At 59.3% G+C, this 230686-nt stretch carries 187 protein-coding genes, 2 tRNA genes, 3 rRNA genes, 1 pseudogene and 1 riboswitch (2 of these 194 cut by a window edge); of the genes and pseudogenes, 99 read left to right on the top strand and 94 right to left on the bottom strand.

What is annotated here, in order from left to right; genetic code table 11:
• The 5 genes from FGZ14_RS00430 to FGZ14_RS00450 all read right to left on the bottom strand — a co-directional run.
• Positions 1-110, bottom strand: partial view of a MoxR family ATPase gene (locus FGZ14_RS00430; protein WP_257883303.1) — the start only. Its footprint begins 937 nt before the window's first position; 110 of the gene's 1047 nt are visible here — the first part of the coding sequence; the start codon lies at positions 108-110; its stop codon lies beyond the left edge, outside the window.
• A 155-nt stretch (positions 111-265) separates the two neighbouring features.
• Positions 266-1729 (bottom strand): DUF4350 domain-containing protein, encoded by a 1464-nt coding sequence (locus tag FGZ14_RS00435; RefSeq protein WP_139920102.1) that lies wholly within the window; start codon positions 1727-1729, stop codon positions 266-268.
• Positions 1730-1740: 11 nt separating this feature from the next.
• Complete coding sequence (locus FGZ14_RS00440; RefSeq protein ID WP_139920105.1) at positions 1741-2403, bottom strand: DUF4129 domain-containing protein; 663 nt, start codon at positions 2401-2403, stop codon at positions 1741-1743.
• A 290-nt stretch (positions 2404-2693) separates the two neighbouring features.
• Entirely contained in the window at positions 2694-3599 is a 906-nt protein-coding gene (locus FGZ14_RS00445; protein ID WP_139920107.1) for a YciC family protein, read from the bottom strand.
• A gap of 41 nt (positions 3600-3640) precedes the next feature.
• Positions 3641-4588, bottom strand: a complete 948-nt coding sequence (locus FGZ14_RS00450; protein ID WP_139920109.1) for a stage II sporulation protein M — start codon at positions 4586-4588, stop codon at positions 3641-3643.
• A gap of 168 nt (positions 4589-4756) precedes the next feature.
• Here FGZ14_RS00450 and FGZ14_RS00455 point away from each other — a divergent pair, with 168 nt between their 5' ends.
• Entirely contained in the window at positions 4757-5488 is a 732-nt protein-coding gene (locus FGZ14_RS00455; RefSeq protein WP_139920111.1) for an RDD family protein, read from the top strand.
• Positions 5489-5579: 91 nt separating this feature from the next.
• Here FGZ14_RS00455 and FGZ14_RS00460 read toward each other — a convergent pair whose 3' ends face one another.
• The 3 genes from FGZ14_RS00460 to FGZ14_RS00470 form a co-directional block, all read right to left on the bottom strand.
• On the bottom strand, positions 5580-6014 hold the full coding sequence (locus FGZ14_RS00460; RefSeq protein ID WP_139920113.1) for an RDD family protein: 435 nt from the start codon (positions 6012-6014) through the stop codon (positions 5580-5582).
• Between the two features lie 165 nt (positions 6015-6179).
• Positions 6180-8186, bottom strand: a complete 2007-nt coding sequence (locus FGZ14_RS00465) for a DUF4394 domain-containing protein (RefSeq protein WP_139920115.1) — start codon at positions 8184-8186, stop codon at positions 6180-6182.
• A gap of 243 nt (positions 8187-8429) precedes the next feature.
• Positions 8430-10070, bottom strand: a complete 1641-nt coding sequence (locus tag FGZ14_RS00470; protein WP_139925964.1) for a bifunctional GNAT family N-acetyltransferase/carbon-nitrogen hydrolase family protein — start codon at positions 10068-10070, stop codon at positions 8430-8432.
• A gap of 234 nt (positions 10071-10304) precedes the next feature.
• Here FGZ14_RS00470 and FGZ14_RS00475 point away from each other — a divergent pair, with 234 nt between their 5' ends.
• Entirely contained in the window at positions 10305-10781 is a 477-nt protein-coding gene (locus tag FGZ14_RS00475; protein ID WP_139920117.1) for a hypothetical protein, read from the top strand.
• Positions 10782-10917: 136 nt separating this feature from the next.
• Entirely contained in the window at positions 10918-11394 is a 477-nt protein-coding gene (locus FGZ14_RS00480; RefSeq protein WP_139920119.1) for a hypothetical protein, read from the top strand.
• A 206-nt stretch (positions 11395-11600) separates the two neighbouring features.
• On the opposite strand, the gene FGZ14_RS00485 is transcribed toward FGZ14_RS00480, so the two are convergent.
• The 8 genes from FGZ14_RS00485 to FGZ14_RS00520 form a co-directional block, all read right to left on the bottom strand.
• Complete coding sequence (locus FGZ14_RS00485; protein WP_139920120.1) at positions 11601-12257, bottom strand: CoA transferase subunit B; 657 nt, start codon at positions 12255-12257, stop codon at positions 11601-11603.
• A gap of 105 nt (positions 12258-12362) precedes the next feature.
• On the bottom strand, positions 12363-13061 hold the full coding sequence (locus FGZ14_RS00490; protein ID WP_139920122.1) for a CoA transferase subunit A: 699 nt from the start codon (positions 13059-13061) through the stop codon (positions 12363-12365).
• Positions 13062-13275: 214 nt separating this feature from the next.
• A complete protein-coding gene (locus FGZ14_RS00495) occupies positions 13276-14220 on the bottom strand; it encodes a bifunctional riboflavin kinase/FAD synthetase (protein WP_139920124.1) in 945 nt (314 codons plus the stop codon).
• Between the two features lie 42 nt (positions 14221-14262).
• Positions 14263-15141, bottom strand: a complete 879-nt coding sequence (truB, locus tag FGZ14_RS00500; RefSeq protein ID WP_139920126.1) for a tRNA pseudouridine(55) synthase TruB — start codon at positions 15139-15141, stop codon at positions 14263-14265.
• A gap of 137 nt (positions 15142-15278) precedes the next feature.
• Positions 15279-16067, bottom strand: coding sequence for an undecaprenyl-diphosphate phosphatase (locus FGZ14_RS00505; RefSeq protein WP_139920129.1), 789 nt, complete (start codon positions 16065-16067; stop codon positions 15279-15281).
• 126 nt (positions 16068-16193) lie between these two features.
• Positions 16194-16520: a DUF3098 domain-containing protein gene (locus FGZ14_RS00510; protein ID WP_139920131.1), complete on the bottom strand. Its 327-nt coding sequence runs from the start codon at positions 16518-16520 to the stop codon at positions 16194-16196.
• 123 nt (positions 16521-16643) lie between these two features.
• The gene (locus tag FGZ14_RS00515) at positions 16644-17531 is read right to left on the bottom strand and encodes an ABC transporter permease (RefSeq protein ID WP_139920133.1); all 888 of its coding nucleotides are present in this window, start codon (positions 17529-17531) and stop codon (positions 16644-16646) included.
• A 72-nt stretch (positions 17532-17603) separates the two neighbouring features.
• Positions 17604-22190, bottom strand: coding sequence for a translocation/assembly module TamB domain-containing protein (locus FGZ14_RS00520; RefSeq protein WP_139920134.1), 4587 nt, complete (start codon positions 22188-22190; stop codon positions 17604-17606).
• Positions 22191-22461: 271 nt separating this feature from the next.
• Here FGZ14_RS00520 and tsaD point away from each other — a divergent pair, with 271 nt between their 5' ends.
• The 4 genes from tsaD (at position 22462) to FGZ14_RS00540 (ending at position 25642) form a co-directional block, all read left to right on the top strand.
• Positions 22462-23469, top strand: coding sequence for a tRNA (adenosine(37)-N6)-threonylcarbamoyltransferase complex transferase subunit TsaD (gene tsaD / locus FGZ14_RS00525; protein ID WP_139920136.1), 1008 nt, complete (start codon positions 22462-22464; stop codon positions 23467-23469).
• 110 nt (positions 23470-23579) lie between these two features.
• Entirely contained in the window at positions 23580-24053 is a 474-nt protein-coding gene (smpB, locus tag FGZ14_RS00530) for an SsrA-binding protein SmpB (protein WP_139920138.1), read from the top strand.
• Between the two features lie 165 nt (positions 24054-24218).
• Positions 24219-25025, top strand: coding sequence for a C40 family peptidase (locus tag FGZ14_RS00535; RefSeq protein ID WP_257883304.1), 807 nt, complete (start codon positions 24219-24221; stop codon positions 25023-25025).
• A gap of 122 nt (positions 25026-25147) precedes the next feature.
• Positions 25148-25642 (top strand): HNH endonuclease, encoded by a 495-nt coding sequence (locus FGZ14_RS00540; RefSeq protein ID WP_110977144.1) that lies wholly within the window; start codon positions 25148-25150, stop codon positions 25640-25642.
• Positions 25643-25792: 150 nt separating this feature from the next.
• Here FGZ14_RS00540 and FGZ14_RS00545 read toward each other — a convergent pair whose 3' ends face one another.
• Positions 25793-26659 carry an alpha/beta fold hydrolase gene (locus FGZ14_RS00545; protein ID WP_139920140.1) on the bottom strand — a complete coding sequence of 289 codons (867 nt, stop codon included), beginning with the start codon at positions 26657-26659 and terminating at the stop codon, positions 25793-25795.
• Positions 26660-26821: 162 nt separating this feature from the next.
• On the opposite strand from FGZ14_RS00545, the gene FGZ14_RS00550 reads away from it, so the two are divergent.
• The 6 genes from FGZ14_RS00550 (at position 26822) to cphA (ending at position 35085) form a co-directional block, all read left to right on the top strand.
• The gene (locus tag FGZ14_RS00550) at positions 26822-28063 is read left to right on the top strand and encodes an RsiV family protein (protein ID WP_139920142.1); all 1242 of its coding nucleotides are present in this window, start codon (positions 26822-26824) and stop codon (positions 28061-28063) included.
• Between the two features lie 157 nt (positions 28064-28220).
• Entirely contained in the window at positions 28221-29285 is a 1065-nt protein-coding gene (locus tag FGZ14_RS00555) for an acyl-CoA desaturase (RefSeq protein WP_139920144.1), read from the top strand.
• Positions 29286-29369: 84 nt separating this feature from the next.
• A complete protein-coding gene (locus tag FGZ14_RS00560) occupies positions 29370-29816 on the top strand; it encodes a hypothetical protein (protein ID WP_139920146.1) in 447 nt (148 codons plus the stop codon).
• Between the two features lie 169 nt (positions 29817-29985).
• The gene (gene rpsA, locus FGZ14_RS00565) at positions 29986-31812 is read left to right on the top strand and encodes a 30S ribosomal protein S1 (RefSeq protein WP_139920148.1); all 1827 of its coding nucleotides are present in this window, start codon (positions 29986-29988) and stop codon (positions 31810-31812) included.
• Between the two features lie 303 nt (positions 31813-32115).
• Positions 32116-32186 (top strand) — tRNA-Cys (locus FGZ14_RS00570).
• 274 nt (positions 32187-32460) lie between these two features.
• Positions 32461-35085, top strand: a complete 2625-nt coding sequence (cphA, locus tag FGZ14_RS00575; RefSeq protein ID WP_139920150.1) for a cyanophycin synthetase — start codon at positions 32461-32463, stop codon at positions 35083-35085.
• A 161-nt stretch (positions 35086-35246) separates the two neighbouring features.
• Here cphA and FGZ14_RS00580 read toward each other — a convergent pair whose 3' ends face one another.
• Positions 35247-36194, bottom strand: coding sequence for a hypothetical protein (locus FGZ14_RS00580; RefSeq protein ID WP_139920152.1), 948 nt, complete (start codon positions 36192-36194; stop codon positions 35247-35249).
• A gap of 112 nt (positions 36195-36306) precedes the next feature.
• Between FGZ14_RS00580 and FGZ14_RS00585 the strand changes: the two genes are divergently transcribed.
• Both FGZ14_RS00585 and kdsA read left to right on the top strand, forming a co-directional pair.
• The gene (locus tag FGZ14_RS00585; RefSeq protein ID WP_139920154.1) at positions 36307-36909 is read left to right on the top strand and encodes a methyltransferase domain-containing protein; all 603 of its coding nucleotides are present in this window, start codon (positions 36307-36309) and stop codon (positions 36907-36909) included.
• A gap of 166 nt (positions 36910-37075) precedes the next feature.
• The gene (gene kdsA, locus FGZ14_RS00590; RefSeq protein WP_139920156.1) at positions 37076-37900 is read left to right on the top strand and encodes a 3-deoxy-8-phosphooctulonate synthase; all 825 of its coding nucleotides are present in this window, start codon (positions 37076-37078) and stop codon (positions 37898-37900) included.
• Between the two features lie 467 nt (positions 37901-38367).
• On the opposite strand, the gene FGZ14_RS00595 is transcribed toward kdsA, so the two are convergent.
• Positions 38368-39198 carry an O-methyltransferase gene (locus tag FGZ14_RS00595; protein ID WP_139920158.1) on the bottom strand — a complete coding sequence of 277 codons (831 nt, stop codon included), beginning with the start codon at positions 39196-39198 and terminating at the stop codon, positions 38368-38370.
• Positions 39199-39353: 155 nt separating this feature from the next.
• The gene (gene apaG, locus FGZ14_RS00600) at positions 39354-39740 is read right to left on the bottom strand and encodes a Co2+/Mg2+ efflux protein ApaG (protein ID WP_110977156.1); all 387 of its coding nucleotides are present in this window, start codon (positions 39738-39740) and stop codon (positions 39354-39356) included.
• 114 nt (positions 39741-39854) lie between these two features.
• On the opposite strand from apaG, the gene ung reads away from it, so the two are divergent.
• Positions 39855-40520, top strand: a complete 666-nt coding sequence (gene ung, locus FGZ14_RS00605) for a uracil-DNA glycosylase (RefSeq protein ID WP_139920159.1) — start codon at positions 39855-39857, stop codon at positions 40518-40520.
• 185 nt (positions 40521-40705) lie between these two features.
• Here the strand turns inward: ung and lepB are convergent, their stop codons facing one another.
• The 7 genes from lepB to FGZ14_RS00640 form a co-directional block, all read right to left on the bottom strand.
• On the bottom strand, positions 40706-41941 hold the full coding sequence (lepB, locus tag FGZ14_RS00610; RefSeq protein WP_139920162.1) for a signal peptidase I: 1236 nt from the start codon (positions 41939-41941) through the stop codon (positions 40706-40708).
• A 194-nt stretch (positions 41942-42135) separates the two neighbouring features.
• The gene (gene dapB / locus FGZ14_RS00615; RefSeq protein ID WP_139920164.1) at positions 42136-42855 is read right to left on the bottom strand and encodes a 4-hydroxy-tetrahydrodipicolinate reductase; all 720 of its coding nucleotides are present in this window, start codon (positions 42853-42855) and stop codon (positions 42136-42138) included.
• Between the two features lie 77 nt (positions 42856-42932).
• On the bottom strand, positions 42933-43580 hold the full coding sequence (locus tag FGZ14_RS00620) for a DUF5683 domain-containing protein (RefSeq protein WP_139920166.1): 648 nt from the start codon (positions 43578-43580) through the stop codon (positions 42933-42935).
• Complete coding sequence (locus FGZ14_RS00625; RefSeq protein WP_257883305.1) at positions 43577-44191, bottom strand: DUF5683 domain-containing protein; 615 nt, start codon at positions 44189-44191, stop codon at positions 43577-43579. The genes FGZ14_RS00620 and FGZ14_RS00625 overlap by 4 nt, the downstream gene beginning before the upstream one ends.
• A 49-nt stretch (positions 44192-44240) precedes the next feature.
• On the bottom strand, positions 44241-45197 hold the full coding sequence (locus tag FGZ14_RS00630; RefSeq protein ID WP_139920170.1) for a ParB/RepB/Spo0J family partition protein: 957 nt from the start codon (positions 45195-45197) through the stop codon (positions 44241-44243).
• Positions 45198-45696: 499 nt separating this feature from the next.
• Positions 45697-46512 carry a ParA family protein gene (locus FGZ14_RS00635; protein WP_139920171.1) on the bottom strand — a complete coding sequence of 272 codons (816 nt, stop codon included), beginning with the start codon at positions 46510-46512 and terminating at the stop codon, positions 45697-45699.
• A gap of 96 nt (positions 46513-46608) precedes the next feature.
• Complete coding sequence (locus tag FGZ14_RS00640) at positions 46609-47289, bottom strand: metal-dependent hydrolase (RefSeq protein ID WP_139920173.1); 681 nt, start codon at positions 47287-47289, stop codon at positions 46609-46611.
• Positions 47290-47373: 84 nt separating this feature from the next.
• Between FGZ14_RS00640 and FGZ14_RS00645 the strand changes: the two genes are divergently transcribed.
• Positions 47374-49047 carry an ABC transporter substrate-binding protein gene (locus FGZ14_RS00645; protein WP_257883306.1) on the top strand — a complete coding sequence of 558 codons (1674 nt, stop codon included), beginning with the start codon at positions 47374-47376 and terminating at the stop codon, positions 49045-49047.
• A 51-nt stretch (positions 49048-49098) separates the two neighbouring features.
• Here FGZ14_RS00645 and FGZ14_RS00650 read toward each other — a convergent pair whose 3' ends face one another.
• The 3 genes from FGZ14_RS00650 to FGZ14_RS00660 all read right to left on the bottom strand — a co-directional run bounded on the left by FGZ14_RS00650 (position 49099) and on the right by FGZ14_RS00660 (position 53617).
• Positions 49099-49617 (bottom strand): DUF6438 domain-containing protein, encoded by a 519-nt coding sequence (locus FGZ14_RS00650; RefSeq protein ID WP_139920177.1) that lies wholly within the window; start codon positions 49615-49617, stop codon positions 49099-49101.
• 116 nt (positions 49618-49733) lie between these two features.
• Complete coding sequence (yidC, locus tag FGZ14_RS00655; RefSeq protein WP_139920179.1) at positions 49734-51617, bottom strand: membrane protein insertase YidC; 1884 nt, start codon at positions 51615-51617, stop codon at positions 49734-49736.
• 353 nt (positions 51618-51970) lie between these two features.
• Positions 51971-53617 (bottom strand): CTP synthase, encoded by a 1647-nt coding sequence (locus tag FGZ14_RS00660; protein ID WP_139920181.1) that lies wholly within the window; start codon positions 53615-53617, stop codon positions 51971-51973.
• A gap of 158 nt (positions 53618-53775) precedes the next feature.
• Here FGZ14_RS00660 and FGZ14_RS00665 point away from each other — a divergent pair, with 158 nt between their 5' ends.
• On the top strand, positions 53776-54684 hold the full coding sequence (locus FGZ14_RS00665) for an NAD(P)/FAD-dependent oxidoreductase (RefSeq protein WP_139920184.1): 909 nt from the start codon (positions 53776-53778) through the stop codon (positions 54682-54684).
• A 93-nt stretch (positions 54685-54777) separates the two neighbouring features.
• Here the strand turns inward: FGZ14_RS00665 and FGZ14_RS00670 are convergent, their stop codons facing one another.
• Entirely contained in the window at positions 54778-56214 is a 1437-nt protein-coding gene (locus tag FGZ14_RS00670) for a Gfo/Idh/MocA family protein (protein ID WP_139920186.1), read from the bottom strand.
• Between the two features lie 364 nt (positions 56215-56578).
• On the opposite strand from FGZ14_RS00670, the gene FGZ14_RS00675 reads away from it, so the two are divergent.
• A complete protein-coding gene (locus tag FGZ14_RS00675; RefSeq protein WP_139920188.1) occupies positions 56579-57937 on the top strand; it encodes a D-alanyl-D-alanine carboxypeptidase/D-alanyl-D-alanine-endopeptidase in 1359 nt (452 codons plus the stop codon).
• Positions 57938-57995: 58 nt separating this feature from the next.
• A complete protein-coding gene (locus FGZ14_RS00680) occupies positions 57996-58676 on the top strand; it encodes a hypothetical protein (protein WP_139920190.1) in 681 nt (226 codons plus the stop codon).
• Positions 58677-58793: 117 nt separating this feature from the next.
• On the opposite strand, the gene serA is transcribed toward FGZ14_RS00680, so the two are convergent.
• Entirely contained in the window at positions 58794-60695 is a 1902-nt protein-coding gene (gene serA, locus FGZ14_RS00685; protein WP_139920192.1) for a phosphoglycerate dehydrogenase, read from the bottom strand.
• 110 nt (positions 60696-60805) lie between these two features.
• Positions 60806-61195 (bottom strand): VOC family protein, encoded by a 390-nt coding sequence (locus FGZ14_RS00690; RefSeq protein WP_139920193.1) that lies wholly within the window; start codon positions 61193-61195, stop codon positions 60806-60808.
• A 146-nt stretch (positions 61196-61341) separates the two neighbouring features.
• On the opposite strand from FGZ14_RS00690, the gene FGZ14_RS00695 reads away from it, so the two are divergent.
• The gene (locus FGZ14_RS00695) at positions 61342-62532 is read left to right on the top strand and encodes a serine hydrolase (protein WP_180754436.1); all 1191 of its coding nucleotides are present in this window, start codon (positions 61342-61344) and stop codon (positions 62530-62532) included.
• A gap of 34 nt (positions 62533-62566) precedes the next feature.
• On the opposite strand, the gene FGZ14_RS00700 is transcribed toward FGZ14_RS00695, so the two are convergent.
• From FGZ14_RS00700 to FGZ14_RS00710, 3 genes are all read right to left on the bottom strand, one after another.
• Positions 62567-63280, bottom strand: coding sequence for a DUF421 domain-containing protein (locus FGZ14_RS00700; RefSeq protein ID WP_139920197.1), 714 nt, complete (start codon positions 63278-63280; stop codon positions 62567-62569).
• A gap of 84 nt (positions 63281-63364) precedes the next feature.
• Positions 63365-63874, bottom strand: coding sequence for a GNAT family N-acetyltransferase (locus tag FGZ14_RS00705; protein ID WP_139920199.1), 510 nt, complete (start codon positions 63872-63874; stop codon positions 63365-63367).
• Positions 63875-64135: 261 nt separating this feature from the next.
• Entirely contained in the window at positions 64136-65086 is a 951-nt protein-coding gene (locus tag FGZ14_RS00710) for an aldo/keto reductase (protein ID WP_139920201.1), read from the bottom strand.
• 94 nt (positions 65087-65180) lie between these two features.
• Here FGZ14_RS00710 and FGZ14_RS00715 point away from each other — a divergent pair, with 94 nt between their 5' ends.
• Positions 65181-65750, top strand: coding sequence for a YdeI family protein (locus FGZ14_RS00715; RefSeq protein WP_139920203.1), 570 nt, complete (start codon positions 65181-65183; stop codon positions 65748-65750).
• Positions 65751-65783: 33 nt separating this feature from the next.
• Entirely contained in the window at positions 65784-66602 is an 819-nt protein-coding gene (blaOXA, locus tag FGZ14_RS00720) for a class D beta-lactamase (protein WP_139920205.1), read from the top strand.
• A 44-nt stretch (positions 66603-66646) separates the two neighbouring features.
• Here the strand turns inward: blaOXA and FGZ14_RS00725 are convergent, their stop codons facing one another.
• From FGZ14_RS00725 to FGZ14_RS00750, 6 genes are all read right to left on the bottom strand, one after another.
• Positions 66647-67996 carry an alpha-amylase family glycosyl hydrolase gene (locus tag FGZ14_RS00725; protein ID WP_219601040.1) on the bottom strand — a complete coding sequence of 450 codons (1350 nt, stop codon included), beginning with the start codon at positions 67994-67996 and terminating at the stop codon, positions 66647-66649.
• A 351-nt stretch (positions 67997-68347) separates the two neighbouring features.
• Positions 68348-69787 (bottom strand): alpha-amylase family glycosyl hydrolase, encoded by a 1440-nt coding sequence (locus tag FGZ14_RS00730; RefSeq protein WP_219601041.1) that lies wholly within the window; start codon positions 69785-69787, stop codon positions 68348-68350.
• Positions 69788-70034: 247 nt separating this feature from the next.
• Positions 70035-70430 (bottom strand): DUF983 domain-containing protein, encoded by a 396-nt coding sequence (locus tag FGZ14_RS00735; RefSeq protein WP_257883307.1) that lies wholly within the window; start codon positions 70428-70430, stop codon positions 70035-70037.
• A 488-nt stretch (positions 70431-70918) separates the two neighbouring features.
• Positions 70919-71809: an AraC family transcriptional regulator gene (locus FGZ14_RS00740; RefSeq protein WP_139920207.1), complete on the bottom strand. Its 891-nt coding sequence runs from the start codon at positions 71807-71809 to the stop codon at positions 70919-70921.
• Positions 71810-71819: 10 nt separating this feature from the next.
• Complete coding sequence (locus tag FGZ14_RS00745) at positions 71820-72281, bottom strand: hypothetical protein (RefSeq protein ID WP_139920209.1); 462 nt, start codon at positions 72279-72281, stop codon at positions 71820-71822.
• A gap of 35 nt (positions 72282-72316) precedes the next feature.
• A complete protein-coding gene (locus FGZ14_RS00750) occupies positions 72317-75343 on the bottom strand; it encodes a TIM-barrel domain-containing protein (RefSeq protein ID WP_139920211.1) in 3027 nt (1008 codons plus the stop codon).
• Positions 75344-75608: 265 nt separating this feature from the next.
• Here FGZ14_RS00750 and FGZ14_RS00755 point away from each other — a divergent pair, with 265 nt between their 5' ends.
• From FGZ14_RS00755 to FGZ14_RS00765, 3 genes are all read left to right on the top strand, one after another.
• Positions 75609-75950 (top strand): hypothetical protein, encoded by a 342-nt coding sequence (locus tag FGZ14_RS00755; protein WP_139920213.1) that lies wholly within the window; start codon positions 75609-75611, stop codon positions 75948-75950.
• Between the two features lie 91 nt (positions 75951-76041).
• Complete coding sequence (locus FGZ14_RS00760; protein WP_139920215.1) at positions 76042-76425, top strand: hypothetical protein; 384 nt, start codon at positions 76042-76044, stop codon at positions 76423-76425.
• Positions 76426-76594: 169 nt separating this feature from the next.
• Positions 76595-76963, top strand: coding sequence for a hypothetical protein (locus FGZ14_RS00765; RefSeq protein WP_139920217.1), 369 nt, complete (start codon positions 76595-76597; stop codon positions 76961-76963).
• Between the two features lie 90 nt (positions 76964-77053).
• Here FGZ14_RS00765 and ggt read toward each other — a convergent pair whose 3' ends face one another.
• Complete coding sequence (ggt, locus tag FGZ14_RS00770) at positions 77054-78784, bottom strand: gamma-glutamyltransferase (protein WP_139920219.1); 1731 nt, start codon at positions 78782-78784, stop codon at positions 77054-77056.
• Between the two features lie 306 nt (positions 78785-79090).
• Between ggt and FGZ14_RS00775 the strand changes: the two genes are divergently transcribed.
• Positions 79091-81139, top strand: coding sequence for an alpha amylase C-terminal domain-containing protein (locus FGZ14_RS00775; protein ID WP_139920222.1), 2049 nt, complete (start codon positions 79091-79093; stop codon positions 81137-81139).
• An 87-nt stretch (positions 81140-81226) separates the two neighbouring features.
• Here FGZ14_RS00775 and FGZ14_RS00780 read toward each other — a convergent pair whose 3' ends face one another.
• Both FGZ14_RS00780 and FGZ14_RS00785 read right to left on the bottom strand, forming a co-directional pair.
• Entirely contained in the window at positions 81227-81709 is a 483-nt protein-coding gene (locus tag FGZ14_RS00780; protein ID WP_110977189.1) for a YdeI/OmpD-associated family protein, read from the bottom strand.
• Entirely contained in the window at positions 81706-82848 is a 1143-nt protein-coding gene (locus tag FGZ14_RS00785) for a glycosyltransferase (RefSeq protein WP_139920224.1), read from the bottom strand. The genes FGZ14_RS00780 and FGZ14_RS00785 overlap by 4 nt, the downstream gene beginning before the upstream one ends.
• Positions 82849-83025: 177 nt before the next feature.
• Between FGZ14_RS00785 and FGZ14_RS00790 the strand changes: the two genes are divergently transcribed.
• Positions 83026-85488 (top strand): TIM-barrel domain-containing protein, encoded by a 2463-nt coding sequence (locus tag FGZ14_RS00790; protein ID WP_257883308.1) that lies wholly within the window; start codon positions 83026-83028, stop codon positions 85486-85488.
• 105 nt (positions 85489-85593) lie between these two features.
• Here the strand turns inward: FGZ14_RS00790 and FGZ14_RS00795 are convergent, their stop codons facing one another.
• The 5 genes from FGZ14_RS00795 to FGZ14_RS00815 all read right to left on the bottom strand — a co-directional run bounded on the left by FGZ14_RS00795 (position 85594) and on the right by FGZ14_RS00815 (position 90794).
• Entirely contained in the window at positions 85594-86619 is a 1026-nt protein-coding gene (locus FGZ14_RS00795; protein ID WP_139920226.1) for a ferredoxin--NADP reductase, read from the bottom strand.
• 51 nt (positions 86620-86670) lie between these two features.
• Entirely contained in the window at positions 86671-87810 is a 1140-nt protein-coding gene (locus FGZ14_RS00800; protein ID WP_139920228.1) for a triacylglycerol lipase, read from the bottom strand.
• Between the two features lie 156 nt (positions 87811-87966).
• The gene (locus tag FGZ14_RS00805; protein ID WP_139920230.1) at positions 87967-88893 is read right to left on the bottom strand and encodes a T9SS type A sorting domain-containing protein; all 927 of its coding nucleotides are present in this window, start codon (positions 88891-88893) and stop codon (positions 87967-87969) included.
• Positions 88894-89010: 117 nt separating this feature from the next.
• Positions 89011-89835, bottom strand: coding sequence for a rhomboid family intramembrane serine protease (locus FGZ14_RS00810; protein ID WP_180754437.1), 825 nt, complete (start codon positions 89833-89835; stop codon positions 89011-89013).
• A 110-nt stretch (positions 89836-89945) separates the two neighbouring features.
• Positions 89946-90794, bottom strand: a complete 849-nt coding sequence (locus FGZ14_RS00815) for a hypothetical protein (protein ID WP_139920234.1) — start codon at positions 90792-90794, stop codon at positions 89946-89948.
• A 156-nt stretch (positions 90795-90950) separates the two neighbouring features.
• Here FGZ14_RS00815 and FGZ14_RS00820 point away from each other — a divergent pair, with 156 nt between their 5' ends.
• The 5 genes from FGZ14_RS00820 (at position 90951) to FGZ14_RS00840 (ending at position 95507) form a co-directional block, all read left to right on the top strand.
• Complete coding sequence (locus FGZ14_RS00820; protein WP_139920237.1) at positions 90951-91259, top strand: hypothetical protein; 309 nt, start codon at positions 90951-90953, stop codon at positions 91257-91259.
• A gap of 25 nt (positions 91260-91284) precedes the next feature.
• Positions 91285-91518, top strand: a complete 234-nt coding sequence (locus tag FGZ14_RS00825; protein ID WP_139920239.1) for a hypothetical protein — start codon at positions 91285-91287, stop codon at positions 91516-91518.
• Between the two features lie 135 nt (positions 91519-91653).
• On the top strand, positions 91654-92901 hold the full coding sequence (locus FGZ14_RS00830) for a serine hydrolase (protein ID WP_139920241.1): 1248 nt from the start codon (positions 91654-91656) through the stop codon (positions 92899-92901).
• A gap of 48 nt (positions 92902-92949) precedes the next feature.
• Positions 92950-93579 (top strand): M15 family metallopeptidase, encoded by a 630-nt coding sequence (locus FGZ14_RS00835; RefSeq protein ID WP_139920243.1) that lies wholly within the window; start codon positions 92950-92952, stop codon positions 93577-93579.
• A gap of 149 nt (positions 93580-93728) precedes the next feature.
• The gene (locus FGZ14_RS00840; RefSeq protein ID WP_139920244.1) at positions 93729-95507 is read left to right on the top strand and encodes a glycoside hydrolase family 10 protein; all 1779 of its coding nucleotides are present in this window, start codon (positions 93729-93731) and stop codon (positions 95505-95507) included.
• A gap of 69 nt (positions 95508-95576) precedes the next feature.
• On the opposite strand, the gene FGZ14_RS00845 is transcribed toward FGZ14_RS00840, so the two are convergent.
• The 3 genes from FGZ14_RS00845 to FGZ14_RS00855 all read right to left on the bottom strand — a co-directional run bounded on the left by FGZ14_RS00845 (position 95577) and on the right by FGZ14_RS00855 (position 101720).
• On the bottom strand, positions 95577-96869 hold the full coding sequence (locus tag FGZ14_RS00845; RefSeq protein ID WP_139920246.1) for a hypothetical protein: 1293 nt from the start codon (positions 96867-96869) through the stop codon (positions 95577-95579).
• 52 nt (positions 96870-96921) lie between these two features.
• Positions 96922-98508, bottom strand: coding sequence for a SusD/RagB family nutrient-binding outer membrane lipoprotein (locus tag FGZ14_RS00850; RefSeq protein WP_139920248.1), 1587 nt, complete (start codon positions 98506-98508; stop codon positions 96922-96924).
• A gap of 86 nt (positions 98509-98594) precedes the next feature.
• Positions 98595-101720 carry a SusC/RagA family TonB-linked outer membrane protein gene (locus FGZ14_RS00855; RefSeq protein ID WP_139920250.1) on the bottom strand — a complete coding sequence of 1042 codons (3126 nt, stop codon included), beginning with the start codon at positions 101718-101720 and terminating at the stop codon, positions 98595-98597.
• 405 nt (positions 101721-102125) lie between these two features.
• Between FGZ14_RS00855 and FGZ14_RS00860 the strand changes: the two genes are divergently transcribed.
• Together FGZ14_RS00860 and FGZ14_RS00865 are read left to right on the top strand one after the other, a co-directional pair.
• On the top strand, positions 102126-103310 hold the full coding sequence (locus FGZ14_RS00860) for an acyltransferase family protein (protein ID WP_139920252.1): 1185 nt from the start codon (positions 102126-102128) through the stop codon (positions 103308-103310).
• 57 nt (positions 103311-103367) lie between these two features.
• Positions 103368-103874, top strand: coding sequence for a DUF2059 domain-containing protein (locus tag FGZ14_RS00865; protein WP_139920254.1), 507 nt, complete (start codon positions 103368-103370; stop codon positions 103872-103874).
• 209 nt (positions 103875-104083) lie between these two features.
• Here the strand turns inward: FGZ14_RS00865 and FGZ14_RS00870 are convergent, their stop codons facing one another.
• A complete protein-coding gene (locus FGZ14_RS00870) occupies positions 104084-105706 on the bottom strand; it encodes a 3-(methylthio)propionyl-CoA ligase (protein ID WP_219601042.1) in 1623 nt (540 codons plus the stop codon).
• Positions 105707-105800: 94 nt separating this feature from the next.
• Here FGZ14_RS00870 and FGZ14_RS00875 point away from each other — a divergent pair, with 94 nt between their 5' ends.
• Entirely contained in the window at positions 105801-107009 is a 1209-nt protein-coding gene (locus FGZ14_RS00875) for a TIGR03435 family protein (RefSeq protein ID WP_139920256.1), read from the top strand.
• A gap of 245 nt (positions 107010-107254) precedes the next feature.
• Here FGZ14_RS00875 and FGZ14_RS00880 read toward each other — a convergent pair whose 3' ends face one another.
• Positions 107255-110434, bottom strand: a complete 3180-nt coding sequence (locus FGZ14_RS00880) for a glycoside hydrolase family 3 N-terminal domain-containing protein (protein ID WP_257883309.1) — start codon at positions 110432-110434, stop codon at positions 107255-107257.
• A 290-nt stretch (positions 110435-110724) separates the two neighbouring features.
• A complete protein-coding gene (locus FGZ14_RS00885) occupies positions 110725-111747 on the bottom strand; it encodes an alkaline phosphatase D family protein (RefSeq protein ID WP_139920258.1) in 1023 nt (340 codons plus the stop codon).
• A gap of 193 nt (positions 111748-111940) precedes the next feature.
• On the opposite strand from FGZ14_RS00885, the gene FGZ14_RS00890 reads away from it, so the two are divergent.
• From FGZ14_RS00890 to FGZ14_RS00920, 7 genes are all read left to right on the top strand, one after another.
• The gene (locus FGZ14_RS00890) at positions 111941-112321 is read left to right on the top strand and encodes a hypothetical protein (protein ID WP_139920260.1); all 381 of its coding nucleotides are present in this window, start codon (positions 111941-111943) and stop codon (positions 112319-112321) included.
• 102 nt (positions 112322-112423) lie between these two features.
• Positions 112424-114814: a TonB-dependent receptor gene (locus tag FGZ14_RS00895; protein WP_139920262.1), complete on the top strand. Its 2391-nt coding sequence runs from the start codon at positions 112424-112426 to the stop codon at positions 114812-114814.
• A 264-nt stretch (positions 114815-115078) separates the two neighbouring features.
• Complete coding sequence (locus FGZ14_RS00900; RefSeq protein WP_139920264.1) at positions 115079-116641, top strand: PepSY domain-containing protein; 1563 nt, start codon at positions 115079-115081, stop codon at positions 116639-116641.
• Positions 116638-117081 (top strand): hypothetical protein, encoded by a 444-nt coding sequence (locus FGZ14_RS00905; protein WP_139920266.1) that lies wholly within the window; start codon positions 116638-116640, stop codon positions 117079-117081. Before FGZ14_RS00900 ends, FGZ14_RS00905 begins: the two co-directional genes overlap by 4 nt.
• Positions 117082-117348: 267 nt before the next feature.
• Positions 117349-117440, top strand: a riboswitch (SAM riboswitch).
• A gap of 479 nt (positions 117441-117919) precedes the next feature.
• Positions 117920-120946 carry a TonB-dependent receptor gene (locus FGZ14_RS00910; protein ID WP_139920268.1) on the top strand — a complete coding sequence of 1009 codons (3027 nt, stop codon included), beginning with the start codon at positions 117920-117922 and terminating at the stop codon, positions 120944-120946.
• A gap of 216 nt (positions 120947-121162) precedes the next feature.
• Positions 121163-122518 (top strand): RagB/SusD family nutrient uptake outer membrane protein, encoded by a 1356-nt coding sequence (locus tag FGZ14_RS00915; RefSeq protein ID WP_257883310.1) that lies wholly within the window; start codon positions 121163-121165, stop codon positions 122516-122518.
• A gap of 257 nt (positions 122519-122775) precedes the next feature.
• On the top strand, positions 122776-125424 hold the full coding sequence (locus tag FGZ14_RS00920) for a M14 family zinc carboxypeptidase (RefSeq protein WP_139920270.1): 2649 nt from the start codon (positions 122776-122778) through the stop codon (positions 125422-125424).
• Between the two features lie 209 nt (positions 125425-125633).
• Here FGZ14_RS00920 and FGZ14_RS00925 read toward each other — a convergent pair whose 3' ends face one another.
• Positions 125634-126383 carry a superoxide dismutase gene (locus FGZ14_RS00925; protein ID WP_139920272.1) on the bottom strand — a complete coding sequence of 250 codons (750 nt, stop codon included), beginning with the start codon at positions 126381-126383 and terminating at the stop codon, positions 125634-125636.
• 91 nt (positions 126384-126474) lie between these two features.
• On the opposite strand from FGZ14_RS00925, the gene FGZ14_RS00930 reads away from it, so the two are divergent.
• Positions 126475-127860: a carboxypeptidase-like regulatory domain-containing protein gene (locus FGZ14_RS00930; protein WP_180754438.1), complete on the top strand. Its 1386-nt coding sequence runs from the start codon at positions 126475-126477 to the stop codon at positions 127858-127860.
• 87 nt (positions 127861-127947) lie between these two features.
• Here FGZ14_RS00930 and FGZ14_RS00935 read toward each other — a convergent pair whose 3' ends face one another.
• Positions 127948-128664, bottom strand: a complete 717-nt coding sequence (locus FGZ14_RS00935) for a 3-ketoacyl-ACP reductase (protein ID WP_139920276.1) — start codon at positions 128662-128664, stop codon at positions 127948-127950.
• 116 nt (positions 128665-128780) lie between these two features.
• Positions 128781-130400, bottom strand: a complete 1620-nt coding sequence (locus tag FGZ14_RS00940) for a Na+/H+ antiporter (RefSeq protein WP_180754439.1) — start codon at positions 130398-130400, stop codon at positions 128781-128783.
• 128 nt (positions 130401-130528) lie between these two features.
• Here FGZ14_RS00940 and FGZ14_RS00945 point away from each other — a divergent pair, with 128 nt between their 5' ends.
• The gene (locus FGZ14_RS00945) at positions 130529-132382 is read left to right on the top strand and encodes a DUF885 family protein (RefSeq protein WP_139920280.1); all 1854 of its coding nucleotides are present in this window, start codon (positions 130529-130531) and stop codon (positions 132380-132382) included.
• 67 nt (positions 132383-132449) lie between these two features.
• Here the strand turns inward: FGZ14_RS00945 and FGZ14_RS00950 are convergent, their stop codons facing one another.
• Positions 132450-132998 carry a hypothetical protein gene (locus FGZ14_RS00950; RefSeq protein ID WP_180754440.1) on the bottom strand — a complete coding sequence of 183 codons (549 nt, stop codon included), beginning with the start codon at positions 132996-132998 and terminating at the stop codon, positions 132450-132452.
• 271 nt (positions 132999-133269) lie between these two features.
• Between FGZ14_RS00950 and FGZ14_RS00955 the strand changes: the two genes are divergently transcribed.
• Positions 133270-133779: a DUF4126 family protein gene (locus FGZ14_RS00955; RefSeq protein ID WP_139920282.1), complete on the top strand. Its 510-nt coding sequence runs from the start codon at positions 133270-133272 to the stop codon at positions 133777-133779.
• A gap of 104 nt (positions 133780-133883) precedes the next feature.
• On the opposite strand, the gene FGZ14_RS00960 is transcribed toward FGZ14_RS00955, so the two are convergent.
• Entirely contained in the window at positions 133884-134204 is a 321-nt protein-coding gene (locus tag FGZ14_RS00960; protein WP_139920284.1) for a hypothetical protein, read from the bottom strand.
• Positions 134205-134312: 108 nt separating this feature from the next.
• Here FGZ14_RS00960 and FGZ14_RS00965 point away from each other — a divergent pair, with 108 nt between their 5' ends.
• The 4 genes from FGZ14_RS00965 (at position 134313) to FGZ14_RS00980 (ending at position 136968) form a co-directional block, all read left to right on the top strand.
• Positions 134313-135041 (top strand): diphthine--ammonia ligase, encoded by a 729-nt coding sequence (locus tag FGZ14_RS00965; RefSeq protein ID WP_257883311.1) that lies wholly within the window; start codon positions 134313-134315, stop codon positions 135039-135041.
• A 62-nt stretch (positions 135042-135103) separates the two neighbouring features.
• Entirely contained in the window at positions 135104-135517 is a 414-nt protein-coding gene (locus FGZ14_RS00970; protein ID WP_139920286.1) for a thiol-disulfide oxidoreductase DCC family protein, read from the top strand.
• Between the two features lie 52 nt (positions 135518-135569).
• Positions 135570-136574 (top strand): zinc-binding dehydrogenase, encoded by a 1005-nt coding sequence (locus FGZ14_RS00975; RefSeq protein ID WP_139920288.1) that lies wholly within the window; start codon positions 135570-135572, stop codon positions 136572-136574.
• Positions 136575-136686: 112 nt separating this feature from the next.
• Entirely contained in the window at positions 136687-136968 is a 282-nt protein-coding gene (locus FGZ14_RS00980; protein ID WP_139920290.1) for a hypothetical protein, read from the top strand.
• 92 nt (positions 136969-137060) lie between these two features.
• Here FGZ14_RS00980 and FGZ14_RS00985 read toward each other — a convergent pair whose 3' ends face one another.
• Complete coding sequence (locus FGZ14_RS00985; protein ID WP_308217162.1) at positions 137061-138476, bottom strand: FAD/NAD(P)-binding protein; 1416 nt, start codon at positions 138474-138476, stop codon at positions 137061-137063.
• 234 nt (positions 138477-138710) lie between these two features.
• Entirely contained in the window at positions 138711-139676 is a 966-nt protein-coding gene (gene rfaD / locus FGZ14_RS00990) for an ADP-glyceromanno-heptose 6-epimerase (RefSeq protein WP_139920294.1), read from the bottom strand.
• 250 nt (positions 139677-139926) lie between these two features.
• On the opposite strand from rfaD, the gene FGZ14_RS00995 reads away from it, so the two are divergent.
• The 5 genes from FGZ14_RS00995 (at position 139927) to FGZ14_RS01015 (ending at position 144211) form a co-directional block, all read left to right on the top strand.
• On the top strand, positions 139927-140844 hold the full coding sequence (locus tag FGZ14_RS00995) for an ABC transporter substrate-binding protein (protein ID WP_139920296.1): 918 nt from the start codon (positions 139927-139929) through the stop codon (positions 140842-140844).
• Between the two features lie 18 nt (positions 140845-140862).
• Positions 140863-141864, top strand: coding sequence for an iron ABC transporter permease (locus FGZ14_RS01000; RefSeq protein WP_139920299.1), 1002 nt, complete (start codon positions 140863-140865; stop codon positions 141862-141864).
• A 93-nt stretch (positions 141865-141957) separates the two neighbouring features.
• Positions 141958-142377 carry a 6-carboxytetrahydropterin synthase gene (locus FGZ14_RS01005; RefSeq protein ID WP_139920301.1) on the top strand — a complete coding sequence of 140 codons (420 nt, stop codon included), beginning with the start codon at positions 141958-141960 and terminating at the stop codon, positions 142375-142377.
• A gap of 94 nt (positions 142378-142471) precedes the next feature.
• A complete protein-coding gene (lpxB, locus tag FGZ14_RS01010) occupies positions 142472-143581 on the top strand; it encodes a lipid-A-disaccharide synthase (protein ID WP_139920303.1) in 1110 nt (369 codons plus the stop codon).
• 54 nt (positions 143582-143635) lie between these two features.
• Positions 143636-144211, top strand: coding sequence for a hypothetical protein (locus tag FGZ14_RS01015; protein WP_139920305.1), 576 nt, complete (start codon positions 143636-143638; stop codon positions 144209-144211).
• Positions 144212-144263: 52 nt separating this feature from the next.
• Here FGZ14_RS01015 and clpX read toward each other — a convergent pair whose 3' ends face one another.
• The 4 genes from clpX to FGZ14_RS01035 all read right to left on the bottom strand — a co-directional run bounded on the left by clpX (position 144264) and on the right by FGZ14_RS01035 (position 148079).
• Entirely contained in the window at positions 144264-145487 is a 1224-nt protein-coding gene (clpX, locus tag FGZ14_RS01020) for an ATP-dependent Clp protease ATP-binding subunit ClpX (RefSeq protein ID WP_139920308.1), read from the bottom strand.
• Between the two features lie 238 nt (positions 145488-145725).
• Entirely contained in the window at positions 145726-146433 is a 708-nt protein-coding gene (locus FGZ14_RS01025) for a ClpP family protease (RefSeq protein ID WP_139920309.1), read from the bottom strand.
• Positions 146434-146544: 111 nt separating this feature from the next.
• Positions 146545-147873, bottom strand: a complete 1329-nt coding sequence (gene tig / locus FGZ14_RS01030) for a trigger factor (RefSeq protein ID WP_139920312.1) — start codon at positions 147871-147873, stop codon at positions 146545-146547.
• 124 nt (positions 147874-147997) lie between these two features.
• Positions 147998-148079, bottom strand: a tRNA-Leu gene (locus FGZ14_RS01035).
• 318 nt (positions 148080-148397) lie between these two features.
• Here FGZ14_RS01035 and FGZ14_RS01040 point away from each other — a divergent pair.
• The 14 genes from FGZ14_RS01040 (at position 148398) to FGZ14_RS01105 (ending at position 164737) form a co-directional block, all read left to right on the top strand.
• Entirely contained in the window at positions 148398-150605 is a 2208-nt protein-coding gene (locus FGZ14_RS01040) for a bifunctional (p)ppGpp synthetase/guanosine-3',5'-bis(diphosphate) 3'-pyrophosphohydrolase (RefSeq protein ID WP_139920314.1), read from the top strand.
• A 164-nt stretch (positions 150606-150769) separates the two neighbouring features.
• On the top strand, positions 150770-151261 hold the full coding sequence (locus FGZ14_RS01045; RefSeq protein WP_139920316.1) for a Fur family transcriptional regulator: 492 nt from the start codon (positions 150770-150772) through the stop codon (positions 151259-151261).
• On the top strand, positions 151258-151605 hold the full coding sequence (locus tag FGZ14_RS01050; protein WP_139920318.1) for an STAS domain-containing protein: 348 nt from the start codon (positions 151258-151260) through the stop codon (positions 151603-151605). The genes FGZ14_RS01045 and FGZ14_RS01050 overlap by 4 nt, the downstream gene beginning before the upstream one ends.
• Positions 151605-152876, top strand: a complete 1272-nt coding sequence (locus tag FGZ14_RS01055) for an adenylosuccinate synthase (RefSeq protein WP_139920320.1) — start codon at positions 151605-151607, stop codon at positions 152874-152876. The genes FGZ14_RS01050 and FGZ14_RS01055 overlap by 1 nt, the downstream gene beginning before the upstream one ends.
• 577 nt (positions 152877-153453) lie before the next feature.
• Positions 153454-153639, top strand: a complete 186-nt coding sequence (locus FGZ14_RS01060; protein WP_139920322.1) for a hypothetical protein — start codon at positions 153454-153456, stop codon at positions 153637-153639.
• A gap of 214 nt (positions 153640-153853) precedes the next feature.
• Positions 153854-155368, top strand: a 16S ribosomal RNA gene (locus tag FGZ14_RS01065).
• 232 nt (positions 155369-155600) lie between these two features.
• Positions 155601-158506 (top strand): 23S ribosomal RNA (locus FGZ14_RS01070).
• Positions 158507-158595: 89 nt separating this feature from the next.
• A 5S ribosomal RNA gene (rrf, locus tag FGZ14_RS01075) occupies positions 158596-158707 on the top strand.
• The 16S, 23S and 5S rRNA genes sit together here, the layout of an rRNA operon.
• A gap of 358 nt (positions 158708-159065) precedes the next feature.
• Positions 159066-161123 carry a BatA domain-containing protein gene (locus FGZ14_RS01080; RefSeq protein ID WP_180754441.1) on the top strand — a complete coding sequence of 686 codons (2058 nt, stop codon included), beginning with the start codon at positions 159066-159068 and terminating at the stop codon, positions 161121-161123.
• A 47-nt stretch (positions 161124-161170) separates the two neighbouring features.
• Positions 161171-161692 carry a DUF4199 domain-containing protein gene (locus FGZ14_RS01085; RefSeq protein ID WP_257883312.1) on the top strand — a complete coding sequence of 174 codons (522 nt, stop codon included), beginning with the start codon at positions 161171-161173 and terminating at the stop codon, positions 161690-161692.
• A gap of 39 nt (positions 161693-161731) precedes the next feature.
• Positions 161732-162259: a DUF4199 domain-containing protein gene (locus tag FGZ14_RS01090; protein ID WP_139920328.1), complete on the top strand. Its 528-nt coding sequence runs from the start codon at positions 161732-161734 to the stop codon at positions 162257-162259.
• Positions 162252-163238, top strand: coding sequence for a glycosyltransferase family 2 protein (locus FGZ14_RS01095; RefSeq protein ID WP_139920330.1), 987 nt, complete (start codon positions 162252-162254; stop codon positions 163236-163238). Before FGZ14_RS01090 ends, FGZ14_RS01095 begins: the two co-directional genes overlap by 8 nt.
• Before the next feature lie 126 nt (positions 163239-163364).
• On the top strand, positions 163365-164507 hold the full coding sequence (locus FGZ14_RS01100) for a glycosyltransferase (RefSeq protein WP_139920332.1): 1143 nt from the start codon (positions 163365-163367) through the stop codon (positions 164505-164507).
• The gene (locus FGZ14_RS01105; protein WP_139920334.1) at positions 164507-164737 is read left to right on the top strand and encodes a hypothetical protein; all 231 of its coding nucleotides are present in this window, start codon (positions 164507-164509) and stop codon (positions 164735-164737) included. The genes FGZ14_RS01100 and FGZ14_RS01105 overlap by 1 nt, the downstream gene beginning before the upstream one ends.
• A gap of 10 nt (positions 164738-164747) precedes the next feature.
• Here the strand turns inward: FGZ14_RS01105 and FGZ14_RS01110 are convergent, their stop codons facing one another.
• The 3 genes from FGZ14_RS01110 to purB form a co-directional block, all read right to left on the bottom strand.
• The gene (locus FGZ14_RS01110) at positions 164748-165845 is read right to left on the bottom strand and encodes a glycosyltransferase family 9 protein (protein WP_180754442.1); all 1098 of its coding nucleotides are present in this window, start codon (positions 165843-165845) and stop codon (positions 164748-164750) included.
• A 139-nt stretch (positions 165846-165984) separates the two neighbouring features.
• On the bottom strand, positions 165985-166515 hold the full coding sequence (locus tag FGZ14_RS01115; RefSeq protein ID WP_139920339.1) for a hypothetical protein: 531 nt from the start codon (positions 166513-166515) through the stop codon (positions 165985-165987).
• A 212-nt stretch (positions 166516-166727) separates the two neighbouring features.
• A complete protein-coding gene (gene purB / locus FGZ14_RS01120; RefSeq protein ID WP_139920341.1) occupies positions 166728-168092 on the bottom strand; it encodes an adenylosuccinate lyase in 1365 nt (454 codons plus the stop codon).
• Positions 168093-168257: 165 nt separating this feature from the next.
• Here purB and FGZ14_RS01125 point away from each other — a divergent pair, with 165 nt between their 5' ends.
• Complete coding sequence (locus tag FGZ14_RS01125; protein ID WP_139920343.1) at positions 168258-170417, top strand: biosynthetic peptidoglycan transglycosylase; 2160 nt, start codon at positions 168258-168260, stop codon at positions 170415-170417.
• A 114-nt stretch (positions 170418-170531) separates the two neighbouring features.
• Here FGZ14_RS01125 and FGZ14_RS01130 read toward each other — a convergent pair whose 3' ends face one another.
• The 3 genes from FGZ14_RS01130 to hemG all read right to left on the bottom strand — a co-directional run bounded on the left by FGZ14_RS01130 (position 170532) and on the right by hemG (position 173878).
• Positions 170532-171476, bottom strand: coding sequence for a TerC family protein (locus FGZ14_RS01130; protein WP_139920345.1), 945 nt, complete (start codon positions 171474-171476; stop codon positions 170532-170534).
• A gap of 66 nt (positions 171477-171542) precedes the next feature.
• Positions 171543-172340, bottom strand: coding sequence for a polyprenol monophosphomannose synthase (locus FGZ14_RS01135; protein ID WP_139920347.1), 798 nt, complete (start codon positions 172338-172340; stop codon positions 171543-171545).
• Positions 172341-172543: 203 nt separating this feature from the next.
• Positions 172544-173878 carry a protoporphyrinogen oxidase gene (gene hemG / locus FGZ14_RS01140; protein WP_139920349.1) on the bottom strand — a complete coding sequence of 445 codons (1335 nt, stop codon included), beginning with the start codon at positions 173876-173878 and terminating at the stop codon, positions 172544-172546.
• A 191-nt stretch (positions 173879-174069) separates the two neighbouring features.
• On the opposite strand from hemG, the gene FGZ14_RS01145 reads away from it, so the two are divergent.
• Positions 174070-174591 (top strand): HAD-IIIA family hydrolase, encoded by a 522-nt coding sequence (locus tag FGZ14_RS01145; RefSeq protein WP_139920351.1) that lies wholly within the window; start codon positions 174070-174072, stop codon positions 174589-174591.
• A gap of 66 nt (positions 174592-174657) precedes the next feature.
• Here FGZ14_RS01145 and FGZ14_RS21625 read toward each other — a convergent pair whose 3' ends face one another.
• From FGZ14_RS21625 to FGZ14_RS01150, 3 genes are all read right to left on the bottom strand, one after another.
• The gene (locus tag FGZ14_RS21625) at positions 174658-174807 is read right to left on the bottom strand and encodes a hypothetical protein (protein WP_180754443.1); all 150 of its coding nucleotides are present in this window, start codon (positions 174805-174807) and stop codon (positions 174658-174660) included.
• 205 nt (positions 174808-175012) lie between these two features.
• The gene (locus FGZ14_RS21630) at positions 175013-175168 is read right to left on the bottom strand and encodes a hypothetical protein (protein ID WP_180754444.1); all 156 of its coding nucleotides are present in this window, start codon (positions 175166-175168) and stop codon (positions 175013-175015) included.
• 163 nt (positions 175169-175331) lie between these two features.
• Positions 175332-176735, bottom strand: coding sequence for an arginine decarboxylase (locus FGZ14_RS01150; RefSeq protein WP_139920353.1), 1404 nt, complete (start codon positions 176733-176735; stop codon positions 175332-175334).
• 342 nt (positions 176736-177077) lie between these two features.
• On the opposite strand from FGZ14_RS01150, the gene FGZ14_RS01155 reads away from it, so the two are divergent.
• Positions 177078-178052 (top strand): arginase, encoded by a 975-nt coding sequence (locus tag FGZ14_RS01155; protein ID WP_139920355.1) that lies wholly within the window; start codon positions 177078-177080, stop codon positions 178050-178052.
• A gap of 461 nt (positions 178053-178513) precedes the next feature.
• Here FGZ14_RS01155 and FGZ14_RS21635 read toward each other — a convergent pair whose 3' ends face one another.
• Together FGZ14_RS21635 and FGZ14_RS01160 are read right to left on the bottom strand one after the other, a co-directional pair.
• Positions 178514-178651, bottom strand: coding sequence for a hypothetical protein (locus FGZ14_RS21635; protein WP_180754445.1), 138 nt, complete (start codon positions 178649-178651; stop codon positions 178514-178516).
• A gap of 671 nt (positions 178652-179322) precedes the next feature.
• Positions 179323-180087, bottom strand: a complete 765-nt coding sequence (locus FGZ14_RS01160; protein ID WP_139920357.1) for a DUF475 domain-containing protein — start codon at positions 180085-180087, stop codon at positions 179323-179325.
• Positions 180088-180566: 479 nt separating this feature from the next.
• Between FGZ14_RS01160 and argS the strand changes: the two genes are divergently transcribed.
• Positions 180567-182360: an arginine--tRNA ligase gene (gene argS, locus FGZ14_RS01165; protein WP_139920360.1), complete on the top strand. Its 1794-nt coding sequence runs from the start codon at positions 180567-180569 to the stop codon at positions 182358-182360.
• Between the two features lie 147 nt (positions 182361-182507).
• Entirely contained in the window at positions 182508-183089 is a 582-nt protein-coding gene (locus FGZ14_RS01170) for a TIGR00730 family Rossman fold protein (RefSeq protein WP_139920362.1), read from the top strand.
• Between the two features lie 691 nt (positions 183090-183780).
• On the opposite strand, the gene FGZ14_RS21640 is transcribed toward FGZ14_RS01170, so the two are convergent.
• Positions 183781-184152 carry a hypothetical protein gene (locus tag FGZ14_RS21640; RefSeq protein ID WP_180754446.1) on the bottom strand — a complete coding sequence of 124 codons (372 nt, stop codon included), beginning with the start codon at positions 184150-184152 and terminating at the stop codon, positions 183781-183783.
• A 1-nt stretch (position 184153) separates the two neighbouring features.
• Here FGZ14_RS21640 and FGZ14_RS01175 point away from each other — a divergent pair, with 1 nt between their 5' ends.
• Positions 184154-187105 carry an Ig-like domain-containing protein gene (locus FGZ14_RS01175; protein WP_180754447.1) on the top strand — a complete coding sequence of 984 codons (2952 nt, stop codon included), beginning with the start codon at positions 184154-184156 and terminating at the stop codon, positions 187103-187105.
• Between the two features lie 91 nt (positions 187106-187196).
• Here the strand turns inward: FGZ14_RS01175 and FGZ14_RS01180 are convergent, their stop codons facing one another.
• Positions 187197-188282: a 3-oxoacyl-ACP synthase III family protein gene (locus FGZ14_RS01180; RefSeq protein ID WP_139920366.1), complete on the bottom strand. Its 1086-nt coding sequence runs from the start codon at positions 188280-188282 to the stop codon at positions 187197-187199.
• A gap of 182 nt (positions 188283-188464) precedes the next feature.
• Here FGZ14_RS01180 and FGZ14_RS01185 point away from each other — a divergent pair, with 182 nt between their 5' ends.
• The 5 genes from FGZ14_RS01185 to FGZ14_RS01205 all read left to right on the top strand — a co-directional run bounded on the left by FGZ14_RS01185 (position 188465) and on the right by FGZ14_RS01205 (position 192018).
• Positions 188465-189046, top strand: a complete 582-nt coding sequence (locus FGZ14_RS01185; RefSeq protein ID WP_139920368.1) for a glutathione peroxidase — start codon at positions 188465-188467, stop codon at positions 189044-189046.
• Positions 189047-189174: 128 nt separating this feature from the next.
• Entirely contained in the window at positions 189175-189846 is a 672-nt protein-coding gene (locus FGZ14_RS01190) for an HAD family phosphatase (protein ID WP_139920370.1), read from the top strand.
• Between the two features lie 108 nt (positions 189847-189954).
• Entirely contained in the window at positions 189955-190911 is a 957-nt protein-coding gene (locus FGZ14_RS01195) for a 1,4-dihydroxy-2-naphthoate polyprenyltransferase (protein ID WP_139920372.1), read from the top strand.
• A 45-nt stretch (positions 190912-190956) separates the two neighbouring features.
• Positions 190957-191391: a DUF1493 family protein gene (locus FGZ14_RS01200; protein WP_139920374.1), complete on the top strand. Its 435-nt coding sequence runs from the start codon at positions 190957-190959 to the stop codon at positions 191389-191391.
• Positions 191392-191460: 69 nt separating this feature from the next.
• The gene (locus tag FGZ14_RS01205) at positions 191461-192018 is read left to right on the top strand and encodes an RNA 2'-phosphotransferase (protein ID WP_180754448.1); all 558 of its coding nucleotides are present in this window, start codon (positions 191461-191463) and stop codon (positions 192016-192018) included.
• Positions 192019-192253: 235 nt separating this feature from the next.
• On the opposite strand, the gene FGZ14_RS01210 is transcribed toward FGZ14_RS01205, so the two are convergent.
• The gene (locus FGZ14_RS01210) at positions 192254-193879 is read right to left on the bottom strand and encodes a DEAD/DEAH box helicase (RefSeq protein ID WP_257883397.1); all 1626 of its coding nucleotides are present in this window, start codon (positions 193877-193879) and stop codon (positions 192254-192256) included.
• A gap of 243 nt (positions 193880-194122) precedes the next feature.
• On the opposite strand from FGZ14_RS01210, the gene FGZ14_RS01215 reads away from it, so the two are divergent.
• The 10 genes and pseudogenes from FGZ14_RS01215 (at position 194123) to FGZ14_RS01260 (ending at position 206723) form a co-directional block, all read left to right on the top strand.
• Complete coding sequence (locus FGZ14_RS01215) at positions 194123-195475, top strand: sigma-54 dependent transcriptional regulator (RefSeq protein WP_139920379.1); 1353 nt, start codon at positions 194123-194125, stop codon at positions 195473-195475.
• Positions 195476-195609: 134 nt separating this feature from the next.
• The gene (locus tag FGZ14_RS01220) at positions 195610-196740 is read left to right on the top strand and encodes a TlpA disulfide reductase family protein (RefSeq protein WP_180754449.1); all 1131 of its coding nucleotides are present in this window, start codon (positions 195610-195612) and stop codon (positions 196738-196740) included.
• A 289-nt stretch (positions 196741-197029) separates the two neighbouring features.
• A complete protein-coding gene (locus FGZ14_RS01225; protein ID WP_139920383.1) occupies positions 197030-197383 on the top strand; it encodes a hypothetical protein in 354 nt (117 codons plus the stop codon).
• A 131-nt stretch (positions 197384-197514) separates the two neighbouring features.
• A complete protein-coding gene (gene kdpF, locus FGZ14_RS22285; RefSeq protein WP_139925975.1) occupies positions 197515-197592 on the top strand; it encodes a K(+)-transporting ATPase subunit F in 78 nt (25 codons plus the stop codon).
• A gap of 69 nt (positions 197593-197661) precedes the next feature.
• Positions 197662-199357, top strand: a pseudogene (gene kdpA / locus FGZ14_RS01235) (potassium-transporting ATPase subunit KdpA).
• Positions 199358-199446: 89 nt separating this feature from the next.
• Entirely contained in the window at positions 199447-201492 is a 2046-nt protein-coding gene (gene kdpB, locus FGZ14_RS01240) for a potassium-transporting ATPase subunit KdpB (RefSeq protein ID WP_139920385.1), read from the top strand.
• Positions 201493-201636: 144 nt separating this feature from the next.
• Positions 201637-202197, top strand: a complete 561-nt coding sequence (gene kdpC / locus FGZ14_RS01245) for a potassium-transporting ATPase subunit KdpC (protein WP_139920387.1) — start codon at positions 201637-201639, stop codon at positions 202195-202197.
• Between the two features lie 117 nt (positions 202198-202314).
• On the top strand, positions 202315-203445 hold the full coding sequence (locus FGZ14_RS01250; RefSeq protein WP_139920389.1) for a porin: 1131 nt from the start codon (positions 202315-202317) through the stop codon (positions 203443-203445).
• Positions 203446-203722: 277 nt separating this feature from the next.
• On the top strand, positions 203723-204889 hold the full coding sequence (locus FGZ14_RS01255) for a sensor protein KdpD (protein WP_139920391.1): 1167 nt from the start codon (positions 203723-203725) through the stop codon (positions 204887-204889).
• A 43-nt stretch (positions 204890-204932) separates the two neighbouring features.
• Positions 204933-206723 carry an ATP-binding protein gene (locus FGZ14_RS01260; RefSeq protein ID WP_139920393.1) on the top strand — a complete coding sequence of 597 codons (1791 nt, stop codon included), beginning with the start codon at positions 204933-204935 and terminating at the stop codon, positions 206721-206723.
• Between the two features lie 265 nt (positions 206724-206988).
• Here FGZ14_RS01260 and FGZ14_RS01265 read toward each other — a convergent pair whose 3' ends face one another.
• The gene (locus FGZ14_RS01265) at positions 206989-207999 is read right to left on the bottom strand and encodes a Gfo/Idh/MocA family oxidoreductase (RefSeq protein ID WP_139920395.1); all 1011 of its coding nucleotides are present in this window, start codon (positions 207997-207999) and stop codon (positions 206989-206991) included.
• 110 nt (positions 208000-208109) lie between these two features.
• On the opposite strand from FGZ14_RS01265, the gene FGZ14_RS01270 reads away from it, so the two are divergent.
• The 3 genes from FGZ14_RS01270 to FGZ14_RS01280 all read left to right on the top strand — a co-directional run bounded on the left by FGZ14_RS01270 (position 208110) and on the right by FGZ14_RS01280 (position 211223).
• On the top strand, positions 208110-208850 hold the full coding sequence (locus FGZ14_RS01270; protein ID WP_139920397.1) for a class I SAM-dependent methyltransferase: 741 nt from the start codon (positions 208110-208112) through the stop codon (positions 208848-208850).
• Between the two features lie 68 nt (positions 208851-208918).
• Positions 208919-210055, top strand: coding sequence for a CaiB/BaiF CoA-transferase family protein (locus FGZ14_RS01275; RefSeq protein WP_257883313.1), 1137 nt, complete (start codon positions 208919-208921; stop codon positions 210053-210055).
• Positions 210056-210383: 328 nt separating this feature from the next.
• Positions 210384-211223: a hypothetical protein gene (locus FGZ14_RS01280; RefSeq protein WP_257883314.1), complete on the top strand. Its 840-nt coding sequence runs from the start codon at positions 210384-210386 to the stop codon at positions 211221-211223.
• A gap of 186 nt (positions 211224-211409) precedes the next feature.
• Here the strand turns inward: FGZ14_RS01280 and trpS are convergent, their stop codons facing one another.
• The 6 genes from trpS to FGZ14_RS01310 all read right to left on the bottom strand — a co-directional run bounded on the left by trpS (position 211410) and on the right by FGZ14_RS01310 (position 216289).
• Complete coding sequence (gene trpS / locus FGZ14_RS01285) at positions 211410-212387, bottom strand: tryptophan--tRNA ligase (RefSeq protein WP_139920399.1); 978 nt, start codon at positions 212385-212387, stop codon at positions 211410-211412.
• 7 nt (positions 212388-212394) lie between these two features.
• Complete coding sequence (locus tag FGZ14_RS01290) at positions 212395-212982, bottom strand: hypothetical protein (protein WP_139920401.1); 588 nt, start codon at positions 212980-212982, stop codon at positions 212395-212397.
• Between the two features lie 65 nt (positions 212983-213047).
• Entirely contained in the window at positions 213048-213797 is a 750-nt protein-coding gene (locus tag FGZ14_RS01295; RefSeq protein ID WP_139920403.1) for a queuosine precursor transporter, read from the bottom strand.
• Positions 213798-213881: 84 nt separating this feature from the next.
• Positions 213882-214913 (bottom strand): ribonuclease Z, encoded by a 1032-nt coding sequence (locus FGZ14_RS01300; RefSeq protein WP_257883315.1) that lies wholly within the window; start codon positions 214911-214913, stop codon positions 213882-213884.
• 51 nt (positions 214914-214964) lie between these two features.
• Positions 214965-215339 carry an STAS domain-containing protein gene (locus FGZ14_RS01305; RefSeq protein ID WP_044002696.1) on the bottom strand — a complete coding sequence of 125 codons (375 nt, stop codon included), beginning with the start codon at positions 215337-215339 and terminating at the stop codon, positions 214965-214967.
• 101 nt (positions 215340-215440) lie between these two features.
• Positions 215441-216289, bottom strand: coding sequence for a DUF4198 domain-containing protein (locus FGZ14_RS01310; protein WP_139920405.1), 849 nt, complete (start codon positions 216287-216289; stop codon positions 215441-215443).
• Between the two features lie 163 nt (positions 216290-216452).
• Here FGZ14_RS01310 and FGZ14_RS01315 point away from each other — a divergent pair, with 163 nt between their 5' ends.
• Positions 216453-217454, top strand: a complete 1002-nt coding sequence (locus tag FGZ14_RS01315) for a fasciclin domain-containing protein (RefSeq protein WP_139920407.1) — start codon at positions 216453-216455, stop codon at positions 217452-217454.
• A gap of 99 nt (positions 217455-217553) precedes the next feature.
• On the opposite strand, the gene FGZ14_RS01320 is transcribed toward FGZ14_RS01315, so the two are convergent.
• Together FGZ14_RS01320 and FGZ14_RS01325 are read right to left on the bottom strand one after the other, a co-directional pair.
• Positions 217554-219392, bottom strand: a complete 1839-nt coding sequence (locus FGZ14_RS01320) for a glycosyltransferase (protein ID WP_139920409.1) — start codon at positions 219390-219392, stop codon at positions 217554-217556.
• A 162-nt stretch (positions 219393-219554) separates the two neighbouring features.
• Entirely contained in the window at positions 219555-221372 is a 1818-nt protein-coding gene (locus tag FGZ14_RS01325; protein ID WP_257883316.1) for an alpha-amylase family glycosyl hydrolase, read from the bottom strand.
• 147 nt (positions 221373-221519) lie between these two features.
• On the opposite strand from FGZ14_RS01325, the gene FGZ14_RS01330 reads away from it, so the two are divergent.
• The gene (locus FGZ14_RS01330) at positions 221520-222212 is read left to right on the top strand and encodes a hypothetical protein (RefSeq protein ID WP_139920412.1); all 693 of its coding nucleotides are present in this window, start codon (positions 221520-221522) and stop codon (positions 222210-222212) included.
• Here the strand turns inward: FGZ14_RS01330 and FGZ14_RS01335 are convergent.
• A complete protein-coding gene (locus tag FGZ14_RS01335; RefSeq protein ID WP_139920414.1) occupies positions 222209-222904 on the bottom strand; it encodes a DUF421 domain-containing protein in 696 nt (231 codons plus the stop codon). The genes FGZ14_RS01330 and FGZ14_RS01335 overlap by 4 nt on opposite strands.
• Positions 222905-222981: 77 nt before the next feature.
• The gene (locus tag FGZ14_RS01340; protein ID WP_139920416.1) at positions 222982-223671 is read right to left on the bottom strand and encodes a DUF421 domain-containing protein; all 690 of its coding nucleotides are present in this window, start codon (positions 223669-223671) and stop codon (positions 222982-222984) included.
• A gap of 243 nt (positions 223672-223914) precedes the next feature.
• On the opposite strand from FGZ14_RS01340, the gene FGZ14_RS01345 reads away from it, so the two are divergent.
• A complete protein-coding gene (locus FGZ14_RS01345; RefSeq protein WP_180754450.1) occupies positions 223915-224346 on the top strand; it encodes a hypothetical protein in 432 nt (143 codons plus the stop codon).
• 174 nt (positions 224347-224520) lie between these two features.
• Here FGZ14_RS01345 and FGZ14_RS01350 read toward each other — a convergent pair whose 3' ends face one another.
• Positions 224521-225867 (bottom strand): YfcC family protein, encoded by a 1347-nt coding sequence (locus tag FGZ14_RS01350; RefSeq protein WP_180754451.1) that lies wholly within the window; start codon positions 225865-225867, stop codon positions 224521-224523.
• Positions 225868-226199: 332 nt separating this feature from the next.
• On the opposite strand from FGZ14_RS01350, the gene FGZ14_RS01355 reads away from it, so the two are divergent.
• The 3 genes from FGZ14_RS01355 (at position 226200) to FGZ14_RS01365 (ending at position 229386) form a co-directional block, all read left to right on the top strand.
• Entirely contained in the window at positions 226200-226445 is a 246-nt protein-coding gene (locus FGZ14_RS01355) for a hypothetical protein (protein WP_139920422.1), read from the top strand.
• A gap of 126 nt (positions 226446-226571) precedes the next feature.
• Entirely contained in the window at positions 226572-227792 is a 1221-nt protein-coding gene (locus FGZ14_RS01360; protein WP_139920424.1) for a hypothetical protein, read from the top strand.
• 52 nt (positions 227793-227844) lie between these two features.
• Positions 227845-229386, top strand: coding sequence for a glycosyltransferase family 39 protein (locus FGZ14_RS01365; protein ID WP_139920426.1), 1542 nt, complete (start codon positions 227845-227847; stop codon positions 229384-229386).
• Between the two features lie 159 nt (positions 229387-229545).
• Here FGZ14_RS01365 and FGZ14_RS01370 read toward each other — a convergent pair whose 3' ends face one another.
• On the bottom strand, positions 229546-230686 hold the 3' portion of the coding sequence (locus FGZ14_RS01370; protein WP_139920428.1) for a M28 family peptidase. It continues 515 nt past the right edge of the window; the window shows 1141 of its 1656 coding nt (coding positions 516-1656); its start codon lies beyond the right edge, outside the window; its stop codon occupies positions 229546-229548.

Genomic DNA, 230686 nt, shown 5'->3' on the forward strand with positions numbered 1-230686 from the left:
TGGCTTAGGTCGGTACGGGGCGCGAAGCCGGGTACTTGCTCACCGGGTGGCGAGGTAATGGGCGTAGGCTCGGGGAAGTCGGCGGGGGTAGGGTTCAGGTTATTTTCCATTTCTGGGCGAAGTCAAATAGAGGCGGGCAAGTGAGGGTTGTTTAATTTCAATATGTTAGAGCTTATATAGTAGTAAAATAGCTGTTTAGAGGGTTCTAATGCCTTATCGGAATAGTTATAAAGTGATAAAATCATATTTTGAGTATAGTGCAATTTTAGGCGGCTTTTTGTCGGAACTGATTGATGGCTTTATTCAAGGCCAGTAATTCTGCGTCGGAGACCTGGGGCGCTGTCAGCAGGAAGTTGATGCGGCGCACCAGTGCATCTACCTCGGCCCGGGCTATGCCCGATTTCTGGGCCAGCCGCTCGCGCGTGGCCTCGTCGGTAAGATCGAGGCCGGGCTCGTGGTAGCGGGTGCGGAGGTACTCCAGAAACAGGCCTATTTTCTTTTCCGCAATAAGCTCATGGCTGCCGCCTTGCCGGTACAGGCCGGCCACGGTGCGGGTAAACAGCAGGGTAGTATTGGGCAAGGGCTTCAGCACCGGAATAATCCGCTGGCGGCGCCGGGCCTCAAACAGGACGAAGAGCACCGCCGCTGCCAGCGCCAGATACACGGCCGTGCGTAGTGCCTCGTGCTCCAGCAGCACCCGTAGCAACGACTGCTCGCCACGACGGCCCTGTTTCTGGTACTCATCCCACCAGATGGTGCGGCCGTTAGGCAGGTAGGAAAGCGCCGCGAAAGCAAAGTCGCTGGCCTGCGGCTGCAGCACAAAGTAATTGGAAAAAGCCAGGGGCACAGAGCATATATAGAAATGCCCGCGGCCGTGCGGCACCCGGAGCAGCACCGTTCGGCCTTGCTCATCGGTGGCCAGCTGAGTGGCCCTGGTCGTCAGCGCCCGGGTAGGCACCAAGCGGTTGGTGGCCGCCAGGGCGGGCAAGGCGAAGTGGTGGTTGCCTACCTGCCGGGCCACGGCCGGGTTCACAAAATGCAGCCGCACGGAGTCAGCACCTAGCTCCGGCCGAGCTAGGTTCAGGCTGGAGCTGTCAGGGGCGGAGGCGGCCGACTTTTTCTTCCACTTAATGGGTGCTACCTGCTCCTGGGTACGAAAGCCCAGGGTATCGGCAAAGAAGGAATCGAAGTTAGAGGCGGCCACAAACACATCGTTGCCGCGCGCTACGTGGCGGAGCAGGGAGCGGCAATCCAGCGGGGTCAGCTCGAAGTTGTTGCTCACGAACAGGTAGGTAGCCGGCTGGTAGCCCCCGGCGGCCAGGCCAGCGGCATAGTCTTTATCATCGGCCCCGGATGATGAGTCGGGAGCCGCCGCAACGGCCTCGGGGGCGGGGCGGCTCTGTGGGGAGGTGGGGCCGGCTGAGTCAGCCGGGGTGGATTCTGGTGCCTCCGCGGCCTCTGCCGTGGTGGCCGTATCAACTTGAGCCACGTCCTCATCTACCCCCTCAATCTGGCTATACACGGGCACCCGCACGGTACGCACGGCGCTGCGGTCCACGCCCGCCAGGGCGGGCAGCAGATCATAGAGCACGTAGGTGCCGTACGGAATCTTGTCGTCGTTTTCGAGGGTAGGAGTCCAGCTAACCGCTTTGGGGCGGTAGTATTCCACGGCCACATAGGCCCCGAACAGTACCGCCAACCCCACCAAATACCACCGGAAAGTTGTCATAGCGAAGGGGGTTAAGCGGCGTGCCGGCCAGGCGTGAGGCGGCGTTGGAAGGCCTGGCGGGTGGTGCGCACCCGCTCGTAATCTTCGCCCGTTAAGTCGTCCTGCTCGCCGTACCACACATACTCAAACTGGCGGGTAAGCTCCCGGAAAGCCTCGGGCAGCGGCCCGGACGGCAGCTCATACAGGTAGTCGTGGTTGGTTTTGTCGGGCTGCCACCGGATCAGACCTTTCTCGGAAAGCTGGCGCAGCACGCTCAGGTAGCCCAGGCGCACGGCCAGGCGGTAGTTACGCTGCTGCTCGGCTGCGGTCAGCTGGGTTTCCAGATCCAGGGCGTGCAGGTCCTCTGTTTCCGTATCGTAGCTGAGCGCGGCGCGGCGCGGTGCCCGCCCAAAGGCCCGGGTCAGATCCACCTGCATCAGCTTGAGGGCCGCGAAGCCCAGGGCCAGCACCAGAAACAGGTACACCCCGTATTTCCAGGCTATCCGGCCCGAAGGCGTCTCCAGTGCCTCGGCCACCCAACTCCAGAAGCGGGCCCAGAACAAGTCCCAGGCGCTTAGCTCGCTTTTTACTTCCACGTACTGAAAGTCGCGCTGCTGGCGTAACTCCCGAAGGCGCTCAGCCCGCGGCCGGCGCAGGCGCACCACGGCGGAGCGGTCGGAGGCAAGGCGGGGCAAGGTGTCGGTTAAAGCCGGGGGCTGGGGAGCGGCTGCGCGGGCTGGCGGCGGGCAGAACCCTGCTCCCAGCAACCCCAGCAACAGCACCGCCGATGCCAGCCCGCCACGCCGGTGCCGGACCGCCGGACTCTGAAACAAAAGGCGAACGAAAAAACGAACGAGGAGCACAAGCAAACAATAAGCGCTACTGCCAGCCCGCGGCCGGTAGTTACCAGTCACAGGCCTGGTTGTTAGCAGGAATATGAAAGCACAAGTAACCAGGAATGAGCGAGCTTTCTGCCGGTAGTCGGCTAATATTCTCCCTCCTCATCGGGGCGGAAGGTCGCGTTTTGGGGGGTAGGGGCGGCAGTGGCTCCCAGACCATCAATCAACTGCCGCAGGCCCAGCCCATCCTTTTTCTCTACCAGATTGAAATACTGAAAGGCCAGGGCCAGCTCCAGCGGAACGTAAAGCAGTGTTTGGCCGATGGTCGAGAGTACGCCGGCCGAAATCATAACCGGATCGGAGGTAAGCAGGGACCAGTGCAGCATCCGCCCGACCATGGCGGCGTACTGCGGAATCTGGAAGATGATGCCCAGCAGGGAAATCAGAATAAGCATTACCAGAAGCAGCCCCAGGGTAGCCCACCAGTGCCCCCCCGTCAGGTGAATGCTGCGCCGCAGGCTCTGGCCCAGGCCGGCTTCTTCGAACACCAGCACGGGCCAGGCTAGGCTTAGCGCTATGCCCAGGTAAAAGCCCGGGATGGCCAGCAGAAAGAAGCCAATCATGACAACCAGCGTCATCAGCAGGCCAAGCCCTAGCAGTCGGGGGGCAAACTGCCGGATATGCTGACCTACCAGGGCCGGCGTCACGGTTTCGGTGGCGGGCAGCTCCATGCGGGTGCGCACGTAGCCGTAGAGCGTAGCCCCCAGCAGCGCGTGCGAAATAAGCTGAGCCAGCAGAGGCAGCCAGATGCTTCCCGAGGAGACCATGCTGTTACCGTAACGGATATCCTCCGTCAGGCCGCCCCAGTTGGTCTGGGCCTGCAGGACGCCCACTGCCAAGCCGGTCAGCAGCGTGGCGGGCAGCACGAAATACGCCAGGCACTTGCCCAGCGGCCGCCAATGGCTGCCCATAAACTCGAAGGTGGCGCTGATTTTCTGACCAAAATCCCGCTCCTGCCGGAAGTCGGATGCTTGGGTAAACTTCTGTTGCATACAAAACAGGTAAAAACGCCTTCCGCAGGGAAGCCGTGGGGCTAGCTGGGGCGAGAGCGGGCCGCCAGCCGGCGCGGATACAGAATAAAGTACCAGAGGATGAAAGCGGCCGACGAGCCGATAATAAACAAGCTCAGCGGCAGCGGCATCTCGGTGTGGCGCGTCACGAACCCTTCCAGAAACCCGGCGGTAATAAAGATGGGTACCAGCCCGACGGCCAGCTTCAGCCCGTCGCGGGCGGCCTGCCGAAACGACTCGGTGCGGGAGTAGGTACCCGGAAACAGCATGCCGCGCGCCATCACCAGCCCGGCCCCGCCCGCCAGTATAATGGCCGATATTTCCAGGGTGCCGTGAATCCAGATGGTCAGTACGGAGGGTAGCAGCAGGTTTTTCTGGTAGAAGAAATACTGAAACGACCCCAGCATGACCCCGTTGCGAAACAAAGCCCAGATGGTGCCCAGCCCCAGCGTAGCCCCCAGGGCATAGGCTACTAACGACACGTAAATGTTGTTGAGGGTGATAAACAGAAACATGGGCGTTTCGTCGCTGCTCTTGTACACGGCCATGGGGTCGCCGCGCTCAATGTTTTCCAGGGTGCGGTTCACGTAGGCGTCGCCGAGTACTACCCGCACGAAGCTGTCATCATAGGCCGCCGACAGGGCCCCGATGGCCGTGAACAGCGTGAACAGCAGCAGCGACCAGGCCAGCGTGCGGTGGTGCCGGGCCACCAGCAAGGGCAGCTCGCGGCGCCAGAAGTCAGCGAAACGCCCCGTCGATTCGTGTTTGTTTTTATAAAGGGCCTGGTGCTGGCGGGCAGTCAGGTCGTTGAGGTAGCGGGTGGTCGGGGAGCCGGGGTAGAAGGTCTGGGCGTAGGCCAGATCATCGGTGAGGGCCACGAAGCGCGCGGCCAGCTCCTCGGGGCCGGTAGCGCGCTGCTCGTACTGCTTCCAGCGTGCTTCATTCTGACGGAGGAATACGGCTTCACGCATACTGGATAGAGGGCCCGACCGGCGGGGATAGAAATCTTAAAAGCAGAAGCAGAATTTGAGAGGCCAGCGCGTAATTTGCGCGGCGTCCTGGCTTGCGAAGATTAGCAAATTTTCGGTGCCATTGCGTATTCTTCGATCTACTTATTTGCGCTACCGGTTTTTCCTGCCATGAGCACTATCCGCGTCCAGACCACGCAAAACGTCACGCTTGAGTACGAGGTAGCCAGCGCCGGCGACCGGGTAGTGGCTGCCATCCTCGATAACGTCATTCTCATTGCCTGGGTAGGGGCCGTTCTTCTGCTTCTGAGCTGGCTGGGAGTAAATGATACCCCGATGGTGATAGGAATGGTGGTGCTGGCCGGGCTGCCGTACATCTTCTACCACCTGCTCAGCGAGGTGTTCATGAACGGGCAAAGCCTGGGCAAAAAGGCGTGCAGCATCAAAGTAATCCGTCTGGATGGCACGCCACCGCGCTTCGGCGACTACCTCATCCGCTGGATTCTGCGCATCGTGGACACCGGAATTATGAGCGGCCTGATTGCCCTGATTGTGGTGCTGGCCAATGGCAAAGGGCAGCGTCTGGGCGATATGGCCGCCGGTACGGCCGTGGTGAGCACCAAGTCGCGGCAGGCGGCGGGTGCATTGGCCCCTACCTTCACGGAGGCGGGTTACGTGGTTGTTTTTCCGGAAGCCAGCCGCCTGGCCGACCATGACGTGGCCACCATCCGGCAGCTGCTGCAGAAAGGACTGGCTAATGGCAACTTTGTGCTGCTAAATGAGTTGGCGACCAAGGTAAAGGCTCTTACCGGCATTCACACCGATTTACCTGATGAAGCCTTTCTGCGCACCGTCCTGCGCGACCATGCCCACTTAGCTGCGCAGGACAGTCCCTACGCCTAGCCCCAACCAATTATCAAACAGCCCAACGCCCCGACCATGTACTATGGCCGGGGCGTTGGGCTGTTTGATGGGGGTAGGTTAGGACAGGTACTTAACCGCGCACAACCATGGTTTCGGAGCGTGAGTCGTGCCAGCCGTAGGCGTTGCCGAGGAAGGACAGGGCGTCGAAGGGAATAAAGCGCCAGATGCTGCGCTTGAGAATGGTGCCGAAGGAAGGATGCAGGCCTTCATCGGTGACAACGCGGGTGCGGGTGAGCATCTTGCCGAACGTGCGCCCAAACAGGCCCTCCATAACCGTGTAATAAGCCAGCGAAAACACGATAAACGTCACCTGGCCCATAAACCCATCGACTAATTTATCCAGTAGTTCCGTCTGATTGGCTAAGGCCATAATAATGCCCAGCACGAAAAACATGCTGAAAATGGCCACGTAGTCAACCAGCAGGTTTACTAAGCGGCGGCCTTGCCCGGCCCGCACGAGCACGGGCTGAGTTTCGTAAGCAGCTTCAAGGGTAGTGGTTTCCATCAATAGAATAAGAAAGTAAACGCCACCGGCCCCGTGCCGGGCGGCGTACGAAAGATGGGTTATTTCGGCCGTATTTACACCATGCAACCGGGTAGGTAAAGTACAAAAAAGCCGGTCCGGAATATTCCGGACCGGCTTTGCCTGAGCTGGGTATCAGCTTCTGAGTTATTGCACTACAATGCGTTGCGTACCGGCCGATTCGCCATCTACCGTCAGGCGCAGGAAGTAAATGCCCGCGCGGCGGTTGGTGGGTTGCCAGTTGAGGGTGTGGGCACCGGCGGCCAAAGTGCCGGCCGCCTGGCGCTCTACCGTGCGGCCCAGGGCATCGGTCAGAATCAGCTCGGTCTGGCCGGTACGGGGCAGGCGGAAGCTTAGCTGGGAAGTAGCCGTAACGGGGTTAGGGTAGAGCACGAAGCCTGTGGCTACCTCCTGCCGACGAATGCCGGTGGTTACGCCCGCCGCGCCCGCAATGGCAATGTCGCGGACGGTAATGCCGTTGCCGATCATCATGGGGGCCGTGGCCGCGCCGGTGGTCAGGTTCAGGGAGTAGAGGCTGGAGTTGAGCGAGCCGCCCGAGGTAGCGACCAGGTAGGCGGTATTGGTGTTTTCCGCCGTGCTAAAGATGTCCATGTCCACGTTGGCGCCGGGCGTTACCGTAACTGTGGAGGCCCCGATGGTCGTGAGGGTGCCCGCGTTGGGCGGGTCCTGGCGCACCAGCACGTTCAGGGCCTCATCGTAGCCGAACAGAGTGGTGGTGCGGGGCGTGGCCGTGGTACCGGCCGGACCGGGGTAGCTGTTGGTGTACGCCACCGAGCCAATGGCCGGCGTGGCGCTGGCGTTGGCGTCGCCGGTGGCGTAGGTCAGGGTGCCATCCGTGATAGGTGCCACGGAAAGGTCGTTGGGGTTGATGCGGAAGTTGGCCCGGTTTACACCCTCAATCCGGATGCGGTCGGCGCTGGGGTTAAAATCGAAGGCAATGCTGCCCGTGCCCAGGGGTAGGGCCAGGGTGCCGCCCAGCGGAGTTGCTACCCCCGTATTGGCATTGATGGTGTACAGCTGGCCGGTTTGGGCCGTGGCATCGTAGCCCAACGCGTACAGGGCGTTGTTCAGAGGGCGCACATCCATGCCCACAATGGTCTGGGAAGTTGCTACCCCCGTCAGGCCCACCGAAGTCCGGATGGTGCCCGGCGTGGCCGTATCAAACGTGAGCAGGTTGGTGCCGGCCAGAGCGTAGGCCAGCTGGCCCGTTACGGCCGGCAGGGTAGCCGGGCGGGTAATCTGGAAAGCCAGGTCCGTAACAGCAGTCAGGCCGCCCGAGCCCAGGGTGCCCACCGATGTAGCCGCGCCCGTGTTCAGGTTTACTGTGTACAGAGTAGTGGAGGCAGCTGTGGCGCTGGTTACGGTAGCTACTGTCAGGTAGGCCGTGTTGGTGTTGGTGGTAGGGTTGTAGTAAATATCGAGGTCCGATACTCGGTTGGCCCCGTTCACACTTACGCCCAAGGCGCCTACCGTGACCAAAGTGCCGTTATTAGGCGGGTCCTGGCGCACCAGGCGGCTGTTGGCCTCATCGAGGTTGTAGAGGGTAGTGCCGGTGGCCCCGATGTAGCTATTGGTGTACGCCGAAGAGCCCACCACCGGCGTGGCACCAGCGTTGGCGTCGCCGGTGGCATAGGTGAGTTGTCCATCGGTAAAGGCCAGGGCGCCATTGTTGGGGTTCAGGCGAAAGTTGGTGCGGTTGCCGGCCGTAACCCGGATGCGGTCCACGGTGGGGTTAAAGTCAAAGCCAATCCGGGTGAGGTCTGTGCCCAAATCCAGCGTGAGAGCTGTGCCTACGGCCGTGGCTACCCCCGTCGTGCGGTTGATGGTGTACAGCTGCGCCTGGGTGCCGGTAGCAGTGTAGCCCAGCGCGAACAGCTCGCCCGTATTAGGCCGGAAATCAATGCCCACCAGCGTTTGGCCGGCCGTGAAGCCGGTAATTGGCACCGTGGCCGTGAACGTGCCCGGCGTAGCCAGGTCAAACGATACCAGGTTAACTACAGCGGGGTTGAGTGTGGCTGATAAGCCATATACCGTTTGAGCTTGCGCCGTGCCCAGAGTAGCAGCCAGGGCCAGAGCGCCCAACAGGAAGCTGCCCCGCCGGGCCGCCTTCCGGCGAGTAGATTGTGTAAACATGAACGAAGTAGAATTAGTGAATGGATGACAGGTTTAAGGTGGTTGGCCTATATAGGCTGAGGTAGATACGAGGTGACGGGCCGCCCGGGCTTTACCTCAGCAGTAATTAATTTCCTTTTAATGCTATTTGCTTGTCAGGGCTATTTCTGAGGCATAAAGCCAAAAAAATACACCCACCGCCCTACGCAAAACGGCCTGTCAAGCGTGCTTGACAGGCCGTTGAAGGTAAAGAGAAGGGTAGGCTTAGCCGGCGGCTACTGCCTTGCGGCGACTGGTGCTTTTCTGCACGCGCTCCTCGCCCTGGGCCAGCAGCTCGTCGTCGCGCTCGGTCTTCTTCCAGCTCAGCGAGTACAGGTCCTTGCGCCGGTCGCGGAGGTTACGCACGGCTCCGCTAGTGTTCAGGTCCTTGAGCAGGTCCAGGTCTAGGTCCGCAATCAGGGTCATTTCCGTGTTCGGCGTCGCCTCGGCCACGATGGCATCGTGGGGGAAGGCAAAGTCGGAGGGGCTGAACACGGCACTCTGCGAGTACTGAATGTCCATGTTCTCTACGCGGGGCAGGTTGCCCACCGAGCCGGTAATGGCTACGTAGCACTCGTTTTCGATGGCCCGGGCCTGGGCGCAGAGGCGCACACGCTGGTAGGCGTTCTTGGTATCGGTCCAGAAGGGCACGAACAGAATCTTCATGCCCTCATCCGACAACATGCGCGAGAGTTCGGGGAACTCCACGTCGTAGCAGATCAGGATGCCGATTTTACCGAAGTCCGTATCGAAGCAGCGAAGCTTGTCGCCGCCGCGCATACCCCAGTAGCTGGCCTCGTCGGGGGTTACGTGCAGCTTGTACTGCTCGTCCACGGTACCGTCGCGGCGGCAGAGGTAGCTTACGTTATAGAGCTTGCCATCATCGTAAAGCGGCATGGAGCCGGCAATTACGTTGATGTTGTAGCTCACGGCCAGCTCCATCATCTTGGTTTTGATGGGCTCGGTGAAGGCCGCCATCGAGCGGATAGCCACCGAGGGCGACTCCTCGTTGGTAAGCGCCATCATGGGTGCGTTGAAGAACTCCGGGAACAGTACGCAGTCGGCCTTGTAGCCCGACACGGTGTCCACGAAGAACTCCATCTGCTGGAAAAAGTCTTCCAGGTTTTTGGTGGCCCGCATCTGCCACTGCACAATGCCGATGCGCACGTTCGACTTCTGGTTGCCGATCAGCTTGTCCGATTCCTCATCGTAGTACACGTTGATCCACTCCAGCAGGGTAGCGTAGGCCTTCGATTCGGAGTCGTAGGGCAGGTAGCCCCGGATGATTTTCCGGACGTGAAACTCGTTGGCGAGCTGGAAGGTGAGAATGGGGTCGGTAATTTCCTTGGCCCGCACCATTTCCACGTACTTGGCCGGGGTCATTTCGTTGGCGTAGGCCGCGTAGCCCGGAATGCGCCCGCCGGCAACCATGGCCCGCAGGTTCAGGTTTTCGCAGAGCTCCTTGCGTGCATCGTAGAGGCGCCGGCCCAGGCGCAGCGAGCGGTATTCAGGGTCCACGAATACATCCACGCCGTAGAGAGTGTCGCCGTCGGGGTTGTGGGTGTTGAACTTGCCATGGCCGGTAATCTTGGCGTAGGTGTGCCGGTCGCCGAAATCGGAGTACTGCACGATGATGGCCAGGGCCGCGGCTACTATCTGCCCGTTGTCTTCGATGCAGATCTGGCCCTCCGGGAATTTCTTCAGCAGGGCGTTGTACTCATCCTGCGCCCAAGATCCCTCCATATTGGAGTACACCTTGTCCATGATTTCCTTCACGGCCTTAAAGTCGCCGCGCTTCAGCGTGCGCAGCACCAGTTTGTGAGCCGGAATGGCGGTAGGGGTCAGCAGCTCCGGGTTTTGGGGCATGCCGGGTAAGGTTTGTTTTTTGGCGTGGCTACCACTGGCCTTGCCGTTAGAACTCGTTGCCATATAAAATCAGAGGAGAATTTCGGGGAAAGCAGCGCAAAGATACCGGTCAGTTGCCGGGCCGGGCGCTGGTCTTACGGCTGCACAACAACTTTGATGGCGAAAAGATCAAGTGTGAGCTAGGAAATCCGCTAGATTCGAGCCGCCTTTAATGCAGCAGAGGCTACCCTTGCCATGCCCGCTCCCCCTACGCTACCCGCGCCAATGTCCCTGCTAGGCTTCGCAGCTTTCTGGGCCGTAATCAGCTGGCTGTTGGCGCTAAACGGCTGGAGGCAGCTCGCGCAGCACTTCCGGGCCAGCACCACCCCACCGGAAAACGCGGCAACCTTCCGGATGCTGACTGCCTCGCTACGGCGAACGGATGATATCAGCTCCAAGGTAGATTACCGGGGCGTGCTGACGCTTTGCTGCAGTCCGGCCGGATTGGGCCTTGCCGTTCTGTTCCCCTTCCGCATTGGGCACCCACCACTACTTGTTCCATGGTCGGCTGTAGGTCCGGTCCAGTTGGAAACAGGCTGGTTTGGCAACACCTATTTCACATTTACAGTTGGCTTGCCCGATGAGACGGGTGGGGTCGAAATCAGGCTGATGAATATGGCGGCTGCGGAGCAAGTAGAGGCGCATCAGCAGCTACAACAGCTGGGGCGCTGACGTTGCCGGTGCAACACGTTGCGGGCCCACGGTAGCCTTTTTAGCAGGACGACACCCATAGGCTGCCCGGCAGTAGCATTGCCGCACGGCAACCGGGTAGGCTGTCCGGCTGCCGCATTCCTGCGTACCTTGCCATATGCTACCGCCCGAAGAACGACGTCTGCAAACGCTGGAGCGCATCTTGCGTGCCCCGGAGGCATTCCCGCCCACGGCCTGGCTGTGCGCCCCACCCAACGCCACGCGCTGGGAGCCCGAAACCACCGCTGCCGTGCTCCTGACAGCGGTAGCCGGCCAAACCGTACCCGCCCCGCCGGGCCTGGTTCGCACCATGTTTATGGATGAAGTGCAGCTGCTAATGGAACGGCTGCTGCGCCAGGTGCCGGGTGCTACCCCCTCCCTGCGCGTAAACATTCTGAGCCGCTACAAAGACCACCACGAATTTCCGGCCCTTACCGGCCAACCCGAAACCTTGGCCTTCTACCTCGCCGACGCCGTGAAAGCCGGCGGGCTATCGGCCCCGGATGCCTTGGCTCACTTCCAGCGCTACTTCTCCCACTTCACCCTCGAAGCCGCCAAGCACATTATGGCCAAGGCGTTTTTGGGGAGTAGGTGATGAGGTGAATAGTGACAGGTGAGTAGTAATGAGGTGTCATGGCGAGTGGAGCGAAGCCATCCTTCCTCTGCATGTGACAGACCTAATAATGTGACAAGCCCTTGACGCTCGCACAGTCGTCAAGGGCTTGTCACATCTTAAGGGGGTAGAGACAGTTGTCAGTACATATGGCTTCGGCTAGCGCCTCGCCATGACACCTCATTCCCTTATACGCCGGTCATTTCCGGTACTTCATCCGGCACAACCAGCTTGCCGGCGGTGGCGGCTTTAATTTGCTCCACCGTGACGCCGGGAGCCCGCTCGCGCAGCACGAAGCCGTCGGGCGTCACGTCGAGCACGGCCAGTTCAGTCACGATTTTCTTGACGCAGCGTAGGCCCGTGATAGGCAGGGTGCACTGGGGTAGCAGTTTGCTGGAGCCATCTTTGGCTACGTGTTGCATGGCCACGATGATGTTCTTGGCCGAGGCCACCAGGTCCATGGCGCCGCCCATACCCTTCACCATTTTGCCCGGAATCTTCCAGTTGGCAATATCCCCGGTTTCTGATACTTCCATGGCGCCCAGGATAGTCAGGTCCACGTGTTCCCCGCGAATCATGGCGAAGGAATCGGCGGAGGAGAAGAGGCTGGAGCCGGGTAGGGTGGTTACCGTTTGCTTGCCGGCATTGATGAGGTCGGGGTCCACTTCGGCATCGGTGGGGAAGGGGCCCATGCCCAGCAGGCCGTTTTCGCTCTGCAACTCTACATTGATGCCCTCCGGAATGTAGTTCGCCACCAGGGTCGGGATGCCGATGCCGAGGTTTACGTAGGAGTTATTTTCTACTTCTTGCGCGATGCGCCGGGCAATGCCGTGTTTATCTAACATGGAGTGATGAGGTAAATGGTGATGAAGTGATGAGGTTGAAAAGGACTTCGTGGAAAGGTCGAGGGCAAGTATTATTGCCACCTCAGCTTTCCCATCATCACCTCCTTACCCCTGCCGGACTGTGCGCTGCTCGATGCGCTTCTCGTAGTTCTGGCCCTGGTAAATGCGCTGCACGAAAATGCCGGGCGTATGAATCTGGTTAGGGTCCAGCTCACCGGCGGGCACCAGCTCCTCTACCTCAGCTACCGTGATTTTGCCGGCCGTGGCCATCATGGGGTTGAAGTTGCGGGCCGTGCCTTTGTAGATGAGGTTGCCGGCCGTGTCGCCCTTCCAGGCTTTCACGAAAGCAAAATCGGCGTGCAGGGCAGTTTCCAGCAGGTACATCTTACCGTTGAATTCCCGGCTTTCCTTGCCTTCGCCTACCTCCGTGCCGTAGCCGGCCGGGGTGTAGAAGGCCGGGATGCCCGCGCCGCCGGCCCGGCACCGCTCGGCTAGGGTGCCCTGCGGAATCAATTCTACTTCCAACTCTCCGCTCAGCAACTGGCGCTCAAACTCGGCGTTTTCGCCCACGTAGCTGGAAATCATCTTGCGCACCTGCTTGGTCTGAAGCAGGCGACCAATACCGAAGTCATCGACGCCGGCGTTGTTGCTGATGCAGGTGAGGCCTCGCACGCCCAGGCGCAGAATTTCCTGAATGGAGTTTTCGGGGATGCCGCACAGGCCGAAGCCGCCCAGCATTAGGGTCATGCCGTCGCGGAGGCCGTGCAAGGCTTCGGCCGGACCGGCCACTACTTTGTTGATCATGGGAAAAATGGGTGGTTTGGGGAGCGGCAAGATAAAAGATAAAGGATAAGGGATGTGGGATATAGGATAAGAGAGGAGAGTCGTAACGTAAAAACAGGGCCTGCCGATGCTGACCAACGCCTAGCTATTCTCTTGGCTTCTCATCCTTTATTTAATTCTCCTTTCCTCCTCTCTTTTTAGTCCTTTATCCCTAATGCCATGTTCCCCAATTCCCTTACAGCGCCGCCCGGGCCGAGTCGGCGTCCTGGGCCAGCTGGGCCTTCAGGGCATCGAGGCCATTGAATTTCTGTTCGTCGCGGAGGCGGGCTATGAATTCTACCCGCAAATCCTGGTCGTACAGGTCGCCCTCAAAGCCGAGCAGGTGAGCTTCCACGGTTTGGTCGAGGCCGCCGGCTACGGTGGGGCGCACCCCAATGTTGAGCATGGCGGGGTAGGTAGTACCGGCCGCCGTAGTAGCGCGCACGGCGTACACGCCCCGGGCTGGAATCAGCTTCAGGGGCTCGGGGCAGGCAATATTGGCCGTGGGCCAGCCGATGGTGCGGCCCAGCTGCCGGCCTTTCACTACCATGCCCGTGAGGGGGTAGGCGTAGCCGAGGTAGCGGTTGGCCGTTTGCACGTCGCCGGCTTCCAGGGCCCGCCGGATGCGGGTGCTGCTCACGCCCACCGCGTCCACGTCTTCGCGCGGAATTTCTTCCACGCTCATGCCGTAGCGATCCGCGTGCTGGCTGAGGTAGTCGAAGCCACCTTCCCGGTTCTTGCCAAACCGGTGGTCGTAGCCGATAACCAGGGTGCGGGTGCCCACCGTGCGCAGCAGAATGTTCTGAATGTATTCCTCCGACGTCCAGGCCGCAAACTCCCGGGTAAACGGGATGGTCAGCAGGTAATCAACTCCCATTTCGGCCAGCTTAGCGGTGCGTTCCTCCAGGGTGTTGAGCAGGTACAGGTCCCGGGGCTCGGGGTGGGTAGGCGGGGGCGCCAGCACCAGGCGCGGATGGGGCCAGTAGGTAATGACCACCGTGGGGCCGCCGGTGTACCGACCCACCTCGCGCAGGCGCCGCAGAATCTGCTGGTGCCCCACATGAACCCCATCGAAAGTGCCGCTGGTAACCACGGCATTGCCAAGGTGCGGAAACTGCGTGGGGTCCTGAATGATGTGCATCAGCGGTGAGAAGGTAAGAAGTGAAACGTGAGCCGGACTGCGCTAGAGTGTACTGCCCAGAGCCTGCTGAGGTTCTTCGCCCGAGGGAGGGGTAGGAGCAGCGTGGGTGGCGTTGAAGTAGTCGAGGCCGGCGCGACGCTCCGGCTGACGCTGCCGCCGCGGGCGTTCCGGCCGCTCGGCCTCCCCGGCCGGGCGCGGCGGGCGCAGGGCCTGAATGGCTTCCATGGTCAGGGCATCGGTGAGACTATACTGCCCGATGCGGGTGCGCACCAGCTTGGTCAGGTGGGCGCCTACCCCCAGGGCCGCCCCAAAGTCGCGGGCGAGGCTGCGGATGTAGGTGCCCTTGGAACACGTCACCCGGAAATCAACCTCCGGCAGGGCAATGCGGGTCAGCTCGAACTCCCGGATGGTAATCTGCTTGCTCTTGATTTCGGCCTCACCGCCCCGGCGCGCCACCTCGTAGGCCCGCTCGCCGTTCACTTTCACTGCCGAAAACAGGGGCGGGGTTTGCTCTATCAGGCCAATAAACGGCAACAGGGCGGCGCGGAGTTGCTCTTCCGTCAGGTGCTCGTAGGGGAGCTCCTGATCTACGGGGGTTTCCAGGTCGAAGCTGGGGGTAGTCTGGCCGAGGCGGAAGGTGCCGGTGTACTCCTTTTCCTGGGCCTGAATCTGGTCGATTTCCTTGGTTTTCTTGCCCGTGCACAAAATCAGCAGGCCGGTAGCCAGCGGATCGAGGGTGCCCGCATGCCCGATTTTCTTGATGCGGAGCGTGTTCTTCACCTTGCGCACCACATCAAACGACGACCAGGTGAGGGGCTTATCCACCAGCAGCACCTCGCCGGTTTCAAAGTCGAACGCAGGAAGTGAAGCAGGTGCGGCTTCGGAAGGCAGCTGGGCGGGGGAGTGTTCGGGGTATTCCATAAGCAAGAGGGGGGTAAGGGACGTGGCTACCCCCTTAACAATCGGCAACCTGTCATTCCGACGCAGGAGGAATCTGGTTTTACCATTCAACGGCTTAACTCAGATTCTTCCTGCGTTGGGACGACAGCAGTACGTGGCTAGATAATCTGGAGCGGGATGCCCAGGGCCAGCATCAGCAGAATAACGGCGCCCACCACGATGCGGTAGAGGCCAAAGGCCCGGAAGCCAAAGCGCGACACAAAATCAACGAATGACTTCACGGCCAGCAGACCCACGATGAAAGCCACCACGTTGCCGAACAGCAGCAGCTTGATGTCCTCGGCGCCCGGGGCGCTTACCTTGAAGGTTTTGTAGAGCTGGTAGGCCGTGATGACGAACATGGTAGGCACGGCCAGCAGAAAGGAGAAATCGGCGGCTGAGCGCCGGTCGAAACCCTGGGCCAGGCCGCCCACGATGGTAGCAGCAGAGCGCGACACGCCCGGAATCAGGGCAATGCACTGAAACAAGCCAATCCGGATGGCCTGTCCGAAATTCGGAGTCGTCACCTGCTTCCGCTCCCCGGTAAACAGCCGGTCCACGAACAGTAGGACAATGCCCCCGATTACCAGCGCCCAGGCCACTACCGATACATCCTTCAGCAGCGCCTCAATGACGTCCTTCAACAGAAAACCCAGGATACCGAACGGAATAAAGGCCGCCGCCAGCTTCAGGTAAAAGTCGAAGCTCTGCAAAAAGCGCCGCCAGTACAGCACCACCACCGACAGAATGGCGCCGAATTGGATGGAGGTAATGAATGTATCGGTGAAGGGCAGCTGCCCGATGCCGAGCAGGTTGGCCACGATAATCATGTGCCCCGTGCTGGAAACGGGCAGAAACTCGGTCAGACCTTCAACAATAGCCAGCAGCAGCGCGTGCCAGTAGGACATAGCAAGGAAGTTAGGGTCTTATGGCCTGAATGGGGGTAGGCGCCTGCCACACGTCCGGCGCACACAGCGGTACGCGGAAGCATCGGCCAGGGTGCTACCCCCACTCAGGTCATAAGACCCAAAAAATTAACGCTTGTAAGTAGGAGCCTGCGGGGTAGCAACCGGAGCAACCGGGGCTGCCGGGGTAGGTTGGGAGGGCACCGTGCTGGTTGTGGTAGTATCACGGGCAACGGGCGCGGAAGTGCCGGGGCGCGTCATGATGGCCCAGAACTCAATCAGGAAGCCAATGGCCAGCAAAATCGGCCCGAGGGTAATGCCCAGAAAACCCTCCCCGTAATCTTCCGAGTCCAGGGTCATCGTGATAAAGCCCGCGGCCAGCACTGCCAGCCCGATAAACATCAGCCGGTAGTTGCGCGGCCCGAAAGCAAAGCGAGGAGTTGTATTCGGTTCCATGGGGGCAAAGGTAGGGAATGTGAAATGGGGATATAGTGAATTAATGAACAGGTGGAGTCGACGTTTCAAGTGCGCAAGTAGCGCCAGTTGAACGTTAGGCTTGACTATTCTCTATTTCCTTATTTAATAAAGTTCGTCTAGTGACATACCAGTGTATTTGCGCACGGCGCGCCAGGAGCTCAGGAAGCCAATGCCCATGCCCAGCAGCACCAGTACGGCCACCAGGGCCCCGATCAGGCGCTCGTCGCGGAAGAGGCGTAGCTCCTCCAGCTGCAGGTAGGCGTACTGGAGCAGCGCCAGCAGCAGCAGCCCGGCCAGAATGCCGCTCACCAGGCCCTGCCACACGGCCCGCCGCAGGAAGGGCCACTGAATGAAAGAGGAGGTAGCCCCTACCAGCTGCATGCTCCGGATCAGGAAGCGCTGGGAGAACAGAGCCAGCTTGATGGTATTGTTAATGAGCACCACCACCACGAACGTGAGCACCGCCGCGAAGCCCAGCAGCACCAGGCCCACGTTACGCAGGTTTTCATTCACAGAGGTAATCAGGCTCTCCACATACTCCACCTCAAACACGCCCGGCTCCTGCTTCAGCTCCTGCTTGATGCGGGCCAGGTTTTGGGCGTCGGCAAAGTCAGCGTTGATTTTCAGGAGGTAGGCGTCGCGGAGGGGGTTGTCGCCGAGGAATTGCTGGAAGTCTTCGCCGGTCTGGTCGATGAGCTGCTTGGCGCCTTCCTCTTTGGACAGAAAGCGCACCTGGGGCTTTTGGTCCTTAAGGGCCACGTAGGGCTTGCGCGAAAGGTCCTGCTGAAGCCGCAGGAGCTGGGTTTCCGGTAGGCCGCGCTCCAGGTACACCTGCATTTCCAGGTTCTCCTTTACCAGCGTCGAAATCTTATGGGCATGAATCAGCAGCAGCCCGAACAAGCCAATAACCAGCAGCGCCAGTGTAATGCTGAACACCACCATGGTGTGCGGGTAGCTGCCTAGCTTCTTCTTTCGGGTTGGTCGGTTCATAAGGTGAATGAGTGATTGAGTGAGTAATTGAGTAAACAAGTGATTAACTCACTCATTCACTCAATTACTCATTCACATACTGGTGCGGGGGTCGTCGTCGATTTGTAGTTCGCGGGCTTTGCGGGCGTTCTGGTCGCGGCGGCGCAGGCGCTTACGGGCCACCAGTTCCCGGAACGAATCAAACTGCTCAGTGTGCAGCAACGATACGCCGGCGCGGGCCTGGTTTACCTGGCTCAGGCCGGTCAGGTCGCGGGGGGTAGTCTCGTAGCGCAGCTTGGCCCGGAATTTCCCATCGGGGCGCAAGTAGTATTCCAGGCTCAGGTCCCCGATCAGGGAGTTCTGGGCGTTGGCTACCGGCTGCGGCCCACCCGGTACGCCCGTGCCGGTGTTGCTGCCCAGGCTACCCTCGCGGGTAATGCGCAGGCGGCCGTTGAGGAAGGAGTAGCTCAGGCGCAGCTGCAGGGCCTGCAGGTCATCGGCGGTCAGGCCGTTCAGGTTAAAGCTGATTTCGAGGTTGGGGTCAATCTGCGAAGTCAGCAGCCCCAACTGGGTGGAGATAATCTGGCCCAGGCTGTTGCCCAGGGCGTTGTTGCCGCCTTCCAGCCGCGTGACAGCCAGGGAGCCTACCGGGGTCAGCTGCCGGAACACCACCAGGCTGAATACCTGCCGGTTCAGCTCCTGCTCGTCGTTGCGGATAGCCGAGAAGAACGGAGCCAGGTCGCCTTCCAGAGAAGAGGGAATATCGTTGAACTCCAGGTTAAGCTTAATGATGGGCTGCAGCAAGGGCCCCGTCAGGTTCATCACGGCCGTTACCGGCACCACCACCGCATTGCTGCCCGTAGAGCCCGTATTGAACACGATGGGCGCCAGCGAGGTGCGTTGGGTATAAGTGGCCGTTACGTTCATTTCGCCGGCCAGCGGGTCGCCGTTCCAGGCAATGGTGCCGCCAGGCCGCACCACAAATTCCTTGTTTACCAGCCCCTGCAGGGTGAAGTTGTAGGCCCCGCGCACAATCTCTACCTGCCCGTACATGTTGAAGTCGCCGCGGGTATCAATGTTCAGGCGCAGCTGCCCGGTAGCCGTACCCCGGATGATGTCGCCGGTGCTTTCATCCAGCAGCAACTCCACGTAAGCATCCGGAGTAATGTCGAGGTTCATGTTCAGCCGAATGCCCGACAAGTCGGTGGTGCCGGCTACGGCCACCGTTTTCGTGCCGGCCGTGTCGGGCAGGTTGCGGTTCACGAAGCGGATGTAGTTGGCCTGCTCAGCCTTGGCCGCGTTATCGAAGGGTAGGGAAACCCGGGTGCCGGCCTCACTGCGGGCCGTCACGTTCATGAACAGGTTGTCGGCCGGGCCGCGCACTACGGCCGTACCCGTGGCGTAAGCCTGCCCGAAGTACAGCTCGTTATCCTTGCGGGTGGTGTTCAGCACCTGCAGCTTGCGGAAAGAGGCATTCAGATCCAGGCGCATATCCTGAAAGCCCCGCTCGAAGATGTTGCCGTTTACTACCCCCGTATTACCCTGGGGGTCGCGCACGGTGATGTTCTGCAGGGCAATCCGGTCTTCCAGAAAGCGGATCCGGTCGGTGAAGGTGTAGGTGGTGCCCAGGTAGATAAAGGTCAACTGGCCATCCGTCACATCGATGTTGCCGGTAAGCACCGGGGCCGCGAGCCGGCCCGTGAGACGTAGCGTACCCACGGCCGTGCCCTGCACATCCCGGAATAAGGTGTTCAGAAAAGGCTCGGCCAGCTTCACGGGGGCATTATCCAGCACGCCGGTCAGGTTGAGCTGCTGGGTTTCGGCGCTGGGCGTATAGGTGCCCGTTACGGCTACCACGCGCTGCTGGTCGCGCTCCACGTCCAGGTTCACGGCCAGGCGCTTGGCGGCATTGTCCCAGTCGCCGCGGCCGGCCACGTCGCCAATTAACACGTTATCCATCTGCAGAGAATCAACCTGCAGGGTAGAGTTGATGACCAGCGGCCCGTACACCCCGCTAATGGTGCCCAGGGCATTTACCCGGCCGGCAAACTTCTGCCCGCCGGTCAGGCCGTTGAGGGTGGAAAGCTCAAAATCCTTGACGGTAAGAGCCAGGGGCTTGTTGGGGTTTTCGGAAAGGAAGCCCTGGGCGCTGATGCTTTGGGTGCCGTTGCTCAGGGTCACGTTCTGAAAGTCGAACTCCTTACCGCCCCCCGAAATCAGCAGGGAGTTGTCTGGGGCAATGGCCCATTCTCGGCCCAGCACATTCACCCCCGACCGGCGGAAGGTAATCTGCACGGCGTTGTTGAGGAAGGCCAGAGCCCCGTTGATCTGAGCTTTGTTGGTGGTGCCCGTCTGGGCCAGGGAGGTCGAGAAGTTGATGCGCTCCTGGTCCCACACGCCTTCCACGTAAAAGTTCTCGGTGGCACCCAGCCCCGGTACCCGCTGCCGCGCCGAGGTAACGCTGGCCTGGGCTAGCACCTCGGGCTGGTAGGGTAGCTTGGAAGTCGTCAGGTCAAAGTCGCTGTCGGCCAGTTGCAGGCTGTCGTAGCGGAAGCGGTTAATGTGCCCTCCTAGCTGAAAAAACGAGGTTTGTCCGTTGCGGAAACTACCGTCGATGCGGGTAGAGTCGGAAACGGACAGCTGGGGCATAAACAGGTGCAGCACCGGGTTCGGGCGCTTCAGGTAAAGGTTCAGGGCAATTTGGTAGTCGGGGAGGGGGCGCTGGCGCTTGCGGCGGTAGTAGTCGGCAATGGCCGCGTCGTTGCTCTGGAAGTTGAGGCGGTACTCCGTCACCAGGGTCGTTACGTCGCGCAACACCGTGGTAGGCGTAAAGCTGCCGGCCAGGTCCAGGTTCAGCACCTCCGAGCGCACCGTGAGGCGGCGCTGCCCGCCCCCATAGCGGCTGATTACGTCCAGGGTGTCAATCGGCACGGTGCGGCCGGCATAGGCCAGGCGGGAGTTGCGCAGGCGCACGTAGCCCAGCAGATTGTCCAGCTTCAGCCCCCGGAACTTCACATCGGCGGTAGTGGCTACGGTTACGCTTTGGCGGGTCAGGCCCAGAGCGCGCAGGTCGGCGCGGCGGACGCGGGCGCGCACATCAAAGGCCTGAGTGGCTTTGTTCAGGTCAATGGTACCGTCGGCGTCAAACTGCAGGCTAGGGTCGTTGGCGGCCACGGTGCCCGTGAACGACTCGCGGCTGAACTTGCCGTTGGTGGTAATGTTGCGGTAGCGGTAGCCGTTCAGCCAAATACTTTGCACCGTAGCGTTAGCCGTAAGGCGGGCCGTACTCAGGTCGAAACCGACGCCAGCTACCTTGCCGTTCATGGTCACGTCACGCACCACGCTTTCATCGCCTAGCAGCCGGCCCAGCTGAAAGCCGGTGGTGCGTACCTGCCCCTCGTAGCTGGAGTAGCGCGGGTCGGTCTTGAATTTCAGGTTAACGTCGCTGACCACCGAGCCCAGGGCCGTTTGGAACGAGCCGTTGGCTACAAAGTCGTTGTAGAAGCCCAAAAACTGGCCTTTGAGTTTCACTACCCCCAACCGCTGCACGTAGGGCCAGCCCGAGGCCGGGATATAGCGCCGGATGTCGCGCCCATCAATTACGGAGGGCTGCAGGCGCATCTCCACGAAGCTTTCCTTGATATTCGGCAGGCCTTCCACGTTGATGTCGCCCTTCACCCGCGAGTTGCGGCCGTAGCGGATGTCGAGGTTTTTGGTGGTGAAGTTGCGAACGTAGCCCTTGGCCTGCCCCGAAATCAGGACAGTTTCCTTTAGCTCGCGCATGAACTTCTGGGGCGCGAACTTGGCAATGTCGTCGGAGTTAACGCGGCTGGGCTGGAGCCGGGCAATGACCTTTACTGAGTCGTTGAAATCGGTGAAGTTGAGGAAGTGGTCGTACTCAAAGCGGACGTAGTTGCTGAGTTGGCTATTCTGCACCCGCAGCATCATCTTATCAAACTCCCAGAACTTGCCCGAATAGGTCATGTCGGAGGTCAGCTCCCGCAGGCGTGTGCCGGAGGGCGTGTCCACGGTGCGCATCCCCTTGATATTGGCGTGAATCGTGTCGCCCTTAAACCAGAGCTGGTCGGCATCGGCGTAGATGCTGTCCAGGTACATGTGGGCGTAATCCATGGACAGGCCATACTCCGGGATGCGCGGCACATCCTGGCGCTCCAGCACGAAGCGGCCATTGCGCAGGCCAATGGCTTCGATCTTAAAGTCGAAAGGCTTGCTGACTTTGGTGGTATCGGAGGGGCCCAGCAGGCGCTTCACGGAGCTGATGAACTGGGTGAGGGTAGTAGAATCGGGCTGGTCCTTATAGGTAACCAAGTTGAACCGCGGCTCTTCAAGCGTGAGCTTGCCCACGTGCAGGTGGCTGGGGTCGAAGACGGTGAACAGACGAATGTCCGCGTCGGCCCGCCCGATGTTGAACAGCTCATTGCCGCGCCGGTCAAGGACCCGCACGCCTTCCAACAGCACCCGCGAGAAGGGGCGCACATCCACCCGGCCTACCAGCACTTTCTGCCCCAGCTTATCGGTGAGGATGCTGGCGGCGCGCTGGGCCAGGTCGGTCTGTACGCTCGGAATGCGCAAGGCCACCAGTGCACCTACCACCGCCAGAATCACCAGCAGGAGCAGGGCAAACAGAACCTTGAGCGTGACGGACAGAAAACGAGGCACAGACGGCAGAAACAAGGGAAGCAACAGGCTGCCCGAAGCAAAGATACAGGGTTGGCCCTCACCGTTGCCTGGCAAATAAGCCCGGCGGAAAAACGTTACGGGCCGCGCCAAGGTTAGTTAAAAACGCAAGCGGCGGCAATCTGGTGTTTTGCCCCGACCTTTGCGCTGAATCAAGGAGGTAGGGAGCAGGGCTTGCCCCTACGGCCTATGTTACTTTGGCAGTCACTGATTCTAAAATAGGTTGATTCCTTCCCTTTCTGCTCATTTCCCTATGCATCCCGTCATTCTCGCCATCGAATCTTCCTGCGACGATACCTCGGCCGCCGTACTGGCAGGTGGTGAAATTCGCTCCAACGTGGTGGCTACCCAGCAGGTGCACGAGCAGTACGGGGGAGTAGTGCCCGAACTGGCCTCGCGCGCCCACCAGCAGCACCTGATTCCGGTAGTGGAGGCGGCTCTGCAGAAAGCCGGCATCAGCAAGCAGGACCTCGATGCGGTGGCGTTTACTCAGGGGCCGGGGTTGCTGGGTTCCTTGCTGGTAGGCGGCATGTTCGCCAAAACGCTGGCCCTGGCCCTGGGCAAACCCCTGATTGCCGTCAACCACATGCGGGCTCACATTCTGGCCCACTTCATTGACGCCCCGCGCCCCGTGTTTCCGTTTCTGTGCCTCACCGTCAGCGGCGGCCACACCCAGCTGGTGGTAGTGCGCAGCGCCCTGGATATGGAAATCATCGGCCAGACTATTGACGACGCGGCCGGCGAAGCCTTCGACAAAACCGCCAAGCTGCTCGGCCTACCCTATCCCGGCGGCCCCCACCTCGATAAGCTGGCCCGCCAGGGCAACCCAACCCGGTTCCCCTTCCCCGTAGGAGCCATGCCGGGCTACGATTTCTCGTTTAGTGGCCTGAAAACAGCGGTGCTCTACTTCCTCAAAAAGGAAACGACCCAGAACCCCGACTTTGTGCAGGAAAACCTGGCCGACCTCTGCGCCAGCATCCAGCACACCATCATCCAGACGCTGCTGCGCCAGCTGCGCCGCGCCGCCCACGACCAGGGCCTCACCCAGATTGCCCTGGCTGGCGGGGTAGCGGCCAACAGTGGCCTGCGCCAGGCCCTGCAGCAGGAGGCTGAGTCTCAGGGCTGGCAGGTGTTTATTCCGGCTTTCCAATATTGCACCGACAATGCCGGGATGGTGGCCATGACGGCCCAGTTTCAGTACGAGGCCGGCGACTTTGCCGATCAGCTCGTCAGCTCCGATCCGCGCCTGAAGCTGGGGTAGTAATCCAAGCCTGCAAACCCTACCCCTTACTTTCCCCGAACCTGTTTCGCAACCTTGCCCCCGGCATTTGCGAACCTTGCTACTGCCACCCTTTCCGTGGCTCCTTCCTTATGGCAACCAAAAAAGACGATACTCCCAAGCGCGTTAATATTCTCAACCGCCGCGCCAGTCACGAATACGCGTTCATCGTGAAGTACGACGCGGGCATTATGCTGCAGGGAACCGAAATCAAGAGCATCCGCGACGGTAGCGTGCAGATTCAGGACGGTTTCTGCACCTTCCACCCCGATGGCAGCCTGTGGGTGCACAACCTTACCATTGCCAAGTACACGGAGGGTACCTACAACAACCACGAGCCCACCCGCCCCCGAAAGCTCCTGCTCAACAAGCGCGAATTGAAGCAGCTGGCCAACAAAAATCAGGAGCAGGGCCTCACTATCATTCCCATCCGGATGTTCGTGAACGACCGGGGCTTCGCCAAGCTGGAAATTGCCCTGGCCAAAGGCAAAAAGCTCTTCGACAAGCGCGACGACCTGAAAGCCAAAGACCAGAAGCGCGAAATGGACCGTGCCCGGGACTATTAGGCGAATGAGTGAATGAGTGAATGAGTGAGTTTTCGGGTTGATGTTTGGCGGGCTGCGTTATAAGCAGGAGCTTCGTGTAAATTATATAATGGGTGAACTGCTTAACCAGGGTTCCGCGCCACTTTAACGGCGATTCACTCAATCACTCAATCATTCATTCACTCAGTGGACTACGGAATATGCGCCCTGAGCGCCGTGCCGGTGCGAGCCGAACCCTCAGACAAGGCCGAAATTGTTACTCAGCTCATCTTTGGGGAGTGCTATTCCATTCTGCGTGCCCAAGACCAGTGGCGCCAGATTCAGCTAACTGCCGACCAGTACGTGGGCTGGATTGATGTCAAGCAGCATCTGCCTGTAACGCCGGAGTACCTGCACGCCTGGCAGGCCCAGGACCACCCGCGCACCCTGGACGTGGTGCAGATGGTGAGCGACTCGGCCAGCCGCATTCCGGTAACGCTGGGCACGCGCCTGCCCTTCTACGATGGCATGACCCTACGCCTGGGCGAGCGGCAGCTGTTCTACAACGGCGCCGCCACCAACCCCCAGAACGGCCACGGTCCCCACGGCCCCGCCGACCAGCGCCTGCGCCTGCTCCAGAAAATGGCTCTCACGTTTCTGAAGTCGCCCTACCTGTGGGGCGGCAAAACGTTGTTCGGTATTGACTGCTCGGGGCTGATGCAGCAGCTCTACGGCCTGATTGGGGTGCAGCTCCCGCGCGACGCCAGCCAGCAGATCGATATGGGCCAAACCGTGCATTTCGTTTCCCAGACCCGTCCCGGCGACCTTGCTTTCTTCGACAATGCCGAGGGGCGCATCATCCACGTAGGCTTGCTGCTGGAAGATCAGCAAATCATTCATGCCAGCGGCGAGGTCCGCATCGACCCCCTGGACCACAACGGCATCTTCCGCCGCGACTGGCAGAAATACTCCCACAAGCTACGCCTGATCAAGCGCATCCTCCCCGATGATTAACTCCCGGGCTTATCCGGAAAAATGAATATTCAGCAACCGGCAACTCACAACCCACAACTGTTGTTAATGCGCTAAGAATCATCTAGCTTTCTGGCAGACCAGATTCTTTTTTCTTAGCGTGTATGGACCAAAAAGTGCTTGTGTTGAACGGTGACTACACGGCTATCACGCTGTGCAGTGTACAGAAGGCCTTCGTGCTTCTGTTTTTGGAAAAAGCCGAGCTGATTGCCAAGTCCGAAAATGGGGTGCTGCGCACGGTAAGCAAAGCCTACCCCAAGCCCAGCATTATCCGGTTGCAGCGCTACGTGCGCGTGCCCTACAAAGGCATTGCCCTTAGCAGGCACAACGTGATGAAGCGGGACCATTTCGAGTGCCAGTACTGCGGCTCCACGAAAAACCTGACCCTGGACCACGTGTTGCCTCGAAGTAGGGGCGGCGACTCCAGTTGGAGCAACCTGCTCACGGCCTGCGCGCGGTGCAACCACGCCAAAGGCCACCGCACCCCACAGGAAGCCGGCCTCACCATCCGGCAGCAGCCCAAAAAGCCTACCCTCACGGGTTTCCTCAAGCTTAGTGCCGGCACCCTCGACCAGAACTGGCATCCCTACCTCCACTAAAACCGGCAGCCCGCGTGGCTGACCGGTTTTTTGTTGCTGCTACCGGCAATAGCCGCCGCGCTCAGGTCGGCCACATTCTCAGCTTAGTTCACGAAAAAAGCCCCTAACGGAAAGTCAGGGGCTTTTTTCGTGGCTTAGAACAAGCCGTTACTAATACTGATCGGCCGTGCCGCCTACCTTACCTCCGCTGACAAAGGCCAGCAGGTCGCGGTTGAGGCGGTCTTTCTCCGTCACGAACAGGCCGTGGGGCGCGCCGCTATACTCCACAAACTGCGCGTGGGGTACGTATTGAGTCATCCGCTCCCCGCTGTTCTTGGCCGGTACGGTTTCGTCGCTGCTGCCGTGGATGACCAGGGTAGGAACCTTCAGGGTTGCCAGGTCCTGGCGGAAATCGGTGGCGGCGAAGGCATAGACGCACTGCTCCGTGGCGCGGGGCGAGGCCAGCTGGCACATGGCCTGCATCCAGTCAAGGGTAGCCTGGCTTACCGGGTGCTTAATGGTGCCCACGCCGAAAAACTTCTTGCCGAAGCTCTGCAGAAAATCGAACCGGTCCTTGCGGATGTTCTCCACCATATCATCGAACACCGACTTGTCGGCGCCGTCGGGGTTGTCGTCGGTTTTCAGTAGGAAGGGCGTCACGGCCGACACAAAGGCCACCCGTACCACGCGGGCTCCGCCGTAGCGGCTCATGTAGCGGGCTACTTCGCCGCCACCCATCGAGAAGCCTACCAGTGTCACGTTCTGCAGGTCCAAAGCCTCCAGCACCGCGTTCAAGTCGTCGGCGAAGGTATCGTAGTCGTTGCCCTCCCAGGTTTTGGAAGAGTTGCCGAAGCCCCGGCGGGTATAAGCCACCACGCGGTTGCCGTGTTTGGGCAGCTCAGCCAGCTGGTATTCCCACATTTCATACGTAGCGGGCCAGCCGTGAATCAATACAATAGGGTTGCCGGTGCCTTGGTCGATATAGTGCAGTTTTACGTCGCTGCCGTTGGCGTCAGTGCCTACTTTGATGTAGCTCATACAGGAAGGGAGTGAAAGTGTGAGGTCAATAAAATCTGTTTATCGTCATACGGATGAGCTAGGCTAGGTGGCTTGCTGATGCCAATATGTTGTACCATCGGCCAGATCAGGCGCAATTCTCCTTTCTTTGACCCCTGAGCTTCCCTTCTTTTTCACTCCCTCATGCTAGTCCGTTTTCTTCTTCCTGGCCTTGTGCTGGGCGCCGCCCTGACGGCCTGTAACTCCCGCTCCGATAAGCCCGTCGCGCAAACACCTGCTGCTACCCCGGCGGCCACCACTGACCCGGCCCAACCCGCCCTCACCGATTCGCCCAACACCTGGTACCGGCAGTACCGCGGGTTGCTGCCGGGCTCCTCAGACAGCATTACGGTGCATCTGCAGCGCCTGCCTAGTACGATCGAGGAAACGACCAACGCCGGACTGGTGGGCTTTTATACCGCCGCCGATGGTCGGCCCCATGACCTGGACGGGAGCATGCCCGCCGGCACCGACAGTCTTACCCTGCGCGACATCAGCAGCGAAGCCACCGACGATAATTACGTGAGTCCGGTGTGGCGCCTGCGGCAGCAGGGGGCTACCCTGGTCGGCACGCGCGAGGGGCGGCCTGTGCGGCTGCAGTTGGTACAGCCGCCCCGGGGCATCCAAATGGTGTCGCGCAGCTTTGCCGCCCAGGTTCCCGCCCGCCCCGATCATCCACAGGATACCATTCGGGGCCGCACCTCCCTGCATGCCTTAGTGCCGGTTTCGGGGGTAGCAAAAGAGGCGCTGACGGCGAACATTCTGCGGGGTCTGCGCGGCGACACCCTCGATAGTAAGCCGGTTCCGGCTCTGGAAACCCTCTGGAAAGAGCAGCTCAGCAGCTTTACCTCCGATTATCAGCAGGAAGTTGGCTTGATGCTGACGGAATTGGAAAACGATACCAGCAGCTACCGCCCGTTTGCTACCCTCCGCTACGAGGACCAGACCAGTACCTACGTGCTCTGGAACGAAGGCGACCTGCTCAGCATCGGGTACTTCGGCTACTACTACAGTGGCGGGGCCCACGGCAACTACGGTACCACCGTTGCCAGCTACGATACCCGCACGGGGCGGCGCCTGCGCTCCACCGATATTTTCCGGCCTGGCACCAAAGCGCAGCTGGAAAAGCTGCTGGGCCGCTACGCCCGCCTGGCACTGGGCCTGAAGCCCGGGCAGCCCCTTTCCAATGTGCTGTTCGAAAATACCCTGCCCGCTACCTCAAACGTGTACCTGACCGGCGGCGGGGCCATGTTTGTGTATGCTCCCTACGAGGTAGCCTCCTATGCCCAAGGTGAAATCCGGGTGTTCGTGCCCTTTACGGCCCTGCAGCCCCTCCTGAAGCCTGGGTTACCCGTAGGAGGTAGGGGGGAGGTAGTACGGAAATGAACGAAGTACGCGCCGTTGGGCTTACCAAGGAGCCACCCGCGCCACGCAGGTCTTGTCCTTAACTCGGGCGGTGTGCAAAATCCGGCCATTCCGGGCCTTCAGCTGAACTACGGCAGCAGAACCGGTATCTTTGTAGCAGTTTCTCCACACCACCTTTATGCAAGCACCCAAATTCGCGGCCTCCCGCTCTTTTCACCAGGAGCTGAAGCGCCGCACCAACGCCTACTTTCAGGAGGCCGGTAAATCCACCACCGGCGGTACCAGCCTGTTCATGAAGGCCCTCATCCTGACGACTGCCTTTGTGGTTGTGTACCTCCACGTCGTATTCTGGACACCTTCCGCCGCGCTGGCCGTGCTGGAGTGCGTGCTGCTGGGCCTCATCGGGGCCGCCATCGGCTTCAACGTCATGCACGACGGCGCCCACGGCTCCTTCAGCAAAAAGAAGTGGATGAACCAGTTTGCCGCTTTCACCCTGAACGTAATGGGTGGCAACTCCTACATGTGGAATGCCAAGCACAACCTCATCCACCACATGTACACCAATGTGGAAGGCGTGGACGATGACCTCGACGCACAGCCCTGGCTGCGCCTGAGCCCGGAGCAGCCCCGCCGCAAGCTGCACCGCTTCCAGCACCTCTATTTCTGGTTTTTCTACGCCCTGCTGTTCATCGCCTGGATTTTCTACATGGACTACCAGAAGTATTTCCGCGGCAAAATCGGCGAAATGCCCATCAAGAAGATGACGGCCTCTGATCAGGGCGTGTTCTGGGGCTTCAAGGCCCTGCACCTGGGCTTGTTCGTGGCGCTGCCCATCTACACCACCGGCTTTGTGGCCTGGCTAGTAGGCTTCCTAGTATTCGCGGCCGTGGCTGGTTTCACCCTGAGCATTGTCTTCCAGCTGGCCCACACCGTGGAGCACACCAGCTTTGTAATACCCCACGAAACCACCCGCAAGATTGAAGACGAGTGGGCCATTCACCAGGTGAAAACCACTGCCAACTTCGCTACCGACAGTAAGGTGATTAGCTGGCTGGTGGGCGGCCTCAACTTCCAGGTCGAGCACCATCTGTTCCCCAATATCTCCCACGTTCACTACCCCGCCCTGAACAAGATTATCCGCCAGGTATGCGCGGAGTTCGGCGTGGAGTACAACGAGTACCCCAAGATGCGCTACGCGGTAGCTTCGCACGTGGCGCACTTGCGCGAGTTGGGTAGGGGGTAGGAAAGCTTAAGTATTATTAACAGGAATAGCGGCTTCAATGGAGCCGCTATTCCTGTTACTGGACTACCTGCTATTTCAAATTCAATGATAGATTCAGAACTCAAATTGGAATTTACTATTCGGAGTTGTCCTGTTGATGATCAGGTGAAATACGCTTTAGCTTACCTAGAGGGAGAGTTGATTATCAAAATTGACGGACAGGTGTTCTTCCATGAACCAGATATATTATTGGTTGAATTGGGCCTCGAACTGAATAAGTGGTTAGTGAAAGTTACGACAACAGGCAAAGTAACGTCCATGGAGTATTTCACGATGGATTATGATGAAGTAGCAGGAGCAATACTAACGTTGGAACCGGTTGGTAGTAAGCGCTACCTTATTCACTCTATCTGGCAAAAATTTACTTGTTCCAAGCCCCTCAACGAGCAGGAGTTGGTAATGGCTGCTACTGCATTTATAAAAGAACTGAATGTAGAACTAGGCCGAAGAGACCTTATGAAGTTGGTTAACACACTGTCTCAGACAGCATAAAGTTGTTTAGTAATAAGCTCGCAGGCTGTAGCAAATCGCTCTAAACTCCGTATCTTTGCCGCCCCGCCAGGGTGGCGAGGCCGGTACTTCGGTGCTGTGTATCAAGTAAAAACGCGTTCCGGAGGCGGGCCCTGCGCCGGACGTGTACACGAGGGCCATCCGCTATATCATGGCAGAAGTAGTAGACAACTTCGACTGGGACAACGTCTCGGCTAACGCTTTCGGTGGCAACTACACCGCTGAGCAGCGCGCTGAGATGGAGCAGATGTACAGCAGCACGCTGAACACCGTCCAGGAAGAAGAAGTAATCAAAGGCACCGTGGTGGGCATCACTGACCGCGACGTAATCCTGAACATCGGCTTCAAATCCGATGGTCTGGTGCCCCTCTCCGAATTCCGCGACCTGCCCGAGCTGAAAGTGGGCGACGAGGTAGAGGTATTCATCGAGGACCAGGAAGACCAGAACGGTCAGCTGATCCTGAGCCGTAAGAAGGCCAAGATCAAGCAGGCTTGGAAAGCTATTTACGACGCTCTGGAGAACGACACCGTTCTCGAAGGGGTAGTAAAGCGCCGCACCAAAGGTGGTCTGATCATGGATCTGGACGGCGTTGAGGCCTTCCTGCCCGGCTCGCAGATTGACGTGAAGCCCATCCGTGACTTCGACATCTATGTTGGTCGTCGTATGGAAGTGAAAGTGGTGAAAATCAACGCTGCTTTCGACAACGTGGTAGTTTCGCACAAAGTCCTGATCGAGAAAGACCTCGAGAAGCAGCGCGAAGCCATCCTCAACAACCTGGAAAAAGGCCAGATCCTCGAGGGCGTTATCAAGAACATGACCAACTTCGGTGTGTTCATCGACCTCGGTGGCGTAGATGGTCTGCTGCACATCACCGACATCTCGTGGGGCCGTATCGCTCACCCGAGCGAAGTACTGCAGCTCGACCAGAAGCTGAACATCGTAGTTCTGGACTTCGACGAAGCCAAGAAGCGTATCAGCCTCGGCCTGAAGCAGCTGACTCCTCACCCATGGGATTCGCTGCCCGCCGATATGGGCGTAGGCTCGAAAGTGAAAGGCCGCATCGTGAACGTTGCCGACTACGGTGCGTTCATGGAAATCATCCCCGGCGTAGAAGGCCTGATCCACGTTTCGGAAATGTCGTGGAGCCAGCACCTGCGTAACCCGCAGGACTTCATCAAGCAGGGCGACGTAGTAGAGGCTCAGATCCTGACCCTCGACCGCGAAGACCGCAAGATGAGCCTAGGCATCAAGCAACTGACCGAAGATCCGTGGACCCGTGGTGACTTCGCTACGAAGTACGCCGTAGGTACCAACCACAACGGTCTGGTGCGCAACCTGACCAACTTCGGCCTGTTCGTAGAGCTGGAAGAAGGTGTGGACGGCCTCGTGCACGTTTCCGACCTGTCGTGGACCAAGAAGATCAAGCATCCTTCGGAAGTTGTGAAGGTGGGTGATCGTCTGGACGTGGTAGTTCTGGAGCTGGACGTAGCCAACCGTCGTCTGGCCCTGGGTCACAAGCAGCTGGAAGAAAACCCCTGGGATACGTTCCAGACGGTGTTCACCCCCGGCTCGGTACACAAGGCTACCATCACCGAGAAAAACGACCGTGGCGCGGTTCTCGAACTGCCTTACGGCATCGAAGGCTTCGCTTATCCGAAGTCGCTGGTGAAGGAAGACGGCAGCAACGCTGAAAACGGCGAAACGCTGGACTTCCGCGTGGTTGAGTTCTCGAAAGATGACCGTCGCATCGTGCTGTCGCACACTGCGGTGTTCAACCAGGCTCAGGAAGAAGACAGCCGCGCTGCCAAGTTCGCGAAGAAGAAGCCTGCTACTGGTGCCGCTGCCGGCGCTCAGGGCGAAGGCAAACTGAGCGACCTGAAAAAGGCTCAGCCGGCCGAGAAATCGACCCTCGGTGACCTGGACGCTCTGTCGGCTCTGCGCGACAAGATGCTGGGTAACGAGCAGGGCGGCGAGTAATTTCGCCGGCCTCACGTAGGCTACCTGAAGCAGAGGGCCCCGGAGCAATCCGGGGCCTTTTTGTTGTAGCAGAGGGTAGGAGGGGTGTCATTCCGAGCAGAACGAGAAATCTGAGTTGCACAGCAGCTCACCAACCCAGATTCCTTGCTTTATCTAGAGTGGCAATCCCATTCGCCGCAGAAACCTGATAGCCACAAAATTTCCATCAGAAATACAGTTACTTACCCAATAGGCAAGCGAAAATACGCTGGCTGGCTTGGCAGAAGCCGGATTAAGACGTATGTTTGCATCCTCAAAACCACTGGTGACGTGACCGAGTGGCTAGGTAGAGGTCTGCAAAACCTCCTACAGCGGTTCGAATCCGCTCGTCACCTCTTTTCCTGTTTTCAGAGTGCCTAGTGCCCCGGTCGATTAGCCCCGACCGGGGTTTTTGCATTTTAGCGCCGCTTTGTGCGGCTCAGCTTATAACTCAGCTGATTCAATGTGATTAGGTCAAGAAATAAGTTTTTTGAAAAATGTACTGGGGTAAGAATGAGCCGCGTAGGCACATTTGGCGCTAGGGGCTCAAAAAATGATTCCAGCGGGATAATCCCTACATTTCATTCCCGCGTAAAAACGCGCACCTAACTATTCCACCCTTCTTTCCCCATGAAAATTATTGACCTCCGCACAATGCGCGGGCCTAGCTACTGGTCTGTGAAGCATCACAAATTGATTGTGATGAAAGTGGACCTGCAGGATCTGGCCGATACGTGGTCGAACAGTGTGCCTGCCTTGGCTGAGCAGTTGCCCAAGCTGCTGCCCGAATTGGCACAGCCTCAGCCAACCGACGCCGAGAAGTTATCGGTTAAGCACCCGCCCCTGACGGAGGAACAACTGATTGACGGAGAGCCGTTGAGCCATGTAATCTTGCACGTTGCCCTGGCCCTGCAGCGGACGGCTGGTATGCCCGTGTTCTGGGGTAAGTCGTATCCGGCTCACCAGGAAGGCGTTGACTTTGTAGTGTTCAGCTACCAGGAGGAGCGCGCCGGTCGGGTAGCCGCCGAAGCGGCCGTACAGCTAGTGGAGGATATATGCCAGGGCCAGCCGGTAAACCTGAAGCCCATCATTGATGAGCTGCATGAAATTCGGGAAGAAGAATTCTTTGGGCCAAGCACGTATAGCATTGTAGCGGAAGCGGCCTCGCGTAATATCCCCTATATCCAGCTTAAAAACAGCAACATTATCCAGCTGGGCTACGGCGTGAACCAGAAACGCATCTGGGCCACTACCACCAGCTATACTTCGCACGCGGGCGTGGAGGTAGCCGGCAATAAAAACCGCACCAAGGCCATGCTCAAGGACGCGGGCGTGCCCGTACCGTACGGTACTACGGTGTACTCCGAGGATAGCCTGCGCGACGCCGTAGAGGAGCTGGGTTTTCCGATTGTGACCAAGCCCTTGGATGGCAACCACGGCAAGGGTGCTACCATCCGCATTATGAGTTGGGAGGATGCGGTAGAAGGCTTGAAAGCGGCCCAGAAGTATTCCCGCGCCGTTATAGTAGAGCAGTTTATTGAGGGCCACGACTACCGCCTGCTGGTAGTGAATGGCAAACTGATTGCGGCTGCCAAGCGCACCCCGGCTGCCGTTACCGGCGACGGTGCCAGTACCATTCAGCAGCTTATTGATAAGGTAAACGAGGACCCACGCCGTGGCGTGGGACACGAGAAAGAGCTAACCAGCATTAAGGCCGATCAGCACACCCTCGATATCCTGAAAACTCACGACCTGACCCTGGACTCGGTGCTGCCGGCCGGCCAAGAGCTCTACCTCAAGAGCACGGCCAACATCAGCACCGGTGGCACCGCCACCGACGTAACGGACCTGGTTCACCCGTACAATGTGTTGCTGGCCGAGCGCGTGGCCGGTATTGTGGGCTTGGACATCTGCGGCATCGATTTGCTGACTTCGGACATTGCCATTCCGCTCAATGAAACACGAGGTGCCGTAATTGAGGTGAACGCCGCGCCCGGCTTCCGGATGCATATTGCGCCCACCGAAGGTCTGCCCCGCAACGTAGCCGCGCCGGTGGTAGATATGCTGTTCCCGGCGGGCAGCACCGCGCGGATTCCAATTATTGCCGTTACGGGCACCAACGGGAAAACCACTACCACGCACCTTCTGTCGCATATTGTTGCTTCCAAGGGCTACAAGGTAGGCCATACCACCACCAGCGGCATTTACATTCAGGGGGTGCAACTGCAAAGCGGCGACTGCACCGGTGGGCAAAGTGCCGAGTTTGTTCTCAAAGACCCGACGGTAAACTTTGCGGTGCTCGAAACTGCCCGGGGCGGTATGCTTCGCTCGGGCCTTGGCTTCCACACCTGTGATATAGCCATTGTAACCAACGTAGCCGCCGACCACCTGGGCATGCGCGATATTTACACGGTAGAGGAAATGGCCGCTGTGAAAGGCGTACTACCCCGCACCGTGCGCAAAAACGGCTGGGCCGTCCTCAATGCCGATGATGACCTGGTGTACGCTATGCGCGAGAAGCTGGAGTGCCGGGTGGCCTTGTTCAGCATGAACGAGCACAGCCCCCGCATTCGGGAGCACGCTGAAAACGGTGGTTTGGCTGCTGTGTACGAGGAGGGCTACATCACGATTTACAAGAACAGCTACAAGCTGCGTATTGATCGGGCCGCAGAGTTTCCTATTACGTTCGGGGGTAGGGCCACCTTCAACATCGAAAACTCGCTAGCCGCGGCCCTGGCCTGCTACTGCTACGGTTTCGATAAGGACGATATCAAGCAGGCTCTGCGCACCTTCGTGCCGTCGGCGGCCAAAACGCCGGGCCGCATGAACGTGTACAAGTTCCCGACGTTCGAGGTCATTGTGGACTACGCCCACAACACCCACGGCATCGAGAAATTCGCGGAGTTCCTGAATGCCACGGAGGCTACGCGCAAGGTAGGGGTAGTCTCGGGCCTGGGCGACCGGCGCGACGAAGATACCCTGAGCTTCGCCCGTGTAGCTGGACGCATCTTCGACGAGGTAGTGCTGCGGCAGGACCGGGACCTGCGCGGTAAAACAGCCGAGGAACTCAAGGAGATTATGACGCGCGGTCTGCGCCTGGATACGCCGGATCTGCCCATCACCTACATCGAAAATGAAATGGACGCCATTGATCATGTGCTGGCTACCGCCCAGCCCGGCTCCGTGGTGGTCCTCTTTACCGAGAATATCAAAGCCACTCTCAAGAAGCTCGACGACTTCGAATCACGGATTTAGCCGGATTTTCGGACTACACGGATTCGGTTTGCTGTCCGAATCAGCCGACCAAATAAAAAGGACAACCCAGCTGGGTTGTCCTTTTTATTTGGTCGAAACGACGAGTATGATAGGTAAGTAGAACGAATCCGTGTAATCCGAAATCCGGCTAAATCCGTGATTTATTTGAGGGTGAAAGTCGTTTTGCCGATCATCACGCCGCCTTCGTAGAGCTCCACGGTGTGAAGGCCGGTTTTGTAGCTGGCCCCTTTGGCGTAGAGGAACTGTACGGGCTGACGGGTATTGTCGAACACGATGTCCTGTTTGGCGGTGTAGAAAGCCTCGGCGCCGTCAATCATGAAGGTGCCGCCGCCAGTGCTTAGGTTATAAAGAGCGGCGCCGTCGGGCTCAATCAGGCGCATCAGAATCTGCTTGGTTTCCTTCGGCGACACATCGTTGCGGGCCAGGTTGAAGGTTACCTTGATTTTCTCCACGCGCTTGGCCTTGAACTCATTGTCGTCGTCGGCCTTCTCTTTTTCGCGGCTGTTAATAACACCTACCCGGATGTTTTCGGCCTGCAGGCGCGAGGCTACGGCCACTTTCTCACTCAGCTCCTGGTTGGAGCGTACTACCGTCGAAATGGTGTCGGTGAGCTTGTTCTGGCGCTCCTTTAGAGTCGTCGTCTCGGTGTAAAGCGCCTCGTTGTCGGCTTTCAACTGGGCAATTTCCTCGTCCTTCTTCCGCAGCTGCGCCTCGAAGTTGGCGGCCCGCTGCTTAAAGCGCTGCTGCTCGGCAATACTAAAGCTGCCGGCGCGGAAAGAACGAAGCTTCAGCAGGTCGGCATTGATCTGGGCCAGCTTGGCTTCCAGAGAATCATTGGCCAGTCCCATGCCCTGCACCTCCTGGCTCTGGCGCTCATAATCGGCCTTCAGGGCCTCATATTGCTTTATTTGCTCCTCCAGCTTTGCGTCTTTGGTGACTACATCCGCCTGCAGCTGTTCATTTTGCTTGGCTTTCTGCTGGTTCATGTAGAAAAGCAGGCCATTAATACCAAGCAGCACCAGAATCAGGGCCACAATCAGCAGGACGCGGTTGTTATTCTTCGGCTCGGGGTTCTGGTCTTGTTCCATAGCAAGAGGGGTTAAGTGAAGCCCGGAGAGTCCGGGCGCAGGTAGTACCTTTGGGCAAAAATAACGGAGTTCCGTACCCAGGCAAGTGCCGAAGGTACAACCCTGCTACAATATGCACCCGGATTCGCAACTTGATGCCACGTACTGGCAGCAGCGCTACCTGGCCGGCCAAACCGGCTGGGATACGGGTGGTATAACGCCCCCTCTGCGGGATTATTTTGTGCAGCTGGGGCCACCCGATGCCCGCCGCATCCTGATTCCGGGGGCTGGCCGGGCCTACGAAGCTGAGTACCTGCACCGCCAGGGCTGGCCCAACGTGTGGATGGCCGACGTGGCCTCTGCACCCCTGCGCGAGCTGCAGCAGCGCGTGCCTGACTTCCCGGCTCAGCACCTTCTGCAGCAGGATTTCTTTGCCCTGGAGCCTACCCCTCCCTACGACCTGATAGTAGAGCAAACCTTCTTCTGCGCTCTGGAGCCCCGGCTGCGCCCTGCCTACGCTCAGCAATGCGCCCATTTGCTGCGGCCGGGAGGTACCCTGATGGGCTTACTGTTCGATACAGAATTCAGCCAGCCTGGCCCGCCTTTCGGTGGCTCGAAAGAGGAATACCGGAGCTACTTTGCACCGTACTTCGATTTCGTGCACTTCGATGCGGCTATCAACTCGTTGCCACCCCGTCAGGGGCGGGAACTGTTTATGTGTTTGAAAAAGAAGTGATGAGGTGAATTGTGACAGGTGACAGGTTTTAGAACGTAAGAGAGGGTAGGAAGGCGACAAGTGTCACTACTCGTGTAGCCGGCCCCTCTTTACCCTATACCTGTCACGGTTCACCTCATTGCCTATTTACCTCCTCACCCCATTACCTCCTCACTACCCCCTCCCCATGATTGAAGCCTTAGCCAACGCACTACCCCACTTTCGCAACACCAACTCCGGCCAGTTTTTCCTGATGGCCGGCCCCTGCGTAATTGAGGGCGAAGACATGGCCCTGCGCATTGCCGAGCAGGTGCGCCACATCACCGATAAGCTCCAGATTCCGTACATCTTCAAAGGCTCCTATCGCAAAGCCAACCGTTCCCGCCTCGACTCCTACACCGGCATCGGCGACGAAAAAGCGCTGCGTATTCTGCAGAAGGTAGGCCGCGAAATCGGGGTGCCCACCGTTACCGATATTCATGAGTCGGAGGAGGCTGCCTTCGCGGCCGAGTACGTGGACGTGCTTCAGATTCCGGCCTTCCTGTGCCGCCAGACCGACTTGCTGATTGCTGCCGCGAAAACTGGTAAGGTAGTGAACGTGAAAAAAGGCCAGTTCCTGAGCGGCGAGTCCATGCAGTTTGCGGTGGATAAGGTAAAGCAGTCGGGCAACGACAACGTTATCCTGACGGACCGCGGCAACTCCTTCGGCTATTCTGACCTGGTAGTGGATTTCCGCAACCTGCCCGTGATGCGTGAGTTTGGCGTACCTGTAGTGATGGACGTGACGCACTCTTTGCAGCAGCCCAACCAGAGCAGCGGCGTTACAGGCGGTAAGCCCCAGCTTATCGAAACCATTGCCAAGGCGGCCATTGCTGTAGGCGCCGATGGGTTGTTCATTGAAACTCACCCAACGCCGGCCACGGCCAAGTCGGATGGGGCCAATATGCTGGCGCTTGACCGGCTGGAAGACCTGTTGGTAAAGCTTACCCGGGTACGGGAAGCGGTGCGCTAACCAGGGCCGGATGAGTTGGCAAAAATCGCTGGTCGCAGGTGGCGGATAGTTGCCGGCCAGTATAAATTGTTTGCCAAAACATCCAGTATATTTGTTTCGTTGAAAACGAAAGTAGCAGGAAGCTCACGCCCCCTGCTACCCTTACCGCTAGGGGTTGAACAGGAGGTATAACCCTCCGATTCCGCCTAAAGCGGCCACTACCTTTACTACAAAAGTAGTGGTCACATGAATGGAGCATTGGAAACGAAGCCCATCCATGTCAGTACGACCCTGTCCCATAACCAATGGATTTGAGGGTGGCCAAAACACCCTACTTATCCTGAAGCCCGTGCTCGCAACACGGGCTTCACTGCTTTTAAGGCAGCCGTGTTGGCGGGGTGACAACCGTACGTGTGCCAAATATACTAGTATTCGGCTGGTTTGTTTTGCTATTTTTTTTAGTAATAATGCTGCTGTCGAGCTTATTATCAGGCGGAAAGCCGACGGGTACGCTCCAGCACTTTATCCAGCAGGTAGTCGAAACGCAGCGTAAAGTGCTGTTTGGGCTGATTCCGCCGGAAGAAAACCAGGCCGATATAGAAAAGGTCAATGGTCAGGGCTACATCGGGGTGTTGCTGCACGGTGCCCCAGGCCTGCTCCATTTCCGCCGACCAGTGAATGTCGTCGAGCACGAAAACGCTGTGCTCGGTGCGGTGCTGATTTAGTAACTCAAAGTAGCGCAGCGTAGGCTCCAGGCGGTGGTTGCCGTCGAAAAAGGCAAAGTCCACCGGCTGGGTAAGGGCGGCGAGGGTAGGGGCCAGCGTATCGTCGAGGTTGCCCGCCACCAGCTCTACCTTTGTCAGATCCAGCCGTGAAAATGTTTCGCGCGCGATGGCCGCAGTCTGCGGGCAGCCTTCAAAGGTAAGGACTCGCGCCCGCGAGTCGGCGGCACTGAGGTAGGCGGTAGTCAGGCCCAGCGAAGTGCCTAGCTCCACCACGGTCCGGGGCCGGAAGTGGTTCACCAGTCGAAAGAGCAGCTGCGCCAGCCGGGGCGGCTTGGCGGCGGTGCGGGCAATATCCTGCAGGCGCCGCGTGCGCCCTACCCGGGTGCGGGAGCCGGCCCCAAAATCCGTGACTTCAATTTGGGTTGAGTCGGTGAGCAGCTCCTGCCGCCGGGCTTCTATAGCGTCATAAGCCCGAAAGTGGCCGGTGTGGTTAATGACGTGGGCGTAGAGGCCGAACACGAACGGCGAATGCAGCCCGTGCGCATTGCCGGACCGGGCCAGGAAGCGGAGGTAGCTGAGGATTTGAAAAAGCAACGGTAGAAGGCGCAAAGGCCGGCGCAATCAGCCGGCTACAAGGGAAGAGAGCGGCGAAGATACAGCGCGCGGGAGTTGCCGGGCAGCCCCCGTCGCACAAAAAAGCCGCGCCGGATATTTCCGGCACGGCTCAGTTTTGCAGCTTGCAGTTACCGCTAGTTCAGGCGGTAGGGTACCACGAGGGTAAACTCGGGAATTTCCACCGTAAACTCGCTGCCGTCCATGAGGCGCTCCATCTGGTAGGTGCCGCGCATCTTGCCCAGCCCCGACTTGAGGTTGCAGCCCGATACGTACTGGTGCGACTCGCCGGGCTCCAGCACGGGCTGCTGGCCCACCACGCCTTCGCCTTCCACCTCCCGTACCACGCCGTTGGCGTCGTAGATGTACCAGTGGCGGCGCAACAGCTTTACGGTGTACTCGCTGTTGTTGCGGATATCAATTTTGTAAGCAAAAACGTAGTGCTCCTGACCCGGGCTCGAGTAGTCGGGCAGATAGTTGGTAGTAACGCTAACGGTTACGCCCTGGGTGGAAATGGTATTCATAGCGCCTGGGGTCCGAGTAGAAAAAAAGCTAACAGCCGTATGCGGAATTTGGTTTATCTACGTAGCCGGAGCGTGCTTAGGCCCACTCAACCGAAAAAAATAATCCTTTCCCGTATGTCTGTAAAGATAGAAGAAAGCTGGCGCAAGGTGCTAGCTGCCGAGTTTGAAAAGCCGTATTTTCAGCATCTGATTGCGTTTGTGAAGGGTGAGTACGCCACGGCTACCGTCTATCCGCCCGGCCCCCTGATTTTCCACGCTTTCGAGGCCTGCCCCTTCAACGAAGTTAAAGTAGTGATTCTGGGTCAGGACCCCTACCACGGCAAGGGGCAGGCCCACGGCCTGAGCTTTTCGGTGGCCGAAGGGGTACGCACGCCGCCTTCTTTGCAGAATATATTCAAGGAGCTGCAGAGCGACCTGCCTGGTACCCCTCCACCTCCCAACGGCAACCTCGACCGGTGGGCCCAGCAGGGCGTGCTGCTACTGAACGCTACCCTGACGGTGCGCGCCGGAGAGCCGGCCAGTCATCAGAAGAAAGGCTGGGAGCAGTTTACCGATGCTGTTATCCAGCAGATTTCCGATCTAAAGGAAAACGTAGTGTTCATTCTCTGGGGGGCGTCGGCCCAGAAAAAAGGCGAAATCATTGATGCGCGCAAGCACCTCGTGCTCAAGGCAGCCCACCCTTCTCCCTACGCCGCCGACCGGGGCTTCTTCGGCTCCCACCCCTTCAGCCAAACCAACGCCTACCTCCAGCAGCACGGCCAACCCCCCATCAACTGGTAAATCACGGAATCAGACAGACTTATCGGATTGCACGGATTCTGGCGGAGGTGACTGAAAGCTCCACTCAAGCCTTCAACAAGTCTGAGCAACAAAAAAGCCTTTGTCGTGCGGCAAAGGCTTTTTTGTTGCCCAGACTTGCTTGTTAAAATCCGTGTAATCCGATGAATCCGTCTAACTCCGTGATTCTAGTCTACGAGGTTGAACAGGCGGTTCCAGCGGATTTTGTTGGCGAAGGAAGCATGTGGGTCCACCGACAACCAAATGAGAACGGCCTTGCCTACTACGTGGTCTTCGGGCACGAAACCCCAGAAGCGCGAGTCGAGGGAGTTGTGGCGGTTGTCGCCCATCATGAAGTAATAGTTCTGCTTGAAGGTGTAGCTCTTCAGCGGCTGCCCGTTTTGCAGAATCTGCCCGGTGGCGGCGTCCACGCTCACACCTTCGTTCTTCTCATAGCGCAGAATGATTTTCTGGTAGAGCGGCGAGTTCTGGGGCGTAAGCTGCACGGTTTGTCCCTCCTTCGGGATTTGGATGGGGCCGTAGTTGTCCTTGTTCCAGGTAGGGAAGGGCGGATTGGCCAGGGGCTGGGTCTGGGGGTAGCCCGGCTCGCTGGGCAGGTAATCGGGGTGGTTGGGGAATACTGGTTGTCCGGGCTCGGGCTGCCCTACGGGCGTCTGCAGGCTGACGATGCCTTTCACAGTGGGCAGCTTGCGGAAATAGTCGTGGGCAGCCTGGGTCATGTGCACATCAAAGCCCCGCCCGAGGCCGGGCCGCTCCCCGTAAAAGGGCACCCCATCCTGGGTGTTATACTCTACTATCCCAAAGCGCTTGAAGTCTTCCAGCAGGGCATCATCGGGCTGGGGCACCTGCAGGAAATAGCTGCTTTGCATTTCCGGGTAGTTCTTGGCCGGCTTGCCATTGATGAACACCTGGCCCTGCTTAATCTCCAGCACGTCGCCGGCAATGCCAATGCAGCGCTTGATGTAGTTGGTGCGCAAGTCGGCGGGGTGCCGGGCCTCGAAGGGCACATTGAATACTACTACGTCGTTGTTCTTGATTTCCGAAAAGCCGGGCAGGCGGTAGCTGGGCAGCTGAATCAGATCGGAGTAGCTTTTCAGGCTGGTACCCCAGATGGTTTGGTGCGTGAGGGGCACCTGCAAGGGGGTTTGGGGGGTGCGTGGCCCATAGTGAAGCTTGCTCACAAACAGGTAGTCGCCTACCAGCAGGGAGTGCTCCATGGAGGGGGTAGGGATGGTGTAGGCCTCAAACGTAGCCCAGCGGATAAGCGTAGCCGCTACCACCGCGAACAGGATGGCATCGCCCCACTCCCTCACTACGCTTTTGCGCTTTTTGGGCTCGCCGACGGGAGGCGCGGGCGCCGGCTTATTCTTCTCGAGATATTTCTCCCAGGACTGTACTGCCATAATAAATCAGAGGCCAGAAAAACGAACAGCCGGCACGCGCCGGCCCCTTTCCGGGTTGAACGCCGGAAGATGCGAAATAATGCGGGGAAAGGTGAAATAGTGAGGTGGTGAAATGGTGGGTTGGCTGTTCAATCCGCGCCGATGCGCCACCGTAACAGCCGACTTACCATTTCACCACCTCACTATTTCACCTCTTAGAGGCCCAGCAAATCCTTCATGCCGAAGACTCCCTGGCGGCCGGGCAGCCACTCGGCGGCCAGCAGCGCGCCTTGCACGAAGCCCTCCCGGGTGTGCGCTTCATGCTTCAGCTCGATGCTGTCGGCAGGGGAGGAGTACGTAACAATGTGGGTGCCTACAACTGTGCCTTCACGCTCCGACAGAATGGCCAGCTCGTGGGAAGCCTCGGTGGCCTCGTTGCGCCAGGTGGTTTTGGCCGGGAAGTGGCGCAGAATGCCTTCGGCGGTGGTGAGGGCCGTGCCGCTGGGCTGGTCCACCTTCTGGGTGTGGTGGATTTCGCGCACCTGCACGTCGTAGCCGCCGAACTGGTGCATTTTGGCTGCTATGTACTCGTTGAAGTGGAAAAACAGGTTGACGCCCACGCTGTAGTTGGAAGCGTAAAACAGAGGCGTGCCGGTTTGCTGGCTCAAAGCCTGAGCTTCGGGAAAGTGGTGAAGCCAACCCGTGGAGCCGCACACAACCGGAATGCCCTGCTTGAGGCAGGCTGTCACGTTCTGGAAGGCCGCATCGGGGTGGGTAAACTCAATGGCCGCATCAACCTGAGCGGGCGTAAAATCGGAAATGCGGACATCAGGGCGGGTAGGGTCCACAATACCGACAATCTGGTGGCCGCGGGCAATAGCCTGGGCTTCGATGGCCCGGCCCATTTTGCCGTAGCCAATCAGCAGAAGCTTCATTGAAAAAGTGTTCTAAATGAGAGAGCACCAGGGCGGGCAGTTGCCTATTGTGTGTTGAGCAGCCCGCCGCCAGTGCTCTATTTTACGTAAAAAGTAAGCGCCAGCCCGGCTCGGGGCAGCGGGGAAGAGGTAGGCAGCACGGCCGGATCAAGGCGCAGGCCCAGGTCGTCGCTGATGTCAAAGTCGCGGAGGTGGGCATCTACCAGCGCGTCCAGGATAGTAATGCCGTAGGCCAGCGCCGTATAGGCAATAAAAGTGTCGCGGTAGCGGCGGTACTGCACCAGGCCCGACTGCAGGTTGGCAGTGCTGGTTTCCAGCTTTACCCGGCGGCCACTTAACTGCGAAAGGGTAGCATTGGGGTTATCCCGCAGGAGCCGGGCGTATTCTTCCTTGCCTTCGCGGTACTCCCGAAAGGCTTTCTGGTAGAAATAAAGCCCGTAGCCGGTGCCCCCTACGGCCCCGTACACCAGGGGGAGCTTCCAGTACCGGCGGTTATAAACCTGGCCTGCGCCGGGCAGTACCAGGGCCAGCAGAGCGGCTTTCTGGGGCCGGGTGACGCGCATACCCAGCAGGCGCTCGGTACGCCTGGAAGTGTCAGGGGCGGCCTGGGTGGTCACGCGCGCCGAGTCGGGACCTACCGTGACGGTCTGCGCCCGCAGGGGGCCTGTGCCCGCAAGCCAGAAGAGCACCACACCCATTACCTGAAGAAAGTGCCGAAAGTTCATGGCAGGAGCTGGGACGAAGCGTGGGAAAAGAAATGAAGCCTGATTTGCATACCCAGGGCCACGGCAGGGCCTCCGGTGGCAAGCAGGGTAGGTTGGAAACGTAACACTAGGTTCTCGCTTACATCAAAGTTGCGAAGGTGGGCGGCGGCTACAGCATCCAGAATCTGCATGCCGTAAAGCGCTGCGCCAACGCCCAGCCAAAGGTCGCGGGAGGTGCGGTACCGGTAAAACTGCCCCTGCTGGGCGGCATCGGTAGGCTCCTGGCCAGAGTTAGGCCCCAGGTCTGCTGCTTGGCGCTTGCGGGCATTGTATCCCCGCCGATACTCTTGGTACCGTTGCCAATACCGAATCTCCAGGTAGGTAGCTCCTCCCAGGGCGCCATATACCAGCGGCAACTTCCAGAGTTGGTGGCTGTAGAGCTGTCCTGCGCCGGGCAAAACTGCGGCAAGAATTCCCGCTTTTTGCGGTGCCGTAACCGGATGGCCGAGGAGCCTGGTTTCACTCGGACCAGAATCCGGTGCCGATACCGCCTGCTGCCCGTGCGCTACTCGTGCCAGCAGCGAAGCTGACAATAGCAGGAATAAGAAAACCGCAGGGCCTGATGAGGGCATACAGAGAAGGAAAGAAAAGGCGAAACCAGAGTTTCGCCTTTTCAATGGATTAAGCAGGTTGCAGGATGTGCAGGATGCGCTGCATGTCCTCCACCGAGTCGAAGGCAATCTTGATTTCGCCGCGTCCCTGGGGGCCGGGCTTCACCATTACCCGGCTGCCAAAGCGCTCCGAGAGGTGGCGCTCAGCGCGCTTCAGCTCGGCGGGCGGCACTACGGGCGTAGCCGGTTGGGCGGGCTTCTTCTCCGTTTCGGGGGTAGCACCGGCGCCGCTGCGTACCAGCTGTTCCACGCGCCGTACCGAAAGGTCTTCATCAACAATGCGGCGGAACAGGTTGAGCTGCTGCTCGGTGTCCTCTACGTTTACCAGCGCCCGGGCATGGCCCATGCTGATAACGTTGTCGCGCAGGCCAATCTGAATATCGGGGGGCAGCTTGAGCAGGCGCAGGTAGTTGGTTACCGTCGAGCGGTTTTTGCCTACCCGGTCGCCGAGCTCCTCCTGCTTCAGGTTGCACTCGCTCACAAGGCGCTGGTAGCTGAGGGCAATTTCGATGGCGTTGAGGTTTTCGCGCTGGATGTTCTCGATGAGTGCCATTTCCAGCATCTGCTGGTCGTCGGCCTTCCGGATGTAGGCCGGAATGGCATCGAGACCTGCCAGCTTGGAAGCCTGCAGACGACGTTCCCCGCTAATGAGCTGGTAAGCATTGGTGCCGGTCTGGCGCAGCGTGACGGGCTGAATGATGCCCTGCAGCTTGATGCTTTCAGCCAGCTCCTGCAGAGCCGCCTGGTCGAAGTGAGTGCGGGGCTGATAAGGATTAGCCTCGATCTGGCTTACGGCAATCAGGCCCACGGAGTTGACCGGGTGTGGAACCAGGCCCAGCCGCTCGCTTTTCTTTTCGTAGCTGCCCTCGATCAGCGCGTTCAGGCCCCGGCCCAAACCCCCGATTTTGCGCTTAGCGGCGGCAGAAGCGGCGGCCGGCGTATTCTTCTCTTCGTTTTTCTCTGACATACCTACAATCAACCCTCGCCCAATAGCACGGGACGAAAGCGGAATTCAAAAATACACAAACGCCCGGGATGCATGAGAATTTTGTTCCACGCCGAAAAAAAATTGTGGAACATGCAGGCAAAAACAAAGTCGGCCAGCAACTTAAGTTACTAGCCGACTTTTTAAGCTTGTATTCTGACCGAGACCAATTGATGCCAACTCTCATCAAAGTGGACCAACTGTCCACTGAATTCACTGTCAAGTGGTGGATAGTCGTCAGGGAAAATCATTCCGCCCTCTGGTTTTCCAAAATCAGGGACGTTCATTCGCACTGGAAACCCTATACCTGCGTCGAAGAAAACGCCAAAGTGAGTGCGAGCGAAAATCTTCCCAGTGAGAATTGAGCCAATCGGAAGTTGCTTCTGCAGAGTCTGCCAAGCAGTCTGTCTTTCAGATGAAAGTGGGTTTGTCTCTAAGGCAAAAGGTGAATCTTCAACAAACTCCCAAGACACTGACATAGTTACGCTGCCGTATCCTCCGCCGCCTGCTCCTGCTCGGGGTCAGCCGCCAGTACATTCTTTTCCACGATTTCGCGGGCCAGGTTAAGGTAGCTGATGCTGCCCTTGCTTTCGGCGTCGTGCAGGATAACCGGAATACCAAAGCTCGGCGACTCCGACAGCTTCACGTTGCGCGGAATGATGGTATCGAACACCAGCTGCTGGAAGTGCAGCTTTACTTCTTCCACTACCTGGTTGGAGAGGCGTAAACGCACGTCGTACATCGTCAGCAAAATGCCTTCGATTTCCAGCTCCTCGTTCAGGCGGCTCTGGATGATTTTGATGGTATTAAGCAGCTTGCCAAGGCCTTCCAGGGCGAAATACTCGCACTGCACCGGCACGATAACCGAGTGCGCGGCCGTCAGGGCATTTACCGTAATCAAGCCCAGAGAAGGCGAGCAGTCGATAATGATGAAGTCGTACTGATCGGCAAGGGGACGCAAGGCCTCCTTCATCTTCTCTTCCCGGTTGGGCAGGTTGATCATCTCCACCTCGGCCCCTACCAGGTCAATGTGGGAAGGAATCAGGTCGAGGTGGGGGAGCAGGGTGGTTTGCAGGATGATGTCCTGCACGTTGATGCCGTCCACCATGCACTCGTAAATGCTGGTCTGAATATCCTTCGGGTCGAAGCCCACGCCGGAGGTAGCGTTGGCCTGGGGGTCGGCATCCACGAGCAGGGTCCGATACTCCAGCGCCGCCAGCGAGGCCGCGAGGTTAATCGAGGAGGTAGTTTTTCCGACCCCGCCCTTTTGGTTGGCTACCGCAATGATTTTGCCCATTTTCGTCAGTTATGAGTTGTCAGTTGCCGGTTGTCAGTGGGTGCAAGCTGCAGTTTAGGCTAGTAAACCGGCAACTGGCAACTGACAACTGGTAACTCAGAAGGTAATCGTTTCGCCAATGGACAGGAGTACCAGCTCTTTGCCGGCCTGCTGGGCCTGGTTTTTGGCTTCGTCGTGGTTGATGACGAGAGGAGGGAAGGTGTCGTAGTGCATCCCGATAACCTTAGTAGCGCCCGTCCAGTCGGCGGCAATCAGGGCATCGGCAACGCCCATGGTATAGTGCCCCCCAACAGGGAGGATAGCGAAGTCGAGCTGGTGCTGCTCCCCGATAATTTTCATGTCGTAGGTCAGGGCCGTGTCGCCGGCGAAGTAGAAGGTTTTGCCTTCCGTTTCGATAACAAAGCCGGCGGCCAAACCACCGTACGAGCCATCGGGCATGGAGCTGGAATGCGCTGCTGCTACCATTTTCACCGAGCCGAAGGGTAGCTTCACGGTGCCACCCAGGTTCATAGCGTAGGTGGCCTTCAGACCTTTCTGACCAAACCAGCCCAGGACTTCTACCATACCAAGCAGATCAGCCCCCGTGCGCTGACCAATTTCTTCTACGTCGCCCACATGGTCGCCGTGGCCGTGGCTGAGCAGAATGAAATCCGCCTCGATTTTATCGACATCAACATCCTGAGCCAGGGGGTTGTGGCGGATGAACGGGTCGAAGAGCACTTTGCTGCCACCGGCTTCGAGCAAGAAGCAAGCGTGGCCGTAATAGGTCAGGTTCATAAGGAAAGGGTAGTTAAGCAGCGCAGTAGCTGCAAACCCCGGATGTGGGATACCTTTGCAAATATACACTGTTTCGCCGTTCCCATGCTTTCGTTTTCGCGCCGTGTTGCCGGTTTTGCTTTACTTCTGACCGGCCTGCTCACGGGCTGTTCCGAACCGACTTCCACCACCGATGCGCGCCGGGTTTTTCGCTACAACCAGCCCGAAAGCCTGACCTCTCTCGACCCGGCTTTTGCCCGCAACCAGGCCAATACCTGGGCCGTGACTCAGCTCTACAACGGGCTGGTGGAGCTCGACGACAGTCTTAAGCCCGGCCCCTCAGTCGCGCGCCGCTACGACATTAGCTCCGATGGCCGCCGCTACACTTTCACGCTTCGACCCGACGTGTACTTTCACGACGCCGAGGTTTTTCCGGGTGGCAAGGGTAGGCGCGTAACGGCTCAGGATTTCGTGTATAGCTTCCGGCGCTTGCTGGACGGAGCTACCGCTAGCCCCGGCGGCTGGATTTTCCGGGGGAAAGTGCTGGAGAAGGCAGACGGGGAGCCCTCGGATACGTGCTTTGTGGCGGTAAACGACTCTACCCTGCGCATTCACCTGAAGGAACCCTTTATTCCGTTTCTGGGCATCCTAACCATGCCCTACGCCTACGTGGTGCCGCGCGAGGCAGTGCAGAAATACGGTAAGGATTTTCGGGAGCATCCGGTGGGCACGGGGCCGTTCCGCTTCAAGGAGTGGGACGAAGGCAACGCCATCATCTACCACCGCAACCCGCGTTACTGGAAGAAGGATGCCCAGGGCCAGCGCTTACCCTACCTGGATGCCGTGCAGATCAGCTTTATTCAGGACCGAAAGACGGAGTTCCTGACCTTTATGCAGGGCAAGCTGGATTTCCTGAGCGGCATCCGCTCGGGCTCCCGCGACCTGATTATGTACCCTGATGGGACAGTGCGCGAAGACTTTCGGGGCAAGTTTCGGCTGCAGAAAGTGCCCTACCTCAATACTGAGTACTTAGGTATGCAGCAGGACCTGAAGAACCTGCGCGGCGACAATGCCGAAACCGGCCGGGCCCTCCAGGACAAGCGCGTGCGTCAGGCCCTGAACTATGCCCTCAACAAACCCGAGTTTCTGGCCTATTTTCTTAATAACGTCGGTAAGCCCGGTAGCTCGGGCTTCGTGCCGGCTTCCCTACCCTCCTTCGACCAGCAAAAGGTGCCTGGCTACACCTACCAGCCCGAGAAGGCCCGGCAGTTGCTGCGCGCGGCGGGCTACGGCCCCGGTAAATCGTTGCGCCTGCGCCTGAGCACCGTAGCCGAAACCAAGGAGTTCTGCGAGTACTACCAGAAGAAATGGGCCGAAGTAGGCGTGCAGGTAGAAATTGACGTAAACCAGGGCGCTGCCCACGGCGAGCTGATTGACAACGGCCGCGCGGCCTTCTTCACCCGCAGCTGGCTGGGCGACTACCCCGACGCGGAAAACTATCTGGCCCTGTTCTACAGCAAGAACTTCGCCCCGGCTGGTCCCAACAAAACTCATTTCAAAAGCGCCGCCTACGACCGGCTCTACGAACAAGCCAAGCTGGAGCAGGACGCCGCCAAGCGCTATGCCCTCTACCAGCAGATGGACCGCATTGTGGTGGAAGAAAGCCCCGTGGTGGCGGTGTACTACGATGAAGTGGTGCGCCTGACCCAGAACAATGTGCAGGGCCTCACGCCCAACCCCATGAACCAGCTTGTGCTGGAGCGGGTGCGAAAGCAGTAAATAGGAAGCTACCCAAAACCAAGGCCCGCTGCGTGCAGCGGGCCTTTTTGTTTACCTGACAGAGGTGCCTACGTTGCTCTCCACTTCCGTCGTCACGAAAGTTAGCAGTTCCTGGAGCGCCGCTGGGGTGCCTTGCTCTGCCTTCACAGTCTTGGTAGTGGCGCCGTAGCGGATGGTCAGGATAGTAGAAGGTAGGTCGGAAATATCCCCCGTGTACTCGCTTTTCAGCTGTTGAAAGCCAATTGATTTGGCCTGCTGTAGCATCTTCTGAACCATGGCAGGGGGTAGGCGGGACTCGGCTTGGCCTTCCATGGGGGCGTAGCGGAAGCCCTCGTACTGCACCCGCCCATCGGGGAAGATGTAGGCCTTATAGTGCGGGCAGCGGCCAAAGCAGGGCGTGCGCTCCAGCGTAATAACAGGCTGCGCGGCTGGGGCCGGCTTACTGGCAACGGCAGCTTTGCTGGGCTTAGGCTTGGCGTGTGCAGGAGGGGTAGCCTTGGGACGTGCGGGCTGTTGAGCCTGCGCAGAGCAAGCAAGCAGAAGGGGCAGAAGTAGCGAGAGCAGGCGCATAGAGAGCGAAGAATTGGTGACATTCCGGTAAAGCCAAAAACCGGACCGAACAAAAACAGTAACGCCCCGCAGCCTGGGGTTGCGGGGCGTTAGAGGGGTAGCAGCGAAGCTACAAATTACGAGCGGCGCGTTTTGCGGGGGCGCTTCGGCGAGATATCCGAGGCGCCGGTGCCGGGCTCGGAGTCCGTATCGTCGGTGTCATCGGCGGCGGGGCGGCTGGCGCCTCCGCCCTGGCGGGCCTGGGCTTCTTTCTCCTGGGCGGCTTTCATGGCATCGGCCAGGCGGGCACCGAAGCCGGAGGGCTTCTTGTCCTTGTTTTTGATCTTGTTGGCCTCCAGCTTGGCGCGCACCTTGGTGTCATCTACGAAGCGGCGGGTGATGGCCTGCTGCCCCAAGGTTACGAGGTTGGAAACGAGGTAGTACCAGGTCAGACCAGCGGCGAAGTCATTGAGCACGAAGAAGAAAATCAGCGGCATCAGGTAGCTGTAGAACTTCATCGGGCCCTGCATGGCCGCAGGGTTGGCCTGGTTGCTCTGGTAGGTCATGGCCAACGTCGAAATCGTCATCAGCAGGGTAAACAGGCTGATGTGATTGCCGAGGAAAGGCAAGGTGAAGGGCAGCTTAATCAGGTCGTCGTAGGTGCTCAGGTCATTCGCCCACAGGAAGTGCTCCTGCCGCAGCTCAATGGCGTTGGGGAAGAACTGGAACATGGCAAACAGAATCGGAATCGTCAGCAGCGTAGGAATGCAACCACCGAGCGGGCTCACCCCCATGCTTTGGTGCAGCTTCATGGTTTCCTGCTGCTGCTTCATAGCATCGTCGGGGTACTTTTCCTTGATGGCGTCCAACTCCGGCTTCAGTACCTTCATCTTGGCCTGCGACTCGTAGGTCTTGTAGGTGAGGGGCCAGGTTACCAGCTTAATCAGCACTACCAGCAAGGCAATGATGATACCGTAGGAGCTAACAAACTTCTCCAGTACGTGGAATACCGGCAGAATCACAAACTGGTTTACCCAGCGGAATAAGCCCCAGCCCAGGTACACGTTGCGGTCAAAGCCCGGCGTAACTTCCTTCAGGATGCTGTAGGAGTTAGGGCCGAAGTAAAAGCGGAACTGGCCTTTGCCACCCAGCACATCGGCAGCCGGAATGGTAAGCGTAGTGCTCAGCGTCTTGATGAAGGTAGTATCGTTCAGGTCAACGGTGGAGTTGAACTGACCCGTGGTGAACTCCTTATCGGCAATAATACCGGCCACAAAGAAGTCGTGCTTGTGTGCTGCCCACTTCAGTGGCTCGGCAACCTTCACTTCTTCCGGCTTTTCCGAGGCTTCGGCCATCGCAAAGTCGCCGGAAACGAGGTAGTGGTTGATGGTAGTGTGGTTGCGGTTCTGCTTGGCCATCTTCTCCGTCTGGCGCACCCGGTCAAAGAAGGTGAAGGTCAGCGGTTCCTGAGCCAATGTATTGCTCAGGTTGTTGAAGCGCAGGTTGTAGCTCAGCTCAAAGCTATTGGCAGGCAGCGTGTACAGCTGCTCAATCTGGCCACCGGCCACGTCGGCCACGAAGCGCAGGGTGTTGCTACCCTGGGGCTCGGGGCGGAAGTACAGGTCGGAGAGCTTAATCTGGCGGCCATCAGTAGTGCGGAAGCGGGTATCCAGCTGAGCGCTCTGGGCATCAAGCAAATCCAGGGGCTGCCCACGGTAGGTCTTGTACTTGTTCAGACGCACGGCTTCCACCCGGCCACCCTTCGAAGAGAAAGTGATGGTAAGGTTTTCGTTCTGAAGCTGGGTAGTCTGGGCGGTGCCTTGGGCCGCGCCCGCAAACGCGCCCAACTGCTGGGCCAGCGCTGCCGAGTCGGGCGCTACGGGCGTAGTACCGGGGGCAGCCGCGGCGGCAGTTTTAGCCGGCTGCGGCGCTGGTTCCGGTTTTGGCTTGGGGGCAAACTGCAGGTAAAGCAGGAGCAAGGCAGCCATCAGGAAGATGCCTATTGCTGAATTTCGGTCCATTCAGATACTAATGAAGGCGAATAAAGGAAGTGAGAAGGCGCACCGCCAGCAAAAATCCGGCGCCGCTGCCGCAAAGGTCGGACTTGTCAGGCGAATATTTTTCGCGCCGGCAATTTTGTCAGGCGGAAAGGTGAAATAGTGAGGTGGTGAGCGGTGAGTTTTTCGTTCTGATGCCGCCCTGACCGCAGACTTCTGGTCGGTAACTGTGCTCAGTCTGGGCCCGCGCGGCTCACACAGTTGCTACCCCCCCTCAACTAACGCCAAAAAGGAAGCCCGCGCCAAATGAACTGCACGGGCTTCCTTTTATTCAAATTCTGAGCTCACTGCTCACCACCTCACTATTTCACCGTTTCCTACCCCTTGCGGTTCTGGATAGCGGCGCGCACGAAGCGCACGAACAGCGGGTGCGGGTTCTGGACGGTGCTTTTCAGCTCGGGGTGGAACTGGCCGGCTACAAACCACGGGTGATTCGGAATCTCCACCACTTCTACCAGCCCCGTGTCGGGGTTTAGGCCCGAGGCCAGCATGCCGGCTTCCTCGTAGCGCTTCAGGTACTCGTTGTTGAACTCGTAGCGGTGGCGGTGCCGCTCGCTGATGTGGTTGCGGCCGTAGGCTTTAGCCGCTTTCGAGCCTTTGCGCAGTTCACAGTCATAGGCCCCGAGGCGCATGGTACCGCCTTTTTGGGTGACGTTCTTCTGTTCCTCCATCATGGCAATGACGGGGTCGGGCGTCTGGGCGTTCATCTCCGTGGATGAAGCTTCTTTCAGCCCCAGCACGTTGCGGGCAAATTCTACTACCGCCACCTGCATGCCCAGGCAAATCCCGAAGAACGGAATGTTGTTCTCGCGCACGTGCTTCACGGCCAAAATCTTGCCCTCGAAGCCCCGTTCCCCAAAGCCCGGAGCTACCAACACGCCATCTACGCCGTGCAGCAGTTGAGCTACGTTATCGGGGTTGATGTGGTCGGACTGGATGCTGCGCACCGTCACTTTGCACTCATTCTGGGCACCAGCGTGCACAAAGGCCTCATTGATGGACTTGTAGGCGTCAGGTAGCTCTACGTACTTACCTACCAGCGCAATCGTCACTTCTTCGGTGGGGTTTTTCAGGCGGCCCAGGAAGTCTTTCCAGGCTTCCAGATCGGGCTGGGGCGCACCGCCCTGTAGCTTCAGCTTCTTGATAACCCGCTCATCGAGGTGCTCTTTCAGCATGAGCAGGGGTACCGAGTAAATGCTGTCGGCGTCGAGGCTCTCGATAACCGAGTTGATGTTGACGTTGCAGAACAGCGCAATTTTGCGGCGCATTTCGGCCGGAATCGGGTACTCGGAGCGGCACACCAGAATATCGGGCTGGAGACCAGCGCTGCGCAAGTCGCGCACCGAGTGTTGAGTAGGCTTGGTTTTCAACTCACCCGCCGCCTTGAGGTAGGGTAGGAGGGTGAGGTGGATTACCAGGGAGCTATTCTCAGGCAGCTCCCAGCGCAGCTGGCGCACCGACTCCACGAAGGGCAGCGACTCAATATCGCCAATAGAGCCCCCGATTTCGGTAATCACCACGTCGAAGTCGCCGGTTTGGCCCAGCAGCAGCATGCGGCGCTTAATCTCGTCGGTGATGTGGGGCACCACTTGCACGGTTTTACCGAGGTAGGCGCCTTCGCGCTCCTTCGTGATAACGTGGTCGTAGATGCGGCCGGTGGTGACGTTGTTGGCCTGGGAGGTCGGTACGTTCAGGAACCGCTCGTAGTGACCCAGGTCGAGGTCAGTTTCGGCGCCGTCGTCGGTTACATAACATTCGCCGTGCTCGTAGGGATTGAGCGTGCCGGGGTCGATGTTGATGTAGGGGTCGAACTTCTGGATGGTGACCCGGAAGCCGCGAGCTTGCAGCAGCTTGGCTAGGGAGGCCGAGATGATGCCTTTACCCAGTGATGACGTAACGCCGCCCGTTACGAAAATGAACTTGGCCGTAGTGGCAGCCGCGGAAGTGGAGGTTCGGTCTGGCATAACGGGAAACAAAGTTAGCGGATATATCCGGGGGCGCCCACGAAACTTTGTGCTACGCGCGTGGCAGAATTCATCGGGATGCTTGAGTTGTTCTGTAAATGCAACATTGTTTCATATATTTGCAGGGGTTTAGTATTCTCTTTATCACTCCTGTACTAATGGAAAACGACCTTATTGCGGACGTACTAATTATTGGGGGTAGCACGGCGGGGCTAAGCGCGGCCCTGTCGTTGGGGCGGGCCCTCCGTAGGGTAGTAGTGCTGGATGGCGGTCAGCCCTGTAACCGTCAAACGCCCCATTCACACAACTTTTTCACCCGCGACGGCGAGACGCCAGCTCAGCTGCTGGCCATGGGGCGGGCGCAACTCCAAACCTACCCAACCGTGCAGATGCTGGCGCATACGGTAATAAAAGCAGGCCAGAAAGACGGCCTGTTTCAGCTTACTACCACAGAAGGAACCCTGTTCCAGGGTAAGCGTCTGCTGCTGGCTACCGGCATTCAGGACCAATTGCCGCCTATTCCGGGTCTGGCCGAATGCTGGGGAATATCAGTGTTACACTGCCCTTACTGCCATGGCTATGAAGTGCGCGGGCAGCAGATAGGGGTGCTCGGCAACGGGGACGTGGGTTTCGAGTTTGCCCGCCTCATCCACCACTGGACGCCTAACCTGCACCTGCTGACCAATGGCCCGTCCACGCTATCGGCGGCACAAACCGAGCGGCTGATGGCCCACGGTATTCAGATTGTAGAAGCGCCGTTGGTTGAAATTGAGCACGAGAAGGGTCAGCTGCACCATCTCCACTTAGATGGGGGAAAACGCCTAGCGCTTACAGCTCTGTACGCCCGGGTGCCCTTCGTACTGCCGGGCAATCTGGTTCAGCAGCTTGGCTGCGAGCTGACTGAGCAAGGACTTATCCGGGTAAACGAGTTCGGGCAAACCTCCGTGCCGGGTGTGTCGGCGGCCGGCGACAACAGCTCGCCCATGCGGCAGTTGGCGCAAGCTGCCGCCAATGGCTCCAGGGCCGGTGCTTTTCTCAATAATGAGTTGATAGCAGCCGAATTTTAAGTCCGGCCAGCACGCAAAAGCGCAATGGCCTCCCCAGAGTAGAGCTATTCTGGGGAGGCCATTGCGCTTTTGTGTGCTGGGTTGAAACAGCTTTTACGCTTGTTTGGGCTCCGGGCCGCGGAATACGTCGGTGCCTTTTACTTCCGTAAGCTTCACCGGCCGGCCTTCGCGCGCCGACTGATAAATAGCTTCCATAATGCGGTGATCCTGCAGGCCTTCCTCGCCGGGGGTGTGCGGCGGCTTATCGTCCATGACGCACTCCGAGAAGTGGTCCATTTCGGCGGCAAACTGGTTTTTCTCGCTTAGCACCATCTGGGTTTTCAGCTTGGCCGGACCCTCGGCGTGGGAGGTTTGCAGCTGCTGGCCGGTGTAGGCGTAGGCGTTGTCCACATGAATCCAGCCCCGCTCGGTGTTCACGCGGTAGAAACGCGAGTCGTGGGTGTTGTAGTGGGTAATGCAGTTGACGATGATGCCCTCCGGAAAGCGCATCTGCCATGACATAGCTTCCTCGATTTCCTTAAACAAAGGGTTACCAGGCGTGCTGTAGGAATAGGCAAATACCTCGGTGGGCTCAGTACCCAACACGAAGCGGCTGGTATTAAGGCAGTATAGGCCAATATCGGGAAGGGCGCCGCCGCCAGCTAGGTCCTTTTTGTGGCGCCAGTGGTCGGGGTTGGCGGAGCTTTGGCTGTTCTGGGCTTCGATGTACTTGGGCTTGCCGAACTTGTTGCCGCGCACCATCTCTTTTACCTGCCGGTTGTAAGGCTCATACTGAATGCGGTAAGCTACCATCAGCTTTTTGTTGGCCTTTTTGCAGGCGTCAATCATGGCCTGGCACTCAGCTGAGGAGTTGGCCATGGGTTTTTCGCAGAGGATGTGCTTGCCGGCTTGGGCTCCCCGAATGGTGTACTCGGCGTGCATGGAGTTGGGCAGCACAATGTAAATCACCTGCACCTCGGGGTTGTCCTTAAGCTTGTCATAATCCTGATAGCTGTAGCAGCTTTCGGGCTTGATGCCATACTGCTGGGCCACCTTTTTGAGCTTTTCCGGCGAGCCGCTGACCAGGGCCACGGGCTTCGATTTTTTACATTCCCCGAAGGCCGGCAGAATTTCTTCCAGCGTCAGGTGGCCCAGGCCCACCAGGGCATAGCCCACCCGTTTGTCCATGGGCAGGGGGGTAGGCACCGGTCCCGATTGGGGGTCCACGTCCGACTTCCACGCTTCCAGTTCAATGGGCTTGCTTAGGTCAGCGGGCACCTTGGCCGGCGGCGACACGGCTTCCGACGACGGCACTTTCTGCCCATCAGGCGAGGTGTAAATCGTCGAACCATCGACCTCCGAGGCCGGTGTGCCGGTGGTGGGCGTGGTGGCGGCTGAGGCAGAAGACGATTTATCCTGGCAGCTGGCCAGGGCCCCGGCGGCTACCCCCACGGCAAGGCCGCGCCCGGCCAGACTCAGAAATTCCTTGCGTGAAACTTCCTGGCCGGCGTGGCGCAGGACGGTATTGAGTAGTTCGTTGGTGACAGACATAACCAGCAGGCAGTTCGTGACAGATACAGATATAGTATCTCATACTGCCAGGTTCTGAGCAGGTTGCCTTTGCCAGCCGCGCTGCCTCTATGAAATTATGACGTCAGATGCCGCTGGTGCTGGAAAATGTTGGCTAGCCCGCGCTGGGTGGCGAAGGTTTGGACGTTGTGCGGGGGTAGGAGAGGGCAGGAACCGGGCAATGAGGAAGTAGGTAAAAGACCGCCATGCGGAGCTGAAGGCAAAGCATGACCGGCGCAGTGTAATCATTAGGCCTTATAGTCTGCATCCACAGAAAAACTCAATAGTTGAAAAGCGCCGCGGTTTTGCCCAAGTTGCGGGCGTTTTGCCTGTTGCTTCTGCTCTGATGTCGTTTTTTTGCCTGCTACAACGCGCCTTATTGGTGCTGCTGTGCCTGCCGCTGGGGGCGGCTGTGGCCCAGACCCTGCCCGTTGCTACCCCTGCACCCGCGCCCAACCTACCCTGGCTGGAACAGCAGCTGCGCGAATCAGTAGTACTGCGGCGGCACAACGTAGGTGTCTGCCTCACCGATGCCGCCACGGGTCAGCAGCTTTTCGGGCAGAACGAAGACCGGTATTTCACGCCGGCCAGCACTATGAAGCTGTTCAGCCTGTACGCTGGCCTGCGCATGCTGCCCGATTCGCTGCCCGCCCTGCGCTACGTTGTGCGTCCCGATACCCTCCTGTTCTGGGGCACCGGCGACCCTACCCTGCTTCACGGCGACGTACCCTCCCGGCGGGCCCTGGCTTTTCTGCAGAACCGCCCCGAAAAGCTGTTTTACGCCGAGGTGCCCACCGTTACGGCCTTCGGTCCCGGCTGGAGCTGGGACGATTACAACTATTACTTTCAGCCGGAGCGTGGGGCGTTTCCAGTGTACGGCCACACGGTGCGCTTCTACGCCAAAGCCGGGCAGCCCCTGCCGCGTGTGTACCCGCGCTTTTTTAAGCCGCTGATGGAGCCAGCCCCCGCCGCAGCCCCCAACCCCACCGACGACCATGTGCGCCGCGCCCCGCTGGAAAACCGCTTTACGGTGTTTCCGAGCGCTAAAAACTGGGTTGATGAAACGCCTTTCCGCACCAGTCCGGCCTTGCTACTGCAGCTCCTGCAGGACACCCTGCGCCGGCCGGTAATGCAAATCCCGTTTCGGCTGCGGCCTCAGGATGCAGTGTACACCCTCCGCGGGCTGCCCGTCGATTCGCTGTACCGGCGCATGATTCGAGTGAGCGACAATTTCCTGGCCGAGCAGCTGCTGCTCCTGTGCGCCTCTACCCTAAGCCCGGATTCGTTGAGTTCCGCTCGGGTTATCAAGGCTATGCAGGCCAACTACCTCCGCAGCCTGCCCGACCGCCCCATCTGGGTGGATGGCTCCGGCCTTTCGCGCCTGAACTTAGCCACGCCCCGCACCCTCACGGCTCTGCTGGTGCGCCTGCATCAGGAGGTAGAGGAGCCGCGGTTACTGAGCCTGCTGGCGGCCGGTGGTGGGCAAGGTACCTTGCGGCGGCGCTACCGCCCGGTGGCTGGCAAACCCTGGCTGTGGGGCAAAACCGGCACGCTCACCAACAACCACAATTTGGTGGGCTACATCAGAACCAAGTCGGGCCGGTTGCTGGCCTTCAGCTTCCTCAACAACAATATCCCCGGCGACGATGCCCCCGTGCGCTCTGAGATGGAGAAGATTCTGACCCAGGTGCGGGAGCGGCTGTAGGCGACACCAATCTAACTCCTCTCAAAAAAGCGCCCGCCCTCGGGTTTATATCCCTTACGTGAACCGAACACTATTCTTCCCGATTTGCGCCCTAAGCGTCGCGCTGGCTTTATCACTACTGGCGTGTCAGTCGAAACCCGAGTCGGCCGCGACGCAAGCGCCTGCAGTAGCCCCGGTTGCTACCCCTTCCGTCCCGGCCAACCCTCCATCAACTCCTGTGGGCCCCGATTCAGCGGCTTTGGTGCAGCAGTTTGTGCCCGCTGGCTATCGATTGCTCGACATGGAAACCGGTGACCTGAACCGCGACGCCTACCCCGATAAGCTGCTGGTGCTTGACAGTGTGCAGACCGATACTACCGGCGTTTTAGGTAGCGCCGCCCTGCGGCCCCTGCTGGTACTTACCTCCAACGCGCAGGGCCAGTACACCCTGGCTGCCCGCAACGACAACGCTGCTATGTGCAGTGGCTGTGGCGGCATGATGGGCGACCCCTACCAGGGCCTGACCATCAAAAACGGCTATTTCTCGGTGGAGCACTACGGCGGCAGCGCCTGGCGCTGGACCCACATCGTTACGTTCAAGTACAACCCCACTGACCACCACTGGTACCTCCACCGCGAGGGCGGCGACAGTTTCCACGCCGCTGACCCGGACAAAGTAGAAACGCACGTCAAGACCATCCGCGACTTCGGCCGGGTGCGGTTTGAGCAGTATACGGGGGATGAGGCAGCAGAGAAGTAACCCAACAAATTAAACGTGACATAGCCCGGGCGTTAGTCCGTGGTCGTTGGGCGGGGGCGCTCAGACTACCACGAACTAACGCCCGGGCTATGCCATACTCTGGTTTATCGAGCCGTCTTAGTACAGCACCCGGAACTTGATGGTGTGCTCTACTTTGCGCAGCTCGCCAATTACCTCCGGCTCGTACTGCTTGTCTATGTCGGTAATCACGTAGCCGATGTGCTCGTTGGTTTTCAGGTATTGACCCAGGATGTTGACGTGGTGCTGGGCCAGCACGTTGTTAATACGGGCCAGCACGCCGGGCACATTGTGGTGAATGTGGATGAGGCGATGGGCCTGCTGCTCCGGCAGCTGAATGTTGGGGAAGTTGACGCTCTGCTGGGTGTTGCCGGTATTCACGTACTGCATAATCCGCTCGGGCACAAACTCGGCAATATTGCGCTGGGCCTCGGCCGTGCTACCCCCTACGTGGGGCGTAAGCAGCACGTTGGGCAAACCGCGCAACTCACTCTCAAAGCTTTCCTGGTTGGTTTTGGGCTCGTAGGGAAACACATCCACGGCGGCGCCGCCCAGGTGGCCGGACCGAAGTACGGCGGCCAGAGCGGGCACATCTACCACGTGGCCGCGGCTGTTGTTGAGCAGCAGGGCGCCGGGCTTCATCATAGCCAGCTCAGCGGCCCCAATGAGGTTGGTATTGGCCGGGCGGCCATCTACGTGCAGGGTTACAATGTCGGACTGACGTAGGAGCTCCTCCAGAGTACGGCACTTCACGGCATTGCCCAGCTGCAGCTTTTCGGCTACATCGTAGTAGAGCACTTGCATACCCACAGCCTCGGCGACTACCGATAGTTGGGAGCCAATGTTGCCGTAGCCCACGATACCCAGCTTTTTGCCCCGGATTTCAAACGAGCCCTTGGCCGACTTATCCCACTCGCCCTGGTGCATTTTGGGGCTTTTCTCAGGAATACGGCGGGCCAGCATAATAATTTCGCCCAGGGCCAGCTCTACTACCGAGCGGGTGTTGCTGAAGGGGGCATTGAATACGGCCACGCCCTTTTTCATGCAGCCCGTCAGGTCAATCTGGTTGGTGCCGATGCAGAACGCCCCGATGCCGATAAGACGGTTGGCAGCGTCGAGCACCCGTTGCGTTACCTGGGTTTTGCTCCGGATGCCCAGGATGCTAACGCCCTCAATCTGCTGCACCAGCTCGTCCTCGTCGAGGCCGCCGGGCACGGTATCTACCTGGTAGCCCTCCTGGCGGAACAGCTCGGCGGCACGCGGGTCGGGGTTTTCGAGCAGCAGGACTTTAATGCGGTTTTTGGGGTAGGAGAGGGTCATCGGAAGCTTGTTCTGGTAGAGAAATTCGTCGAAGGAAGGCAGCACCTCATCGGCGCGGGCTACTACGGCCTCGCGGTGCACGTTTTCGGTGAAGGCGTAGAAGCGGTTGGCCAGCCCGGCCTCCCGGATCTGGTAGTCGGTGTAGCCGTCGCCGAGGGCGTACACGTCGCCATCGAGGTCAAGCTGACGCAGCTGCAGAATCTTACCTCCGTCGCGGCTGAGCACGTTTTCCGCATCGAAGCCGGTAATGCGGCCCTCCACATCGAAGGTGAAGGTGTTGGCCAGCACGTGGTCGGCATCAATGCCAAACTCAGCCACCACCGGCTCAATAAACTCCCGGAAGCCGCTGCTGACAATGTAAATGCGCCCGTGAAACTTCTCAAAAAAGCTGCGGTTGCGCTGAATGCTCTCGGATACTTTACCGCGCAGGCGCTCCACCAGTAGCGGCAGGTGCTCGCGCCGGGCCGGCAGCAGCGCCAGCCGCTGCTTCAGGGACTCCGAGAAGTTCAGCTCCCCGCTCATGCCCCGGTCCGTGAGGGCCCGGATGGCGCTTACTACTTCCTCCCGATTGGGCTGACCCGCCAGGGCGATGTCGGCTAGTTCGTCGAGACCTTCTACCTGGGTGAAGGTGCTGTCAAAATCAATAATGAGGTAGGGGAGAGGCTGCGGTTGCTCGGGCATAGTGGGGGCAAGGTAGAACGGAAAGCGCAATGGCCGGAACGCCAGTGACGCACGTTCTACGATTTCAAACGAAAAAGAACCGCTCCTTACCCATCTGGCAAGCTGGCACCCTACCCCTCGTAAAACTCCAAAGGCAGCCCATCGGGGTCTTGGATAAAGGTGAAGCGCCGGCCGGTAAGCTCATCCGTGCGCACGGGCTCGGCCGCTACGTCGTGGGTAGTGAGGTGGCGCACGGTGGCCTCAATATCGGACACGGCGAAGGCCAGGTGGCGCAGACCAGCGGCTTCGGGGTGGCTCAGGCGGGCCGGCGGGGTAGGAAAAGAAAACAGCTCGATGACGTACTGCCCACCCAGGGCCAGGTCCAGCTTCCAGGACTGCCGCTCCGCCCGGTGCACCTCCCGAATGACACGCAGGCCCAGCACCTCAGTGTAAAACTGCTTCGAGCGGGCATAATCCGTGCAGATGATGGCAATATGATGGATGTGGAGCAAAGGCAGCATGGGACGAAGAATAAGCCGGGTCAATGAAAACTGCCCTTTCACCAGCCGGGCCCGGTGCGCGGAGCGGTTCAGATGAGGGGCAGAGGTTGCAATATTCGGCAGCTTACATTTACTTATAACAGGAACTTGCCAACCGGATGCGGCCTATGAAAGCGCTGTGCTGCCTGAGAATACTGCTGGCGCTGCTGAGCACAGGCCCGCTTGCCCAGGCTCAAGCAGACAAAGTGGTTTTCCACACCCTGGACCGACGGAGGCTGCGCTCCTCAGAAATTGACCGGCTGGTGCTGCAGCGTATGGAAGCGGCCCGCGTGCCAGGGCTGGCCCTGGCCCTGCTGGAAGACAACCAGGTGTGCTACCTACGCACGTACGGCCGGCGCAACCTCGAAACGGGCGCCCCGCTGGAGCCCGGCACCGTTATGTACGGGGCCTCCTTCAGCAAGGCCGTTTTTGCCTACCTCGTGCTGCAGCTGGTACAGGAGCAGGTCCTGGAGCTCGATAAGCCCTTGTATCAGTACCTGCCCAAGCCCATTCCGGCGTACGAGCAGTATCAGGATCTGGGCACGGATAACCGCTGGCAGCAGCTTACGGCCCGGATGGCGCTTACCCACACGACGGGCCTGCCCAACTGGCGCTGGATTGAGCCCGATAAGAAATTGCGCTTCAAGTTTGCGCCTGGCGCCCAGTACTGGTACTCCGGGGAAGGACTGCAGCTGCTGCAGTTGGTGGTAGAAACCGTAACGGGTAAAAGCCTGACGGAGCTAAGCGCCGAGCGGGTATTTCAGCCGCTGCGCATGGCCCGAACCAGCTACGTCTGGCAGCCCGCTTTCGAAGATAACTATGCCCTGGGCTACGACGATGAGGGCCAGGTAGTGGGCATCCGAAAGCGCACCAAACCCGGGGGCGCCGGCTCCCTGAGCACCACGCCCGCCGATTACGCGGCCTTTCTGACGGCCGTTATGCAGGGCCGGGGGCTTACTCCCGCCGCCAAGCAAAGCATGACCCGGGCGCAGGTGCGTATTCCCTATAAAGCCCAGTTTGGCCCCTTGGCCACCGTAGCCGCCCCCGACAGCAACCGCACCATTCAGCTGGGCTACGGCTTGGGCTGGGGTACGTTCGTTTCGCCCACCTACGGACCCGCCTACTTCAAAGAAGGCCACGATGATGGATGGGAAAACCACAGCGTGGTGTTTGCTGACCGCGGGAAAGGACTCCTGTTGATGAGCAACAGCGCCAATGCCGACCTGCTGTTCAAGGAGCTGCTGGAAAAGCTGCTGGGCGACACAGATACGCCCTGGCAGTGGGAAGGCTACGAGCCCTACGTGGCCGGAAAGAAGTAGCTACGCCAGAAGCGGGCAAACCTCACTTGGCCCCCTACTGAATGCGCTTCTCGTCGCAGGCGGGCACCCACAGGTCGGACTGGCATACGGCGCAGCGGGCGGTGCCGCCCCGGGGCAGCTCCTGCACATGCCCGCAGCAGGAGCAGGCCTGGGTCCCAGCCTCCTCGGGACGGTGCCGTGGGTTCCTGAACCGCTCGGGCCAAATAGGTAGGCCGGGCCGGACCTGGTCATCGGCAAAGAAATAAATACTCACGTTGCCGGTGGCTTCTATGTACGCCCGGCGCACCTGCCCCAGATGCGCCACCTGGTACTGGCGCAACTCGCCGAACAACTCTTTCTGGGTCAGGTTCTGGCTTTTCAGGGCCTGATGCTTGATTTCGCCATTCTCAATCAGCAGAATAGGGGCGCCCTCCAGCCAGTCCGAAAACTTGGGGTAGTGCTCCGTCAGGCGGTTGAAAGCCAGATATAGAGCCGTTACCATCACGAATACTACGGTCACGTGCAGTAGAGGCACGTCGTCGTAGAACATGGCGTCGCCAGCGGCGGAGCCCAGGGCCAGAATAATGCTTAGCTCAAAGATGGACAGCTGTCTCACCCCGCGCCGCCCCGTCACGCGCAAAGCACCCAGTACCAGGAGGTAGGTAACCAGGCAGCGGAGGGCAATTTCCAGCAGAAACAGCAGGGGCGCATCCTCAGAAACCAGAATGCGTTTCCAGTCGAAGGGTTGAATAGCGGAAGAAAGCAGCATGAGCAACGAAAAAGCAGACTGGCCCGTCCTGGGCCTCTGTCTGGTCTAACGTAGGGAGCAGCTCAACAGTTAATTAAAACGGTATTAATGCCCCGGGCTGGCCGGAGGCGGGCTGGGCTCCCGGGCTGGGGTAAGGGGTAGCACCAGGTGGTGAGTAGAGGGTGCGAAGCCCAGGGCCGTCCAGAACCGCAGGCCGCCAGGGTTGGCTACGGCTACCTGCAGCTCCAGGTGGTCGGCGCCCTGCCGGGTCAGCCACTCGCGGGCCGTTTCGAATAGCAGGCGGCCCAGGCCCGTGCGCCGGTACTGAGGGCGCACAATGGTTTCGGCAATGTAGCCGCGGCGGTTGTAGTGCATGCCGTTGTTGCCGATCTGGTACATGGCCACCAGCAGGCCCATCAACCCTTCGGCATTTTCGGCTATAAAAAACCGGGTGTAAGGCTCCTGCAGGCGCTGCAGCAGTACGCGCCTCAGCTCCGCTTCGGCCTGCCGGTAATAGCCAAAAATGGGATGGTAGGCCTCGTGCGAGTCCATCAGCTCACACCAGATGGCGTAAAGGGCATCAAGGTCGGGCCGGGTAGCGGTACGGATGATCATGGGCAACAGGCAGGGCGGCGCAAACGCAAAATTTGCGGAAGGTAGTCGGAAAATGATGTTCAGCCATGCGCCGCGCCGCAACGGCTGCCTCACGTAGTACCGCCTAGCGGGCCTCGGGCGCTACCCCCGCTCTTGGATCAAGGCTTTGGCAACCTGTTTCGTGCATCAGGAAAACAGGCCCTGTAAGGAACATGCCGAACCCCAATCGACCACTGAATGGGCTGATCCGGGTTCGGCATGTAGTGCTAAAAGAAGGTAGGGCTAGGCGCTGGCCTGGTTTAGCTCCTGGATGTCATCGGGGCTCAGGGCAAGCTCCGTGGATTTGAGCAGTTCCGTTACCTGCTCGGGGCTGGTGGCGCTTGCAATGGGAGCCGTAAGACCAGGCTGGGCCATAATCCAGGCCAGGGCTACCTGAGCGGGAGAGGACTGCTGGCGGGCTGCTACGGAATCTAGCGCACCCAGAATTCTCAGACCTTTCTCATTCAGATATTTCTGGCCTACGCCACCACCGCGGGCACTTTTCTGCAGATCGGCCTCGGTGCGGTACTTGCCCGTGAGGAAGCCCGCCGCCAAGCCGTAGTACGGAATCACGCCAATCTGATGCTCTTGCACGAGGGGTAGCAGCTCCTGCTCAAACTCGGCCCGGTCGTAGAGGTTGTAGAGGGGTTGCAGCGTTTCATAGCGCGGGAAACCGTGCTTCTGACTGGCCTCCACGGATTCGCGCAGACGAGCGGCATCGAAGTTAGAAGCCCCAATGACGCGCACTTTGCCCTGCTGCACCAGTTGGGCGTAGGCTTCCAGGGTTTCCTCCACGGGCGTGGTAGGGTCGTCTTTGTGCGACTGGTACAGGTCGATGTAGTCAGTTTGCAGGCGCTGGAGGGAGCCTTCCACGGCGCGCAGGATGTAGTCCTTTTTCAGGCCCTTGTTTTCGGGGTTGACTTCCCAGCCCACTTTGGTGGCAATTACCACGTCGTCGCGGCGGCCGCGCTGCTGCAGCCACTTGCCGATGATGGTTTCCGACTCGCCGCCGACGTGGCCCGGCACCCACACGGAGTAGCCGTCGGCGGTATCAATGGCATTACCGCCCCCGGCTACAAAGGCGTCGAGGATGCGGAAAGAGGTAGCCTCGTCGGCCGTCCAGCCGAAGACGTTGCCACCCAGCACGAGGGGCGCGATGCGCAGGCCGGAGCGGCCTAGTTCACGGTGTTGCATGCACGTAAGGAGTAGAAATGAAGGAGGATGAAGTAAGTAAACTGAATCAGCGTAGCAAGGTTGGCTACTTTTACTCTCCTTTCATTTGATGCTTATGGCCCGAAAGCTCGATACTCTGGAAGTAGTGGATGTTCTTAACCGGCCGGCGTGGCGGGCGTGGCTGGTAGCGCACCACGAGCAGCCCGTGGGCGTGTGGGTGGTGCTCCACAAGAAAAACAGCGTATCTGGCACCCTCACCTACGCCGAAGCAGTGGAAGAAGCCCTTTGCTTCGGCTGGATTGATTCCCTACCCCGCAAGCTTGATGGAACCCGCTACCAGCTCTACTTCTCGCCCCGTAAAAAAGGCAGCGTATGGTCGGCGGTGAATAAAAAGCGCCTTGAGCAGCTCCGTGCCGCCGGGCTGCTGATGCCGGCCGGGCAAGCCAAAATTGACCTGGCCCAGCAAGACGGCAGCTGGGCCGCCCTGGATGAAGTAGATGCCCTGCTGCTACCCCCTGACTTAGCCGCAGCCCTGGCCGCTACCCCCGCCGCCGAGCAAAACTTCCAACGCCTGGCCCCCAGCGTGCGCAAGCAACACCTGCAGCAGCTAACCGCCGTGCGCCGCCCCGAAACCCGACAGCGGCGCATTGCCCAACTGATAGAACAGCTGATGGCCGTAAAGTGAGCCTGGCTGCCCCAAGGCCGTTATCTTCGCGGCATGCTACGGTTTCGTTACTTGCTTTTCGCTTCGGGTATTTCGCTGCTGTTGGGCGCTGCGCCTGCTACCCCCGTAACCGAACGAAACTTTCAGAAGCAGTTCGATCAGTACGGGGTGCAGGGCTCTTTCTTGCTGTATGAAACGGGCACGGGCCGCTTCACGGCGTACAATGAAAAGCGCTGCCGCCAGGGCTTCCTGCCGGCTTCCACCTTCAAGATTCCGAACACGCTCATTGGCCTGCAAACCGGCGCCCTGCCCGATACGGCCACCGTTTGCAAATGGGATGGGGTGAAGCGCGACTTCCCGCAGTGGAACCAGGACATGAGCTACGCCCGGGCTCTGCGCGTGTCGTGCGTGCCGTGTTACCAGCAGTTGGCCCGCCAGGTGGGGGTAGGAACGTATAAGCAGTGGCTCCGGAAGCTGCGCTACCCCGGCATCCTGGTCACGCCTGCCACCCTCGATACGTTCTGGCTCGATGGTAATTCGCGCATCAGTCAGTTCGAGCAGATTGATTTCCTACGTCGGCTGCAGGCGGAAACCCTGCCCGTAGAAGTGCGGCATCAGCGGGCCGTGAAGCAGCTTTTGCTCCTGCAGAAAACGCCTAGCTATGCTCTCTACGGCAAAACCGGCTGGCGCTTTCGCTCCGACACCAACCCCGACAACGGCTGGTTTGTGGGCTGGGTGCAGCGCCCCGACGGCCGCACCGCCCTTTTTGCCCTTAATGCAGAACCCACCGGAGGGCAGGCCGCCGATACACGTTTTGCCGCCGGCCGCCGGGCTCTGACGGAAGATATACTGCGTGAAATGGGCTGGATGTAATGCTACCTACCGTCTAGGGAGGAATGGAAGCAGCCGCTTTACGCCTATACTTGCTTTTCCAGCACCCGCCAACCGTGGGGCGGTAGCACCACCTCTTGGCCTTCCTCGAGCATAAGCTGTTCACCGCTGAAAACATCCAGCCAAACACCAACCGCATCAGCCGGAATGAGGAGCGGTTGCGGCTCCGGGCTGATGTTAATGCCCGTGAGTATCGCCGCCAGCCCTTTTTGGCGCAGGAAGCTGTACGTGTCAGGGGGGCCAGGCAGGCGCTGAAAGCGGCTGAGCGAGTCGCCGTTTTGCAGGGCATAGTGGCGGCGCTTAAGCTGGAGCAGGCGGGTATAGAAATCCTGCAGGTGGTAGTCCTGCCAATCCACGGTATCTTTTTCGAAGAAGGCGAGGCGCTTGTTCAGGGCTGCTTCCTGGCCGGTGTACACCAAGGGCATACCCGGCAGCAGCACCGTCAGGACCGCAAACGGCAACGCCAGCGGACCGAGGCGCTCATATTCGGTGCCATCCCAGCTGTTCACGTCGTGGTTGCTGGTGAAGTGCATCAGGTACACCGAGGGCGGATACTTGGCCCGCTCAGCCGCCAGATACTCGTCGATGCCGTGCAGGGGCTGTTTGCCTTCCGCAATGTGGTCGAGGAGGTAGTGCAGGCGCAGGCCAAAGGTCATGTTGAAGGCCTTTTCCAGCAGCTTGGTATCGGAGTTGAACTGCTCCCAGGTCAGTCCGCCCGAGGGGTACAACTCGTCCCACTCGGCCAGCATAAACAGGGGCTTCACCGCATCCAACTCCAGGCGGGCAGCATCCCAGAAATCGGTAGGCACCAGGCCGGCCACGTCGCAGCGGTACCCGTCAATATCGGCTTCGCGCACCCAATAGAGTAGGGCATCGGTCATGTAGCGGCGCAGTTCGGGGTGGCGGTAGTCGAAGGCCACTACGTCGGTCCAGTCGGGCACGGGGGGTAGGAGGTTGCCCTGCGCGTCATGCTGATACCACTCGGGGTGCTGCTGCACCAGCGGGTTGTCCCAACTGGTGTGGTTAGCTACCCAATCGAGCAGCACCCGGAGGCCCAAATCGTGCGCGGTTTTCACCAGGTAGCGTAAATCATCCAGCGTCCCAAACTCCGGATTCACCCCGAAGTAGTCTTGCACGGCGTATTGGCTGCCCAGCGTGCCCTTGCGCCCTACCTCCCCAATAGGGTGGACAGGCATCAGCCACACGATGCTGATGCCCATGGAAGCCAGCCGCGGCAGGTGCGCGGCAAACGCCCGAAATGTGCCTTCTGGCGTGAATTGGCGCAGGTTTACTTCGTAGATAGTGGCGTTGGCGGCCCAATCGGGGTGGCGCACCTGAAAAAGGTGGGCGCTGGGGTGCAACTGAGGTTCAGACACGGCAGAGGGGTAGGCGAAAACAAGTTGGACTGCACCTGCCTACGCGAAATCAGCCTTCCATAGCCGAATCTAAAGAGCACCGGTGCCCGGTGGAGTAGCCGGGCATTCCCAGAACGCAGAGAAAGACCGTCATTCCGAGCTTGTCGAGGAATCTCGCGTGCTGACGTTGCAGGCGTGGGACCTCACCCCCCGGCCCCCTCTCCGAAAAAGGAGAGGGGGTGCCTGATGATTTATAGAATAGCCAGAGGTAGAGATGCTTCGACTGCGCTCAGCATGACAGTTACTATTGCAACACCAGCACGCGAGATGCTTCGCTGCGCTCAGCATGACGTTCTAGAGAAATACTAGGTTCTAAAACCAGCTGTTGTCGGGGTCCGGGAGTTGCTCGTACACGCGGTAGCTGTGCGGGGTTAGTAGCAGGTCGGAGCCTGAGCCTAGCTTAGTTACCTGTCCGCTGAATACGTCGCGGTAAACGCCGGGGCCCAGGTTAGCCAGACGAATTTGGTGAGGCTGCTGACCCAGGTTCACGGCCACCAAAACCGCCTTTGGCCCCTTGCGACGCACGAAGGCATAGGTTTCGGGACTGGCCTCCGGCGCCATCCGGATAAACTCGCTGCACGGGTCGCCGTTGCGCAGGGCCGGGTGGCGCTTCTTGAGTTGAAGCAGGGTAGTATAGAACTCCTGCAGGGGGTAGGCGCGCCACGGAATCGTGTCCTTATCAAAGAAACGCAGCCGCTTTTTCAGGGCCGCTTCCTGGCCGCTGTACACCATCGGGATGCCCGGCAGCAGGGTGGCGAGCACGGCCTGGGGGAGGGCGTCTTTGCCGAGGCGCTCGTACTCGGTGCCATCCCAACTGTTGATGTCGTGGCTGCTGGTAAAGTACATGAGGTAGGCCGAGGCCGGGTAGCGCGTGCGCTCTACCTCGCGGTAGGCATCGAGGGCGGTGAGGGGCTGCTGGCGGCGGCTGATGCTGTCGAGGAGGTAGCACAGGCGCAGGGCGTAGGTGGCATCGAAGGCCTTTTCCAGCATACCGGTGTTGGGGTCGAACTCGCCTTTTTTCAGAAAGGGCGGGTTGTGCAGCTCGTCCCATTCGGCCAGCATAAACACGGGCTTTACTTTCTCGAGTACGGGGCGCGTCTGGTTCCAGAACTCCATGGGTACGAGGCCGGCCACGTCGCAGCGGAAGCCGTCGAAGCCTACGTCGCGCAGCCAGTACACCATGCTTTCCTGCATGTACTGGCGCAGCTCCGGCTTGCTGTAATCCAGGTCGATGACATCCTGCCAGTCAGCCACGGGCGGCACAAACTGGCCCTGGGCGTTGCGGGTAAACCACTCGGGGTGCTGCTGGCGGAGCTGGCTGTCCCAACTGGTGTGGTTGGCTACCCAATCCAAGATAACGTGCATGCCGAGCTTGTGCGCGGTCTGAATCAGGTGACGCAAGTCGTCCAGAGTGCCAAACTCCGGGTTTACGGCTCGGTAGTCCTGCACGGAGTACTGGCTGCTCAGGGTACCTTTGCGGTTGAGCTTGCCGATGGGCTGCACTGGCATCAGCCACAAAATGCCGACCCCCATTTTCTGGAGGCGGGGCAGGTGAGCCTCAAAGGCCCGGAAAGTGCCCTCCGGGGTGTACTGGCGGATATTGACCTCGTAGATACTGGCCGAATCGGCCCAGGCCGGGTGCCGGATGGTATAGGCTTCAGGGGCCGCCGGGGCGCAATCGGTGGTAGGTTCCATGCGGCAGGCCGCCAGAAGCAGCCAGCCGAGCAGGAAGGAAAGAACAGTGCGGGACATGCCGAAAAGTACCCCTTTTCCGGCACTTGGTCCTCCGAAGCAGGGTAGCAAAAAGGCCGGGCGGCAAGGCATGCAACTCGGCGTGAAGGCTTTGAAAGAGTAATGCTTCTGGATAATAAACCAGCGTCATTCCGAGCGCAGCCGAGGAATCTCGCGTGCTGACGTTGTAATTACTATTGCAACGTCAGCACGCGAGATTCCTCGGCTGCGCTCGGAATGACGGTCTATGAACAGCCGGCCTGCTGCCCTAGCCAGCTTTCAGCGCAGTCCGCGGTTCGTAGCGGACGCCGCCGAACCAGTACAGCATCAGGGTACGGGAGTAGCGCAGGCTGAGCGGGGTCAGGAGCACGGCCACCACGGCCACACTGGTCACGTACACCCACACGGCGGGGTCGTGAAGCAGGAAGTACACCAGAAAGCCGGTTGTCAGCATAATAGCCGTGGAAAAGGCGTAGCTAATGAACATGGCACCCCAATAGAACCCCGGCTCGGGCTCATAGGCCTGGGCGCAAACCGGGCAGCGGTCCGGCATTTCAGCAAAGTGAACGGGATTAGCGGCAGAGTGCGTGAACAGGTGGCCTTCGTGGCAGCGGGGGCAGCGTTGCTGCAACATAGCCAGGCCCGTAGATTGTATCTTCGGCATGATTTCCAGGTAGTTGGTGAAATCGTAGAACAAAGATAAAATGCCCTTCCTGCGCCCGTAAGAGCCATTTCCGGGTTTGTCCGGTACAAATCAATTCGTGATGGTGGGTGATGGGGTGACAGGGCGTACTGGCGGCAGACTTCTGGCCGGAGGCCAGGCGTCTGCCTGCCGGCCAATAGGGCAAGTCTCCCGACTTGCGGCCGCCGAAGGCGGCTCGCTCGCGTCTGCGCCGTTCGGGATTGTTTGGGCGGCCCCTGCTTAATAAGGTTTGCATACAGGACGGACACCCGGTGCGGCATTCTCGTGCTAGCTACCTTTTGGCTTTAGCAAAGGAGAGCAGAATGTGCAAATGGCGCGGACGAACCCAACGCGAGCTGGCCGCCGTTGGCGGCCGCAAGTCAGGAGACTTGCCTTATTTACCGACGGGCAGACGCCTGGCCTCCGGCCAGAAGTCTGCCGCCAGTACACCCTGTCACCCTGTCACCCCATCACCTGTCACTTGTCACCCCTTCCCCCTCATACCGAAAGCCCTCCGGGGTTTGCCCAGTGTGCTTGCGGAAGTAGCGGCCGAAGTAGGAAGCGTCGTCGAAACCGAGCGTGTCGGCTACCTGGGCCACGGTGGCGGACGTGTGGCGAAGCAGGCGGCGGGCTTCCATCAACACGCGCTCCTGAACAAGGGCACTGGCGGTTTTGCCCAGGTGGCGGCGGCACAGGGCATTGAGGTGGTTGGGCGAAACATGGAGCAGATCGGCGTAGTGCTGCACTTCCCGCTGAGTGCGGAAATGCTGGTTGAGCAGGGCTCCGAACTCGCGCAGGAGGTGCTGGGCGTGGCGCGGCTCGCCGCTAGCAGGTTGAGCCGCCGTGGAGGGGTAGTGACGCGCGGCCAGTTCCAGGCAAATAAGCAGGTAGGAGCGAAATACCTCATCCTGCTGTGGGGCCGGGGTAGCGTGTTCCTGCCACATGCGCTCAAATAGAGGCCGCAGCTCAGTTTCTTCGGCGCCTAGGTGCAGCACGGGCGCATGTACGTGCTGGAAGAATGGGTACTCATAGAGCCGGCCACCGGGGTAGCGGGCCAGGTAGAAATCAGCCTCAAATAGTACCACGTAACCTTGCGCGTCTTCGGAAAGCTGCCAGTGATGCACCTGTCCCGGGGTCATGAAAAACAGGCTACCCGGCTCCAGCGGATAGGTTACCAAGTCTATAGTGTGCGTGCCCTGGCCCTGCGTGACGTAGAGCAGCAGGTAGAAGTCGTGGGCGTGGGGCTGACTGGTACCGGGGAAGTTGGCCACATGCCGCGCCAGCCGCTCCAGGTACCACGGCCGTGGTCGTTGCTGCGGAAACGATTCAAGCGTCAGGACGGGCAGGCGGGGCGGTTGCATACAGGGTCGGTTACTCGCCGAAGTTACGGAGCCGCTTCTTGCTGAGCTCGTAGCTGATGATGGCCGGAATATAGAAGGTGATGTCGGCCAGGAACTTAGCGGCCAATATGCCGCCGGCCCGGCTGCCGGTCCAGCGGGGCAACCAGTACATCAGCGCCGGCCGAATCAGGAAGCTGTCGAGTATTTCGGCCGGCCCGAACTCCACGGCCAGGGCCCGCACGTTGCGCCCGAAGGTGCGCGCGCTGTAGTGCCGGCCCTGGGCCTGCAGCTCCCGGCGTGCCAGCCGCATATCCTGCCCCAGCAGCCACCCAAAATAAGCCACGTTCCCGGCCCAGGTACCTGCCAGTGCGGCCCGCAAATCCTGCTCCGGCGCCAGGTGCCACGCCACGCCCGCCCCGGCCAGGGTAGCCACCACCGACAGTATCTCGGCGGGCAGGTAGCGGCGCAGCCATTCACGGATTTTTGGTTTCATAGCAGGAGAGGGGGGTAGGGGTAAGGTTCTGCTTGCTACCGAATCACGAGCAACCGCTGGTGTTGCCCGGCCAACTCGACTCGGTAAACGCCACTCGGTACCGGACGGCCCTGCGCGTCGTCAGCATTCCAGATCAGGGTGTGCGGCCCCGCTTGGTTAGCCGTGGGGAAGGTGCGTACTAACTGGCCGTGGGCGTTGAAGATCTGCAACGCACCTGCCGGGCCTGGCTGGTGCAAGGTGTAGCGCAGTTCTGTGCTTCCCCCAAACGTGCGGTTACCGGGTGCCTCCAGCGTCAGGATTTCTGGGCTCAGATTGGGGGCGGGGGCGGTGTTGAGCCGCAGCCCCGCAATGCTTAAGCCCACGGAGCGGCGGCCCACCGCGAAGCGGAGCCGCAACGTATGTCGCAGGCTATCAAACTGCCAGTCGGTAAGGTCCTGTTCGCCAATCCGAACTGCTTGGGGCGGGGCCGCAACGCGCGGAATCAGCAGTTCAATCACCCGGGTGGCGGGCTCGCCTTCGTAGCCCGGGCCGCGGGGCGTGACACTAAACGTGGTAAGATCAGGCAAGTTAGAACCCGTGAAGCTCAACAGCTGGTAAGCCTGCCGCTGCATCCGAGCTCCGCTTTTACCATCATCTTCGTATAAAGAGAAGCTGGAGTGCACCACATCTGGGTCGGCGTAGTAGCGCAGGCGCAGGGTATCGGCACGGTAAAGAGCGGTACTACTTACGTAGGGCGCCATAGGAACAATGGCCCCGGCCCGCGCCAGCACCGGAATGCGGGCCAGGAGGGCAGAGCGGCCCACGGTAGCGCCGCCGGGCACCGTTTCGTGGGTGTAAAAATCAACCCAGCTGCCGGCGGGCAACACCACGTTGCGGCGGCGTTGGCCGGGCTGCAGAACGGGTGCTACCAGCAGGTTCGGGCCGAGCATAAACTGGTCGTTGAGGTTGGCCAGGGCCGGCGTATTCATTTCAGTAGGAAGCCAGGAACGCTGGGCAGGGCTGCTGATGAGTGGGGCTCTCCATTCATCAGGGTTAGCTAAATCCTCATCCGTAAAGCCGGCTTCTCTTTCCTCGGCGGTGAGGGGCGTGGGGTCCCAATTCGGGCTGGGGGCGGGCGCTGTACTGAAGCTGGGGGCTCCGTAGTTCATGGGGCGGGTCAGGGGCGTGCCGGTCTGGCTGTTTTCCCAGGCCAGCGTGTAGAGGTAGGGCAGCAGTTGGTAACGCAGGTGGGTGGCTTCGCGCACATAGCTCTGATAGGGCTCCGGAAACCAGTACGGCTCGGGGGGCGTGCCAGCCCCGTGCGGGCGCAGAATAGGTCCCAGGCTAGCCATCTGCAGCCAGCGGGTGTACAGCTCGGGGTCTACGGTATTGCCCGCGAAGCCGCCCGCATCGGAGTGCATGTAGCCTACCCCACCCAGCCCCATGCTGAGCATAATGGGTACTTGGGCCTGCAGGCCGCTCCAGGAGCGGCTCACGTCGCCCGACCACGGAAATACGCTGTTGCGCTGCATGCCCGCCCAGCCCGAGCGGGCCAGGTTAAACAGCCGCTCCTGCGGGTAATTCTGGGTGTAGCCTTCCTGCAGAATGCTAGCCCAGGCCTGTCCGTAGGCGTTATGGATGCGCCGCGTGGGCCCCGGGTCATACACCATGTCAGTGGGCTGATTCTCGGGCTCGCCCAGGTCGCTCCACCAGCCGCCCACGCCATCTTGCTTCAGCCGGTTGTACTGCTGCCAGAGCCAGTGCTGCGTTTGGGGCCGGAACATATCGAGCAGGGTAGCCGGGCCGGCCCAGAAGGAGGCTACCGTATAGGGGCGGCCCAGCGTATCGCGGCCCACCAGCCCCTGGCGGCGCACCAGGCTGTCGTTGATGGATGCGCGCATCACGTAGGGCTCCGAAATCAGGATGGTTTTGACGCCCGCCGAGTCGAGGCGGCGCATCAGGCGGGCAGGGTCCGGGAAATGGGGCTGCTGCCACTGAAAGTCGCCCTGTCGGGACGTGCCTCCAAACCAGTACAGGTCCAGCACCAGCGCGTCCAGCGGGAAGCCGGCCCGGCGCATGCGGCGGGCAACCTGGTACATTTCCTGCTCCGAGCGGTAGCCGAACCGGCTTTGAATAAGGCCCAGGGCCCAGCGTGGGGGTAGGGGCTGGCGGCCGGTCAGGGCCGTGTAGCGGTCCAGTATCTCGGCGTAGGATCTGCCCGAAACAATGAAGTACCCCAGGTTCGTGAGTCCCTCGCCGGTGTACTCCAGCGTGTTTTTATCAGTGGCTCCCAGATCTAGCGTGCCGGGCGCGTGGTTATCGAAGAACAGCATGTAGCCCCGGCTGCTGACCACCGTTGGTAAGCTCACATTCAGCGTTGACTCGCCGTTCTGGTAGCCGTAGCGGGCTTCGTTGTAGAGGGTTAGGCGGCGGCCGCGCCGGTCCAGGGGCAGGGCGCGGGAGCCCGTGCCGTACAGGTGCTCCTCGGGCGCCAGCTGAAACGACACGCCCGTGCCACCCGGCGTACTACCCACCGCAGGCTGCTGAAATACCCCGTCGGTTTCCCGAAGCAGCGTTTTACCGTTCTGCGAACAGCTGACTCGTAGCGGGTTTTTCTGAACAGTAAAGGTAACCGTACGGTCGGTTTTCCACTCCAGGATGGTGGGGGTAGCCCGTACGAGTCCTTCGGCCCATTGCTGATAAAACCGGGCCGGCATGCCGGGCTCTGGGCCCTCGTGGTGCGTTCCGGGCGGGTGCCACGGCTGCGGCGCCTGAACCACGCTCACCGAAGAAATATCCTGCACCGGCTGCCCCGCCGGAAAATACTCTACCCGCACGACGCCCACCGCCCAGGGCCGTAGGCGCAGCGTAGCCCCAGTGGTGCTTTTAATGGTTAGGATGCCTTTATCATAAGAGTGGCTCCCGTAGTTGCCAATTGCCGTGCGGGAAGCGGCCGGGGCTACTGGCCGGGCAAATGGGTCCTGGGTGGGCGGGCCGCCGGCGGTGCGCTGCCCGTAGGCCGACAGAAGCGGCGGAAGCAGCAAAAACGGCAGCAGCCGGAAACAGCGGAACAGGTAGGCCATGGAAGGGGATTCAGAAACAATCAGCCAAGATAGCCTCCGGAATAGGTCCTGAGCCTGGGTTTACAGTAAAATCCTCCGGGAAAGCCTTCTTCCGGGACGAAGAGCAAACAGCGCACAAAATTCGGCAAACCGGGCATTACCGGGCCGGCAGAAGAAGGGAAGACAAGCGGCCGCGTGGCGTCAATACCAGCACCAAAGGCAACGCCCGCGCCGTGGCTGGCGTACAGTTCTCCTACCTACGTCATTCTTCCCAACTCCCTGCGTTATGAACCACGCCGACCGCATCGAAGAAACCATTGAAGGCATCTACCATGCCCTGGAGCAACACAGCAACCACCCCGTAGATGCCGGCCTGGGCCACATCGACAGCTGGATTCAAGCCCTCGATGGCCTCGGGGGCTCGGCCCTCACCGGCCTGCAGGCCGAGCTGCGCAACCTGCGCTCCTTCGTGGAGCGCGACGACCGTCCGGCCATGGCCAACTCCCTGCAGCTGCTGGGCCAGCAAACCTCCCTCATGGCCCGCGACATGCACGACGGAGTAGGCGACCATCTGCGCCACCTGGGCCAGGTACTGATTACGGCCGCCGGCAACCTGAAAGTATCCTAGCCGACTTCTCTTCTCTGCCTTGGTTAGCAGCCTCGCCCAGCGGGCGAGGCTGTTTTTTCATCCGGGGCGTAGTACCCAAAATTCCTTTCCTATGACACCTGATTCATCTGCTTCGGGCCAGAGCCACGCTCCTGGCTCCGTGCTGGCGGGCAGCCAAACCCACCTCGAAGCTACCCTGCACGCCCTGCAAACCGACCACCTGCCCAACCTGCGCCCGGCGGCCGGCGACAACCTCTACCGCTGGATGCACATGCTCCAGACCGTGGAGGGCGACCAGTTTGCCCCCCTCATTGCTGAGCTGCAAAACCTCTACAATGCCATCATCCCCGACAATCCGGTTGGCCCGCAGGTACAGCAGATTCTGCAAAACCTTGCCACGCTAACCGCCCAGGCCGCCACTACTGCCGATGCCAGCTTCCGGGACAAGCTGATGGAGTTGGCGCAGGCGCTCCGGACAGCCGCCGACACACTCTAGCAGCGCCGAGAGCGCCGGTTAAGGGCCAGCTGCGGAATGTTGGCAGATCAGGTGAGCAGAAGCCCCGCCAAGCCACAAACCAAATGTTGTACGGGCTCCGTTGCCAACCCTGCACGTAAGGAGGTAGTAAACAAGAAGATTCCTGTTGTTTCACTCAACTTCCTACCCTATGTCCGTATCCCATTCTGCCAGCGCCGACCAACTGGAGGCCACGCTCCGCATTCTTCGCAGTGAAGATGTAACCCAAGTGCTGCCCCGGGCCACTGAAAACATCGACGGCTGGATTCAGATGCTGCGCGCCTCTGGCGAAACCGCTCATGCCACCATTGCCGCTGACCTGGTGAGGCTAAAAGGCTTTCTGGCCGGTACCGACCCAAACCCCATCAGCGACGTGCTGCAAACCCTGGCCGAGCACATCAACAGCTTCGTGGATGACGCCAACCCGCGCTTCATCGAGTCCCTGGACCAGCTCTCCAAACAACTCATCGATGTGGCCCGCAACCTGCAAACCGCCCGCGACGCGCAGCAAGAGCAATAAGTTGACTTGCCTACCGAGTATAATAAGAAAAGGCCCCGCAGTGTGCGGGGCCTTTTCTGTTTGTGCATTCTCAAGTTGCGCCAAAATAGGTTAGTACCCTTGGGCCGAATCGTCGCCACGCGGGTCGGCGCCGCCTTCCAGCTTACCATCGGGCAGCACCCGAATCACCTCCATCCGGCCCCAAGGGGCGCGCGGGTTCAGGCGGTAGCCGCGGGCCTGCAGCGTGTCTTTGGCGGCGGGTAGGAGCGCGCCTTCTTCCACGTCAATCTGATCTGGGAGCCACTGATGGTGGAGGCGGGGCGCACCTACGGCCTGCTGGGCGTTCATTCCATAATCAACAGTGTTCAGGATGGCCTGCAGCACGCTGGTAATGATGGTGCTGCCGCCGGGCGTACCGGCTACCAGGGCTACCTTCTTGCTCTTGGTCAGGATGGTGGGCGTCATGGAGGACAGCATGCGCTTGCCGGGCGCAATGGCGTTGGCCGCCCCACCTACCAGCCCGTAGGCGTTGGGCGTGCCGGGTTTGCTGCTGAAGTCGTCCATTTCATTATTGAGCAGGAAACCAGCCCCGGCTACTACTACTTTGCTGCCATAGGCTCCATTGAGGGTAGTAGTACAGCTCACGGCGTTGCCCTGGGCATCCACAATGCTGTAATGCGTCGTCTGGTCCGACTCGTAAGCAGGTAGACCCGCGCCAGCCGTTACCTGTGCGCTAGGCGTAGCCCGATAGGGTAGGGTAGAGGCCATGCGCTGCTTGTTATAGGGCTTTTCGAGCAGCTGCGCCACCGGCACCCGCCCGAAGTCCGGGTCGCCGAGGTAGGTAGCGCGGTCGGCATACACGCGGCGCTCGGCTTCGGTAATCCAGTGCGTGGCCTGGGGCGAGTGCCAGCCGGCCTGGCCCAGGTTGTAAGGCTCCAGCATCTGCAGCATCTGCAGCAGCGCTACCCCGCCGGAGCTGGGCGGCGGGAACGTGAGCACCTCGTAGCCCCGGTACTTACCGTGCAAAGGCGTGCGCCACTTAGGCTGGTAGTTGGCCAGGTCCTGCTGGCTGATGATGCCCTTGCCGCGCTGCATTTCGGCCACGATAAAGCGGGCCGTTTCTCCTTCGTAAAATCCCGCCCGGCCCTTGTCCCGGATTCGTTCCAGGGTGCGGGCCAGCTCTGTTTGCACGAAGTTTTCGCCGGCTTTCCACTCGCCCTGGGTGCGAATAAGCGCGGCACCTTGGTTTACCTTCAGAAAGGTGTCGCGCGTGCGGTTCAGCCCAGCGGCTTCCTTCTCGGTCAATACCACCCCTTTAGCGGCCAAGTCCACGGCGGGCTGCACCACATCTTTCCAGGGGAGCTTGCCCAGCTTTTGGTGCAGCTCGGCCATGCCCGCCACGGTGCCGGGTACGCCGGCGGCCAAATGGCCCAGGGTGCTGAGGTCCGGAATTACGTTGCCCTGCTGGTCCAGGTACATGTCGCGGGTAGCGGCCGCAGGAGCGGTTTCGCGGAAATCGAGGGCGCCTTCGCTTCCATCGGCCCCGCGGTAGAGCAGGAAGCCGCCGCCCCCAATATTGCCCGCCACCGGGAACACCACGGCCAGGGCAAACTGCACCGCCACGGCGGCATCGTAGGCATTGCCGCCTTTGCGCAGAATTTCCACGCCCACCCGCGTAGCCTCCGGGTGGGCCGACACTACCATGGCTTTGTCGGTGATGACGGGGGTAGCGGCCGGCACTGGAGTAGCGAGTACGGCAGAAGTGGCCGGAGCGGTAGTGTTCTGACTGGTAGAGCAAGCCAGCAGACCGGCCAGGGCCAGCGGGTAAAAAAAGCGTTTCATACAGTAAAGGTAAGGCTACCTGATAACTGCCGCCGGGAAACCAGGGTAGCAAGTAGAGCAAGCAAACCGCTGATGCCGCGCAGAGCCTGAGATTGAGGATATGATGCTGGATAAGCCGAAAATTGCCTCCCAGTAGGCCCATATCAGTCAATGAGGAAAGTGCCCCGGAGCCACTTGAAATCTACGGCCTGCAAGTAAACCCCACCATGCGGCAATGGTTTGCCGTATGAGGGCCCGGCTCATCGTCCTACTGCAACTTAAACGAATCCTGTAGCTTTGGGCCCGACCGACTTGCTAATTCGCGCTATGACTCCAGACCTGCTGACCGCCGCCGACACCGCCGAACCTACCCTGCCGCTTGTGCAGCAAGACCCCTGGCTGATGCCCTACGAGCCGGTGTTGCTCCAGCGCCAGCAGCGCTTGGCCCAGCGCCTCAGTGACATTGTGGCTGAGTGCGGTTCTCTGAGTCGGTTCGCCCAAGCCCATCAGCGCCTAGGCCTCAACCACGATAAACGCCGCCGCGGCTACTGGTTCCGGGAGTGGGCGCCTGCCGCCGAAGGAGTATTTCTGGTGGGCGACTTCAACGGCTGGGACCGGCAGGCTACCCCCCTCACGCGCGGCGAGGATGGGGTGTGGGAAGTGTTCCTGGCCGATAAAGACTACCAGGACCGCCTGACCCACCACTCGCTCTACAAAGTACACGTAGTAACCCCGGAAGGCGGCAAAGACCGGCTGCCAGCCATGCTGCGCCGCGCCGTGCAAAACCCCGAAACCAAGGACTTCGCCGCCCAGGTCTGGAAGCCGGAAACGCCGTTTGTCTGGACTGATCAGAAATTTCGGGTGCCGAATTGCGTGCGAGAGCCATTCATCTACGAGGCCCACGTAGGCATGGCCCTGGAGGAAGGAAAAGTAGGTTCCTACCTTGAATTTGCCGAGCAAATCCTACCCCGCATTCAGCAGGAAGGCTACAATTGCCTGCAGCTGATGGCCGTGATGGAGCACCCGTATTATGGCTCTTTTGGCTACCATGTGGCCAATTTCTTTGCTGTATCCTCGCGCTTCGGTACGCCCGAGGAACTCAAGCACCTTATCAACGAGGCCCACAACCGCGGCATTGCCGTGCTGCTGGATGTGGTGCACTCCCACGCCGTGAAAAACGAGGCCGAAGGCCTGGCCAACTTCGATGGCTCGGGCCATCAGTATTTCCACGAGGGCTCGCGCGGCGACCATCCTGGCTGGGATTCCAAGCTTTTCGACTACGGCAAACCCGAGGTACAGCAGTTTCTGCTCAGCAACCTGCGCTACTGGCTGGAAGAGTTTCACTTCGACGGCTTCCGTTTCGATGGCATCACCTCCATGCTTTATCATCACCACGGTGAGGGGGTGGCGTTTGGCTCCTACGACCAGTATTTCGGGCCTGATGCCGACGATGACGCCATTCTGTACCTGCAACTGGCCACTACCCTGGTGCGGGAGGTGAAGCGCAGCGCCCTGCTTATTGCCGAAGACATGAGCGGCATGCCCGGCCTGTGCCGACCCATTGAGGAAGGCGGTATGGGCTTCGATTATCGGCTGGGCATGGGCATTCCAGACTACTGGATTAAGCTGCTCAAGCACACCCGCGACGAAAACTGGAACCTGCACGACCTGTGGTACACGCTTACCAACCGACGGCTGGGCGAGAAAACCGTTGCGTACGCCGAAAGCCACGACCAGGCCCTGGTAGGCGACAAAACGCTGGCCCACTGGCTGCTGGACAAAGCCATTTATGAGCACATGCACAAAGATGACCCCGACCCGATTACGGCCCGGGGCATTGCTCTGCACAAGCTCATCCGGCTGGCTACCCTGAGCTTGGGCGGTGAGGCCTACCTCAACTTTATCGGCAATGAGTTCGGCCACCCAGAGTGGGTCGACTTTCCGCGCCAGGGCAACAACTGGAGCCACCACTTCGCCCGCCGCCAATGGAACCTGGCCGATAACCCCGACCTGAAATACCAGTTTCTGCTGCAGTTCGATAAGTCGATGATTAAGCTGGCGAAAACCACGCGCCTGCTGGCCGCTACCCCCGCCCGGGAGTTGAACATCGACTCCCACAACCAGGTCCTCATCTTCGAGCGGGGCGGACTCATCTTCGTGTTTAGCTTCCACGTTGACCGCAGCGTGCCCGACTACCGCTTCTACGTGCCCCACGCCGGCCGCTACCGCATCTTGCTCAACTCCGACGATGCCGAGTTTGGCGGCTTCACCCGCATCGACAACAACTACATCTACGAAACCTTCGAGGAAGACGGCGTGCACCGGCTCAGCCTCTACGTCACGAACCGCACCGTGCTGGTGCTAGGCAGGGTGTAGCTATTTGTACCGGATACGCTGAAAACGCCCGTGGCTTCCTTCCCCGATCAGGAAAGAAGCCACGGGCGTTTTTGCTAGGAAGTGGAATTAGTGCTTGGTTTTGCGGCCAGACTGAGCTTGCTCTAGGGCGTCTTCAATGCGCTGAGCGCGGGCTTCGGGCTTTTTGGTGCGAGCCACTCGCTGGGCCAGCTCTTTGCGCTGGGTATAGGGTAGGGCATCAAAATTCACTTGCAGGCCGGCCCGTTCCAAGGCATACTTGAGGTCATCGGGCAGCTCAATGCCGCTGGAATCGGTGTCGCGCTCCAACACGACGTGCACCGTGTCGGTCCAGGTTTTGTTGATGGCATTGCGTACTTCCTTCCGGATACTGATCATGTGCTGGCCGTCGCCCATGGGCACCAGGTTCAGCCGGATAGGAAAGCCGTCTACGGTGCCGCGCACGGGCAGCGGACCCTTAGTACCGTACACCTCGGGTACGCTGAAAGGAACAACCAGGAAAACGCCGCTGTCGGCCCCGTCCATTTCCATGGGGGCGTCGAATTCGTGGCGGAGAGGGGTTTCGGTACTCATGCAGTAGGAGAAAAAAATGGGGAGGACAGTTGGCGAACGGGCAGGCCATTTTCCAGCTGACGTAGAGTTGCGTCGAGGGTTTCGGTATCGGAGGGGGGGAGCACCTGCAGGCGGTTCGCCAGCGCCGGGTAGCGGCTGAGCAGCAGCTGCGCCAGCTCCTCGGTGGCAGCCAGCACCATATCGGCGCGGCGCAGGGCCAGGCGTTCCAGCTCCAGCGCCCAGCCTCGGTCAGCGGGGGTAGCGCGTTCCTGAGCCAGGCTGAGCACATGCAGCACCAGCGGCCGCCCGGTTTGCTGACGGATTTCCAGCGCGGCCAGCCACGTAGGCCAGTCTGCAGCGTAAATCACCCCAAAATCCTCCAGCAGGGCCCGGCGGGTAGCAAAGCGGGCGTACTGAATCACCTGAAAATTAAGGTCGGCCTCAGCAGGTTGGTCTTCGGCCAACGAAGCCAGGGCATCGGGCAGGGTGGCCAGCTGCGGAGGGGCAACCGGCGGGGGCGTGGGTTCGGCCGTCAGGTCGTCGGCGGGCTGGCTGAGGTCGGCGGCTTCCGTCGCATCGGGCTCCGAAGCTTCACCCGCGAATTCGTCCTCATTCAGCAGCAGCTCACTAGCCGACAGCTCCGTAATTGGGGTAGGGTCTGGCGCGGCGGCAGGGGTAGGGAAGGCAGCCGAAGCTGGCACCAGTGGCGCCAGCCCCGGGCTGGCTTCCGGTAGTACGGCTATCGTCAGGTCGGAGGGCAGGCCAGCACTGGAGGGGGTAGCACCCAGGTAAGGTGCGGCCGGCGACTGCCAGGTACCATCGGAAGCGGCCAGGTAAGAAGTTGGGCCCGAAGTTTCCGCTGCCGTAACCACCGAAGCCCCGAGGTAGGGAGCCGCCGGGCGCTGCCAGGCTCCGGGCCGCTGGTCGGGGCGGGGGCGCGGGGCCGCCGCCTCAGCCGGTGTCAGTTCGGCCAGGGCTGTGAGGCGGGTAGTGGGGGCGGTTGCAAACGGCGGATGGGGTAGGCGGGGCACCATCACCGACAGAGGAGTGCGCGGGGCCAGCGCCTGCACCAATGAGCGGATACCGGGCGCGGACAATTCGCCGGTCCGGGGAGCCTCATCCCAGCCAAGCAACAACACAGAAAACGAAGCGGAAATCATACGGTGGATAAATGAGCGGCGGGCAGCACGAGGTATGGCAAGGTAGAGAAAAAAGCTGCCCGTCGTGCTTTTACGGCATCCGGCCGAAAACTACGGTTGAGCCAGTTCTACGGTAGCCCGGAACATTTTTACCTTTGCCGACTGTGTAAGGTCCAGGCTGGTACTCCCGGCAACTGCTTGCCTTCTCTCTCCCAAAACGTACCCCGTATGGCCGACAATATTCAGGAAAACAATTATATGATCAATGACCTGGCCGCTCAAGCCAGGCAAGAGTTCTACCCCGGCCGGGTAGTGCAAGCCGAGCGGCAGGGTACCGATTTTATTTTCCGCTGCGACAACGGCGTACAGCTAAGCCTGCAGGTGATTACCGACAAGGTGCTGCGCTTCCGCTACGCCACCGAAGCCGGCTTCCCCGCTGATTTCAGCTACGCCTTCCCGGAGGGCGTGCCCACGCGCCAGGAGCTGGAGTTTTTGGAGTTCCGCGAGAAGCCCGACCACTACCGCATCACCACCGACCGTCTTATTTGCGTGGTGGATAAGGAAAGCCTGCGCACCCGCGTGCTCAACCGCTCCGGCTTGGTGCTTAGCGAAGATGAGAAGGGCTTTCACTGGGAATATGAGTACGAAACCGGCAACGACATCGTAAAGATGAGCAAGCTGGTGCAGAGCGGTGCCCATTACTACGGCCTCGGCGACAAGCCCGACAACATGAACCTGCGCGGCAAGCAGTTCACTAACTGGGGCACCGATACCTACGGCTACCAGAAAGGCGCCGATCCGCTCTACAAGAACATCCCGTTTTTCCTGGGCCTGCACCAGAAAACGGCCCACGGCATCTTCTTCGATAACACCTTCAAGGCCGGGTTCGACTTCGCGGCCGAGCGCGCCGATGTGGCCTCGTTCTGGGCCCAGGGCGGCGAGATGAACTACTATTTCATCTATGGCCCCAGTCTGCTGGAAGTAACCCGGGAATATACCCGCCTGACCTGCCCGCCCGAACTGCCCCCGCTGTGGGCCCTGGGCTACCACCAGTGCAAGTGGAGCTACTTCCCCGAAAGCAACGTGAAAGCCATTGCCCAGGGCTTCCGCGACCGGAAAATTCCCTGCGACGCGCTTTACCTCGACATCGACTACATGGATGGCTTCCGGTGCTTTACCTGGAGCCCTACCCATTTCCCGGAACCCAAGCGTATGGTGCGGGAGCTGGCCGAAGATGGCTTCAAAACCATTGTCATTATCGACCCCGGCATCAAGATTGACCCCGACTATCCGGTGTATCAGGAGGGGTTGAAAAACGACTACTTCTGCCGCCGCGCCGACGGACCTCTGATGAAGGGCTCCGTGTGGCCCGGCCTCTGCAACTTCCCCGATTACACCCGCCCCGAGGTGCGCGAGTGGTGGGCCGGCCTGTTCAAAGGGCTGATTGCAGAAACCGGCGTGAAGGGCGTGTGGAACGACATGAACGAACCGGCCGTGTTTGAAAAGGGCACCTTCCCCGATGACGTGCGCTTCCAGTATGAGGGCCACGCAGGCTCCCACCGCAAGGCCCACAACATCTACGGCATGCAGATGGCCCGTGCCACGGCGGCCGGGGTGAAGAAGTTCAGCTACCCCAACCGGCCCTTCACCATTACCCGCAGCACCTACTCGGGCGGGCAGCGCTACTCCTCCGGCTGGACCGGCGACAACATTGCTTCCTGGGAGCACCTGTGGCTGGCCAATATTCAATGCCAGCGCCTGAGCATTTCGGGCTTCAGCTTTATTGGTTCTGATATCGGGGGCTTTATTGATACGCCCGATGGCGAGCTGTACGTGCGCTGGGTGGCGCTGGGAGCCTTCCACCCGTTCTTCCGTACCCACAGCTCCGGCGACCACGGCGACCAGGAGCCCTGGTCGTTTGGCGAAGATTTCATGGCCATAGCCCGTAGCTTTATTGAGCTGCGCTACCGCCTGCTGCCCTACATGTACACCACGTTCTGGCAGTACACCCAGCAGGGCACGCCCATGCTGCGCCCTCTGGCCTTCCTTGATCAGACCGACACGGATACCTACCTGCGCATGGCCGAGTTCAGCCTCGGCGACCACCTGCTGGTATGCCCCATCACCACGCCCGGCGCCGATGGCCGCTGGATGTACCTGCCGAAGGGCGACTGGTTCTACTACTACACCGACGAGCTGAAAGCAGGCGGTGCCGAAGTATGGGCTGCCGCCGACCTCACCCGGATTCCGCTGTTCATTAAGGCCGGGGCCGTGGTACCCATGTACCCCCTGATGCAGTACGTAGGCGAGAAAACCGTAGAGGAGATAACCCTGCATGTGTACTACAAGAAGGGCACCGAAGCCAGCGTGCTATATGAAGACGGGGGCGAAGGCTACGGCTACGAGCAGGGCCAGAGCACCACGCGCCGCTTCACGGTAACCGGCACCGACAAGGGCCTGCTGATCCAGCAGCACACGGAAGGCGACTTCCAGCCCACCTGGACCACCTACCGCGTAGTTCTGCACGGCCTGCCGTTCTCCGCTACTATCTTCAGTACCGACGGTCAACCTGCCGAAATCAGCGAAGTAACCACCGAAACCGGCCTTACCCTGCCCGGTGTGGTAGTAAGCGCCGGCTTTACGGAACTGGCAGTAGGCTAAGCAGTACCGCCTGATTGTCATCTTGAGCAAAGTGCAGGACCTCTACCTCTGGCTAACCCTAGCGTTACCTTTGGTAGAGGTTCTTCCTTTTGCTGAGGATGTGTTTTAGAAGCTCAACCGCACGTCGTCGCCTACGGGGTAGCCGGTACAGGTGAGCACCAAGCCCTGGGCTAAGTCCCGGTCAGTCAGAACCTCGTTGTAGGAGTGCCACACCTGGCCTTCCAGGCAGCGCATAGTGCAGCTGCCGCACACGCCAGCTTCGCAGCTATAGGGTAGTGCTATGCCTTGGGCGCGGGCCGCTTTCAGGATAGTATCGGGGTAGGAAACCTCCAAGGTGTGCGTCTGGAGCGGCGTTTCAATGACGACGCGGTGAGCGGACGTGTCGGGCGGCAGGGTTGGTTTGACGGGTGGGGGTAGCACAAAATTCTCGCGCCGGATACGTTCAGAGGGCACTCCCGCAGCGTGCAGGCCATAGCCACACATGCGCATGTACTCGGCAGGGCCGCAGCTAAAGGCCAGCATTTGGTCGGGGGTAGTGGTGGCGTGCTGCCGCACGAGCTGTACCAGCAGGTCCTTGTAGAGGCGGGCGCGGGCCAGGTTCGGATGGTCGCTGTAGAGCAGCTCCAGGGCGAAGCGGCCTGCGAACTGTGTGGCCAGCTGGTGCAGCTCAGCCCCGAAAATGGTAGCGGCCGGTGTGCGGTTGCTGTACACCAGCAGCACCTGCACGGCAGGTCGGTGGTAGAGCACTTCTTTCAGCAATGAGTAAATGGGCGTGATGCCACTGCCAGCCGCAAACAGCAGTACCTGTTGGTAGGGCAGTTGAGTGAGGTAGGGCAGCGTAAACAGGCCCCCGGCGCCGGTCGTTAGCAGCTCGTCGCCTACCTGCGCCTCGTCAATCAACCACCGCGAGAAAAAGCCGTTGGCCACCCGCCGTACCGTCACCGCCAGGCCCTCATCAAGCCCTGGCGTAGAGGACATGGAATAGGAGCGCCGCAGTTCCGGGTGGTGGGGCCGGAGCAGGGTGAGGTATTGGCCGGCCTGGTAGGGTAGGGGTGTCGTGGGCTCAAGCCAGAAGGTCTTTACTTCCGGAATTTCCTCAACAATGCGGCGGATGATCAGGGGTTGCGTCACACCAAAACAGAATAAGGCTAGGCAGGCAGTACGCCGCCCGCGAAACGCGAGTTATTCGGCCACTCGCTCGCGCAGGTACTGGTACACCTCGGGGCTGCTGAGTAGGGTGCCGTGGTGCAGCTTCGAGAAAACGTGGGTACTGATCAACAAATCGGGCGGGGCGGCGGGGTCCTGGAAGATGCGGCCCCGGGCGCTGCCCCCGCCCACCAGCCCGTCGCCGAAGTAGTCGTGCAGGGCGGAGCCGGCAGTTTTCAGCAGGGAGCCCACCAGCACATGATAGCGCACGCCCGGCAGCGGGGGCACCACCGTGCGGGGCGGAAACAGGTCGTCGGCGTGCTCGTTCTGCCAGTCCTCATCCACCAGTCGGGCAAAGCGCAGGTCCTTGATGCCATTGCTGCGCTTGTCAATCAGCCCACTGATGGCGCGGGTAGGCCACAAGTTGATTTTGCGAAGAATCAGGGAGGTGAGGTGGCTGTTCTGCTCCAGAAACGAGCCATCGTTGGGCACACCCAGCAGAAACACGTCGCGCAGCCTGGGCAGCCAACTCAGCTTTGCGCCGGAAGGGTTGCCAGCGGTGCTGGGGGTAGCAGCGGCGGCCTCCTGGGCGGCGTAGTAGCCGGCCGAGCGAATTACCAGCCCACCCATGCTATGGCCTACCAGCACCAGCTCGCCCACGGCCGCCGGAAACGTGCGCACCAGGTCCGTAAGCAGTTGATGCAGCCGGCGGCCGTTCTCGGAGATGTGCAGGCCAGAATTGTAGCGCACGTAGAGGCTGTGCACATCCAACTCCCGCTGCAGGCGCGGCCCGAAGCGTACGTCCTCGGGCCCCTCGCCGGTTTGCCAGATGATTTCATCGCCCATCAGGCCGTGCAGAAACACTACGGTTTTACGGGGGCGGCCCTGGGCATCGGGCAGCAGCCGCAGCTGTTCTACCGGTACATCGGACTCGTAACGGCGGAAACTCATCCGGATGGCGCGCCGGTCGTGACGGGCCGCCAGCTGGTCGCCGAAGGCGCCGTTAAGCACGGGCAAAGTGAAGTGTAGATTCTGCTGGCCCGTGCGGTATAACAGTCCTACCCCCTCCAGCGGGGCCAGGGCCGCCCGGCCCACCGCCGCGGCCGCCCGCTGCCAGCGCGCTGCCAGCTTATCGGGGCCCGACTGCGGCGCAGAATCGTCAGGTTCGGTGGTCATGGTAGCAGATAAAGTACGCCCTAAAAACGTGTGGCCGCCCGCGAAGGTGCGAAAGTTTGCCAGTAGCAGGCCCAGGCCGGCGCATGTGGGGTCAATAAAAAAGCCCTGCCCCGGCCTGAAGCCAGTGGCAGGGGTAGTAAGCAATAGCCTGAGGTATTAGCGGATTACCAGTTTGCGGGTAAGCGCTCCGCCAGGGGTTTGGAGCTGGAGCATGTACACGCCGCCGCGCTGCCCCCGCAGATCTATCAGCCGGCCCCGGGCGGCACTCAGTGGAGCTTTTTCCTCGCGTAAAACCACCCGGCCCGTTACATCCGTCACGGTGAAGGGGGAAGTAGCCAGGGCCGCATCCACCACGGAGGCCAGCGAAAACTCGCCGGTGGTGCTGGGGTTAGGGTAAATCAGCAGATCGGCGGCCGCCTCGGGGTTGCGCGCGGCCGTGATGCTGCCCGTGAGCTGAATATCGTCGAGGAGCAGAGTGGTGCCGGCATGAAGATCATCGGTAGTGCCGGAAAACGCGTCGATGCTCAAGGTGTCGGGCGAGAGGCTCAGCGGCTCGTATTCCAGCGGCTCACTGACCAGCGTATAGGTAGCCGCGGGCGGCAAAACCAGGCCTATGCCTCCAATCAGCTCCGTTTTGCGGCTTTGATAGCGCGTCAGAACGGCCTGAATGTAGGCTTCGTCGGTGGCCGCGCCGGGCCCCGTCAGCTTGTACCAGAACTGCAGGCGAGCAGGGCGCGCCGTGTAGGGCACACCCACGCTGGTAGGCGTGCCGTTGCCCACAAACCCAAATATCGCGCCCTCCACGCCAGGTACCTGCAGGGTATTCAGCGCAACGGCCAGGCTGCCCTGGTGCGCCTCAGTAGATTTGGTTACGAAGCCCAAATCCGGAACCGGGAAGGGGGCTTCTTCCTGAATCAGGTCTTCGGTGGTAACCCAGCCACGGGGCACCTCCCGCTCCAGGTTACGAAACTCCCAGACCTCGAAGGAGTTGTTCAGGTTAGGAGCCGGCGTTTGAGCCCGGGCGGCCGTGGCAGCCATGGATAAACCAACTCCTATCAAAAAGGGGCGTAGCAGGTGTCGCATGTGAGTTGAAGGCTTGAGTAAATAGAAAGGAATACGGGCAATTTAAAACAATGGCTATTATATATAACCAGTAATCTATGCTATTGTATTGCTGATTAGTGTTTGAATGTGAATTAGTTAGCGCCGGCTGAAGAGCAGTCCCAGCAAGAACCCCGTCAGTAAGCCACCTACGTGCGCGGCATTGTCGGTGGTGTGGGCCTGCAGGCCGCTGGCCAAGCTGCCCGCCAGCAGATACAGCACAAACAGCAGCACGGTGTAGCGCTCCGGGCGGGTGAAGGCGGCCGGCCGCCGCAGCAAGGTAGCCAGCAGCAGCCCGTACAGGCCGAAAATAGCCCCTGACGCGCCCACCGAATTCAGGCCCTGGGTGTGCCAGAACCAGCTCAGCAGGCTACCCCCAATCCCGCTCAACAGGTACGCAGTCAGCAGCCGCCGGCCGCCTACCAAGCCCTCCGTCAGCAACCCCAGAAACACCAGCGAGGCCATGTTCAGCAGCAGGTGAGCCGGTCCGCCGTGCAGAAAACAGCTGGTCAGCAGGCGCCACGGCTGGTTTGGCAGGGTAAGGGGCGAGAAGTTGGAGCCCCAGCGCACCAGGTCGGGGCCGGTGGGGTGCCAGGCTCCCGCGCCGGTAGCCGCCAGGGCCAGGTACACCAATACATTCAGCCAAAGTAGGAGAGGGGCAACCTGGTATCCTTGCCGGGGCCAGAATACCCCCCGGAGGGCTCCCCAGACCCCAGGTTGAACAGTAGCCTCCATTTCTGGCCCTGCTTCCGGGGGCCGGCGCGGCGGACCGGCGGGCAACTCCTGAGGCACCAGGCCGCGGCGCTGCAGCTCCCGCACGGCGGCCTGCCCCACGGCCGCCGGATACTGCCGGGCATGCTGGGCCAGGTAGAGCAGCTCGGCATCCGTTTTCTGGGCAAAAAGCGTGGTGGAGTCGGCAGCCATAGGCGTAAAAGCAATGAGGCGCCCCCGCCCGAAAATCGGCGGGGCGCCCCATTGCGGCTTCATAAACCCTGCCAGCCCAACCCGGCCTGACAGGTTTGCGCACCTGCGTCTTACAGGTCGGTGATGTTGCCTTGAATAGGCGCTTTACGCTGGTAGTGGCCGCGCAGCTCTTCTGCCAAACCGGTGGCCTCCTGGTTTACGCGCTCCTCTTCCTTGTCCATGAGCTCCATCTGGGCCTCGTAGCGCGACTTAAAGCTCTGGAGGGAGCTGCGGCGCAGGGTCAGGCCCTGGTGCATCAGGTTCAGGCGGGCCTCCATGGTAGGGGTGAGGTGCTGGTTGTAGGCCTTGGCCCGCATAAACCAGCTGATGCGCTCCAGCGTGAGGTCAACCTGGCCGGGGAATACGCCGGTAACGGCCCCGGTGCGCGCCTGTTTGGTTAGGTGAACGGCTGCGTTTTCGGCCAGCCAGTAGCGCCGGGCCATGCGTAGGTAGCGGCCGGTGGCCGTGGTGTCGGCGCGGTCGGCGGCGGGCAGCTGGCTGCGTACCTCGGCCACCTGAGCGCGGGTTTCGACCTCGAAATCAGGTAGGCGCTCTACTTTCACAGCTTCCAGCACAATAGGGCCCGCCGGCTTTGGTGTGGCGGCCTGGGACGCGGCCGGGGCTGCTTGCTGGGAGGAGCGCAGGCCCCACCAGGCCAGGCCCAGCACCAGGGCCGCCAGCACCACGCCAGGCCACCAGCGGGCCAGGAAGGTCGGTTCCGGCTCCACATACTCCAGCGACAAAGGCGAAGCGGCTGGTTCAGGAGCCGGGGGTTTGGGCAGCTCGGCGCCCCGGCGGCGCAATTCCCGGCCGGCCTCTGCTACCAGGGCCGGGTGGTAAAGCTCGGGGTGCCGCACCAGGTAGAGCAGCTCCTCAGTGGTTTTTTGCAGGAAAGAATCGGATGCAGAAGAAGTAGCCATGCGAAATCGGTAACAGGATACAGCAGAAAAATCTCCCGAAAATGGCGAAAAGCCCCCGGACTACCAGCAGCCCCACCCCAACGCCCCGGCGGGCCTTGCGTATAGCTAAGGCCGGGCCCCACCTGCCCGCTTTCTCCACCTTACCAACTGCCCCATATGACTACGCCCCGCGAAGAACCCATAGATGCCAGCAACCTGCCCGAGGGCACGGATTCCCAGTCCAGCCAACGCCAGCCCGACGGCCGCTTGTCGCCCGGCAGCCACGATACCGGCCTTAATGCCGATGACAACTCCGGCAGCGGCGGCACCGAAGGCGGCCAGGCCATCAGTGGAGCCCGCGTGCGCTCAGGCGCGCCCAACTACGATGCCCCCGGTAACGCCCAGGACGGCGACGTAGGCGGCAACAGCATCAGCGCCGGCACCGGGGTTTCGGGCGGCGAAACCGGGCAGGTGCCCCAACTGTAATTTCCCACCGCTAACTCTCCTCCTTATGGCAACTCAGCAAGGCAACCCTACCCCCCAGAACGGCGGTCAAGCCTCCCAATCCAGCACCGGCCCCAACGAAGCCGCCAAGCAACCCGCTACTAACCAGGAAGAACTGTCTCAGGACGATGGCGCCGGCATCCGCGGCGGCTACGGCGACAGTGACCAGACCAACGGCCTGGAGGGCGGCAACCAAACGAAATCTGACCGCTCCGATCCTCAGCAGTCGGCTCAGGAGTAGCCCAGGCGGCTAACTTGCCCGTAACCTAACCACGCCCGGTTTCCCTGCAGCCCCTACCAGGCGGGCCGGGAAGCCGGGCGTGGTTTTGTGTTGGCCGGAGACGGCAATACGCTGTTCCTTGTACCTTGCCGTGGCATGAAAAACCTTTGGCTCGGGCTGCTGCTGAGTGGGTACTGCCTGCTACCCAGGGCGCAGGCCCAAAACCTGTTGCGCCGGCAGCTCGCCTCCGATTCGGTGCTGGCGCCGGTGCTCCGGCAAGCCGCCGCGCATCGGGTTCAGATTCTTTACACCCGCATCCGGCGCGACGCGCGCGGGCGGCCTCACTTTCGAAGCTACCGCTACCGGGTGCGGCCCCACGAGTATTTCTACCCGGCCAGTGCCATTAAGCTGCCGGTAGCGGCGCTGGCTCTGGAGAAAATGCAGCGGCTGAGCCAGCAGATTCCGGAGCTGAGCAGCAGCTCGCCGCTCCGCCTCGACTCGGCCAGTTGGGGCCAAACGCCCGTGCTGCGCGATACCAGCAGCCAAACTATGCGGGCCAGTGTGGCGCAGTACGTGCGCAAAATTCTGCTGGTCAGTGATAACGACGCCTATAACCGCCTCTACGAGTTTCTGGGGCCTGCCGAGCTGCGTGCTGGCTTGCACCGCCACGGCCTGCGCCAAACGCTGGTGCGCCACCGCCTCTCCGTCGGCGACCAGGACTCCACGGCCCGCCGTACCAATCCGCTGGCCTTCTTCGCTGATACCAGCCTGACTCGCCCGCTGTACGTGCAGCCAGCTGCCACCTTTGCGGGGCGCTGGCCCCGGCCGTGGCGGCGCGGGTGGCGGGTAGGGCAAAGCCACTGGCAGGGCGGTACGCTGGTAAACGAGCCGCTCGATTTCCAGACCAAAAATGTAGCCTCCCTACCCGATCTGCAGCGCGCGCTCCGGCTCTTGCTGTTTCCGGAGGCTGACCCGGCCCGCCGCCGTTTCCGGCTGGCTCCCGCCGATGCGGCCCTGCTGCGCGACTACCTGCACCGCCTGCCCCGGCAAAGCCCGGACCCGCGCTACCCGGCGGCCCTCCACCCCGACAACTACGCGAAGTTTCTGCTGGCGGGCGGGGCGCCGGGGCCGCTGCCGGAGGGCGTGCAGATTTATAACAAAATAGGGCAGGCCTACGGCTTTCTTATCGATAACGCCTACATCACGAATCCGGCCCGGGGCGTGGAGTTTCTGCTCAGCGCGGTGGTGTACGTCAACCCGGACGGCATTCTCAACGATGACCAGTACGAGTACGACACGGTGGGTCTGCCGTTTTTGCGGCGGCTGGGGCAACGTATCTACCAGTTTGAGCTCGACAACCACCGGCAGCGGCCCGGTGTAACAGTGCCCATACCTCAACCGTAAGAGGCAGCATTCGTTGCTGTCCGGCGGCAGCTCTGATTGAATTACCCTATGGCTGCCAACGCATTCGGACTTTCGCTTATCAACTCCCAGGAGCACTACCAGCAGCGCATCGCTCAAAACCGGGAGCAAGAACTGGTTGACCTGCGGGAGTTGATTCCAGACCTGGTATTGGACATCCGGTACGCCACCAGCCGTAATCTGCTGGGCGTGGCCCTATATCCGGCCGCTGAAGCTTACCTGTGCCGACCCGTGGCGGAAGCCCTTGTGAGGGTGCAGGCCGCCCTGGCCCAGCGGGGACTAGGGCTATGTGTGTATGATGCTTACCGGCCTTACAGCGTATCGGTGCGCCTGTACGAGCACCTACAGGACGAAAACGTGGCGGCCCCGCCCTGGCGCGGCTCACGTCACAACCGGGGTTGCTCCGTGGATGTGGGCCTAGTGGAGCGGGCCACAGGCCGGCATGTACCCCTGCCCACCGACTTCGACGAGCTGACCCCAGCCGCCCACATCCGGTTTGCGACCCTACCCACCCATATCCTGCTGAACCGCACCGTGCTGCTGGCCGCCATGCAGGCCCAGGGCTTCATCAACTACCCCCACGAATGGTGGCACTTCGACTTCCACCGCTGGGCTGAGTTCGACCTGCTCGACCTGCCCTTCGCGGCACTCCGGCGGTGAAGTGGTGAATGAGTGAATGAGTAAAGTGGTGACATACTGGCGGCAGACTTAGGCAACTTCACCGCCGCGTCTGCCCGCCGGCCAATCGGGCCTATACACTTCACTCATTCACTCAGCCACTCATTCCCCGTTCCACTACCTTTGTGGTAATGTTTGGATTACCTGCCGCCCGCCGCTTTCTGTTTTTTCTGATTCTGAGTATCAATTGGCTGGCTGCCCGGGCCGCCGATGTGCCGCCTAAGCGCGAGCTGCGCGGGGTATGGATTGCTACCGTTGAGAATATTGACTGGCCCAGCAGCCGCGCCCTCACGCCGGAGCAGCAGCGCCGCGAGTACCGCCGTATGCTCGATGACCACCAGCGCAGTGGCATCAACGCCGTGTTTGTGCAGGTGCGGCCCGCTTCCGATGCCTTCTACCAGAGCAATCTGGAGCCCTGGAGCAAGTGGCTGACCGGGCAGCAGGGCAAGGCGCCCACCCCGTTCTACGACCCCTTGCCCTTTCTGATTGAGGAAGCCCACCGCCGGGGCATGGAGTTTCATGCCTGGTTTAACCCGTACCGGGCCACGATGGACACGGTCACGCGCCGGCTGGCTCCCAACCACCCCTACCGCAAGCATCCCGAGTGGTTTCTGCGCTACTCGGGCAAGCTGCTTTATAACCCCGGCCTGCCCGAGGTGCGCAACTACATCAGCGAGGTAATTCTGGACGTGGTGCGCCGCTACGATATTGACGGCGTCCACTTCGACGACTACTTCTACCCCTACCCCGAAAGCGGGCAGGTAATCCGCGACGAGGACGCTTTCGCCCGCTTCAACCCCGATGGCCTGAAGCTGGCGGACTGGCGCCGGCAGAACGTGAACACGCTTATCCGCGACCTGCACGACTCCATTCAGCACACCAAGCGCTGGGTGAAGTTCGGTATTTCGCCCTTCGGCGTGTGGCGCAACCAAACCTCCGACCCCAACGGCTCGGCCACCAAAGCCTTCCAGGGCTACGACGGCCTGTACGCCGATGCGCTGGAGTGGCTGCGCCAGGGCTGGGTTGATTACGTGCTGCCCCAGCTATACTGGAGCACGGGCTTCAAGGTGGCCCAGTATCCGGTGCTGGTGGAGTGGTGGGCCCGCAACAGCAACGGCCGCCACCTCTACATCGGGCACGGTGCCTACCGCATGTCGGAAAGCACGAAGTCGGACACGGTGTGGCGCAACCCGCGCGAGCTGCCCCGGCAGGTACGCCTGAACCGCACCTTCCCGACGGAAGTAGGGGGTAGCGTATTCTTCAGCTCGAAGTCGTTGATGGCGAACGTGCTGAATACTACCGACTCCCTGCGCCAGCATGAGTTTCGCTACCCCGCCCTGGTGCCCACCATGCCCTGGCTGGATGCCGTGCCCCCCCGGCCGGCCCAGAACCTGACTGCTGCCACCGGCCCCGCCGCAACCACCCTAAGCTGGCAGCCCGGCCCCGCCGCCGCCGACGGCGACCAGGCCGCCTACTACGCCCTCTATCGCTTCGCCGACGACCAGACGCCTACCCCCGACGACCCGCGCAACCTGCTGGCCCTCATCCGACCCCAGTCCGGCCGCCCCCTGACGTTCCTGGATACCACGGCCCGCGCCGGCCAGGGCTACTCCTATTACCTCACCGCCTTCGACAGGCTGCACAATGAGAGCCGGCCGATTTCGGTGCGCACCACGGGCCGCGCCGCCGAGGTGGTAGTAGCTCAGGCCGCACCGCCCACGCCGAGCGCCGAGCCTGTTGCTACCCCGGCCCCGGCTACCACCCAGCCCACTGTGCCACCCGTGCGCCCCACACCTCGGCCAGCTACCCCACGGCCCACTACCACTGTCAGCACGCCTACCAAGGTCAAAGTCAAGACCAAGTCCAAGCGGCGCGGCGGCTTCTTCCGGCGCCTGTTCGGCGGGCGCTAAGGCTACCTAAACATAAAAAAGGCCTCCCCTAAGTTGGGGAGGCCTTTTTTGATAATGAGCTAACAGGACCTACAAGGTCTTGACGGCTAAGTTCAGCGTCACATCCGTGGTAGTGCGGTTCAGGCTCGTCACGGTGAAGATGGCGTACTGGTTGGTATTGCGCAGGCGGGCAATGTACACGTCGCCTACCACAGCATTGTCGATGGTGGTTACCTGGGCCGTGGTGGCGGCGTTCAGGTAAGTTTGCCGAATGCTGTTGAGCGTAGCGGCCGTGTACACGGCCGCCGTGGTTTTCACAAACCGGGTAGGCTCCGCGGCGGGCGTGGTGCCCGAGGCGGCCCGGCCGTTCAGAGCCTGAAGCCGGACGGCGTTGCTGGCCGTGCTGGTAATGGCTAGGTCCTTGAGCAGCAGGTCGCCGGCGGCGGGCACGAGGGTAAACGTGGTCAGGTCCAGGGCCGCCTGGTCGCCGCCGGTGGTGCCGGTGTAGGTAAGGGTAAGGTTGCGGGCGGCGGCCAGCGGCGTGGTAGCCCCCAGCGTAAGGGGCGCGGCCGTAGCCGAAGCCGCGCGGACGCTGGGCGTACCGGCAAAGCGGCTCTTAGCCTCGAAGCGGTAGGTTACCTCCTGGCCGCTGGAGCCGGCGGGCAGGGTTACGTTTACGTCCACGGCGGTGCGGGCCCCGGTTTGGGCACCGGTGGCGGGCAGGCGCTGGCGCAGGGCGCGCCGCTCGGGCGCGGTGCCTACCTTCACGTAGGTAATCAGGCTGTCGAGGTCTTTGTAGAGCGTGCCGGCCGTGGTCAGGCTGGTAGCGGCGTTGATGCCGCCATCATTCAGCACCACGTTGTAGCGTACCACGTCGCCGGGTACCAGGGTGCTGCCGGCGGGGGCGGTTACGTTGGTGACGCTGTTCACTTTCACGGTGGGGGTAGGCTCGGCCAGGCGGTACGAGAAACTGCGCAGCTTCGACTGACCGTTTTCGGCGGCTACCACCGCCGATACGCGCACGTTGGCCTTGTTGGCCCCGGCGGGTACGGTGTAGTTAACTACCAGCGTATCGGCGTTTTTGCGCTTGGAGAAGGCCGCCTTATACGGAATGGTTTGCACCAGTACCGAGTCGGTGGCCGGCTCGATGCGCTGGTAAATGCGCACGTCGCGCAGGGGCGAGGTCTGCTGAGCGTACTGCAACTCAAAGGTGAAGGTCTCGCCGGTGGCGTACTTCGTGCTTGTGCTCAAGGCGTTACCCACAAAGGTCGGAATCTGCTCGCCAACCTCGGTGTACATCGTATCCAGCTCGTCGTTGCAGGCGGCCAGCAGCAAGGGAGCCGCGGCTAATAGCCAGCGGCGGGTAAGGGGTAAAGTCATCATACAACTCGTTCCATTAATTCATCAGGAGAAATCAACGTTAGGCAAGCGCAGCTTACGGCTGGTCCCACCACACGGGCTTGTTGATGTACTCGAAATCATTGGTAGCGCCCACGGCGGCGTACGCGGCCGCCACGTTGCGGGGGTTGTACTGGGTTTCGGTGAGGGCAGGCAGCAGGCGGCGGGGCCAGCGGTTCTTGTAGTCAGGCTGATTGGCCAGGGCGGTATTCACGCCCACCGGGTAGCGCAGGTTCACGTAGATGTTGGGGTCGAAATCGTAGCGGCGCAGGTCGGACCACGACTCCGGGTTCAGGAACATGGCAATGTATTTCTGCTCCATGATGCGCTTGAGGTCCAATTGGTCGGGCGTTTGGGCTACCGCGGCGCTGTTGAGGTAGTCCGTAATCTGCTGGGTCGTGATGGGGGCAAAGGTTACGGCGGGCAGGGCATTGCTGCCGCCTACCCCAATCTTGGCCATGTGAGCCCGAATGCCCTCCCGGTAGGCGGCCAAAGCCCCAGATTTGTCGCCGGTAATAAACTTCACTTCAGCCTCAATAAACTTCACCTCGTGGTAGGTAATCACCTCAAAGTAGCCCAGGTCGCGGGCGTACCAGCTGCTGTAAAAGTCGGTGGCGTTGCCAGTAGCGGCCGAAATAGGAGTACCGCCGGCCACGCCCGGGTCGGTGCCGGTGCTGTTGGCCGTAGCCATGATGGGGAAGCGCGGGTCCACCACACCCGGGTAGGTAGCGCCCGGCGCGTTGCCGTTCAGGTACTTAATAATATTGGCCGAGTACGTGGCCGATGTGGTGGCGTTGGCGAAGTTGGCGCGGGTAGTCCCGAAGATGTTGGTAGTGCCAGTGAGCGGAGCCACTGCCGTCTGGTACTGAATCTGAGCGTCATCGGCCGAGCCCGTGAAGCTCTCGGATACAAGCTTCAGAATCTGGGGTGCTACCTGGGCCGTGAAGTTGGCCTTCTTGCTCAGGTGCAGCAGCTGCCGGGCTTTCAGGGCTTTGGCCAGCCGCACCCACTTCTGCGGGTCGCCACGGTACAGAATGTCGCCGCTGACGCTGGGAGAGGTGCTGTAAAAGGCGCGGAAGTTAGCCGAGGCTGGTTTCGACAGCTCCACAATGCCCTCATCTAGCAGTTGCTGAATGCTCTGATACACTTGCTCTTGGGGGTCGTACTTGGGCGTGTAGTTCTGGGCGCCCTGGAAGGCCTCGGAATACGGCACGTCGCCGAGCATGTCGGTAGCGTGAGCCAGGCCCATGGCCGTAATGATTTTGGAGGCCCCCACGTAGTACACCGAGCCTTCGGCCTCAGCCGTTTTCAGGGCTTCGCGGGCGTTGCCCGCCGACCAGTAGTAGAAGTAGTTGAGGGTGTTGTTGCCGTTGCCCGTGGTCAGGAAAAACTGGTCGGTGCTGGCCTGGGGCGTGCGCCGCACAATGTACTGCGTGATGTAGGGCGTGGTCAGAGCAGTAAACATTTGCTGCTGGAACGCTTGGGAAATAGCGCCGGGCAGCAGGAAGTTAGGGGTAGCATCTACCGGGTTGTTGGGGTCGTCGTTCACGTCGAGGAAACTCTCGCACGACGTGAGCAGCCCGCTGCCACAGAGCAGCCCCAGGGCCAGAATATATTTTTTCATCAAAGTCGGAATAGGAAAATGAAGAAGAAAACCGGCGGCGAAACATGTCGGAAACACAGTTTCGCCGGCCTCGTTCACATCAGCGGCTAGAAATTAAAGCGCAGGGCCATATCCACGCCGCGAGTGCCGGGCACACTACCGTAGTCGAAGCCGCCGGAACCGCCGCCGCGCACGCCCGCTCCCGCCGCCGCCGTTTCAGGGTCGGCACCGGTGTAGTTGGTCAGGAGCAGCAGGTTGCGGCCGGTTACGCTGATCTGGGCGCCTTTCACCACCGAGTTGCCCAGCCATGTAGCCGGCAGGGAGTAGCTGAGCGTGACGTAGCGCAGGCGTGTCCAGGAGCCATCTTCAATGAAGGGCGTGCCCACCGCGCCCAGAATCGTCCGGAAGTACTGCTCGGTGAGTTCCACCGGGCGGGTGTTAGGGGCATAGCTGCCATCGGCCTGTCGCACTACCCCCTCAAACACGGCCTGCTTGAAGCGGTCCTCGGTGCGGGTGCTCAGGCCGTTGCGGGTCGTAAACCAGTCGTTGCCGTTCACCACTTTGCCCCCCTTCCGGAAATCAAGCAGGAAGGTCAGCTCCAGCCCTTTGTAGGTTAGGGTGTTGGTAATCTGGGTGGTAAAGTCCGGGGACCGGTTGCCGGCGTACACGTAGGTACTGGTATTGATGGTAGGGTAGCCGTTGGCCCCGATGATAACCTGCCCGGCGTAGGGCCCGTCGGCTACGCGCACGTAATCCAGGGCGGCAATAGAGCTGATGGGGCGGCCCGGGAAGGCGCTACCCCGCGCCACGTCAATAATGTTGGCATCCGACTGGTTGACTTCCGTCAGGAAGCTGGGCAGCTTGGTGGCCTCGTTCACGTTGCGGTAGAAGTTGGCCAGAATATCCCACTGCAGGCCGTTGGCTTGCTTCACCACCGTGCCGGCCAGGGCTATTTCTATCCCCCGGTTGGTTACGGTGCCGCCGTTGATGTACTGGAAAATGTAGCCCGAAGGCTGACTCACGCGCGGGGCAATCAGCTGGTCGGTAGTCACCTGGTAGTAGTAGCCGGCGTTCAGGCTGACGCGGTTCTGCAGAAACTGCAGGTCCAGGCCGGCTTCGTAGGCGGTAGTGCGCTCCGGCACCAGGTTGGCATTGCCTCCGAAGAAGCCCTGGCGGAAGCCGCCCCCAATGTAGGTGCTTTGGGCCAGCGGCGAATCGACGCGGTAGGGGATGGGGTCCTTACCCACCTGCGCCACCGAGGCCCGGATTTTACCGTAGTTGAAGATGGGATTCTGATCCAGGCCCAGAGTGCGGCTGAACTCGTAGCCGGCCGCGGCGGAGCCGTAGAAGAAGCCGCCCCCGAAGTTCTTGTTATTGCGCGGCAGCGTGGAGGATACATCGTAGCGGCCGCTCAGCTCCAGGGTAATCTGCTGGAGCAGGTCCAGGTTGAGGCGGGCAAAATTACCGATCAGGCGGCGCTCATACGTGGTATTCAGGGCGCTGCGGTTGTCGGTGTTATTCAAGGAGTTGATGCCTGGGGTGCGGAACACCTGGCCCAGCACGTCCGTGGTTTCACGCTTGCTGGCTTCCACCGTGTTACCTACCGTAAGCACGCCGGTCAGGTTCTCGCTGAACTGGTGGGTCAGAATAGCCAGCAGGTTGGAGTTCAGCAGGCGGTTGAGGGTAGTCGATTCCGAAAGCCCGCCGTCCTGGTTGCCCGGCTGCGAGGTGCCAATGGCCCGCACCGAGCGGGTTTTCTCAGTGTACAGGTCGGTGCCGATGTTGTAGCTAAGCTTGAGCCACTTGGCGGGGTCGTAGCTCAGCTGCGTGTTGCCGATAAAGCGGTTGGTGCGGTCCGTTTGGGGGTTATTCTTTACCGTCCAGTAGGGGTTGTCGGCATCGCTCGAGCCCACGCTGCCGGGCAGCAGGCGCCGCCTGGTGCCGTTGGGGTTCAGGTACACCCGGGCATCGTCGTTGCGGGGCCAGTTCAGCAAACTGACCAAGTAGCCGCCCGTGCCCCCGAACAGGCCTGGGCCCTGCAGCGGCCGCTCGGCACCGGAGTTCAGATACTCCGCCGAGCCGGAAGCACTCAACTTGGGCGAAAGCTGCAGGGTGCCGGCCAGGCGTACCGTCGATTTGTCGTACTGGCTTTCGGGCACTACCCCCTTGTTATCGAGGCGGGAGGCCGAAATCAGGAAAGTGCCCTTCTCCGTGCCGCCCGACATGGTCAGGTAGTTCTGGAAGGTGGTGCCGCGCTGGTGAAACTCGCCTAGGTTGTCGTACACCGTTTCGCCGGGCTGGAACCGGGGCCCCCAGGAGTTGCGGGTAGTAGCATCAAATATTCCGGCGCTGCCCTGCTTGTACTGGTCCTGGAGCTTGGGCAGGCGGTTCACTTCATCCACTGAAAACTGGGTGCGGAAGTCGATGGATGTGCGGCCGGCCTTGCCTTTCTTGGTGGTGATGATGACGGCCCCGTTGGCGGCGCGCAACCCGTAGAGGGCCGCTGCAGCCGGGCCTTTCAGCACCGTCATGCTCTCAACATCCTCGGGGTTGATGTCGGAGGCGCGGTTGGTGCTACCTACTGAGCGGCCCAGTAGACCGTTGAAGGCCGAGCCCCCACCGGGCGCGGTGCTTTCCGCAAACGAGGAGTTATCCATGATAATCCCATCGATAACGAACAAGGGTTGGTTGTCGGCATCAAGGGAGTTGCCGCCCCGAATAACGATGGATGCCCCCTCGCCGGCCCCACCGCCCGAGCTGGTTACCTGCACCCCCGCCACCTTGCCCTGCAAGGCATTCACGATGTTGGGCTGGCGCGAGTCAATCAGGTCCTTGGCCTTCACTTCCTGGGCGCCGTAGTTGATCTGGCGGCGCTCCTGCTTGATACCGAAGGCCGTCACCACTACTTCGTCCAGCTTGCGGGTATCGGCAGTTAGAGTAACGTTCTGGTTGTCGGCGCCCGCGGGGCGCTCCAGGCTGGTGTAGCCGATAAAGCTGAACACGAGGGTAGCCCCTTCGGGCACGCCGGCCAAGGTATAGCGGCCTTCTACATCGGTCTGAGTGCCAATGGTGGAGCCTTTTACCAGCACGTTCACGCCCGGCAGCGGGGCCCGGCCGTTAGCATCGGTCACAGTGCCCTGTATAGTGCGTGTGGTGGCCTGCTGGCCCCACGCCGTGGGCGCGGCTAGCAGCAGCCCCATAGCTAACGGGGCAGACCATAAACGTCTTTTCATACGCAGTGGAAAGAAATGAGAGAGTGAGAGAAACAAAAAGAGCCTGCAACCCCGGTACTGCTGGGGTGCAGTTGCATTATGGCCGGATTATGGGAAGGTTATGCCGGGGAAGAGAGGGCATCGGGGCGGCTGCAAAACAGCCGAACAGCACAGAAAAGGGTGGGTGGGAGGGGTAGGGGGCGGAACGCTCAGGAACGGTGGCAGACCTGGGCGGTAAGGCTAAAACTATAAGATGAAACTCATGGAAACAACTATATTTAGTATTTTCTGAAGGTGAAGTTTGCTTTTGAATACCGGAGGCAAAACCGCAACTTTCCCCAGCCGGCCACCCGACACGGGGTACGTAGGCTGACTGGTTTGCCGCCCGGTTCCCTTAAGCGGCCCCATTTTTTTAGCCCTTTGTTTATGCCAACTGCTACTCAGGCCGCTACCCCTGCCACCGCCACCAGCACCAATGCCATAGCTGAGCCTACCCCGCCCGGCCGCCTCGTGAGCCTCGATGTGTTTCGGGGCCTCACCGTTATGGCCATGATTCTGGTGAATAACCCCGGCGACTGGGGCCACATCTACGCGCCGCTGGAGCACGCGCATTGGCACGGCTGCACCCCCACCGACCTGATTTTTCCCTTCTTCCTGTTCATTGTCGGCGTCAGCATTACGTATGCGCTGGATGGCGCCCGGCGGCAGCCCGAAACGCACGGACGCACCTTCGGGCGCATCCTGAAGCGCTCGGCTATCTTGTTTGGGCTGGGGTTGTTTGGCGCTCTGTTTCCTTCGTTTGACTTCAGCACGGTGCGGATTCCGGGCGTGCTGGCGCGCATTGCGGTGGTGTTTCTGGTGTGCGGCATTCTGTTCCTGAAAACTTCCCGCCGGCAGCAATTTGGCCTGCTGGCTTTCGTGCTGGTGTTCTATAATGTGCTGATGCAGTTGGTGCCCGTGCCCGGCTACGGCCCCGCTAACCTGGAGGCCGGCACCAACCTCGGGGCCTGGCTTGATAGAACCGTGCTCGGCGAGGCTCACCTCTGGAAGCAAAGCCGCACCTGGGACCCCGAGGGGCTGCTAAGTACGCTTCCCGCCATTGGCACGGGGCTGCTGGGGCTGCTGGCCGGGCAGTGGCTGCGCCGCAAAGATGTGGACCCAGCTACCCGGGTAGCGTGGCTGTTTGTGGCGGGTGGCGCCTGCGTGGTGCTGGGCCTGATCTGGAACGGCTGGTTTCCCATCAATAAAAGCCTCTGGACCAGCTCGTTTGTGCTCTACACCGGCGGGCTGGCCCTGGCCAGCTTGGGTGGGCTCTACTGGTTGTGTGATGTGCAAGGCTACCGCGGCTGGATAAAGGCGCCGCTGGTGTACGGCGTGAATGCCATTACCGTGTTTTTTCTCTCAGGCCTGATTCCGCGCCTGCTGAACATGATTAAAGTGACGGGCGCTGATGGACAACCTGCCGGCCTGCGCAACTGGCTATACAGCACGTTTTTCGTGCCTTACTTCAGCCCCCTAAATGCTTCCCTGGCCGGAGCCATTGTGTGCGTGCTGATCTGGCTGGGCGTGCTCTGGCTGATGTACCGCCGCAACATCATCATCAAGGTGTAGCGGGTACGGAGGGGGTAGGGGAATAGCCTAGTCGGATAATTTCTCGTACTTCGGAAGATGAAGAAACTCCTGATGTTGGCCGCCGGGCTGGCCCTGGCCGCCCCCGCCGCTACGGCCCAGACCACGGCAGCCACTACCAGCGCGTCCTCGCCCATTTCGGCGGGCCAGCGCAAGGCAGCCGAAGAACTCCTCGCCGCCACCGACTCCGAAAAGAACCTCACCGCCACCATCGACCGGATGCTGGCCTCGCAGATAGAGCAAAACCCCGGCATGAAAGTCGTGGAGCCCGAAATGCGCGCCTACCTGAACAAATACATGAGCTGGCAGTCGATGAAGGAAGACATGGTGCAGCTCTACGCCCGCGAGTTCACGGAAAAAGAGCTGAAAGACCTGACCAAGTTCTACCAGACGCCCACCGGCCGCAAAACCATCACCAAAATGCCCCAGCTTATGTCGGCCGGTATGGAAATCGGCCAGAAGCGCATGCAGGAACACCTGCCGGAGCTTCAGCAGGCCATTGCCGAGAAAATGAAAACCCAGGCTCCTGCTGGGGAAGTGAAATAGGGAACCCGGTAAAGTGTCATAGCGGGGCATCGACGCCACCTACGCTGACCAACGCCCTACCCCCTGAAACGTAACAAGCCCTTGACGATTGTACTAGCGTCAAGGGCTTGTCTGTTTACTAGGATTGTCACGTGCAGAGGACAGATGGCGGTGTCGTGCTGCCTCGCTATGACAGCCCTTCATTTAATTATTCGCCTTCTGTTGCCCTTTTACCACGCATAGTCAGCAAAATCCTGGCGGAGCTTGGTTTTGAGGAGCTTACCGGTGGCAGTGTGGGGTAGCTGATCTACAAACTCTACAGCTTCGGGAATCCACCAGCGGGCCACTTTGCCGTCGTAGTAGGCCAGCAACTCTTCTTTGCTAATAGTAGCGTCAGGTTTGCGGACCACTACCAACAAGGGCCGCTCGCTCCACTTTGGGTGAGGCACGCCAATTACGGCCGCTTCGGCAATGGCGGGGTGGCCAATGGCCAGGTTTTCCAGCTCGATGCTCGAAATCCACTCTCCGCCCGACTTAATGACATCCTTTGAGCGGTCAGTAATCTGCATGAAGCCGGCGGGGTCGATGGTGGCTACGTCGCCGGTGCGGAACCAGCCGGAGGCGGTCAGCTCGCCTGGGTTTTCCGTGCCGAAATAGTCGGCCACGATGAACGGGCCGCGCACCAGCAGGTCGCCGAAGGCCACGCCGTCGTGGGGCAGCTCCTGGCCTTCGTCGTCCACAATCTTCATGTCCACCCCGAAAATACTGCGTCCCTGCTTGGTCTGGATGGTGAACTGCTCGTCGGGCGAGAGGCTGAGTTGTTGGGACTTAAGCGTGCACACGGTGCCCAAGGGTGAGGTTTCCGTCATGCCCCATGCGTGCCGAATTACTACCCCCAGTTCCTCGTCAAAGGCCTTCAGCAGCGCAGGCGGACAGGATGCCCCGCCTACAATCATCTGCTTCAGAGTAGAAAAACGTAGCTTTTTCTCGCGCATAAGCGTCAGCAGCCCAAACCAAATGGTAGGCACTCCGGCCGAGAACGTCACGCCTTCCTGTTCGAACAGCTCGTAGAGACTGCCTGCATCCAGGCCGGGGCCAGGCATCACCAGCTTACAGCCATTCAGGGGCGCCATGTACGGAATACCCCAGGCATTAACGTGGAACATGGGCACCACAGGCAGCACTACGTCGCGGGTGGAGCAGTTAAAGCAGTCGGGGAGGGAAGCGGCGTAGGAGTGCAACAGCGTGGAGCGGTGCGAGTAAAGCACACCTTTGGGCTGGTCGGTGGTGCCGGAGGTATAGCACAGCGAGGAGGCCGTGTTTTCGTCGAAGATGGGCCACTCATAGTCGGCTGACTGAGCCGAGAGAAGGTCCTCGTAGCAGCGCAGGTTCGGGAGGGTAGGGGCCTCGGGCATGTGGGCGCGGCCGGTCATCAGCACCCAGCTTTCCACGGTAGGGCACTGCGGGGCCAGCTTTTCTACCAAGGGTAGGAAAGTCAGGTCGAAGAACAGCAGCCGATCCTGGGCGTGGTTGATGATGTACACAAGCTGCTCGAAAAACAGCCGGGGGTTGATGGTATGGCACACTGCGCCCAGGCCCGAAATGCCATAGTACAGCTCAAAGTGGCGGTGCGTATTCCAGGCCAGGGTGCCTACCCGGTCGCCGGGCCGGATACCCAGCTCCGTGAGGGCATTGGCCAGCTGCTTGCTGCGCTGGTGGGCCGCGGCGTAGGTGTAGCGGTGCAGGCCGCCTTCCGGCAGGCGACTAACAATTTCGGTATCGGAGTGCCACTTGGCGGCGTGTTCCAACAGCCCCGCAATCCGCAGGGGCGTGTTCATCATGAGACCTAGCATATAACAAGCGGTGGGAATTGAAGGAAAGAACGAGGTAGCAGACAAGCTACTGAGAAAAGAGTAGTTTAGACGCATCTAGAAACTACCTCCTATTATGTATCCACGAGTATGCCTGTTGGCTGGTTTGTGTGCCGGCCCCGCCCTGGTGTTTGGCCAAGCCTTGCGAGAAGGCGACCTGTTGCCGCCGTTTACTCTCTCGCAGGTAGTGAACCGCAGTGGGGGCGGCTTCAGCTCTACCGAAGCGAAAGGCAAAGTGCTGGTAATTGAGTTCTGGGGAACGTGGTGCAGCCCGTGTATTCCGGCCCTGCTCCATCTCGATTCGCTGCAGCAGGCCTTTCCGCAGCAGCTGCAGGTAATAGGGATAGCCAACGACTCAGAGCAGCGGCTACGGACTTTTGTGGCCCGGCGGCCGGTGCAGTTGCCGCTGGCGGCTCTGCCCGACCAGAACGCCCCGCTTTACCGACACTTCCCGCATAATAGTGTACCGCACACCGTCGTCATTGGCAAAGACCAGCGCGTGCTTGCCATTACGCGGCCCGATCAGCTAACTACCACCTCCCTGCGGGCTATTCTGGCCGGTAAAAATGCCAAGCTGCAAGCTAAACACGATGTGGTAGTGAAAGACCCTTTGGTGTTCTTCCCGGCCGATACAGCTACCCGTTTCGCCGTGAGCGTCCGGCCCTACCTGCAGGGCCAAAACAGCCAACTGCGCCGCGACCAGACCCCCGGCCTGCGCGGGCGCCGACTCACGGCCATTAATGTGCCCGTGGAAACCTTATTCCGCGAAGCCTACGGAATGTCGCACCTACGGGTGAAAAACGAGCTGCCCGCCCTGCAAGTCAGCCAGGAACCCGCTAACCTGGTGTGCCTGGATTTGATTGTGCCCACGGCGGACAAAGCCCACCTGCTCCGGCACCTGCGCCAGGAGCTACCCCGCCAGTTTCCGGTACAGCCCCAGCTAGTGCGCGAAAGCCGGCCGGTGTACGTGCTGCGGCAAAGCAAATCCCGGCAGCCCTGGCCGGAGTCTAAGAAGCCAGAAAGCGGCATGTGGTCGGGTAAAGGGCTGGAGGTAGAAGGGGGCCGGGTGGAGATGCTGCGCGACTTTCTGGAGAATATGTCGAGCAAGCCCGTGGTAGATGAAACGGGCCTGCTGGGACGCTACGATATAAAGCTGGAACTACAACCAGAAGCCAATAGAGCGGAAATTCTGAAGTCCTTGCAAGCTATGGGCTTGGAACTGGAAGAGGCGACCCGCAAGATTGAGATACTGCAGCTAAGTCCCGGCCGCCTGACTGTTCAATAGCTATTCGTGAAGTCGTTAAAAACACGAAGCCCCAACAGAGACTGTTGGGGCTTCGTGTTTTTGGTTCCTTATATAGAGTGGAAGGATAGTAAGAGTCGCCACACTTTGCAGGAACGTCATTCCGAGCGGAGTCGAGGAATCTCGCGTGCTGACGTCTGATTACTATCCCACCATCAGCACGCGAGATGTCTCGACAAGCTCGACATGACGGATCTTTATGTTACTGTCCATGCACTCTATGCAATTTACTGCTCCTGCGGTACGGTGCTTTCCACGGCCTGCTTCCGGGGCTGCCGAATGCTTTCCAGTGCCACCTGCAACACCCCAGAGCGCACGCTGCGCTCCGTGATTTTGTTGTTGCGGCGGGTAGGGTTTACGCGGTTGGTCAGCACGATGCAGGTAAGTTCTTCCTTGGGGTCAACCCAGAAATAGGTGCCCGTGAAGCCGGTGTGCCCATAACTGAGCTGCGATACGCTTTTAGCTGAATTCACCGTGGGGTTGGCCGCGGGCCTGTCAAAGCCCAGGGCGCGGCGGTTGTCGGGGCAGAACTGGCACTTGGTGTACTCGGCCAGGGTTTCGGGCTTGAGGAGCTGCTGCCCGCCGTACTTGCCATTCCAAGCGTAGAGCTGCACCAGCTTGGCCAAGTCGTTGGCATTGCCGAACAGGCCGGCGTGGCCCGAGAGGCCGCCCAGCAGGGCCGCGCCTTCGTCGTGGACGGTCCCGTGCAGTTGGGCGTGGCGGAACAGGGAGTCGTACTCGGTGGGGGCGATGCGGCTGAGCGGGAAGCGGCGGGTAGGGTTGTAGCCCAGGGTAGTAGCGCCCAGGGGCCGGTACAGCTCATCCGTCACGAACTGGTTTATCGTCTTGCCCGAAGCGGCCTTGATAAAGCGCGGGTACATGATAAACGACAAATCGGAGTACACGTAGCCCGGCTTCTCGTTCAGCGGCGACTCGGCAATGGCCTTGGTGATGCGCTCCGGGAAATCCTGGCGGGCCCACAAACCTGGGCCGGCTGGCAGCGGGAAGCGGGCCGAGGAATCGGGGCGGAAGTAGCGGCGGCTCATCTCGGCGGGCTGCGTGGCCGCTACGTCTTTCGCGCCGGGGCTTTTGCCGAGCAAAGAGTTGAACAGGCCGCGGGGCTTGGTGTAGTCCTTCCAGAACGGAATCCAAGACTTGAGGCGGGCCTGGTGAGTCAGCACGTCGCGCAGCTTCAGGCTTTCCTTGTTGGTGCCTTTGAACTCCGGGAACAGCTGGCCCAGGGTCATGTCGGGCGAGAACTTGCCCGCGTCCTGGAGCTTCATCAGGGCCGGCAGCGCCGCCGCTACCTTGGTCACGGAGGCCAGGTCGTAGAGGTCGGTGTTGCGGACGGGGCGGGCAGCTTGGCCGGCGGAGGGGTAGGAGTGGGTGCCGTAGCTTTTGCGCAGCACTACTACCCCCCGGCGGGCAATCAGCACCTCACCGCCCGGAAATGCCTGCGCCGCTACTGCCCCATTCATGATGGAGTCCACGCGTGCTTCCAGGTCGTTGTTCATGCCCACGGCCTCGGGGAAGCTGTAGCGCAGCCGGATGCCGCCCTTGGTAGCCAGACCCGCGCCGTAGCTGTACCGGTCGGAAACCGTCACGGGCAGCTTGCCACTGGCCGACACGCCTCCGAAAATAACTTCAGCGGCTATGTCCTGAGCGTTTTTGCTTTCCTGGTAGGCAAGCACCACCGCATCGGCGCGCTCCAGGTCCCGTACTTTCGCCACGGCGTAGGCAGAGCCAAACACCGTCACAACCAGCTTCTGGCTTTTGCCGCCCAGCTCGCGCAGCAGCACGTTGGTTTCGGGCGCAATACCAAAGTTGGTGGCGGGCAGGCGGCCCAGATTATTCAGGCCCACCAGCACCAGGTTGTAGGGTTTCAGGGTTTCGCGCATGCGCGTCAGCTCGTCCATGCTGGGGGCGGCGGGCAGCCAGAAGTGGCGCACCGTCGCGTAATCAGCTACCATGCGCTGAAAGTCGGTAGTGTCCTTGGTGCCGATGGTGAGGGTAGCGAGGCGCAGGGTATCAAGGCGCTGCAGGGGTAGCAGGCTCTTCTGGTTGCGCAGCACCGTCACGCTCAACTCCGTGAGGCGCTGGCTCAGGTACTGGGCGTGGGGCGTGTTCAGATCCTGGGTGAGGTTGCGCAGCTCGATGGGCTTGTATTTGTTCAGGCCGGCCCACTCTTTCAGGGCCAGCACCTTGCGGCAACGGGCATCCAGGTCGGCCTGGCTGAGCTGACCTTTGTTGATGGCTTCGCGCACCAGTTGAAGGGCCAGCGGAATGTTCTTCGAGAACTCCAGAATGTCGTTACCAGCCAGCAGGGCGCGCAGGTCGGCCTCACCGGGCGGGTACTTCGAGATAACGCCCTTCATATTCATGGCGTCGGTGAAGATGATGCCCTCGAAGCCCAGCTTCTGCTGCAGCAAGCCCTGGATGATGGGTTTGGAGAGGGTAGAGGGTAGGCCCGTCGTATCGAGGGCCGGAATGTTGAGGTGGGCCACCATCATGCCCCCGATGCCGCGCTTGATCAGGCTTTTGAAGGGATAGAGCTCCAGGGTGTCAATACGCTTCTTGTCAATTCGCAACAGGGGTAGGGCCAGGTGGGAGTCGGTGTCGGTGTCGCCGTGGCCGGGGAAGTGCTTGGCTACGGCCAGCACGCCCGCGTCCTGCATGCCCTTCATGTAAAGGTAGCTTTTCTCCGTGACGCCCTCCCGGTTTTCGCCCCAGCTGCGGTACCCGATGACGGGGTTCTGAGCGTTGTTGTTCACATCGACCACCGGCGCGAAGTTGACGTGCATGCCTAGGCGCTTGAATTGAGCTGCTACCTCGGTACCCATGTCGTACACCAGCTGGTTTTCGCGGATTCCGCCCATGCTCATCTGGTAGGGAAAGCGCTGCACGCTGTCGAGGCGCATGCCCACGCCCCACTCGGCGTCCATGGCTACCAGCAGGGGCACTTTGCTCTGGCTTTGGTAGCGGTTCAGAAGCTTGCTCTGGCGCACCGGTCCGCCCTGGAAGAAAATCAGCCCCCCAATGCCGTACTGCTGAATCAGCGCCGATACCGAGTCCTCATCAATGCGCTTGCGGTTGGAGTAGGCGGCCACCATGAACAGCTGGGCTACGCGCTGATCGGGCGTGAGGGTCTTCATCACCGAATCAACCCACCTTGACTGGCCCAGCTGCCCGGCAAACGGCACCGGTAGGTTGCGGGTCTTGGTGGGGGTAGGCTTTTTGGAGGTCAGCAGTTTGGCGGTTCCGGCCGCCTTCGGGGCGGTAGCACGGCGAGCAGTAGCAGTAGTTTTCTTAGCGGACGACTTCTTCTTGCGGCGCTGGGCCGAACTGTCGAGGGGGCTCAGCAGCGCCAGCAGCAGCCACAGAAACGGGAGGGAGCGGGTGAAAGACAAGGGCAGTTGCAGCGGTTAGAATGGGTAGGCTGCGAATTTAGCGGAATTGAAGGGGATGAATGGCTTGCGCGTGTGAAACGGAAAGGTGTCATTCTGAACGAAGCCAGAACATCATTCCGAGCGGAGTCGAGGAATCTCGCATGCTTCTCTAAAACGTCATGTCGAGCTTGCCGAGACATCTCGCGCGCCGTTGTTGGGTTACTATTGCAACGACAGCACGCGAGATGTCTCGGCAAGCTCGACATGACGTTCTATTTACTCTTTGCTATTTCTGCTACTGACCTGCCTCGCTACTTGCCTACCTCAATCTTCTCCGAGTAGAATACCTTGCCCTCATCGCCGCGTAGCGAAGCCGTGACGAACAGCCGCTTGCCTTTGGGTTGAAACTGGAAGAGAGCGTAGTGCTTCTGGTTCACGAGGGGGCCTACGCGGTACTGGTTCGGCTCGCCGGTGTTCTGAGTGGCAGGGTGGGTGAGGCCACTGGATGTTACCTCGTACACGGGGTAGGAAACGCCCGGAACCGTCATTTTTGACACCTCCCCAATGTGCCGGTCGCCGCTGATGAGTAGCACGCCCTTGGCTTTGGTAGAAGCCAGCAGGCTGAATAGGCGCTGGCGGGCGGCCGGGAAGTTGGCCCACTTCTCGAAGCGGTGCTCTTGAGGCAGAAACTGAATACCCGAGGCAATGATGTGGGCGTCGGCATCGGAGTTTTGGAGCTGGGCTTGCAGCCACTGCCATTGCGCCTCGCCCAGGATGTCGCCGGTAGGGTTGGGCTGGTACACCCGTTGAGCGTCGCGGGTGAGCGGGTCCTGGAAATACCGGTCGTCGAGCAGAATGACTTTCACTTTCTTTTTACCGGCCTGGTACTCGTAGGCAGCATGAATACCTTCTTGCTGGCGGCGTGGGCTACCGGCTGGCTCCTGCAGAAAGTCGAGGGCCAGCTGCTGGTTCTGGGCTTTGAAGGGGTAGGTCTTGTCGCCGTCGTTGCGGCCGTAGTCGTGGTCGTCCCAGGTGCCGATGACGGCGGTGCCTTGCTCGCGCAGGCGGCGGTAGTCGGGCTGGTTGAGCTGGGCATCGTACTTGGCTTTGAGCACGGCCGGGTCGTCAGAGTCGCCGTAAATATTGTCACCCAGCCAGATCCATACATTAGGCTTGTCCTTGGCAATATCGTCCCAGAGAGGTTGGGGCAGGTCGTGGCGGTTGCAGGAGCCGAAGGTAATGCGCAGGTCGTTGCCGGATTTTTGCGCGGTAGCCGGCGGGCTGGTCAGCAACAGAGAACCAGCAGCCAGCAGGTAGGTCAGAGCTGTTTTCATAGGGCAAAGATGCAAACGGGCTTTACCTCTGCACGCGGGGTAGTAATATGGTAACAATGCCTTACGGCTCAGAAAACCGTGAAAAACAAGTTTCCAGTGTGTATAAAATCTGGCCACTGACGTATAATACTTGGTGCAAGAGGCCGGAGGGTGTTCCTTTGCACCAGTATTCGTAGCTTCTCATTTGTTTCCTGTGCGTCAGGCTATAGCTATTCTGCTGCTGTTCTCGCTCTCGGTGCACTGCACCGGGCAGCTGGGTATTGCGGTGAGCTGGTGGCTGAATCAGGACTACATTGCCCGGGTGCTGTGCATCAACCGCGACAAGCCCCAGTTGAAGTGTAATGGCAAGTGTCACCTGCGCAAGCAGCTGAAGGTTGTGGCCGAGCACGAGAAAAAGCAGCAGCCCGGCAGCAAGCAGGTAGTACAGGATATCAACCTGTTTTGCGCCTCGGTGGTGCCTCTGCGCCTCACACCACCCACGCACTTCCACACTACCCCCCATTACGGGGCGTACCGCGTGGAGTCCTACGCCTGGGACCGGCCCGGCCCCGACCACCCGCCCGCAGAGGGCTGATTGACCCCGGTTTAACCCAATCTGGTGGGCCCGCGCGGCTAGCCTGGCACCTGCGTGTGCTAGGGCCTTGGCGCGGCCTGCCGTCAATCAGCCTTTCTTCCTGTGAGAAAAACGTTATTGCTGCCTCTGGCCCTATGCGCCAGTCAGGCCGCATGGGCCCAACGTGCCCTAACCGGCCGCGTCTTCGATGCAGCCACCAAAGAACCTTTAATTGGAGCCACCATCCGGACAGCCAATGGGCAAGTAGGCACCGCCACCAACACAAACGGACAGTTTTCCCTGACCACCTCGGCCAATGAACTGGTGGTGTCAGCGGTGGGGTATGAGCCATTCACGGTGGCCGTGCCGGCCGAGGGCGCACCCCTGCGCGTGGCCCTGAACCCGGCCGTGCAGGACCTGCAAACCGTGGTGGTAACTGCCAGCCGCGAGGCCCAGCTGCGCACCGATGCGCCGGTAGCCATTGCCAAACTCTCGCCTACCCTGGTGCAGGACACCAAACCTACCTTGCTGGCCGAGCTGATCAACAAAGTGCCGGGCGTGGTGATGCTCAACTACGGCAACGAGCAGCACGCCATGGGCATCCGGCAGCCTTTTGGCACCAACGCCTACTTCTTGTATCTGGAAGATGGAATTCCGTTGCGGCCTATGGGCGTGTTCAACCACAACGCGCTGCTAGAATCGAATCCGCTGGCTATTAACTCCATAGAGGTAGTGAAGGGCCCAGCGTCCTCGCTCTACGGCCCCGAGGCAGTAGGTGGCGCCCTCAACCTGCTTACCAAACGCCCTACCTCCGTACCAACGGCCAGTGTGGGCGTGCAGGCCGATAACTACGGCTACCGGCGGGTGCAATTTGGGGGCGGCGGCATGCTCACGCCCCAGCTCGGGGGCTTTGTGAGTGGCTACGTGGCCCGGCAGCGCAACTCCTGGCTGGCCAGCTCCGACTACGATAAAGTCAGCCTGAACGCCCGCCTGGAATACGCTCTCGGAACCCGCACCCACCTAACTGCGGCTGCCTCTTACAACGACTACGATTCCCAGACCAGCGGCTCGGTGGATAGCGTGGCTTACTACCGCCGCGAGTACAGCAGCCCGACTGATTTTACCTACCGCAAAACTTACGCTCTGCGCGCCCGCCTCACCGCCGAGCAGCAGTGGAACGCGCAAAACCAGACCACCCTCACCGGCTTCTTTCGCGACAACAGCATCGGCCAGAACCCCTCATACGGCATCCGGTGGCGGGCCGGGGCTACTACCGCTACGGGCGAGGTCAACGAGAACCGCTTTAAGAGTTACGGCCTGATTGCCCAGCATAGTGTGCGCTGGAATTGGCTGAACTCGCGCCTGATTGGTGGGGCTAGCTTCGATTATTCGCCTACCCAGTACGATGCCCACCAGATTGACCTGGCAGCCCAGTTGCGGGCCGATAAGAAGTCGGTGGAGAAGTATACCATCATGGCCGACCGGCCTGACCTTCCTGTTGCCAACTACGATACCGACCTGCTGAACTCGGCCGTGTACGCGCAGCTGGATTTTCATCCGCTGCCTAAGCTGCAGCTTACCCTGGGCGGGCGCTTTGACCGCCTGTCTTTCGATTACGACAACTACCTCGATAAGTCAAGCGGCACCAAAACCTTCCAGCAGGCTACCCCCAAAATCGGGCTGACCTACGACCTAGGCCACGGCCGGGGGCTGTACGCCAACTACTCACAGGGCTTCACGCCGCCTGGCCTCACAGCTATTTTCCGGAAGCGCCCCGGAACCGGTGTTACCACAACCACCGGCGAGGTAGTGCCCGCCGAGTTCTACTACAACCTGCAGCCGGCCCGCTTTTACAACCGCGAAATTGGGGGCTGGGCTTCCTTGCTAGACAACAAGGTGTACTTGGATGTGGCGTTGTACCAGCTGGGTGGGCGCAACGAACTGCTCAGCATCCGCCAGCCCGATAACTCCACCGACTACCAGAGTGCCGGCAAAACCCTGCACCGCGGCATCGAATACAGCCTGACCTGGAAGCCTACCGCCGAGCTGTTCTTCCGCTTCGGCGGCACCAACGCCGTGCACCGCTTCGAGGAGTTTGCCCTCAGCACCAACGCCACCGACGCGGTAAAGGACGTGAACGGCAAGCAAATGCCCCAGGCCCCGCGCTGGGTTGCCAATACCGAGCTGACCTACAAGCCGCAGTGGCTGCGCGGCCTGCGCGCTTCCCTGGAGTATCAGCGCATTAGCAGCTGGTACCAAGACCAGGTAAACCGGGTGCGCTACGATGACCGGACACTGTTTGGCACCCGTGGTGTGAGCGTGCTCAACGCCCGGGCCGGCTACAGCTGGCGCGAAACGCTGGAAGTCTTCGTGAACGTCATCAACCTCACCGACGAGCTATACGCCAACGCCGCCACTCGCGGCAACGCCCTCACCGACCGCACTACCTTCACGCCCGCCGCTCCCCGCACGGTATCGGTAGGAGTGCAGTACAATTTTGTGGGGAAGAAGTGAGGGGTAAGAGGCAGGTAAACAGTGGCAGGAGAAGGGTAGGGCAACGGCCCTAAAACGTGTCATGCTGAGTGCTGTCGAAGCATCCCTACCTCTGGCTAATCTTGATGGGGTAGCAGCTAGAACCGCTCTGTAGCCCAGCAAGATCAAGCACGGAGGTTGATTTGATAACGTCACCTCACACGATGCCCGGCGGCGTCAGCGCACCGGATGACCTTCTACAAAAGAACCAACGAGGCCTTGCGTCCTTGACAACAGACATTTCTTATGCAAACAACTCAACAAACCGCCCCAGCAGTTCGGGCTGCCGGCCCTATAAAGCGGGTGGTGCAGCGCAATATGTACCGCTGGCACCGCATCATCGGGCTGCTGACGGTGGTACCGGTTATCCTCTGGACCCTCAGCGGCCTCGCGCACCCACTGATGAGCAACTGGCTGCGGCCGAAAATAGCCCGCGAAGCTTTGGTGCCTACCCCCTTGGCCAAGCCAAAGGTGGCGTTGCGGCAGGTGCTGACGCAGAATCAGATTGCCAGCCTACGTAGTGTGCGCGTGGTGCAGTGGCAGGAGCAGCAGGCGTACCAGGTGCAGCTAGGCACCGAAGCGCCTACTGCCGTGCCGCGCTATTTCAGCGCCGAAACGGGGCAGCCCTTGCCTGTCAGCGCCGACCGGCAGTACGCCGAGCAACTGGCCCGCTATTTCACCCAAGACTCTACGGCGCAAGTGAGCAGCGCCGTGCGCATCACCGGCTTCGACCAGGAGTATAAGTTTGTGAACCGCCTGCTGCCCGTGTGGCGCATTGCCCTCGACCGGCCCGACGGGTTGGTAGTGTACGTGGAAACGGCCCCGGCCCGGCTGGCTACGTTCAACAACGCCAGCCGCAGCGCCTTCATTCGGGTGTTCGACTTGTTCCACAACTGGTCGTGGCTGGAGTTGATAGGCAACAATACGTTCCAGGTACTGACCATGCTGGTGCTGCTGGGTATCATCATCGCCTCGGCCGTGAGTGGGCTGGTGATTTACGGGTTCATGTGGAATAAATTCCGCAAGCCCCGCAATGCCCAGGACCGGGTAGGCTGGCTGCGCAAGTACCACCGGCAGGTAGGGTTGGCCGTGGCCTTGGTTACGTTCACCTTCGCGGGCAGCGGGGCCTTCCACGTCTACCTCAAGCTTCACCCCGACGACAGGCTGCGTTACCAGCACGCGCCCGCCGTGCTTACCCCCGCCTTGGCCGTGGACCTCACGGAGTTGCCTCTGGCCTGGGAATCGGTGCAACAGGTAACCTTGGCGGAGTTGAACGGACAGGTGTACTACCAGGTATTCCTGCTTCCGGCAGAAAAGCCCACCGGCCCGGCGGCCGGCGCCAGCACCGGCCAGCCAGTGGAAGCGGTGCGCGCTACCCCCGTAGTCTACTACAATGCCGCTACCGGCCAGCTGCTGCCCGACGGCGCCACTCACTACGCGGCGTTTCTGGCTAACACCTTCCTGCAACAAGCCGGGGGTGGTGCTACCCCTGCCATGAGCGGCAAACCTACCCTGGTGGATCATTTCGAAGGCGAGTACGGCTTCATCAACAAGCGCCTGCCCGTTATGAAAGTGGCCTACAATACCCCGCAGAAAACCACCTTGTACGTGGAACCCGCTACCGGCCGCCTCGCCGCCCGCGTCGAGAATGTAGCCCGCTACGAAGGCCTGAGCTTCGCCTTCCTGCACAAGTACCACGCCGCCGGGGAGCTGGGCAAAAACATCCGTGACATCATCACGATGCTGGCTGCCGCCGGCGTATTGGCCGTGTCGGTGCTGGGCTTGTGGCTATTTATCAAGATGAAATGAGCGTCCCAATGAACTTGAGTTTACGGCTGCGTTACGCAGCTCTTTCCCTGCTCGCAGTGGCCTGCCAGCCCCAAGAAAATCAGCCGCTGGAAAGCAAAACACCCGCTACCCGTGCGGCCGTTATGCGCCACCACGACGAGCTGATGGCCCGCATGGATGGACTCATATCGGAACGCCAGCGCCTCGCCGCCCAGCTCGTTGGCCTGGATTCTACTACCACCTCGGGCCAAGCCAAAGCCGAGCGCCTGCACCGCATCATCAGGGGCTTGCGCCGCGCCGATGCCGCCATGATGACCTGGATGCACCAGTACAAAGAACCCGACACTGTGCAGCTGACCGCCCACCAATACGAGGATTTTTGGGCTGCCGAAGCGCAGGAGCTAACGGATTTAGAACGCCAGATGACCGCTGCCCTGGATTCGGCCAAAGCTGTGAGGTAAGTATCTGACTATAATAGTTTATGTAGCACGCATGCCCGTGTCACTGGTTTAATCAACAGTGGCCCGGGCATACGCATTGTACAGGCTACGTAGATAGTAACGATATAGTATTGGCTTAACTGCTGAAAGCCGAAGAATGAATACGAGTAAGGGCCAGCAAAACCTTTGGTTTGTACTGGCCAAAGATTAATTCGAACGAAGGATTTGCATTTCTGAAAATTCCGCTTGTACATTTACAGCACCAATTCTTTCTCTCACAAAGGATTGTTTTTATACAGAGGCGCGGAGAGACAGGCTCGATGAACCGCCGACAACCCCCGGAACATCCGGAACGGTGCCAAGTCCTGACCATATAAAAACAACAACGCCGTGAAGTCCTTCACCAGCATCCCCAGCAGTACCCATCGTCACGTTGCGCCTCAGCCTGCCTGTTGTGGCCTGATGCGTGGCCTCGTCTGTATGCGGATGCTGGGCATGGGCTGCTAAGGCGGAGGGAGATTCCCTTACTTGCTTTTTGCTTGCTCCGGTAGGGTAGTGCGGTAGCGCGCAACTTTCCTACGCATTACCCGGGCCTGTCAGGCCTGAGGGCTTTCCTTGTCGGCCGGTTACTTCGGCTGCCGAGTAGCCGCCCCGCGGCGCTTTCTCTTCCTGTAAACCGCTAGTTCCGTTGGCTCCCGCCGACCGAATAGCTTCCGGCTGTGCACGAGCCGGATTTGGGCAGAAGGCTTCCGCTCCTGGGTTTTCACCCCTTTGCGTCCACTTCCAGCTTTGCCAACGCGGCCCCCGTGCCGGGGCTGGCCGGGAAGTGGTGTGCTCACCTTCCAACTCTTTCCTGCATATGAAATCCTCTACCCTTCTGGCGGTGCCAGCAGTGGTGGCAGGCCTGGCCCCAGCGAGCTTCGCCCAGACGGCCGCCTCCACCGTAACTGGTACCATTGTGGATGCCACGGACCGCAGCCCCTTGCCGGGCGTGACGGTAGTGGTGAAAGGCACCACCGTGGGTGCCTCCACCGGGCCCGATGGCTCGTTCTCTCTGACCCTGCCGCCCGGCAGCACTATCCTGACCATCAGCGCCGTGGGCTACGAAAGCCAGGCCGTGGCAGCTACCGGCGGCCCCATCAACGTAGCCCTGAAAGCTGATGTGAAGCAGCTCTCGGAAGTGGTGGTAACGGGCTACAGCGAGCAAAACCGCAAAACCCTGACCAGCGCCATTAGCTCGGTGAAGGGCGACGCGCTCAAGGATATTCCGGCGGCCAGCCCCGACCAACTGCTGCAGGGCAAAGCGCCCGGCGTGCAGGTATCGGCCAACTCGGGGGTGCCGGGGGGCGGGGTGTTCATCCGCATCCGGGGTAGTAACTCCGTGAATGCCAGCAATGACCCGCTGTACGTGGTGGATGGGGTATTCATCAACAACACCAACCTGATTGCCACCGGTCTGGGCAACCAGGTATCCAGCAACCCGCTGGCCGACATCAACCCCCAGGACATTGAGAGCATCGAAATCCTGAAGGACGCCAACGCCACAGCCATTTACGGTTCGAGGGGGGCCAACGGGGTAGTACTCATCACCACCAAACGTGGCAAGGCCGGCGACAAAACCCGTATCACCTTCAATACCTACCACGGCTGGTCGAAGGCACCCAAGCAGTATGAGCTGGTGAGCGGCCAGGAGCTGGCCCAGCTGGAAAACGAGCGGTTCCTGAACGACGGCGGCAACCCCACTCAACTGCCCTACCGCTCGGTGGCCTCCGGGGGGCGCGGCCTGCCCGAGGAGCAGCAAACCTACGACCGGCTCTCTGATGTGTTCCGCACAGCCCAAACCCAGAGCTATGAGCTGTCGGCGGCTGGGGGCTCAGCCAAAACGCAGTTCTACGTGGGGGGCGGGTATTTCCGGCAAGAAAGCATTGCCCGGCCCACCAACTTCGACCGGTTTAGCCTCCGCGTAAACCTGGATAACTCCGTGACGGATAGGCTGCGCATCGGCACGAGCACGGCCCTCACGCGCACCCACCGCAACGTGAGCAGCAACGACAACAACCCGGTGGGGGTCATCAACTCGGCCCTGTTTCCGCGCACCAATCTGCCCATCTACAACCCCGACGGTACCTACGCCAAGTACGGCTCCTTCGACAACCACCAGGCCCTGATTGGCAACCTGAACAACGACGCGGTGGGCTCGCGCGTCATCTCGAACGTGTACGGGCAGTACCAGTTTGGCAAGCACCTGACCTTGCGCAGCAGTTGGAGCATCGACTTCAACGACATGTATGAGAACAACTTCAACAACACGCTCATCCTGGCCGGGCAGCCCCGGGGCACGGCTACCTCCTTCCTGTCGCGCGACATTACCTTGCTCAACGAGCAGACCCTAAACTACTCGGTGGATTTCGGGGAAAACCACTCCCTGCAGGCCTTGGTGGGTAATACTATCCAGAAAAATACCTTTCAGCGCACCAGCCTTTCGGGCCAGCAATTCCCGAGCAACGACCTGACCAGCATCGCCTCGGCAGCTACTCAAACGGGCTCTTCGTCCCGCTCCCAGGCAGGGCTGCTGTCGTTTTTTGGCAAGGCTACCTACAGCTTCAAGCAGCGCTATACCGCCGACGTGAGCTTGCGGGCCGACGCTTCCTCCCGCTTCGGGGCCGACAACCGCTGGGGCTACTTCCCGGCCGTGGGCCTGGGCTGGCGCCTGAGTGAGGAAGAATTCATTAAGAACCTGAACGTGTTTCAGGAGTTGAAGCTGCGCGGCAGTGTGGGCAAAACCGGCAACCAAGCCGGCATCAGCGACTTCGCCGCCCGGGGCCTGGTGCAGGGTGGGGCCAACTATCTCGATTTGCCCGGCACTACCCCCCTGCAGCTGGCCAACCCCAACCTGAGCTGGGAAAGCACCCGGCAGTGGAACGTGGGCCTGGATGCGGCCGTGCTGCAAAGCCGTTTGCTGCTGGAGCTGAACTACTACGACAAGTACACCTCGGGCCTGCTGCTGAACGTGCCGGTGCCCCGCAAAACGGGTTTTGCCTCGGTGGTGGAAAACTATGGGGCCGTGAGCAACAAGGGCTTCGAGGTGCAGCTAACGGCCAACTGGTTGCCATCCGCTTCGGCCGTGCAGTGGAGCACTACCTTCAACGTGGCCCGCAACGTGAACCGCATCGAGAAGCTGGCGGCCCCCATCACCTCGGGCTCCCGCGACATTTTCCGTCTCGAAGAAGGCGCCCCGCTCTACTCGTTCTGGCTTTACCACCAAACCGGCGTGAACCCCGAAACCGGCGACGCCCAGTACCAGGACGTGAACGGCGACGGGCAACTATCGGTGGCCGACCGCAAGCTGGTGGGCAACGCCTGGCCCGATTACTTCGGGGGTGTGATCAACTCGGTGACCTACAAGGGGCTGGATTTTGGCTTTACCCTCAATTTCGAGCAGGGGGCGAAAATCATGAACATGAACCGCTTTTTCCTGGTGCATGGGGGCACGCAGAGCAACATTGGCTACCTGCGCGAGCAGCTGGACCGCTGGCAAAGGCCCGGCGACCAAACCGACATTCCGCGCCTGACCACCAACCCGGCCTCCAACAATTATGGGGGGGTAGTGCAGAACCTGAGCGACCGGTACCTGGAGGACGGCTCTTTCCTGCGCCTGCGCACCCTCTCGCTGGGCTACACTGTGCCGAAGGAGGTAGCCGCTAAAGCCCACCTCAACTCTTTGCGCCTCTACGTGCAGGCCGCCAACCTGCTCACCATCACGCCTTACTCCGGTATCGACCCCGAGGTGAACTCCCAGAGCGGGGTAGCCAACACCAAAAACATTGACTGGGCCACGGTGCCCCAGCCCCGCACCTTCCAGGTAGGCCTGACGGTGGGCCTGTAACCAACCCGCCGCCCGTCGTGCAAAGGCGGCACCGAACGCAAGGCCACCTGAGGCAAGCATACCCAATCGCCCGGCTCCCCCTCTCCTTTTCCGGAGAGGGGGCCGGGGGGTGAGGCGCCCCGCCAGAACGAAGTGGTAGCCAGGCTTGCCCCGGCGACTTTAGGCTCAAATGCGCTCAGCATGACATTACCCCCTGTTTTTCAGAATCTGACCTCGATGAAATCTTCGCTATACCACTTGCTGTTTGCCGCCGTGCTGGGTGCTGCTACCCTGAGCTTCTCGGCCTGCAACGATTTGCTGGACCCCACGCCGGTGCAACAGCTCCCCGACGACCAGGCCATAACCGATGCCAGCAGTGCCCGCTCCGCCACCATTGGCGTCTACGACCGGGTGCAGGCCTACTACCAGTTGAACTGGCCGGTGCTGGGCTTTCTGCCCGGCGAGAATGTGCGCTTCAACGGCACGCTGAACCAGTTTCTGCAGATCGACCAGAACCAGCTCAGCGCCGATAACGTGCTCATTACCGAGGCCTGGACTCAGATGTACCAGGCCGTGAACGGGGCCAACAACGTGCTGGCTGCCCTGCCCGGCCTCAGTGACCCGCTACTGACGGCGACTGAGAAAAACCAGCTGCTGGGCGAGGCCTACTTCCTGCGGGCCCTGGTGTACTTCGATTTGGGCCGGGGCTGGGGCGGGGTGCCGCTGGTGCTCACGCCCACCCGCACCAAGGAAAACGGCCGGGGCATCCGCCGCAGCACCCTTGCCCAAACCTACGACCAGGTGCTAGCCGACCTAACCCAGGCCGAAGCCCTGCTGCCCGAGGCCGCTACCCGCAACCGCGCCGTGAAGGCCGCCGCCCGCGCCCTGCGCGCCCGCCTGCACCTCTACCGCCAGCAGTGGACGGAAGCCGAAACCTACGCTACCCAGGTGATAAGCAGCGGCAACTACGGCCTCGTGACGCCCTACCGCGCTATTTCTACCGCGCCCTTTCTGAGCAGGGAATCAGTGTTTGAGTTGACCTTCAGCAACTCCGACGCTAACACAATGTGGAACAACTGGTTTCCGAGCGCCCTGGGCGGGCAGTTCAACTTCCAGCCCGTGCCCGCCGCCATTGCCCTGCTCAACGACCCCACCGTGGGCGGCAACCGCTCGGCCCTGCTGGCTACTACCGTCATTGCCGGTAGCAATGTCACCTACGGCAACCTCTACAGCCGCTCCGCCCAGCGCGACGACCCTAGCTACGTGCTGCGCCTGGCCGAGCAATACCTCATTCGGGCCGAAGCGCGGGCCAAGCAAGGCAAGCTGACGGATGCCCTAGCCGACCTGAACGCCGTGCGCGCCCGCGCCGGAGTACCGGCCAGCACTGCCGCTACCGCCGACGCCCTGCTACTAGCCATTGAAAACGAGCGGCGGGTGGAGTTTGCCTTCGAAGCCGACCGGTGGTTTGACCTGGTGCGCACTGGCCGCGCCGGTGCCGTGCTCGGAGTCACGGATCAGCGCCGCTGGCTGTTCCCCCTCCCCTTCAACGACTTAGTAGCCGACCCCGACCTAGAGCAAAATCCGGGGTATTAAGAGTACTGCTGACCAACCCAGACCGTCATGTCGAGCTTGTCGAGACATCTCGCGTGCTAACGTTGCCACACTAACTGCCATGCTGAGCGAAGTCGAAGCATCTCTACCTCTGGCTAACCAAGAGGGTAGCAACGAAGCGGTAGAGATGCTTCGACTTCGCTCAGCATGACAATCTTATATCAAGCGAAAAACCTTGCGCAAGCTCGACCAGAAGAGCCGCGCTATTTTGCTACCAACCGCTTTCGACTTCCCTTTCCATGTTGAAACCTTACGCTTCCGCTGCCCTGCTGACCGTGGGCTTTGCCCTACACTTACCAGCTGCTGCCCAGAATACCTACTTCTTTCCCGCGGCCACGGCTACGTCATTCGACCCGGCCGTGCCCACGCCGGAGCAGTTCCTGGGCTACCCCATCGGCACGCACTACACCCGCACCGACCAGATAGTGGCTTACCTGCGGGAGCTGGACCGGGTGTCGGATAAGGTAAGTTTCCGGGTGATTGGCACCACCTTCGAGGAGCGCCCCCAGGTAGTGGCCACCATCACGGCTCCGGAAAACCAGCAGAACCTGGCCGGTCTGCAGCAGGCGCGCCGCGCCCTCATTGACCCCAAACTGGCAGCGCCCGACTACCGCAAGCTGCCGGTGGTGGTGAGCCTGAATTTCGGGGTGCACGGCAACGAAAGCTCCTCCTCGGAGGCGGCCCTGCTGCTGGCCTACTACCTCACGGCCTCCACCGCCCCCGAAACCAAGCAGTGGTTGGAGCAGGCCGTCATCACCATCGATCCGCTGGAAAACCCCGATGGCCGCGACCGAGCCTCGCACTGGTTTGACCAGAACAAGTCTTGGCCCAACCCCACCGACCCCCTGGACCGGGAGCACACCGAGGCCTGGCCGGGCGGGCGCACCAACCACTTCTACACCGACCTAAACCGGGACTGGCTCTCATTAACCCAGCCGGAAAGCCGGGCCCGCATGGCCTTTTTCCATGAGTGGTACCCCAACGTGATGATTGACTTTCACGAAATGGGCACCAATGGCACCTACTACTTCGAGCCTTCTAAGCCCTTCAGCACCGAAAACGACCTGATTCCGCGGGCTACCTATGAGGTGCTGAACGTGCACTTGGCCAAGTATTTCGCTAAGTCCCTGGACAACCTGGGTTCTCTGTACTGGACCAAGGAACAGTTCGATAACCTCTCGCCCATCTATGGCTCCACCTACCCCGATTTCCAGGGTGGGGTAGGGGTAACGTTTGAAGTGGGCAGCTCCCGCGGGCTGGCCCAGGAAGGCACGAACGGGGTAGTTACCTTTCCGTTTACCATCCGCAACCACGTAGCTACGGGCCTAGCCACGGTGCGCGGAGCGGTAGAAGAAAAGGACCTGTACTTGCGCCACCAGCGCGACTTCTTCACCTCAGCCCTCACCGATGCCCGCAAGTTCCCGACCAAGGCCTACGTGTTCGGCAACGCCCAGGACGAAACCCTGACCAACCGGTTTCTGGCGTTGCTGCTCCAACATAAGATTCAGGTGCATGAGTTGGGTAAAAACGTTACTCTCGACAAGCAGACCTTCGAAAAGGGTAAGGCCTACGTGGTACCCACCAGCCAGCCTCAGTACCGCATTGTTAACTCCCTGTTTGAAGAGCTGACCACCTTCCATGACAGCGTGTTCTATGACGTGACTGGATGGAGCCAGGCCCATGCTTACGGTCTGCCCTTCGCGAAGCAGAAAAATACCAGCCTAGTGCAAGGGGCTCCCGTAACGGCGCCCAAAGCCTTAACCGGCACCGTACGCGGGGGCCAGAGCTCCTACGCCTACCTATTGCCCTGGTCTGACTACAACGCCCCGCGGGCCCTGGTGGCCCTGCAACGGGCCGGCGTAACGGCCAAGGTCAGCTTTAAACCCTTCCGAGCCGGTACCAGCGAGCAGGCCACCGACTTCGGCTACGGTACGCTGGTCATTCCGGTAGCTGCCCAGAAGCTGCCCGCCGATTCCGTGTTTCAGGTAGTGAGCCGGGTAGGGCGGCAGCAGCAGGTTAGCTTTACCGGGGTGGGCACTGGCTTCAGCCTGAGCGGCATCGACTTGGGCTCCAACAACGTGCGAACGGTGCCCGAAACCAAAGCGGCCCTGCTGGTAGGCACCGGGCTGAATGCCTCGGAGGTAGGCGAGGCATGGTTTGTAGCCAGCCAACAATTGGGGCTGCCCCTGAGCCGCCTGGAGTTGAGCAACTTCGGCCGGGCCCCGCTGGGCCGCTACACCAGCCTAGTATTGGTAGGCGGCTCCTACGCTACCCTCGACCGGGCTGCCGTGGAAAAGCTGCGCCGTTGGGTGCAGGATGGAGGTACGCTCATTACCCTTAAAAACGCCTCGGAGTGGGCTATCAAGCAAGGCATTGTAAAAGAGAAACTGCTGATTCCGGCCAGCGGCGGCTGGGCCGACACCACGGCCACAGCCGGCGGCAAGGGTAAATCCGTAGCGGCCCGCCGCCTCGATTTCGTGGCCCAGGAGCAGGAAGGTACCCGTGCCATTGCTGGCTCCATCTACCGCGCCGACGTGGACATTACCAACCCCATCGGCTTCGGGCTGCCCAGCCGCCAGCTCTATGTATTCCGCAATGGCACCACGTTCTTGCGGCCCAGCCGCAACCCCTACGCCACGGTAGCGCAGTACACGGCTACCCCGCTGGTGAGCGGGTACGTGTCGAGGGCCAATGTGCAGCAGATCCGTAACACGGCGGTCGTGGTAGTGAGCAAGGCAGGCGCAGGTCGGGTGGTGCTGTTCGCCGATGACCCTAACTTCCGCCACTACTGGCACGGCACTTCCCGCCTGTTCACCAATGCCCTGCTGCTGGGCTCCTTGCTGAACCTACCCGAAGGGCCGGCTGCTATTTCCGCCGAGGAAGAATAAACCTTGTGCCTTCTGCCTTTATATAAGCTTCTCCTAGAAAAGTGGCTGCGCTGAAGTTCATTCTGTATACAAGAACTGTTGCGACTTGGGAGCCGCTTGCACTAACGCTGCTTTGCGCTTCTAGTATAGGGTAGCTGATATATTTTCTGAAACAAAAAAAGCCGCTTCTGAAATGTCAGAAGCGGCTTTTTGCTGATCGAAAACTGTAATTAGCCTTTCTTGGCTTCGTCGAAGCGGCGGGTTACCTCTGCCCAGTTAATCACGTTCCAGAAGGCTTTTACGTAATCGGGGCGCTTGTTCTGGTATTTGAGGTAGTAGGCGTGCTCCCACACATCAAGCCCCAGCAGCGGGGTGCCGCGCTGAATACCAGGCAAATCCATCAGGGGGTTATCCTGGTTGGGGGTGGAGGTAATGGCTAGCTTGCCGGACTTCTTATCGTGAATCAGCCAGGCCCAGCCCGAGCCAAAGCGGCCAGTAGCGGCCTTCGTGAATTCGTCTTGGAATTTCTCGTAGGAACCGAAGTCCTTATTAATAGCTGCGGCCAGGGCACCAGTGGGTTGCCCGCCGCCTTTGGGGTCGAGCAGGAGCCAGAAGAACGAGTGGTTCCAGTGGCCGCCAGCATTGTTGCGGATAGCATCAGGCTGCTTATTGGCGGAGGCCAGCAGTTGGGCCAGGCTCAGCTTTTCCTCGGGCTTGCCGGCTACGGCCTCGTTCAGCTTGGAAACGTAGGTTTTGTGGTGCGCGTCGTGATGAATCTCCATCGTCTTGGCGTCGATGTGGGGTTCCAGCGCATTGAAGGCGTAGGGCAGGGCCGGCAGCGTGAAGGGGCCGTCGGCCATGGGCATGGCGCGGGCTTCGCGCAGGAGTTTTTCTTCGTGGGCCGCGGCCAGCACAGCCGGACTTACCAGCGCACCCACGGCGGCCAGCAGGCCATTTTTCAGGAAATCTCGCTTCAACATGGGAGTAGGGGACAAGGAAAAGTGGAAGGACAGCCGCTCCATTTATGCCGGAGCAGCGCCTCAAGGTACACTACTTACCCACATTTGGGCCTTGCTGTTGCGTTTAGCGCCTACTTTTGTGCAGGTGGGCACGGTTTTGGGTCGGGCCCGCGTTATTACGGCCGGTGTGCCGTTTTTCTTTTCCTGCTGCTCGTTTGCCATGCTTCCAGTTCGTTTACCCGCTGTCTCTTCTTTCACCCTCTCGCGGCCGTTTCGGGGCGCCCTTGTACTGCTGGGGTTGCTGCTCAGTCTGGCCCATATCAGCCAGGCCCAGGTGCAGCTGCGCGGGGTAGTGCGCGACAAAGAAACCAAGGAGGTGCTGCCCTTCGCTAGCGTAGCGGTGCCCGGCACCAGCAACGGCACCACCACCAACCTGGAGGGCGAGTTTACCCTGGTGGTTAAAAGCCTGCCCGTTACTATTCTTTTCTCCGAGCTAAACCACGTTCGGGACACCCTGCGCGTTACCTCGGGCGCGGCGCTTGATGTGGCCTTGGCGCCAGCTACCGTAGTGCTGCCCGAGGTGAAAGTAGCCAGCTACCCTTTCCAGCTCGTGGACCGTGCCTTCCGAAACCTGCAGCGCAACTACCGCCGCGCCTACTACGGTAAGGCTTTCTACCGCCAAATTACTCGCATCGACAACCAGCCTTCTGAGCTGCAGGAAGTGGTCTGGAATGTGAAGTCGAACCCGGCCCGCATTGATGGTACTACCCTGGCTCAGGGCCGCTACGCTGCCCGCCAGGCGCCCATCAACCTGAGCAACTTCTCGGTGTACACCCGCAAGTTTGGCCTCTTCGACCCCCAGCAGGACAGCACTACCTCCCTGGCTTTGCTGAGCCCGAACGTAGAGAAGAACTACCTGCTGGAGCTGAAAGGCATTGTGGGCGAGGACTCCACCGGCGGGGTGGCCGAAATTGAGTTTGAAACCCGGCCCGAAATAAAATACCGCGCCCAGGGCACCATCTGGATTGACATTGAAACCAACCAGGTAGTGCGCTACCGCATGGTGCAGCCCAGCTTCACGGGCTCCACCAACAACCCCCGCCAGAAGTTCGAAAACGCCAAGCTGACCATCGAAATGGCCTTCCGTCCGGCGGGTAAAGCCAGCGTGGCCCCCCTGGAGCTGATGAAGATGGACCTGACCACCGACCTGACCGAGCCCGGTAAAAAGCCACTGGCTATCAATGTGTCGTCGTTTACCTTCTTCTACGACCAGGCTACTACCCCCACGCGCCTTCCCTACGCCCGCGCCAGCCTCACGGACCGCGACCTGGACGCCATTCGGGCCAAGCCCTACGACCCTGAGTTCTGGGCCAACAACCCGGTAGTAAAACGCACCCCCGCCGAAGACGAAGTAATTGCGGCCTTCGAGCAGAAAGGCGCTTTCGGGACGATGGTAAAGAAACCCGCCCCGAAGCCCGGCGCACGAGTTAATCAATAGACAATAGAAGTTCAGGAAAAAAGGCCCGTAGCACTGTGCTACGGGCCTTTTTTATTGCAAGCCTTTGTAAGCTAACCGAAACCCCGATTAAGGGTTGGTGCTCCACATGCCGGCTTCCTTGATGAAAATACGACGGTTGAGCTTGAGCTGAGAGATGATGAACTCAGCCAGGTCCTCGGGTTGCATTACCTTCTCGGGGTTACCGTCGGTGAGCTTGTTGTTGATGGCAAGCTCGGTGGCCACGGTGCTGGGCGTGAGGGCCGACACGCGGATGTTCTGCTTGCGCACTTCCTGCATCAAGGACTCGGTAAGGCCCAGCAAAGCAAACTTCGAGGCGCTGTAGGCGCTGGTGGTGGCGGCTCCGCGCTGGCCAGCGGTAGAAGCAATGTTGATAATGTCGCCCGACTCGCGCTGAATCATCTGGGGGAGCACTGCACGCGTGATGTAGTAAGTGCCCAGCAGGTTCACCCGAATGATGTTTTCCCACTCCTCGGGGTCCATGTCCACGAGTTTGGCAAAGGTGCCGATGCCGGCGTTGTTGATCAGGATGTCGATGCTACCCAGCTCCTGAATGGCCTGATTTACGGCGGCTTCGGCGGCGGCGCGGTCGGCTACGTCGGCGGTTACTACCACGGCTTTTACGCCCAAGGCTTCAATTTCCTGGGCTACTTCCCGGAGCTGGCTTTCAGTACGGGCCAGCAGGGCCACGTTGGCGCCTTCCTGAGCCAGGGCTACGGCCACGGCCCGGCCAATTCCTTTACCAGCGCCCGTTACCAGGGCGTTCTTACCGGCTAATGATTCCATAAGGGAGAGGTTGAAAAAGAGGTTTTCGGCGGCCTCGGCGGTGACATAGGTAGCGCTTCGGCCAGTTTCAGAAAGACTACAACCAGATTGCCCGCCGGATGTTGCCGGCCGGGCGCTTACAGAGCATTCAGCTGCGAGTAAAGGGTAGAGGTAGTAATGTCCAGCTCCCGCTCTACGCGCCGCACGGCTTCCTCGCTGAAGGTGCCGGCGCGGTGCAGCTGTACCAGCAGTTCCCGCTCGTGCTCAATAACAGCCAGCTGCTGACGCAGAATCTGCTCGAACTCGGCACGCTCGGCGGCGGGGTTTGAGGTATTATCGGAGGTAGCATCGGGCGGAACGGGATTTTCCAGGCGGCTGATGCGATGCTCGAAGCGGTTGCGAATTTCCCGAAAAGCGCGGGCGTCGGTAGCGCCGGCCACCGTCGAGTCGATGTAGGTGAGGGCGGCACGGGCCAGTTCCAGGCGCAGCTCCCGCGCCTCCTGCAGATCCTGCTCGGGTGGCGTCTGCACGCCCAGGCGACGCACAAACCAAGGCAAGGAAAGCCCCTGTACCACCAGCGTTACGAGGATAACGCAGAAGGTAATGAACAGAATCAGGTTGCGCTGCGGAAACGGCTCGCCGTTGCTCAGCACCATTGGCAACGCCAGCGCCGTCGCTAACGACACTACCCCCCTCATCCCCGACCAGGATACCACAAACAGCTCCCGGGCCTGCTCTTTAACCGAAGTAAACTCCTGCCCGCCCCGTCCGAAATAGTAGGAGGAAAGACCAGCCGGAAAAATCCACAGCAGCCGCACCACAATGGCCACCACGCTAATCAGCAGCCCATACCCAATAATGGTGGGTAGGGAATAAGCGCCCAACCCTTCCATAATGGCCGGCAGCTGCAAGCCAATGAGGATAAACACGAAGCCGTTGAGCAGGAAAGTGAGGACTTTCCAGAAGTTGCTGCGCCGGATGCGGGTCCGGAACGTGTAGGCCTCAAACGAATTCCACGACATCACTAGCCCCGTTGCCACCACTGCCAATACTCCGGAAATGTGCAGGTGCTCCGCCAGCACATAGCCCATAAACGGACTGAGCAGGCTGAGCACGGTGGCCAGGGTAGGGTCTTGCACGCGGCTTTGCAGGCGGGTAAAGAGGTAGCCCAACGCCGCGCCCAGCGCCAGTCCGCCGCCTGCCACCAGCAGAAACTGCAGGCCGGCCTCCCAAAGCCCGAAGGTGCCGCTTACCACGGCCGCCACGGCGTAGCGGTAGGCAATCAGGGCCGAGGCATCATTCAGTAGGCTTTCCCCTTCCAGAATGGTCGATACCCGCCGGGGCAGGCCCAAACCGTGAGTAGCGCTGGTAGCGGCTACCGCATCGGGCGGCGACACGATGGCGCCCAGTACAAAGCCCAGGGCCCAGGTCATGCCCGGAATGAAGTAATGCGCTACGGCCGCCACCGCCGCCATGGTAAACAACACCAGCCCAATGGCCAACAGGGAAATGGAGCGGTGGTAACGCTTGAAATCGTGCCAGGAGGTGTTGAAACTGGCCTCATAGAGCAGGGGCGGCAGAAACACCAGAAACACCACGTTGGGGCTGAGGCGGACTACAGGCAGGCCGGGCACCAGGCCTATGAGCAGGCCGGCTACCACCAGCAACACGGGGTAGGGCAGCTTCAGGCGGTTGGCCAGGGCATACAGCAGCGCCAGCGCCGCCATCAGCAGAATTACGATTTCGAGGTTTTCCATAGAATAGACAGCGCGCCTGCGGTAGTACGCCCCCATTGCTGCCCCGGGTTTCGGCCCAGCTTGGGGGTAGCAAATTCAGAAAACATCGGTGTACCTTCCCGGTCTGAACGCAACTTCCTTTTCTCCCCATGAAAAAACTCGCTCTGGGCGGCCTGTTCGCCTGCGCCCTCCTGGCCGCCTGCAACCAGCAGAAATCAACGGAACAAGACAGCGCGGCCACCACCGAAACCAACTTGGCCGACATCAAAGACACAAAGCAACTCTTTGACGCCTACTGGGAGGAAAACGCCCGGTTGTTTCCGCTGGAAGCCACCGCGCAGGGCGACAACCGCTACAACGACCAACTGCCCAACGACGGCACCAAGGAGTTTCGGGGCAAGCTTCAGGCCTTCTACCAGAAGTACCTGAATGGCCTGCAGAAATTCAACCGCGAGGAGCTGTCGGCCAACGACAAGATCAGCTACGACATCTTCCGCTACGATCTGGAGAGCAAGCTGGAAGGCCTGCGGCAACCCACCTGGATGATGCCTTTCCAGCAGTTCTGGGGCCTACCCCTCAGCATGGGCCAATACGGCTCGGGCGAGGGTGTGCAGCCTTTCAAAACCGCCAAGGACTACGACAACTGGCTGGGCCGGGTGCGCGGCTTCTCGGTATGGGCCGATACGGCCATCAGCAACTTCCGGCAGGGCATGAAGGTTGGAGTAGTGCTGCCCAAGGCGCTGGTGGTGAAGATGATTCCGCAGATGCGCGCCATGGAAACCTCTGACCCGACCAAGAGCCTGTTCTACGGCCCCATCAACAAGTTTCCCGAAGGCCTGACCGATGCCGACAAACAGCGCATCACAGCGGCCTACAAAAAGGCTATTCAGGAAGAGCTGGTGCCTACCTACAAAAAGCTCGGCGACTTCCTGGAAAAGGAATATCTGCCCAAGTCGCGGCCCAGCACCGGCATTGCGGCTATTCCGGGCGGCCCCGAGATGTACAAGTACTATGTGAAAACGTGGACGACTACCGACAAGACGCCTGAGGAAATCTACCAGACCGGCCAGCAGGAGGTAGCTCGCATCCGGGGCGAGATGGAGAAAGTGAAGGCGCAAGTCGGCTTTAAAGGCGACCTAAAGGCGTTCTTCGCTTCCCTGAAAACGGACCCCAAGCTGATGCCCTATAAAACCCCGGAAGATGTGCTGGGGGCTTTCCGGGCCATTCAGACCAAAATGGAGCCCAACCTGAAGAAAATGTTCGGGCGCACCCCCAAGACGCCGTTTGAAATCCGCCAGACGGAAGCTTTCCGGGCCGCATCGGCCTCGGCGGAGTACAACCCGGGTAGCCCCGACGGCTCTCGGCCGGGCGTTTTCTACATCCCGATTGTAGATGCCACTAAGTTCAACGTCACCTCCGGCATGGAGTCGTTGTTTTTGCACGAAGCCATTCCGGGCCACCATTACCAGACTTCGCTGCAGCAGGAAAACACCGATCTGCCTAAGTTCCGGCGGTTTGCCTGGTACGGGGCCATGGGCGAAGGCTGGGCCCTCTACACCGAAAGCCTGGGCAAAGAGCTGGGCCTCTACCAGGACCCCTATCAGTACATGGGCGCCCTCGGCGACGAAATGCACCGCGCCGTGCGCCTGGTAGTGGACGTGGGCATGCACACCAAAAATATGACCCGCGAAGAGGCCATTAAGTACATGCTCGACAACGAAGCCATCAGCGAAGATGGGGCCGTGGCCGAAATTGAGCGCTACATGGCCATTCCGGGCCAGGCCCTGAGCTACAAAATCGGGGCTTTGAAAATCCGGGAGCTGCGCCAGAAATACGAGCAGCAGCTGGGTGCTCATAACAACAAGCTGCGCGAGAAGTACGCCGGCCAAAGCCGCTCCCACTTCCGCCTCAGCGACTTCCACGATGAGCTGCTGAAAGATGGCGTAATGCCTCTGGCCGTGCTGGAACGCAAGATGGACACCTGGGCCGCGAATCAAAAATAGGCGCTACCTCAAGCAAAAAGGGCAACCCACCGGGTTGCCCTTTTTCGTGGTAAGCCAGCAGTAGGGCTCAGGTAGTTCCGCCACCACCGCCCGTGGTGCCGCCCCCGGAGGTGGTGCCACCCGTGGTACCCGTAGTTCCGGTGGTGCTACCCGTTGTTCCAGTTGTGCCACCGGTAGTGCCTGTTGTCCCAGTCGTACCCGTAGTGCCAGTTGTTCCAGTGGTACCCGTCGTTCCGGTGGTACCTGTAGTGCCAGTTGTTCCGGTGGTACCCGTCGTACCAGTAGTTCCGGTTGTGCCAGTCGTACCGGTCGTGCCGGTCGTGCCGGTCGTGCCGGTCGTACCCGTGGTGCCAGTCGTGCCAGTCGTGCCAGTCGTACCCGTGGTTCCCGTGGTACCCGTCGTCCCTGTTGTACCCGTGGTTCCGGTAGTACCCGTCGTTCCGGTAGTACCTGTCGTGCCAGTGGTACCTGTTGTTCCGGTAGTACCAGTGGTACTGCCACTAGTGCTGCCTGTGGTGCTACCCGAAGTGGTACCACCCGAGTTCGAGTCGTCATCGTCGTCGCAGGAGGTAAGGGCTAAAGAGCCCCATAGCATGGAGGCTAAAAGAACGGACATCCATTTGTGTTTCATAGCTTTGCTGGTGATGAGGTGGAAAGTGCTTTTGTATCAGGATATTACGGAATTTGCAAGGCCGTATTTACTCGTAAATCTGGAAGGTAAACACGGATTATCGTCAGAGAAAATGAGGGTATTCCCGGAGAAGCTGATCCGCAAACACATTACTGCTCAGGCACACAGCCCGGAGCCGGGCACGACCCGGCAACGCCCGGCTGCGTAAGAAGCTAGGGTGCCGGTCTGGAACTTACCCGGCACTACCTTTCCAGCTATGAGCAAGCATCTGTGGCAAACTGTGGGGCTTGGGGCAGTTGCCGGCCTCCGAAGCATGACGGCACCGGCCCTCTTGAGCAGCAACCTCCTCACGTATCACCCGCACGCACTGGCAGGCTCACCCCTGCGCTGGCTTCAGAAGCCATTAGTAGCGCACGGCTTGAAAGTGCTGGCCGCCAGTGAAATGACTGCCGATAAAGTCCCGCAAATGCCCGCCCGTATTGTGCCGGTATCGTTGTTGGGGCGGGCAGCAGCGGGCGCCCTCGTCGGAGCGACCCTCTATAAAATCAACCACGACAAGCAACTGACCGGGGCGCTACTAGGGGCAATGGCCGCAGTGGGCGCCACCTACGCCGGCTACTTTCTGCGCAAAAAAGCCACCCAGGCGTCCGGCCTTGCCAGCGGGGTAGTAGGCGGCCTGGAAGACGCTCTGACCCTGGGCGTTGGGCTGGCACTAACGAAGGGCACGAATGCCGGGGCCCCGCAACCCCGGCGCTGGGTGCTATAGTTCTTTTCTGAAAAACCCATGAAAAAGCCCCTGCCGGAGTACCGGTAGGGGCTTATCTATAGGAGGTTAAGCCTATGCGAGGGGGTAGGTAGTAGCATGCTAGCCTATTGCTCGCGTGTGGTTGCCTGCACCTCGCTGTTGCCGGAGGGCATGTCGCCTACGGGGGAGCCGGCGTTGTTGGGCTGGCCTTCAATGGCGGCATCCACGGAGGTTTTCTGGTTCTGGGCCGAGCCGGTGCCAATGGGTGTGTATGCCTCGTCACCACCGCTCACGCTGTCACGCATGGTTTCTATGGGCCGGGCCTTCTGGTAGGTAGAAAAATCCTGGGAAACCTGGGGGTCTTTGCCCGGCGTGTTGCGGTAGTCGCAGCCGGTGAGCGAGGCCATCAGGGCGCCAGCAGCCAGCAAAGGAAGAAAGCGTTTCATGGGAATAGAAGTCAAGGTAGAGAAAGGAAGCATCTATGCAAAGGCAAACGTACCCGGCCCGGCTGCGGTTGCGCCGGACCTTGCGGGCGCGGGCCTTACCTTTAAGCCATGCCCTTTCCTACCCTCATGAACTGGAGCGGCGGCAAAGACTCTGCCCTGGCCCTCTACCACGCCCTGCACGACCCTGCTCTGCACGTTACGGACCTGCTAACCAGCGTAAACGCCCACTACGGGCGCGTGTCCATGCACGGCGTGCGGGTAGCGCTGCTGGAAGCCCAGGCCCAGCGCATCGGCCTACCTCTCACCCAGCTGGAGCTGCCCGAAACGCCCGACATGGCCCTCTACGAGCAGCAGATGCGCGCCACGCTGGCTCCTTTGCAGGCACGGGGTATTCAGCGGGCCGTGTTCGGGGATATTTACTTGGAGGATTTGCGCCACTACCGCGAGCAGCAGCTGGCGCAAGTAGGCCTGCAGGCCGTATTTCCGCTCTGGCAACGTCCCAACGCCGAGGTGCTGCGCGAGTACCTCGACCTGGGCTTCCGGGCGGTGGTCGTCTGCGTCAATGAAAAATACCTCGACGCCAGCTTCTGCGGCCGCCTCCTCGACGAAGACTTTCTGCGCGACCTGCCACCCGGCGTTGACTCCTGCGGCGAAAACGGCGAGTACCACACCTTCGTCTTTGATGCGCCGTACTTCAGCAGCCCCATTCCGTTTCAACGCGGCGAGCTGGTGCGCCGTACCTACCCGGCGCCCGCCCCTGCCGATGCCCCGGAACCGCCCGCCCCGGCCGCCTTCTGGTACTGCGACCTGCTGCCCGCTGCCACGCCCGGCGCATAACAAAGCCGGGGGCAGGCGGGTACTAGGGTAGCAACCTTTTTCCTTCTGCTATTTTCGCCCGTATGTTGCCCGCCCCCACCGCTACTATTCTCTTCGACGGAGTCTGCAATCTGTGTAATGGCTTTGTGCAGTTTGTTATCGGGCACGATGCGGCCGGCCATTTCCGGTTTGCTTCCCTGCAGTCGGGGGTAGGGCAGGAGCTGCTGCGAACTCACAGTCTGCCCATGCCCGAGGAGCCTGATTCGGTTATTCTGATAACCCCCGACGGGCAAGCCCACACCCACTCCGCCGCCGCCCTAGGCATCCTGCGTCGGTTGGGCGGCCTTTGGGGGGTAGCCGGTGCCCTGGGGCTGCTGGTGCCCCGGCCCCTCCGCGACGCGGCCTACCGCCTGGTGGCCCGCAACCGCTACCGGTGGTTTGGGCGCCAGGAAGCCTGCTGGCTTCCAACCCCCGAGCTGCGGGCCCGCTTTCTGTAGCCAACCCTACCTTTTCTTTACCTCTCACCTTCCCCTTTTACCGCCTTACTATATGCAAGCCCTAGTGCTCGAAGGAATCGGCCAGCCTGTCACGCTGCAGGAAGTTCCTACCCCCCAGCCCGGCCCCGGCCAGGTGCAGGTGCAGCTCCACGCGGCCGCCCTCAACCACCGCGACGTCTGGATTCAGAAGGGCCAGTACGCCGGACTGAAATTCCCGATTATTCTGGGCTCCGATGGGGCCGGCATTGTGTCGGCGCTGGGTGAGGGGGTAGATGCCGATCTGCTGGGGCAGGAAGTGCTCATTAACCCCGGCCACCACTGGGGCAACAACCCCGCCGCCCAGGGCCGCGACTTCCAGATTTTGGGCTTGCCCCAGGATGGCACGTTTGCCGAGTTTGTGTGCGTAGATGCCGTGCAGGTGCGCGCCAAACCGGCCCATTTGAGCTTCGAGCAGGCGGCCGCCCTGCCTCTAGGTGGCGTTACGGCCTACCGCGCGGCCTTCACCAGGGCCGGCCTGCAGCCCGGCGAGCGGGTGCTCATCAGTGGGGTAGGGGGCGGCGTGGCACTGCTGGCCCTGCAGATGGCCGTAGCCAGTGGGGCCGACGTGTGGGTTACCTCCGGCTCTGAGGAGAAAATAGCCCGGGCCGTGGAGCTGGGCGCAAAAGGCGGCATCAGCTATAAGGCCGAAAAATGGCCGGCTACCCTCACTAAGCAGGCCGGAGGCAGCTTCGATGTGGTTATCGACAGTGCCGCCGGCCCCGGCTTCAACGACCTGCTGGACGCGGCGGCTCCCGGCGGCCGCATCGTATTCTACGGGGCTACCCACGGCGACATCCCCACGGTGGCCGCCCGCAAAATCTTCTGGAAGCAGCTTTCCGTGCTGGGCTCTACTATGGGAACTGCTCAGGATTTCAACGGCATGGTCAGCCTTTTCGAGCAGCACGCCATTGTGCCCGTACTGGACGAAGTCTTTGCCCTGGCCGACGGAGAGCAGGCCCTGCGCCGCATGGACGAAGGGCTGCAGTTTGGTAAGCTAGTGATGAAGATAAAGCCTTGATAATCAAGACTCTTATTTATCAATAAATAAGTAAAAAATCCTGTTTTCGGGAATAAAAAACAGTGGTGTTCTGTTATTTATCCGACATCTGAAACCATAGATTTGCTGCCTGATGAAAACGCCCGCTGAATACCTGGATTGCCCTGTTTTTGAGTTGACTTACCCTACCGGCGAAGCTGCCGAATCGGTACCGGTAGTGGCGTATGACGACGCCGTACGGGCCGTGGAACTGGCCCTGGCCGACGCGGAGAAGTACAAATACCTGCTCATGCGTGCCCTGCGCCGCCACGCCGCCGAAACCAGCGTTTCCTACCCGGCCCTGCCCACACTGCCCCTACCCCAGGAGGCGCCCGAAACTCCGGTCCGCCCGCTCTACCCCGATTTGGCTGCCTAACTCTTTCGCAGGCAGCTTGTACGTACACAAAGGCCGCGCCCAATCCGGGTGCGGCCTTTGTTGTATGGTTGGCTCTATGCCACTGAAAAACGCTACCCCTCCTTACCAACCGGCCGTAGCAAACGGTGCCCTAGCTCCTGTGCCAGCTCCGTAGCTTGGCTCCGCAGCTCCGGTACGGCCGTTGACTCGAAGTAGGCCGGGCGGCGGCTCGGGCCGAGGGTAAACAGCACCGCCGACGCTTGTCCCTGTGTGTTATACAAAGCCCCGTGCTCATCCGTCACAATGCCCAGGCGCAAGGCGTCGGGTACTAGGTAGCCAGCTTCTCGCAGGCCTGTAACCAGCGGAGCATCAATGCGGCTATAGTCCAGCAAGGGGCCGGTGCAGTTGATAACGTGCTGGGCCCTGAGGGGCCGGGCGGGCTGCTGGGTCTCATTTCGGACGGTTACTACCAGCTCCTGCGGCTCCGCTGCAATGGCCCTGACCCGACCCTTTTCCATCCGCACCAACCCAGTGTCCAGCATCTGCTGCAGGGCATTGGCGTTCTGGGGCGGGCTGCGGTGCCGCACCACCGACCAGATGCCGGCTAGGTGGCGCAGAAAGCGAGCTTGTTCCACCGGGGGCCACGCCGCCCAGATGCGGCCCAAATCGGGCCGGAGCGAATCGATAACCGCCTGCCAGCCGATGCCTTGGTGCTGTGCTTCCCGCACATGGCGGCGCACTATATTCAGCACGTCGCCTACCCTCCGCTGGCCCGCCAACTCCGTGGCGTAGAAGCTGGGGTAAGAATCGGGTTGCCGCTGGTGAGCCAACGGCCAGCGGCCGTGCCCCGAAACCACCGTAATCTGGCCCCGGTGGCCATCGGCCTGCAAACCCAGCAGCACATCAATAGCCGTGAGGCCGGTGCCGATGAGCAACACCGTATCGTCGGCCCCTATGTCGCGCAGTGCCCCCCGGGCCCAGGGGTTGCCATGGTATGCCGGGTGCTGTAGGTAGCGCAGGTCGGGGCCGGTAGGCGGCAGGGGCGGAAAGTTGCCCAGAGCCAGTACTACATAGTCGCTGTGAATTTCTGTGCCCGACGACAGCTTCACCCGTGCCGACTGCCCATCCGGGGCTACGGTTACGGCCTGGGCCGTCATGTTGTGCCACTTGCACCGGATGCCGTTGCTGGAAGGCCACTCCAGCACCTGGCTGATGAGCTGCTGCAGGTAGCGCCCGTAGCTCTGGCGGGAGCAGAAGCCGTTTTCACATTCATCGGACTGCGTTACGCGCAGCCAGTTTACAAAGTGGTCGGGCTGATCGGGAAAGGCGCTCAGGGACTTGCTTCGGACGTTCAGCAGGTACTCCGGCCGACGAGCCGTATAAGCCAGCCCCGGACCCGGGACCGGCCGGGGCTCCACCAGATGTACGTCACAGGCAAACAACTCCTGATTAGGTAATCGGGCTAGTTGGAGGGCCAGCATCGAGCCGGAAAACCCACCACCCACTATAGTTATGCTTTTTCGTTGCACCAGCCTGCAAAAGTGAGATGAACTAGGGGGAAGGAAGGTACTCTGGAAAAAATGATATAAAAATTAATTTTTGCAATATGATAAAACACTTTAGTCGGCACAGCAACAGCTTTTGAAACTTGATGCTTGGATAGATGCCTGATAATCAAAACGAAACCCCTGAGCTGCCTAAGCAACCCAGGGGTTTTGTAATTATCGTTTAGTGTGCAGCAATTCTCTACCAGTGCGAGGGAATTAATAATAGTGGCCTGGCACCAGGTAATTGCGCACGTAATCGGAAATACCGTCTTCCAGCTTCGTGAACGGTAGGTCGTAGCCTATGCTGCGGAGCTTGCTCATATCCGCTTCCGTGAAGTACTGGTAGGTGTCGCGGATGTCCTCGGGCGTGTCGCGGAACCGGATGTCGGCGGTGCGGTCCAGGGCCGCGAAGGTGCTCAGGGTCAGATCGAGGAAGGTGCGGGCCTCGCCGGTGCCCAGGTTATAGATACCCGAGTTGCGGCGGTTCTGCATCAGGAAGAAGCACACTTCCACTACGTCTTTCACATACACAAAGTCGCGCTGCTGCTCCCCGTCGGCGTAGTCGGGGTTGTGCGAGCGGAACAGGGTCATCGAGCCCGTTTCCTGAATCTGACGGAAGGCGTGCAGAATAACGGAGGCCATGCGGCCCTTGTGGTACTCATTGGGGCCGTACACGTTGAAGAACTTCAGACCTGCCCAGAAGAAGGGCTTTTCCGGCTGCTGCACGGCCCAGTTATCGAAATCGTTTTTGGAGTCGCCATAGGGGTTTAGGGGGCGCAGCAGGGGTAGGAGGGCGTCATCGTCGGAATAGCCCAGGGTGCCGGAGCCGTAGGTAGCAGCTGAGGAAGCATACACCAGCGGTAGCTGATAGCGGCAGCAGGCCAGCCACATCTTTTGGGAGTACTCCAGGTTGAGCACGTTCAGTACGTCGCGGTTTTGCTCCGTGGTATCGGTGCGGGCCCCGAGGTGGAAGATGAATTCCACCTGCTCGTGGTTGGTCTCCAGCCACTCAAAAAACTCTTCGCGGTCCACGTACTCCCGCAGGTGCTTGCCGGCGAGGTTGGCCAGCTTACGCTCCGAGGTGAAGTTGTCCACCACCACGATATCGTTGAAGTTGGCGGCATTGAGGCGGGTGACAAGACAGCTGGCAATAAAGCCGGCGGCTCCGGTAACGACGATCATAAGGCAGAATATTTAAGCCAAAAGTAAGCAGACGCGGCGGAAGCATGACGTTTCTGGTTTTTAGTCGGCAGTATAAACCCTACCCCCATTCATCAGCTTAGCCTGTAGTAGGGCGTTGTAGGCGGTAAAGAGCGTCATAGGAAGCAAACAGACCGTCGTTCCGAGCGCAGTCGAGGAATCTCGTTCCCTATCCTTTCATCCATACCGAGAGGGTAGGAGCAACCCAAGCTGCTTCCGCTACCTTTGCCTCATGCTCCGATTCCTCCATTCCGTGGTTACCACCCGGAAGTTGCTACCCCTGCTACTGCTGGCAACCGCCTGCCAGCCCGATAAGCCCGCCACTACCGAAGCGGCCGCCCCGCAGCACCTGCGCGACGACCTGGGCCGCGAGCTGACCGTGCCGGCCCACCCGCGCCGCATCATGTCCTTGGCGGCTTCCATGACGGAAATGCTCTACGCCGTGGCCGATACGGCTACCATCGTGGCCCGCACCCAGGTGTGCGACTACCCGGCCGCAGCGTTGCGCAAGCCCGTCATCAACAGCTACCCCCTGGATATAGAGCGCCTCGTTGCCCTCAAGCCCGAAGTAGTGTTTACCACCGAAGGCGTGACTTCACTGGCCGACGCACAGCGCCTGCAGGAGTTGGGTATTCCGGTATATTACCAGCGCTATACTAAGGTGGAGGACGTTTTCCGGGGCCTCAACGACCTGGGCCGCATCTTGGGCCGACAGCCGCAGGCCCGCCACCTCACCGACTCGCTGCGGGCGGAGCTGAAGAAGCTTTCATCTGCTACCCCCTCTAGCCCTTCGAAGCCCCGAGTGCTCGCCATTACGTGGTCCGACCCTATCTATGTGTACGGGCAGAACACGCTGTTCACTGACAAAATTGCGCTGGCTGGTGGCCAGAACGCCGTAGTAGAGAAGTTTGCCCAGCCCTACCCCGCTCTCACCCGCGAATACGTCCTGAAGCTCAATCCCGATGTAATCATCGGCGGGACATTTGGCAAAATGGATAGCACGTTCTTCAAGTTGTATCCGGAGCTGAAGCGCATCCGGGCCTACCAAACCCGCCGCATCTACCGCGTCACCGACGATTTGATGTCGCGCCCCAATCCGCGGGTAGTAGAAGGGGTGCGGGAGCTGCAGCAGGTGGTTGCCGGCTCGTAACCCGCTGCTTGTTCTGGTATGTCGCGCCCCGCTCTGCCCTGGATTCTGGCTTGTGTGCTGCTCACCTTCGTGCTGCTGGCCGTGGGGTTGCGCGTGGGCAGCTACGAAACCAGTTATAGCCTTATTGGCCGCGCACTGCTGCACTACAACCCCCAGGACGCGGCCCAGTTGGTACTGGTAGAGCTGCGGCTGCCCCGGCTGCTATTGGCCCTGCTGGCCGGCGCGGGGCTGGCTGTGAGCGGCTACCTCATGCAGGCCATGGTCAACAACTCCCTGGCCGACCCTTACCTGCTGGGTACGGCGTCGGGAGGGGCATTGGGGGCCAGTACGGTCTTTACCTTTTTTCCTACGCTCACCATCACGGGGCTGTATCTACCCCCGCTGGCGGCGCTGCTGGGAGCCTTGGGTACCACGTTGGTGGTCGTTATTGTGGGTAGCCGGCGAGGGCGCATCGTTCCGGCTCAGTTGCTGCTGGCTGGGGTAGCCGTGGGCTCCCTTACTACCTCGCTCGGGGGGCTGCTGACCTTTCTGGCTGCTACTGAGGAAAAGCTCCGCACCATCACGTTCTGGGCCTTGGGCGGCTTCGATAAAGCCAGTTGGGCCATCCTGCCTTATCCGGCGGTGGCACTGGGGGTAGGGCTCCTGCTGCTTGGGTTCCTGCACAACAGCCTGAACCTGTTGCTGCTGGGCGAGGAGCGAGCTACGGCCCTGGGCCTGCCAGTGGCGCGCACGCGCTGGCTGCTGCTGCTTATTGCCTCTGGCCTGACGGGTTGCGTGGTGGCGCTGGCGGGCCCTATTGGGTTTGTAGGCCTGGTCGTTCCGCACATCACGCGCTGGCTGCTGGGCACCGTGAGCCGTGGCAATCTGGTGTTTTGCGCCTTGCTCGGTGGGAATTTCCTGCTGCTCTGCGACCTGCTGGCCCGCCTGCTCTACCCCCCCGCCGGGCTACCTATAGGCCTCGTAACTGCTCTATTCGGCGTACCGTTCTTCGTATATTTGCTGCGAAAACAAGGCTCGTAGGCTTTGAAAGGGTTGACCGTTGCGCGGGGGGTAGTACCCCAGCCACTATATCAGCCAAGCCCTCAACGCCCTACGACTGCAACACCCGAACGAATGGTATATATCAGCCGACAGGAGCACTTCAATGCGGCCCACAAGCTCTACAACCCCAACTGGAGCGAGGAGCGCAACCGCGAAGTCTTCGGCCCCTGCGCCAATGCCAACTGGCACGGCCATAACTACGACCTCATTGTAACCGTGAAAGGCAAGCCCGACCCCGAAACCGGCTTTGTCATCGACCTCAAGCAGCTCAGCACCGTTATTCGCACCCACATCGTAGATCAGGTTGATCATAAAAACCTGAACCTGGATGTGCCTTTTATGGAAGGACAGCTGGCCAGTACCGAAAACTTGGTCATGGCCTTCTGGAAGATTCTGCAGCCCGAAATTGAGCGTATTTCTTCGGCCCGCCTGCACAGCATTAAGCTCTACGAAACCCCGCGCAACTTCGTGGAATACTTCGGAGAGGAATAAGTAGATATAAATGCCGAGCGTATCCGCCGAGCCACTTTAAAACGGCGGGTACGCTCGGTTACTACTTCACAAGGGCTACTTCTTACTTCATTCAATGAAATACTACCTGATAGCTGGCGAGCGGTCCGGCGACTTCCACGCGGCCAACCTCATGCGCGAGCTGCGCCAGCAGGACCCCCAGGCAGAGTTTCGCTGCTGGGGCGGCGACATGATGCAGGAGGCCGGCGGCGAGCTGGTGCACCACTACCAGGAAATGGCCATCATGGGCTTTTGGGAAGCGGCCACCAGCATCCTGAAGTTTCGGGGCTACCTGAAAGAATGTCAGCGCGACCTGTTGGCCTACCAGCCCGACGTAGTAATTCTGGTTGATTACGCCGGCTTCAACATGCGAATTGCCAAGTTCGCCAAAGCCAACGGCCTGAAGGTATTCTACTATATCTCGCCTAAAATCTGGGCCTGGAACCAGGGCCGCGTGCACAAAGTGAAGGCGCTGGTTGACAAGATGTTTGTGATTCTGCCCTTCGAGGAGGAGTTCTACCAGCGCTTCGACTACAAAGTAGATTACATCGGTAACCCCACCGCTGACGCCGTGGCGGAGCACCGCAAGTCCGACGATTTCTACGAGCGAAACAACCTAGACCCGCTGCGCCCCATTATTGCAGTGCTGCCCGGTTCGCGCAAGCAGGAAATCGAGGAAATGCTCTACGAAATGGTGGCTATCCTGCCGCCCTTCCTGGACTACCAGTTCATCGTGGCCGGCGTCGATAACCTCGACCGGAACTACTACGCCAACTTTGAGCGCAACAACGTCCGCATCCTTTTCGACCAGACCTACGACCTGCTGGCCCACGCTACCGCTGCCCTCGTAACCAGCGGCACCGCTACTTTGGAAACGGCCTTATTCGATGTGCCGCAGGTAGTGTGCTACCGCACCAGCGCTGTATCCTACTCCATTGGCAAGGCGGTAATCAAGGTACCGCACATTTCCCTGGTAAATCTCATTGCTGGCAAGGAGGTAGTAAAGGAGTTAATCCAAGGCGACTTCAACGCCCGTAACCTCGTCACGGAACTTAAGAAAATCACCGCCGACGAGGAGTTCATTGCCCAGCAAAAAGCTGGCTACGCCCAAATCCGCGAGAAGTTAGGCCAACAGCGCGCCGCCGAAAAAGCCGCAAGGCTGATGGTGGGGTATTTGAAGGGATAGAATGTTATGCAGAGAAAATATGGGGTGGTTGTCTTAAGCCTAATTTTGATAGGCTTGCTATTCCGTAAAATATTTCTGTCCAGTAACACTATCGCTCATATTTCGCATACCGATCAAGACAGCAGTACCCATGGGTTAATCTTTCTGACAGAGGATACCAATGTTCCTAATATTCGGAATCGGCGTAAACTACAGGAATTACTAAGCCCGGCCGAGTATAGACAGGCGTTGGATTCCACCCAACATTATGATAAGAATTATTGGGGTTTGGACGGTAGCCACCTACAAACTTGGCGGGCTAAAGATTATAAAGTCTTTGACGATTCACTCCTTATGGGAGAGAATTATACAGCTAAACTGATACTAATATTCGATAATACCCTGGGCGGAGGTCGGCAGTATTTCTTTCAAATTCGAACTTACACCAAGGATAATCATTTAATTGATAAAGCAGAATTAGCTTCATGGTCAGATAAGAAGAAGGAATTTTGTAGTGGCTGGCTCACTGACGACCATTTTTTAATCAGAAGTTGTGGGAACAACAATGAGGTCAAACGTATCAACCAAAGTGGCCATTTCATCATTCCTAGCCCTCTTACTACCATGTGGCTCAAGGTGAAGGGATATTAAAAAGGCGCAGCCCTTAAGCAGGTGCTGCGCCTTTTCGTGTTAGTGCGGTAATCTACGCCGCCCGCAACTGCTTCAGCGCGGTCTGCTCAAACTTGCTTCGGGCGTATTCTTCATCAATTACCAGTTCCTTCACGCCCTCTTCCGAGGGCATATCGAACATGGCGTCAGTCATGATGGCTTCGCAGATGCTGCGGAGGCCGCGGGCACCCAGGCGGTACTCGTCGGCTTTCACCACGATATATTCCAGCGCGCCGTCGGAGAAGCTCAGCTGAATGTTCTCCATGTCGAACAGGCGCTGGTATTGCTTCACAATAGAGTTCTTAGGTTCCGTCAGGATTTTGCGCAGGGTAGCGTGGTCGAGCGGGTTCAGGTGAGTCAGGACGGGTAGGCGACCGATGAGCTCAGGGATAAGGCCGAACTGCTTCAGGTCCTGGGCCGTCACGTAGCGCAGGAAATTCTGCGTGTCAATTTTCTCCTCCAGCTGCGTCTTGGCAAAGCCAATCGGCTTGGTGTTGAGGCGGTTCTTGATGATGCGCTCAATGCCTACGAAGGCCCCGCCACAGATGAACAGAATGTTCTCGGTGTTGACGGTAATCATCTTCTGCTCGGGGTGCTTGCGGCCGCCGTGCGGAGGTACGTTTACCGTGGTGCCTTCCAACAGCTTCAGCATAGCCTGCTGCACGCCTTCTCCGCTCACGTCGCGCGTGATGCTGGGGTTGTCGCTCTTGCGGGCAATCTTATCAATCTCATCGATGTATACGATGCCGCGCTCGGCTGCTTCCACGTTGTAGTCGGCGGCTTGCAGCAGTCGGGTCAGGATGCTTTCCACGTCCTCGCCTACATAGCCGGCTTCCGTGAGTACCGTAGCATCGGCAATGCAGAAAGGCACCTGCAGAATATTCGCCAGCATGCGGGTCAGGAAGGTCTTACCTGTGCCGGTTTCACCTACCATGATGATGTTGGATTTCTCAATCACCACGTCATCCTTCTGAGGCTTCTGCATCAGGCGCTTGTAGTGGTTGTACACCGCCACCGACATCACCTTCTTGGCTTCGTCCTGGCCTACCACGTACTGGTCGAGGTACTCCTTCATCTCGCGCGGCTTCACGAGGTTAAATTTCGGCGCCTTGGAGTTAGCCCGAATCTTATTCTCCTCGTTCAGGATTTGCTGGGCCTGTCCCACACACCGTTCGCAGATGTGGGCGTTGATGCCCGAAATCATCACCGAAACGTCTTTTTTGCTCTTGCCGCAGAAGGAGCACGTTATATCAGCCATTGCCAGAAAAACTCACAGGTAGGGGAGGAGGATAGATAACTTTCACTAACCTACCCCAAAGGTACGAAAAGGCCAACGCCCTGCTACGCTAAAAAAGTGCCGTTGGGCTTGGCCTCTACTAAAAACAAAAAGCCCGCCGAAGCGGGCTTTTTACTGTTGTCATTCCAAACAGAGTGAGGAATCTGGCTTATACACAAGATGCTAACTCAAATCCTCACTCTGCCTGGAACAACTGGCATTACGCCTTCTTTTTTTCCAGAACCTCGTCAATCAGGCCGTACTCCTTGGCCTCGTCGGCACGCATCCAGTAGTCGCGGTCCGAGTTGTCGTGGATTTCCTGGTAGGTTTTGCCGGTGTGTTGCGCCAGAATGTCGTACAGCTCTTTCTTGAGCTTCAAAATCTCACGAGCCGTTATTTCAATATCCGACGACTGGCCTTGCGCGCCACCCGAGGGCTGGTGAATCATCACGCGGGCGTGGGGTAGGGCCGAGCGCTTGTCTTTAGCACCACCGGCCAGCAATACGGCACCCATGGAAGCAGCCAGACCCGTGCAGATGGTAGCCACATCGGGGTTTACATACTGCATGGTATCATAGATGCCCAGACCGGCATATACCGAGCCACCGGGCGAGTTGATGTAGAGCAGAATGTCCTTCTTAGCATCCACCGACTCCAGGAACAGCATCTGCGCCGTCAGGATGTTGGCAATGTAATCGTCCACGGCCGTGCCCAGGAACACAATACGGTCCATGATCAGGCGCGAGAAAACGTCAATCTCCGCGAAGCGGGTAGGGCGCTCCTCAATTACCGAGCGGGTCATGCCCGTGGGCATAATCAGCCCGTTACGGGTCTGGCCCTCTACGTGCTGGATGTATTGATCAACGCCCAGGCCACTGAGGCCCTGGCCTTTCACGGCAAACTTGCGGAACTCTTCTTTATTCAGCATGTCAGAAAATTAGGAGAAGTAAGATGGCAAAACGAAACCGCAAGGGCAACAAAAAAGCCCATACGACAAGTAAGGGCTTTTTTGTTGGTCTAAAACCAAAAATGTTAGCGGTTAGCCAGCATTTTGATTGCGGAAGTCCTCGGCCGTAATCGCGTTGTCATTAACAACAACTTTGCCGCGCAGGTTTTCCAGCACTTTCTCTGCCAGAATGGCTTCGTACTCGTTCACGTAGTTCTTGCCGTTCTCCTGACGCAGGAAGTTGTCAGCAAAGCCGCGTACCGATTCTTCCAGCTCCGGCGTCATTTCCATGTTGAACTGACCCAGAATCTTCTGCATCGTACGGTCCACGATTTCCTCGTTCGATACTTTCAGCTCGTTGGCTTCCACTACCTTGTTGCGGATCAGGGACCACTTCAGCTCCTTCTCGTAGTCTTCGTAGTGCTCCTCAATCTGCTCCGGGGTCAGCTTGCCTTCGTTGGCGCGCAGCAACCACTTCTTGAAGAACTCCTTCGGAATTTCAATGCTGGTGTTTTCCAGCATTTTGTCGATGATCTGGCGGTTCACCAGGTTGTCGGCCTCCCGGTCGTAGTTCTCCTGTACCGTCGAGCGTACTTTCTCATCGAAGTCCTCCTTCGAGGTTACGATGTCTTTGCCGAATACTTTGTCGAACAGCTCCTGGTTGAACTCTGCCGGCACTGAGCGCTGTACTTTGCCTACGGTCAGGGTGTACTCGCCTTCAATGGCTTCGGCTTCTTCCTTGCTCAGCCCCGAGAAGTTACGGATAGCCGTCAGGTCGCCGCCAAATGCGTTTTTCAGGTCGAAGGTGATTTTATCATCTACCTTCACGCCTACAAATTTATCGGCGTCGTTTTTCAGCTTGTTGGTCGGCAGCAGCACTACGCGGCCTTCGCCTTCCTCGCCAGCCTTCTTCAGCTTGCCCGAAATGTAGTCGCCGGCTTCGGCCGTCTCGGGGTCGGTGGTTTCGCCAAACTGGCGCTCCAGCTGCTCGTAGGTTTCCTGCAGGGTGTTCTCGTCGAGGTCAACTTTGTGACGATCAACGGTTACTGACTGATCAGCGGGCAGCTCGAACTCGGGCAGCAGGCCCAGCTCAAACTGGAAGGTGTAGTCCTTCTGGTTATCGAAATCCACGTCCGTGGGTACGGGCAGGGGCTCACCCAGAATCTTCAGGTCGTTGTTCTTGATGTAGTCATCAACGGCTTTGCCCAGCAAGGCGTTGATTTCATCGACCAAGATGCCTTTGCCGTACATTTTGCGCACCAGCGTTACCGGCACCTTGCCCGGGCGGAACCCTTTGATCTGCGCCTTTTTGCTGTACTCTTTCAGCTTGCTCTCCACGGTGGGAGCATAGTCAGCCTCCGTAAGAGTTACTGTCAGGATGGCATTCAGCTGGTCGTCTTTCTTGTCGAGGGTAATGTCCAAAACGGGTCGTCGGTTAAGGGTACTACGAGTGGAGTCAATGTCGGGCCAAAACCCGGATAAAAAGAAACCCCCAACGGGTGGGTTGAGGGTTTGAAAGCGGTTTTCTGCTGAAAACCAGAATAAGTGCGGATGGAGGGACTCGAACCCACACGCCTTGCGGCACCAGATCCTAAGTCTGGCACGTCTACCAATTTCGCCACATCCGCGTCAGAGGCCGGCTGCCTCGGGGGCGCAAAACTACACAGGTGAAATTTAAAAACAAGCAGGTTTGGTAAATTAAGCTCAGTAGCGGGGCCTTCATTTTGGGCAAAAGAAGCCTGTAAGCCAGCTAAACCGTGAATTCATCGAAAACCCAGGCAGACAACACCGAATGATAGTATTCTGCACGAACCTGGCCGGAGCTATGTTCTATAGGTGCTACCCCCGGTACAGGTTCATAGTTCGGTAGGGGGTAGTCAAGCTTCCGCCTCAAGCCGTACCTTCGCAAGCAAGTATTTCGGTGCCTTTGGCGCCGCCCGCGTACCATGTCCACTGTCATCGACCCCGAAGTAGAGCGCCAGGAAATTCTGCGCCACTACCGCCGCCTGCTCCGCACCGCCAAGCCTTATCTGAAGGAGGGCGACGCGAAGCTTATTAAGAAGGCTTTCAACACCTCCTTGGAGGCGCACAAGGAAATGCGCCGTAAGTCCGGGGAGCCCTACATTCTGCACCCGCTGGCCGTAGCTCAGATTGTGGTAGAGGAAATCGGCCTTGGTACCACCAGCATTGTAGCCGCGCTGCTGCACGATGTGGTAGAGGATACGCCCTGGGAAGTGGCTGACGTTGAGCGGGAGTTCGGGCCAAAGGTGGCGCGCATCGTGGATGGCTTGACCAAAATTTCGGGCGTCTTCGACTACGGAACCTCCGAGCAGGCCGAGAACTTCCGCAAGATGCTGCTCACGCTCTCCGACGATGTGCGCGTCATTCTCATCAAGCTCGCCGACCGCCTGCACAACATGCGGACCCTGGACTCGATGCCGCGGCACAAACAGCTGAAGATTGCCTCGGAAACCATTTACCTCTATGCTCCGCTGGCCCACCGCCTGGGCCTCTATACCATCAAAACGGAGCTGGAGGACCTCTACCTCAAGTACACCGATACCGAAATCTACACGGAGCTGGTAAACCGGGTGCGCCAGAGTCGCGCCGCCCGTAACCGCTTTATTAAGGAGTTCGTGCAGCCTATTGATGAGGAGCTGAAGGCCCAGGGGTTTCAGTACGAAGTGAAGGGTAGGCCCAAGAGCATCTATTCTATTCTGCGGAAAATGCGCAAGCAGAACATCACCTTTGATGAGGTGTACGATTTGTTTGCCATCCGCATTATTCTGGATGTGCCGCCGGAGCAGGAAAAAGCCGCTTGCTGGCAGGTGTACTCCGTTGTTACCGACTTCTACCAGCCCAACCCCGACCGGCTGCGCGACTGGGTGAGCACCCCGAAAGCCAACGGCTACGAGTCGTTGCATACCACGGTCATGTCGCGCACGGGTCAGTGGGTAGAGGTCCAGATTCGGTCCCGCCGCATGGATGACATTGCCGAGAAAGGCTATGCCGCGCACTGGAAGTATAAGGACAGCAGTACCGCCCAGTCAGAGTCCACCCTTGAATCGTGGATTAATAAGGTGCGGGAAATGCTCGAAACCAATAATTCCAGCGCTCTGGAGTTCATGGACGAGTTTCGCCAGAACCTTTTCGTTAAGGAAGTATATGCCTTTACCCCCAAAGGCAAGCTGGTCATTCTGCCCGACAAGGCTACGGCCCTGGACTTTGCCTTCGAAATTCACTCCCACATCGGGCTGCAGTGCCTCGGCGCCAAAGTAAACCAGAAGCTGCAGCCCCTAAGCTACCAGCTCCGCAACGGTGACCAAGTTGAAATTCTGACTTCCCAGAAGCAGAAACCTACCGAGGAGTGGTTGCAGTACGTTACCACCTCCAAGGCTCGCACGCGCATCAAAGACTGGCTGCGCGACGATAAACGCAGCAAGGCGGAAGATGGGCGCTTCATTGTAGAGAAGCGGCTGGAGCTGCTGGGGGTAGAGTATTCGCAGGATAACCTGAACCGGCTGCTCGCTCATTTCAACACCAGCAACCCTCTGGATTTTTTCTACCGAGTTGCTATCGGGCAGGTAGATGGCCGCGAGATTCAGAAGAATCTCTTCGACTCTACCGTGGAAGCCCCACGCCTACCATCCATGCTGGAGCCTAAGGCCTTCGACCACGAGGTGCAGAAAGTTCGGGGGGTGAATGCCAACATGCTGGTAATTGGTGAGCAAACCAACAAGTTCGACTACACTATTGCCCCCTGCTGCAACCCTATCCCCGGCGACGATGTGTTTGGCTTTGAAACCGATGAGGGCATCGTGATTCACCGTACTTCTTGCCCGAAAGCGGTACAAATGATGTCGAACTACGGCAACCGCATCGTGCGCGCCAAATGGACCGAACAGCTGGAACTGGCTTTCCTGGCCGGCATCCGGATCAAAGGTTCCGATAGGGTAGGGCTGGTGAATGATGTAACGCGCATCATCAGCAACAGCCTGAAAGTGAACATGCGCTCCATCACCATCGACTCCAACGACGGCATGTTTGAGGGGCAGATCATGGTATTCGTAAACGACACCGACCACCTGACCAAACTAATTCAGCGCCTGTCTAGAGTGAATGGGGTGCTGTTAGTAGAGCGCTTCGACTCGTAAATAGCTCTAAAAAGTTTTCAGCTAAACGTAAAGTATAAAACAGTACAAGAAGGAAGTCATGCAAGACTCTATTCCATTTGTGTCTGTCTTGTCTTACCCTCTTTTGAAAACGTAAACTTCTCCCGAAGCTGCCGGTTTCCACTCCTTATAAGTAGAGCATCACCATGTCCGTCACTGAGAAGCATCTGGATAAAGAAAAGTACGAGGAAGTAAAGAAGATTTTCACTGCCTACCTCGAGAATAAAGGCCTGCGCAAAACCTCCGAGCGGTATGCCATTTTGGAGGAAATTTACTCCCGTACCGGGCACTTCGATGTGGAGGAGCTTTATGCTGGTATGAAAGAGCAGGGGTTGCAGGTTAGCCGGGCAACGGTATATAATACCCTTGATCTATTGGTAGAGCATGGCCTGGTCAGCAAGCACCAGTTCGGCCGCAACCTGGCGCAGTACGAGAAAAGCTACGGGTATCGTCAGCACGACCACGTTATATGCACCGAATGCCACAAAGTGGTTGAGTTCTGCGACCCCCGTATTCATGGCATCCAGACCATGGTAGGCGAGTTACTCAACTTCCATATCTTGCACCACTCTTTGAACCTTTACGGCGTGTGCGGCGACTGTCGTGCCCAGGCCGCCGCCCGCTCTCTAGCCGAATGAAAACTGATACCGCCGTCCGCGACGGCATTCTCTTTGTGCGCCTCTCCGGCGACCTGATCGGTAGCCCCGACACCCAGCAGCTCCTGCAGAGCGTTGACCAGCATCTTGGCGAAGAACTGCGCCACTGCACCGTCGATTTGTCGAGCATTCGGTACATCAACAGCACAGGTATTGGAGTGCTGGTATCGCTACTCACTAAATTCCGGAGCCGTGGTGGCGAAATGATGTTGATCAACCCCGCCGACCACCCTCGCAAAATGCTGGCCTTAACCAAGCTGAACGCCATATTTTCCATTGCGGACGACGAACAATCGGCCGCCCAACAGTTGAAAGCCGCAAACTAATGCCCGTTGATGTACTAGTAGGATTACAGTGGGGGGATGAAGGCAAAGGCAAGATTGTCGATGTGCTGGCCCCCACCTACGATGTAGTAGCCCGTTTCCAGGGTGGCCCCAATGCCGGCCATACCCTCACGTTCGGCGGTACCAAGCACGTGCTGCACCAAGTGCCATCCGGAATCTTCCACCCCCATATCATTAATGTGGTAGGTAACGGAGTAGTGCTGGACCCTGTCGTGTTCCGTCAGGAACTGCAGAAACTGACCGACCGGGGTGTAAATTGGAGCCAGAACCTCTACATCTCGCGCAAAGCTCAGCTTATCCTTCCCTCGCACCGTGCCCTCGATCGTATTAATGAAGAGGCCCGGGGCGGTAGCAAGATCGGTTCCACCCTTAAGGGTATTGGTCCTACATATCAGGATAAAATAGGCCGCACCGGCCTGCGGGTAGGCGACATTCTTCTCCCCGATTTTCAGCAACGTTACCAGGAGGCGGTTGCCCGTCATGCTACCCTCGCCGAGTTTTACGGTCGCGGCCTCGATATTGAAGAATTCGAGGCCGATTTCTTTTCAGCCGTGGAGTTCCTGCGCACTTTGCAACTCACCGATACAGAATATCTGCTGAACGATCTGCTCAAGCAAGGCAAAAGCATCTTGGCGGAAGGCGCCCAAGGCTCCATGCTCGACATCGATTTTGGCACTTATCCCTTCGTTACATCTTCTAGCACCATTGTAGCGGGTGCTTGCACCGGCCTAGGTATTGCGCCACGGCATATTAATAAGGTGTACGGAATCAGCAAAGCATACTGTACTCGCGTAGGCAGCGGCCCATTCCCCACCGAGCTCCATGACGAAGTGGGTGAGCAGATCCGCGCCGCCGGCAGAGAGTTCGGTGCTACCACAGGCCGCCCCCGTCGTTGCGGTTGGATTGATTTGCCTGCCCTACGGTACAGCATTATGCTCAACGGCGTCACAGAAATCCACTTGATGAAGGCTGACGTGCTCGATGAGTTCGATGAAATTCAGGTTTGTACCCATTACCTCCTACCCAACGGAGAGCAAACTGACCATCTGCCAGACCACGGCGACCTGCAAAACCTCACACCTGTATATACTAAGGTAGCGGGTTGGCGCACGGAGCTACAAACCATTACGGATCCTCAGGCGCTCCCTCAACAGCTGAAAGACTACGTGCACTTCCTAGAGCAGAAACTAGAGGTTCCAGTAAGTATTGTCAGCGTTGGCCCTGATCGGGTAAGCACCCTACACCTTAATTAGGCGTACAATCCTAACTGATATAATCCACCAGAAAACCGCCTCCTAGGCGGTTTTCTGCATTGTATACCAAGGTGCTCGGCAGATAAAGTGCCACTTTCGAAAAAAATGCCTGCCAATAATGAACTCAAATCACTGATTAAATAGTTCGCAGTCAACAGGATACGGAGGTGTTGAGCAGCAACGTCCAGCGGCCTTGAACGAAAAAAGGCGGGGCTGGGTTTGGAAATCCGGAGCCGACCCTGCACTTTTGCACTCCCAAACCGAAACGCGGTAGGGGCGACGGAAGAAGACGCGGTGCGCTTCTTGCCCGACCAAGCAGTTAGCAACGGCCCCGGCCCTTCCTGAAGAATACGCCACAAAGTTTTTTTCGGCTCGGGCTTGCGAAAGTGAAACGGGTGGTGTTACCTTTGCACCCCGATTCAGCCGGAAGCGGGCGAGAGCAGCGAAAAAACTTTTCGCTTTTCCTTGCAAAAGCCAACTGATGGGTGCTACCTTTGCAGCCCGGTTCGGTAGCGAAAACGGCCCCTAGCGGGACGGGCACTGCGAAAAGCGAAGAAAAAAGTTTTTCGCTCTGAGCTTGGAAAAAGAGAAAAAGCCTTTACCTTTGCAGCCCGCTTCGATCGGAAGTCGGCAGATGAGTTCTAAAGCAAAACACTTCGAAAAAAAAGTTTTTTGCTTCGGGCTTGCAGAAAGAAAAAAAGGAGTTACTTTTGCAACCCGCTTCGACTGGAAGCGCGGAAAGCGAAACAAACTAGCTGCTTAAGCGAAGCGGCACACGGTCAGAAACAGCGGTTTTTGGCACACGTTCTTTGAATGACTGGAAAAGACAAAAATGGGTAAGCTGCTCGGCTTACGATTCGTAAACGGAGCAGGTTATTGCAAGCGTAGAAACGGATGAGCCCACAAAGCTTGTCAAGGAATACGAGTCGGATCAGCACTTGACATCAGCTTCCCTTCGGGGTTGCGTAGTACTTTATACAATGGAGAGTTTGATCCTGGCTCAGGATGAACGCTAGCGGCAGGCCTAATACATGCAAGTCGAACGGGTGGTCGCAAGACCACTAGTGGCGCACGGGTGCGTAACGCGTAACCAACCTGCCCCGATCTGGGGGATAGCCCGCCGAAAGGCGGATTAATACCGCATATACCCGCAGCCTGGCATCAGGCAACGGGGAAAGATTTATTGGATCGGGATGGGGTTGCGTGACATTAGCTAGTTGGCGGGGTAACGGCCCACCAAGGCGACGATGTCTAGGGGACCTGAGAGGGTGATCCCCCACACTGGCACTGAGATACGGGCCAGACTCCTACGGGAGGCAGCAGTAGGGAATATTGGGCAATGGGCGAGAGCCTGACCCAGCCATGCCGCGTGCCGGATGAAGGCCTTCTGGGTTGTAAACGGCTTTTCTCAGGGAAGAAAAAGACCTTGCGAGGTACACTGACGGTACCTGAGGAATAAGCACCGGCTAACTCCGTGCCAGCAGCCGCGGTAATACGGAGGGTGCAAGCGTTGTCCGGATTTATTGGGTTTAAAGGGTGCGTAGGCGGCTTGTTAAGTCCGGGGTGAAAGCCCACTGCTCAACAGTGGAACTGCCCTGGATACTGGCAAGCTTGAGTCCAGACGAGGTTGGCGGAATGGATGGTGTAGCGGTGAAATGCATAGATACCATCCAGAACCCCGATTGCGAAGGCAGCTGACTAGGCTGGTACTGACGCTGAGGCACGAAAGCGTGGGGAGCGAACAGGATTAGATACCCTGGTAGTCCACGCCGTAAACGATGGATACTCGCTGGTGGCGATAGACAGTCACTGGCTTAGGGAAACCGGTAAGTATCCCACCTGGGGAGTACGCTCGCAAGAGTGAAACTCAAAGGAATTGACGGGGGCCCGCACAAGTGGTGGAGCATGTGGTTTAATTCGATGATACGCGAGGAACCTTACCTAGGCTAGAATGCGCGTGACCGGCTCAGAGATGAGCCTTTCCTTCGGGACACAAAGCAAGGTGCTGCATGGCCGTCGTCAGCTCGTGCCGTGAGGTGTTGGGTTAAGTCCCGCAACGAGCGCAACCCCTATGTTTAGTTGCCATCAGGTGATGCTGGGGACTCTAAACAGACTGCCTGCGCAAGCAGTGAGGAAGGCGGGGACGACGTCAGGTCATCATGGCCCTTACGCCTAGGGCTACACACGTGCTACAATGGGCGGTACAGAGGGTCGCTACCTGGTGACAGGATGCCAATCTCAAAAAACCGTTCTCAGTTCGGATTGAAGTCTGCAACTCGACTTCATGAAGCTGGAATCACTAGTAATCGCGTATCAGCCATGACGCGGTGAATACGTTCCCGGGCCTTGTACACACCGCCCGTCAAGCCATGGAAGTTTGGTAGACCTGAAGCTGGTGCTCGTCACAGAAGCCAGTTAGGGTAGAACAAGTAACTGGGGCTAAGTCGTAACAAGGTAGCCGTACCGGAAGGTGCGGCTGGATCACCTCCTTTCTGGAGCTCGTTCCGACTCGCCTTGACGCACAAGAGCTGCGACAGGGCTCTTCGTTTCGCCCGCTTGTAATAGTACCCTTGTTGTCTTTTCCTTCATTCTCACGATCATCCAATAGGGGTGGTACACGTTCTTTGACATAGAGGAAAACAGAGTAAGAAAAAGAAAGTGTGATTACCTAGTTGTAGTCACCCTGAGCTCGACTGCTCTTTCGCAAGAAAGGGTTAGTCACTACGAGAAGTAGATAAGGGCACACGGGGGATGCCTAGGCTCTCAGAGGCGATGAAGGACGTGATAAGCTGCGATAAGGCCAGGGGATGGGCACATACCACGTGATCCTGGCATTTCCGAATGGGGCAACCCCCTATCTTGAAGAGGTAGGATCTACTGACTTTGTTTAGTAGAGGCAAACCCGGGGAACTGAAACATCTAAGTACCCGGAGGAACAGAAAATAACATATGATTCCCCAAGTAGTGGCGAGCGAACGGGGAGGAGCCCAAACCGGGTTGGTTACGGCCAACGCGGGGTTGTAGGACCTCAACATCTGATTGAGTAATCTTAGTTGAATGGCATGGGAAGGCCAACCAGAGACGGTGAGAGTCCGGTAGACGAACTGATTATTCACGGTAGAGGATTCCTGAGTAGGGCGGGGCCGGAGAAACCCCGTCTGAATCCAGCGGCACCATCCGCTAAGGCTACATACTCCTGAGAGACCGATAGTGAACTAGTACCGTGAGGGAAAGGTGAAAAGAACCGGGAATACCGGAGTGAAAAGAACCTGAAACCGTGTGCTTACAAGCAGTTAGAGGGCTTTTGTGGCCTGATAGCGTGCCTTTTGCATAATGAGCCTACGAGTTACTCCTCTCTGGCAAGGTTAAGAACTTGAAAGTTCGGAGCCGCAGCGAAAGCGAGTCTGAATAGGGCGCAGAGTCAGAGGGGGTAGACGCGAAACTTTGTGATCTACCCTTGGGCAGGTTGAAGGTTGGGTAACACCAACTGGAGGACCGAACCAGTTTCCGTTGAAAAGGATTTGGATGACCTGAGGGTAGGGGTGAAAGGCCAATCAAACTGAGAAATAGCTCGTACTCCCCGAAATGTATTTAGGTACAGCGTCGAGGTGGAGTCAGCGGGAGGTAGAGCTACCGATAGGACTAGGGGGTGTCACAGCCTACCGAATCCTGACGAACTCCGAATGCCCGTTGATATACTCGGCAGTGAGGCGTGGGGTGCTAAGGTCCCATGCCGAGAGGGAAAGAACCCAGACCATCCGCTAAGGTCCCTAAATTCGGACTAAGTTGAACAAAGGAGGTCCACTTGCTTTGACAGCCAGGAGGTTGGCTTGGAAGCAGCCATTCCTTTAAAGAGTGCGTAACAGCTCACTGGTCGAGCGAGAGGGCATCGATAATACGCGGGCATCAAGTCCGGTACCGAAGCGATGGATTTAGCTTTAAGCTAAGTGGTAGGGGAGCATTCTGGTCAGCGGTGAAGGTGCGTCGTCAGGCGAGCTGGAGCGGCCAGAAAAGCAAATGTAGGCATGAGTAACGATAAAGGGGGTGAGAAACCCCCTCGCCGATAGACTAAGGTTTCCTGCTCAACGCTAATCGGAGCAGGGTTAGTCGGGACCTAAGGCTAAGCCGAGAGGCTACGTCGATGGACAGCGGGTTGATATTCCCGCACTTATTCTTTGGAGTGATGCAGTGACGCAGAAGTGAAAGTACCGCGAGCGGACGGAAGTGCTCGTTAAAGGGTGTAGGTATAGAGTGGGTAGTCAAGTACGCCTGCTTTGCTGAAACCTGATAGTACCTGGCGGCCTCGGCCAACGGGATAGTGTACCTAATCAGACTGCCAAGAAAACCTGCTAAGCGTTTACTGAAGAATAACCCGTACCGCAAACCGACACAGGTAGTCAAGGAGAGCATCCTGAGGCGCTCGAGTGAATCACGGCCAAGGAACTCGGCAAAATGGTCCTGTAACTTCGGGAGAAGGGACGCTTCCTCACAGCAATGTGAGAAGCCGCAGTGAAAAGGCCCAGGCGACTGTTTAACAAAAACACATGGCTTTGCGAACGCGTAAGCGGAAGTATAAGGCCTGACACCTGCCCGGTGCCGGAAGGTTAAGAGGGGAACTTAGCGCAAGCGAAGGTTTGAATCGAAGCCCCGGTAAACGGCGGCCGTAACTATAACGGTCCTAAGGTAGCGAAATTCCTTGTCGGGTAAGTTCCGACCTGCACGAATGGTGTAACGATCTGGGCGCTGTCTCAGCCGTGAGCTCGGTGAAATTGTAGTCTCGGTGAAGATGCCGAGTACCCGCCACGGGACGGAAAGACCCCGTGCACCTTTACTATAGGTTGACATTGATGCTGGACAACACATGTGTAGGATAGGTGGGAGGCTGTGAACCCGGGCCGCCAGGTCTGGGGGAGCCAACGTTGAAATACCACCCTTGTGTTGTTTGGCACCTAATCTGGAAACGGAAACAGTGTCTGCTGGGTAGTTTGACTGGGGTGGTCGCCTCCAAAAAAGTATCGGAGGCTTTCAAAGGTCCGCTCAGTACGCTTGGTAACCGTACGCAGAGCGCAATAGCAGAAGCGGGCTTGACTGTGAGGCCTACAAGCCGAGCAGGGTCGAAAGACGGATATAGTGATCCGGTGGTTCCGCATGGAAGGGCCATCGCTCAAAGGATAAAAGGTACGCCGGGGATAACAGGCTGATCTCCCCCAAGAGCTCATATCGACGGGGAGGTTTGGCACCTCGATGTCGGCTCGTCACGTCCTGGGGCTGGAGAAGGTCCCAAGGGTTCGGCTGTTCGCCGATTAAAGTGGCACGCGAGCTGGGTTCAGAACGTCGTGAGACAGTTCGGTCCCTATCTGTGGTGGGCGTAGGATATTTGACAGGACCTGACTTTAGTACGAGAGGACCGAGTTGGACCAGCCGCTCGTGCACCGGTTGTGACGCCAGTTGCAGCGCCGGGTAGCGACGCTGGGATGAGATAAGCGCTGAAAGCATCTAAGTGCGAAACTCACCTGAAGATGAGATATCCGATATATAAGAGTCGTCGGAGACCACGACGTTGATAGGCCCTAGGTGTAGAGCGCGAAATCGCACAGCCGAGGGGTACTAAGGACTCGAACACTTCTGTAGCATACCAGCTCTAACCCTTTCTTTTTCCTACTCTGCCTCTATGTTAAGATACTGGGCTCGTCTGCGCAAGCAGAAGAGACCTTATGATAATGGTGGCTTTAGCCCGGGTGTTCACCTCTTCCCATTCCGAACAGAGTCGTTAAGCCCCGGAGCGCCTATGGTACTGCCTTCACCGGCGGGAGAGTCGGTCGCCGCCAACCTTATCTTGCCCTGCCCCCCGCGACCTCGTGCTGCGGGGGGCAGTCGGCATTTATACCTAGCTCTCGCACTAAGCTTGCCTGCGCGCACAGGCAGATGAGCCGGATGGTGCGGGGAGCTGACCCGAAGTAATGCCGCCCGCGCCTACCGCCCACATCGGGCTAGGGGCAGCTTACAAGAGTCTAGGCCCGCTACCTAGCGCATAAGGTTGAGCGTGAAATAGTTTGCTTATGGGTTTCTATCAGGGCAAATAGATCAGTTTTTACTTTCCATTCGATAAGTGATGCTATCAGGTCTCATGAAGATGGGGCAACAGCATAGATGATTTCAAGTTTATCTTTACAGACTTTCGACTCTTCTATGGTTTTTACTTATCCTTGGTTTCTGGCCGGACTGGTAGCAGTAGCTGTTCCTATAGCCATTCATTTGTTTGAATTGCGTAGGCCACAACGCGTTCTGTTCTCCAATGTTGAGTTTCTACGTGAAGCAAAGCTTGTAACTGCCCGACAGCGGCGCGTGAAGCACTGGCTGGTATTGCTTTGCCGGATAGGACTGGTTTGTTTCCTTGCACTTCTATTCGCTCAGCCATTTATTCCAGCACCCCAAGGCAAGGATAAAACAGGTGATGTAGAAGTGCTACTGGATAACACGCCTAGCATGAAACAACGTGCTGCCCGTACTGAAGGGGCTTTGCTGGATTATGCTATAGAACAAGCAACGGAGCTTCCCCTAGCATTTCCGACTACTACACGCTACTCCTTATTACCTGAGGCACAGAAGGCCCTCTCGGGCGCTGAATACCGTAGCGCTGTCGAGCAGATTCAAATAGATGGGCAGAAAGGTAGTCTATCGACCTCGCTAGCTAGCATGCAGGGTAGGGGACAGAAAAAGGAGCTTCCCCTGTTTATCTTCTCTGATTTTCAGAAAAAAGGATTCTCAAGCCAGTCGGTTGCGGAGCTGGACACTACCCGACAGGTATTCTTGGTGCCGTTAGTTGGTCAACAGGAAGCAAATGTGTTTGTAGATAGCGTGTGGGTAGATGATGCTTTTATCCGCCGTAATGCGGATGTGGAGCTTAATATTCGGTTGCGCAACGGCGGTACCCAGGATGCTGCTGAATGCCAGGCCCGGCTGTTTATTGGCAAACAGCAAGCTGCCGTCTTCCAAGTGCAGGTTTTAGCTCAGCAAGCAACAACAACCCGTGTGCGGGTGCGGCTTTCAGAAGCTACTACACAGGCATGTCATATTGAAGTGGACGACTTTCCAGTTGACTTTGATAACACCTATTATTTCACGTTGCAGCCCGCTTCCCAAATTTCGGTAGTAGAGGTTGCCGCAGATGATCAGTTGAATAGACTTTACGGCAATGAGCCTCTTTTTGAATACAAACATGTGCAGCCACAGATTGCGGATTATCGCACACTGGCAGGAGCTAATCTGATTATACTGCGCGAAGCATTTCCTTTATCTGTGGGGTTGCGGGAAGGGATCCGCAAAGCCGTGCAGGAGGGTGCTACAGTTGTTATCGTGCCATCAGCTGTGGATAGGAGCAGGAGCGAGTATTCAGCGTTTTTTAGGGAATTAGGCCTAGGTCCTTTGCAATGGCTGCAGCAACCGGGTAGTGGACCTGTGCTGCAGGAGGTAGCAATGCCTAGTAGTCAGAATACTTTTTTTCGGGATGTATTCGCCGGGATAAACCGGCAGGCGGCAATGCCGAAGGCTGCCCCAGTTTTGCGTTGGGCCCGCTCTGGAACAGACGTATTACGAATGCGTAGTGGGGAAGAGTATCTGGCTGGCTTTTCCAGTGGACTAGGTACTGTGTATGTATTTGCGGCACCCCTGAGTGCGCCTTACTCAGATTTTACGCAGCACGCGCTGTTTGTCCCGGTTATGTACCGGCTAGCCATGCTCAGCTACCAGCAGGAGCAGCAGCCTGCCTACCGGCTCAATCAACAGCGTGTAGCCTTACGCTTGTCCAAAGCGCCCGAAGGCAAAGCAGGGGAAGCCGTCTATCGGTTGGTACAGGACAGCCTGGTATATATTCCGGCGCAACGCCGGCAAGGGCAGATACTGTACATGGATGTACCGCTGGGAATGCAGAAGCCCGGTCTTTACGCTCTGCAGCGGGGTAATCAAACACTTGCCACGTTAGCCTTCAACTTTGATAAGCGTGAATCGGACTTGCGGAGCTACTCCGTAGCTGAGCTTAAGCAGATGATTGGGCCCAACAGGCCTAATGTGCATGTGTACGAAACAGGGGAGGGACAAACAGTTGCCGCGCGATACAAGGCCGACAGGGTGGGGGTGCCGCTGTGGCGCTATTGCTTGTGGGGCGCACTAGCTTGTTTGTTCCTGGAGGGAATATTACTCCGATGGAAGCGGCGAGCGGCTCCCGAGCAGGAGCCTCTGGCAGCCTAGATTGAAGCCAGACCTAGTATCTTGCTGCTCGTCTCAGCTTCTTACCGTTGGAATCTACTGCTGCTCCTCATCCCGTACTGCGTACCGCAGTTCTATCCGGTGTCATAACGGGCGCCCTTTGTATAGCCTGGGTGATGTTCCTATACCTCACCGACAACAACCCTTACGGCCCAAAGCGCACTTTGTCTGACTTCTTTCCTCCTATTGCGGCGGTAAGTAGCCAAGTGCTGCTCCGGCGCTATTACGTGAGTGGGCCAGGCTTGTGGAAATCGATAGGGGTAGGGCTGCTAACCGCGCTGATAGGAGCGGGAGTAGCCGCCGCAGGGCTGTACACTTTTGCGAGGCTAGCCGATGCCCGCCTGATTGAGCAGCACTTAACGGAAGCCCACCTCTTGCTGGAAAATGCCAAGGATTTATATCTCAAGCAACCCAATGGCGCGCAACAATATGCCGCTACCTTGAAAGGGCTGGCCCATACGCCAGCCGCGTTTGCGCAGGATGAGTTTGCCAAAAAGATTCTATTGGGGTTGTTGATTAGTATTCCCGGCGGCGTGTTTTTGCGGAAATGATTTACCTTCCGGCTCCAACTAACCTAACCGCCTGATCTTATGGAAAACGCATCTACTCCCGCTGCCACGCCTGTTTCCGTCGGCACCCGCTACGGCATTCTGACAGGGCTGGCCATGATTATCGTGTCGGTGCTGCTCAACGTTACGGAGCAGGAGCAGGGCCCTGGAAAGTGGTTAACCACTGTTATTCTGATAGGCGGGATATTTTTGGCCCATAAATATTACAAGCAGGTGCATAACGGTTATCTGAACTATGGGCAGGGGGTAGGCATTGGGGCTATACTCTCCGGTGTAGCAGCCATTCTGAACGCTATTTCCAGCTACATCTATATCAACTTTGTTGATCCCGGGATGGCCGAACGGATCTTGAATAAAGCCCAGGCCGATATGGAAGCTCGTGGAGGTATGTCCGATGCGGACATTGAGCGTGCTATTGCTTGGACAGCTAAGTTTGTAAATGGTCCCCTGATGATGGTTTCGGTCCTCTTCGTTATTGTACTCATGGGAGTTTTGGCTTCCCTTGTTATCTCCGCTTTCACCAAAAACGCCCGCCCTGAGTTTGAGTAAGCGTCTTTCGCAGCATTTCCCGGTTGAGCTCTCTATTGTAATTCCCCTGCTCAACGAGGCTGAATCATTGCCAGAGCTTACGCGCTGGATTAATCGGGTACTGAGCCAGCATGGGCTCACTTACGAAGTCCTCCTCATCGACGATGGCTCGACGGATAACTCGTGGGAGGTAATTGAAGAGCTGGCGGCCGCCGACGTGCACCTGCGCGGCATCCGCTTCAACCGCAACTACGGCAAATCGGCGGCCCTGAACGTAGGCTTCCGCGAAACGACGGGTCGGGTGGTGTGCACCATGGATGCCGATTTGCAGGACTCGCCGGAGGAGCTGCCGGATTTGTACCGCATGATCACCCAGGAGGGTTTTGATCTGGTAAGCGGCTGGAAAAAGAAACGTTTCGATCCGCTCAGCAAAACTATTCCGACCAAGCTGTTCAATGGCGTTACGCGCTGGATTTCTGGAATTCAGCTCCACGATTTCAACTGCGGCCTGAAAGCCTACGACAGTCGGGTGGTGAAAAGCGTGGAGGTGTACGGCGAAATGCACCGCTATATTCCGGTTATAGCCAAATGGGCGGGTTTCCGCAAGATCGGGGAGAAGGTAGTACAGCACCAGGAGCGGAAGTATGGCACCACCAAATTTGGGCTGGAGCGGTTCGTGTACGGTTTTCTGGACTTGATGAGCATTACGTTCGTGAGCCGGTTCCGGCGCCGGCCTATGCACTTCTTCGGGACGCTGGGCACCCTATCGTTTCTGGTAGGCATGCTGATTACGCTGTGGCTGGTAGGAGAAAAAGTGTGGCTGGCGCAGCACAACCTGCATGCCCGCGACGTGACGGCTCAGCCCCTGTTTTTCCTGGCCCTGGTGGCGGTAATCGTGGGCGTGCAGCTGTTTCTGGCGGGCTTTCTGGCCGAGATGGTGCAACTCAGCGGCGCCCACCGCAATGATTATCTGGTGCGGGAGAAGCTGAACGTCAATTAAAAAATGGAGGATTAAGAGTTAAAAATAGATGACCCTTTTAGCACTTCACGTATTGCCGGAATGCACGGGCTGTGTTGGGTAGAAGGGAGAGTTTTCAATCCTTAATTCTCAATTTTTAATTCACCCATGCGTGTTGTCATCATTGGCCCGGCCTACCCCTTGCGGGGCGGGCTAGCCACCTACAACGAGCGGCTGGCTCGGGCTTTCCGCGAGGCCGGCGACGAGGTGCGCCTGGTTACTTTTTCTCTGCAGTATCCCGACTTCCTGTTTCCTGGCCAGACGCAGTTCAGCACCGAGCCCGGCCCCGCTGACCTGGACATTGAGGTTAGTCTGAACTCGGTTAACCCGCTGAGCTGGTACAGGGTAGGAAACAAGCTGCGGCGGGAGCGGCCGGATCTGGTGATTTTTCGGTTTTGGCTGCCGTTTATGGGCCCGGCCCTGGGCACGGTGGCCCGCCTGGTGCGCCGCAACCGCCACACTCGCGTGGTGGCCATTACCGACAACGTCATCCCGCACGAGAAGCGCCCCGGCGACCGGCCCCTGACGCGCTACTTTCTCTCGGCCTGCCACGGCTTCGTGACCATGAGCCGGGCCGTGCTGGCCGATTTACGGCGCCTGCACTTCCGGCAGCCGGCCCTGTACCGGCCCCACCCCCTCTACGACAATTTCGGCCCGCTCAAGCCCAAGGCTCAGGCCCTGCAAGATCTGGGCCTCGATCCGGCGTTCGGCTACCTGCTGTTCTTTGGGTTTATTCGGGCCTATAAGGGCCTAGATATTATGCTGGAAGCCTTTGCTGATGCCCGCCTGGCCCGGCTGCCGGTCAAGCTGATCATTGCCGGTGAGTTCTATGAAGACGCGGCTCCCTACGACGAGGTGATCCGGCAGCATAAGCTGGAAAACCGCCTCGTGCGGGCCACCGACTTCATCCCCAACGAGAGGGTAGTAGATTATTTCTGCGCGGCCGATATAGTAGTGCAGCCCTACAAAAACGCCACCCAAAGCGGCGTCTCCCAGATTGCCTATCACTTTGGCCGGCCCATGCTGGTGACGGATGTGGGCGGACTGGCCGAACTGATTCCGAACGGGGAGGTAGGCTACGTGGTGCCGCCTACCCCCGACGCCATTGCCGATGCCCTGGTGGACTTCTACGCGCAGCAGCGGGAGCAGGAATTCACGGCCGGCGTGTGGGCGAATAAAAAAGAATTCTCCTGGGAGGAAATGGTGAAGGCCCTGAAGGAAGTGGCGCAGATAAACGAATCAGCTACTTGATGAACGCCGCCAAAGCTTATCGCATCGTGATAGGAAGCCCTGTCGATTACGAGGAGCTTGTCGCCTACGTCGTTATTGGAGGACAGCACGTTGCTCTAATAAATCAGGACAATGCAGCAGACGATATCAGGGTAGAGTTTCTGGGAGAAAGCAAAATCGGCGTTGGCGTAGAACTGGATACGCTGATTGAAGCGTTGCAAGCCGCCAAAAAGATTCTTCTGAACAAATAACCCCACTCAGTTACACCGACACACTACCCCGCACAGCCTCGAACACCTTCCCGGCCGGTAAATCTTCCATGCAGCTGGTGCCTAGCTTGCAGGAGCCCCGGTAGAAGCACACGCATTCCCGATTGGGCTGTACCAGTTGGCCGCGGCCGTAGAGGTCGAATTCGTAGGGGTTGAAGATATTGTTCATCAGGATGGTGGGCTTGCGCAGAGCAATGCTGATATGCATGGCCATGGTTACCTGCGTCACAATGCCATCCATCTGGTGCATCAGGTTGATGAACTGCGGCAGCGGAAACGTGCCCAGATAAGCCGCGCCGGTAGTGGCGTGCAGGCGACGGTTGCGCTCATCTTCTGCCTCGCCGCCCAGCAGTATGGGCGCGTAGCCAGCGGCCTGCAGCTGCTCAATCAGCGCCTCCCATTTCTCATCGGACCAGAGGCGCGTGGTCCACCGGTCGCCGCAGCCGGTGTTCAGGCCGATGCGGGGGCGGCCCTGGGGTAGCTGGCTCCAGTCGTAGCCCTTGTCCTGGTGGGTGTCGAACACGTACTCCTCGCCCCGAAACTCAAAGCCGCTCAGCTCGAAGATTTCCTGCACGTAGGGCTTCTGGTTCTGCAGGCTCAGCTCATCGAACACGCCCGTGAGATACTTGTGCTCGGCCAGGGCGTTGCCGGGCCATGCTACCCCATACTGCGGGTGTAAGGTGTAGCCAAACTTTTGGGTAGCCCGGATGGAGTCGTGGAGGGCGCAGGCTTCCTTGTCTTTGTCGAGGTTGAAGAGCAGGTCGAACTCGCGCTGCCGCAGGTGAAGTACGGCGGGTAGCTCCAGCTTCAGCACCTCATCTATTTCGCCCTGGGGCAGGATGGCCGGCGTAAGTGTAAGCCAGGTGATTTTGCTTTCCGGATACTCCTGCCGCAGCCGCCGCAGCAGGGGGGTGGTCCGAATCACGTCGCCGATGGCCCCGAGCTTGATGATGAGAATGCGCTGCTGCACAGGGGCGTACACGGGGCATCTACCGCACTGATAACCGTGTTCTTTGTTCGGACGGCAGGGAATATCACCGCGAAAATGGCGGCAGTCGGGGTGAACGGTGATGCCGTGAAGTGAGGCCATGCAGGAAAATAGTAAGCGGCAAAAATAGGAAGTAGCCCTCATAAAAAGGCCTTCGCACCAGGGCAAGTGCGAAGGCCTATGGTGGGCAGGCATTGGAAGCTGCCGGCCGGCAATGTTTCTGCCAGAGCACCGCGGCTACCTACAGAGGCGCACCGCTAAGCTTCACGCCGGCTTTGCTTTGTTCTTTCAGCTGCATAGCCCGCAGCTTCTTGCTGGAAATAAAGATGGTAGCGTCGTTGCTGCCTGCGTTTTCGTCGTAGCTCATGGTCACGTCCTTGCCACTCCAGGCAAAACGCTGCTGATACGGGTTGTTTTGGGTGCCCGGGCCGTACTGAGCAACCAGCGCGGCCAGCACGGCCCGGCTGTTGGTCAGGCCCCTGGTTTCCAGAATTACCATGGCCAGCCTGCCTTTGTAAAATCCGTAGCGAATCGAAGAAAGCTCGCCCTCACCCATGGTTTTTACGTCGGTAGGGCGGCGGTAAAAGCGGGTGGCACCGCCGTTTTCGGCCAGGGCCAGACCTTTGTAGGATGTCACGGAAGACTCAAAGCGGGCTCCGCGGAAGCCGTACTGTTCATCGAGAGTCTGCCGGCTGCCGGGCTGCTGGTCCTGGGCCGAGGCCGCCACGACCGAGAGGCAGAGGAAGCAGAATAAAGTAAGAAGTTTCTTCATGCGTAAAAGAGGAAGCTGAGCCGTAAAGTTGCGGCGAAATGCCTGAAAAATGCATTTCTGGATTCATAGTCCGTTTCAGCAGTGGAGTCAGCCTACCAAAACAAGAGGGAGGTAGTGACTCGTCACCGCCTCCCTCTTGGATAATTATAAACATCAAAATCAGGTTACTACAGGCGTGCTATACAGCCTGAGGTCGTCCCGGGAACAGGAAATTACATGCCGGTATAATTAGCCGGAGAAATAGCGCGCAGCTCACCCTTTACCTGGTCGCTGATCTCCAGCGTATCAATAAACTCGCTGATAGTTTCGGCTGTGATGGGGCCGTGCGTGCGGGTCAGGGCTTTGAGGGCGTTGTAGGGGTCGGGGTAGTTTTCGCGGCGCAGAATGGTTTGCAGGGCCTCGGCTACAACCGGCCAGTTGTCGTCCAAGTCACGGCGCAGGGCGGTTTCATCGAGCGCCAGCTTGTCGAGGCCGCGCTGCAGAGCCGTGAGGGCAATGAGCGTGTGACCCAGGGGCACGCCCAGGTTGCGCAACACGGTGGAGTCGGTGAGGTCGCGCTGGAGGCGGCTGATGGGCAGCTTGGCCGCCAGGTGCTCCAGCACGGCATTGGCGATACCCAGGTTGCCCTCGGCATTTTCAAAGTCGATGGGGTTTACCTTGTGAGGCATAGCCGAAGAGCCCACTTCCCCCTCCTTAATAGTTTGGCGGAAATAGCCTAGGGAAATGTACTGCCATACGTCGCGGGCCAAATCAATAAGAATGGTGTTGAGGCGTTTCAGAGAGTCGCAGAGGGCCGCCAGGTGGTCGTAGTGCTCAATTTGGGTAGTGGGGTAGCTGCGCTTCAGGCCCAGGCGGCCTTCCACAAACTGCTTGGCGAAGCTGTGCCAGTTGACTTCGGGGTAGGCCACATGGTGGGCGTTGAAGTTGCCGGTAGCGCCGCCGAACTTCGCCCCGAAGGGCACCTGCCCCAGCAGCTCTACCTGGGCATCGAGACGGGCTACAAACACCTGTATTTCCTTGCCCAGGCGGGTAGGGGAAGCAGGCTGCCCGTGGGTGCGGGCCAGCATGGGTACCGTGGCCCACTCCGTGGCCCGGGTGGCAAGCTTGTTGCGCACCTTGGCGTAGGCCGGCAGCAGCGTATGAATCAGGGCGTGCTGGAGGCTGAGCGGAATGGCGGTATTGTTGATGTCCTGGGAGGTCAGGCCGAAGTGAATAAACTCCAGGTATTGGCCCAGGCCTCGCGCCGCAAACTGGTCGCGCAGGAAATACTCCACGGCCTTCACATCGTGGTTCGTGACCTTCTCGTGGGCTTTCACGGCCTCCGCATCCTGGTCCGAAAAGCCGGTATAGATGCTGCGCAACTGCTCTAGGGTAGTGGGGTCAATGCCTTGCAGCTGGGGGAGGGGTAGCTCGCAGAGGGAAATAAAATACTCTACTTCCACCAGCACGCGGTAGCGGATGAGTGCCAACTCCGAGAAATACGGGGACAGCGGCGCCACCTGGCGGCGGTAGCGCCCATCAAGGGGCGAAACGGCAGTGAGGGGCGTAAGCGAGGCGTAATCGACAGTAGCGGACATGCGGAGAAGGGAAAATGGCCTGAACGGGCCAAAGGTAGCGGAAGCCGGGGCGTAGGCCAATCGAGGCGCGGGCCTTTTTCGCTACCTTTGTTGTCCGAGCGGCGGCGGGTTCGGCACGAATCTGGCAGGCCCGGCCGCGACTTCCTTTCTCCCGAACTGGCACGCGTGACTTCAGCAACCAAGAAAAAAATCGGTATCGGCCTGGGCATCCTGGCGGCGCTTCTGCTCCTGGGCCTCAGCATCTTTCTGTTTAAGCGCCAGCAGTTGCTGGATTTCGCGCTGCAAAAGGTGAAAGCCAAAGTAGAGGCCAAGTACCCCGTGGTGCTGACCCTGGGCCCGGCCCGCTTCACCGACCTTAACACCGTACAGCTCGACGGGGTGAGCATGGTGCCCACCGCTACCCCCGATACCCTGCTCAAGGCTCAGGTAGTGCGGGCTTCCCTGAGCGTGCGCAGTCTGTTTGCCGGCCGCCCGGTGTTCAGCAACCTCGAAATCAACGACGCCCGCCTCACGGCCCGCCAAACCAGTTCTGGCCAGGATAATTACTCTTTCCTCTATAAAAAGAAGAAAAACCAGCCCGCCGTCCCGCGCGATACCACCAACGGCACCAACTACGGTCTGCTGGCCAATCAGCTGCTGGAAGCCACCTTCGACAATATTCCTGAAGAGGCCGATTTTCAGAATTTCCTGGTAACCTACCGCAGCCCCCGCCACGAGGCCACGCTCACAATGCCGCGCCTGGCCATTGAGGATGGCGACATCACCGGCCAGCTCACGGCCGTTATCGACTCGGTGGAAAACCGGGTGGGCGTGCAGGGCCGCATTGATGCCGGTGATTATGAGGTGGATGCTCAAGTGTTCGGCCTGGACCGGCGGCCGGTGGTGCTGCCTTACGTGCAGAGCCGCTACGGGGCCCGGGTACAGTTCGACACCGTGCGCGTGAGCCTGACCGACAAGGATGTGAGCGGCGAGGACGAGCTGACGCTGAAGGGCACTGCTTCGGCCGCCAACTTTATCGTGAACCACCCCAAGCTTTCCGACAGCGACGTGCGCTTCCCGCGCGGCGGTATTGATTTCGTGATGAAGCTCGGCCAGGCCTCCTTCGCCCTGGAAAAAGGTACCCGCGTGCTGCTGAACAAGATGGAGCTGTTTCCGGAGTTGAGCGTGCGTCGCCTGCCGGTGCCCCAGCGCGTGATTGGCAAGGAAATCAACGGCCTCACCAGCCGGGGCCAACTGCTGGCGGGCGTGCAGGTAAAGCTCCGGGTAGAGTCGGCCGAAACGCAGGCCAGCGACTTCTTCGCCTCCCTACCCGAGGGCATGTTCGAAACCCTGGAAGGAACTCAGGCCGAAGGCACGCTGAAGTATCACCTGATGGCCGATCTGGACATGAATAAGCTGGACAGCCTCAAGTTCGACTCGGGCTTGCAGGCTACCAAGTTCCGCGTAACGCGCTTTGGCCGCGAAAACCTGAACAAGCTGAATCAGGAGTTTCCCTACACCGCCTATAACGACAAAGGCGACTCGGTGAAAACCTTTATGGTAGGCGCCTCCAATCCGGAGTTTACGCCCTACAATGAGGTGCCTGACTACTTGAAATATGCCATCATGACGGCTGAAGATCCGCGGTTTATGACCCACCGCGGCTTCATGGAAAAAGCCTTGGTAAAGTCGGCCATTCACGACATCAAAGAGCGGCGTTTCGCCCGGGGTGGTAGCACCATCAGCATGCAGCTGGTGAAAAACGTGTTTCTAACCCGTAAGAAAACTCTGGTGCGCAAGGCAGAGGAGGCCCTGATAGTGTGGATTATTGAAAACACACGCCTGACCAGCAAGGAACGGATGCTGGAAGTATACCTGAATATCATTGAGTGGGGCCCGAAGATTTACGGCGTCCACGAAGCCGCAGAGTTCTACTTCGACAAGCACCCCTCCAATCTCAACTTGTCGGAAAGCCTGTTTCTGGCCAGTATTATTCCGCGGCCTAAGTCCTACCGAGCAGGCTTCAACCAGTATGGCGAGATGCGCGGTTCGGCCCGCTACTTCCACCGCCTGATTGCGCAGTTGATGGCCCGCAAAGGCTACATCTCGCAAAATGAGTACGAGAGCTTAGGTAACTCCGTGAATTTCCAAGGTCCGGCCCGCCAGTTCATTGTGCGTGCTACCCGCGACACCGTCCGTACGGTAGTAGCCGCCGATTCCTCGCAGTTTGAGCCCCTGAACTTGATTGACTTGCTGGGCGGCGACACCGCACCCGACGCCGGCGTAAATACCGGTCAGAACGTTCCGCCCGCCGGCCCGCCCGCTACCCCACCCACCAAACCATAAAGGTGGCAAGACCTGCTTGCAACCAAAAAGCCCACGGCCGGATAGCCGTGGGCTTTTCGGTTGCGGCAAGCAAAGCACCGGGGCGGCGGGGCTACCCCCCAATCAGTAGTGAACCTATGGCTCCTGGGTGGGCAGAGGTGCTTGCTCCTTCTTGGGAAACAGCAACGACAAACCGATGGAGCCCGCCAGAATCAGCCCGACCACACCCAGGGAAATGCCCATGGGGATATGAGCCAGATCGGCCACCAGCAGCTTGCCCCCGATAAAAATCAGAATAAGCGAAAGGCCGTAGTGCAGGTAGTGAAACAGGCGCATAAGGCCTTCGAGGGCAAAATACAAAGCCCGCAGACCCAGCAAGGCAAACACATTGCTGGTATAGACGATAAACGTATCCCGCGAAATAGCCAGAATGGCCGGGATGGAATCGGCGGCAAAAACTACGTCGGTGGTTTCTACCATCACCAGCACCACCAGCAGGGGGGTAGCGAAGAGCGTACCGTTCTGACGCACAAAGAAGTTGCCCTCGTGCAGGCGGTTGGTGATGGGCAGGTGGCGGCTCAGAAACTTAACCACCGGGTTGTTATCGGGGTCAATTTCCGGCCCGCCCGCGCTGGTGGCCATTTTCACGCCGGTGTACACCAAGAAGGCTCCCAGCACATACAGCAGGAAATGAAACTTGGCCAGCAAAGCCGCCCCGGCCAGAATAAACACCGCCCGCAGCACCAGCGCGCCAATAATACCCCAGAACAGAATCTTGTGCTGATACTGCTGCGGAACCTTGAAATAGCTGAAAATGAGCAGGAAAACGAACAGGTTGTCAACGCTCAGGGACTTCTCGATGAGGTAGCCCGTGAGGAACTCCAGGGCCGCCTGCTGGCCCATCCAGCGGTACACCAGGTAATTGAAGCTCAGGGAAAGCAGAATCCAGAAGGCACTCCAGCCCAGTGCTTCCCGCATCCGTACCACGTGCGCCTTGCGGTTGAACACAAGCAAATCAAGCAGCAGCAGGGCCAGCACAAAGGCGTTAAAGCCCACCCAGAAAAGCGGAGTAGTTTCCATCGGCGGTAAGATACGCGGCCAGCGTTATATGCCGCCGCCAGGTACCCGAGCCGTACCCGAGGGAAGTTACCGGGTTTTTGGGGCCGAGGTTGCGGGCACTGCCGCCAGGGCCGCTTCCGCCTGCGAGGGGGCTACCCGCTCGAAGCGCCGGAACCAGCTGCTGATCTTCATTTGAACTACCCCGAACAGGGCTTCCTTGAAAATGCCTTTGCTCATCTTGGAAGCACCCCGGGTGCGGTCCGTGAAAATGATGGGCACCTCCTTCAGCCGAAAGCCATACTTGTAGGCCAGCCACTTCATCTCAATCTGGAAGGCATAACCCACAAACTTGATCTGGTCGAGGGGGATGGTGCGCAGCACCCGGGCCGTGTAGCACTTAAAACCGGCCGTGGCATCCATGATGGGCATGCGGGTAATCAGGCGCACGTAGGCCGAGGCAAAATACGACATCAGCACCCGGTCCATGGGCCAGTTGACCACGTTTACGCCCTGAATGTAGCGCGAACCGATGGCCAGATCGTAGCCCTGGTGGGCGCAGGCGTCGTACAGGCGAATGAGGTCGTCGGGGTTGTGGGAAAAGTCGGCGTCCATCTCGAAGATGTACTCGTAGCCCCGCGCCAGGGCCCAGCGGAAGCCGTGAATATAGGCCGTACCAAGTCCCAGCTTGCCCGTGCGCTCCTCCAGAAACAGACGGCCCTCAAACTCGGGCAGCAAGGCGCGCACAATGGCCGCCGTGCCATCCGGTGAGCCGTCGTCGATGATGAGCACATCGAAAGGTTGAGGCAATGAAAAGACCTTGCGGATAATCAGCTCCGCATTCTCACGCTCGTTGTAGGTCGGTATCAGGACAAGCCCGTTATTCATTGCCGTAAAGGTAGAAGTTTGTTTGGTGTGCCGTAGCAGGTAACTGCCGCAGCTCAGCGCAAACTTCGGATGTAGCTACAGATGCGCACACGGGGCGCGGGGTTGCTTGCCGCCCGGTGAGTGCCTTCAGAACAACAAGGGGCAAGAAGCCATAAGTTCTCCTGAAGCGGGCGTATTGCCCAGGCCGAATACCGGTTTGCTGCTTACCGACCGGCCAGGGTGTTGGCCAGGGTGCGGGCGTGGCGCACACAATCAGGTACGCCCACGCCCGCCCGCCAGTTGGCCGTAACATGCAGGCGCTGCAGGGCCAGGGCATCGGCGGCGGCGTGAGCAGGCACGATGCGGGCATCAAACTGCGGAATAGCCCGCTCCCAGTAGTAGCGGTACTGCCACACAGGCTGCGCGTCGGCGGCTACCCCGTAGAAGCGGCTAAGCTCCTGGTGTACAGCGGCTTTCTGTTCCGCCTCGGGCTGGCGGGCCTGGGCCTCGTACTGGCTACCCCCCACGAAGGTGGTAAACAGCACTTGCCCGGCCGGCGCCCGCCCGGGAAAAATAGAGCTGGTCCAGATGCTGCCGGCGGCGTAGGGCTGCTCTACTTTGGGGTGCAGGGCCCCGAATCCGTCCAGGGGGTGCTGCACGTCGGCGCGCTGGTAGGCGGTGTACACGGCCGTCATGGGCGGGTAGTGCACCTGGGCCAGGGCCGCGGCCTGCTCCGGAAACTGCTCCTGCAGCAGCGCGGCGGCTGTGTAGGCCGGCAACGCCAGCACTACCTGTTGGTACAGGCGGGGCGCCGGGCCAGCGGTGGTTTCCAGCTCCCACAGGCCGTCGTCTTCGCGGCGGTGGAGCAGGGTAGCAGCCTGCCCGAAGTGGGCCCGGCGCAGCTTGCGGGCCAGGGTATCGGTGAGGGTTTGCAGACCTTCGCGTAGCGTAAAGATGCGGCGCCGGCCCCCGGGCGCGCCCTTGCTTTTCATGAGCCCCCGCACCACTGAGCCGTGCTGCTGCTCCAGGGCCGCCAGCTGCGGAAAGGTTTTGTGCAGAAGCAGCTGCTCCGGGTCGCCGGCGTAAATACCCGAAATGAACGGGTTCAGGGCATATTCCACCACCTCAGGCCCGAAGCGGCGGCGGAAGAAGTGGGCCAGGGTTTCCTGGCTGTCGGGGGGTAGGGCTGGGCGGCCTAGCTCCCGCAGAACGTTAAACCGGGCTTTCAGGCTGAAAAAGGAGCTGGTAAGCAAGGCGGGCGGCGAAGAGGGCAGCTTATGGTAGCGGCCCTGGCGCAGCACGTAGCGATTCTGGCTCACGGCCGCCGCATCCTGAATCTGCGGGGTCAGGCCCAGGCCTTCCAGCAGTTCGCGCAGTTCCTCGGAGAGCTGCAGGGAGTTGGGACCGGTTTCGAGCAGATAGGGGCCATGCTGCTCCGTGCGAATGGTGCCGCCGGGGCGGGGCGCGGCTTCAAACAGATCATAGTCGAGGCCGGCACGCTGCAGGTACCAGGCCAAAGTAAGGCCTGAAATGCCGCCGCCTAGAATTGCAATGGCCATGTGGTGTTTAGGTGAGGAAGTGAGGAGCTAAGTAGTTACCGGTACGGAGTAATAAGGAAGCAGAGGATAGGGGTAACGTAGCAACAAAGATAACAGGTTGGGGTAGGGCGTTACCTTTGCCTGGTTGAGGTTATTTCAGTGTATCCTTCACTAATCACCATTAGGCTTATTACCCCTTCACCAAAATACTAATGAACAAAGCCGTATTCCTGGACCGTGACGGGGTGCTGAATGAAGAAATCGGGCACTACGTCTGGAAGCTGGAGGAATTTGTGGTGCTGCCCGATGTAGCTGCAAGCCTGGCCCGGCTGAAGCAGGCGGGCTACTACTTGGTTGTGGTAACCAACCAGGCCGGTATTGCCAAAGGGCTGTACTCGGCGGCCGAAGTGCAGGCCTGCCAACAGAAGCTGCAGCAGGCCACCGGTAACCTGCTGGATGCGCTTTATTTTGCCCCGGCTCACCCAAGCGTATCGGAGTCGTTGGCGCGCAAGCCCGGTTCCCTGATGCTAGAAAAGGCCATGGCCCGGTTTCAGCTGGACCCCACCCGGTGCTGGATGGTAGGTGACCGGCTGCGCGACATGCAGGCCGCCGAAAGGGTAGGGGTCCAGGGCATTCTGGTGGGCGCCTCCGAACCGGCCGCCTACCAGCCTCGCGTAGCCGATTTGCAAGCAGCCACCGACTTGATTCTGGCCGGGTCAGTACGGAACAGCTAGAAAGCCACCGGGCCCTTTCCGTCTATCGGAAAGGGCCCGGTGGTTACAACTGCACGGAGCAGCCGCTTACTGGCGGTTCGGCTGATCTGCCGTGGTGGCCATGGCCGGGGCAGCTACCTGCGTGTCGGGTTTTGTAGCCGAGTAGGCCGGGCACTTCGTCCGGCAGGAAGCAGTGCCACCCAGAGCAATGATACCCAACAGGAGTAGTTTCTTCATGTTAAAGTACAATTATTTGGATTAAGAAAGCCCCTTCAAGTCACTCAACAGCAGTGCTTTCTACGGAGTAACGATAAGGCAACATCGAAATTGTCTGGTTCGTTCTAAATAATTATTTATCAAATAAATACAAAAAGCGACCTTCCCACGTGGGAAAGTCGCTTTCATATAGGAGTGCTGAACAGGCCGCGAAGGCCGGCACGGGCTACTGGCGCTCTGCGGGGGCCGTGTGCTGAGCCGTGATGGTGGACGAAATCCGCGAAGCGTCTTTGGTGCTGCTGTACGCCGGGCACTGGGATTTTTTGTTGCAGGAGCTGAGCCCGAGGCCAATCAGGCCGACAAAGAGTAGAACTTTTTTCATAAGAGAAGAAGAGGTAATGGGCAGGGCCCGCGTGTGCATGTCAGATGGTAAAGGTAAGTGAACCCGCCGCCGTGTGCAACCAACTGTCTGCCGGCCTCGGCCGGTAGGGCTCCAGCGCCGATAAAAAAAGCGGGAGCCCCGGTAAGGAGGCTCCCGCTGTGCATTATTGCTGGTAACCCAGGATGCGCATCATCGAATCGGCCGTCTGCTCTTCAGCAAACACCCGGTCGGTGAGGTTGCCGGCCTCGTCGCGGTCCAGAATCACCATTTTCGGGGCCGGAATCAGGCAGTGCTTCACGCCGCCGTAGCCCGAAAGGCTTTCCTGGTAAGCACCGGTGTGGAAGAAGCCCACGTACAGGGGCTCCGTGTCGGTGGCGGGCTTGCGCTCCGGCAGAAACACCTGGTAGATGTGCTTTTCGGCGTTGTAGTAGTCCTGGGAGTCGCAGGTGAGGCCGCCAAGCTGGATTTTCTTGTACGAGCGGTTCCAGCCGTTGAGGGCCAGCATGATAAAGCGCTGGTTCAGGGCCCAGGTGTCAGGTAGGTTCGTGATAAACGAGCCGTCAATCATGTACCACAACTCCTTGTCGTTCTGCAGCTTCTCGTCCAGAATGCTGTAGATGGTAGCACCCGACTCGCCTACGGTGAAGATGCCGAACTCCGTGAAAATGTCCGGCTCTGGCACGTTCTCCTCCTCGCAAATGCGCTTGATGGTACGCAACACTTCGGCAATCATGTAGGGGTAGTCGTACTCCTTCTGAATGCTGGTCTGAATAGGCAGGCCGCCCCCAATGTCGATGGTGGTAAGGGTGGGGCACACCTTGCGCAGCTCGCAGTACTTGTGCACGAAGCGGCTCAGCTCCGACCAGTAGTAAGAGGTGTCCTTGATGCCCGTGTTGATAAAGTAATGCAGCATGGTCAGCTCAAAGCGCGGGTCGTCCTTGATCTTCTGCTGATAGAGCGGGATGGCGTCAGCGTAGCGGATGCCCAGGCGCGAGGTGTAGAACTGGAAGCGCGGCTCCTCGTCGGAGGCCAGGCGCATGCCCACGTTGCACTTCTCGCGCACGTTGTCGTGGTAGTAGTCTACCTCGTTCGGCGAGTCGAGAATGGGCATGCAGTTCACGAAGCCGTCGTTGATGAGGCGCGTGATTTCATACTTGTACTCCTCAGTTTTGAAGCCGTTACAGATGATGAACGTATCCTTCTTGACCTTGCCTTTGGCGTGCATGGCTCGAATGATGTTGGTATCAAACCAGCTGGAGGTTTCAATGTGCACCCCGTTTTTCAGGGCTTCTTCCACCACAAAGCTGAAGTGCGAGGCCTTGGTGCAGTAGGCGTAAGAGTACTTGCCCTGGTAGCCCGTTTGCTCAATGCCCACCCGGAACCACTCTTTGGCCCGCTGAATCTGGGAGGAAATTTTGGGGAGGTAGGTCAGGCGCAGCGGGGTGCCGTGCTTTTCTACCAGCGCCATCAGGTCAATATCGTGAAAGCGCAGCTCGTTGTCTTCAACGTGAAATTCGTCGGTAGGGAAGTCGAACGTCTGGGAAATCAGGGAGTGGTAGGTATCCATTAAAGGAGTTTCTGGGAATGAACAGTGAAGGGGAGGCCTAGCAGGCAGTGGAGCACAAAGGGCTTTCTACAAGTGAGTTTTTTAGCGCCCGGAGGCGTTTTAACCAGAGAATGTCCTGCGGGCTACGCAGAATGATAGACGGGAACAGTTCAGCTTCACTATTTCTTAACGCGAAGCTTTTTCCGAACTTAGGACCCGCAAAGATACCCCCTCGCGGGGGTTTTGGTTGTGCCTTGTTCGTTGGTTGCGCCGGAAGGTCCGCGCGCGTCAAGCCTGAGCGGATATTTATTCGCTCAATCGGCAAGCATTAAAACCACCTAACCTCTTTTATGCCAATGTAATATGCGACGAATTAAGCTTCTGGAAGTTCGCTCCGAACTAGGGGCCGGAACCCGCGGTGCCAGCCTGGGCGTAGATGCCCTACGGGTGGCCTGCCTCAACAAAGGGTCCGATTACTTCCGCCGGTTCAACTCGGTCAGCGTGCCCGACCAGAACCAAGTGCTCTTCGACCGGAATCATTTCCCGAAGGCCAAGCACATCGATTCCGTTTATACGGTGCTGAAGGGCATTGCCGGCGCCGTAGAACAAACCCTGCGCTTCGGGGAGTTCCCGCTGGTACTGGCCGGCGACCATAGCAACGCCGCCGGCACCATTGCCGGTATTAAGGCCACTTACCCCCACAAAACGCTGGGCGTAGTTTGGGTAGATGCCCACGCCGATATTCACTCGCCCTACACCACCCCCTCGGGCAACATGCACGGTATGCCGCTGGCCATCAGCCTGGGCGATGACAACCGCGAATGCCAGCGCAACCACGTAGAGCCTGAAACCGAATTCTTCTGGCAGAAGCTGAAGAACCTGGGCGAGCCCGGCGCTAAAGTAACCGGCGACCACCTGGTGTACGTGGTGGTGCGCGACACCGAGCACGAGGAAGACGCCATTATCGACCGCCTCGGCATTAAAAACTACAAGCTCGACGAGGTGAAGGCCAAGGGCACCCGCCAGGTGGCCCGCGAAATTTACGAGCGACTGCGCTTCTGCGACATGGTGTACATTTCGTTTGACGTAGATTCGCTGGACTCGCGCTTTAGCAAAGGCACCGGCACACCCGTAGAGGAAGGCCTGAACGTGGAGGAAGCAATCAGCCTGTGCCGCGCCCTGCTGGATAATGAGCGGGTGGTATGCTTCGAGATGGTAGAAATCAACCCGACCCTCGATAACATGAACACCATGGCCACCAATGCCTTCGATATTCTGGAAGCCGCTACCGACGCCATCCAGAACCGCCTGCGCATGGAAGAAGTAGTAAGCCGGTAAGGCACGAGTCTGACGGCGGAGGCGTCAGAACGTTTGACGTCCGCGCCGTTTGTGCCGAAAGACCATTATCTGCTTACCCCTGAACAGACTCAAACCTCATTGGGTAGGTATCAGCGCCCTCAACCGGTCCGACGGCTCTGTTATTGAACCGGAATGATAGCCGACGGCCAGGTTGTTAGTCTATACGTTCACCTCACGATGAGAAAGAAGGGGGAATAACAGTTGGTGGAGGATTGCCACAATTGGGCTAAATAGTTAACTCGGGCAATTCTTCGAGCAGCTCGAAATAAGTGGAGCTACTGATGAGGAAGTTGTAAATAATGAGCGTGGGGTTTCGAAGTATCTGGTCAAATACTGGAAGCAGTTTGCCGCCTCTTTCTTCCCTTCCAGCTGTCTTTTGCTGAACAGCCCCTTCTATTCCTGTAGAAGGGGCTGTTCAGCAAAAGACAGCTGGAAGAAGATTAGGGATTAACGTGCTTAAGCTTCTGGCGGCGACGCTCTTGGGCTTGCTTTACGCGGCGGTGCAGAGCCTCCAGGGCGGTTTCAGGCTGCTGAGCGGCCGCCGGGGCGGTTTCGGTCTTGATGGATTTGGTTGACATACAAAAGAAGGTTATGGTCTGCCCAAAGATACCTTTCTACGGCATATAGGGCCGCTCCTTTCTTCCACGAGCGAGTGATGAGCCCGGCCACTGGTTCTGCTTAACGTGCTTGTGAAGGTCTTCGCAATACATGGGCAGTGTTCAGACAGATCCTTGAAGCAACACTCTTTGTCACTTTTAGGAAGTATTGTTGATCCTGCGTTTATAAAATGATACACAGAGGAACTCGCTCAAGATCATTCACAAGTAATTGAGATGGTCTAGCTAAGCCGGACAGAGTTGGGACGTCGTTAGAAAACGGGTTTCGAAATGGTTTGGGGCAAGGCACCCAAGCGTCGAGTATGCGTCACTCAGTGTTGTAGTAGGCCACGTGGTGGCTGATTTCAAGCTTGGCTTCGGCCTTATATATTTATATCAAAGGTGCGTTAAACAACCCCTCAATGCGCATATTCTTAGACGAGCAACGTCATTGCTGTAGCACCAAAAAGAATAGCGGTATGTGTTGGTTCTTCATCGGACGAGAGTGCAAGGCTAAAGCCGACGCCACCACAACGGCGCGCGAAGTAGCTGCACGCAAGCTCTCGGGAAAAGCGGCTACACGTATATGCTTGTTTAGCTGAGCATACTGTTCAATGCAACGAGAGGCATTGTGATTGCCAAGGGGGTAGCGCCTACCCCCGCCCTTGGCGGTAAGGCACCCCGAACAGCCAGGACGTGAGCAAGGGCACGGCAAACACGGCTACCGTGAGAATGGTCAGGCCAACATCGGCGGCTTCGCTAGCGAGGAAATGACTGAACGGATGCTGAGGCAAAAAATGCTCGAACAAAGACAGCAGGAGCTTCAGGCCCAAAATGCCAATAACCACGAAGGCAGCCGTTTCCAGGAAGGGGTACTTGCCCATGAGCAGCACAAAAGCCTGCGCCACCAGCCGCATAGCCAAAATCCCGATAAATACGCCGACGCAAACCAGAATGAGGTTATCAGTGAAGGCTACCACCGCAAACACGTTGTCGATGGAAAACGCCAGGTCCATGAGTTCAATCAGGGCCACGGTGGCCCAGAAAGGGCCAATCAGGCCCAGGGTGTGGCGGTAAAACCAGCTCTGCTCCTTGTCCACATCCTCTTCCTCCGAGCGATTCTTGCTGGCAAACTGACTGTACGCCAGATACAACAAGTAGAGGCCGCCCAGGGGCTTCAGGTACCAGAATTGAATCAGGTAGGACGCGAACAGCAGACAAAGCCCCCGGAACACGTAGGCCCCAATGATGCCGTAGCGCAGGGCTTTGTGGCGCTGCTCCTTCGGCAGGTCGGAAACCATAGTAGCCAGCACCGCCGCGTTATCCACGGAAAGCAGGCTTTCGATAATAATGAGGTTTCCCACAATGGCCAGAGCGGCCAGCGGGTTGTCGAGGATTTGCTGGAGATGAACGTTCATGCGTAGGGCGCAAGATACAGGGCGCAGCACATACACGCAGGCCTGAGGAGTTTGGTTGGGAAGGAGGAGGTAGGAAGGTAAAGGATAAGAGCTTTTGGCGGAAGGATGATAGATGAGAGTAAAAGGGTGGGGGTAGGGGAGAAGCCATCAGCGGGGAAAGAGCCTGGCAGGTGGTGCTGGAGCCATAACAGCAGAAGCCGCATTTTTTTCAGATGGCATCCGACCGGGCTTTCTACCTTTGTACCAGCGGCAGCCCCGAGTGGCGGCCGTGTCCATTTCCTATGAAGCCGATTCTTTGGGTACGAATTTCACGACGACTCTAGCGTAAGCTGGGGCAAGGTCAGGGGCCAGACGCTGGGTAATACCGCGTCGCCTTTGTGGCCGGGCCCGCGGTTTACGCGGCATTCGTGGTTTCGCCTCCCAATTATTCATCTTCCGGAGGCCTCAGCTGAGGCTTTCCTTCAAGCGTTTCGCTTTCTGTGCTACTACTCGAACAAACCCTCAAAGCGGCCCTCGGGGCTGCCATCAAGAATGTATTCGACGCCGAGGTAGCGTCGCCCCAGCTCACGCTGCAGCCCACGCGCAAGGAGTTTGCCGGCTCGTTTACCCTCGTCACGTTTCCTTTCACTAAGCAGCTGGGCAAAGGCCCCGAGCAAATCGGGCAGGGCATCGGCGACTGGCTGGTGGCTAACGAGCCCCTGGTAACTGGCTACAACGTGGTGAAAGGCTTCCTGAACCTGGAAATTGCCGACACGGCCTGGCTGGACGTATTCCAGCAGCTACGCCAGCAGCCGGCCGGTACGCCCGTGGAAACCGGCGGCCCCCAGCGCGTGGTGGTGGAGTATTCCTCGCCTAACACCAACAAGCCCCTGCACCTGGGCCACCTGCGCAACAACTTCCTGGGCTACTCGGTGGCCGAGATTCTGAAGGCCACCGGCGCCACAGTAAATAAGGTGAACCTCGTCAATGACCGGGGCATTCACATCTGCAAATCCATGCTGGCTTACCAGCAGTACGGCAACGGCGAAACCCCGCAGAGCGCCGGCATCAAAGGTGACCATCTGGCGGGCAAATACTACGTGCTGTTCGAGAAGCACTACCGCGAGCAGGTAAAGCAGCTGGAGGCCGAAGGTGTGCTACCCGACGTAGCCAAGCGCCAGGCCCCCATGATGCTGCAGGCTCAGGACATGCTGCGCGCCTGGGAAGCCGGCGACGAAGAGGTAGTAAGCCTCTGGAAGCAGATGAACGGCTGGGTATACGAAGGCTTCAACGAAACCTACCAGACCATCGGGGTCGATTTCGACAAGTATTACTACGAGTCGGGCACCTACCTGCTGGGCAAGGAGCGGGTAGAAGAAGGCCTGCAGAAAGGCGTATTCTTCCGCAAGAATGACGGCTCGGTGTGGGTTGATCTGCAGGCTGAGGGCCTCGACGAGAAGCTCCTGCTCCGCGCCGACGGCACCAGCGTGTACATCACCCAGGACCTGGGTACGGCCGAGCTGAAGTTTCAGGATTTCGAGTACGACCTCTCGGTGTATGTTATTGCCGACGAGCAGAACTACCACATGCAGGTGCTACGCGCCGTGCTGCAGAAGCTGGGCAAGCCCTACGCCGAGGCTATCTACCACCTCAGCTACGGCATGGTGGACCTACCCTCCGGCAAGATGAAAAGCCGCGAAGGCACCGTCGTGGATGCTGACGAGCTGGTGCGCGAAGTGGTGGAAGCCGCCAAAGCCGCTACCCTCGAAAAAGGCAAAACCGAAGGCCTGACCGAGGAGCAAGCCGCCGAGCTCTACCACATGCTGGGCCTGGGCGCCCTCAAGTACTACCTGCTGAAAGTGGACCCCAAGAAGCGCATGCTCTTCAACCCCGAAGAATCTGTGAGTCTGGAAGGCCACACCGGCCCCTTCATTCAGTACTCGCACGCCCGTATCAGCAGCATTCTGCGCAAAGCCGCTGAGCAAGGTGTAGCCGCCGATGCCAGCCTGACCGGCCTCACCGAAATCCATGCTACGGAGCGAGAAATGATTCAGGAGCTGGGTCGCTACCCCGCCGTAGTGGCCGAAGCCGCCCGTACCCAGTCGCCGGCGGTGGTAGCGCAGTACGCTTACGATATTGCCAAAGCCTACAACCGCTTCTACACCGAAGTGCCTATCTTCATTGAGCCCGATGCGGCCAAGAAGGCCTTCCGCGTGGCGTTGTCGGCCCAAACAGCTCAGGCCATCAAAACCAGCATGAACCTGCTTGGCATTCAGGTGCCTGAGCGGATGTAGTTCATTTTAAAAAGCCGTTTGGCTCTTCAACCTGCCAAACGCGAGTACTTTCTCTTTTCCAGCAGCACCGCCCGTACTAGGCGGTGCTGCTGTTTTTCTTTCTTCATTAAATAGGCGCGAAACCGGAGTGTCGCGCCGCCCTAGCTCATGAAAAGCGTAGCAGTGTATTGCGGTTCCAGTGCCGGAACCAACGAATTGTACACCCAACAAGCCCAGGAAATGGGCCGGGTACTAGCCGAGCGTGGCATGACGCTGGTGTACGGCGGGGGCCGGGTGGGCCTTATGGGGGCCGTGGCCGACAGTGTGCTGGCTCACGGCGGTCAGGTTATCGGCGTGATTCCCGATTTCCTGGTGGCTAAAGAAGTAGAACACCGCGGCGTGACGGAGCTGCACATTGTAAAAAGCATGCACGAGCGCAAGCTGATGATGGCCGACCTGGCCGAAGGCTTCGTGGCCATGCCCGGCGGTTTCGGAACCTTGGAGGAGTTATTCGAGGTGCTGACCTGGGGGCAGCTGGGTCTGCATAAAAAGCCCGTAGCCCTGCTCAACGTGGCCGGCTTCTACGACCACCTGCTGCGCGCCCTCGACCATATGTCGGATGAAGGCCTGCTGCGCCGTGAAAACCGTAACCAGCTTCTGAGCAACCCTGACCCCAACGGTCTGATTGAGGAGATGCTAGCCTACCAGCCCATAGCCCTGGAGAAGTGGCTGACGCCCCGCACTACGTAAGGGCACTCACACAACTTAGCAAAGCACCTTTTCGCCTGTCGCAGGTAGGAAGGTGCTTTTTTCTTTAAATGGGGTAATTATTTGAAATATTGGGTATGAGAAGAACTGCCAATAGAAAATAAGCCCCGCGTAGCTCACACGAGCCTGCTATGCGTGCAGCAAACGACTTGTGATGCAGGGTTGCTGATCGTATTGGTATTAACAAAATGTTTCCATAATACAGAATCGTTTTCTTATTTTAAGACTGAATTTGAATATTCTATTATATAAGGAGAAATAGCTGTTAAGGCCTATGCTATAAGGTTTTAGTAAGTATTGTCTTGCTAGATTTGCGATGGTTGAGCACAAGTATATATTGTTTGTGCCCAATTTGAGACAATCTGCTTTGTACAGTATTTAAGTAAACACTAGGCCTTTTGATGAAAACAACTTTACGGTTACTAAGCCTTATTTCACTGTTAACTCCTTTGGGAGTGCACGCGCAAGGGCCGTGTGGTGGCGCAACTACTGAGCTCGATTTTTCTTGCACTACGTGTGGCTACGAAAATTCCTGGGCTACAAGTCGTACTACAGCAGTAGCTAATTCTGCCGTGACTATTAGTACCAGCAACTACGCATCAGGTAGTAACAGCGGAAGTACTCTGACTCAAGGAGCTAGCTTTACTACTACAACCCTGGAGTGGAATGTGAGCTATAAGAATAATAGCACAAACACATCTTCTGTTGATTTTACCTTCAATCGTCCGGTTACGAACTTTACGATTGTTGTTCGGGACATTGACCGGGCAAGCGCTGCAGCAGTTGACCAGGTAGTTTTTGCGGGGTATAATAGCACCAGCTCAACTCCTTCCGTAGCAATCAACCCGACCAGCCTGGTTTCCAGTAATACGGCTAATGTTGCGGTCAGTGGAGGAAATACGGCGACGGGGCAGGCTGCTGTAGCAGACGGAACCAACGCTGCTTTCGTGACGGCTTCTTTCACTGAGCCTATCACAAGCTTTCGGCTGACATTCAATAATCCTACTTCTTCCAACCCTGCAAGCCAACGAATTGGTATAGACAAGATGTCGTGGTGCAAGCTTACTACGGCGGCCAACGATGACGCGCTTACCATTTCCTACCGGTCCACGGCTCCAGTAGATATTCTGGCCAATGACGTAACAGATGGCACGTTCAATAAGACTACGCTGGACCTTATTCCTGGCACTGCTGCGGTAGATGCTGTGTACACGGATGGTAATGGCGTAACGTACACGGCTAATCCTTCCACGGGTATCGTTTCGTTCACGAACCCTAATAAGTACGTTGGAGCCAGCACGCTGAACTATCTGATAAAGGACAATACCGGCCAACCAGTAACCGCATCCCTGGACTTGACGCTGACCAACGGAACCCCCGAGGCAGTCAACCACCAGGTAAGTCGGTCCTACAGCATTACTACCCCCATTAACCTGCTTACCGGGGTGAGCGACGTGGACGGGAACAGTTCGATAGTGGCAGCATCCGTGGATCTGAATCCGAGCCTGGCGCGCCGACAAGCTACGTATGTAGTAGCCAACCAGGGTACTTTCACGATTGATGATAACGGCTTGGTGTCGTTTGCTCCGCTCAACGGCTTTGTTGGCACTAGTGTGCTCTCATACACGGTGCAGGATGAAAAGGGACTTACTTCTACCCCCAAGCAGCTCACGCTTACTACTACCAGCGCCGCCCCCGTAGCGGTAAATGACGTAGCCACCCGCTCCAATACTACGAAAGCCCCGATCTATATTCTGCCCAATGACTCGGATGCGGATGACGACCTCGATATAGCAACGGTAGATCTTAACCCGGCTACTCCCGCCCGCGACCTGACCTACACCGATGGAACAAAGGGTACTTACACAGTAGATGACAACGGGCTGGTGTCGTTTGCGGCTATCAACAATTTCACGGGCACCAGCACGGTGTCCTACCTCGTGCGCGACGCCAAAGGGCTGGCCTCCAACACTGCTACCCTTACCCTAACAGTGACGCAAACGCTGGCCAACGATGACACTAACGTAACCCCCAAGGGAACTGTCGCATCAGGCAACGTGCTCATCAACGACAACAACCGCGCTGGCACTAGCCTCAGCGTGAGTACTACCCCGGTTACCGCCCCTGCCCACGGAACCGTAGCAATTCAGGCCAACGGAGACTACACGTATACGCCCGCTGCCAATTACGTGGGCAACGACTCATTTGTGTATCGGGCTACGGATGGTTCTACCAACTCGAATGGCACGGTGACTATTCTGGTCTATGACCCTGCTACGGCTTGCACGGAAGCCACCGGGCCTAACCTGCTGAAGAACCCAAGCTTCGCGCTAGGAAACACCGGTTTCCAGACCGACTACACCTACGTTGAGAACCAACCCAACATCACTACAGAGCTAAATCCGGAAGGACTGTACGCCGTAGGTACCAGCGCCTCTGACTATCATGGCAATTTTATCCAGAATGGCCGTGGTGGAGCTACGGATAACTTCCTGATGATTAACGGAAGTAACACCATCAAAAAGCTGTATTCGCAGACTATTGCCGTAGAGCCGAACAAGTATTACAGCTTCTCGGCCTACGTGAATAATATCATCAAAGGAAGTACTGCCACCACCGCCGACGACCCGGTGTTTGGCTTCGTGATTAATGGCGCTTCCACGTCGGGAATTACTTCCATCCCGGAGGACCCAGATACGTGGGTGAAGCTGGACGACATCTGGTTTTCCGGCAATAACACCACGGCCACATTTGAAATCGTGAATGTGTCAATTGCGGCGGGCGGTAATGATATGGGCATCGATGACGTGTATTTTGGTACTTGTAATGAAGCACCGGTGGCCGTAAACGACTTGGTAATGGTGCCCTCTACCATTCCCACGTCCTTCCCTGTCATTACCAACGACGTGGACGACGGAGGCGTGCAGGGCAATACGCTGCTGCTCTATAACGCCGATGGCTCCGGCGCCGGCACCAAGACCTTGACGACAACGGAAGGCTCTTACAGCACCAATGCTAACACGGGCATGGTCACCTTTACACCGGCTAATGGCTTTACCGGCTCCTCCGTTATTCGGTACAAGGGCTACGATGGAGCTAGCGCCGTGAGCAATATGGCTACCGTCACGGTGCGCGTAGGCCCCGTAGCTGCTGCCGATGTGCAGAACATGACCGGGCAGCGGGTGGCAACTCTGAACGTAACGGCCAATGACCAGGACGTGGATGGCGTGGACCCCTCCACTGTGGACCTGGACCCCTCTACCCCTGCCCAGGACCTCAGCCGTGTAATGGCTAATGTTGGTGTATTCCAGGTTGATGGCACCGGCGTGGTTTCCTTTACCCCTGTATCTACTTTCTCTGGCAATGCCTCCATCCCGTACTCCGTGAAGGACTACGTAGGAGCCACGTCCAACAACGGCATCATTTCCATTACGCTGGACCGGCCTCTGCCCGTACAGTTGACCCGCTTCGAGGCCAAAGTCAAAGAGGCTGATGTACACGTAAGCTGGACAACGGCCATGGAGTTAAAGAACGAACGTTTCGAGGTGGAACGCTCTCTGGACGGCCGCACCTTCACCCGGATTGGTTCCGTAGCAGGGCGCGGCACCACCAACCAGTCGGCCCAGTACAGCTACCTTGATGCTAAGGCCCGTCGGGTAGCCCCGTTGCTTTACTACCGCCTGCGGCAGGTAGATACCAACGGAGAAGCTGAGTACTCCGACGTACAAACCGTGCGCTTCGCAGAGAAGTCTCTGGCTCCTACCTTCAATGTAAGCCCTAACCCGGCTACCAACGAGGCTGCGCTGGATCTGACTACAATGCCCATCGGCAGCTATTCCGTGCAGGTACTCGACATGACGGGCCGGGTATTGTACTCCGGTGCCGCCGAAGGTGGTAAAATCTCCCCGCTGGCGCTTCACCAAATTAGCAGCGGTGTGTATGTCGTGCTGGTGCACAATAGCACCACCCATGCCACGAAACGCATCGTGAAGCAGTAGCCGCACTGAAAGGTTCAAATAACAAAGCGCCCCACCAGATTGCTGGTGGGGCGCTTTGTTATTCGGGGAGGTAGAACAGGCAGTACGCTAGTTATTCCGGCATCCGGTAGATGACGGCGTTGCAGTTCATGCCAGCCCCCACGGAGGCAAAAACAATTGTCTGATTGGGCTCGATGCTTTTGCCTTCCAACTTGTTTTTCAGCAACAGGTCGAAGAGGGTAGGGAGGGTAGCCACCGAGGAGTTGCCCAGCCAGGAAATGGTCATAGGCATAACGTGCTCCGGAATTTCCGACTGCCCATAGAGGCTGTAAAGGCGCTTCAGGATGGCGTCATCCATTTTGCCGTTGGCCTGGTGCAGCAGCAGCCGGTGCATGTCCGGGAGCGGAACGCCGGCTTTGTCCAGGCAATCTTTGATGGCCTGGGGCACGGTTTTCAGGGCGTACTCATAAAGCTTGCGGCCTTCCATTTTCAGGAAAAGCTCCTCGCCTACATAGGCAGGGTTATAAGACGCGCCCATGCGCAGCAAATGCGCTGCCTGCACGGTATCGGAGCGGGTGGCGTGGGCCAGAATGCCGACTGGGACGTCGCTTTCGCGGGCTTCCAGCAGCACGGCCCCGGCCCCGTCAGCGTAGAGCATGCTGTCCCGGTCGTGGGGGTCGCAGACGCGCGAAAGCACCTCTGCTCCAATCACCAGCACGCGCTTGGCATCACCGGAGCGCAAGTAGTAATCGGCCTGAATGAGGGCCTGCAACCAGCCAGGGCACCCGAAAGGCAGGTCGTAGGCAATGGTGTGCGGGTTTTCGATGCCGAGCTTGTGCTTAACCCGGGCTGCCAGGCTAGGCACGAACTCCGAGCGCTTGTTGTCGGAACGCACATCGCCGAAGTTGTGCGCCACCAGAATGTAGTCGAGCTGTTCGGGGTCGGTGCCGCAGGAGTTGAGGGTATCCTGGGCGGCCAGAAAAGCAAGGTCGGAGGTTACCTGATCATCGGCGGCGTAGCGCCGCTCCTGAATGTCCGTAATCTGGGCAAAGCGCTCTACAATCTCGGCTCCGGGCTTGGTGAGCAGGGTTCCGGTGGCGTCGTAGAAAGCGGCGGTAGTGAATTCTTCGTTTTTAACAACGCGAGTAGGCAGGTAGCTGCCGGTTCCGGTAATCACCGAATAAAGCGTCTTGGGCATGTGCTTAAGAGCCGCGGAATGAAGACGCGCCAATACTCAAATGTACAGATTTTTGGCATTGCCGGGTTTTGGGGGGGTAGAAACCTCCTCGGTAGCCGTACCTTTCCTATCGAACCCGACTGGCCCGAACATTGCGTATATCCGCCGGTTCTTCACAGACAATTCCCCTCAATTTATTCTCCATGAAAACCCTGCTGCTGTTGGGTGCGCTGGCCGCTACTGGCTTTGCTACCCTCTCTTCCAACTCAAACCCCGCGGTACCCATGACCACTGAATCTGCTGCTGCCACCGGCACTGTGTACGACTTCACCGTGAAAAGCATTGACGGCAAAGACGTGAAGCTGAGCCAGTACAAGGGCAAAAAGCTGCTCATCGTGAATACGGCCTCGGAGTGCGGCTACACCCCGCAGTACAAGGAGCTGGAGGAGCTCTACAAAAAGCACGGCGACAAAGTGACGGTGTTGGGCTTCCCGGCCAACAACTTTGGGGGGCAGGAGCCCGGCACGGAAGCCCAGATTGCCGCCTTCTGCGAGAAAAACTACGGCGTGACCTTCCCGCTGTTCAGCAAGGTTTCGGTGAAAGGTGCCGACACGGCTCCGCTCTACAAGTTCTTGGCTGATAAGTCGAAGAACGGGGCCGTGAGCGACGCGCCCACCTGGAATTTCTGCAAGTACCTGGTAGATGAAACCGGCCACGTGGTGGCGTTTTACCCTTCCAAGGTGAAGCCCATGAGCGACGAGCTGGTATCGGCTATTCTGAAGTAAAGCCCTACGTAGTGGCTGGCCCGGCCTGGGTTTCGTGTGCCATAGTCGGCCCGCGAAGCCCAGGCTGCTTTTTGTGTCCCGGAGCGGTGGGTTCTCTACCTTCGCGCCCGTAACCTTGCTTTGCCTGTATGATACGCACCGTAATTTTTGACATGGATGGGGTAATCGTGGACACCGAGCCCGTGCATCGGTATGCCTTTTATCGGCACTTCGAGGAGCTGGGCATCCACGTTTCCGATGAGGAATACGCCACGTTCACGGGGTGCTCTACCAAAAACGTGTACCAGCAACTCAAGGACAAGCACGGTCTGGAGCCCGATGTAGATGCCCTGATGCATAGCAAACGCGAGTTCTTCAATCGGGCCTTCGATGAAAAAGCCGACCTCGACCTGCTCGATGGTGTGCGCACGCTCATTGAGGATCTGCACCAGCACGGCATTCAGCTGATTCTGGCTTCCTCGGCGTCCAAAGCTACCATTGACCAGGTGATGCGCCGCTTTGCCCTGGCGCCGTACTTCACCCACCTGATCAGCGGCGAGGACTTCCCGTGTTCCAAGCCTGACCCTGCCATTTTCGAGCACGCTGCCTCCCTTTCCGTGGCGCCCAAGCAGGAGTGCATTGTTATTGAAGACTCGGCCAATGGCGTAGCGGCGGCTAAAGCGGCGGGCATCTACTGCATCGGCTACAACAGTGAGCATTCCAAGCTGCAGGACCTGAGTCTGGCCGATCAGGTTATCAACCATTTCGCGGAGTTGACGGCCGAAAAAATTGCCGCCATCAATCCGGCCGCCGCGGAGTAACATTGTTCTGATCGAAGGTTTGGCGCGTGAAGGAGGGTAGGGTGCTGCTCCTGCCCGAGCCCTCAGCCAAGCCGGAACACGTAGTACCAGATTAACATCTTTTCTCTAATGGCTGCTTCTGCCACTCCTGCTACCCCCATCAGCCCGGCCAAAGCCTGGGTTTCGGCCTTTCGGCCCCGCACGCTGCCCCTGGCCCTGGCCAGCATCATGGCCGGAGGCTTCCTAGCGGCCAGCCACGGGCAGTTTCGGGGAAGCGTGGTAGGACTAGCCGCCCTGACGACCATTTTGCTGCAGATTCTGAGCAACCTCGCCAACGACTACGGCGACTCCCAGAACGGCGCCGACAGCGTGCACCGCGAGGGGCCGCAGCGGGCCGTGCAGAGCGGAGCTATTAGTCCGCAGCAGATGAAAAAGGGCATGGGGGTGTTCGGGTTGCTGTCCTTGCTGAGCGGGCTGCTGCTGCTGTGGGTGGCTCTGGGCACGGCCGGCGCCTGGATTTTCCTGGCCTTTTTCGTGCTGGGCCTCTCGGCTATCTGGGCCGCCGTAAACTACACGGCCGGCTCCAAACCCTACGGCTACGCCGGCCTCGGCGACTTGTCGGTGTTCGTGTTCTTCGGGCTGGTAGGCGTGTGCGGTACGTATTTTTTGCAGGCGTATAGTCAGGTAGAGGTCTGGACCCAGGCCCTGCCGTTGCCGGTGCTGCTGCCCGCCGCCGCGCTGGGCTGCTTTGCTACCGCCGTGCTGAACGTAAACAACATCCGCGACATCCGCTCCGATGAGCTGGCCGGCAAAATCACCATTCCGGTGCGGCTGGGGCCGGTGCGCGCCCGCCGCTACCACTGGCTGCTGCTGCTACTGGGCTTCGGCTGCGCCGTGGTGTACGTGGCCCTCACGTATCACTCGCCCTGGCAGTGGCTGTTTCTGCTCTCGGCTCCGCTGCTGTTGCGCAACGCTACCCAGGTATGGCAGCGCCAGGAGTCGATGCAGCTCGATCCGCTGCTGAAGCAAATGGCCCTTACCACGCTAGTGTTTACGCTACTGTTCGGGGTAGGGCAGGTGTTGTAAGGTGGGTACACTTGCCGGATATATTCCCTCCCAACCCTAAGAGAGATGAACAATTCTTCTCACTCAAGTACTATAGCGGCAGTGCGTTGTTTTCTCAGCGAAGAAATTGGGGCGAACGAAGCTGAAATAACTGGCAGCGCGGATTTGGTCAACGATCTAGGTGTATGGGGTGACGACTTTTTTGAGCTGATGGAGAAATTCAGTCAGAAGTTTCAAGTAAACATTACTTCTTTTCGCTGGTATTTCCATAGCGGAGAAGAAGGATTCAACACAGGCGGCATAATTTTTCGCCCGCCCAATGAGCGGGTCGAGCATATTCCAGTAACCTTGGAAATGCTGGCTGAGGCTGCAGAAAAGCAACGATGGATTGTAGAGTATCCACCCCATCGGCTTCCGGCCCACCGTTTTGACATCTGGCTCAACCTGCTACTCGCCTTGGGTATAGTGTTGGCTTTGTTGTTTAAGTTTTTAGTGATGTAGAATTGCTATGCTACCACTAAAGAAAGCTGCAGCCTGTATAAATAGCCGCCTTTATACCTATCCAAACAAATGGTGCTATCCGAAAAAGAAACTATTCGCCTCAGCAAGCTCCTAAGCCTAGTACTGCGCCACAATCCAGGCCATTTGGGCCTGACTCTGGATGCCCAGGGTTGGGTTGGTATCGATACATTGCTGACTCAGGCCAAAGCTCACCAAATAACGCTCACCCGCGAGAAACTGCTGTATATCGTGGAAACCAACGCCAAGCAGCGCTTCCGCCTCAGTGAAGACCAGCAACGTATTCGGGCGAGCCAGGGGCATTCGGTGGAAGTGGAACTGGGCTACGCGCCCATTGTGCCACCCACAGTTCTGTACCACGGCACCGCCACCCGCCACCAGGCTGCTATTCTGCAGAATGGGCTACAAAAAATGAGTCGCCAACAAGTGCACCTGAGCGCCGATGTAGCTACCGCCCAGCAGGTAGGCGGCCGCCACGGTCAGCCCGTTGTGCTGGTAGTAGATGCGGCCCGCATGCACGCTGATGGCCACGGGTTTTATCAGGCTGATAACGGCGTATGGCTGACGGACAAAGTGCCGGCTCAGTATCTGCAGCCGCTAGAGGGGTAGAGGATTTGCGGTAGAGCTAGGTATAGACAAGAACGTCATGTCGAGCCGGTCGAGACATCTCGCGTGCTGACGTATGGTTACCGTTGCAACGTCAGCACGCGAGATGTCTCGGCAAGCTCGACATGACAATTCTTACCTATCGCATACACTCAAGGAAACGCGGTAGTCTATTCTGGCGAAACATAAAAAAGCCCCCGCTGCGGCTGCAGAGGGGGCTTTCTTATAAGCTCAAAATCTACTCGGCGCTGGGAGTAGCTGGGGCCACCGCAGTAGCCTCAGTTGCGCCGCCTTCCGGGCGCGGGCCACGGCCACTACGGTTGCGGCCGCCCCGCTTGCGGCGGCGCTGGCCTTCGGGCTTATCACCTTCGGCGCGTGGCTGCGTTGTTGCTACTTCTCCTTCCGGGCGCGGGGTGCGGGGCTCGCGGGGCGGACGAGCTTCGCCTTCCGGACGAGGAGCACGCTCACGGCGCGGGCGGCTTTCGCTGCCTTCGGGCCGGTCTTCACGGGCGGGGCGCTGGTAGGGTTGAGCAGGGGCCTGGCCGGCGTCCAGGGCGGCTAGCGCAGCTTGGGCGCGGGCAATGCGGGCCTGCTGGTCGGCGTCGGGCTTAGCGTCGCCGCGGTTGGGACGGGAGCCGTTGCGGCCACCGCCACCACGCGGGGCACTGCCCTCGGGGCGGGGGCCACGGTCGCGGCCGGAGCCACCGCTGCGGCCGCCGCGCTCGGGCCGACCGCCGATTTTACCGCGCAGGCCGCTGAAGCGCTTGGGGTCAAACTCGGGCGCCTCGCCCAGGCCCAGGCCCTCGGTGATGTTCTGCTTCTCGATTTCGCGCTCAATCAGCTTCTCAATCTTCACCACCCGGTCCTGGTCCTGGTCTGAAATGAAGGTGATGGCCGTGCCTTTGGTGGCAGCTCTTGCGGTACGACCAATCCGGTGCACGTAATCCTCGGCGGCGCGTGGGATGTCGTAGTTTACTACGTGGCTCAGCGAATCGATATCAATGCCGCGGCTCAGCACGTCAGTAGCTACCAGGATGGGGAACTGCTTGTTTTTGAAGGCGCGCATAATTTCCTCGCGCTCTTCTTGAGTGCGGTCCGACGAAATGCCGCGGGCCTCGATGCCAAGCTTGTTGATGGCCCGCACAATGCCGCCCACGGCTGCTTTCTGCGAGGTAAACAGCACCATGCTTTGCACATCCTGGGTTTTGATGATGTGCTCCAGCAGGTAAATCTTCTGGCGGTCGAAGGCCATGTAGAACTGCTGGTCGATGCCGGCGGCGGGCTTGGATACGGCCAGGCGAATTTCCTCGGGCTGGTTCAGAATCTGCTGCGAGAACTCCCGGATTTTGTTGGGCATAGTGGCCGAGAACAGCAGCGTCTGGCGCTCCTTGGGCAGCTGCCGCACAATGTTCAGGATGTCATCGGAGAAGCCCATGTCCATCATCTTGTCGGCCTCGTCGAGCACTAAGTATTTCAGGTGCTCAAACTTCACGTAGCCCATCTGCATGTGAGCAATGAGGCGGCCGGGGGTAGCAATGATGATGTCGGCGCCGGAGGTGAGGGCGCGCTTCTGCTGCTCCCAACCCTCACTTTTGCCCCCGCCATAAATGGCAATGGAGCTGGCTTCCACGAAGTAGCCGAAGCCGGTTACCTGCTCGTCAATCTGGGTGGCCAGCTCGCGGGTGGGCACCAAAATGAGGGTGGAAGTATTGCCGTGCTTGGCGTGGGAAATCTTATCGAGAAGGGGTAGCAGGTAGGCGGCGGTTTTGCCGGTGCCAGTCTGGGCGCAGGCAATCAGGTCTTTGCCTTCAATAATTTTTGGAATGGCCTGCTCCTGAATGGGCGTGGCATTCTGATAGTTCATAGCATCGATGCCCGCCAGGAGGTCATCGTGCAGGTTAAATTCGTGAAATGTCAAGGTGCAGCTTGTTTAGGATGATTGATGGCTGACCTTGCTTTTCGGTCAGCGAACCGCTGGTTGTAATGGGAACAAAGATAGAGGGATTTAGGTGCGACACGACGCCGCAACCTCTACTGTGGCCCTGCGGGGGCAAGCTCGACGTTTTTGCGTACCCTTGCGCCCAAATTCAGCTTTCCCCTACCTCCTATGTCTGCCGGAACCCTGCTGCTCATCGACGACGAAACCAGTCTGCGCCAGCTGTTGGCCCGGGTGCTGGAGCTGGAAGGCTATACGGTGCTGCAGGCCCCCGACGCCCGCCGTGGCCTGGAGCAATTGCGCCAACACGCCGAGGAAGTACTGGTGGTACTAAGTGATGTGAAGCTGCCCGACGGCTACGGCCTCGATTTGCTACCCCGCTACCAGCAGGCAAGCCCCCTGGCGGAGGTTATCTTGATGACGGCCTACGGCACCATTCCCGACGGAGTGCGGGCCATGAAGGAAGGCGCCTTCGACTACCTCACCAAAGGCGACTCCGACGACCAGCTGCTGGTGGTGGTAGAACGGGCCGCCGACAAAGCCCGCCTCCAACGCCGCGTCGCTGATCTGGAAAAGAAAGTTGGCGCTCAGTACAGTTTCGAGAGCATGATCGGCCAGTCGGCTGCGCTAACTCAGACCAAAAAGCTGGCCCAGCGTGTGGCCCCCACCGATAGTGCCGTGCTGCTGGAAGGGCCCACTGGTGCCGGCAAGGAGCTGTTTGCCCAGGCCATTCACCAGGCTAGCCTGCGCCGGAGCAAACCCTTCGTGGCCGTGAACTGCTCGGCTTTCCCGAAAGATTTACTGGAATCGGAGCTGTTTGGCTACAAGAAAGGTGCGTTTACGGGGGCGTTGTCTGATAAGAAAGGCCTGCTGGAAGAAGCCAACGGCGGTACCTTGTTTCTGGATGAAATCGGGGAGCTGGAGTTGAACGTGCAGGCCAAGTTCCTCAGGGTGCTGGAAACCCAGCAGTTCACCAAGCTCGGCGACACCAAGCCCACCAGCGTAAACGTGCGCATCGTGGCCGCCACCAACCGCAACCTCAAGCAGGAAGCCGCCGAAGGCCATTTCCGCCCCGACCTCTACTACCGTCTTTCGGTGTTCACGGTGCTGGTACCGGGCCTGAACGAGCGGCGCGATGATATTGCCGCCCTGGCCGATTACTTCCTGCAGTACTTCGCCGCCCGCCTGCGCAAGCGCCTGCGCGGCCTGGAGCCCGAGGTACTCCAGCAGCTATATCGCTACGATTGGCGCGGGAACGTGCGTGAGCTAAAGAACGTGCTGGAGCGCGCCGCCATCCTGGCCGACGGTGACCTACTGACCGTGGATGACCTGCCCACCGAATTTCACTACCTGCCTACCCCCCTCACCACCGACGAAGCCTCCGACCGCACCCTGCGCACCCTGGAAAAGCGCCAGATCCGGCAGGTGCTCCAGGAAACTGGCGGCAACAAAATGGAATCGGCCCGCCAGCTCGGCATCGGCACCAAAACCCTCTACCGCAAGATTCAGGAGTATGGGCTGTAAGGGGAGGAGCGGGCCAATAGTTCTTATATAGTCGTTGGTGTATACTGCGAAAGAAGGCGTAGCCGTTAAGCCCCTAAGCCAGCTTCCAAGAGCAGAAGGCTGTGGCAATGTGTGTTATAATTTCTCTACCTCTTATGAAAAAGTACTTACTGAGCTTTCTACTGGTGGCCCCCTGGTTGGCCAACGCGCAAACTGCTACTCCCTTTACCATTAGAGGCAAACTGGGCACGCTTAGTACTCCGGCCAAGGTGTATTTGCTGCGCGGAATGACTGTTACTGATTCTACTACGCTTAAAAACGGTGCTTTCGAATTGAAAGGCAGCACTGAAGGGCCTGTCATGGTAGAAATGATTATGCGTCGCAACGGACGGTTGGGCAGCCTGTTCGGCCCTCCCGGCGACCGTGCGCGTCTCTATCTAGAGCCCGGCACGGTGCTAGTAAACAGCCCCGATTCTCTAACTCACGCCACTACCAAGGGCGGACCTCTAAATACAGATTATGCGCGTCTGAGTGCATCGACAGCACCCATTATAGCCGATATCCAAGCGCTTGGGGCCGAAGTGCAGCGGGCTACGGAACAACAGCGGCAAGACCCTGCCTTCACGGAGAAGTTGAGGTCCCGTTTCGAAGGATTCAACAAGCAAATTGCTACGGCCAACTATGCCTTTATTAAAGTAAATCCCAACTCGCTGGTTAGCCTGGATGCGCTGGTAGGAATGCAAATGATGGATTTGCCGCAATACGCTACCGTGGCTCCGCTGTACGAAGCATTAAGCCCAACGCTCAAAAACACGCCCCGGGGCCGGGAGTATGGCGAATTGGTGAAGGGCCTGAAAGCCGTAGCTATTGGGGCGACGGCCCCTGATTTCACTCAGCAAACCCCTGATGGCAAAACCGTATCGTTGCGCGACTACCGGGGTAAGTACGTGCTGGTTGACTTTTGGGCCTCGTGGTGTGGCCCCTGCCGCGAGGAAAACCCGACGGTTGCCAAGGTCTACAACGAATACAAAGGCCGCAACTTTGAGGTGCTGGGCGTGTCGCTGGACAGCGAAAAGGACCGCGCCAAGTGGGTAAAAGCCATTCAGGACGACAAGCTGACCTGGACCCAGGTATCGGACCTGAAGGGCTGGGAAAACGCAGCTGCACGCAGCTACAGCGTGAACGGTATCCCGCAGAACTACCTGATTGACCCCACGGGCAAAATTGTGGCCGCTAACCTCAAAGGCGACGACTTAAAAGCTACGCTAGCGAAATACATCAAGTGAGCTAGCGCTGACGTAGGAGCCAGCTTTCTAGTCAACAAACCTTAAACCGGGTTATTCTGACCGACTCACCGGGTCAGAATGACTCGGTTTTTTTGCGTCGTAGGAAGTTGAGTTTTAGAAGTTGGAAGAATTTGTATCTGACAATCAGGTAGATATAGGGTAGGAGAGCGTGGGATGAGTACAAACGGGCCTGAATTGGCAAGGGTGGTAGCGTGCTGGCAGCTGATATGGTAATCCCGCCTCAGCTACTGGCACTGCACGAAATCTTTCACCCCTTCCATCTACTCAGATGATTTCCTCCGCCGAAACGGCCCACGTGTTGCTCGAAAGTTTTCCGGAGCTGAGTCCGGAGCTAGAAGTACCAGCCGTGCGCCAGAGCATGTACCGGCAGCTCGACTGCTTTGCCCTGTTCACCCGCACCGCCGCCGAAAATGGCCGCCTAGCCCTGCTGAAGCGCTGCTTTGAAGTAGCCGACCGCCTGGTGCGCCAGGGCGACGCCTACCTGGCCCGAGCCGTCGAGAATGTGTACCTGCACTGCCTGCACCTGGATGGCAGCACCTACGGCAATCAGTTGGCCCGTCAGCTGATGCCGGCCCACCTGTACCAAGTCTATCAACATCCGCACACCAACCTGCTGCCCTAAGCGCGGCTGGCGGCTTCACGCTACCCCTTCGTCATGATTTTTCTGCTCACCGCCGCGGGCCTCGCCGGCTTCGGACTCTTCTACAAGTCGGTTGATTTTTTCGACCACATCTAACGCTACCTCCTGCCATGATGGTCGCCCTCTTTGTCCTCTCTCTTGCCACGTTCGGCTACCTCTGCTACGTGCTGCTGCGCCCAGAGAAATTCTAATTCAGTTACCGGTTGCCAGTTGCCAGACAAGGCAAAAACTGGTAACCGGCAACTGGCAACTCAACTAAGATGATTAACGAACTACTCGGCATCGGCGCCATTTACTTCCTGACGCTGGTGCTGGCCCTGCCGCTGGGCCACTACCTGGCCCGGGTGTTTAAGGGCGAGAAGAACCTGCTGGATTTCCTACGGCCCGTAGAAAACGGCATTTTCCGCCTCTCCGGCATTGATGCCCGCCGCGAAATGAGCTGGCAGCAGCATTTGGTAGCCCTGCTTACCATCAACCTCGTGTGGTTTCTGCTGGCCATGCTGGTCCTCTCTACCCAGGGCAGCCTACCCCTCAACCCCGACCAAAACCCCAGTATGTCGCCGGACTTGGCGTTTAACACGGCCATTTCCTTTCTGGTTAACTGCAACCTCCAGCACTACAGCGGCGAGTCAGGCCTGAGCTACCTCTCCCAGATTGTGGTAATTACCTTTCTGCAGTTTGTGAGTGCCGCTACTGGCATTGCGGCAGCAGTGGTGGTGTTCAATGCCCTGCAAACCCGCGCTACCGATAAGCTGGGCAACTTTTACAACTACTTCGTGAAGAGCCTCACGCGCCTGTTGCTGCCCGGTTCCCTGCTGGTAGCCTTGCTGCTAGCCTTCAATGGCACCCCCATGACCTTGCAGGGCAAGCAGGAGCTAGTAGCCCTGCAGGGCGACTCGGTAGCTGTGTCGCGCGGGCCGGTGGCGGCTATGGTGGCTATTAAGGAGCTGGGTACCAATGGGGGCGGTTTTTACGGGGCCAACTCGGCTCACCCCCTCGAAAACCCCAACTACCTCACCAACGCCATTGAGAACATCGCCCTGGTTATTATTCCCATGGCTATGGTATTTGCCTTGGGCTTCTACCTGAACCGCCGCAAGCTGGCCCTGATGATTTTTGGGGTCATGACGGTGGGCTTCGTGGTGCTGCTGGCCCCCACGGTGTACTATGAGCTGCAGGGCAACCCTGCTATTAGTCACCTGGGTGTAAACCAAGGGCTAGGGGCGCTGGAAGGCAAGGAAATGCGGTTTGGCGCAGCGGCTTCGGCCTACTGGAGCATCACCAACACGGTTATCAGCTGCGGCTCGGTGAACTCCATGCACGACTCGTTTATGCCGCTTTCCGGGCTGACCCAGATGCTGGGCATGATGACCAACGCCTTTTACGGCGGGTGCGGGGTAGGGCTACTCAACTTCTTTGCCTACCTCTGCCGTATTCATTGCTGGCCTGATGGTGGGCCGCACCCCGGAACTGCTGGGCAAGAAGATTGAGGCCCGCGAGATGAAAATTGCCATCCTTGTGACTCTGCTGCACCCGCTGCTGATTCTGGCAGGCACGGCCCTCACGGCCCACCTCTACGCCGGCAACCCCACGGAGTACGCCGGCTGGCTCGCCAACCCCGGCTACCATGGCTTCTCCGAGATGCTGTATGAGTTTACCTCCGCCTCCGCCAACAACGGTTCCGGCTTCGAGGGCCTCGGCGACAACACACCTTGGTGGAACATCAGCACGGGGGTAGTGCTGCTGCTGTCCCGCTTCCTGCCCATCATCGGTCCGGTGGCTATTGCCGGATTGCTGGCCCGCAAGAAGTACGTGCCCGAAAGCGCCGGCACCTTGCCCGCCGACACGGCCACCTTCGGCGTCATGGTTATGGCTGTCATCGTCATTATAGCCGCCCTGGCCTTCTTCCCGGCCCTGGCCCTGGGCCCCATTGCCGAGCATTTCTCCCTGTATTAGTACAGAGGTGGGAGTGCTGAGTTGATGGTCAGTTCGGCTTCTATCTGCCCCCACTCTTCCCTTCGTCTCAATACTCATTACTGAGTACCATGTCTAAAGACTCTCAATCCTTGTTTCAACCCGCGCTGGTGCAGGAGGCTATCAAACAAGCCTTCGTGAAGCTCGACCCGCGCGTGATGTTCCGCAACCCGGTGATGTTTACCGTGGAAATCGGGACGGTGGTAATGCTGCTCGTGACGCTAGGGCTGCTCGTGAAACCCGATGCGGCTCAGGGTTCCTTCGCCTACAACTTCACGGTGTTTGTAGTGCTGTTTCTGACCTTGCTGTTCGCCAACTTTGCCGAGGCCATTGCCGAGGCCCGCGGCAAGGCCCAGGCCGAAAGTCTGCGCAAAACCCGCGAGGAAACCCCGGCCCGCGTCATCGACGAAAAAGGCAACACCTCTTCGGTGTCTTCTTCTCAGCTCCAGAAAGGCCAGGTATTTCTGGTGGAGGCTGGCGAAATCATCCCCACCGACGGGGAAATTATCGAGGGGCTGGCGACCATCGATGAGTCGGCCATTACGGGCGAGTCGGCTCCGGTAATTCGGGAGGCCGGCGGTGATAAGTCGTCGGTGACGGGTGGCACCAAGGTGTTGTCGGACCGCATTAAGGTTGTGGTGACCACGGCGCCCGGAGAGTCGTTTCTGGATAAGATGATTGCCCTAGTGGAAGGCGCTTCGCGGCAGAAAACGCCCAACGAAATTGCCCTTACCATTCTGCTGGCAGGCTTTACGCTGGTCTTTATCATTGTGTGCGTGACCTTGCAGCCCTTCGCGGCCTACGCCAACACGCCCATTGCCATTGCTTCCTTCATTGCCCTATTCGTGTGCCTGATTCCGACCACCATCGGCGGGCTGCTCTCGGCCATTGGCATTGCGGGCATGGACCGCGCCCTGCGCGCCAACGTCATCACCAAAAGCGGCAAAGCCGTGGAAACCGCCGGCGACATCGACGTGCTGCTCCTGGACAAAACCGGCACCATCACCATTGGCAACCGCAAAGCCACGCACTTCTGGCCCGCGCCGGGGGTAGGGGAGCAGCAGTTTGTGGAGCTGGCCACCCTGGCCTCGCTCACCGACGAAACCCCCGAGGGCAAGAGCATTGTGGAGTTGGCCCGCGAAAAGCAAGTGAATCCGGAGCAGTTGCAAGCTCGCCTGCAGGGTGCCGAGCTGATTAAGTTCACGGCCGAAACCCGCAGCTCAGGCGTCACGCTGGCCAGCGGCCAACGCATCCGCAAGGGCGCTTCCGATGCCATTCGCCAACTGGCCGCCAAAGCCAACCAGCCCTTCCCCCAGGAGACTACCCAGCGCGTAGAAGCCATTGCCAGCAACGGCGGCACCCCGCTCGTAGTCAGCGAAAACGACCGGGTACTGGGGGTAGTAGAGCTGCAGGATATCATCAAGCCCGGCATTCAGGAGCGGTTTGAGCGCCTGCGCAAAATGGGCATCAAGACGGTGATGGTAACCGGCGACAACCCGCTCACGGCCCGCTTCATTGCCGAAAAAGCCGGCGTAGATGATTTCATTGCCGAAGCCAAGCCCGAGGACAAGATGACCTACATCCGCCGCGAGCAGCAAGAAGGCAAGCTGGTAGCCATGATGGGCGATGGCACCAACGACGCGCCCGCCCTGGCCCAGGCCGACGTGGGAGTAGCCATGAACTCGGGCACCCAGGCCGCCAAGGAAGCCGGCAATATGGTGGACCTCGACAATGACCCCACCAAGCTCATTGAGGTAGTCGAAATCGGAAAGCAGCTGCTCATGACCCGCGGCACGCTCACCACGTTCAGCATCGCCAACGACGTAGCCAAGTACTTTGCCATTGTGCCGGCCCTGTTCATGATAGCCATTCCGAGCCTGGGCGCGCTGAACATCATGGGGCTGAAGTCGCCGCAGTCGGCCATCCTTTCGGCGGTCATTTTCAACGCTATTATCATTCCGCTGCTGGTGCCGCTGGCCCTGCGGGGGGTAGCCTACAAGCCCATCGGTGCCTCGGCTTTGCTGCGCCGCAACCTGCTGGTGTATGGCCTGGGCGGCGTCATCGTCCCCTTCATCGGCATTAAAGTCATTGACCTGCTGGTAGGGCTGTTTTTGTAGAAAGCTGACATCATAAAAGTAACTGTCATCCTGAGCGAAGCGAAGGACCTTACGAGGTTCGCACGGTCATCGAACGACTTATTTATGCGTGCGTGACAAGGTCCTTCGCTCCACTCAGGATGACAGATAATCAAAAAGAAACACATGAAACAACACCTGCTTCCTGCTTTCCGCTTAACCTTAGTGCTCCTGGTAGTGTGCTGCCTGATTTACCCAGCGCTGGTATGGGCCGGCGCACAGTTGGCCCCGAACGGCGGCCAGGGCGAAACCATCAGTCACCGGGGCCGCGTGGTGGGCTACGATAACGTGGGCCAGAAATTCACTCGTCCGGAATACTTCTGGTCGCGCCCCTCGGCGGTAGATTACAACTCGGCCGGCTCAGCGGGCTCCAACAAGGGTCCCAGCAACCCCGAGTACCTGGCCACGGTGCAGGCCCGCCTCGATACCTTCTTGCTCCGGAACCCCGGCGTACCCAAAGCCCAGGTACCCGCCGAGCTGATTACCGCCTCGGGCTCCGGCCTTGATCCACACCTCTCGCCCGCCGGGGCCACCGTGCAGGTAGCCCGCGTGGCCCGAGCCCGCCAGCTTGATGCCACCAAAGTGCAGGCCCTGGTAGCCCAGTATACCCAACATAGCCTGCTGGGCCCCAACCGGGTAAACGTGCTGCGCCTAAACGTGGCCCTAGACAAACTGAGTGGCCAGTAAGCGTCGGGCCTCTCCAGGGTTTATGCCGTTGTTTGGGGTAGCAACCTATCCTAAACACCTATTTCTCTACCTCCATTCCTGAGCAACATACTGCTAACAGGCAGTGCTCTTCTCCCCATGAAATCTATTTCCCTGCTTACCCTCGGCTTGCTGTGCAGCGCGGCTGCTTCTGCTCAAACCACCCCCGTTGCGGCCGATACGGTGGTAACGCCCGCCGAGGCCCCGGCCACCCCACCTGCCACCCCACTTACGACGTACGGCTTTGTGGATGGCTATTATGGCTATGACCTCAAGCACGCCGCTACCAACGACCGGCCCGGGTTCCTGTACTCCCACGACCGCCAAAACGAGTTTACGGTGAACAACGCCATCCTGGGCCTGCGCTACGACAACGGGCAGGTGCGCGGAGCCCTGGGCCTGCACGCCGGCACCTACGTATCGGCCAACTACGCCGCCGAGGACCCGGTGCTGCGCCACATCTACGAGGCATACGCGGGTTTCCGGCCGTTCCGGAAGGCCTGGCTCGACGTAGGTATTTTCGGCTCTCACATCGGCTTTGAGTCGGCCATCAGCAAAGACAACTGGACGCTTACCAGGTCCATGATGGCCGAAAACTCGCCTTACTACGAGGCCGGAGCCCGCTTTACCTATGAGGTGGACCCCAAGCTAACCCTGACGGCCCTGGTGCTTAACGGCTGGCAGAATATCCGGGAAACCAATCAGAAAAAGGCCGTGGGTACTCAAATTCAGTGGAAGCCCACCGAAAAGCTGCTCATCAACAGCAGCACCTTTTACGGCAATGAACAGCCTCACGACCTAGTGAAGCGCCGCCGCTACTTCCATGATTTCTACGTGAGCTACGCCGTCACCGAGCGCCTAAGCGTGGCTGGCGTATTCGATGTGGGCAAGCAGAAGCAGGCCGCCCGCGGTAGCAAAGCCGATACCTGGCACACCGGCGCCGCCTTCGTGCGCTACAAGCTGGCCGATAAGTGGTCGGCTACGGCCCGCGCCGAGTACTACAATGCCGACCACGGCGTCATCATTTCCTCAATCTCGCCAGCCTCCACCGATGCCGACTTCAAGGTAAAAGCCGCCTCCCTCAACCTCGACTACCTGCCCACCAGCAATGTAGCGTTTAGGGTGGAAGGCCGCGTATTTCACTCCGGCCAGGATTTTCTTACTGACCGCAACGGCCAACCCACCAACTCCTACGGCAACCTGACCAGCAGCATTGCTCTGTCTTTTTAGGAGAAGGCTGGGCTACCAGTCTGAGTGATATCGTCTGTCATACTTTGCGCAGCAAAGCATCTTGCAGGCTGACGCTGCCAGACTAACCGTCATTCCGAGCTTGTCGAGGAATCTCGCGTGCTGACGTTGCAATAGTAATTCTAACGTCAGCACGCGAGATTCCTTGACAAGCTCGGAGTGACAGATTGGAAAAGCGTGCGCCTAAATTCTGCATGAAAGCCAGCTTCCCGCAAGAACGCCATCGAGTACAAACAACATCCCGCAACGCCTACCCCCTATGACCCCTTCCAACGATGGCTCTCAGCTGCGCGACCAATCGGCGGAGCGGTTTCTGCGCCTAGTGCAGGAACCGCGGCGCGGGCGGCTGAAGGTGTACATTGGACTGGGCGCGGGGGTAGGGAAAACCTACCGTATGCTTCAGGAGACCCAGGAGTTGCGCCAGCACGGCGTGGATGCGGTATTGGGCTACGTGGAAACCCACGGCCGGGCCGGCACCGTGGCCCAGCTGCAAAACCTACCCCTCATCAAGCGCAAAAGCATCTTCTACAAGGGCCGGATGCTGGAAGAAATGGACGTGGCGGCCATTTTGCAGCGTCGGCCGGCGGTGGTGGTGGTCGATGAGCTGGCCCACACCAACGTGCCCGGCTCCGAGAACGAGAAGCGCTGGCAGGACGTGGAGCAGCTGGTGCGGGCGGGTATCTCAGTGATTACTGCTGTGAACGTGCAGCACCTGGAAAGCCTCCACGACCAAGTGCTGCGCATTACAGGCCAAGATGTGGCTGAGCGAGTACCCGACCAGCTCCTGAAGCTGGCCGACGAGGTAGTAAACGTGGACCTGACTGTGCCCGAGCTGCGGGCCCGCCTGGAGGAAGGCAAAATCTACGATCCGCAGAAGGTGCCCACGGCGTTGCGCAATTTCTTTCAGCCCGAAAACTTGCTGCAACTCCGCGAGCTGGCGTTGCGGGAAGTGGCCGGGCAGCTTAGCCGCCAGATTGATACGGGCGCGGCCTCGGTGCCGGCCCCGCGCCGCAACCACGACCGGCTGCTGGCCTGCATCAACTCCAACGCTCCGGCCGCCCGCGAAATCATCCGCAAAACTTCCCGCCTCGCCGACCGCCTAGGCACGGCTACCTGGTACGTGCTCTACGTGCAAACCGCCCGCGAATCGGTGGACCGGGTGGGGCTGGCTACCCAGCGCCACCTGCTGCGCAACTTGCAGCTGGCTACCGAGCTGGGCGGGCAGATTCTGCGGGTGAAGTCGGATGAGGTAGTGGGGGAGATACTGCGCGTGGCTCAGGAAAAAGGCGCTACCCTGCTTATTTGCGGCGTCACGCGGGAAAAAAGCTGGTGGCAGCGGCTGACCCGCCCAGGCATCACCTCGACCTTAATTCGGGCGGTAGCCCGCACCGATACCGACCTGGACCTTTTCCTGGTGACCTACTGATACGGCCCTCCGTTACCGCCGGCTTCCTACCCCTCCTTCGCTCATGAACCTCAAAACCAAAATCACGCTGGCGTTCCTGACCATGCTGCTCCTGCTGCTGGGCGTCAGCGCGTTTACGTTGTACTCGCTTAACCGCCTGGACCGCAGTGCCCGCAATGTGTTGCAGGACAACTTCTACTCCGTAGAATTAGGCCAGCAAATGTTGCGGGCTCTCGACCGGCTCCAGGCGCAGGAGGCTCCGCTGGACACGCAAGCCAAGCAACGATTTGAGCAACTGCTGGCCCGCGAGGCCGGTAACGTGACCGAGCCCGGCGAGCAGGAGGTGGTCGATTCTTTGTTCAGTGAGTTGGCTAACACAGAGCGATATCTGGCCTCCCATACCACAGCGCCACAGATATGGAACGCGCATATGAGTCAGCTGAGGCAGCTGACGTACCGCATGGTGAACCTGAATACCCAAGCCCTCACGCGCAAAAATGAAGCGGCCAACCGCTTGGCTACCGAGCAGAGCGGCTACGTACTGGCCCTGCTCACGTTTGCCGTCCTAACCTCGCTGTTGTTTGTGCTGAGTGTGCCCGAAGCCGCCGTGAGTGGGTTGCGCAAGCTGTCGGCCAGCATCGAAAATGCTACCCACCAAGATTACTCCAACTCAATTCCGGTGGAAAGCCACGACGAGTTTGGCGGCGTGGCGCGGGCCTTCAACCGCCTGCTGGTGCAGCTGCAGGACTACCGCACCTCCACACTGGCCCAGCTGCTGGCCGAGCGCAACCGCATGGTGAGCCTGGTGAACAACCTGGATGAGGGCCTGCTGCTAGTAGATGAAAACCGCCGCCTGATTCTGGCGAATCCCGTGGCCCAGCAGCTCTTGGCCCTACCCCCCGAGCAGCTCGTAAATCGCCCCGCCGAGGAAATAGGCCAGCAAAACGACCTGTTCCGGGAGCTGCTGCGCCACTTGGATACGCCCGCCGCTCAGCGCCCCACCGAAGCGGCCCCCGTGCTCACCCTGGCCCAGCACGACGAGGAAGCCTACTACCGCGTCAGCGTGAATGATGTGGTGAGCTTTAATGAAGCTTTAGATAAAATGGAGTTTGTAGGCTCCATCCTGACATTGCGCAACGTTTCGGAGTACAAGAAGCTGGACCAAGCCAAGTCGAACTTCCTGGCTACCGTGTCGCATGAGCTGAAAACGCCTTTGTCGAGTATCAATTTCAGTTTGAAGCTGCTGCAAAACGGCAAAGTTGGGCCTGTGAACGAGGAGCAGCAGAATATTTTGGCCACCATCAAGCAGGAAAACCAGCGTCTGCTGCGGCTGGTGGGGGAACTGATTGACGTGTCGAGGCTAGAGCCGGGCAACATTCAACTTAACTTCCAAGCGGCCCGCGTGGCCGAGGTGGTGCAGTTTGCCGCCGCTACCATTCAGCTCCAGCTCCAGCCCAAGCAGCTCACCCTCGATATCCAGATTGCCGACACCCTACCCCCCGTACGCGCCGACATCGAGAAAACGACCTGGGTACTGCTCAACCTGCTGGCCAACGCCATCCGCTACTCTCCGGAGCAGGCGCAGATTCATATCCGGGCGGCTCTTACCACCGAGGCGCAGCCCCAGGTTCGCATCAGTGTGCAGGACTACGGACCCGGCATTGCCCCGCAGTATCAGGAAAAAATCTTCCAGCGCTTCGTGCAGATTCCCAACCAGAGCGGCTACAAAGGCGGTTCCGGCCTGGGTCTGAGCATCGCCCGCGAGTTTATTGGCAGCCAGGGCGGGCAGCTGTGGGTAGAAAGCGAGCTGGGCAGCGGCAGCACCTTCAGCTTCACGCTGCCGCTGGCGGGTTAAGGGACTTCTTAACTACTGCGGACTAAAGCTAGAAGCTAGTTCCCCTCCTCAGTTGAGGAGGGGTTAGGGGTGGTTGACCTGGAACAGAACGATAACTAGCCTTAGCTTCTAGCTCTAGTCTTTCAACCACCCCTAGCCCCTCCTCAGCTGAGGAGGGGAACTAGATTTAGTCCTTAATAGCAACGAGTGTTATTCGCTTAGATGGCCGAAACCCGCACAAACAGCAGAGGGGCTTTGCTCTGCTAGGCGGAACGTTCTATAAAGCTTACTGCTCCAGAATTTCCAGCTGCCAGCGGAGTTCTTCGTTGCGGATGGGGTAGGGGGCGCCCTGTCGCAGCGTCTGGTGTACAGCCTCAAACAGGCCCGGGTAGTTACCGCGCGGAGAGGCAAGAGTAGTCAAGGATTTTTCGCCGTTGCCGGATACCACGGTCAGTTCGCCGGCGCTGGAATCCAGGCCGTAAGCGGCATCGGTGGGCAGCATTTCCTGGTCGAGTTGGGTTTCCTGCACATCGGTGCGCGGCTTCTGGAAGGAGCCCAGCGTGCCGTGCAGCACGTAGGCCGGCACCGGGGCAGCCGTGAGCAGGCTGCCCGCCACGAACACGTTCAGCCCGCCGGGGTAGGCAAGGTGGTAGTGGAAGTAGTCGTTTACACGCGACTTAGGCCGGTTGCAGCTTAGGGTTTTGTGTACCCGCTCGGGCCGCCCGAACAAGCTCAGGGCCTGATCCAGAACGTGGGGGCCCAGGTCATAGCTCAGGCCGCTGCCGTGGGTAGCGGGGTCTTCCTTAAACACCTTGGCGTTGAGAGCCGCCTTGTACCGGTCGAAGCGGAAATGCACCTCGGTAATGCGGCCGAGCTGCCGGCTTTCCACTACCTCTCGCACCAGCTGAAAGTCGGAGTCCCAGCGGCGGTTTTGGTAGGCCAGCAGGTGCAGACCCCGCTCCTGAGCCAGGGCCAGCAGCTCATCAAGCTCCGCGAGGGTGGTGGTTACGGGCTTTTCGATGAGGACGTGTTTGCCCGCCCGCAGCGCTTCCCGTGCCAGCTCGAAATGCGTGCCGTTGGGGGTATTGATGATGACCAGCTCCAGCGCCGCGTCGGCCAGCAGCTCGGCCATGCTATCGTAGCTGATGACGCCGGGGTAAACCTCGGCCACTTGCTTGCGGCTGCGCTCCACCACCGCCCGCAGCTGAAAGCCAGGGTGCGTATGAATGAAAGGCGCGTGAAAAATGCGGCCCGACATGCCGAAGGCCAGGAGGCCGGTTTGGATAGGGTTGCTCATGCGAAGAGGGGTAGGGGGTAGCAGCAGTACGGCACTGCCCGCCAAAAAGCCGTAAGCAGTACTAGCTGCTAGCAGCGGCCACAAACAAACGCACAAACTTCCAGACCCCGATGCCTGCCCTCGACCGTTTTTCCAGCCAAGCCGAGCTCTACGCCCGCTACCGCATCAACTACCCTCCAGAGCTGTACCAGTGGCTGCTGCCCCAGGTGCCCGGGCGCGAGCGGGCTTGGGACTGCGCCACCGGCAACGGGCAGGTAGCCGTGGTGCTGGCCGAGCACTTCCAGCAGGTAGAAGCTACCGACCTCAGCGCCTCGCAGCTGGCCCAGGCCCCCGCCCGGCCCAACATCACCTACCAACCCTCAACCGCCGAGCACACGCCTTTTCCCGTTAGCCACTTCGATCTGATAACCGTGGCCCAGGCCCTGCACTGGTTTGACATGGCGGCGTTTAACCAAGAGGTAAACCGGTTGCTGCGCTCCGGTGGGGTAGTGGCCGAGTGGGGCTACGGGCTGGTGCAGGTAAGCCGGGAGCAGGACCCGCTGATCCGGGAGTTTTACGCCGGCACCATGCGGCCCTACTGGGATGAAAACCGCTGGCACATCGACGACGAGTATGCCCGCCTGCCCTTCCCGTTTGCCGGGGTGCAGCAGGCGCGGTTTGCGGTGCAGCGGCAGTGGTCGGCGGAGTGGTTTCTGAACTACCTGCGCACCTGGTCGAGCGTGGTGAAGTACGAAAAGCAGCACGGCCATGACCCCGTGCTAGGCATTGCCGACGAGCTAACCCGGCTGTGGGGGGACGGCGAACGGACGGTAACGTTTCCGGTTTTCGCGCGGTTGGGGCGGAAAGAATAGGTAAGGAGCGAGGTACTGACCCAAACCTATGCCCTCCGAATCCTGCCTGGCTTCCTACCTTCGGCTTCATGATGAAACCCACCCAAACTCTACCCCTCAGTGGACTGCAAGTACTGGAGCTGGCCTCGGTGCTGGCTGGCCCCCAGGTAGGGCAGTTTCTGGCCGAGCTGGGGGCTGAGGTCTTGAAGATTGAAGCCCCGGCCGGCGACGTTACCCGCACCTGGCGCACCCCCGCCGAAGCCCCCGGTACCACCGTTTCAGCGTACTTCAGCTGTGCCAACTGGGGCAAGCGCAGCCAGATCATCGACCTCACTACCCCCACCGGCCGCGCCGAAGTGCACCGCCTCGCTGCCTCCGCCGACATCATCCTAGCCAGCTACAAGCCCGGCGACGCTGAGAAGCTGCAGGTTGATTATGCTACGTTATCGGGCCTGAACCCACGCCTCATTTACGGCCACATCACCGGCTACGGTCCCGCCGCTAACCGCGCCGGCTACGACGCCGTGCTGCAGGCCGAAACGGGCTTCATGCACCTCAACGCGGCCGGCCCCGGCCAGGAACCCCAGAAAATGCCGGTAGCCTTAGTGGATCTACTCACGGCTCATCAGCTCAAGGAAGGTCTGCTCACGGCTCTCTACCAGCGCGAGAGAACCGGCCGGGGCGCCCTGGTACAGGTGTCGCTGCTGGACAGTGCCCTGGCTTCCCTGGCCAACCAGGCGGCTACCTACCTCGTCACGGGCCACGACCCTCAGCCCCTGGGCTCCGGCCACCCCAGCATTGTGCCCTACGGCACCGTGTACACCGCCGCTGACGGAGTGCGTCTGCTGCTGGCCGTAGGTGCCGATCGTCAGTTTCAGCAGCTGTGCGCGGTACTGGACCGCCCCGAATGGGCTACCGACGCGCGCTTTCAGACCAATACCAACCGGGTAGCGCACCGCGCCATATTGGAGGAACTGCTACACCAGCGCATCGCGGAGGTAACGGGCGCCGAGCTACTCGCGGAGCTGGAGCGGCGGCTGGTGCCTGCCGGGGCCGTGCGCAGCGTAGGAGAAGCCCTGCGCCACGAAGCTGCCGCACCTATGCTGCTGCCCGCCACGCCGGAGTTTCCACACGCCGGCTTGCGCACGGTGGCGTTTTGGAGCAATACCTGGCCGGTGGCTGAGCGGCTGCTACCCCCACCCGCGCCGGGCAACGCGCCGGAGTGAATATGAACAGTTAGCCGGGAGAAGTAGCGCGAAAATCCGTTTCGCGACGAGAGCAGCGAGTATCCCGAAACCGCGTGGGACTGGATACTCGCCTGCGGCTCGTTGCGAAACGGATTTTCGCGCTACTGGCTGCTCTTGTCGGGGGGCAACAGCTGGGTAAATCCATAGGGAGGTTCAGCCGGCTGGAGGGGGGTAGGGGCGAAGCCCTATCGGCCGCTGAAAACTCCTACCCCTGAAGTTTGCGTAGATACCAGCCGAAAGGCTGCTAACTGAGGCAGCCATTTTTCCACCGCCGCGCCGGGTAGTCCGGCCTCCGACTTGCTTTTACATGGAAGATACGCCTCATACCACGTCCGCTGCCGCGCTGCATGTGCCGCTGGAAGATGCCGCCCTGAGTGCCCCCACTACCACCACGGGCTGCCCCAACACCGATGGACAGCCGACCCACGCGCCCGGCGAGCCCGGCCCTACCCCCGAAGACCGCCTCGACCAGATTTTCGAAGGGTTGAAACAGAAGTCCTCAGCTAAGCAGGCCATCTACCGCAACACCCTGGCTACTTTCGACATGCTGCGAAAGGTGTCGCAGGAGCTGGTGGTGGAGCTGAGCCGCAAGATTACACCTGTCGATTCGACGGTGGTGATTGAGTACCGGCCCGTAAATGAAATGGAGTTTCACATCCGCTTTTCCGGCGACCTGCTGGTGTTCGTGCTGCACTCCAACATCGTCACCTTCCCCGAGGACTACGGTCCCATGGCCACGCAGTACGTGCAGGACGATTTCCGGCGCCGCTTCTTCGGCCACATCATGGCCTACAACTTTATGGCCGACAGCATCAAGTACCAGCGCATGAACGACCCCGGCTATCTGGTGGGGCGCCTGCTGGTCAACATCGATAATCACTATTTTCTGGAGGGCGTGCAGCAGCTGGAGCTGCCCGATAACGATATGTCGGACAACCGTATTACGGAAGAAGCCCTCAAGCTCTTCGTGGAAAGCGCCATGATTGCCGCCGTCAACAACGACCTAATTGCGCCGCCCCTCGACGACATCCAGAAAATCAGCGTGAAGCAGAAGCTGGAAAACCAGCAGGTCAGCCGGGCCCGCAAAGTCGGCTTCAGCTTCTCCCACGAGCAGTCTCCCATCAGCATCGATGGCCTGCCGTATTGAAAGGAGCAACTAAAGCGTGTCGTGGCGAGGGCACCGAAGTCATCCGTCCTCTTTATGTGAGATGCATAATAAACAGACAAGCCCTTGACGCTCGCACAGTCGTCAAGGGCTTGTTGCATTTCAGGGGGTAGCACGCTGGTCACGAAGGATGGCGTCGGCGCCCTCACTATTTCACTACCTCACCGCTTACCGCGCTGAGTACCCGACTTTCTCGCGCACTTTATTGAGGATGGTGGTGCCGTAGGCCTGGGCTTTGCGGGCACCTTCGGCCAGCTTGCGGTCAATTTCCGGCAGGTTGTTGATGTAGAAGTTGAACTGCTCCCGCTCCTGCGCAAAACGGGTGCGGATGAGCTCGTAGAGGGCGGTTTTGGCGTGACCGTAGCCGTAGCCGCCGCGCAGGTAGTTCTGGCGCATTTCCTCTACCTCCGCCGGCGAGGCCAGCAGGGAATACAGCTTGAAGGTGGTATCGGTGTCGGGGTTTTTGGGGTCTTCCAGCGGGGTGCTGTCCGATACGATGCTGCGGATGGTTTTGAGCAGGGTCTTGTCATCCACGAAAATGTCGATGATGTTGCCGTAGCTCTTGCTCATCTTCTGCCCATCGAGGCCCGGAATAGTCATCAGCTGCTCATCTACGCGGGCCTGGGGCAGCATGAAGGTTTCGCCGTAGCGGTTGTTGAAAGCCGAGGCAATGTCGCGCGTGATTTCCAGGTGCTGGATCTGGTCTTTGCCCACGGGCACGAACTCCGCGTCGTAGAGCAGAATATCGGCGGCCATGAGCACGGGGTAGGTGAACAGGCCCGCATTCACGTCGGAGAGGCGGTTGCTTTTATCCTTGAACGAGTGTGCATTCGCCAGCATGGGGTAGGGCGTGAAGCACGAGAGATACCAGGTCAGCTCCGTCACCTGCGGCACATCCGACTGGCGATAGAACAGGTTCTTCTCGGTGTCGAAACCACAGGCCAGCCAGGCAGCCGCCACCGCGTAGGTGTTCTGGCGCAGCGTTTCGGCGTCGCGCACGGTGGTCAGGGAGTGCAGATCAGCAATAAACAGCAGCGACTCGTTAGCGCTTTGCTGCGACAGCTCAATGGCCGGAAGAATGGCGCCGAGCAGGTTGCCCAGGTGGGGGCGGCCCGTGCTTTGGATGCCGGTAAGAATGCGGGACATGATTGGGTTATCTAATTTGACCTGAATTGTACTCCTGAACAATAGCACGGATCTTATCCTCATCTAGAGCCTCTTGACTGATAAAGCTTACTATGTCAGGACGATCTTTGACAAAAGAGGAAAGTACAGGGCGAGCTTTTTTATCAACTAGAGGGATACTGACTAGCTGTTCTCCGCGCCGACGAATAAGTAAAAGGCCGACATATTGACCTCGGCTATACTTATCCTTCATGTTGCCCACCAAAAGTGTGTACTTCAAAAGCTCTACTCTACCAGTGTCCAACACCTCGGCAAAGTCTTGTCTAATATGATATTTTGGCGTCAAGGGCATGCCATTGTTCAACTCGAAATCATAAACAGGAACAAAAAGCCTATTGGAGACTTTGAATGATTTCACCTGTTTGGGAGAAAAAGACGATTTGCCTTTTTTCTCATTCGTTTTTAAGATTAACTCAGCCCCCATTCCTGATGAGTATTTAAGTTCGCCCTCGCCTTTAGTACCGTCAAGTAATTCGTAGGAACCGGGGGTAAATTCGCGTTGTGCCAAACATGCTGAAGGCAATAGAACAGCAAGGCATACGTAGAGAAGACGCATGGAAAAAGAATAGTACTTTATTAGAGTATGATGAAAAATTAAAACCGTAAGGGAATTAAGAGTAGCTACACGCTTACATCAGCGGCGGCTTCCTGCTGTAGCTCCACGGTTTCCTCTTTCCCTAGGTAGCGGTCAATGAGAAAGTGGGCTAGATACAGCACCGGTGTGAGCAGGATGGCCGCCGCGAATTTATACCAGTAGTTGGTGTTTGCCACGCTTAGTACCTGCTCAAATGTCCAGTTGCCGAACACGTAGAACGCCACGAACAAGACCACGAAGGAATCGACGAGTTGGGAAATAAGCGTGGAGCCCGTGGCGCGCAGCCACACGTAGCGCCCGCCCGCTACCCTTCTGAACCACTGAAACACGGAGGCATCCAGCACCTGTCCGATAATAAAGGCCGTAATAGAGCCGATGATAATGCCCAGGCCCTGGCGGAAAATGCTTTGGTAGGCAAACTCGATGTTGAATGGCCGGCCCTGGGCGTCCTTGCTATTGACATCGAGCCAGAACTGGGCCGGGGGCAGCTTGGTGGTGGCCAGAATGACAAGGAAGGCATACAGAATCAGGCCCACCGTGAGGAAGCTCACGCGCAGTACGCCCTGTCGCCCGAAGTACTCATTGATAATATCGGTGGTGATGAATACTACGGGCCAGATAATGACGCCCGCTGTCAGGTTGCCGGGCAAACCCAGCAGGGCATCCACCGAAAAAATCTTAACTCCGATTATTTCCGCCAGCAGCGCATTGACAATGAAAATGCCGCTAAGGACCAGGTAAAGCTGCTGTTTCTTTTGGGTAAACGAAGGGGCCATGAGAGGGGAGAAAACGGGTGCGGAGCGGAAAAGTGCTACCCCCAGCCGGGGGCGCAACCTCAAACCAGCAAGCAGGCGCTAGGGTTATTCGGCCACGCTTACGCTGAGGCCTTCCACGGCCAGCTCCGTCCACTCGAACATGGTTTTGGCTTCAGCCAGCAGGGGCTGCAGGTCGCGGTAGCGGCTGGAGAAGTGCCCGATCAGCAGGCGGTGCACCTCGGCGCGGCGGGCCAGCAGCCCCGCCTGGCGGGCCGTAGAGTGGTGGGTTACCAGCGCTCGGTCGCGCAAATCATCCAGGAAAGTAGCCTCGTGGTAGAGCAGGTCCACGCCGCGTACCAGGTCGGCCAGGCTTTCGGTGTAGAGGGTATCGGAGCAGTAGGCGTAGCTGCGGGCATGCTTGGGCTCCTGGGTTACGCTCAGGTTCTGAAGCAGCAGCTGGCCCTGCTCATCGCGCACATCGTCGCCGAGGGTGAGGGCGTTCAGCTGCTGGGGCGTGAGGCCGGCGGGCAGCAGATCAGGCAGCAGGCGGCGGCGCTTGGGCTTTTCCCGGAACAGATAGCCGCAGCACGGGATGCGGTGGCGCATGGGCAGCGTGTGCACCGTCAGGTTTTTATCCTCAAACACCTGCACGTGCTGGGTGGTATCAACGGGCGTGAATTCCAGCTCGAAGCTCAGGTGGGTGTAGGAGTGCCGGAACTGGGCGGTGAGTACCTCATCGAGGCCGGGAGGGCCAAACAGGCGCAGGGGCTCGGTGCGGCCATTGAGGTGCATGGTGCCGAGCAGTCCGAAAAGCCCGAAAAAATGGTCGCCGTGGAGGTGGCTGATGAAAATGGTTTGGATGCGCTGGTGCCGGATTTTGTGCTCCATCAGCCGGCGCTGGGTGTCTTCGCCACAGTCAATGAGGTAGGGCGTGTTGCCCACCGTCAGGACCTGCGCCGTATGGTGGCGGTCCATGAACGGGGTAGCAGAGGCACTGCCCAGAATTTTCAGCTCAAACTCCAAAATCAGCCGGGGGCTATCAGCGGGGTGGCTGGCAGCCGGGTTAGTGAAAGAAAGGCGACAGGCGGCTGGAAGCAGCTGCTGCCGGAAAAGAAAAAGCTGCTGGCCGGTAGCCATTAGCCCGAAAACTAACCGCTAACAGCCAACAGCCAAACAGCTCGAAAAAGCTTATTCTTTGCTGGTCAGGTCCCGCTCAATGGCGTGCAGAAAAATGCGGTCAATGCCTTCTTCCACCGTGGGCAAAATGTGCAGTACCGACTCCAGCTTGCTGATAGTGATGAGCTTCATCACGTGGTCCTGCAGACCGGTCAGCACCAGCAAACCACCGGTGGAGTTGCACAAGCGGTTGGCAATCAGGATAGAGCTCAGTCCCGACGAATCGGTGTATTTTACGTTGCTCAGGTCCAGAATCAGGTTGTTGATGCCCTCGGCATTCAGCTTCACGAACTCCGATTTCAGATCCGGCGCAACAGTAGTGTCGAGCTTTTTCTCGTCAATCGTGATAATCGTGTAGGTCTCTTTTTTATCTATTGAGTACTTCATACCGCAGGTCGTTCGGTGGTTATAGGAGTTGCGAAGGTAACAAAAAAACTATTTGGGCGTGAATTGGCAGTGAAGGATGCAAAAACTGCGGTAGAGCTGCCTTAAAGCCGCTTTTTTGGAGCAACGCCAAAGGTCAGGGTAGTCCAGGTGCTCAACCAGTCGGCCGCCCGGCCCGCCGGAGCGGCTACCATCCGGACGGAACTGACCAGGTATTCACCCGGCCCGGATATACGAAACAGCACCCGCCCGTTTTGGTTACTGCGCAGCGTAGTTAGTAAGACCCGCGCGGTAGCGGGGCGCTGCCACAGGCGCACCAGCTGCCCGGCTACGGGCCGCCCATCGGAGAGCACCCGCACGGTCAGGCTACCGCCAACGGGCAGAGTGGCAGGGTTTTGCTCGGGTACCAGTTCCAGGGGCAGCCCCACGGCGCGGCTCCAGGGCCGGGCCGTATCGGTGGGGGTAGGGGTTCCTACCTGAATCAGAGTTTTGGCGCAGCGGCGGTAGGCTTCGCGGCCGGGCTGTGTTTGCTGGCCCCGCTGCTGGCGCAGGGCCAGCACGTAATCCAGCTGCTCGGCTTGCAGATAGGCCGTAAAATCGGGGGCTGAGAGGGTGGTGAAGGCATCGGTGGTAGCCAGGGCCACCAGGTGGGTGCCCGGCTGCCGGAGCGTGAGGGTGGTAGCCAGCGTATCGGTGGCGGTAGCCAGGGGCAGCAGGTTGGCTGGCGCGGCTCCCGGAGCCAGGTGCACCAAGTGAGTTACGCGGCTGCTTTTGCCCGCCCACGCCTCGCCCCGGAAGTTCTGGCCCACCAGCCGCCGCAGGTGCACGGCTGTGCCGGGCGGCACGAAAAAACGGGCCGGCTCCAGCCAGAACTCGCGGGCCAGCGCGGTGCCTGCCAACAGGCTGATAGCGGCGAAGAGCAGCAGCGGATAGATGGTATAGAGCTTACTCATAGCATGATAGGTAGGCGAGGAGGAGGGGCAACGGGTGAGCTGCCGGGCTTAGGTAACAAAATTATGGCCGAGCTCAACATTTTGCAGACCTGTTGGTCTTGTCGATATCTGTTTAATGTTTCACCCAAAAAAGTTAAACAAAATGCGTAATTCTTTCAGAAGTATGTCGTTTCTGCGCGTGCTGGCCTTGTGGTTGTGCGGCGCCGTTACCGTGGGGCTGGCTTCCTGCGACGACGATGATGACACCATGACCGGCAGCGGGGCACAGAACATCGTGCAGGTAGCCCAGGGCAACCCGGCCTTCAGCACGCTGGTGGCGGCCGTCACGAAGGCCGACCTAGGAACTACGCTTACCGGAGCCGGGCCGTTCACGGTGTTTGCGCCTACTAATGATGCCTTTGCCAAGCTGCCTGCCCCGTTTAACAGCGCCGCCAACATCACGGCCATTACCGATCAGAACCAAATCAGTCAGCTGCGCGGTATCCTGCTCTACCATGTAGTAGGGGCCGATATTTCCGCCGCCAGCATCCCGAACGGCGCCAGCACCCGCACCACAGCCCGCCCGGCCACCACGGTAGGCGGCGCGGCCATCAACGATAACACCCTATACCTGACCAAAAATAGCACGGGCGTATTCATCAACGGCAACACCCGCGTGGTTACGGCCGACGTAGACGCCAGCAACGGCACCATCCATGCCATCGACAACGTGCTGATGCCGCCCACCCAGACTATTGCCGCTTTGGTGGTCGCCAGCGCCACCCGCGCTACCAACCCCGAGTTTACCTTGTTGCTTCAGGCCCTGCAGCGCCCTGCCGCGGCCGCAGTGCTGACAGCCGCCGGTGATGCCAGCGCCAACGTAACGGTATTCGCGCCCACCGATGCCGCTTTCCGCGCCCTGTTGGGTACGGCCCAGCTGAGCTCGGTTTCTGATGCGGATCTGGTAGCCATTCTGTCGCGCCACGTAATTGCCACGGGCCGCGTGTTCTCCTCTGATCTGGCTCCCGGCACTGTAGCTACCCTGGGTGGCAACGTAACCGTGGCCTCCGCTGGTAGCGGCTTTACCATCCGGGGCGGGAGCGGTACGGCTGCCAACATTACCACGGCCAACCTGCTGGCTACGAATGGGGTAGTGCACGTCATCGACCAGGTAATTCGTCCCTAAGCGGCGCCCTGCCCTCTCCGGTTTAAGAAAACTCACTACACAGAAAAGCCCGGCTCTCTTTGGAGGGCCGGGCTTTTTTATTTCTAAGCCAACTAAGTCTTACTGCCGTTCCAGAGCCAGCTGGTAGGCGCGGTCGTAGTGCACGCGCAGGTTTTTCCAGTCGAAGAGCTCGGCGGAGCTTTCCACGTTGTTGCGCTGCATAATTCGCTCGCGACGGTTGAGCTGCACGAATTGCCAAAGCATGTCGGTCAGCTCCTCGGCAGCTTCATCAAAGCTCTTTTCCTGGCGTTGTACCACGAAAATGCCCTTTTCCTCGTGCTGGGGAACGGTTTGCATCACGTAGTCGCCGAAGCCGGAGAGGTCAGAAGTAATGGCCGGTACGCCGCGGGCCACGCACTCCAGCGGAGTGTAGCCCCAGGGCTCGTAGTAGCTCGGGAAGATGCCCAGGTGGCAACCCCGCACAAACTGCCCGTACTCCATGCCAAACAGCGGTGAAGTAGGCGACACGAAATCGGGGTGATACACGATTTTTACCCGGTCGTGCTTGTTGTTGACCAGGTTGGCGCGGCGCAGGAAGTTCAGGATGTCGTCGCCGGCATCATCTACCAGGTTGTGGGTGATGACGGGGGGTAGGGTGCTGGTTTTCCAGCTCTGCAGGGTGCGGCGGTAGCGCAGCTTCCAGTAATCATCTACCAGGGCATCGAGGTCGGGCAGGCGGTAGTCGGTGCTGGCGGAAGCGGCGTAGAACAGCCGCTCGCCCACCTGCCGCTCAATGGCTTCGCAGGTAGCGTGCACCTCGTCGAGAATGGCCCGGCTCTGCAGAATCTGGGGGTTGATGCTGTGGAAAGGCCGCTTCGTGATAAAGAACATGACCACCTGGCCTTCCAGTCCGCTCTGCTGTAGGCGGTAGTTGAGGCGGGCCAGGGCCTCCAGGGTTAGGTCGAAACCCTTGTTGTGGTACTCGTAGCGTCCGCTCGTGAATAGGTACAGCGTGTTATCCAGATCAAACGAGTAGCTCTGGAAAAAGTGCGCCATCACGAACTCGTGAATCTTGGTCTTATACTGCTGGTGCAGGTTCTGGAACTCGTGCAGGGCCACAAACCGCTCAATATTGAGGCCGTTGGGCAGCACCGCATCCGGAATCCGGTCGAGCAGATAAATACATTCCCGCACCGTCAGCTCGCTCACGGTGGTGAAGACGTGCGAGCCATGTGCGGCGGCCCGCTCCATGGTTACGGCCGGCTCAATGTTGAAGTGCCGGGCCTCCGCGTTCCAGTCAACCTGCATGAGGTGGTCGTAGAAGTTGGGGTCGTTCATGGCCAGGTAACGGCCCAGCAGGGTGGCGTGGGTCGTAAACACCAGGTGCACCGGCACTTGGTCGCGGCGTAGGCCCGGAATGGCTACCCCCGTCATCCACTCATGGAAGTGGGCTATCAGCCGTTGGGGCGGCACCACCTCGGCGGTCAGGATTTCCAGAAACGTTTTCGCCAGCTCACCAAAGGCTACTACCTGGTGGAGCAGGTCGTCGTTGTCGGGGGTAGGGATGTGGTGATGATTCCAGAGGTCGGCCTTTATCTGGCCCAGACGGGGGTAGGCCTGGAAGGGGTTGATGAGCACCACCCGGGGCCGGCCGGTTACCAGCCAGATGCCCATGCACACATCGTAGCCCTGCTGGCGCATCTGACGTACGGCCCCGGCAAACGGGTCATCGAGAGCTGCCAACTGCTGATCATCAAAGGGCTCAAACTCGCCCTGGGCCTGGTTAGCGAAGTAAGGGCCCAGCAGGCAGTATCGGTCGTCCCAGCCCTGCACGGTGGCGGGTACTTTGCTGCGAATAACGGTGTAGATGCCTCCTACCTGATTGCAAACCTCCCAGGCCACTTCTACCAGCAGCGCATCGGGAGCAATCGGGACGGGGGTAGGAACGGGAACTTGCATAGAGTGGGAATTGGGCGAGAGAGGGCAAGATAGGTTTCCGGGTGGGTTCGGCTAGCCTATTCCTACGCGAGAAGCAAAAAAATGTGGGGTTTAGCCCCGCCATCTGCCTTTCACAGGCACATTGCGCGGCCAAACCCCACGGGGCAGCGGGCCAAAGCAGATTTACTCAGGCTCCTGGGAAAGAATCAGTACCGAGTACGGGGCCAGCCCGAAGGTGCCGTGGAAAGGCTGGTCGTCGTACACGCCTTCTTCGGCTTGGGTATCCACGCTTTCAAAGTTGCCGAACTCGTGGTCGTAGCCTTCCCAGTCGGAATTGAAGCGCACGCGCCAGTGGCCGCCGCGGGGCAGGCCAATGGTGTAGGCCGGGTGGGCGCGGTCGGCGAAGTTGCAGAGCACCACGGTGGTGTCGCCGGGGCCGCCCTGGTCGCGGCGGATAAAGGTCAGAATCTTGTCTTCGTTGTTGAGGTGGGAAATATCCACGCTCTGGCCCAGCAGGCCGCGGGTGTGGCCGCTTAAGTTGCGCCGCAGCCCTATCAGGTCTTTGTACAGGCGCACCAGGCCGGCATGAGTTTCGGCCCGACTCCAATCCAGGGGCTGGTCGTCGGAGAAAGAGCCATCGGCTAGCATGGTTTGGCCCTGAAAAATCATCGGGATGCCAGGAGCGGTGAACACCAGGGCCGCGCCCAGCGTCGAGCGTTTCTTCGGGAACCAGGAGGCCGCGTTGCCGGGCATGATTTCCTCCGTCACGCGGGCCTTGCCGTTGGCTACCTCATCGTGCGACTCGGTGTAGATGACGCGCTGGAAGGCGTCGTCGTTGTACCGGTTGCAGATGGCCTGGGCCACGGCTTCCATGTTGCGGTCGGCGTCTTCGGGGGTGACCAGCGCGTCCCGGATGGGGTACACAAAGCCAGCATCCCACTGGGCCGAGAAGCCCTGCCCCTCGTGCTCCGGGGCGCGGGTAATGTACTCGTTGCCCAGCAGGTCTTCGGCAATGGTGATTTTCCAGGGCATGGTGCCCCGGATTTCCTCATTGATCCAGCGCATCAGGCTCCAGCCCTCGGGCAGGTCGCGGGAGGCATCGGAGGTGCCATCTACGTTGCGGATGTGTGCAATGGCGTCGCAGCGTAGGCCATCCACGCGGTATTCTTCCAGCCACATCAAGGCGTTGTCGCGGATGTAGCGGCGCACGGCGTCGCGGCCGTAGTCGGGGCGGTTGTGGCCCCAGGGCGTTTCAGCGCGCCAGTCGTTGTAGAAATAGATGCCGCCGCCGTCGTTTTCGCTCCAGCCGTCAAACTGCCACAGGTCCAGGTCGCCGGGCCCGAAGTGGTTGTACACCACGTCCAGAATAACAGCAATGCCGCGTCGGTGGGCTGCTTTGATAAATTCTTTGAACGCCACGGCCCCGCCGTAATCGGTTTCGATGGCGAAGGGGTGGGCTGGGTTGTAGCCCCACGAAAGGCTGCCCGGAAACTCGGTGGCCGGCATAATTTCCACGGCATTCACACCCAGGTTTTCCAGGTAATCCAGCTTTTCGATGGCGTCATAGAAGTTGCCGGGGCGGGTAGGGTCGGGGGCGTGGAAGGTGCCCACGTGCAGCTCATAAATCACCAGCTCATTCCAAGCCGGCATCTGAAACTGGTCGTCTTCCCAATCAAACGTGGGGTCGGGCACCACTGAGTTGCCCGCCGAGTGCGTGACTTCGCGGGCGTAGGGGTCGTTGCGCTGCAGCTCGCCGGTGGGGGTAGTGAGGTGAAATTTGTACTCAGCGCCGGGGCCCAGGTCGGGGAAATCGGCAGCCCAGTAGCCGTCGGCTTCAAGGGTAAGGGGGTGGGTAGTAGAATCCCAGTCGTTGAAGGGACCTACCAGGGCTACAGCGGTGGCAGCCGGAGCCCATACGCGGAACGTGGTACCGTTTTCGTGCGGAAGCGCGCCCATGCCGGCTTGCAGCACAGGAGCAGAAGGGGAGTCAGTTGCAGGCATTGGTTGTCAGAAGAAAAGAGCCGATAAGCTCGACAACCGCTCATACTGCCTGCGCCGGGGTTAGGTTGTTGCGGCCCGGGCAGGAGCCTGATTCTTAAATAGTAAACGGTAATTGCGGAAGTAAGGAAATATGCGGTGCTTAGGCTCATGAATACTGCTACCCACCCCGGTCCCGTAATCCTGTACACCACCCGTCGCGCCCGTGTTGAGCGGGCCAAAGGTCTGGCCCACATCGTGCCCGCGCTGGTGCTGGTAAGCGGGGCCGCCGGCGTGTTGGTAGGCAAAGAGCCCTTCACGCTCCTGACAGGCCTTGAGCTGCTGGTAGGCGTGGCCTACGTGCTGCTGCTGTGGCAGGAGCTGCGCCACCTGAAGCAGCAGCCGGAACACCACAGCCAGGTAGCGTGGCTGGAGGTGGCGGCGGCCGGCATTCTGGCCCTGGAGGGCTACCACATCTGGCACCGTCATCATGAAAAAGAAGCCCTTACGGGGGAGCACCGGCTGCACGTACTGCCGTGGCTGTACGCGGCCCTGGCGGTGTGGTACGTGGGCCTGGCCTTCGGGATGGGGCGCATTTATGAGCGGCGCTACCTGCACCTGCACCCGGAAGGGTTTCGGGGGCGGCTCGGGCTTTTCCAGAAGTCGTTTGCTTACACCTGGGCCGATGTAGCCGCCGCTCAGACGGCCGGTGAGGCCGATGTGGTGCTGCACCGCCCCGATGGCCAGCAGGCGCGTCTGTCATTCGCGGGCCTGCACAACGGCCCCACCCACCGCGACCAGCTGCTGGCCCACATTGCCCGGCATCAGGCGCCGGCTAAGCCTACCCCCGCCGGGCAGGCTTAGCCGGCAGTAACTGCGGTAGTCCAGCGGTGGTGCTGGCAGCGGGGGCAGGCGTGGGCCGGCTCCTGGGGGCCGTGCTCCAGCTGGCCGCAGCGCAGGCAGGCGAAGGTATCCGGGCTTCTTTGCTGCTCCTGAATATACTCCTCATCCCAGTCTGGAATAAGCGTCAGGCCGGGGCGGGCGGGCTCTTGGAGCAGCAGGGTGAAGTCGCCGTTGGCCTCCATATAAAGGCGTTTTACCTGGCCAAGCTGGCTGATGCTTTCGGAGCGGAGCTTGGCAAACAGGCGCTCCTGGGGCAGCACTACTTCCTCCATCTTATCCAGGTTCAGGCAGCCATCTTCCACCATAATGGCAATGTCATCCTGGGTTATTTCCTCAAACTTTTTGCTTTTGAGGGTGCGGGCGGCAATGAAGCGCTGGCCCAGCACGATAATGGCCGCAATAATCAGGGGCGGCACCAAGCCCCGGTCGGGCGCCTGAATGGGTACGCCAATGGCGGCGGCCAACGACACGAGGGCCGCCATTTCGTTGCGGCTGAGCTGGGCGCCCATGCGCTTGCCCATCAGGCGCATAGAAAGCAGCAGCAAACCGTAGAGAAAAAGGCCCCGCAGCAGGGTTTCCAGCAGAAAGCTCCACGGCACGTCGCCCAGAAAGAAACGGAGCGGCTCAAACAAGTGAAAGTCCTCGGGTTTCATAAAGCAGTTGGCAAGAGGCAAAGCGGGCACACCAGGCGGCCCAGGGTTACCGGGTTAATGAGGGGTAGGGGCTGGGCTTATTGCACGGCCGGCACCCACTCGGCGTGGCCGCAGTTGGGGCAGTGGCCGCCGGCATGGTCGGCAGCGGTAGCCAAGTAGCCGCAGTAGTTACAGGCTTTCTGGTCGGGTACTTTTTGCTGGGCCTCAAGGAGCTTTTCATCCTGCCCGGGCAGCACCGAAAGGCCCGGCCCGGGCTTGTCGCGCTTGTAAATGCTGAACAGCCCATCGGCCTCCATGTACACCCGTTTCACCTCCCCGAGGTGAGTGATTTTCTTGTCGCGCAGCTGGGCGTAGAGCTGCTCATGCGACACCCGCTCGGCCCGGAGCTTATCCATCTGCAGCACCCCGTCTTTGGCCAGAATAGTTACGTCGCCCTGCAGCACCAGCTCGGCCTTACGCCTCCGTAGGGCCCACCAGTTCAGGCCCCGCTGCAGAAACAGCACTACCACCAGCAGCACCACGGCCGGCAGCAGGCCCCGGTTCGGAATCTGCATGGGCACGGCCGTAATGGCACCCAGGGTTACCATCACGGCCAGCTCGGTAATGGTGAGCTGGGCGTTCATGCGCTTGCCCATCAGGCGCATCACCAGCAGAAAAATGAAGTAGATAATGAGGGTGCGCACTACCACCTCCAGGGCAAATTCAGCCGGCGCGTCGCCAAACAGGATGCGTTTCCAGTCGCCGAGGTGGATGTCTTCTTTCTTCATAAATCTGCCGGAGCTTTTCGGTGTTCTGAAACAGAAGCTACTGCCATGAGCTTCAGAGAACTGAAGCGGCTAAGCCCTGCTGAACGAAGCGGCAAGCCCGGTAGTTATACTGAAAAGCCAGAAATTGCCACCGTATTAACCCGGTATAGTGCCTGGCCCGCGCCGGGTAAAACCCCTGATTGCCGGGTGGTTGCCTGGTGCTGGCCCGCTGCCTCCGGCGCGGCGCGGGCTGCCAGCTTTCGTTTGATTTTAGTACTCTACGTTTCCTACCTCGTGCCCCGACCCAAACCTGTTATTTACGGCTTGTATCCCTGGACTACGGAATACGGCTTCAGCTATGTGCATCCGGCCAACCGCCGCTCTTTTGAGTGGCTGGAGCCGCTGGGCAAAGTCTTCGAGAAGATTGATGAAACCGAAGACTGGATTTCGCTGCGCTACGATGAGCAGCAGTTTAAAGTAAGCCGGGAGCTGTTCCGGGAGCTGTACGTGAAGCCGCCCTTCAGCTTCGGCGACGTGGTAGGCGAGGTGCAGCCCGAACCGGGCCGTGCGCCCCACCAGGGCCTCATTTCCGACGTGTTCTACCACGAGGCCACCGACACGTTCCAGTTTCAGCTGGTAGAAAAGAAGCGCAAAATCAAGCGCGTCTTTGAAGCTGAAGAGCTGCGGCTAGTGTAAGTGGTGAACTGGTGAGTTGGCCGGGCCGGACTATTTAGCCGGGCAAGCTTTCGTTTTCAGCCATTGCACACCAAAAGGCCCCGACAGAAATCTGTCGGGGCCTTTTGGTGTGGGTTACAGCCATAAGAACGGCAACTCACCAGTTCACCATCTTACTATTTCACCACTTACTACCTAAATCCCCACCGCAATACCCACTACCACGGCTACCACCGCCAAGGCCAGCAAGAGCAGGTATAGGGGAAAAACGAATTTCCACCACTCATCAAAACGCACTCCGCAGGCTGCCACAATGGCCATGAGGGCGCCGTTAGTGGGCGTTATCAGCTCGCAGAGGCCGGCTCCGTACTGGTAAGCCAGCACCGTTACCTGGCGAGAAAGCCCAATCAGGTCGGAGAGGGGCACCAGTAGGGGCATGGTCAATACAGCCTGCCCGCTCACGCTGGGCACGGGCAGGTGCAGGGCCGTGTGTACGCCCATCATGCCCAGGGCGGCCGTCCAAGCGGGTAGCCCGGCCAGCGGCGCCGACATGCTGTTGACAATGGTATCCACAATCTGACCTTGCTCCAGCACCACGAAAATGGCACGGGCAAACCCAATGAGCAGGGCCGAAAAAGCAATGTCGCGGAAGCCGGCAATGAAACCCTCGGCGGTGCCCGTGAGGCCCAGGCCGCCCACCAGCCCAGCTACTACCCCCAGGGTGAAGAACAAAGCTGCCATCTGCTCAAACTCCCAGCCCAGCTCCAGCACTCCGTAGGCAAAGAAGGCAAACCCGCCGAACAGCAGGGCCAGTACTACCCCGTGGTTACGGCCTGGGGCCAGTGCGCCGGGGTCGGCGGTTTCGGCGGTGGCGGGGGGTAGGCGATGACGCAGAGCGTAGCGCACGGTGCCGGCTATCCAGATAGCCAAGGCTAGCACGAGAAATACCAACCGGAAGCCTCCACCTGAGAGCAGGGGCAATTGGGCCAGCTTCTGGGCAATGCCTACCTGAAACGGATTGAGGGGGCTAAATGCCGCGCCCACCGCCGCCGAGCCGATACTGACGGCCGCGGCCGTAACGGTGGGGTAGCCGATGCGGCGCATCAGAATCAGGAGCACTGGCACCAGGGGCACAATTTCCTCCTGCATGTTTTCCAGGGCGCCCATGGTGGCAAACAGCACCGATATAATGGGAATAACGAGAGCTTCGCGGCCCTGAAACTTCTCCAGCAGCCAGTCAACGCCCCGGCGCAGGGCCCCGGTTAGGTCCACCACGGTAAAGGCCCCGCCGGCCAGAAACACCAGGAAAATCACGGAGGCCGCATCTACCAGTCCTTTCGGAATATCTACCAGGGCTTGCAGAGGGCTGACGGGGGTAGGGGCCACGCGGTGATAGGAGCCGGCTACCACTACCTCACGGCCCGTAGCAGCATCGGTGTGGCGGTCAAAAACTCCGGCTGGCAGCACATAGCTCAGCAGGCAGGCCAGCAAAATAAACCCCACCAGCAACACCAGCGGATGCGGAAAGCGAATCGTTTTCATCCCGCGAAGATGGGGAATAGGGATGAGCTGAGGAGGTGAAGAGTGAAAGGTAACAGGTAAATGGTGACAGGTGACGGGTGACAGGTAAAGGGTAAAGGGGAGAATACATAGACCGTCATGTCGAGCTTGTCGAGACATCCCGCTCGAATTGTTGAGGTAGCATCGCAACGTCAGCACGCGAGACTCCTCGGTCCCTGGCTTGATGCGCCACATGCTCGGAATGACGTTTCTGTCACCTGTCACCCTTTACTTGTCACCTCATCACCTCATCACCCCGACACTTCATAAAAACCGGAACCCGGCGGTTGTATATTAGGGTTTGGAGGCTGATTATGAAGTTTACTGAATTCAAGCAATTACACATGTATCGTCAGGCCGAGCATCTGCGGCGGCACGGGCACCTGCTGGCCGAGCGTCGGCAGGACAGCTTCCGGCTGCGCTTGTTCGCGTCCGGTGATTTTTACGCCGAAGAGTGGTGCGAGTGGGGCGAGGAGCGCATCCTGTTTATTCATCTGTTTCAGCACCCCGCCGGTTTGCACGATTACCTGGAGGGAATTCGGCTGCCGGAGGAGCTTTGAGCGGGCTCACAGGGGTAGCAAATCGGCGAGAAAGCTCAACCGAAAGCAGCTACTTTTGCTGGTAGTGCGGCCTGCGCCCAAGGTGCAGGCCGTTTTGTTAGCTACCTCCTGCTCAATTACTACCCGATGCGTCAACTGATACGCGGCCTTATTCTGCTGATTCTCGTGTGCGGCTCCGGCCGGCAAGCAATAGCACAAACTTCCCTTCCCGATTCTTTACAGCCCGTGGCGCGCGAGGTGAAGACCCGGCTGCAGCAGCGCCCCAGCGACCAGGTGCGAATAGTGCAGGTGCGGGAAATACTCGGGGAGCAGGTGCGCGGCGGCAGCGTGCGGGCCATTCCGCGCCTGCTGGCCTACCTGCGCCACACCACTGCCGATACCACCGTGGCCCTGCGCCCCTACGAGGAGTGGGCCCTGCTGACCGCCGCCGGCGACGTGTACACCCTCTCGGAAAAGCTACGCCGCTTTGGGGTAGCCGGCAGCACGCCCCAGCAGGAGCGGCGCTACCAGGCCCTACCCCAGGACCAGCTGTTTGAGCTGGCTGCCCAGCGGGTAGCCCAGCGCCAGGATACCATTCGGGGCATCATCAGCAAGGCCCATTTTCTGCCTGAGGATTCCACTTTTCTGCACTTGTTCCTGGATTTGCTGGTGCCCCTCAACAGCCCGGACCCTACCTTGTCTAAAACCCGGCAAGCCTCCGTACAGGCGTTTCTGAGGCAGTATCCCGATTCAGAATACGCATATTTCGTGCGGCAATTCGCGCAGCCGGAGTACACTACCGGCCGCTTTTCCTACGGCCTCGATTTTCACTCGGGCGGCGGCATTCTGCTCGGCGACCTACCCACCTACTTCCGGCACGGGGCCAATTTCGGGGTAGGGTTCGAGTTCGGCTGGGACCGGTACCAGCTCTACCTGCGCGACTACATTGGCATGGGCCGGGTGCGGCAGCCGCTGGACTACCGGGGCAACTGGCGCGAGGGGCTGAAGGTCAACTACATCGTGCCCGAGGCCTCGGTGGGCTACCGCCTGGTTGATAAGCCCTGGCTGCGCCTGACGCCCTTCGTGGGTGTTTCCGCGCTGCTGATTGGGCCGGCCAGCTCCAGGAAAGACGACCCCGACGCCGACCTGGACCTCACATTCCGCAACCCGTTCACCGCCGGCCTCAACCTCGATGTGCCCCTCTGGAAAACCCAGGGCCCCGGTGAAGTGGGCAGCTGGCTGCTGAAGCTCCGCGCCGGTGTGCGCCAGGGGCCGGCCCGCCACGATGCCAACCTGAAAGGCGGTATTATCTACCTTGACCTGGGCATCGGCGGCTTTGGGCGGCGCGTGCGGCAGCGGGTTCCGTAGGGTAGGAGGGGGGTAGGGGCCGGGCGTATAGAGGAATATATATATTCAGGCCATGAAACCTTCCCGGCAGCTGCCCCTGCTACTCTTCCTGCTGAAAGCCCTCAGCAGCTACCTCCTGGCCAGCCGCGCCTACGAGCTGCACCGCGACGAGTATCTCTACATCAACTACGGCCGGCACCTGGCCTGGGGCTACCTGGAAGTGCCGCCCCTGACGGCCCTGCAAAGCTGGCTGACGCTGGCATTGGGCGGGGGCTGGTTCTGGGTGAAGTTCTGGCCCATCCTGTGGGGTAGCCTCACGGTGTATCTGGTGGGGCGAGCGGTGCAGCGGCTTGGAGGAGGGGCGTGGGCAGTATTGGCGGCCGGCCTCTGCTATATGGTCAGTGCCTATGCCCGGCTCAATTTTCTGTTTCAGCCCAACTCCTTCGAAGTCTTTGCCTTCACCCTGGCCTGCTACCTCCTGATTTGCTACCAGCAGGAGGCCCGGCCGCGTTACCTGTATGCCTTAGGGGTAGGGTTGGGGCTGGCCTTGCTGAACAAATATTCGGCCCTGTTCTTTATTGCGGCGCTGGGGGTAGGGCTGCTGCTGACGCCCGCGCGGCGGGTGCTGGCTACCAGCGCCTTCTGGCTAAGCGCCGCCCTAGGCCTGGCCCTGTGGCTGCCCAACCTACTCTGGCAGCTGCGCCACGGCATCCCGTTTCTGCACCACATGCAGCTCCTACACGATACTCAGCTGGTGAACGTATCGGTGCCTGATTTCTGGAAGGACCAACTGGTGACATGTCTGCCGGCCCTGTGGCTGTGGGTGCCCGGTCTGCTAGCGTTGCTGCTCAGCCAGGCCTTGCGGCCCTACCGGGTGGTAGGCCTGATTTACTGCGGAGGCCTGTTGATTCTGACGGTGCTGCACGGCAAAAGCTACTACGCCTTGGGCTACTATCCCATTCTGTTTGCGGCTGGGGCAGTATGGTGGGAAACGCAGCTAAGCCGCTGGCCCCGCACGGGCCGGGTAGTAAAACCGCTTCTGCTGCTGTTGCCTTTGCTGATGAGCGTGCCGGTGTACCCGTTGCTGTTCACCCTTGACCCCCCGGCCCGCATGCTAGAGGTAGGCAAGCGCTTTCGCCACATGGGCGTGCTGCGCTGGGAAGACGGCCAGGACCACCCGCTCCCCCAGGACTACGCCGATATGCTGGGCTGGCAGGAAATGGCCGATAAAACCTGGCGGGCCTACCAGGCTCTGCCCGCCGCCACCCGCGCCCAAACCCTCATCCTGACGGCCAACTACGGACAGGCCGGGGCTATCAACTACTTCAACCGCCACCGCGCTATGCCCGCCGCCCACAGCTTCAATGGCAGCTACCTGTTCTGGTTTCCGGAGCCTAGGGCGCGAAACTGGCAGCATATCATGATAGTGGACGATGAGCCGGACGAAGCCCTGTCCGTTCATTTCCAGCAGTTTGGGCGTGCAGGGGAGGTAGTAAACCCCTACGCCCGCGAAAAAGGCACCCTCATCACCGTCGGCTCCGGCCCCGATGAGGCCATTCTGCAGCAGATAAACCGGGAGCACCGTGAGGCGCTGGCGCAGTGGGGACGGTTCTGAGGGGTAGGTGGGAAGGGCTGGAGCAGGTTCACAAGACGTTATTATCTCAGCTTGCCAAGCGTAACGCTTCTGTTCATTTCCTGAAAATCACAAAAAGCGGGCCCCTCAGCATTTGCTGAGGGGCCCGCTTTTTGACTGAAAACTCCACCTAAGGGCTACTTACTGCGGCTGCGCGAACCGCCGGCCGAAAAAGTCGCCGGGGTTCCAGGTGGGGCGCTGGGGGTTCTGGGCTACCAGGTAACCGATGAGGAAGTTCAGCTGCACGTACTTCTTGCCGGCTTCAAAATCGAAGGTACCGTTGATGTCGTCCTGGGGTTTGTGGTAGGTGAGGGCCCGCCACTTCTGCACCTGCTCGCTGAGGTTGTTTTTGCCATCGGGGGTGCGGTTGCCGTACTTGATGTGCAAGGCCGGAATACCCTGGGCCACAAAGCTGTACTGGTCGGAGCGGATAAAGCGGTTCTGGTCGGGCTCGGGGTCTTCCTCTACCGTCAGGTTCAGGTAACGAGCGGCCTCGGCCACGGGCTGGGCCAGCGTGGAGTGGGCGGCGCCCAGCGGCACTACCGATAGCAAGGGTGCGATAATAGTGGGCATATCGGTGTTCACGTCGGCTACCAGCGCGGTTTTGGGCACCGTGGGCCGGGCTGCGAAATAGGCCGAGCCCAGCAGCCCCAGCTCCTCACCAGTCTGGAGCACCAGCAGCACGCTGCGCTTGGGCTTTTGCTTGAGGTTGGAGTACAGGCGAGCAATTTCCAGCACCGAGGCTACCCCGGAGGCATTGTCGTGGGCGCCGTTGTAAATAGAGTCGCCCTTTACCGGCGCGCCTACCCCCAGGTGGTCGAGGTGAGCCGAATGGACTACAAACTCCTGGCGCAGGGTAGCATCGGAGCCGGTAATCTTGCCTACCACGTTGTAGCTCTCAAAGTCCTGGTAGCCCGATTCCCAGCTGGCGCCCAGGGTGCCGCGCAGGGCCACCGGCGCTGGCTGCCCCTGGCGGAGGCTGCTCATGACTTTGGCCGTATCGGAGGCCGAGTTCAGCAGCAAGGCCTGCAGCCCGGCTGCCGACAATGTACCCGTCATCCCTACCCCCGAGCCACTGATAAACCCTCGGGCGGCAGCCACCTTGCCATCAGCCCCCAATACGCTGGTAGTGGTAATGGGCCGGGCCGCCGTTGCCGCCGCCGGAGCTGGCCGGGCGCTGGCGAACAGTACTCCCACAGCGCCGTGGCGGGCGGCCGTTTGTACTAGCAGGGTCTGGTCCTGGCTAGCCGAAGCTACGGTGCTGGGGAAGCTGCGAGGGGCA

The organism is Hymenobacter sp. DG01 (genome assembly GCF_006352025.1).
Classification (GTDB): domain Bacteria; phylum Bacteroidota; class Bacteroidia; order Cytophagales; family Hymenobacteraceae; genus Hymenobacter.

Bases quoted from the DNA above. Each gene is read 5' to 3' on its own strand.
- FGZ14_RS00435 (WP_139920102.1), bottom strand. From the start codon at position 1,729: ATGACAACTTTCCGGTGGTATTTGGTGGGGTTGGCGGTACTGTTCGGG.
- FGZ14_RS00445 (WP_139920107.1), bottom strand. From the start codon at position 3,599: ATGCAACAGAAGTTTACCCAAGCATCCGACTTCCGGCAGGAGCGGGAT.
- FGZ14_RS00450 (WP_139920109.1), bottom strand. From the start codon at position 4,588: ATGCGTGAAGCCGTATTCCTCCGTCAGAATGAAGCACGCTGGAAGCAG.
- FGZ14_RS00455 (WP_139920111.1), top strand. From the start codon at position 4,757: ATGAGCACTATCCGCGTCCAGACCACGCAAAACGTCACGCTTGAGTAC.
- FGZ14_RS00460 (WP_139920113.1), bottom strand. From the start codon at position 6,014: ATGGAAACCACTACCCTTGAAGCTGCTTACGAAACTCAGCCCGTGCTC.
- FGZ14_RS00465 (WP_139920115.1), bottom strand. From the start codon at position 8,186: ATGTTTACACAATCTACTCGCCGGAAGGCGGCCCGGCGGGGCAGCTTC.
- FGZ14_RS00470 (WP_139925964.1), bottom strand. From the start codon at position 10,070: ATGCCCCAAAACCCGGAGCTGCTGACCCCTACCGCCATTCCGGCTCAC.
- FGZ14_RS00475 (WP_139920117.1), top strand. From the start codon at position 10,305: ATGCCCGCTCCCCCTACGCTACCCGCGCCAATGTCCCTGCTAGGCTTC.
- FGZ14_RS00480 (WP_139920119.1), top strand. From the start codon at position 10,918: ATGCTACCGCCCGAAGAACGACGTCTGCAAACGCTGGAGCGCATCTTG.
- FGZ14_RS00485 (WP_139920120.1), bottom strand. From the start codon at position 12,257: ATGTTAGATAAACACGGCATTGCCCGGCGCATCGCGCAAGAAGTAGAA.
- FGZ14_RS00490 (WP_139920122.1), bottom strand. From the start codon at position 13,061: ATGATCAACAAAGTAGTGGCCGGTCCGGCCGAAGCCTTGCACGGCCTC.
- FGZ14_RS00495 (WP_139920124.1), bottom strand. From the start codon at position 14,220: ATGCACATCATTCAGGACCCCACGCAGTTTCCGCACCTTGGCAATGCC.
- truB (WP_139920126.1), bottom strand. From the start codon at position 15,141: ATGGAATACCCCGAACACTCCCCCGCCCAGCTGCCTTCCGAAGCCGCA.
- FGZ14_RS00505 (WP_139920129.1), bottom strand. From the start codon at position 16,067: ATGTCCTACTGGCACGCGCTGCTGCTGGCTATTGTTGAAGGTCTGACC.
- FGZ14_RS00510 (WP_139920131.1), bottom strand. From the start codon at position 16,520: ATGGAACCGAATACAACTCCTCGCTTTGCTTTCGGGCCGCGCAACTAC.
- FGZ14_RS00515 (WP_139920133.1), bottom strand. From the start codon at position 17,531: ATGAACCGACCAACCCGAAAGAAGAAGCTAGGCAGCTACCCGCACACC.
- tsaD (WP_139920136.1), top strand. From the start codon at position 22,462: ATGCATCCCGTCATTCTCGCCATCGAATCTTCCTGCGACGATACCTCG.
- smpB (WP_139920138.1), top strand. From the start codon at position 23,580: ATGGCAACCAAAAAAGACGATACTCCCAAGCGCGTTAATATTCTCAAC.
- FGZ14_RS00540 (WP_110977144.1), top strand. From the start codon at position 25,148: ATGGACCAAAAAGTGCTTGTGTTGAACGGTGACTACACGGCTATCACG.
- FGZ14_RS00545 (WP_139920140.1), bottom strand. From the start codon at position 26,659: ATGAGCTACATCAAAGTAGGCACTGACGCCAACGGCAGCGACGTAAAA.
- FGZ14_RS00550 (WP_139920142.1), top strand. From the start codon at position 26,822: ATGCTAGTCCGTTTTCTTCTTCCTGGCCTTGTGCTGGGCGCCGCCCTG.
- FGZ14_RS00555 (WP_139920144.1), top strand. From the start codon at position 28,221: ATGCAAGCACCCAAATTCGCGGCCTCCCGCTCTTTTCACCAGGAGCTG.
- FGZ14_RS00560 (WP_139920146.1), top strand. From the start codon at position 29,370: ATGATAGATTCAGAACTCAAATTGGAATTTACTATTCGGAGTTGTCCT.
- rpsA (WP_139920148.1), top strand. From the start codon at position 29,986: ATGGCAGAAGTAGTAGACAACTTCGACTGGGACAACGTCTCGGCTAAC.
- cphA (WP_139920150.1), top strand. From the start codon at position 32,461: ATGAAAATTATTGACCTCCGCACAATGCGCGGGCCTAGCTACTGGTCT.
- FGZ14_RS00580 (WP_139920152.1), bottom strand. From the start codon at position 36,194: ATGGAACAAGACCAGAACCCCGAGCCGAAGAATAACAACCGCGTCCTG.
- FGZ14_RS00585 (WP_139920154.1), top strand. From the start codon at position 36,307: ATGCACCCGGATTCGCAACTTGATGCCACGTACTGGCAGCAGCGCTAC.
- kdsA (WP_139920156.1), top strand. From the start codon at position 37,076: ATGATTGAAGCCTTAGCCAACGCACTACCCCACTTTCGCAACACCAAC.
- apaG (WP_110977156.1), bottom strand. From the start codon at position 39,740: ATGAATACCATTTCCACCCAGGGCGTAACCGTTAGCGTTACTACCAAC.
- ung (WP_139920159.1), top strand. From the start codon at position 39,855: ATGTCTGTAAAGATAGAAGAAAGCTGGCGCAAGGTGCTAGCTGCCGAG.
- lepB (WP_139920162.1), bottom strand. From the start codon at position 41,941: ATGGCAGTACAGTCCTGGGAGAAATATCTCGAGAAGAATAAGCCGGCG.
- dapB (WP_139920164.1), bottom strand. From the start codon at position 42,855: ATGAAGCTTCTGCTGATTGGCTACGGCAAAATGGGCCGGGCCATCGAA.
- FGZ14_RS00620 (WP_139920166.1), bottom strand. From the start codon at position 43,580: ATGAACTTTCGGCACTTTCTTCAGGTAATGGGTGTGGTGCTCTTCTGG.
- FGZ14_RS00625 (WP_257883305.1), bottom strand. From the start codon at position 44,191: ATGCCCTCATCAGGCCCTGCGGTTTTCTTATTCCTGCTATTGTCAGCT.
- FGZ14_RS00630 (WP_139920170.1), bottom strand. From the start codon at position 45,197: ATGTCAGAGAAAAACGAAGAGAAGAATACGCCGGCCGCCGCTTCTGCC.
- FGZ14_RS00635 (WP_139920171.1), bottom strand. From the start codon at position 46,512: ATGGGCAAAATCATTGCGGTAGCCAACCAAAAGGGCGGGGTCGGAAAA.
- FGZ14_RS00640 (WP_139920173.1), bottom strand. From the start codon at position 47,289: ATGAACCTGACCTATTACGGCCACGCTTGCTTCTTGCTCGAAGCCGGT.
- FGZ14_RS00645 (WP_257883306.1), top strand. From the start codon at position 47,374: ATGCTTTCGTTTTCGCGCCGTGTTGCCGGTTTTGCTTTACTTCTGACC.
- FGZ14_RS00650 (WP_139920177.1), bottom strand. From the start codon at position 49,617: ATGCGCCTGCTCTCGCTACTTCTGCCCCTTCTGCTTGCTTGCTCTGCG.
- yidC (WP_139920179.1), bottom strand. From the start codon at position 51,617: ATGGACCGAAATTCAGCAATAGGCATCTTCCTGATGGCTGCCTTGCTC.
- FGZ14_RS00660 (WP_139920181.1), bottom strand. From the start codon at position 53,617: ATGCCAGACCGAACCTCCACTTCCGCGGCTGCCACTACGGCCAAGTTC.
- FGZ14_RS00665 (WP_139920184.1), top strand. From the start codon at position 53,776: ATGGAAAACGACCTTATTGCGGACGTACTAATTATTGGGGGTAGCACG.
- FGZ14_RS00670 (WP_139920186.1), bottom strand. From the start codon at position 56,214: ATGTCTGTCACCAACGAACTACTCAATACCGTCCTGCGCCACGCCGGC.
- FGZ14_RS00675 (WP_139920188.1), top strand. From the start codon at position 56,579: ATGTCGTTTTTTTGCCTGCTACAACGCGCCTTATTGGTGCTGCTGTGC.
- serA (WP_139920192.1), bottom strand. From the start codon at position 60,695: ATGCCCGAGCAACCGCAGCCTCTCCCCTACCTCATTATTGATTTTGAC.
- FGZ14_RS00690 (WP_139920193.1), bottom strand. From the start codon at position 61,195: ATGCTGCCTTTGCTCCACATCCATCATATTGCCATCATCTGCACGGAT.
- FGZ14_RS00695 (WP_180754436.1), top strand. From the start codon at position 61,342: ATGAAAGCGCTGTGCTGCCTGAGAATACTGCTGGCGCTGCTGAGCACA.
- FGZ14_RS00700 (WP_139920197.1), bottom strand. From the start codon at position 63,280: ATGCTGCTTTCTTCCGCTATTCAACCCTTCGACTGGAAACGCATTCTG.
- FGZ14_RS00705 (WP_139920199.1), bottom strand. From the start codon at position 63,874: ATGATCATCCGTACCGCTACCCGGCCCGACCTTGATGCCCTTTACGCC.
- FGZ14_RS00710 (WP_139920201.1), bottom strand. From the start codon at position 65,086: ATGCAACACCGTGAACTAGGCCGCTCCGGCCTGCGCATCGCGCCCCTC.
- FGZ14_RS00715 (WP_139920203.1), top strand. From the start codon at position 65,181: ATGGCCCGAAAGCTCGATACTCTGGAAGTAGTGGATGTTCTTAACCGG.
- blaOXA (WP_139920205.1), top strand. From the start codon at position 65,784: ATGCTACGGTTTCGTTACTTGCTTTTCGCTTCGGGTATTTCGCTGCTG.
- FGZ14_RS00730 (WP_219601041.1), bottom strand. From the start codon at position 69,787: ATGTCCCGCACTGTTCTTTCCTTCCTGCTCGGCTGGCTGCTTCTGGCG.
- FGZ14_RS00735 (WP_257883307.1), bottom strand. From the start codon at position 70,430: ATGCCGAAGATACAATCTACGGGCCTGGCTATGTTGCAGCAACGCTGC.
- FGZ14_RS00740 (WP_139920207.1), bottom strand. From the start codon at position 71,809: ATGCAACCGCCCCGCCTGCCCGTCCTGACGCTTGAATCGTTTCCGCAG.
- FGZ14_RS00745 (WP_139920209.1), bottom strand. From the start codon at position 72,281: ATGAAACCAAAAATCCGTGAATGGCTGCGCCGCTACCTGCCCGCCGAG.
- FGZ14_RS00750 (WP_139920211.1), bottom strand. From the start codon at position 75,343: ATGGCCTACCTGTTCCGCTGTTTCCGGCTGCTGCCGTTTTTGCTGCTT.
- FGZ14_RS00755 (WP_139920213.1), top strand. From the start codon at position 75,609: ATGAACCACGCCGACCGCATCGAAGAAACCATTGAAGGCATCTACCAT.
- FGZ14_RS00760 (WP_139920215.1), top strand. From the start codon at position 76,042: ATGACACCTGATTCATCTGCTTCGGGCCAGAGCCACGCTCCTGGCTCC.
- FGZ14_RS00765 (WP_139920217.1), top strand. From the start codon at position 76,595: ATGTCCGTATCCCATTCTGCCAGCGCCGACCAACTGGAGGCCACGCTC.
- ggt (WP_139920219.1), bottom strand. From the start codon at position 78,784: ATGAAACGCTTTTTTTACCCGCTGGCCCTGGCCGGTCTGCTGGCTTGC.
- FGZ14_RS00775 (WP_139920222.1), top strand. From the start codon at position 79,091: ATGACTCCAGACCTGCTGACCGCCGCCGACACCGCCGAACCTACCCTG.
- FGZ14_RS00780 (WP_110977189.1), bottom strand. From the start codon at position 81,709: ATGAGTACCGAAACCCCTCTCCGCCACGAATTCGACGCCCCCATGGAA.
- FGZ14_RS00785 (WP_139920224.1), bottom strand. From the start codon at position 82,848: ATGATTTCCGCTTCGTTTTCTGTGTTGTTGCTTGGCTGGGATGAGGCT.
- FGZ14_RS00800 (WP_139920228.1), bottom strand. From the start codon at position 87,810: ATGACCACCGAACCTGACGATTCTGCGCCGCAGTCGGGCCCCGATAAG.
- FGZ14_RS00805 (WP_139920230.1), bottom strand. From the start codon at position 88,893: ATGCGACACCTGCTACGCCCCTTTTTGATAGGAGTTGGTTTATCCATG.
- FGZ14_RS00810 (WP_180754437.1), bottom strand. From the start codon at position 89,835: ATGGCTGCCGACTCCACCACGCTTTTTGCCCAGAAAACGGATGCCGAG.
- FGZ14_RS00815 (WP_139920234.1), bottom strand. From the start codon at position 90,794: ATGGCTACTTCTTCTGCATCCGATTCTTTCCTGCAAAAAACCACTGAG.
- FGZ14_RS00820 (WP_139920237.1), top strand. From the start codon at position 90,951: ATGACTACGCCCCGCGAAGAACCCATAGATGCCAGCAACCTGCCCGAG.
- FGZ14_RS00825 (WP_139920239.1), top strand. From the start codon at position 91,285: ATGGCAACTCAGCAAGGCAACCCTACCCCCCAGAACGGCGGTCAAGCC.
- FGZ14_RS00830 (WP_139920241.1), top strand. From the start codon at position 91,654: ATGAAAAACCTTTGGCTCGGGCTGCTGCTGAGTGGGTACTGCCTGCTA.
- FGZ14_RS00835 (WP_139920243.1), top strand. From the start codon at position 92,950: ATGGCTGCCAACGCATTCGGACTTTCGCTTATCAACTCCCAGGAGCAC.
- FGZ14_RS00840 (WP_139920244.1), top strand. From the start codon at position 93,729: ATGTTTGGATTACCTGCCGCCCGCCGCTTTCTGTTTTTTCTGATTCTG.
- FGZ14_RS00845 (WP_139920246.1), bottom strand. From the start codon at position 96,869: ATGATGACTTTACCCCTTACCCGCCGCTGGCTATTAGCCGCGGCTCCC.
- FGZ14_RS00850 (WP_139920248.1), bottom strand. From the start codon at position 98,508: ATGAAAAAATATATTCTGGCCCTGGGGCTGCTCTGTGGCAGCGGGCTG.
- FGZ14_RS00855 (WP_139920250.1), bottom strand. From the start codon at position 101,720: ATGAAAAGACGTTTATGGTCTGCCCCGTTAGCTATGGGGCTGCTGCTA.
- FGZ14_RS00860 (WP_139920252.1), top strand. From the start codon at position 102,126: ATGCCAACTGCTACTCAGGCCGCTACCCCTGCCACCGCCACCAGCACC.
- FGZ14_RS00865 (WP_139920254.1), top strand. From the start codon at position 103,368: ATGAAGAAACTCCTGATGTTGGCCGCCGGGCTGGCCCTGGCCGCCCCC.
- FGZ14_RS00870 (WP_219601042.1), bottom strand. From the start codon at position 105,706: ATGCTAGGTCTCATGATGAACACGCCCCTGCGGATTGCGGGGCTGTTG.
- FGZ14_RS00875 (WP_139920256.1), top strand. From the start codon at position 105,801: ATGTATCCACGAGTATGCCTGTTGGCTGGTTTGTGTGCCGGCCCCGCC.
- FGZ14_RS00885 (WP_139920258.1), bottom strand. From the start codon at position 111,747: ATGAAAACAGCTCTGACCTACCTGCTGGCTGCTGGTTCTCTGTTGCTG.
- FGZ14_RS00900 (WP_139920264.1), top strand. From the start codon at position 115,079: ATGCAAACAACTCAACAAACCGCCCCAGCAGTTCGGGCTGCCGGCCCT.
- FGZ14_RS00905 (WP_139920266.1), top strand. From the start codon at position 116,638: ATGAGCGTCCCAATGAACTTGAGTTTACGGCTGCGTTACGCAGCTCTT.
- FGZ14_RS00910 (WP_139920268.1), top strand. From the start codon at position 117,920: ATGAAATCCTCTACCCTTCTGGCGGTGCCAGCAGTGGTGGCAGGCCTG.
- FGZ14_RS00915 (WP_257883310.1), top strand. From the start codon at position 121,163: ATGAAATCTTCGCTATACCACTTGCTGTTTGCCGCCGTGCTGGGTGCT.
- FGZ14_RS00920 (WP_139920270.1), top strand. From the start codon at position 122,776: ATGTTGAAACCTTACGCTTCCGCTGCCCTGCTGACCGTGGGCTTTGCC.
- FGZ14_RS00925 (WP_139920272.1), bottom strand. From the start codon at position 126,383: ATGTTGAAGCGAGATTTCCTGAAAAATGGCCTGCTGGCCGCCGTGGGT.
- FGZ14_RS00935 (WP_139920276.1), bottom strand. From the start codon at position 128,664: ATGGAATCATTAGCCGGTAAGAACGCCCTGGTAACGGGCGCTGGTAAA.
- FGZ14_RS00940 (WP_180754439.1), bottom strand. From the start codon at position 130,400: ATGGAAAACCTCGAAATCGTAATTCTGCTGATGGCGGCGCTGGCGCTG.
- FGZ14_RS00945 (WP_139920280.1), top strand. From the start codon at position 130,529: ATGAAAAAACTCGCTCTGGGCGGCCTGTTCGCCTGCGCCCTCCTGGCC.
- FGZ14_RS00950 (WP_180754440.1), bottom strand. From the start codon at position 132,998: ATGTCCGTTCTTTTAGCCTCCATGCTATGGGGCTCTTTAGCCCTTACC.
- FGZ14_RS00955 (WP_139920282.1), top strand. From the start codon at position 133,270: ATGAGCAAGCATCTGTGGCAAACTGTGGGGCTTGGGGCAGTTGCCGGC.
- FGZ14_RS00960 (WP_139920284.1), bottom strand. From the start codon at position 134,204: ATGAAACGCTTTCTTCCTTTGCTGGCTGCTGGCGCCCTGATGGCCTCG.
- FGZ14_RS00965 (WP_257883311.1), top strand. From the start codon at position 134,313: ATGCCCTTTCCTACCCTCATGAACTGGAGCGGCGGCAAAGACTCTGCC.
- FGZ14_RS00970 (WP_139920286.1), top strand. From the start codon at position 135,104: ATGTTGCCCGCCCCCACCGCTACTATTCTCTTCGACGGAGTCTGCAAT.
- FGZ14_RS00975 (WP_139920288.1), top strand. From the start codon at position 135,570: ATGCAAGCCCTAGTGCTCGAAGGAATCGGCCAGCCTGTCACGCTGCAG.
- FGZ14_RS00980 (WP_139920290.1), top strand. From the start codon at position 136,687: ATGAAAACGCCCGCTGAATACCTGGATTGCCCTGTTTTTGAGTTGACT.
- rfaD (WP_139920294.1), bottom strand. From the start codon at position 139,676: ATGATCGTCGTTACCGGAGCCGCCGGCTTTATTGCCAGCTGTCTTGTC.
- FGZ14_RS00995 (WP_139920296.1), top strand. From the start codon at position 139,927: ATGCTCCGATTCCTCCATTCCGTGGTTACCACCCGGAAGTTGCTACCC.
- FGZ14_RS01000 (WP_139920299.1), top strand. From the start codon at position 140,863: ATGTCGCGCCCCGCTCTGCCCTGGATTCTGGCTTGTGTGCTGCTCACC.
- FGZ14_RS01005 (WP_139920301.1), top strand. From the start codon at position 141,958: ATGGTATATATCAGCCGACAGGAGCACTTCAATGCGGCCCACAAGCTC.
- lpxB (WP_139920303.1), top strand. From the start codon at position 142,472: ATGAAATACTACCTGATAGCTGGCGAGCGGTCCGGCGACTTCCACGCG.
- clpX (WP_139920308.1), bottom strand. From the start codon at position 145,487: ATGGCTGATATAACGTGCTCCTTCTGCGGCAAGAGCAAAAAAGACGTT.
- FGZ14_RS01025 (WP_139920309.1), bottom strand. From the start codon at position 146,433: ATGCTGAATAAAGAAGAGTTCCGCAAGTTTGCCGTGAAAGGCCAGGGC.
- FGZ14_RS01040 (WP_139920314.1), top strand. From the start codon at position 148,398: ATGTCCACTGTCATCGACCCCGAAGTAGAGCGCCAGGAAATTCTGCGC.
- FGZ14_RS01045 (WP_139920316.1), top strand. From the start codon at position 150,770: ATGTCCGTCACTGAGAAGCATCTGGATAAAGAAAAGTACGAGGAAGTA.
- FGZ14_RS01050 (WP_139920318.1), top strand. From the start codon at position 151,258: ATGAAAACTGATACCGCCGTCCGCGACGGCATTCTCTTTGTGCGCCTC.
- FGZ14_RS01055 (WP_139920320.1), top strand. From the start codon at position 151,605: ATGCCCGTTGATGTACTAGTAGGATTACAGTGGGGGGATGAAGGCAAA.
- FGZ14_RS01080 (WP_180754441.1), top strand. From the start codon at position 159,066: ATGGTTTTTACTTATCCTTGGTTTCTGGCCGGACTGGTAGCAGTAGCT.
- FGZ14_RS01090 (WP_139920328.1), top strand. From the start codon at position 161,732: ATGGAAAACGCATCTACTCCCGCTGCCACGCCTGTTTCCGTCGGCACC.
- FGZ14_RS01100 (WP_139920332.1), top strand. From the start codon at position 163,365: ATGCGTGTTGTCATCATTGGCCCGGCCTACCCCTTGCGGGGCGGGCTA.
- FGZ14_RS01105 (WP_139920334.1), top strand. From the start codon at position 164,507: ATGAACGCCGCCAAAGCTTATCGCATCGTGATAGGAAGCCCTGTCGAT.
- FGZ14_RS01110 (WP_180754442.1), bottom strand. From the start codon at position 165,845: ATGGCCTCACTTCACGGCATCACCGTTCACCCCGACTGCCGCCATTTT.
- FGZ14_RS01115 (WP_139920339.1), bottom strand. From the start codon at position 166,515: ATGAAGAAACTTCTTACTTTATTCTGCTTCCTCTGCCTCTCGGTCGTG.
- purB (WP_139920341.1), bottom strand. From the start codon at position 168,092: ATGTCCGCTACTGTCGATTACGCCTCGCTTACGCCCCTCACTGCCGTT.
- FGZ14_RS01130 (WP_139920345.1), bottom strand. From the start codon at position 171,476: ATGGAAACTACTCCGCTTTTCTGGGTGGGCTTTAACGCCTTTGTGCTG.
- FGZ14_RS01135 (WP_139920347.1), bottom strand. From the start codon at position 172,340: ATGAATAACGGGCTTGTCCTGATACCGACCTACAACGAGCGTGAGAAT.
- hemG (WP_139920349.1), bottom strand. From the start codon at position 173,878: ATGGCCATTGCAATTCTAGGCGGCGGCATTTCAGGCCTTACTTTGGCC.
- FGZ14_RS01145 (WP_139920351.1), top strand. From the start codon at position 174,070: ATGAACAAAGCCGTATTCCTGGACCGTGACGGGGTGCTGAATGAAGAA.
- FGZ14_RS21625 (WP_180754443.1), bottom strand. From the start codon at position 174,807: ATGAAGAAACTACTCCTGTTGGGTATCATTGCTCTGGGTGGCACTGCT.
- FGZ14_RS21630 (WP_180754444.1), bottom strand. From the start codon at position 175,168: ATGAAAAAAGTTCTACTCTTTGTCGGCCTGATTGGCCTCGGGCTCAGC.
- FGZ14_RS01150 (WP_139920353.1), bottom strand. From the start codon at position 176,735: ATGGATACCTACCACTCCCTGATTTCCCAGACGTTCGACTTCCCTACC.
- FGZ14_RS01155 (WP_139920355.1), top strand. From the start codon at position 177,078: ATGCGACGAATTAAGCTTCTGGAAGTTCGCTCCGAACTAGGGGCCGGA.
- FGZ14_RS21635 (WP_180754445.1), bottom strand. From the start codon at position 178,651: ATGTCAACCAAATCCATCAAGACCGAAACCGCCCCGGCGGCCGCTCAG.
- FGZ14_RS01160 (WP_139920357.1), bottom strand. From the start codon at position 180,087: ATGAACGTTCATCTCCAGCAAATCCTCGACAACCCGCTGGCCGCTCTG.
- FGZ14_RS01170 (WP_139920362.1), top strand. From the start codon at position 182,508: ATGAAAAGCGTAGCAGTGTATTGCGGTTCCAGTGCCGGAACCAACGAA.
- FGZ14_RS01175 (WP_180754447.1), top strand. From the start codon at position 184,154: ATGTCGTGGTGCAAGCTTACTACGGCGGCCAACGATGACGCGCTTACC.
- FGZ14_RS01180 (WP_139920366.1), bottom strand. From the start codon at position 188,282: ATGCCCAAGACGCTTTATTCGGTGATTACCGGAACCGGCAGCTACCTG.
- FGZ14_RS01185 (WP_139920368.1), top strand. From the start codon at position 188,465: ATGAAAACCCTGCTGCTGTTGGGTGCGCTGGCCGCTACTGGCTTTGCT.
- FGZ14_RS01190 (WP_139920370.1), top strand. From the start codon at position 189,175: ATGATACGCACCGTAATTTTTGACATGGATGGGGTAATCGTGGACACC.
- FGZ14_RS01195 (WP_139920372.1), top strand. From the start codon at position 189,955: ATGGCTGCTTCTGCCACTCCTGCTACCCCCATCAGCCCGGCCAAAGCC.
- FGZ14_RS01200 (WP_139920374.1), top strand. From the start codon at position 190,957: ATGAACAATTCTTCTCACTCAAGTACTATAGCGGCAGTGCGTTGTTTT.
- FGZ14_RS01205 (WP_180754448.1), top strand. From the start codon at position 191,461: ATGGTGCTATCCGAAAAAGAAACTATTCGCCTCAGCAAGCTCCTAAGC.
- FGZ14_RS01210 (WP_257883397.1), bottom strand. From the start codon at position 193,879: ATGAACTATCAGAATGCCACGCCCATTCAGGAGCAGGCCATTCCAAAA.
- FGZ14_RS01215 (WP_139920379.1), top strand. From the start codon at position 194,123: ATGTCTGCCGGAACCCTGCTGCTCATCGACGACGAAACCAGTCTGCGC.
- FGZ14_RS01220 (WP_180754449.1), top strand. From the start codon at position 195,610: ATGAAAAAGTACTTACTGAGCTTTCTACTGGTGGCCCCCTGGTTGGCC.
- FGZ14_RS01225 (WP_139920383.1), top strand. From the start codon at position 197,030: ATGATTTCCTCCGCCGAAACGGCCCACGTGTTGCTCGAAAGTTTTCCG.
- kdpF (WP_139925975.1), top strand. From the start codon at position 197,515: ATGGTCGCCCTCTTTGTCCTCTCTCTTGCCACGTTCGGCTACCTCTGC.
- kdpB (WP_139920385.1), top strand. From the start codon at position 199,447: ATGTCTAAAGACTCTCAATCCTTGTTTCAACCCGCGCTGGTGCAGGAG.
- kdpC (WP_139920387.1), top strand. From the start codon at position 201,637: ATGAAACAACACCTGCTTCCTGCTTTCCGCTTAACCTTAGTGCTCCTG.
- FGZ14_RS01250 (WP_139920389.1), top strand. From the start codon at position 202,315: ATGAAATCTATTTCCCTGCTTACCCTCGGCTTGCTGTGCAGCGCGGCT.
- FGZ14_RS01255 (WP_139920391.1), top strand. From the start codon at position 203,723: ATGACCCCTTCCAACGATGGCTCTCAGCTGCGCGACCAATCGGCGGAG.
- FGZ14_RS01260 (WP_139920393.1), top strand. From the start codon at position 204,933: ATGAACCTCAAAACCAAAATCACGCTGGCGTTCCTGACCATGCTGCTC.
- FGZ14_RS01265 (WP_139920395.1), bottom strand. From the start codon at position 207,999: ATGAGCAACCCTATCCAAACCGGCCTCCTGGCCTTCGGCATGTCGGGC.
- FGZ14_RS01270 (WP_139920397.1), top strand. From the start codon at position 208,110: ATGCCTGCCCTCGACCGTTTTTCCAGCCAAGCCGAGCTCTACGCCCGC.
- FGZ14_RS01275 (WP_257883313.1), top strand. From the start codon at position 208,919: ATGATGAAACCCACCCAAACTCTACCCCTCAGTGGACTGCAAGTACTG.
- FGZ14_RS01280 (WP_257883314.1), top strand. From the start codon at position 210,384: ATGGAAGATACGCCTCATACCACGTCCGCTGCCGCGCTGCATGTGCCG.
- trpS (WP_139920399.1), bottom strand. From the start codon at position 212,387: ATGTCCCGCATTCTTACCGGCATCCAAAGCACGGGCCGCCCCCACCTG.
- FGZ14_RS01290 (WP_139920401.1), bottom strand. From the start codon at position 212,982: ATGCGTCTTCTCTACGTATGCCTTGCTGTTCTATTGCCTTCAGCATGT.
- FGZ14_RS01295 (WP_139920403.1), bottom strand. From the start codon at position 213,797: ATGGCCCCTTCGTTTACCCAAAAGAAACAGCAGCTTTACCTGGTCCTT.
- FGZ14_RS01300 (WP_257883315.1), bottom strand. From the start codon at position 214,913: ATGGCTACCGGCCAGCAGCTTTTTCTTTTCCGGCAGCAGCTGCTTCCA.
- FGZ14_RS01305 (WP_044002696.1), bottom strand. From the start codon at position 215,339: ATGAAGTACTCAATAGATAAAAAAGAGACCTACACGATTATCACGATT.
- FGZ14_RS01310 (WP_139920405.1), bottom strand. From the start codon at position 216,289: ATGAGTAAGCTCTATACCATCTATCCGCTGCTGCTCTTCGCCGCTATC.
- FGZ14_RS01315 (WP_139920407.1), top strand. From the start codon at position 216,453: ATGTCGTTTCTGCGCGTGCTGGCCTTGTGGTTGTGCGGCGCCGTTACC.
- FGZ14_RS01320 (WP_139920409.1), bottom strand. From the start codon at position 219,392: ATGCAAGTTCCCGTTCCTACCCCCGTCCCGATTGCTCCCGATGCGCTG.
- FGZ14_RS01325 (WP_257883316.1), bottom strand. From the start codon at position 221,372: ATGCCTGCAACTGACTCCCCTTCTGCTCCTGTGCTGCAAGCCGGCATG.
- FGZ14_RS01330 (WP_139920412.1), top strand. From the start codon at position 221,520: ATGAATACTGCTACCCACCCCGGTCCCGTAATCCTGTACACCACCCGT.
- FGZ14_RS01335 (WP_139920414.1), bottom strand. From the start codon at position 222,904: ATGAAACCCGAGGACTTTCACTTGTTTGAGCCGCTCCGTTTCTTTCTG.
- FGZ14_RS01340 (WP_139920416.1), bottom strand. From the start codon at position 223,671: ATGAAGAAAGAAGACATCCACCTCGGCGACTGGAAACGCATCCTGTTT.
- FGZ14_RS01350 (WP_180754451.1), bottom strand. From the start codon at position 225,867: ATGAAAACGATTCGCTTTCCGCATCCGCTGGTGTTGCTGGTGGGGTTT.
- FGZ14_RS01355 (WP_139920422.1), top strand. From the start codon at position 226,200: ATGAAGTTTACTGAATTCAAGCAATTACACATGTATCGTCAGGCCGAG.
- FGZ14_RS01360 (WP_139920424.1), top strand. From the start codon at position 226,572: ATGCGTCAACTGATACGCGGCCTTATTCTGCTGATTCTCGTGTGCGGC.
- FGZ14_RS01365 (WP_139920426.1), top strand. From the start codon at position 227,845: ATGAAACCTTCCCGGCAGCTGCCCCTGCTACTCTTCCTGCTGAAAGCC.